This window comes from Staphylococcus argensis, assembly GCF_002902305.1.
Lineage (GTDB): Bacteria > Bacillota > Bacilli > Staphylococcales > Staphylococcaceae > Staphylococcus > Staphylococcus argensis.
In genome coordinates this window covers 567,655-798,340 of sequence record NZ_PPPX01000001.1, presented here as the reverse complement: position 1 = coordinate 798,340, position 230,686 = coordinate 567,655, and the positions used below count along the sequence as shown (strand labels likewise).

The window sequence follows — 230,686 nt, the reverse complement described above, 5'->3', positions numbered from 1 at the left end:
TATCACACCAAGTATTATTGATTCCAAAATTTCCATACCAGTGAGTCTAAAGTAAGGAACGACATACATTAATGCACCAGTTGCCATGAAGAAAGGTGGTAAGATTATTTTCTTTTCATTAACTGGAAATTTCTGAGCTTTCATTCGTATGATTATAACTGCAATACCCATTAAAAAGGCGAAAGCTATGGAGAATATTAGATAAAGCACGTTTACACCTTCTTTTATACACTTATGACTTATTCATAGTCGACATTATACCACTAACACTTTCTAATATCAGTAAATTTAATAAGTTAATTTTTAACATATGACGTCCTACTTAAAGTGTCTACATCGTATTCTGACATAATGAGAAAGAAGAAGGGCTAAAAGCGATATAAAACATACGCTTCTAGCCCTTATATGCAAATTATTTACCTTTTTTCATTTTGCTATCCATGTTTTTATTCATCATTGTCATCATTTGATTTATCTTTTTGTGTGAAGGTTTTTGACCCATTTGCATCATCATCATACGTAACATTTCTTCATTAATTGGTGGATTCTTTTTGAAATAGTCCATCATATATTTTCTAGCTAAGAAGAAACCGACAATTAAACCGATGATGAGTGCAAGGACAATAAATAAAATTGCTAACCATGTTGCCATAATCTCACCCACTTTCTTTATCCGTTTGCATTTTACTAAATTAATAGATTTAATTCAAGATTATCATCAAATCTACAGTTACTAACTTTTAAAGTATACCAACTATGGTGAGATATTGTAAACATGCTTTTTTAAAGGGAGTAGAACTTAACAATAATTATACTCTACTCCCTTAAAAATCCAAAGATTAATTAATCATTTCTTAAAATGTTTTAATTTGGTTTAAAATATTTTCTTTAGTAAAACCATATTTTTCAACTACTAAACCGCCTGGTGCACTCGCACCAAATTCATCAATAGCAATGACTTTACCTTCTGTACCGACATATTTGTGCCAACCTAAGGAAGAAGCCATTTCAATCGCTACACGTTTAGTAATATGCTTAGGTAAGATCTGCTCTTTGTATTCTTCATCTTGTTGATCGAATGCATGCCAGTTAGGCATAGATACTACTCGAACACCTTTATTTTGTGCTTCTAAGTCTTTAGCCGCTTCAACAGCAAGACTTACTTCTGAACCAGATGCTAATAATAAATACTCTACTTCTTGTTCTGATTCATACACAACATAAGCACCTTTACGTACACCTTCTTCAAGCGCTTCTTGGTCAACATCCAATGTTGGTAAGTTTTGACGTGTTAATACTAATGACGTAGGTGTAGATTCAGATTCTAATGCTACTTGCCAAGCTACACGTGTTTCGTTACCATCAGCTGGACGAATCACGTTCATATTAGGAATCGCTCTAAGTCCAGCTAATTGTTCAATTGGTTCATGTGTAGGTCCATCTTCACCAACTGCAATAGAATCGTGAGTGAAAATAAATGTAGAATTTAATCCCATAAGCGCTGAAAGTCTTAATGCAGGTTTCAAGTAGTCACTAAACACGAAGAACGTCGCTCCATAAGGATGAATACCACCGTGAGCAGCCATACCATTTACCGCTGCACCCATAGCAAATTCACGTACACCAAACCAGATATTTTTACCTTCAGGATGGTCTTTGTCAAAATCTACAGCTTCTTTGACATTAGATTTATTTGAACCAGCTAAATCGGCTGAACCACCAAAGAATGAAGGAACACTTTTACTAAGTGCTTGAATAACTTCCCCAGAATCAGCACGAGATGCTGCATTATGCTCACTATCAAAACGTGGTAATTCTTGTTCATATTGTGATGGTAATTTACCGCTAATAGCTAATTTGAATTCTTCACCTAACTCAGGATATTCGTCTGAGTATTCTTCAACTAATTTGTTCCATTCATCTTCATTACTATTCGCACGTTTTAACATTGTATCTTTAAAGATTTGATAAACTTCGTCTGGTACATTAAAACGTTTTTCAGGATCTAAACCATAATTTTCAAATGCTACTTTTCTTTCATCATCGCCTAAAGGTGCACCATGAACGCCATGTGTTCCTTGTTTATTTGTAGCACCAAATCCTATGATTGTCTTAACTTCAATAATTGTTGGACCATTTTGAGTTTTAGCTTGTTGAATTGCGCCATCAATCGCTTCAATGTCATTACCATCTTTAACTAAGATGTGGTTCCAACCATATGATTCAAAGCGTTGTTTAGTATCTTCAGAGAACGCTTTATTTAAGTCACCATCTAATGAAATATCATTTGAGTCATAAAGAACAATCAGTTTATCTAATTGATTATGACCAGCAAACGATGCTGCTTCGTGAGAAATTCCTTCCATTAGATCACCATCTGATGCTAAGACGTACGTATAGTGATCTACAACATCATAGTTATCTTTGTTAAATTTACCAGCAAGATGTTTCTCTGCTAAGGCCATACCAACTGACATAGCTAACCCTTGACCTAACGGACCAGTAGTAATTTCTACGCCTTCAGTGTGTTTAAATTCAGGGTGTCCAGGTGTCTTAGAGCCCCATTGTCTAAAGTTCTTCATTTCTTCCATTTCTAAGCTACCTGAAATATGAAGTAAACTATAAAGTAAAGCTGAACCGTGACCAGCTGATAGAACGAATCTATCTCTGTTGAAATAATTACTAGATTGGGGATTGAAATTTAAGTGACGTGTCCATAATGTATATGCCATTGGTGCTGCACCCATAGGTAGGCCTGGGTGTCCAGAACCAGCTTTTTCAATTACATCTATACTTAGTGCTCTGATTGTATCAATAGCTAATTGATCTTGTTCGTTAAACATCTATATGACTTCCTTTCTAAACATCTACTTATCAATTATTATAACTTAATTGAAAATAGCTTAACAAAAGATTGACCTTTTAATAATATAAGAACTTTCCCGATTAATCTAAATCAATCTTCCTTCTCAGAATCTTGTCTTTCTTCTCTCATTTGTTTGACTTTCTCTGGTGTTACATCGTTACCTTCTGGATCTATCACTTTCGTATTTTCAATTTGTTTCTTAAAACCTTCTCTAAATGAACGTAGATATTCTTTACGTAATTTTTCTTGTTCTTTCTTTTCCTTTTCAGTTAATCCTTGTTCTTTTTTCTTTTTAGCTAATTCGTTAATTCGTTCGATATTAAGACTATCTTTACCTGCCATAATTAACCTCCTTAGGTGACAAATTTATACGAAGAATATACCAAAAAAGTGAGCAAAACTAAAACAGTTTCGCTCACTCTTAACCTTCCATATATATTATATTAATTTGCTTTAGCAATTAAAGGTTTAGAGACATTTTCATCTTCTTTATATTGACTCGGTAAGTCATCTTGAGCTTTTAAATGTTCAGTTCGCTTTTCTTGTTCGTGTTGAGCCGTAGAGCTAGAAATACTATGATCCGTCATTTCGTACGTCTGTTCCGTTGTTCCATTTACATTTGCGCTAATAAAAAACATAGTACAAAGTACTACAGTAGCAATAAACACCGCAATATAAGGACTTAAATGAAATTTATTTATCAAAGTCAATTACTCTCACTCCTAGAACGTTTGTTTGTATTAATAACTTACCAGAACATAAGTTCTCTGTCAATACTTAAACGAACAAACGTTTGTAAAAGGCTATAAAGCATGCTATAATTAACTCAAACCTATTTAGGAGAGTGCCTATAATGAAAGAATTAACTAAACGTCAAAGTGAAATATTCGATTTTATAAAGTATGTTGTACAGAACAAAGGTTACCCACCAAGCGTTCGAGAAATTGGAGAAGCAGTTGGACTCGCTTCTAGTTCCACAGTACATGGACATTTATCAAGGTTAGAAGAAAAAGGTTATATTAGACGTGATCCAACAAAACCAAGAGCCATTGAAATCGTCAATGAAGAATTAGAAGATGCTATTGATATAGAAGAAACAATTCAAGTACCAGTCATTGGTAAAGTTACCGCTGGAGTTCCTATAACAGCAGTTGAAAATGTAGAGGAGTACTTCCCATTACCTGAACATTTTACTTCAACGCATAATAGCGATATTTTCATATTAAATGTCGTGGGCGATAGTATGATTGAAGCTGGAATTTTAAATGGGGATAAAGTCATTGTACGTAGCCAATCTATTGCAGAAAATGGAGATATTATTGTAGCGATGACAGAAGATGAAGAAGCGACTGTGAAACGTTTCTTTAAAGAAAAGACGCGTTATCGTTTACAACCAGAGAATAGTACAATGGATCCTATATATTTAGACCAAGTAAGCGTATTAGGAAAAGTAGTAGGATTATTTAGAGAAATGTAAATGACGTTACTTCCATGACACTCTCATCTAAATAATTTACGACGTTTCATTATATACGATTAAAAGGGAGCTAAGCTCAGCCTAACTCCCTTTTAATCGTCTTTTTTATCTAATACATCTTTAATTTTATCTAGAATATCTTCAGTCTGCTGTTTCTGTTTATTAGACATATTTTACTCATCCTCACAAAAGTTACTTACCCTTTTTCGTCACTTTCAAACATTCAATAAATCTCGGTTTAATACGTGTAATTTTCTGTCCAATATGGTTGATCTCCATCATTGAAGTCTACACCTACCCCGATATTTTTAAACTCTTTTCTCAATATGTTCTTTCTATGACCTAATGAATTCATTAAACCTTGATGCGCATAAATACTGCTTTGCTGACCAGAAGCGATATTTTCTCCAGCACCATTGAAATTGATGCCATCTTGTTTTAAACGGTCGAATGGTGATTGATTTGATTTATTAGTATGGTCAAAGTAATTGTTTTCAGCCATATCCTTACTGTGTTTGCGCGCCACACTAGCGATATCATCATCAAACGTTAACGTATTCAAACCGCGTTGTGCTCTTTCAGCATTGATTAAATCATAATTCTGAAGTTCAAATCCGCGAGCAAGATGCGACGAAGGTTGTCCGTATCTAGATTGCAAACGTTGTTCCATCTTATCGCTAACTTGAAGTAATGCCGTCACGTTATTATGGTTATGTTTATCATAAAATACTGTCGTATAGATATGATCTTTATGGAATGTATCATAACCATCATTATTCTCTTCATATCTAACATGATTCTTTTCTTTATATTGGATTGGATCACCTAACTTATTTCTAACTACTGACTTAGGCGTTCCATATTTAAGTTTTTGCTTAGAAGAAATTAAGTTTTGGTTAGTATATAAGGCGTTAACTTTATTATCTAGATAACTAACCATCACAAAGTTCTTATAATGAGAATCGTGATAAGTGTACCACTTTGTTCCGTACTCGTTACTCGTTGTACGTTGCGCTTTTCCTAATTTTTTCTCTACCTCTGCTTGAGTCATGTTAAGTTGAATATTATTAACTGCGAATTCTTGTTTGCTTGGCACTTTTAAAGCTTCGTTGCTTACTGATGTTGTTCGCGTCCATTTTTCTAACTTAGCTTGCGCATTATCATGCAGTTGTGTTAAAAAATAAGGTTCTTTAAAGGGGATAATCAATACAAGTAACAAGAGAAGAACAACATATGCAAATAACCTTTTAATTACAAGCACCTACCTTACACATATTTTTGTAATAGGATATTAAATTTAGTTATTTACATAATAATTCTTTTCTTGTCGATTGTAAATTATTACCAACTTGATTTTTTAACTCCGGGTATTTGACCTTTATGAGCATGTTCACGAAACGCAATACGGGACATTTCAAATTTACGTAATAGACCTCGTGGTCTACCTGTCACTTTACAACGACGTGTTAAGCGCGTAGGTGAAGCGTCTCTCGGTAATTTTCTTAAAGCTTCATAATCACCCTTAGCTTTCAATTCTTTACGCAGGTTGTAATATTTATTGACGAGTGCTTCACGTTTTTGTTCTTTTGCTATTTTTGACTTTTTAGCCATCATTCTCTACCTCTTTTCTTAAATCGTAATTATTACGTTTTAATACTAGCACAGATTTTTACTTTTGCAAATGATTTAATTTGATTAATTGTAACTATAAAGTGAGATGAGGTGTCGACGTAGGATTAAATTTACATAATCTCTCCTTTTTCTAAAAGAACTGTGCCATCCTACCCTAATTAATAAATATCGTTATAGATAGTGTATGTAAGTCATTTCATATTGCACTCATTATCAGACCGTGATATAATTCTAAATCGTAAACATTACTACTTTTTTAAAATAAGAAAGGATGATTAAAATGCGCGTCAATATCACACTTGCTTGTACTGAATGTGGCGACCGTAACTACATTACTACAAAGAACAAACGTAATAATCCAGAACGTATCGAGATGATGAAATACTGCCCAAGACTAAACAAGCATACTTTACATCGTGAAACTAAATAATCATTTATCTTCTATGTCTTGATAATACGACACTCAAGTTGAGCTCAATCAAACTATGGTAAAGATTATATACTGAGGTAGAACATTTAAGATTAGCTATCTCTCTTTGTTAATCTACGTTCTAACTTTCACACCATATTGAGTTCAACTTTTTTAATCTAACTACAAAATAAGCTTCTAGCTTTCCTCTCTGCTTTCTCTACTCGATTAATTTCATAAGTTATATATCAAAACTTATTGCTTGTCTTGCACAAAAAGCTTAAAATGTTAATTATCTAAATTTAAATGACATAGGAGACATGCTATGGGACAAAATAATATGAAAAGAGGACTAAGTTCGCGTCATATTTCTATGATTGCGATAGGTGGCGCTATAGGAACTGGACTTTTCGTAGCTACAGGTAGCGTTATTTCTCAAGCAGGGCCGGGTGGCGCGATATTAGCGTATTTAATCATCGGCGTCATGCTCTACTTCTTAATGACTGGTGTTGGAGAGTTAGCTACCTTCTATCCTGTATCTGGTTCGTTTAGTTCTTATTCCACACGTTTTATTGATAAGTCTTTAGGTTTCACCATGGGTTGGCTTTACTGGGCCATTTGGACACTCGTCACAAGCGTCGATATTATTATCGCTTCCAATGTGTTGTACTATTGGGACGCTTTCCACTTCTTCTCCCCTTTGACTTGGAGTATCATATTTTTAGTTTTATTATTTTTACTTAATATCTTCTCGGTCAAAGCTTTTGGAGAAACAGAATTCTGGTTATCCTTAATCAAAGTGATCACTATTTTCGTGTTTATCATTTTAGGACTATTAACGATATTAGGGGTTTTAGGTGGAAAAACATATGGGCTCGATTTCTATACAGTTAATGAAGCTCCATTCGTGGGTGGTATCTCTGGATTCTTAGCAGTACTACTTGTTGCTGGTTTCTCAGTCGGTGGAACAGAAGTGATTGCTGTGACAGCAGGCGAGTCAGAGCACCCTGACAAGTCCATGCCTAAAGCGATTAAACAAGTATTCTGGCGTATATTATTATTCTACGTACTGTCTATAGCAGTTATTTCTGCGATTATTCCTTATACTGATCCGTTATTATTGAATAAACATGAATCGGTAAGTCAGAGTCCTTTCACCATTGTATTTGATAGAGTCGGCATTGCATTTGCCGCTTCAGTCATCAACGCCGTTATACTTACATCGCTTTTATCTGCAGCGAATTCAGGTGTCTACACGACGAGTCGTATGCTGTTTTCACTCTCTGAAGATGGACAAGCGCCTAAATTATTAGGTAAGTTAAACAGAGTAACTAAATTACCGATCATTTCCATTGTCGTGACATCAATTATCGTTCTCTTAATTATTGTTATAGCTCAATTTAAATCTAGTATTGTCTTCGGTTTACTCAACATTATTGGCTCTTTAATTATCGTGGTGTGGGCTTCAAGTATTGCGAGTCAAATCAGATTACGTTTAGCTATTAAAAAGCAAGGCAAATCTCCTAAGGATGTCTTACCATACCGCTCTCCGCTTTATCCTTTAGGGCCTATTATAGTGATTTGTACACTGTTATTCCTATTTATAGGTAATTCATTTGGCGCATTAATGGCCGGCGATATTTTAGGAATTATACGTAATTTCTTGCCGATGATTATCATTGCAATTATTTATTTTGCTCATAAATTAGTTAAAAGGACGCGAATCGTCAAATTAAAAGATATCCAGCTCGATTCATCTTCGAAATCTTAAGTTACGTAGCGCATCCTCACGTTGTTATCTCATATTAACAAGTGGGGATGCCTTCTTTATTCTCAACGATTCATCACTTCACAACATGCTATATACTCTACATTTTATCTTGGTAAGACTTATAGTATAATTAGTATAGGTATTAATGAAGATAGAGGTGGAATATATGGTTGGTCAGACGAATCTATTTGATGATGTTATGAAGACAGAGGAACGTTTTGTCATTGTCGTACAGTCACTTGAAGAACAAAAAGGACGTTTAATTAAGAGAACATTAAGAGAATATAATAGCTTAACACATGAGCAAATGGACAATCTTTTCGAACATTTAAAAGATTTATTTCTTGAAGCCTCTTTTGAAGAGAATCAATCTGCGTTTTCAATCACAGTTTATACAAACCTTGATTATGCCGCCGATCAAGTATACGCGCATGTGAAACGTCACCGCGGTAAAAAAGAATGGACACATACAGCAAAATAGCCCGAGCGCTTAGTGAAATGAGTATACTAATTATTAAAAAACACACCCCGTTATTCAGTATTCACTAACTGAATATCACGAGGTGTGTTCTAATATATTTTTTAAACAAACTTTATCAAAACTACTTTTTTCTATCTTTACTCCTCAACTAAAATTGCCTTTAATGCATGGACAATTCCATCTTCATCGTTACTTAAAGTCGTTTGATTGGCAATATTTTTAACCTCATCACGAGCATTATCCATAGCGATGCCTTGACCTGCAGCTTCAATCATTGAAATATCGTTAATACTATCTCCAAAAGCAATAACCTCTGACATTGCAATACCCAAATCTTGAGCTAAACGTCGTATGGCATTTCCTTTAGAGACACCTGAAGGAACAAACTCAAGAAAGTATGGTTTGCTCGTCGTTAAATCAATCTCACTGTTAAACGTCTCACCTAACTGTTGTCTAGCAGTAGTTATACGAGCTACGTAATCTACACCCATCACTTTAGGAACAGATACTGTCACATCTTCTTTCAAGTCATGAACCTTTCTCATGGGCAAGCCTGTAAGTTCTGATTCAATGTTCATATACTCATGCTGTCCTTCATAAACAATTTCTCCATCAACATAAGTAAGGATAAATAACTCTTGCGCTCTACAAAAATCAATAATTTCATCAAAATTGTCTTTAGAAATAGAAGTTGCATCTACTACCTTACGATCATGATAGCGCATCGTGACGCTTCCATTGTAACTGATGATGTGGCTTTGATAATGATCTAACTGTAACTTATCAGCCACTTCAAACATGCCTTCTGTAGGTCTCCCTGAGGCAAGAACCACGTAATATCCTTGCTGTTGGAGTTCTAACAAATGTTCTTCTGTAGCCTTTGATAGTGTATGATGTGATGTTAATAGTGTGTCATCCATATCTGAAACAATCATTTTATAACGAGAGTGCATTGGTTTAACCCCTTTGGTAGATAATAATCAAGTTGAATAAATGATTTGCTGTTTCACGCCCGCTTCATTAATCGTCACTAATTCTGATTTACAATTCTTAAACTCTTCTTTTAAAGCTCTGACTAACTCCCCACTCTTCTCAGGTGGCACCATCGTTAACATTGTTGGGCCTGCGCCACTAATAACTGTCGCATATGCTCCATGCATTTTAGCCATCGCTTTAACAGTACGAAACTCAGGAATTAAATGCTGACGGTACGGTTCGTGAAAACCATCTTGTTCCATCATTTTACCAGCAAGTGCATAGTTGTGCTGAATTAATGCACTAATCATCGTGTTACTAATCGCGCTATTACGCACCGCTTGTTGATGTGTGAGCTGGTCAGGCAAGGCATTACGCGACTCCGTAGTTTGTAGCTCATAAGATGGGATCGTAATCACTATATCTACTTTCGGCGTATCGATGTATGAGACATCAGTCACGCGTGTTTCGGGATTATAATAGCCTAGAACGAGTCCACCATAAATTGTTGGTGCAACATTATCGGGATGGCCTTCGAATTCAGTAGCGAGTTGTAAAAGCTCATACTGAGATAGCTCTATATCTCCAAAGTAATTAGCGATAAATAGCGCAGCAACAAGTGCGGCAGCTGAAGAACCTAATCCGCGTGCTAAAGGAATTTCGCTATGCATCTTAATTTCAAGCGCAGGTAAGGAAACGTTATACCTCTTGGCGACCTGTTGCGCTACTTGATAAATATAATGCGTATCATCTGTGGGTAAACTTTCGATGTGAGGACCGAAATGTTGAAATTGCCACTCTGAACCTTCAATTTCTGCGACATCTAAAGTCAAAAATTTATTAAGTGCCATGCCAATCGAGTCAAAACCTACACCTAAATTGGCTGTTGACGCCGGTATTTCTAAATGAAGCTTTCCTGACATATCACAAGACCCCTTTAATATAATTTATGATGCTTTCGCGATTATTAGGTAAAGGTTGAATTGGATTATCCAAGAGTGAGATAGCAGTATCAGGATCTTTCAGCCCATTACCAGTCAATACTGCGACAATGGTTTGCCCTTCAGCTAACTTCCCTGCGCGGTGTAATTTGATGAGACCTGCGATAGATGCGTTACTTGCAGGTTCACTAAATATTCCTTCTTTACTTGTCATCATTTGGTAGGCTTCCAGTATTTCCTCATCTGTAACGCTATCGATAAGTCCTTGTGATTCTTCTAGTGCTTGAGTTGCTTTGCTCCAACTAGCAGGGTTACCTATACGAATCGCAGTAGCTACCGTTTCTGGTTGTTTAACCACCTCATTACGCACAATTGGCGCTGCTCCTTCAGCTTGGAAACCATAGAGTGTTGGTAGTTTAGTTTGATTACGATCATGATACTCTTTAAAGCCTTTCCAGTACGCAGAAATATTGCCTGCATTACCTACAGGGATCGCTAAGATATCAGGAGCTTGTCCTTCTAGTTGTTCGATTACTTCAAACGCACCTGTTTTTTGACCTTCTAGACGGTATGGATTTACTGAATTGACGAGTTCAATCTCTCCATCTTTAGCTATTTCTTGCACAATTTCTAGTGCTTCATCAAAGTTACCTTCAATAGAGACGATTTCTGCACCATACATTACTGCTTGAGAAAGTTTACCTAATGCAATCTTCCCTTCTGGGATAACGACGATTGCTTTCAATCCTGCGCGAGCTGCATAGGCCGCCGCTGATGCAGAAGTATTGCCTGTAGAGGCACAGATAACTACCTTTTTACCTGCTTCTTTCGCTTTCGTCATTGCCATGCACATGCCGCGGTCTTTGAAAGAACCTGTAGGATTCGCACCTTCGTATTTAATGTAAAGATTGATGTTGAGTTCTTTCGACAGTTGTTCACAATAGATTAAAGGTGTATGCCCCTCGTTTAAAGTCACGATAGGCGTATTATCACTTACTGGTAAAAAGTCTTTAAATTCATTTACTAATCCTTGCCATTTGTCCATAATTATTAAACTCCTTCTACTGGATAGATTTTTTCAATCTCATATCCTTTAGTTGATAAAATGTTCCCAGGTGCCTCATCTATACCTACAACAAGCGCTGCTACAGTTTGCTCATCTCTATTAACTAACTTTAAAGACTTGTGAAATGGTAAATCTTGTTTAAGAGACTTTTCTAACTGTTCGACATCTTGATTCGCATTCTGTAGGACGATGTAGAAACTTTCTTTCTCCTTGAGTGTTACAGGAGCATCGCTTTCAATCATCTCTTTCGTTTCTTCTGTCTTCAGTTCAAAGTGAGGTGGTAGTGTGTGTAACTTAGATTCAAATAGTAGTGCTACGTTAAGTAGATCACTCACTACCGCACTACCTGTCGCTAAACTACCTGCGCCTTTACCATAGAACATTGTTTCACCTACTGCATCCCCAATGACGTAAATTGCATTGTACTCATCTTCAACTGCAGCAAGCTGATGTGTATTGTGTATTAAAGTAGGTTCAACAGAGCTTGTTACTTTCCCGTTAGCGTAAGTGCCCTTACCTATAAGTTTGATCTTAAAATCAAATGCTTCAGCTGCTTGAATATCACCAATTGAGACATCGCTAATGCCTCTGCAAGTCACATCTTTAAGGTTTATGACCTGATTAAATGATAGATAAGATGTAATAACAACTTTGCGTGCTGCGTCAATACCTTCAACATCGTCAGTTGGATCACTTTCGGCAAATCCTAATTCTTGAGCTTCTGTTAAAGCTTCGTCAAATGGAGCTCTATCTCTCGTCATCTTGCTCAGAATAAAGTTAGATGTTCCGTTAAAGATTCCCATAAACTTACTAATATTATTCGCATTTAAACCATTATTAATTGCATTCACGATCGGTATGCCACCTGCTACACTCGCTTCAAATTTTAATGCGACACCTTGTTGTTCTGCTAAATCCTCTAGCTCTTTTAAATGAATAGCGAGTAAATCTTTATTAGCAGTGATCACGTGCTTACCATTTTGAATGAGTTGCTTTAACCAATCGACTGTCGGACTCACATTTCCCATTACCTCGATAACAATATCAATCGTGTCATCTTCAATGATATCTTCAATATTGTCTGTTAATTCATACCGTGCAGTACTGATTGGTCTAGATTTATTAACGTCTCTGACTAGAATTTTTTTAATATTTAAGTCCTTATTCATCGTATCTTTAATTTGCTGATGGTTCTCCTCTATAATTTTTACAACACCTGAACCCACAGTGCCTAGTCCTAGAATCGCTAAATTCAATTCTTTCATACTATGTAACCTCCCATGTTTTTTTATAAAATACAATTGTCCTATTGAGAAATACTATAATATGGTATAGTATAAATTCATCTTGAATTTTTGTAAAGTTCTAAATTTTTAACTCATTTTGCCGTTTCATTAAAAGAATGAACAGTAGAGTTAAATTTCAGAATATTAGAAAGGTTGTCATACTATGAAGGTAGTTAAATTTGGCGGTAGTTCTGTTGCAAACGCGCAACAAATTAACAAAGTGCTTGATATTTTCAACTCAGATAAAGAGCGACGCATTATGATCGTCTCTGCTCCAGGCAAGCGACATCCTGAGGATACGAAAACTACTGATCTCATTTTACAATTGTATGAAAAAGTGATTGAACCATCCGACTATCAGCAACAATTTGAGCGAGTCATAGAACGGTACGCAGATATTATTAATCATTTAAAAATGAAAACAAGCTTACTTGAGGACTTCACTCGCACTTTACATCAATATATACAAGAGTTTAAACAACACCATCCTCGCTTGTTAGATGCTCTGTTATCGTGCGGTGAAGATTTCAATGCTCAACTCATCGCAGCTTATAATACAAGTTGTGGCGTACCGACACGTTATATTTCACCTATGGAAGCGGGTATTCGAGTTACTGATCAACCGCATAATGCTCAAATATTAGAAACAGCTTATGCTCAGTTATTTAAATTAAGAGATTATGAAGAAAAATTAATTATTCCAGGATTCTTTGGTATTTCTGAACAAAATCACATCGTCACATTCCCTAGAGGAGTTTCAGATATTACAGGTGCTATAGTGGCACGCGGTGTTGAAGCCGACCTCTATGAAAATTTCACTGACGTATCTGGTATATATCGTGCGAATCCTGCGGTGGTTCACGCGCCTGAAATTATAGACGAAATTACTTATGGAGAAATGCGTGAGCTTTCATATGCAGGTTTCAGTGTATTTCACGATGAAGCGCTTCAACCCTTATATAAACATCGTATTCCTGTCGTTATTAAAAATACGAACTGCCCCGAAGATCCGGGTACACGCATCGTCCATGACCGCGATATTGATACTCGCACAGTAGTGAGCGGTATCAGTTGTGACAAACATTTTACTGTGTTACACATCAAGAAATATTTAATGAATAGGCAAGTGGGTTTTGCTAGAAAGATACTAGGTATACTTGAAGATTATGATATTTCATTCGATCACATGCCCTCTGGTATTGATAGTGTCAGCATCATTATGAGAAGTGATCAAATCAAACATTGTGAGAATGAAGTGCTCACTACTATTAGAAATCAGTGTGATGTAGATGAATTAAGCATCGATCATGATTTAGCTATATTGATGGTGGTCGGTGAAGGTATGCATCGCATTGTAGGCACAGCAAATCAAATTACGACAGCTTTAGCACAAGCCAATATTAATTTAAAAATGATCAACCAAGGTGCTTCGGAACTTTCTATGATGTTTGGGCTCGATCTAGAGGATTCTGATAAAGCAGTACAGGTGATCTATGACCAAGTATATGTGCATGAAATCTGAAGTAATATAGTTGTTGCGATGTTCACTCTTAAAATAAAACGTCAGAAAAATTCACCTTCGCTAACGGTTTACAACTGTTAACGAAGGTGTCTACATCGCATTTTTTTCAGATATTAACGCCTGGTGAATCCTTTCATCTCCAACAACAACTCTTAAGAGCACAAATTGATAATAACTTAAGGCATCGATCACTTTCTTATAATTGGGTAACTGATGGTAATCGATTGGATCAAGAAGCTCATACATAAGGACAATTTCAGGCTTGATATAATCGACATCCCAAGTTATGGAATGGAAGTAGATATATTTTTCAGGAAAGCGTATATTATGATCGAGGCGGAATAACCATTCCTCATTAATTGTGTCATAGACGAGCACAGTAAGAATCATCTCATCGTTTAAGAATACATTAGCATGTGTGATGGTGTTAAACGTCGTATCGCGAAGACTCGTACTCACCTTTGTATCATCATGAAATTCAATGACATATTGATTCGGTATGTATTTAATCACTTCAGTAAAATACTTACGGTTCACACTAATATCTACTTTATCTGCTATGTTAAAACTGTCATTTAGAAATAGTTGCTTGGCAACTTCACCATTAAATTTAAACAGCTCTTTGCATTGCTTAAGCAAGGTACTGACGAGTGGTTTAGCGTTACTTGATTCTTTATTCGACAAATCTTCACCTCCAAAGAAAGCGTTTCCATAAACTCTATTATAAACCACATCGCAACTGAATAGCAATCACTCTGATATTACAAAACTATAACTTTCTTTGGATAATTATTAACATGCTTATTTATTTAATTTAGTAATATAACTATAGTTGTCTATTAAGGAAATTAAGTTAGGAAAATTAACGAGTACGGTTTCACGAGACTGTTTAATTAATTGTTGCTGAAGAGAAGCTATATCGCTATCTGATTGGTATAAAGCATCTTTATATAGATAAGGGACATTGCAAAAATAATAATCGATTAAATAATGTTGAAATGTATCGCTAACTTCAAAACCTACTAAACTATGTTTAGCTCGTTCTACTCTTGCATTGGAAAAAATAATGTTGTGATTAGTGTATTTAACAGTATGACTGATAATGTCAGTTGAGAATGTAATTACAGAAATCTTTTTATTTTGTTGCTCTAAATGATCAATAATAGCTATACTGAGTGGATGATCATCGAATGCAATTACCGAACTATTTGATATCATCTTTGTAAGTTGGTCTATGTTTCTTTCACCTATAATCACAGTTGAGCACCTCGTTATTTTTAATATAAGTAGTGAATGGTTACAATACTAACAAATTGATGTCAGTCTTACATGTTAAATTGATCAGGCTTAAGTTTATTTTTAAGTTCAATTGATACTGATTGAATGAAAATATTTTCTTTTAGATATTTATGATATGATATAATTTAACCAATTCAATATGAAATTATTTAGAAGATGGGGTAATGTATTCTACCTATCAATTCGTTTAAACATACTCCGCAAACGAATACATAAACTATATTAGAAAAGTAGGATGGTAATTATGTTTGTAATTTATATTCTTATCATTGTAATTATATTTCTTATCGTGGCACATATTATTAACCACCGTGCTATGCAAAGTAAACTTGATTCTGAGCGTTATGCGAAAGATCAAGTTATTCGTAAGATGAGTACAATCAAACAAGAGAATACGCAGTTAAAAAATCAAACCCTCAATATTGATGCGAATAAAGATACGTATCATCACGGTATACGCAAAGCACGACAAGATTTGCACGAAATTCTAGCTAAATATCAAGATCAAGGACAAATTGAGTATTACGAAATTTTACCAACTAGTAATTTAGCCGTTAAGCATCCATTATTTGAATATGCGCGTACCTTTGATTATATCGTTATTACGGATAAAGGTATTTTTAATATCGATGTGAAGAACTGGAAACAAAAAACGTTTTACCACTTCACTGTTGATCCTAACAAAGAGCATATAGACGCGCCTACGTCTACTGACGATGTCGTCGGCCATTATATTGCAAGTGAATTTCACAGCCAGTTTCAGTCTACAAGACCTACAACTTATACGTTTATTGAGCGTATTAAAAACAATTCAATCGTCTATGACTTCTACCAACATGATCCGTTTGAACGCGCAGCTATGAATGTCAAAGTGATTGGAGAGAGAATTGAACAGAAACTCAATCAATTTATACCGTGTATTGGCTTAGTTTACTTTACAGATGGTAGCGTCAATATCATCGATGGACCGGCTACGCGAGAACAATATGCGGATACCGTATCTTCTAAAAGTTCTTTACGAGAAATGATTGGTGAAACCATCTCTAAAAATGAAAATTCACTATCTCAAGAACAGTTCACTCGTCTCGTTGAAAAATTAAATTAATGCAAATATTGAACACCTACATTAAGCCCTTATATCCTGCATATCACGGTATAAGGGCTTATAATTATAGCATCATTTACCTGCTCTATTAATTTAACTCCAAATATTACGATGTTCTTTCTTAGCTTGTTGCTCAGCACGCTTAAAGACATCACGATACTTTCCATTAGGTGCAAAGTACTTCTCTCTTGCTAAGCCTTTCTCAACTAACTCTTTATTGAACATCGTATGTTGATCTAACCACACATATGCAAGCGTGCGGCCATAGCGATCTTCTCGCTCTTTATCATATTCAAGATATACATCCTGCTGATTTAAATGCTTTTTACTATAGTTTGAAGCTTCCTTCCCATAAGGTTGTACTGGCGTGTTAGGTTTCACTGTTTCAGGCGTATCCATCCCTATCAAGCGCACTTTCAGCTTTTTATGATGGGCATCGCGAGCCACAAAGGTATCTCCATCGACAACGCGCTCTACATATACTTTCTCCGTATTCTCAGGAGCTTCACTATCGGAACCACTTTGTTTAAAAGGCCCTGTGTGGTTAATGTATTGAAACGCCAAAACACCTATGACTACTATAGCTACAATAATGATAGTAAGACTTTTCTTCGATCTCATTAAGTCACCTTCTTAAAATGATATACCGCTTTATCTTAATGAATCTCATAGGCTACGTCAATATTGAGAAAGTTAAAAAGTCAGGGTGTTGAACATTTAGTTATTCATTATCTGCATGCTATAATAATTGATGATTGGAGTGAACATTGTGAGCATAGGTAAAGAAAATTTAATTACGTTAGTCGCAGTGATTGTGGCTATTATTATTGGAGTCATTCTACAAGTATCTTTCGATTTACCAATGATTGTTTCTGCTGTAATCGCAATTTTCCTTGGTATTTTCGTTGGCTTTATCGTTCAAATCATTTCTCTTATTGTATCTAAACGAAATAAAAAGAAACATAATAATTAAATAGTTAAAAGAGTAAGAGAAGCTCAAATGCATCTCTTACTCTTTTTTTAATTTAGCAATTTCTTAAGTTATATGTAATAAAAGCTTTATTGGTCACATAGTCTTCATTCTTTCGTCAATTTTGTGAACATTATTCTGTTATCTTACCCCATTCAAATAGTTTATGCTTTACTCTTTAATATCGCCTTTGTATAATAAATTTAATCTATAAATTAAATATAGTTATCCTCGTAACAATAACCATCTGAATACATCAAAGATTTTCATCGAAAGGAGTATCCCCTATTGAATGACAAGAAACATCCTCAACTCAATACCGAGTACTATCCTGCACTTTATAGTGCACCTACTCATCAACTACAAGCCTCAATCGATAGAATGGTAACTAAAGACGAATTTAAGCAATATGAAAAAACAAACAACGCGCAATTTGCTGCTATCGACCAACGTTTTGAAGAAATAGATAGAAGATTTGAAGAAGCGGATAAAAGATTTGAACGCCTCGAAAATAAAATTGAAGCATTGCCTCAACAAATTGGCGTATTGATAGACGCTAAAATTCATGAGCATGAGGCCAAAGAACTTAAATGGATTATAGGTTTATCAGTCGGCGTTGTATGTACTTTCTTTAAATCAATAGGCTTATTTTAATATTATTTTTTGCGTAAAATCATTTAGAATATCAACTTCTTTATAGCAATCTACACATTTTTTCTAATTCAATTTTTAAGTAATACTCAACTCTATTTATCCTGTGAATATTTATGTTACAAAAATAACAAAGTAGGATAGCATTCAACTTACAATGCCATCCTACTTCTTAAAGAATTCAAACTATAATTTCATTTCAATTCGTTTGTCTAAATTGAATGCATTAATTTCAATGTTAGCAACATCGCTTGTTTGAATTATTTTCTCATTATGTGTTTGAACTTCACTTTGATTACCAAATAACTTTTGAAGTTCCTCTTTTAATTCAATTTCTTGTTCAGGTACTTTATATTCACTTTCATATTTAAATGAACCAATGTGGTTATCGTCTTTATTAAATAAGTGGATATCGTATTCCATAAGAGTTCCTCCTTTATTTGAATTCACTCAATGCATACCCAAGTTGAATTGTTTTTAAAAGTAAGAACAATAATTTTTATATTTAATCAAAAAAGGAACCTTGTAATACTGGCTTACAAGGCTCTCAAACAAACTATTAATTATTATTTTTCATCTAAAGCTTCCATTACTAAATCAACCGCTTCATTTGCTTTAGATTCAGCTTCACGAACGCTATCAGCGCCTACACTTTTATTAACACCATCACGATAAGCGACTGCGTAATAATCGTAATCTAAGTCCTTGGAGTCATCGGCATTAATCAAATCAATTTTATACTCTTTACCGTGATTTAAGATATAGAATGATTTTTCAATACTTGCTCTTGCGTACATAATAGATAACCTCCTTTGTTTACTAGGTACAGTATAACGAATATTGCCATTTAATTCATTTCTGAAATAAATACATTTCAGTAATTTGTAATATTTTTCTTAGTAGTCAATCTATCTGTTGGCTTGCAGTTTAAAAATAATACTTTAATTAACACAAACTGAATTCGGTTTTCTATTCAATTTATGACTCATAACATAAATATCCCCTCAAGACGATAAGTCTCAAGGGGACGTCCCATTTGTCTAGCACCTAGTATTGCTTCATGTATTGTTCTCTTTCCCATTCAGAAACTTGTGTACGGTAATAATCCCATTCAATTGATTTACTGTTCATAAATTGACTGTAGATATGATCACCCATAGCTTCTTTGATAGAATCGTTTTCTTTCATCGCTTTTAATGCAGTGTAAAGAGTTGATGGAAGATCTTGAACACCAATCTCTTCACGTTCTTCACGATTCATTTCATAGATGTTTTGGTTAACTGGTTCTGGTACTTGAAGTTTATTTTTAATACCGTCTAGACCTGCTTGTAAGATCGCAGCTAATGCCATGTAAGGGTTAGCAGCAGGGTCTACTGAACGTACCTCAACACGTGTTGACATACCGCGAGATGTCGGGATACGGATAAGTGGTGAACGGTTCTTACCTGACCAAGCAATGTAGCATGGTGCTTCGTAACCAGGCACTAAACGTTTGTAAGAGTTAACGAGCGGGTTACATACAGCTGTAAATCCACGGGCGTTCTTCAAGATACCTGCTGTGAAGTGGAACGCATCGTCAGTAAGCTGCATGTCGCCTTGTTCATCATAGAATGCATTCTCTTTACCTTTAAATAAAGAGATATTAAAGTGCATACCACTACCGTTGACACCGAATAATGGTTTAGGCATAAATGTCGCATGAAGATTATGTTTACGTGCAATTGTCTTAACAACTAATTTGAACGTTTGAATATTGTCACATGCCGTTACAGCGTCAGCATATTTAAAGTCAATTTCGTGTTGACCCGGTGCAACTTCATGGTGACTTGCTTCGATATCGAAGCCCATGTCCTCTAATTCAAGCACGATGTCACGACGGCAGTTCTCACCTAAGTCTGTAGGTGCAAGGTCGAAGTAACCACCATCATCATTTAATTCTAGCGTTGGTTCGCCTTTCTCATCTAACTTGAATAAGAAGAACTCTGGTTCAGGTCCCAAGTTTAAGTCTGTGAAACCTAAATCTTCCATTTCTTTAAGTACACCCTTCAAGTTTGCACGTGGATCTCCTTCGAATGGTTGACCATCTGTTTTGTAAACATCACAGATGAGACGTGCGACTTTACCTTGACCAGCTGTCCATGGGAAGATTACCCATGTATCTAAGTCTGGATATAGGTACATATCTGATTCTTCGATACGTACAAATCCTTCGATAGAAGAACCATCGAACATCATTTCATTGTCTAATACTTTTTCTAATTGACTGACTGGTACTTCTACGTTTTTAATTGTTCCTAGAATATCAGTAAATTGTAAACGTAGATAGCGAACATTTTCTTCCTTAGCAAATTTACGAATATCGTCTTTACTAAATGAACGTTTTGGCATGAATCTTATCCTCCAGTATAGTTAATTGATAAAGCGTGATAAATCACCACGGTTTATCGGTATTGATTCCCTCTGCGGTTTCTGAGTAGCTTCAACTATCATGTGTTTGCGTTTCTGTTGTTCATCACTTGAAAGATGATCTTGTTTGTCATTCATGATTTGTTTAATCCCTTTCATATTAAAACCTTTTTCAATCAATGTCTTAATTTTAAGTAAAATTTCCAAATCATTCAGTGAGAACAATCGTTTATTGCATTGAGTTCGTTCAGGCTTAACAAGTTCATGTGTTTCGTAATAACGAATTTGTCTGGGTGACAATTCGCTGAGTTTACTCACAACACTCATAGAGAACACGGCCATGTTACGCCTTAACGCGTCGTTTGACTTCAAGTACCTCACCTCTATTTTGAACTTGTCTTAAATTTACCACATAACTTTTAAAAACACAAAAATATGTAAGGTTTCCTTACATAAATCGTAGAAATCGCATCATGACAGCTTATTATCCAACTTCCCTCCTCTACTTTTTTCAAACACTCAACTGTTAAAAGTTATAAAATTGACAATTAAACAAAAATTAATTTCGGAAAGAGGCACATTAAGTTGTAGTATAGCTGTTCAAATCTCATCAAATATTCGTATCGTATCGTAAAAAAGCCAAGATTCAACTTAGCATAAGCGTTCATCAACGTTATCACCGTTCACGACGATTTTTAATCGCTCATCGTGTAATAACATCTTCACTTAATACTATGGTTAAATCTTGGCTTATCTTCAATTAAATTAAATGATTTTCTAGGAGTTGATTCGCTGCATGAATCACTGCGAATTTGACGTGCTCATAAGTCAATCCACCTTGAACATAAGCTTCATAAGGTGGTCGAATAGGCCCATCAGCTGACAATTCAATAGAAGAGCCTTGCACAAATGTACCTGCAGCCATAATCACATCATCCTCATAACCTGGCATATAAGCAGGCTCAGGGCTGAAATGTGCATTAATGGGCGATGCATGTTGGATACTTTGACAAAATTGAATCATTTGTTCTGCTGTTTGAAATTGTACTGTTTGAATTAAATCCGTTCTAGGTACATCAAATTTAGGTGACGTCTTCATATCCAATTTTTCTAACAATAGACTCGTGAACAGTGCGCCTTTCAAACTTTGACTTACCACATGGGGTGCTAAGAAGAAGCCTTGGTACATTTCGTGTAATGATGAAAGTGATGCACCCGCTTCTTTGCCGATGCCAGGTGCCGTTAATCTATAACCACAACGTTGAATAAGATCTTCATTTCCAACAATATAACCACCAATTTTGGCTAAACCGCCACCTGGATTTTTAATTAATGAACCGGCCATCAAATCTGCACCTACATGTGTAGGTTCGAGTTCTTCAACAAATTCACCGTAACAGTTGTCAACGAACACAATTATATTAGAATCAATAGCTTTAATGTGTTGAATTGCTGTTTGAATTTGAGTGACATTCAATGAAGGACGTTGATCGTATCCTTTCGATCTTTGAATTGCCACTACTTTCGTACGTGATGAAATGGCTTGTCCAACACTCTCGAGGTCGATCTCACCTTGCTTTAAATCGACTTTCTGATAGTGTACGCCTTGCTCAAGTAAACTGCCGATACCATTACCATTGATACCGATGACTTCAAGCAATGTATCATAAGGATCACCCGTTATATAGAGTAATTCGTCGCCATGTTGTAAATTAGCTTGAAGTGCTAGCGTTATCGCATGCGTTCCTGAAATGATTTGAGGACGTACTAATGCGTCTTCCGTTCCGAAAGTTTCACTATAAATCGCTTCTAAGTGGTCTCGTCCAAAGTCGTCATAGCCGTATCCTGTCGTGCCGACTAAATCACTCTCAGTAACTTTCACTTTATGAAACGCGTCAAGCACTCTGGCCTGATTACGGTATGCGATTTCTTCAATTTGACGAAAGTAAGGTTGCAACGTTTCTTCCGTCTCATGTACTTGTTGCATTAAATCAGTCATTGTCATCTGCTTCCTTTATTTAATCTTTGGCATAACCTTTAATATCGTATTGATTTGTATCTTCATTAAAGATTAACTCTGTCACTAACGTATGCTGTTTCAAATAGTATAAGCGTTTCGCATCGCTACTATCGACGTGTTCTTCGTAGTAATCTAACGTCTCTTGAATTTGTTCATATAACAATTCTTTTACTTTTTCAACATCCCCTTCATCTCTAGCTGAAACGAAGACGGATGGTTCAGCCGCACTTGGGATTGCTTGGTTGCATAAATCTTTTTTATTAAAAATAATTGCTTGCGGAATCCCTTCCATATCAAGATCGTTCAAAATGCGATTAACTGTATCGAATTGAGTTCGATATTCTTTATGACTGCTGTCGACAACATGTAGTAGCAAGTCCGCACCCTTGGCTTCTTCAAGCGTGGATTTAAATGCAGCAATGAGTGTTGTCGGCAACTTCTGAATAAAACCGACCGTATCTGAAATAATCATATTGAAACCATCGTTAATTTGTAATTGTCTTGTCTTAGGATCTAACGTAGCGAAAAGTTTATCCTTCTCATAAGTTTCTGCATCCGTTAACGCATTAAACCAAGAGGATTTCCCTGCGTTCGTATAACCTACAAGAGCTACTTGATAAACTTTATTCTGTTCACGTTGGTTACGATAGCGTTCTCTATGATCCACGACCGTTTGAAGTTGGTGTTTGATTTCGTTCATTCTCGTACGAATGTGACGTCGGTCCATCTCTAATTTAGTTTCACCTGGACCACGTGTACCGATACCGCCACCAAGTCGAGATAAACTACGTCCATGCCCTTGTAGACGCGGTAAGAGATAATCAAGTTGTGCGAGTTCAACTTGTAACTTACCTTCCTTACTACGCGCACGCAACGCAAAGATTTCAAGTATGAGCTGAGTACGATCAATAATTTTAATATTGAGATTCCCATTTAACGTCTTAGACTGTGCAGTCGTAAGCTCGTCGTTCGTCACTGCGACATCTACATCGTTATGTTCTACATAGGCTTTAATCTCATCTAATTTACCTTTACCTACGTAATATTTATGATCAATATTTTCCCTATTTTGTGTAAAAGACATTTCTACGTCCAATTGACACGTCTTTGAAAGGGCATTGAGTTCATGCATTGTAGAGTCAAAATCAAATTGTTTCTCTGAATTCTCGTTCACGCCGATAAGAATCGCTCTTTCTTTCGGCTTAGCAGTAGTTTTAGTGTGACTGCGACTCAATTCATACACCTCTTTCAACAGTTTTCCTAGTCATTTTATCATAGGACTAACTTGAAAACTATTAGAGGAATTATAAAAAAGACCCTTCACCATATTTATAAATAAGCCTTAAGAATCAACTCATCCCGAATTATGATGTATGATAAGAACTATAGCGACAGATGAATATACACAATATTAATTAGAGGTGCATTTAATAAATGAGTATTTATGATATTGAAGTTGAAAAAGTAAATGGAGAAACATATCAATTGGAAGAATATCGTGGACAAGTCATATTAATTGTGAACACGGCGAGTGAATGTGGCTTCACTCCACAATTTGAAGGTTTACAGAAACTGTATGAACAATATCAATCTCAAGGTTTCGTCGTGCTCGGTTTCCCGTGTAACCAATTCGGTGGTCAAGAACCTGGCAATGGTGAAGAGGCACGTCAGAACTGTCAGATTAATTACGGGGTCACGTTCCCAATGCACGAGAAGATCGATGTTAAAGGGTCTGAACAGCATCCTCTCTTTCACTTTTTAACAGAGGCGCAAGACGGATTCTTTAACGAAAAGATTAAGTGGAATTTCACTAAATTTCTAGTAGATCGAGAAGGACACGTCGTTAAGCGCTTCGGGCCTCAAAGAAACCCATCACAAATTGAAAGTTATATTGAATCACTCTTATAAAGGCTGATTCACACCAATTAGCCAACCCTTTTCTCAGGGCATTAACCGATCAATTTTTCACGTTAGAAAGTAGATTGTAGATGAGATACATTACCTTATCTAGTCTGTTTTCTGATGCGCTTAATACCATTCAATACGCTCTACTATCTCAATAGGTTCTGAAGTAGAGATGTTGTTACTCAAATACAATAAACTCACTTCCATAACTGTATACAAGTCAAAAGGAGTAGTACAGCGTAACCACTCGGTCTCTGTACTACTCCTTATTTCATAATTTCATGATTAGTCTCTTATATTCTCATTGTTCTACGCTTACTCTTCAGTGCCTTCGTCAACAGTGAATGTACTAATGGCATGTTTGTAAATTAAATGATGCTTATTTTGTGAATACAAACTTACCGTTTCTTCATCATAGTCTTCGATAATCCCTTTCATTTGGAAGCCATTTACGAAGAAGACTACAATTTCAGTTTTGTCGGCTTTAAATTGCCCTAGGAATTGGTCTTGGATGCGATTAGTTGCTGTCATGATTCTTACTCCTTTGATTTATTAGGGCTGAAACCTCATTAACCATCGAGTTGAGTGATGTTTTCTCTCTATCATACCAAATTACATTGAGTTTATTCTTAAACCAAGTCATTTGACGCTTGGCATAACGCCTAGAATTCTGTTTCAGTGTTTCAACTGCTTCCTCTAGCTTAACATCTTCTTTCACTACCGGCACTATCTCTTTATAACCTATAGCTTGCATACTTTGACATGTTTCATATCCTTGTTGGACGAGTTCATTCACTTCATTCAATAATCCATGAGTCAACATTATATCGACGCGCTTATTTATTCTGTCGTATAAGATGTCGCGCGACATTTCCATCCCTACTAATAATGTATCATAATTTTCACTCATGTGTTGCATTTTCTTGCGTGAACTTAAAAGTTTTTTCGTCTTTAAAAAATATTCTATGGCTCGGTTCACACGTTTTCGATTATTGGGGTGAATTGCCTCAGCAGATTGCGGATCGAACGACTTTAAATAATCATGTAACGTGTCATTCGATTTCTTATTCAACTCTTCCATTCGCGCTTTAACTTGAGCTTCACGCTCTGGCGAAATATCTTCTTGATCAAATTGATAATTATAGATGAGCGATTGAATGTATAAACCTGTACCGCCTACGATGATAGGTATTTTACCTCGACTGGTAATATCTGCAATGTAGTGTTCTGCTCTTTTCTTAAAATCAAAGGCTGAGAAGTTATCATCTGGGTTAAGTATATCAATCATATAGTGAGGAATACCTGCTTGCTCTTCGGGGATCGCTTTCGCTGTACCAATATCCATCCCTTTATAAACTTGCATGGAATCGCCACTGATAATTTCACCATTTACGGCTTGAGCAAGTTGAATACTCAAATCTGTCTTACCTACCGCAGTAGGCCCCACGATAACCACTAATAGAGGTTTTTTGTCCTTCAATCCTATCCCTCACTTTACTTTCTTAAGATTTGCTTTTCTAACCAATTGTATAGATGCTGCCAAACACTTTCATGTCCTTCTTCAAAAAGAATTTCATGACGTTTATGCTTGTACATATGAACCGTCACATGTTCGATTCCAGCTTTTTTGAACCGTTTACCTAGAAAGCGCACACCACGGCCATACTTGTTGACTGGATCTTCTTTACCACCAATCAGTAAAATAGGAAGTGTAACTTTCATTTTCTTTAAGTTTTTAAGTTTAGAAGTTGTGTCAATCGCTTTCATCATTTCATAAATCAGTTGATTGGATACTTCAAAGCCACTATAAGGATCTTGGTTGTATTTTTCAACTTCTTCATGATTTGAAGACAACCAACTATTGTGCGCTTTATCTTCTTTCACACGCTTATTAAAAGATTTATACATCAGTTGATTGAGCCAATGCATCTTACGTCTTTTACCACAGACAATAGTAATTAACTTAAGGAACACACGTTGAAGTTGTACGCTCAAACGGTTGTACTGCGGTGTCCCTGTCAACACGAGACCATCTATATATTTAGGGTGCGATTGAACTAAAATACGTGCAACGAGTGAACCCATTGAATGACCTAATACGATATAAGGTATCTGATCTTGATAACGCGTTTGAAGTGTTTCGATGATTTCAAAGGCATCTTCGGCAGCCCGATTTAAACTCGGAATGTGTCCTCGTTCCTGCTCATCAATATTATAACCGTGACCACGATGGTGATGGCGAATCACATCGTATCCTTGCTGATTTAATGAGGATACGAAATGATCATATCGATGAAAGTGTTCAGCCATGCCGTGCATGATATGTATGACACCAACTGTTTCAATCTTAGCTTTATCTATTTGTACTTCGATGGATTCCCCATCTGATACTCTTAACTGCAAAGATTCTTGTCCCATAATCATCCCCCCATAACATTCAATCTATGATTTGTGGGATTACTGTTAATATACCCTTTGCTTCTAGGGTTATCAACTTTAGCATACATCAATTTCCTAGATATTAAGCAAGTATACTGTTTCGTTAAAAGAATGTTTATTTCTGTGTCTGGAGCGTTTATCCTCCAAACTTTCACTCCAAACTTCAATTTCCCATATCTGCAACTTCGCACTCAAATTCAATACCCTTTTGCTAAATAAAAACCAAAAAATATCCCTAGCACGCTTGGCCAGGGATATACTCAGTTGTTATTCAACTTTGCATAAGACCTATCTTACTCTTTAACAGGCGGTTGATTATTTCCTGTTTGTGCTTCGTCGATCGCTTCGTCTAACTCAGCTTTGAAAGCGTCTTTTTCCGCTGTTGTGTAATCGAGTAAACCGTCCATCACTTCAACGATTTTATCTTTGTAATTTAAGACGTCATCAATCTTGAAGTAGAGTTTACCTGTACGACGAATTAAGAAGTCTGTTGGTTTATAAACCATTTCATTTTGAATAGAGTAGACAAGTTCTGTATAGATATCAAGTGGCAATCCTGTTTCTTGATATTGAGCTGTTTGTGCAATTTCAAATAAGTCTTCAGCATTTGAACCATATTTTGTAGCAAAGTGACGCGCAACTTTTTCATCGATTTGGTAAGCTTTTGCATCTTCTACTTTACGTTCGATAAAGTTTTCGAAGTTATCGCTACCGCCTATGTCACCGCCAGAGATTGGAATGTGTTTTGTCTCACATTTTTTGAATTTCATCTTGTATTCTTGTTTCAAGCGTTTAGAAAGTAAGTCTACAATCTCTTTCGCCATGTGACGGTAACCTGTTAATTTACCTCCAGCGATCGTGAGTAATCCTGATTTACCTTCCCAAACTTCGTCTTTACGTGAAATTTCAGAAGGGTCTTTTCCTTCTTCTAAAATAAGTGGACGTACACCAGCCCAAGAAGATTCGATATCGCTATCAGATACATCGACATCTGGGAACATATAGTTAATAGCATTGATAAGATATTGACGATCCTCTGGTGTTGCGAGAGGTGAAGATTTATCGTTGTCATAGAACGTATCTGTTGTACCCACATATGCTTTACCTTCGCGTGGAATAGCAAAGATCATACGTCCATCATTCTCAGTATCAAAGTATACAGCTTGGCGTAATGGGAAACGTGATTGATCAATAACGATGTGCACACCTTTAGTTAAGCGTAATTGCTTATTGTTACGTGCATAGTCACCACTGCGCACTTCGTCTACCCATGGACCACTTGCATTGATTACTTTTTTAGCGCGAATGTCGTAAGTCTCACCAGTTAACATATCTTGTGCTTGGATACCATTTACTTTTTCATTTGAATCATAAGTGAAGTGAATTGATTTCGTATGGTTGATTACTGTAGCACCTTTTTCTTCAGCGCGTTTCATGACTTCGATTGTGAGACGTGCGTCATCAGTACGGTATTCTACGTATGCACCGCCGCCTTTTAATTTATCTCGTTTGATGAGTGGTTCTCTTTCCACTGTTTCTTTCTTACTTAACATGTTTTTACGTTCTTCTTTTTTAACACCTGCTAAGAAATCGTAAAGTGTTAAACCGATAGATGTACTGAATTTACCTAAAGAACTGCCTTTATGCATAGGTAAAAGCATGCGTTCAGGTGTAGTAACGTGTGGACCGTTCTCATAAACGATTGCACGTTCACGACCTGTTTCAGCTACGACACCGATTTGGAATTGTTTCAAGTAACGTAAACCACCGTGAACGAGTTTCGTTGAACGTGAACTTGTACCTTGTGCAAAGTCTTGCATTTCTACAAGTGCCACTTTCATCCCACGTTGACTCGCATCAAGTGCGATACCTGCACCTGTGATACCGCCACCGATAATCACGACATCATATTCTTCATCTCTTAAACGCGTTTTGACTTGTTCTCTCTTCAATGTTGATAAACTCATAACCTATGCGCCTCCTCATATTTATTAAAAAAAGAGACACGCATCCCAACACAACATATTGCATTGAACGACTCGTGTCTCTCGAAATCTCGACCTCAATATTAACTTACCCTTATTGTAGCACAGTTAATGTTGAGAAGTCTAACTATCAATCTTCGAGTTTGAAGACTTGTGTAGCTTCGACTGCTTTCTTCCAACCTTTATAAAGTTTTGTTCTCTCTTTGTCATCCATTTCAGGTTTGAACTCTTTCTCAAGTTTCCAGCCGTCTGCAATGCTATCTTTGTTATCCCAGAATTTAACAGCTAAACCTGCTAAATAAGCAGCACCTAATGCTGTTGTTTCGCTTACTTCTGGGCGTTCCACTTCAACGTTCAACAAGTCTGCTTGGAATTGCATGATGAAGTTATTTTTAACTGCACCGCCATCGACACGTAAATTGTTAACTTTAATATCAGAGTCTTTCTCCATCGCTTCAAGTACGTCGCGTGTTTGATAACAAAGTGATTCAAGCGTAGCGCGGATAAAGTGTTCTTTCTCCGTACCACGTGTTAAACCGAAGATCGCGCCTCGTGCTTCAGCATCCCAGTATGGTGTACCGAGTCCAACGAAAGCCGGTACCATATAAACGCCTTCAGAAGATTCGACACGTTCTGCATAATTCTCAGATTGTGGCGCTGAATTAATCATACGTAAGCCATCGCGCAACCATTGAATAGCTGAACCGGAAACGAAGATCGAACCTTCAAGCGCGTAGTGTATTTTACCATCTAAACCGTAAGCAATCGTTGTTAATAAACCACTTTCAGATGTCACCGCTTCTTCACCTGTATTCATTAACATGAAGCCGCCTGTACCGTACGTATTCTTCACGTCACCACGTTCAAAGCAAGCTTGGCCGAAGAGAGCCGCTTGTTGGTCACCTGCGATACCCGCGATAGGTACTTCTTGACCGAAGAAGTGATAGTCAATCGTCTTCGCATAAATTTCACTTGACTCTTTCACTTCTGGAAGCATTTGTTTCGGAATATCTAAGATCTCTAATAGCTCATCATCCCACTCGAGATCATGAATGTTATAGATTAACGTACGACTTGCATTGGAGTAATCAGTGATGTGCGCTTGGCCACCAGACAGTTTCCATACAAGCCATGAATCCACTGTACCAAAGAGTAAATCGCCATTCTCAGCTTTCTCGCGAGCACCATCCACTTCATCAAGAATCCATTTAATCTTCGTTCCAGCGAAGTATGGATCGAGTACAAGTCCTGTCTTCTTGTGGAAAGTGTCTTCGTAACCTTGGTCACGAAGCTCTTGGCAAATACCTTGTGTTTGGCGAGATTGCCATACGACAGCATGGTAAATCGGACGTCCTGTATGTTTATCCCAAATCACTGTCGTTTCACGTTGGTTCGTAATACCAATTCCTTTGATTTGATCAGCACCTACATTGCTTTCAGTAAGCACTTCAGCGAGCACAGCGAGTACTGACGTCCAAATTTCGTTGGCGCCGTGTTCAACCCAACCTGATTTCGGGAAGTACTGTTTAAACTCACGTTGTGCTACACCTTTGATCTCTCCATCTTTATCGAAGAGAATCGCTCTTGAACTAGTCGTCCCTTGATCTATAGATAAAATGTATTTGTCCATAATCTTAACTCCTTCAGTTTAGTTTCGCCCTTTTGATGCAATCATTGTTAGAAGTTCTTACTACTTATTGTTCCCGTATTTGTACTGATTAATCAATTTGTCAGCGTACCGGAATTTTACTACAAGTAACCTTAATAACTTCAGCATTAAATTATGCTTTACTTTTAAACTTACAAATTCTTTTGTGCGACATATGCATCAGTCATCTATGATAAAAGTTCTCCACATTATCTCAGATTTCGTTCATTTTACTAAAACAAAATTTGAAAATCATAGCTTAATTAATACTTTCTGCGTCTTGACCTACTTTAGATTTATTCATCATGACACCGATAAGTAAAGTCACAATGACTACTACAATACTGATGATTGAAAAGGCGTCGAAAGCACCTTTAAAGAATAAACGGTAAATCATCGCACCAATCATACCACCAGCAATTGGACCAAGCACAGGCACGATAGCATAACTCCAATTAGAGTCACCTTTACCTGCAATAGGTAGTATCGCATGCGCAATACGAGGACCTAAGTCACGGGCCGGGTTAATCGCATAACCTGTTGGACCGCCTAGACTCACACCAATCGCTAGGATTAAAGCCCCGACGATTAATGGGTTAAGTCCGTCAGCAATCTTGTTCATACCAATGTATAGTAAGCCAAGTGTTAAAGCTGCTGTTCCGATAATTTCACTCATAAAGTTAGCGAAATAGTTCTTAATTGCAGGCGCAGTTGAGAATACACCTAATTTCGCGCCTTTATCTTCAGTCGCTTTCCAATGTGGTAAATACATGAGCCACACTAACATTGCTCCGACAATACCACCGAGCATCTGACAGATAATATAGCCAGGTACTTGTGCCCAGCTAATTGAACCATCCATCGCGAAAGCAATCGACACAGCTGGGTTTAAGTGTGCACCAGAAATATTACCTACTGCATAAGCCCCAAATGATACAGCAAGTCCCCAGCCAACTGCGATGACTATCCAATCTGCACCAAAGCCTGCTGTTCTCTTTAAGTTGACGTTAGCACAAACGCCACCACCGAATAGTGCGAGTATCACTGTCCCTAGAAATTCGGCAAAATAAACACTCATCAAATCCCTCCTGTTGATAAAAAAAGAGAGATTTCTCCATCATAAAGCACTCCCTTAGCCATGCTTTGTCATGCAGAAATCTTCCTATCTCTTCCTAAAATATTAACTTAATTTATATATTACACTTGTCATGTAAGCGTTGTCAACAAAAAGTTGAATTGATTCAGTTGTTATAAATTGAAACGCGAGCAATCACCAGAGTTGACGATTGCTCGTTGTAATGTAATGTGCGCCATTATTCACAGCTTCTGTAACTTCTTCAGGGGTATTGATTAAACCGCCAGCGATCACAGGTGTTTGGGTCTCTTCTTTAATAATCTTAATCGCTTTACCTGCAACTCCTGGCAGCACTTCAACATAGTCGGGCTCAGCTTTCTTAATGAGCTCGATACTTCTCTTTAGTGCTTGTGAATCAAGTATAAAGACGCGTAAGATCGTCGTTGTATTAAGTGATTTCGCTTTCTTTAACACGCGCATTTTAGTAGAGACAATGCCTTTCGGATGATAATGTTGGATGATATATTCGCAGGCATATTCATCGTGACTCATACCTTTAATTAAATCAATATGCATATACGTTTCAACGTGTGCTTTCTTCAATAAATCCATCGTGCTTTTCAAATGGCCGACATGCGTATCTAGTATGACGCACTCTTTATAGTCGGTTTGAATGAGCTTCTCAAGATCTTTCATCGTTCTGACTGCAGGTAAGATGTTTGGTTTCATAAGACATCCCTCTCATCATGTTAAGTATAAATTAAGTTTATTCAACTCTCAGTCAAATTACAAACTATAACTGATATCAGAAATATTGAATATTATTAATGATTTTAAATCAAATAATTGATTATGATTCAAACTTTATTAAAGTTCTTGGTTGATTTAGATATTTTACTAAAACGACCACGCTTGACGTTGAATGCGAGGCGAAAGTTGACTTAGCTTCAAATATAATCCTAATGAACAAACCATTTAACGACTGCTTTCTCAATCGCTAAATGGTTTCGTTAGCTAACGCAGAACTTACTAACCATAAATCGTGTTTAGTGTTCATTTCAAAAACACAACTTAGACGATACGTTTAAACAAGCGCTCCAATTCATAGTTGGAGAAGTTAACGATGATTGGGCGACCATGCGGACAAGTGAAAGGATCTTCCGCTTCACGCAACTGATCGATTAAATCTGCCATCTCGCTATTTTTTAAATAATGATTCGCTTTGATAGACTTTTTACAACTCATCATAATCGCTGCTTCTTCACGAATCTTATTCACGTCCACTTTCTGATGTTCTAGAACATATTCAATCATATCTTTGATAATTTCTTCTGCTTCTTGTTGTGGGAACCAAACTGGATAGCTATTCACAATATAATCGTGGCCGCCGAACGGCTCGAGATGTACGCCGACTTTCTCTAACTCATCTTTGTATTGCTCGATAATCATGACATCGTCTTTAGAGAAATGGAAAGTTAATGGGATGAGCAAATCTTGGACTTCATTCGTAACTTCACCGATTTTATCTCGGAAATACTCGTATTTAATTCTTTCTTGTGCTGCGTGTTGGTCAATCATAAACATTCCATTTTCGTTTTGAGCGATGATATACGTGCCATGTACTTGGCCCACTACTTCGACGTACGGCACCCGTCGACTCGGCGTCTTGCTCACTGTACCTTTGATATTATTTGTATCTTCTTCAGAGTTCTCAAGTGTTGTGTGATCTTCGGAATTTTCAAGATCAGCGAGCACCTCACGTTGTGCCTGAGCATAATCATCGGTTGAGGATGGCTCGCTCACCTGGCTTTCAGTCTCATCGGATGGTGTTTGATATGCAGAGACATCACGGTGTTCAGCTGCTACATTGTTTGAATCAGTATCAGTTGGCGCATCTTCAACTTCAGCACGATCATGAGATGTTGAATCTGAATCTTTATCTTCATGTGACGTCTGTTGTTGACGTTCGAAATCCATCTTTTGTTGTTCAAATTGATGGAGCACTTTATTTTTCTTCTCAAATTTAGACATATCATTTTGCGGAATGAGAATACGATCTTTAAACGCCTCTCTAATCTTTTCCACAATAAGTGAATACAGTTGTTCTTCTTTAGATAACCGTACTTCTAGCTTAGTTGGATGGACATTCACATCTACGAGTATCGGATCCATCTGAATGTTGAGGTAACAGATAGGATAACGACCAATCATCATTAAAGTATGGTAACCTTCAAGAATCGCTTTATTAAGCACGAAATTTTTAATATATCTACCATTGATAAAAATTGAAATGTAGTGCTTATTACTTCTTGAATGTTCAGGTTTTGCGACAAATCCTTCGAGATGGTAATCACTTGTGTCGCCTTCAATCGGTACTAAATCTTTGGCAACTTTCATACCATAAATTTCTGCCATCACTTCATTTGTACGACCTGATCCATTCGTGCTTAGAATTTCTTTTCCATCTGAATAAAGTGAGATACGCACATCAGGATGGCTCATCGCCATTCGATTGACAATATCTGTAATTTTACCTAACTCAGTGTATAAACTTTTAACATACTTTAGACGTGCAGGTGTGTTATAGAACAACGATTTAACCGTGATATCCGTTCCTCGTTTCGCTTTGGCTGGCTTACGTTCCAGAATTCGTCCATTCTCTGCATAAACTTCTAGACCTTCAAGACCATCCGTACACGTGATCAGCTGGACTTTCGCCACAGAAGATATACTGGCGAGTGCCTCTCCTCGAAAGCCTAACGTACGAATATGAAACAAATCGTCATCTGTGTCTAACTTACTCGTTGCATGGCGATGAAAGACTAAATCCACATCATCTGCTTCTATGCCTGTCCCGTTATCAACGACACGAATTGATGAGATACCGGATTGTTCTACCTCAATAGTAATTTCGGTCGCTTGCGCATCAAGTGCATTCTCTAGTAATTCTTTCACGACGGATCCTGGGCGTTCGACGACCTCACCTGCTGCAATCTTATTAGCTAATGAGGTTTGCAATTCTTTAATTTGTCCCATGCTTTCACCTCTATTTCAATCGATTTTGTAATTCACTCAATTTCACTAAGGCTTCGACTGGTGTCATCATTGAAATATTTAAACGCTTCAATTCTTCTTCGATTTCGCTAGGTTCTGCTGGTTCGTCGAAGAGATTAAAGGCTGTCTGTTCGAATTGGGTTGAAGTAGACTGAGTCGCTGAATTGTTCACATCGCTGTTCTCAGAATGTGAAGTTCGTTCATTATCGTCTTTATCTTTTTCAGATTGCGACGTCGCTTCGTGTACGGCACTTGCTTCAACTTCTTTCGGACTTCCTTCACTCTTCACTTCCACTGGCGCATTATTCTTTTCAAAGGCATCGAGAATCACTTGTGCGCGGTTAATGACTTCTTCAGGCAAGTCTGCGAGCTTAGCCACTTGAATACCGTAACTGTCGTCGACTGCGCCATCTTTGACTTTGTGTAAAAAGATAAGTTCTCCTTGGTATTCATTAGCTGCGACGTGAACGTTTTTCAAGCACTCAAGTGTTTGATCAAGCGTAGTTAATTCATGATAATGCGTGGAGAATAGCGTTTTAGCGTGTGATGTCTGAGCAACATATTCAATCATTGACTGAGCTAACGCTAAGCCATCATAAGTTGAAGTTCCTCGACCAATTTCATCAAAGATAATGAGACTGTCAGCCGTCGCGTTCGCTAACGCTTTCTGTGCTTCTAACATTTCTACCATGAACGTACTTTTACCTGAAACTAAATCATCAGCAGCACCGATACGCGTGAAGATTTGATCAAAGATCGGAAGAACTGCCTCATCGCAAGGCACGTAAGCACCCATTTGAGCCATGATACTAATGATAGCGACTTGTCTCATATAAGTCGATTTACCTGACATATTCGGCCCAGTAATTAAATAAATGTATTGCGATTCGTCCAAACGACAATCATTCGGTACATAATCATTGCGATCCATGACACGTTCAACGACGGGATGGCGTGAACCTGTTAAAGCTAACGTCTTATCATCACTAAATGACGGTCTTACATAATTATATTTCTGCGCTGTCTCGGCAAAACTTTGTAAACAATCGAGTTCAGAAATAATCTTCGCTTGTTGTTGCAGACGCTCAGTATAATCTTTAATTCGCTCTCGCAACTGAGTAAATAATTGATATTCTAACTCAACTGCTTTGTCTTCTGAACCTAGAATTAAATCTTCTTTCTCTTTCAGCTCATCTGTGATGAAACGTTCTGCATTTGATAAAGTCTGTTTACGTTGATAACCGTATGCTTGAGGATCAAACCCACGTAAGTTTGCTCTCGTAATTTCGATAAAGTAGCCAAAGACTTTATTAAAACGAATTTTCAATGATTTGATACCTGTCCGTTCACGTTCTTTAGCTTGAAGTTCGGCTAACCAAGCTTTACCGTTGCGTGAAGCTTCAAGATATTCGTCGAGTTGTTCGTGGAAGCCAGATTTAAATAATCCACCTTCTTTAACTGAAATCGGCGGTTCTTCGACAATACTTTGTTCGAGTAGTTCTAACAAATCATCAAGCGGTTCAAGTGCTTCAAAGTGAGCCGTAGCTTGTGTATCTAATTGCGTTAACAACGTTTTGATATGCGGAATTTCTGAAATGGAATGTTTCAGTTGAATTAAATCACGTGCATTCACGTTTCCATAACTGACACGCCCGACTAAGCGTTCAATATCGTATACTTGATTGAGATATTCGCGTAACGTATCACGTTCGATAAAGTGATCAATAAATTGTTCCACTACATCTAATCGTTGTTGAATTTGTTGGCGTTGGATGAGCGGGCGATCAATCCACTGCTTTAATCGACGTGCCCCCATCGGCGTTTTGGTTTGATCCATGAGCCACAGTAATGTACCCTTTTTCGACTTCAAGCGAATACTTTCAGTGAGCTCGAGATTACGTTTCGCATAATAGTCCATTTTCATAAAGTTAACTGCTTCGTATTGATGCACTTCTTCAATATGTGAGAGGTCACGTTTTTGCGTATGATGAATGTAATCAAGTAATAGTTGTGTCACTTCATGCATATTATGGTCGTTAAGTGTGTTGACCGCATATGGGTTGTCGGAGATGGTGTCCACAACTGTGATCGTCTCAGTCGTCATATTAATTTGACGTTGTAAATGTTCAGAGATAGCGCGATCTACCACAATTTCATTGGGATTTATCGTCGTAATTTCGTTGATTAATGTCGCTTCATCTTCAAAGTGTGTGACTTGCAGCTCACCAGTTGAAACGTCACAATACGCGAGCGCATATGTTTGTCCATCGTGTCGATAACTTAAGATGTAGTTGTTCTGTTTCTCATCGACGCCACCGTGTTCCATGACCGTACCAGGTGTCACGATACGCACGACTTCGCGTTTAACCATACCTTTCGTTTGTCGCGGATCTTCCATTTGTTCACAAATCGCAATCTTGTACCCATGATTGATGAGGGTTTCAATATAACTGTCTGCTGAATGGTACGGGACGCCACACATCGGGATCGGGTCGTCCTTTTTAGCGTCTCTCTTCGTTAACGTGATTTCAAGCACACGTGACGCTTCTTTCGCATCTTCGAAGAACATTTCATAGAAATCTCCGAGTCGGAAGAATAATAAACAATCCTGATATTCAGATTTAATTTTTAAGTATTGTTGCATCATTGGCGTTACTTTAGCCATGCATTTCACGTTCCTTTTTCTATGTCATTATGATGATTTGAGTTATTTTTAACCTTATTTTATTAAAATGATTAGCTCTTAAATTTTAACATATCCTACCTCGCTGCGCCGACAAATCACACGAAATATATAATTATTTTATCTAAAGTGTTTAGAGAAAGAAACAAAAAGAACAAGAACATAATTAAAATCTAAAAATACATATTTAACAGAAAAGTTTTGCACTCTACATTCCCACTCTTACAAAATTTAAAAGCCCGAAAAACGCACATTACGCTTTCCGGACTTCGACTTTCAATCATTTATTTTAAAAAGCGATCAAGAATACCTCTACGTTTCAACACCATCAAGATAATGTAACTAATGACTGATCCGATGATACTTGAAACGAGAAAGGCGAGCATTAAAGGTTTCGCTGCAAAATCGTGTAAACCGATGATCCAAGCGACCGGAATACACATCAAGCTACCAATAATTCCCGTCCCGATAACTTCACCTACCGCAGCCATAAAGATATGACGACGATAAATATAGAATGCACTTGCGAGTAATACACCTACCATACTACCAGGAAAAGCAAAGGCACTTCCGGTGTTAAATAGTACGCGCAAGAGTGAAGAAATTAATGCTTGAGCGAGACCAAACCACGGCCCTACAAACACCGCACACAAGACGTTAATCATGTGTTGGATGGGTGCGGCTTTAATCGGTCCAACGGGTATGACTATAAAGCTACTCAATATGACATTGAGCGCTATAAATATTGCAGTAAATGTAAACTTTCTCGTCTTCATTCGACGACCCAACCCCTTTCGTAAATCAATCTTCTGGATGATGGTTGTTTAAGCGTTTTGACATCGTCTCAATCATCAATTGCAGTAAATCGTTGGCTTCACGTTGCGCAGTACGAAATTCACCGACTATCGGAAGTTGGTTGATATCGTTCTCTAACGATTGAATCGTATGTTCTGACGCTTTGAGCGCTTCTATCTTGCCGTAATTCTGAAAGTTAACCGCTTGTTTCTGATTGCGTTTCAATTCTTTCATACGTGTATCGATACTGTGATTAGCATGGATTTGTTCTTCTACACGTCGATAATCTTTCACAAGATCTAAATCTTGAATCTTAGCACTTAAACGATCCGCCTGTTCCAGTATTTCTTCAGTGCGATACATTACATCGTCACCATCGCTTCTTCATGTTCACTAAGATACGTACCGTTTAGCGAGAATTGATGCGCTTCATCAATACGAACGTCAACAATTTTACCAATCGCTGACTTAGGCGCTCTAAAGTTAACTAACTTGTTCTTCTCAGTGTAACCTGCAAGCACCTCGTCGTCTTTCTTACTCTTTCCTTCACATAACACGCTCACGACTTCACCTTCATATGGTTTCATCGCTTCACCAGAATAAGCAGCAACTTTACGATTTAAACGTTGCAGACGATCTTTCTTCACTTCTTTCGGCACATCATCTTTCATGCGTGCAGCTGGCGTACCATCACGCTCTGAATAGAGGTACGTGTACGCATGTTCGAAACCGACCTCGTCATAAAGAGATAACGTCTCTTCAAATTGTTCTTCTGTTTCGTTAGGATAGCCAACGATGATATCTGTCGTAAGCGCTACATCAGGAATTTGTGCCTTAATGCGATCCACTAAGTCGAGATAACTTTCACGTGTATACTTACGACCCATAATCTTCAGTACTGCGTTATTTCCGGATTGAACTGGCAAGTGGATGTGTGGAACAATATTGCCACCTTCCGCAATCACTTCAATCATAAGATCTGTGAAGTCCCATGGATGACTTGTAGTAAAACGCACACGTGGAATATCAATCTTAGAAATATCTGCGAGTAAATCACCTAAACCATAGTCTAAGCCATCGATATCTTTACCGTAGGAGTTCACATTTTGACCAAGTAGCGTCACTTCTTGATAACCTTCGCGTGCGAGTTCGCGAACTTCTTGAATAATATCTTCAGGCTTACGACTACGCTCTTTTCCTCGGGTAAAAGGAACAATGCAATATGTACAGAATTTGTCGCAACCATACATAATATTTACCCATGCTTTAATGTTACCTTCACGTACTTTCGGTAAATTCTCGATGACATCGCCTTCTTTAGACCATACTTCAACGACCATCGCTTTGGAAAGATACGCTTCTTCAAGAATTTCTGGTAAACGATGAATATTATGCGTACCAAATATCATATCTACATTTTGGAAAGACTTCAGAATCTTATTCACGACGGATTCTTCTTGTGACATACAACCACACACGCCGAGCAATACGTCAGGTCGTTCACGTTTAAGATGTTTCAAGTTACCAATTTCACTAAACACTTTATTCTCGGCATTCTCACGAATTGCACATGTATTGATGAGAATGACATCTGCCGTATTAATATCTTCCGTCGGTTGATAACCTAACGCACTGAGAATTCCCGCCATGACCTCTGTATCATGCGCATTCATTTGACAACCATACGTTTTAATCATAAATGTGCGACCGTGACCCATATTGCGGTACTTCTCATCGATTTGGAAATCATTCGTATATTGCACTTCTTCTTTACCGCGTTTACGTGCTTGTTTCAAGCTTGGCGGTTGATAAACATGTTCAAAGTTCTTACTCTCCGCTTGTGCTTTCTTATCTCGTTCAGCTAAGATATTAATCGTAGTACGTTTTCTTTGCTCTTCATTCACACTACATAACCCTTTCTTTCCAACATCGAGCATGCTTGAGCACTTCATTCCACACATGCTTCGACTTGTGCATAATCATCTTTATATTATATTAAATTCTACTTATTTGTGCAAAAAGACACCTCTCATTTTTCAGGTAAAATGCGCTACAGAATGCCAACAATCTCACGTATCAAGACGTTGAAATATTGAATTCAGTACTCTACACTATTCCACTCGATCGCTATCGTATTTACCAGTTAACGTTTCAATCGTGATTCCCTCTGGTGCATGATAGAACTTAACTTGACTGATAATGCTTGGAACTTCTAACTCGACCATGCGATCATTAATCTTCTGAATTAAGATCAGACACGTATTCATATCTGCTTGAACTGTCGTTTCTAGCGCGCCCACTCGATACGGAACTTCCGCTTCTTGAATCACCTTAATTGCTTCATCAACGTACGGAATCACATCTTCTCCATTCGGCGTCTTCGGTATCACTTGTATGCTCATAAGTATATCGTCCATGATTACTCCTCCTCTTCTTTCATTGCATCTATAGCTTCAATCATTGCATCGGCAAACGCAGTCATTACCGGACTCCAATTAGATTCATCTTCTCGATTATGTAAATTAAATTTCTTATTGTTGAAAAATTGTTTACGCAAAGGCTCGGTAAGTTCAATTTGTACACCCTTTTTACGCTCGCCACAATTCACGAAATTATCCGTATGCATACCTGAGATAGGTGGTGGTGCCGCTTCAACGAGAAAGCTTCTCTGTTCCAATGCAAGTGTCAGATGCGCTCTCAACGTATGATCTAATCCTCCTAAATACACTTTAGGTTTCACGCCTCTACAGCCATGAATCGAAATGACGTGCCTTTTACCTTGAACTAATGTTTCTAAACGCGGTTCATTAAAGTGCCGTGATGTGACATGCAATTCATTGTTCTTATTGCGACGCGTAGCTTTAAAGGTGTAGAAATCATAACCACCCCTACGAGCAATCAGTTCCGCCACTTCCGACGTGCCTCTTTCAATTGCACCGCCATGAATCGCTGTAATTAAATGACGTGCGCCCCGTTCATGAGTGTGTATAGACCAATCTTCCCCCTCAGTCATCTGCTGAGCAAGATCAGTAAACGATTTGTAGCGATCAACCATAATGTACCTCCAGAAGATGAATTTACTTCACTGTACCATATTTACAGCGGCCTTGTAGATTATGAAGGCTATGACATGTTAAAGGAGTGGAAGAGTTCACGAGATGTTCAACATCATCCTAGCGATTTCTCATTCCACTCCTTAAATATCATATTATTTAACCCTAGTTTTCTTGTTTCTATTAAAATGCACCAGCGCTGGTATCGTTGAGGAGAAAGCAGATCTTTGCGATAAACGCTTGATACACTTTCCACATCTCAGATACTCATTTTAACTCAACAAACTAAAGCTGATATTTACACAAATTGTTGTGTTAACGCATTGAACTGATCTTCTTGAATGTGAAGATCTTTCTTCGCAAGCGGCGTCTCATCTAACTGCTCAATTTGTGATTCGTATGAAGGTGTTTCAGTATCTTGATAAACGATACCTTTGAGTAAAGAATCATATTTCAAGACGTTCGCCATCGCTTTCTCTTTATCCGAAGCGTCATAGTCTTCAATGTCATCGATGTTCGTTAAATGTTCTTTGAACCAATCATACGTATTCACTTTATTATATGTGACACATGGGGAGAAGACGTTCACAAATGAGAAGCCATCATGGTTAATTGCGTCCTCTAAAAGTTTCGTTAAATTCTTAATATCACTAGAGAAACCTTGAGCCACAAATGTAGCTCCTGATGATAGCGCGAGTTCTAAAGGTGCCACGTTCTTCTCAATATTACCTTTAGGCGTGGATTTCGTCACGAATCCTGGCGCAGAAGATGGTGACGTTTGACCTTTCGTTAACCCGTAAATTTGGTTGTCCATAATTACGTAGGTCATGTTCATATTACGTCTTAACGCATGAATCGTGTGGCCCATACCGATAGCGTAACCGTCGCCGTCACCCCCTGAAGCGATAACTGTAAGATCACGGTTCGCCATCTTAACACCTTGTGCTAACGGTAAAGCGCGTCCATGGATTCCGTGCACACCATAGGCATTAATATAGCCAGAGAGACGACCTGAACATCCGATACCCGTTATAATCGCTACTTCCTCTGGTTCTAATCCTATGTTCGCTGCTGCTTTCTGAATCGCAGCCTGAACAGAGAAATCACCGCAACCTGGACACCAATTGGGCTTAACATTGTTACGGAAATCTTTAAATGTAGCCATTTAGACCCTCTCCTTTAATTCATTGGCAATTTGTTGACCACGTTCTTCAATTTCATGTGGTAAGAACGGCGTACCGTCATATTTCGTCTGATTAATAAGTTTATCTCCAATAGCAACATTCATCTTAAGAATATTAGATAGTTGACCTTGATAGTTATGTTCAACGACAACTACTTTCTTCGCTTTATTCACCGCTTCTTGCACCACATCTTTAGGAAATGGATGAAGTTGACGAATTTGCAGATGATTCACTTTGATACCTTGTTCTTCTAAACGTTCTGCACCTTCTTGAATTGCGCCTTTCGTTGAGATAAAGCCTAGATAAAGAATGTCTGCTTCATCATGCGTTTCTTGTCCACTCACTGGTTCATTTATGAGTAAGTGTTCTGTCTTACGCATACGTTTTTCCATTTGTTCTTGTCGGTTCTGAGCAGCTTCGCTTGTCTTACCTTCTTGATTGTGTTCCACACCTGTTACGTGATGAATACCGCCTTTCAAGCCTGGTAAAGGTCTTGGTGATACGCCACTGTCAGTTAAAGCGTAACGACGGAAGTAGCTTTTATCCCCTTCCTCACGCTCAATATCAGATTGAATCAATTCGCCTCTTTGAATATCAATAGCGTTGTAGTCTAGTTGTTCTACGGTCTGTTTACCGAGAGACAACTGCAAGTCACTGAGGATGATGACTGGACATTGATAGATTTCAGCTAAGTTGAACGCTTCCATCGTTAGATAGAATGCATCTTCTGCATCTGTTGGCGCTACGACAATCTTAGGAATATCTCCATGTGTACCATAAATCATCTGCATTAAATCGGACTGTTCTTGTTTGGTTGGAAGACCTGTAGAAGGACCCCCACGCTGCGTATTGACGATGACAAATGGTGTTTCTGTCATACCTGAAAGACCAATCGCTTCCATCATGAGTGATAGCCCTGGACCAGCACTTGCTGTAAAGCCACGAACGCCACCATAGTTAGATCCTATCGCCATGTTAGCTGCTGCGATTTCGTCCTCAGTCTGTACGACAGTACCTCCCACTTTAGGTAGATTCTCAATCATATATTCCATGATTTCAGACGCTGGTGTGATAGGGTAAGCAGCCATGAAGCGTGAACCTGCTGAAATAGCTCCTAATCCAATTGCATCGTTACCAATCATGTAAAGGTGCGGATCTTGTTGAGATGCTGTGAGTTGGAAATCGCCTTCTACCGTTTCAAGTTGTTCTTGCATCAAGCGATAGCCTTCATGAAGTGCTTGAATATTCATTTCAACAACTTTGTCACCTTTTTTCTCAAACATCGCTGTGATTAGCGATTCAAAGGTTTCAGTTTCTAAATCCATCAATGCACACGTTGCACCTACTGCAACCATATTTTTCATTAGTGTTGTGCCGAGCTCTTTCGCTGTTTTAGTAAAAGGTAAATCAATCATTTGAGCACGACAATCTTCAGGTTTGTCTGGTTTCGCTTTACTATCCGCAATAATTACGCTGTCGGCTCTCATTTCATGATGATTCACTTCAATCGTTTCTTGGTCGAATGCCACAAGAATATCTAAATCATCACTTACTGCATGAACAGGTGATGTGGAAACTCGAATCTTGTTATTCGTATGACCACCTTTAATACGACTTGAGAAGTGTCGATAACCGTAAAGATAGTATCCCTTTCTATTCATAGCTGTAGCGAAGATTTCACCTGTTGATTCGATACCTTCACCTTGTTGTCCGCCCACTTTCCATGATATTTGATTTCGCATATCATTGTTCCTCCTAGTGGATATATTCATTCATTATTTATAATATCAAAATACCTCGCTAAATGACTATGTTTAGCGAGGTTCTCGTTGAAATTCATACGAACGGACGATAGTTAATCGAGCGGATGATCATCATTGATGAGCACGCGTTCAATATGTTTCGTCCGTCCCTGACTATCATAATCGACGACTACTCCTGAAAGTACAGCGCGACCTGTGTCTGGTACTACATGACGTTGTGGCAAACTTGTAATAAATCGCTTAATAACCTCATCGCGTTGAATACCGAGAATGCCATCGTAGAACCCTGTCATGCCTACATCTGTGATATAACCAGTACCTTGAGGCAATACGCGATCATCTGAAGTTTGAATATGCGTATGCGTCCCCACGACTGTACTCACGCGCCCGTCTAGATACCAGCCCATCGCGTTCTTTTCCGAAGTCGTCTCAGCGTGGAAATCGACAAAGATATAGTTTGTCTCTTTCTGAGCTTGTGCGACGAGTTCATCTGCCTTTTTAAAAGGATCGTCAATATCTTGCATAAATGAGCGTCCTTGTAAGTTAATAATCGCTAATTTATCTGCATTAATTTGGATAAAACGCATCCCAACACCGGGGGCTTCCTCAGGGAAGTTAGCTGGGCGTACCATCCGGTTAGCGTCATCAATAAAATCATAAATTTGACGCTGACCATATGTATGGTTACCCATCGTCATAAAGTCAACCCCCTCACGTAAGAGTTGCTTATAAATTTTTTCAGTTAATCCTTTTCCGTGAGCTGCATTTTCTGCGTTAACAATCGTCACGGTAGGATGAAATTTTTGTTTTAACTTTGGTAGGTAATCACTGATAGCTTGTCTACCCACCTTACCTACGATATCTCCGATAAATAATATTCGCATTCGTTCGTACATCCTCTCTGCTCATTAGTTTATAGCATATTGTTAACTCTGAAAAGTTTGATGTTTCTTGCGCTTGTAATTGTTAGCTATTCTGCTTAAATGCAAACTGATTTCACTACTGTAAGAAATTAATCTGAAATTTAATTGACGATAAAGTGTTTTAAATCATTTTTGAGTGGTATGAAATAAACAGAAAGTTAAATAAATAATATAGGAGTTGTAATTCACACATGTCAATTCATATTGATGCAGAACATTTCGCAGATTTAGTAGTAAAAGCGAATCCCTCAAAAAGCGAAGATGCAGAAGATATTGCTAAAGATGCATTAGAACTATATATTACTTCATATCGCTTAGCTGAGAGATATGGACAAATTTCTTCAAGTTGTTTAGATACAACTGAAATCTTAAAAAAAATCAAAGACACTGAATTAGAATTCAACAACTAATATTGCTATTAACTTAAACCAAGACTATAATTCAATTAAAAATGATGTGAAAAGGGTAGAGACTACATAATTGTGGTTTTTACCCTTTTTTCTTATGTAATTTTAAAGATCGTATACGTCTTTTACGCGTTCTACTCGTCGTTAAAACAGTATTCCTATTCAAAATTGCACCAGAGTTGAACTACTGGGCCTTCTGAACATCGCTTGTTGATTCACCTATATTTATAACTCGCTGTATGCACAAACATAAATAAACGGCTACCCGAAGGCAACCGTATTATTTTGCATATTCAATTGCTCTAGTCTCACGAACAACTGTCACTTTTATATGACCAGGATATTGTAATTCATCCTCTATTTGATTCTTAATATCTCTTGCTAAGCGATGTGATTTCAAGTCGTCGATTGCATCAGGTGCAACGATGACACGAATTTCTCTACCAGCTTGGATAGCAAAGGCTTTTTCTACACCATCATAACTTTCTGAAAGCGTTTCTAATCGTTCTAAACGTCTGATATAATTCTCTAAAGTTTCTTTACGCGCACCAGGTCGTGCTGCTGATAAAGCATCTGCTGCTGCAACGAGGATTGAAATAATTGAAGTTGGTTCAACATCACCATGGTGTGAGTGAATAGCATTAATAACTGTTTCACCCTCGCCGTATTTCTTAGCGAGTTCCACACCAATTTCTACGTGACTACCTTCTACCTCGTGATCAATAGCTTTACCGACATCGTGAAGAAGTCCTGCGCGTTTAGCGATTGTAATATCTTCTCCAAGTTCCGCGGCTAACATTCCAGCGAGATGTGCCACTTCGATAGAGTGTTTAACCACGTTCTGACCGTAGCTTGTACGATATTGTAAACGGCCGAGAATCTTAACGAGATCCGGATGCATATTGTGGACATTGATTTCGAATGTCGCTTGTTCACCAGCATCGCGTATGATGTCGTCTACTTCATTACGTGACTTCTCAACCATTTCTTCGATGCGTCCAGGATGGATACGTCCATCTGAAACTAAGTTCACAAGTGCGATACGTGCAATTTCTCGTCGAATTGGATCGAAACCTGAAAGTATAACTGCTTCAGGTGTATCATCAATGATTAAATCGATACCTGTTAGTGTTTCTAACGTACGAATATTACGACCTTCTCTACCGATAATACGTCCTTTCATCTCATCGTTTGGAAGATTAACTACTGAAACTGTGGATTCAGATGTGTGTTCTGCGGCAATTCTTTGAGCTGTTGTCGCTAACAACTCTTTCGCTTGCTTATCTACTGTTTCTTTCGCTTCTCGTTCTTTTTCCTTAACAAGTATTGCAATATCATGTGACAATTCATCTTCTACTCGTTGGAGTTGTTCGTTCGCTGCTTCTTCTTGAGTGAGACCAGAGATGCGTTCTAATTCTTGTTCATGCTTATTTATTAATGTTTGAACACTACTCTCTTTTGCATCTACTTGTTGTTGTTTTTCTTCAAGTTCAGATTCTTTTTGCTCTAAAATCTCATCCTTTTTCTCTAAGAGATCAGATTTTCGCTCCAAGTTTTCCTCTTTTTGAAGAAGTCGGGTTTCTTGTTTTTGTAAATCACCACGCCGTTCGCGAAGTTCGCTTTCAACTTGGTCTTTAAATATTTGATTTTCTTCTTTTGCTTCAAGGAGCTTTTCTTTCTTAATGTTCTCAGCTTCTTTGTTAGCTTGGTTTATGATATCTTCAGCAGTTTGTTTCGCTTGAATCTGCTTCTGATGTAACAAATTACGGGCGATGATATACCCCACAACAACTCCCAGAATAATGCCTATTAAAATGAGTAGGAGGGTTAATAAATACACACAAACACCTCCTTTTTTTAGGACTTTGTCGTATATCAAATTCAATATGATTATATGAAATTATATAAGAATCATACAATGTAATTGTACGTTTTTGCATCAATAAGTGTCAAGGTTTCGACATAGTGTTCTGTGAAAGTATCACTTTTTAGATTTTGGTTGCGAGCTTGTATAAATTTTTTCAATACCTTATTTTTCAATGTGATCACTTTCGCTTGCTTGGAAGAATTACAGAAATCTATGATTTCGTAGTACTTCCCCTGAAAAGATGGATAGAGGAGACTGGGAAAAAATTAAAACTTATTATTTTTCAATGTTATAACTCTCGCTTGCTTATGGGACCACACTCAAAGAATGGATTGTTGTTGTGGCCTTGTTCCATCAAGCGTCTCAAATACATATGAAAAAATGGTTTCTACTTCTTTTAATGTATTTATTACATTATATCTAATTAATAGCTACGCTTTCTTAAAACTCATATGTATAGCATCAAATGTTTCATGACATTCATCGAAATAACAAAACTGCCGGCAGTTATCTTAGTGCCGACAGTTTATACTCAATAAGTGTGCAATTGACTATCTCGTCTTAATCAAACTTATTCCTCATCGAAAAGTGATGACGGAGCTTCTTCTTCCTCTTCTTTAACATCACCATCAAAGATACCTAGTTTTTCACGTAATTTATCATCAATATCTTGTCTAATTTCAGGATTTTCTTTCAAGAAGTTCTTAACGTTCTCTTTACCTTGACCCATACGTTCGCCGTTGTAAGAATACCAAGCACCAGATTTATCTACTACGTCATTAGCAACACCGAGATCGAGGAGTTCACCTTCTTTAGAAATACCTTGGCCGTACATAATATCTACTTCAGCCACTTTGAATGGAGGTGCTACTTTGTTCTTCACGACTTTAATCTTCGTACGGTTACCTACGATATCTTGACCTTGTTTCAATTGTTCTGCGCGACGTACTTCTAAACGGATGGAACTGTAGAACTTCAATGCACGTCCACCTGGTGTTGTTTCAGGGTTACCGAACATCACACCGACCTTTTCACGGATTTGGTTGATAAAGATTGCAGTAGTATTTGATTTAGAAATCGCTGCTGAAAGCTTACGTAATGCTTGTGACATTAAACGAGCTTGTAAACCAACGTGTGCATCGCCCATTTCACCTTCAATTTCTGCTTTCGGTGTGAGCGCTGCCACAGAGTCGACAACAACCATTTCTACAGCACCGCTTCGCACGAATGCTTCTGCGATTTCAAGACCTTGTTCCCCATGGTCTGGTTGTGACAAGTAAAGGTTATCGATATCGACACCCAACGCTTCAGCATAAACAGGGTCTAGCGCGTGTTCTGCGTCGATGAACGCTGCTACCCCACCTTTTTTCTGGACTTCAGCGATGGCGTGTAATGCGACAGTTGTCTTACCTGAACTTTCAGGACCATAAATTTCAATGATACGGCCTTTAGGATAGCCACCTACACCAAGCGCATTATCCAAAGTCACTGAACCACTTGATACACTTGATACTTTACGCCCTTTATTATCTCCGAGCTTCATAACTGCGCCTTTACCGAAAGACTTTTCCATATTTTTAATAACTGTATCTAGAGCTTTTTGACGTTCATTATCCAATGCTGGACCTCCTATATCGAGTAGTTTCTCGTAAATTTATCTTAACTTAACTATACATGTTCTCAATCAATTTCGCAAGCAATTTGCGAATATTTGTTCGCTAATTTCTGCTGTTTTTTATTGTGAAATCGAACACGCGTACTTATATTTTCTTAAAAACTGCTCTCTCACTCTACATTTAACCAATTCAAGAGTCGAATCATTACATAGTTAGGTGTACGCGTTTTAAGCAAATTACGTTTCTGAGTCATCTTGAAGTCATATACATTCAAATCATCATTAGCAAGAATGCCAAGATAAACTGTGCCTTCACGATACAGTACAGAAATACCTATTTCAGACTCAAATAACTCTCGAACGATACGTGCGCTCACAGCCAATTGTTGATCAATAGCGTCTGTGGATTGAACCCAACTTTCAGAGTGAGGCAACATACCTTTCACTTGTTGTGTTGCATCGTAATCTTTCAAACGAGAGTAAAGCATACCATCTGTGACACCGTCATAGAGTGCAACTGTTCCATTAAGTTGTTGCATCACAGCCTCTTCAAGTTCTACCTCATCTGAACCATAGTAATATTGTCCTATACGTGAAAGAATTTCATCTTTCACTGGTTGAATTGCTTGTGTACACTGCGCTTTGTTCTCACCATTTGCAGTAAGACGTATCTTTACTTCGTGCGAACCTGCTAAAGGTGCAATGGTAGGATTAGTTTGGTTGTCGATTAAATCAATGAGTTCTGTTTCAACTCGAGATTCTCCAATTCCAGCAAACTTTAACTGTTCTGAGAAGATGCTTTGCTCTCCATCCATTAATAGTGGTAAGAGTTCATGTCTCGCCATAGGTTTATTCTCTTTTGGCGGACCTGGAAGCATCACTACACGTTTCGCTCCATCTTCAATGAGCATTCCTGGCGCCATACCTTCTTTATTCTCGAGCACTGTGCTACCTTCAATGACGAGTGCTTGCTGACGATTATTCGGTGTCATCGTCTGATGTTGTTCTTCAAAGTATGATTCAATATATTGTAATGCTTGGGAATCAATAACTAATTCTTTATTCAATACTTTCGCAACTGTATGTTTCGTTAAATCATCTTTAGTTGGTCCTAGCCCACCAGTTAAGACTACAGTATCATAACGGTCGAGCATGTCTCGCACCACACGTTCTAAGCGTTCTGGATTATCACCAATCACAGCATGTTCGATGACGCTATGGCCAATTTCATTAAATAATTGAGATAAATATTGACCATTTGTATTATTAATTTGACCTAATAATAACTCTGATCCTACTGCAATAATACCTATTTTCACAGTTTAAGCTCCTTTTTCATCATGATTATTCAACTTCAACAATGTATATTATTCCACTTTCTTTCAACTACAAACCTTTCTCTCATCATAACTTTTATTTGATAGGCGTAAAAGTAAAAAGAGCGGAACTGAAATCTGATTGATTTCAATGTTCCGCTCCATTATTTAAAATAGTTGAACAGTTTTTCCTTATGAGCACAATTTCATCGATCTCAAACTTAACATTTCAAAGCGTTCATTGTTATTGCAGTAAGCTTCGAATCCTTTTAACTTAACAAGCCTCAGCCTACTATTTCGCTTTGAACACGTCTCGACCTTTGTAAAAATATTCAAGGCCTGAAAGTATAGTGAAGAACACACCGATGTAGAGTAAGACTTGACCTAGTGGGAAGTGCCACCATTGAATCAATGGTTCACCCAATAAGATCCACACGAGACCTACCATCGTTACAGCCGTCTTAATCTTACCTAGCTGCCCTGCTGCGCTGACGAAGCCTTGTTCAATTTGTAACAAGCGTAAGCCTGTAACTGCAAATTCACGAGCGATAATAATAATCGCAACGACAGAGTTTGTTAAATCAATTTGAACTAAAGCGATGAGCGCACTTGCAACGAGTAATTTATCCGCTAACGGATCGAGGAATTTACCCATGTTCGTAACTAAGTTCCACTTACGCGCAAGGTAACCATCAGCAAAGTCACTTAGCGACGCCAAGATAAAGACCAATCCACTGATCAGCATCTCAATACGAATATCGTATCCACCTAGGAATGATACCGTACCAAAGCCGAAATCATTAAGTAAAAATACTAGAAATACAGGAATAAGGATAACCCTAAACACTGTAATCCAATTCGGTAAGTTCATTACGCATCCTCTTTTCTTTATATGTTCACGTCTAGTTTACATGGAAATTTAGAAGATTAAAACAGCTAATATCCATATAATTGCAGTAATTATTACTACACCACATATCACGACTAAAAGCTGTAATGCTTCTTTACTCTTAGAACGATATGTAGGTTTTTCGTCTTGTTTGAATGCTTGAATTGACGCATTGATTGAGTTCTGATAGCTCGGTATTTCTTCACGATGCGCCTCAATGAGTTGATCTGCATCAAAGTTGACCGCATTAGCATATTTAGTAATTAAACCCTCGGCATAATTGGCATTATTTAATGCCTCAAAGTCATTATCTTCAATCACTCTTAAAGTTTGGCGTTTAATATGTGTTTGATGTTCTAATTCAGCTAACGTCATACCTAGACGTTCGCGACGACCTTTTAATACTTGCCCAACTAAATTCACGTCGCAAGGCCTCCTTATCTCACAGTTAAGCTATTCAAAGAATCCGAAACCGCCACCGAAGCCGTCTCCAAATTCATCGTTACCAAAGCTTAAATTATTCTTACTTTTTACTGTGTGTTTCTTCATTTCGTCATATTGAATTTCTTGATCTTTGTTCTCCCTCAATTCAATGATGTAATCAAAATCGCGCATTTCATATTCGCTCGTCTCTACAAATAAATCTGGATGTTCTACCACTTTGATAGATGGAAGTTTCATCACTTCTTTTACTAAATCTTGGTGTTTCTGATTCGATTCACGCGCAGTTACAGCACCATCAATAATGTAGACATGGTCTGCATCGTACTCACCTTTAATCAGTGAACTACGCACCGTTTGTTTAATTAGTGTAGAACTGATGAACAACCATCGTTTATGTGCACAGACACTCGCTGCAACGATAGATTCCGTTTTACCTACGCGAGGCATACCTCGTATACCGATTAATTTGTGCTCATTCTCTTTAAATAATTCAGCCATAAAATCGACGAGTAAGCCGAGATCTTCACGTTCAAAGCGGAACGTCTTCTTGTCCGTTGCATCCTGTTCGATGTATCGACCGTGACGCACTGCCAGACGATCGCGTAATTCAGGCTCGCGCAACTTTGTGATTGTAATATCATCAATCTCATGCACGATGCTTTCGAAGCGTTTTACCTTTTCCAGATTATCCGTCTTAATGAGCAATCCTCGACGGCCTTCTTCAATTCCGTTAATCGTCACAATATTGATACCCATCATACCAAGTAAACTTGAAACGTCACCTAATAGTCCAGGTCGGTTAATTGTAATATCGTATTCCAAATACCATTCTTTTTTGGTAGTTACTGTCAAACTGAAGCACCCCTTTATCTAGGCTAGATTAACGCGCAGATTGCTTAATAATCTAGCTTTCTCATCATGTTGTATTTGTCATATTATTAGTAGTATAACATTTTGCAATGACATATGGGGATCAAATTCAATGAGATTTCACTCATTTAAAGATACCAAGCACCATTTACTTTCTGCACCGTACCTGTAATACTCTTCGCCATAGGATGACATAAGTAACTACAAACGTGTGCAACCTCTTCAGGCTCCACTAAACGCTGTTGAGGAAGATCTGAGATGATACGCTCAAGCTCTTCCGCTTCGAACTCATCTGACATCGTGCCTTTAACGAAGCCAGGTGCAATCGCATTGACGGTCACTGAAGTTAATGCAAGCTCTTGACTTAATGCTTTGACAAATCCATGTTGTGCACTCTTCATCGTTGAATAAATGGTTTCTAAGCTCGCCCCTGTTTCTCCCCATATAGACGATATTACAATCATACGTCCTTGCTCACTCTGGCGTAGTTGCGGAAGAAAATGGCGGGAAAGTCGAATCAATTGTTTCACGTTAAGTTGATAACTCACATCAATATCGTCATCAGAAGTATCTTCCAACATTTGATACATACTGGCGCCAGCACAATAAATAAAGCAATCTAAGTTTTGGATAAAACCAAAGTACTGTTCAATATCGATAGTTTGCGTTAAATCACATTGTACAAACTGCACAGGTTGGTTGCGAAATCGCTCTTTAAGGCTGGCAATATCTGACTGATTGTAGTGTACGATGACTTCGTAACCTTCGCTTAATAGTCGAGTAACGATGGCACTACCAATCGATCCAGATCCACCAATAACTAGCGCTTTCATCTATTTCAACTCCATACGGCTATCTACAGCTTGCTCTAAATCCAAGTATGCTTCTGATGTGTCGTTAATACTTTCAAGCGTAATATCTTCAATAATATCAAGTAACTCGAATAAAGATACGCCTTCGAAATAAAGTTTGGTATATTGATTCGCTATGTATTCAGGAGAGTTCAGTCCTGAAATGAATTCACCAATAAATTGTTTCTTTAAGAGTTCAAAGGCTTCATGATCTTCTAGTTGACCTTGACTTCGTTTCAATTCGCCAATTAACAGTGCTTTCAAACGATCAGGCTGTTCAGTCGCACTCGTTACGAGAGAGAAACAATAAGAATCCTCTAGCATAAACTGATATCCAAACGTTTCATCTATCAGCTCATCATTTAATAACGATTGATAGAATTCTGTTTCTTCACCGAAGACCATTTCAAAGAATAACGTCATTTCCAAATCACGTTTAGCATAAGCACGTGGTGACTCATCAAGCGGTTGTTGTTTGAATCCGAGCATTAAACGTGGAGATTGGAGATGCATCGCTTCACGCACCTCACTCTGATTTACTTCAACAGGTTCTGTTAAAGACGCCCTTACAATTTCAGGTTGCGCTTCTTTCTCACGTTTCGACTCATGCTCACTTACGAGTTGTTCAATATGCGCAACATCTACGTCTCCCACGACAAAGAGCACCATATTGGATGGATGATAGAACGTTTCATAACATAAATACAAATCATCCTTTGTGATGTCGTAAATACTGTCGACACTGCCTGCGATATCGACACGGATTGGATGCTGTTGATACATTCCACGTAATGTATTAAACATGAGTTTATAGCCGGGTTGTTCTTGATACATTTTAATCTCTTCAGCTATAATTCCTTTCTCTTTCTCAACCCTTTCTTGAGTAAAATATGGAGATTCAACCATTTTTAATAAACGTAAAATATTACGGTCGATATGGTCCGTAGCACTGAACAAGTAGCTTGTGCGATCAAAGCTCGTGAAAGCATTCACTTGCGCATTATCCTCAGCAAATTGAGTAAAAAGGTCTTCGTCTTCTTTCTCAAATAACTTATGTTCTAAAAAGTGTGCTACACCATCTGGTACAGTGACGTACTCATCACTGTCATGGGGTTTGAAGAGAGAGTCTAAAGATCCGAAACGTGTCGTGTAGGTCACATACGTTTTTTGGAAGCCGCGTTTTGGAATAATGAATAATTGTAATCCATTGTCCAACGTCGATTCATATACTTGTTCATCGATTTGATCATAATAGCGTTGATTCATTAGGCGTCGTCCTCCTCTCTTTTAGTTAAAGTGTAAATCGTCTCTACGTACGTGTTCTGAGCCAGTTGAATGACATCTTCTCGCGTCACCGCTTGAACATGTTGTGCAAAGATCTCGTGCGTTAAATCTTCATCAAGTAATACGTTATTGTTGAGAATTTCGATAATTGATTTCGGACGATCTTGCGCTTCAAGTCTTTGAGAAATCAAGACTTTCTTCGCAAGAGCAAGTTGCGCGTCAGAGAATTCTCCTTGCTGGAATCGCGCAAATTCATGTAAAATCGTATCTTTCGCTTGCTGATATTTAGCCGCAGTCACACCGCTGAGCACAAACATATATCCGTTCTTCGCATCCACTTGCGAATGGATCGAATAAGCAAGACTTTGTTTCTCACGTACTTCATTAAACAACACAGAAGATGGATCGCCACCAAACATCATATTGAAGACAATGAGTGCGAAGTAATCCGGTTCTCCAAAGCGAGTAGGAAGTTTAAATCCTAAGTTTAATTTCGCTTGATCCACTTCATCTGTTTCGACGATTTCTTTAGGTAGTTTATCTGCAGTTTCCACACGACTTTCTATTGTTGTTGTGTCGAGCGTATGCTTGCTGAGGTCGAAGTACTCAGTCACTTGTTTCTCAATATCAGCCTCATCGACATTTCCTACCACGTAAACCGCGGAGAAATCATTATGCAGCATAGACTGATATGTCTCATACAACGACGCTGGTGTCACTTGATCCACGTCAGCTAAACGACCTGATGCAAATTCGCTATAAGCTTGCTCTCCAAACATATTTTTGAGTAATTGTAAAAATGCGTACTGAGATTTATTATCCACTACAGATTCTAATTTTTTCTTCAACAATGACTTCTCTTGTGTTAAAAATTGAGCGTCAAATTGTTCTGAAGAAACGAGCGGATTCCAAATCATTTCTTTAAGTAATTGGAAACCTTTTTCTATCAATGGTGTGTCATCTTTTAAGTATCTTTCATTCACAATCTCTAAAGATAAAGTGATTACATGTTGATCTTTAAATTTAGAGACGAAACTATGTATATGTGCGCCATAGAGTTGAGACAAATGGCGGTTGAAATCTTTGTCTGTGGGCCAACGTTTCGTCGCGCGCACGAGCATTTTACTAAGTAATGTACGTGACGTGATGGTTTGACTATCTAGAGGAGCCATAAATTTCAAAGTGATAGTTGTAGTTTTAAACTTTTGAGTAGGTAAGACCTTTAAACGAAATGGTACTTTATTTTGTTGATTTCTCATTCAGAAACCTCACTTTCCTTTAATATTTAAATACTTATACAATTATGATTATTTAACTGCTTTAATTATGTATATTTGTAAATTCGCTCTAAGTGCTCATTATTATGAGCAAAGTCACACTATCAAGCTATACCCGTCTTGAAGTGATTTAAGACCTGTAAGTTATAAAGAGCTTTATGCGCGTAAATTAAACATGCCAATAAGTCTTAATATAAATGATTATAGGACAACCCTACTCGAAAGTACCACAAAGCAATCTACAATGCCTTGTTGATGCCTTCAAGTAAGGAAGTCCTGCATCCATTTGTGTAGCTTCTTATCGTTTGATAGAACGATGATCTACGAGTCTTAATTTTAGACCTTTATAGCAAAAGTGATTTTTATGGGATCTCACCCAACATCTTAACCTAAAAGCCATCTTATTCCTCTGCATCAAAGTCGACCAGAATTTGACGTGGTTTACTACCTTTTTGAGGTCCGATGACTTGGTTGCGTTCTAAATCATCCATGAGCCGCGACGCACGGTTATAGCCGATACGGAATTGGCGTTGTAATAAAGATGTACTTGCTTTTTGCTTTTCAATCACAAACTGATAAGCATCATCATACAAGCTATCTTCACTCTTCATCTCAGATTTATCTACCGGCGCATCCGGTTCCATTTCTTTCACATAATTCGCTTTCTGTTGTTCGACGACGTAATTCACAACCTCTTGTACTTCGCTATCACTTAAGAAAGCACCTTGAACACGTGTATTCGTCGAGCCACCACTCGCTTCATACAACATGTCCCCTTTACCGAGCAATTTCTCAGCACCTGCACTACCGAGTATTGTTCTTGAATCGGTTTGTGAACTTACTGCGAAAGCGATACGTGATGGGATGTTATTTTTAATTAAACCTGTGATAACATCAACAGATGGACGTTGAGTGGCCACAATCAAATGAATTCCTGCTGCACGTGCCATTTGCGTAATACGTTGAATGGCGTTCTCAACCTCTTTCCCTGCAACCATCATCAAGTCAGCTAACTCGTCAACAATGACGACGATGTAAGGTAGTTCTGCTTGTTTCTCGTCCAGCTCTTCATTCTGACGGCGTATATATTGGTTATAGCCTTCGATATTACGCGTAGAGCTGTGTTGGAAGAGGTCGTAGCGACGTTCCATTTCAGCCACAATCTTGTCTAGTGCTTGAGATGCTTTATGCGGGTTCGTCACTACAGGTATGAGCAAGTGTGGAATTCCGTTATAAACATTGAGTTCGACCATCTTAGGATCGATTAACATCAATTTCACTTCATGTGGTTTCGCATTGAGTAAAATGCTGGTAATAATACCATTGATACACACAGACTTACCGCTACCAGTTGAGCCTGCAACGAGCAAGTGCGGCATTTCGTTGAGTTGCACTGTGATAGGATCGCCTGAAATATCTCGACCTAATCCGACTTCTAATTTGTTCTTCGCTGGGAATTTCTCTTCTAATACTTCTTTCAAGGTAACGAGAGAAATCTTGTCATTAGGCACTTCAATACCTACAGCTGAACGTCCCGGAATGGGTGCTTCAATACGCACATCTTTCGCTGCTAATGCGAGCGCAATATCGTTGTGCAAGTTCACAATCTTACTGACTTTAACACCTTGTGCTGGTTGGATTTCATATTGCGTCACTGCAGGACCTATCTTGATTTGCGTCACTTTCGCATTCACGCCAAAGTTCTTCATCGTATTTTCAAGCAAGCGTCCTTTTTGTTGAACCTCCGATTTCGACGTTGTTTGTTGTTTCGGTGGTTGATTAAGTAAGGACAACGGCGGAATCTTGTAGGCTTCGTTCTCAACCTCGCCCGCTTCTGAAATTGAACTACTATCTTGATTATCTGCAGAATCAGACGTTGTTGACGACTGAGTTGTCTCAGCAGATGTTGACGCATTGTTTGGCGTTGGACGTGATGCTTCATCTTCAGCAGCGCTCGCTACTTGTTCTGTCGATTCGTTACGACGCTTGCGACGTGAACGTTTACCTTTAGTATCTTGTTCTTGCGCTTGTTCTCTATCACTGTGACCAAAGATAGGTATTGCACTGTCGTTTGCATCATTATCTTGTGGTATTTCAGGTAAGTCAGATACATCTGTAACTTCTTCTTGTACTTGCTGCTCTTGTTCTAAACGCGCTTGTTCTTGTTTCTCCGCTTTCAAACGTGCTTTTGCATCTTTTTTAACTTTACGTGCTTGTCGGCGGTCTTTCATATTCTCAGAAGCGGATTGACTCTTCGTCTTCATCCCTTCAAGCAAGGCTTTCGATACATCACGATGACGTCTTTTACTCAACAAGATGATACTTGAAGCGAGCAACAGTAATGTAATAATGATAACCCCAAAGATTGAAATGAGGGGGACGAATAATTTGAGGAGATAGAAACCAATCAAGCCCCCACCAAAGTTAGGTAGGAACGTATGTTGATGCGCTTTGTAAATATAGGATAGAACCGGTTCTCTCTCTGACGCTACTGAGTGGGTAAAATGATAAATCACCTGCGCAATAAATAACAGCGCAAACTGTAAGACCACGACGCCTATAGCTGGTCGTGTCTTAGGTATGGCTTTATAGAAAGTCATAGCCGTCGTATAAAGGAGAATAAGTATGTATGTTAAATATCTACTCCATCCAAAAAAGTAATCAAAGAAGCTATCTATCATCTTGCCGATAATGCCGAGTTGGAAGACGCCTAGTACGACTAAGATGAAGATGATGATAGCAATGACGTAGCGTAAAGGACTTTCAGCTTGTTTCTTCTTATTTGAACGTTTCTTACGTGTTGCGGTTGATTTCTTTTTCGTTGACTTCTTCTTACTCTGAGCCAAAATCTCACACCTTCTTTAATTCTCACTACTATCAATTATAGTAAAGAGTAAGATGAAAGAGGTAAAGACGACGATTACACTTTAATCTGTGAGTGTTGCTCACTACTAATAGGCATAGCGCTTTGTAATCATCATGTCTCAACCTCTTTGTTTATCTCTATTATTAATTATATTTCAGAAATAACTGGGATGATCATTGGTCGGCGTTTCGTACTTTCAAATAATAATTTACTAATTTGGTCACGCATATTCTGTTTGATATCTGACCATTCGATGCGTTTCTCTTGTAGACCTTGTTCCACAATTTCACTCACTTTCTCTTCAGCTTCTTGAAGCAATTCTTCGCTCTCTCTGACATAGACGAATCCACGTGATTGAATTTCCGGTCCAGCAGCAATACGTCTGTTGCGTGAATCGAGTGTCACTACAGCGATAAAGATACCATCTTCAGCTAATAAATGTCTGTCGCGTAGAACGATATTGCCGACATCACCCACGCCTAAACCATCGATGAGCACATTACCTGAGTTCACTTTTTCGTTGAGTATCATATCTTTACCGTCGTAATTGACGACGTCCCCTTTCTCAACTAAGAAGATCTTCTCAGGATCAACGCCTGACTCATTCGCGAGTTTCGCGTGCGCAATTTGCATTTTAAACTCACCGTTAACCGGAATAAAGTATTCAGGCTTCATCATGTTAATCATCATCTTGAGTTCTTCCATGCAACCATGGCTTGAGGCGTGAATCTTCTTGTTATTAGGAATGATTTCTGCCCCTGCACGTGCAAGTTCATTCAATGTGTTGCCGACGATGACTTCCATGCTTGCTGAAGCTGTAATAGCTAAAAAGACAGAATCGCCTTTCTCGATATTCATAATCTTATGTTGTTGTAGTGCCATTTGATTTAAAGCTTCAACAGGTTCACCTTGCATACCTGTCGCAATAATAATGACTTCGTTCTTAGGATAGTTCTCAACTTCCTTAATCGGGATGAGTAAATCGCGTGGAATATCGAAATACCCCATTTTACGCGCAATGTTGAATGATGTTTCAAGTGAGCGGCCTAAGAATGACACTTTACGGTTCAAACGACTTGCGATGTTTAACACTTGTTGGATACGCACAAAGTTAGAAGCATAGCAAGAGACGATGAGACGTCCTTTCACTTTGGTAAAAGCATCATACATGTGGCTTTCAATCACGTTCTCTGGTGTATTGTAGCCCGGTTTCTCAGCCTCAACTGAGTCACTGATAAGTGCGAAAACGCCTTCTTCACCGATTTCTGTCATACGCTTAAGATCTGGTTCATAATGACCGTGTAAACTTTGGTCGAATTTAAATTCGCCAGTATAAACGATAGCACCGTATGACGTATGAATGCATACGCCTAAGCTATCTGGAATGCTATGTGTCGTGTTGAAGAACGTGACATTCACGCTCTTGAAACGCATCACTGACTCATCGTTAACTACATAATAGCGAATCTTCTTATTAATATTACGTGCTTTCACGCTTTCTTTCACTAACGCTAGAGTGAGACGTGAACCGTATACAGGCGCGTCGACTTGTTCTAAGACGTAAGATGCAGCGCCAATTGCGTGTTCATGTCCATGTGTTAAAAAGATTCCCTTTAAGCGGTGTTTATTCTCAATCACATATTGGATGTCAGGTATGACTACATCGACCCCAAGCATTTCATCTTCTGGGAACATGAGGCCGGCATCCAACATAAACATTTCATCGTCTACTTCAACGATATACATATTCTTCGCAATTTCACCCACACCGCCGAGGGGAATGATGCGAATATTTTTATTCTTTTTCTTTATTAAACTCAAAATTGTACCTCCTATTTAGAATCCCCGACCATATAAACTCATATTATATTATAGGTTAAATTAATAATTATGTACACTATAAAAGCAACGGTGATAATGCTTACTCATGAACTTCACTTTAACTTTGAATGAATCGTATGTTGGAGAGATTATTTTAGAAATATTTCACGTCCGGATAATTTGCGTGCTCCAATTGTTGCATTCATTTCATCATGAGAGAAGTGCACCCCACCAAGCTAGAATCAGTTCTAACTTATGAGGTGCACATCTCATGTACAACATTATTTAAAGTTTATTGTAACCTATCAGATGGTTTGGTACTGATAAAGTATTTAGATTACTTAGCTAAGCCACTCATTCAGACTTATTTAACCGTCACAATCTCAACTATTTATTGTTTAATAGTACACGGTGTGAAGCATTCACACGTCCTTGTTTATCAATTTCAGTTACTTTGACTCTGAACGTGTCGCCAATACTAAGTACATCTTCGACTTTATTGATGCGTTCATTTGCAATTTGTGAAATATGAACTAACGCATCTTTACCTGGGAAGAGTTCGACGAAAGCACCGTATTTTTCAATGCGTTTCACTTTCGCGTCATAAATTTGACCTACTTCAGCTTCTCTAGTTAATTCTTCAATGATTTCGCGCGCACGTGTAATCGCGTTTTGATCGATAGCACCGATGAAGATTGTACCGTCTTGTTCGATATCCAATTTAACGCCTGTTTCATCGATGATTTCATTGATTTTCTTACCACCTGGTCCAATGACGTCTCTGATTTTTTCAGGTTTAATAGTCATCGTTTCAACTTTAGGTGCATATGCACTAAGTTCTGGACGTGGTGCGTCAATCGTTTCAAGCATATGATCAAGAATTGCTAAACGACCTTCGCGTGCTTGTTCTAACGCTTCTTGAATAATTTCTTTCGTTAAACCATCAATTTTAATATCCATTTGAATAGCAGTAATACCTTTAGATGTACCGGCTACTTTAAAGTCCATGTCGCCTAACGCATCTTCCATACCTTGGATATCCGTTAAAATCGTATAGTCTTCGTCATTCGTTACGAGACCCATCGCAATACCTGCAACAGGTGCTTTAATAGGTACCCCAGCGTCCATCAACGCAAGTGTAGAACCACAAATTGAAGCTTGAGAAGATGAACCGTTGGATTCAAGCACTTCACTCACGATACGTACTGTGTAAGGGAAATCTTTCGTATCTGGAATGATATATCTTAACGCACGTTCACCTAAAGCACCATGACCGATTTCACGGCGGCCTGGAGAGCGAACTGGACCTGTTTCACCTACTGAGAAGTTAGGGAAGTTGTAATGATGCATGAAACGTTTCTCTACTTCTTCACCTAAACCATCAATAAGTTGGAACTCGCTTAAAGCACCAAGTGTAAGTACAGAAAGTGCTTGTGTTTGGCCTCTTGTAAATAATCCTGAACCGTGCGCACGTGGTAGAATACCCGCTTCTGATTCAAGTGGACGAATTTCGTCTGTTTGACGACCATCTGGACGAATCTTCTCTTCAGTAATTAAGCGACGAACTTCAGCTTTCACTAAATCGCCAAAGATACTTGAAACTTCGTCGAGCAACGCTTCGTTCTCAGGATCTTCTTCGTCTTCGAATTCAGCTAATACTTCTGCTTTTAACGCTTCGATATTTTCGTCACGCTGTTTCTTATCAAATGTAAGTACCGCTTCTTTCACCCCTTTAGAGTGTGTGAGTTCTGTTACTTTAGCAATTAAGTCTTCATCTTCTTCTGGTGGTACAAATTCTTGTTTTTCAGGTTGAAGATGATCAATAATTTCCTCTTGGAACTGAACGAGACGTTTGATTTCTTCGTGACCAAAGAAAATCGCTTCTAACATTTCTTCTTCAGTAATTTCGCTTGCCCCCGCTTCAACCATGTTAACAGCGTCTTTATGTCCAGCTACCTCTAAATCTAAGCGAGATTTCTCTTTCTGTTCCACAGTTGGGTTAATCACATATTCTCCATCCACATAGCCTACGTTCACTCCAGCGATAGGTCCTTGGAATGGAATGTCTGACACGCTAAGCGCCATTGAAGAACCAATCATTGCAGCCATTTCAGGTGAGCAATCTGGATCCGCACTTAATACCGTATTCATAATTTGTACGTCATGACGGTAACCTTTCGGAAATAGTGGACGAATAGGTCTGTCGATCAAACGCGCAGTTAAAGTAGCTTCGTCGCTTGGACGCCCTTCACGTTTCTTGAAACCACCTGGAATCTTACCTGCTGCATACATTTTCTCTTCAAAGTTAACCATAAGTGGGAAAAAGTCTGTGTCACGTGGTTCTTTAGATGCGACAGCTGTTGAAAGTACGACTGTCTCACCATAGCGCACGAGCACTGCCCCATTAGCTTGCTTAGCAAGTTGACCCGTCTCTATCGTTAACGAACGGTTAGCCCATTCGGTCTTAAAAACTTTCTTCTCTTGAGACATGATGAATCTCCTCTCCAAAATCTATTAATACTATCATATCATTTCTATAACTATTTTTATATCGCAATTTGATTTTAGTTCGTTTACGAGTGTAGTTCTTGATTATGGCTAAAACGATGAATGAGTCAAATACTTCTCATCGCATTTCCTCTATCGTAATTTCATTTACATAATAAGAAAGGGGGTGACCACTGTGTCTCACCCCCTAGCAGGCATCGATTAACGACGGATACCTAATGATTTAATTAAGTTACGGTAACGTTGGATGTCTTTTCTACGTAGGTAGTTTAATAAATGTCTACGACGACCTACCATTTTTAATAAACCACGACGTGAATGGTGGTCTTTATGATGTTCGCGTAAATGTTCGTTAAGTGCAGTGATTTCTGCAGTTAATACCGCTACTTGAACTTCTGGAGAACCAGTGTCTTTATCGTGTGTACGGTATTCTTGAATGATTTCGTTCTTACGTTCTTGTGAAATTGCCATAATCAATTTCCTCCTATCAATGTAATGTTATGCGCCTTAATCTGAGCAAGATGTCGGAGTATCAATCTGCCAAGAATAAGGTGCTTGTTTCGCCTCTTAATTTACGATTTAAAGTCGACTTAAATATTATATGATACATCATCGTTAAAATCAACCGACAGTAAATATTTCGCTTGTTCTGTATCCTTATTCATTTGCTCGACAAGCGGATCAATGCCATCAAATTTGATTTCAGGGCGTAAGAAGTGATGCCAGTACACTTCTACACGTTCGCCATAAATATTTTCATTGAAATCAAACAGATTCACTTCAATGACCACTTGTGCTTGTGATGGGTCGTGGAATGTAGGTTTCACACCGACGTTGGCTACACCGCGATATAACTTGTTGCTTGAACCTAAAAGCATGCTCACTGCATAGACACCTTTCTTAGGAAAGACATAGTCATCACTTGGTTGCACATTTGCAGTCGGGAATCCAATCGTACGACCACGTTTTTCACCTTGAACGACTGTCCCTTTGATGCGATAGCGGTAGCCGAGTTGTTCATTCGCTTTTTGCAGGTCGCCATCTTTCAAGGCTTGACGAATCGCAGTTGTAGAAATTTTTTCCGAGTCCATTTCTTGTTTGCCGACAATCGTTGTATTGAAATCTTCCATTTCTTGTAGAATCATCATGTTACCTTTGCCGTATTTACCAAAAGTGAAATCAAAGCCAGCCACCACTTCTTTTACGTGATTTTTAATAATATAATCTTGAATGAACGTTTCAGCGCTCACACTTGCAAACTTGGATGAAAAATTAATCACGATACAGTAATCAATATCATAGTGTTGAAGTATATCAATTTTATCACTAATCGGAGTTAAATAGTCTGTGCGCTTACGCTCAGGGTTAAGTACAACAGACGGGTGAGGGTCGAAGGTCATGACTGCTTTCTTCAACTGTCCAGCACGCGCTCTCTCCTCTAGTGCTTGAAAGACTTGGTCATGGCCACGATGCATTCCATCGAAGAAACCGAATGCCATCGCTACGTCTTCTTGAATAAACTGATCTTCTCTAATCGGGTGTGTAACTTCGATAACCTTCATAATGATACTCCTTTAATTAAATACTTTCTTCGGTTTGATTTCAGCCGGTAAATCAGGATGGGGCATGTAAATTGCCAGCGCAGAGTTTGTTGATGCATCTACCATCACTGCGAGGCGGTCATCTGGAAAATTCAACTGCTGTTTATTTAACTTCTGCCCATTTAAGATACGTTGTTTCAGTTGTTCATCTTGAATTTGAATTTGCGGCAAACCTTTCAATCCATATTCTATCGGATATAAGGAAGATTGTAATGAGTCTTGCTCAACTTGAGTTCGGATTTCCTCCAGAGATAACGCCTCTTCCAATTTGAAGCCACCACTCATTTGGCGTGTCAAACGTGACATATGAGCAGGGAGATGCATTGCTCTTCCAATATCTGTAGCTAGTGTGCGTATGTATGTCCCCTTGCCACAAGTTACCTTGATATCAAATTCACACACACCATTAGTAAAACGCAGTTCTGAAGTACGTTCTATCTGATCAATCCGTACTTTATGCGAAGGACGTTCAACAGTCAAACCTTCTCGCGCATATTCATAAAGCTTGCGTCCTTTAACTTTGACTGATGAATACATCGGAGGAATTTGAGTGATTGTACCCTTAAATTCTTGTAGCGTTTGGTCTACTTCTGTCGCAGTTACGCGACCGTCTTCAATATGTTCACGTTCAAGGATGTCACCGGTTTGATCTTCAGTTGTCGTTGAATATCCCAATGTCACAGTAGCTACATAGGTCTTACCCATTTCCATAATATAATCACTTACTTTCGTGGCACTACCTAAACAAATTGAAAGTACACCATCCACTTCTGGATCCAACGTACCAGTATGCCCAATCTTCTTCATCTTTAATATCTTTCTTAATTTAAAAACAACATCATGACTTGTCAGCCCACGCGGTTTGTTCACTGGTAGAATTCCCTGATACACGCTCTCATCTCCTTTTACCACTTCGATAGTTACATAAAAAACTGGAACAAGACTACGTCGTGCTCCTGTTCCAGCTTATATTTGCTTTACTCTTTATTGTGTAAATCTTGTATTAAACGTTCAATCTTATTACCGTACTCGATAGATTCATCATACTCAAATTCAAGTTCAGGAATAGTACGTAAGCGCATTCTTGAACCTAATTCAGATTTGATAAAGCCTGTTGCTTTCTCTAATCCTTTGAAAGTATTCTCGACTTCTTTCTTGCTACCTAAGACCGTCAAGTATACTTTGGCTTGTGACAAATCATTTGTCAGATGAACATCGGTAATAGTTAGAAAACCAATACGAGGATCTTTCACTTTATTATTGACGATATCCATAATTTCTTGTTTCATTTGTTCGCCTACACGTTCTGCGCGTAAATTCATTCTTTATCACCTCGTTTGCATAACCAAATGATTGATTTAATCAAATTATAAGCGAATTGAATTTCTCTCGTCAAATACGAAACGGGAGAGGGACGAGCCTTTATATCTACTCGCCAACCTGCTCCCTACTATGTCTATTGAACTTAACGTTCAACTTCTACCATTTCGTATGCTTCGATAATGTCGCCTTCTTTAATATCATTATAGTTTTTAATTGTGATACCACATTCGTAACCTTGAGCGACTTCTTTAGCATCGTCTTTATAACGTTTCAATGTATCTAATTCGCCTTCGAATTGAACCACATTGTCGCGAATTACACGTACGCCTGCATGACGTTTAATCACGCCGTCAGTCACATAACTACCTGCGATCGTTCCTACTTTAGAAACTTTGAATGTTTGACGTACTTCAGCTTGACCGATAACTTTTTCTTCATATTCAGGATCAAGTAGACCTTTCATCGCTGATTCAATTTCTTCAATAACGTTATAAATGACACGGTGTAAACGCATATCTACATTCTCAGCTTCAGCAGCACGTTTCGCACCAGCATCTGGACGCACGTTAAAGCCGATAATGATACCATTTGAAGCGTTAGCGAGTGTCACGTCGGATTCGTTGATCGCACCAACAGCTGTGTGGATAATGCGGACGTTAACACCTTCAACGTCAATCTTCATAAGTGAAGCAGCAAGGGCTTCAACTGAACCTTGAACGTCACCTTTGATAATCACGTTAAGATCTTTCATTTCACCTTGTTTCATTTGTTCAAATAAGTTATCTAATGAAACATTCTTACTTTCTTGACGATGTTGGATAACACTTTCTTCGCGGCGTGCTTCACCGATACGACGTGCTTGTTTCTCATCTTTAAAGACAACGAAACGGTCGCCGGCTTGAGGTACATCGTTAATACCTGTGATTTCAACTGGTGTTGAAGGACCCGCTTCTTTAATGCGTTGACCTAAATCGTTGACCATCGCACGAATACGACCGTACGTATTACCGACTACGAGTGAATCTCCGACATGGAGTGTACCATTTTGTACTAAAAGTGAAGCAGAAGGACCACGAGATTTATCTAGCTCAGCTTCAATTACTGTACCTACAGCTTGTTTATCAGCATTCGCTTTCAACTCAGAAACTTCTGCGACAAGGCCAATCATTTCAAGCAAGTCTTCGATACCGTCACCACTTAAAGCTGAAAGTGGTACGAAGATTGTATCCCCGCCCCAGTCCTCTGGGATTAGACCATACTCAGTTAACTCTTGCATAACACGATCAGGGTTAGCTGTTGGTTTATCAATCTTGTTCACTGCAACGATAGTCGGAACATCGGCTTCTTTCGCATGGTTAATCGCTTCGATCGTTTGTGGCATCACACCGTCGTCTGCTGCTACGACGAGAATTGTAATATCAGTAACTTGCGCACCACGTGCACGCATTGTTGTAAATGCTGCGTGTCCAGGAGTATCTAGGAAAGTGATATCTTTACCGTTATTTTGAATTTGATATGCACCGATATGTTGCGTGATACCGCCTGCTTCACCAGCAGTCACTTTCGTATGACGTATTGAATCAAGTAATGTCGTCTTACCATGGTCTACGTGACCCATGATTGTTACAACTGCTGGACGTTCTGAAGCATCTGGATCTTCTGATTCATCATCGAAGTAGATAGATAAATCTTGTTCATCGATCACTTCTTCTTTTTCTACTTCAACTTCGTAATCTTCCGCAATTAACTCAACCGTTTCATCATCTAGCGCTTGGTTGATGTTCGCCATGATACCAAGTAAGAATAATTTTTTAACGATTTCTGATGATTCCACATTGAGTTTAGACGCTAATTCGCCAACTGTAATGCCTTCTTCGTATGTGATATGTGAAGGTTTTTCTTTCTTCGGTTGTTCTGATTGCTTTTGTGATTTCTGTTGTTTGTTTTTATTGTTTTTGTTGGTCTTTTGGTTCTTGTTGTTTTTATTATTTTTGAAGTTCTTATTGTTGTTTTTATTGTTTTTGTTATTGCGGTCTTGTTGTTTGCCTTTGTTATTGTTTTGTTTACCCTGTTGTTGATCTTGCTTGCCTTTATTATTGTTACGACGTTGCTGGCCGTTATTGTTTTTAGATTTATCTTGATTAGACTGTTTATTTTGGCGTTGTTGACCTTTATTATTTTGATTTTTTGATTGTTTGTTGCCTTGATTATTCTTTTGGGCGTGATTATTGTGAGCAGATTGTTTATTACCGAATGGTTGATTATACACCTTGTTCAACGCTTGGATTTGATCATCTTCAAGCGCTTGCATGTGGTTAGAAACCTCTACATTCATTTTCTTTAATTCGTCGATCACGTCTTTACTTTTGATATTTTGTTCTTTCGCATACTCGTAAATTCTTTTTTTACTCATATAATCACTCCTTACGTTATTCATCGATCATTGACAATAACTTTGACGCAAAGCCTTTATCAGTTATTCCCACATTAACTCTTTCTGCTTTTCCTAAAGCTTGACCTAGTTCAGCTCTAGTTCCAAATATACGTAATGGTATATGGTAACTGTCGCATTTATTACGCATAAGCTTCGTTGTGTTCTTTGAAGCATCTGTTGCGACGATGACGAGCTTGATCTTGTTCTTCTTTAAATCGTTTAATATGACAGACTCTCCAGTCTTGACTTGTCCTGCTCGCATAGCTAAACCGAGAAACTGTTGTATAGGTTCATTCATCATGTTGGTATATCTTCACGGTAAATGAGACGGATGATTTCTTTATAGACAGGGTCGAGTGTTTTACTATCTGTCTTGAAAAAGCCTTCAAGTACACCTTGCTTCTGCGCTTTCTCTACTAATTGCACATCTTTCGAAACATAAGCGCCACGCCCTTGCTTCTTACCTGTCGCATCCGCGAAGATTTCTCCTTCTTTATTTCTGACTACGCGAATCATGTCTTTCTTAGGTTTCATTTCGTTAGTTATCACACATTTACGCATTGGAATCTTTTTCTTCTTCGTCATTCACGCTCACTCCAATTTATTGTTCTGTGCTTGATGATTCTTCGTCATCTGATTGAGTTGAGTCAGTTTCTACTTCATCTTCCTCAGCCATTAACGCTTCACCAGTTGAATCTTCGTCTAGAACTTCGTCTTCTTCAACCGGACCTTCTTCAATCACCTCTTCAATAGGTGCATCTTCTTCAGTTAACGGTTCAGGGTCTTCAATTAAGACATCATCTGACGCTTCTACTTCCTCTTCTGGTACAGGATAAATGCCTTCTTCACGTGCATCAGATTCAGATTTGATATCGATCTTCCAACCTGTCAATTTAGCTGCTAAACGTGCGTTCTGACCTCGTTTCCCAATCGCTAATGACAATTGATAATCTGGTACTACAACAATCGTTGCTTGTTCTTCTTCGTCAACGATGACTTCAAGCACTTGAGACGGACTCAAAGCGTTCTTCACAAATACTTTAGGATCTTCGTCCCATTGAACGATATCAATCTTCTCGCCACCAAGTTCATCAACGACCGCTTCTACACGAGAGCCTTTAGAACCTACGCAAGAACCAACTGCATCGATATCTGGATTGTCTGAATAAACGCTGATCTTAGAACGGTCACCTGCTTCACGCGCGACTGATTTTACGATAACTGTCCCATCAAAGATTTCTGGCACTTCTTGTTCAAACAAGCGTTTAAGTAGACCAGGATGACTACGAGATACGTAGATTTGTGGTCCTTTCGTCGTTTGTTCAACTTTATTGACATAAACTTTAATGCGTTCGTTAGGAATATATTTCTCATTTGGACTGCGTTCTGCTTCAGATAATACTGCTTCAGTGCGCCCAAGGTTAACGTAAACATAACGGTGGTCGACACGGTCGATTAAACCTGTCATGATGTCGTCTTCTTTGTCGATAAATTCATCGTAAAGAATTTCTCTTTCTGCATCGCGTAAACGTTGCATGACAGCTTGTTTCGCTGCTTGTGCCCCAACACGACCGAAGTCTTGCGGTGTAACATCTTCTTCGTACACATCTCCAACTTCGTACGCAGGGTTCTTCACAAGTGCTGTGCTTAATTCTACTTCGTCACGATGATCGTTAACTTCTTCTACGACGTTTTTACGTGCGATGACTTTAAAAGTCCCTTCGTCCATATTTAATTCAACGCGTACGTTACGCGCACTATCGTAATTTTTCTTGTAAGCCGTAATTAATGCGGCTTCAATCGCATCGATTAAGACTTCTCTAGGAATCTTCTTTTCCTTCTCTAAATATTCTGTTGCTAATAGTAATTCGTTACTTGACACGACTGTCCCTCCTGTTCTCGTTATAGCATTACTGCATGACGTGCTTTAGCGATCTTATCTCTTGGAATTTCAATAGATCTCTTCTTAGATTTTTCCTTCACTTGCATCGTAATTGTATCTGTTTCCACTGTTTCTAGAATGCCCAACCATTCTTTCTCTCCTTCAATTGGAGCGTAGAGTGATACATAAATTGGTTGATTTACAGCATTCTGGAAATCTTGTTCTTTCTTAATCGGTCTTTCTGCACCAGGTGAAGAAACATCTAGATAATATGCTTGTGCGATAGGATCTTCTTCGTCCATCACTTCACTGATCTTCTCAGATGCTACAGTACAGTCATTTAAGTCGACGCCACCTGGTTTATCAATAGATACTCTTAGGAAATGATCCTTTCCTTCTTTAGTAAATTCAATATCTACTAATTCGAAATTGAGTTCTTCAAGGACTGGCTGAATTAGCGGTTCTACTTTCTCTGCTATCTTACTCATGCGAGCCTCCTTTTTGACAAATAGAAAAGAGCGGGGAGTGCCCACTCTTTGTTCCTGAGTCTAATCTTTTAAGCATCTTTATTATATCACAACCCTATGAGCCTTACAAATTTAGAAGTATTCATAGGGTTCTGACTGAAACTTTTACATATCGAAAATAGAAAGTTGCGCTTTGTCTGGAAGTCCAGATAAAGAACCGAGTTCATCTAAGTAATCGATCACTTTTTGTGAAACACCGGCTTTTTTATTCAACTCTTCTTTCGATAAAAATGGTCCTTCGTCACGTGCTTCAACGATACGACGCGCAACGTTCTCACCTAAGCCCGGCACAGAGATAAATGGCGGAATAAGTGTATCACCTTCAATGATAAATTCGAAAGCTTGGCTCTTCTCTAAACTAATCGGTTGAATGCGATAACCACGTTGCGCCATTTCATTGACGAGTTCAAGAACGGTTAGCGTATCTTTTTCCTTTTTACCTAAATCCATATAACGAGAATACATATCTTTCACTGTTGTACGAATACCATCTTTGTCTTTAACCATCGTGAAGAGATCAAAGTCTGAGGCACGTACAGTGAAATAGCTCGCGTAATAGTATAAAGGATAATGAACTTTAAAATAAGCGATACGCACAGCCATCAGAACGTACGCTGCTGCATGGGCTTTAGGGAACATGTATTTAATCTTACGACAAGAGTCCATGTACCAATCTGGGATATCGTTCTCAACCATGGCGTCTACCATATCGTCTGTTAAACCTCGACCTTTACGAACGAACTCCATCGTCTTAAAGGCGAGTGGTGGTTCCATACCGTTATACATCAGGTAAACCATGATATCGTCACGACAACAAATAACGCTAGATAAATCACATGTACCTGAACGGATTAAATCTTGCGCGTTACCTAGCCACACATCGGTACCGTGGGAAAGACCTGAAATACGTACTAGCTCTGAGAATGAGTCTGGATTCGTATCCTCTAACATTTGACGAACGAAACCTGTACCGAATTCAGGCACACCAAAGGTTCCTGTCTTACAGAGAATATCTTCTTCTGTCACGCCAAGAGGCTCTGGCGAACTGAAGATACCCATCGTCTCTTTGTCATCGACTGGCACTTTCTTCGGATCAATACCGGACAAGTCTTGAAGCATACGAATCATCGTAGGATCATCGTGTCCTAAGATATCGAGTTTCAAGACGTTATCGTGTATAGAGTGGAAGTCAAAGTGCGTCGTCATCCAAGCAGCACTTTGATCATCTGCAGGGAACTGAACCGGTGTAAAATCATAAATGTCCATATCGTCAGGAACAACGATAATACCACCAGGGTGTTGACCTGTCGTTCTCTTAACGCCTGTACAACCTTTCACGAGTCGATCGATTTCAGCGCCACGTTTATGAATACCTTGGTCATTTAAATAACCTTTAACGAAACCGAATGCTGTCTTCTCAGCCACGGTACCAATTGTACCCGCACGGAAGACTTTATCTTCACCGAATAAGACTTTGGTATAATTGTGCGCTTCTGGTTGATATTCCCCACTAAAGTTCAAGTCGATATCGGGAACTTTGTCCCCTTTGAAACCTAAGAATGTTTCGAAAGGAATATCTTGGCCTTCTTTAATGAGCTCGCAACCGCATTTATCACATTTTTTATCTGGTAAATCGAAACCGGAACCGACAGAACCGTCATTAAAGAATTCACTTTCACGGCATTCTGGACAAATATAGTGTGGCGGTAAAGGATTGACCTCAGTGATTTCGGTCATCGTCGCCACGAAACTTGAACCTACGGAACCACGAGAACCTACGAGATAACCGTCGTCTAACGATTTCTTCACGAGACGTTGAGAAATGAGATAAATAACGGAGAAACCGTTACCGATGATACTTTCAAGTTCTTTCTCTAAACGATCTATTACGATTTGTGGTAAATCTTTACCATATAATTTACGCGCGTTGGAATAGCTCAATTCTCGAATTTCTTCGTTAGCGCCATCCATATTCGGTGTATAGAGCTTATCTTTAATAGGTACGACACGTTCAATACGATCAGCCAACGCATTTGTGTTCGTTACGACAATCTCGTGGGCTTTCTCTTCACCTAAGAAGTGGAACTCATCGAGCATTTCGTCTGTGGTTCTAAAGTGTGCTTCTGGTAATGTAGTACGGTTTAAAGGATTACCAGGTTGTGATGCGATCAGTATTTTACGCGCAACTGCATCGTGTTCAAATAAATAGTGTGCGTTACCAGTAGCAAGCACTGGAATTTGGTTCGCATCCGCTGCTTGAATCAAGCGATCATAAATCTCGTGTAATGTTTCTGTATCACGTACAAGTTCACGATCAATCAAGTCTTGATACAACGCAGGTGGTTGCACTTCAACGAAATCATAATACTTTGCAATGCGTTCTACTTGAGATTGATCTTTCTGCATGACTGCCGTGAAGACTTCCCCTTCATCACACGCGCTTCCGACAAGAATACCTTCACGATATTCGTCGAGAACAGAACGTGGAATACGAGGTGTACGGTAATAATATTTAACTAAAGATTGACTCACAATCTTAAACAGGTTCTTCAAACCTTCCTGATTCTGAACGATGAGTGTCACGTGACTCGGACGCGCACGTTTATAGGCCTCTTCGTTAGAGAGTGATTGGTTGATGTCTTGATGGTTCTTAACATCTAATTCGTCGAGCTGTTTCAGCATTTTAATAAAAATGTAAGCTGTAGCTTCGGTATCGTAAATCGCTCTATGGTGTTGTGTAAGTTCAACGCCATATTTCTTAGCTAGGAAATTCAAACCGTGCTTACCATATTCTGTATTCACTGTACGTGAAAGCTCGAGTGTATCAATGACACCGTTTGTAGATTCGCCTAAACCTGCACGCTCATAACCTGTATCGATGAAGCCCATATCGAACGAAGCGTTATGCGCAACAAATATCGCGTCGCCTACCCATTCCTTAAATTCAGTTAAGACATCATCGATTTCTGGTGCATCAACGAGCATATCATCTGTGATGTGCGTTAAATTCTTGATCGTATCTGACAGTTTCTCATGAGGGTTACTAAAACGTTCGAATTTATCTATAATCTCGCCATCATGAACCTTCACCGCAGCAAGTTCGATAATCTTGTCGTATTGGTTGGAAAGACCCGTCGTTTCCACGTCAAATACCACATATGTTGCTGATTTCAAGTCACGATCTGTAGGTTTGTAGGCGATAGGAACGCCATCATCAACAAGCATGCCTTCCATACCGTAAATCATCTTAATATCATTCTTCTCTGCTGCATTGTGCGCATCTGGGAAAGCTTGAACCACATTATGATCAGTGACTGCAATGGCTTTGTGACCCCATTTCGCCGCCTGTTCGACGTAAGCGCCGATATGCGGGATACCGTCCATTTGACTCATTGAACTATGAAGATGGAATTCAACACGTTTTTCTTCAGCTTTATCTTGTTTCGGTGCTTTTTTAATTTCTTCGATATTGTTCATCATCATAACTAGATCGCGAACGAAACTATCTTCTTCAATACGACCTTGTGCACGCACCCATTTTCCTTCGCTCAACGCTTTAAAATGAGCGAGGTCATCTTTGTTCTTTCTAGTGAACATTTTAAGGACGAGTGAATCGGTGTAGTCAGTGACTTTTAATTCGACGATGTGTCGTCCACTCTTCAGTTCTTTCAAGTTAATGTCGAAAATGACACCTTCAATTGCGACTTTGAATTCTTCTTCCACGATGGATTCAATTGGTCGCACGCTTTCAACCGGAATTGGCTTACCGATTTGACATTTTTCAACCGTGCTTTCGTTGTTATCTTGTTGTTTTGCTTTTTCAGCTTTCATCTTTTCTAATTTTTCGGTAGCTTCACGAGCACTTTTTTCGTCTTCTTCTTGAATGTAAGCTTCGAGCGACGCTAAATTATTATCATTATCTGTTTCATCTGTTTCAAAGACAACACGTGACATATTAAATCCGCATTTTTGGAATGCGCGTACGAGGCTACCATTGCAAGATTTATCGAAGTGATTTCGTTCTATATCATTATTACAAACGACTTTGATTGTATCTCCGGACATGATGAGTTTTTTCTGTTTTAATTGACGTTTTACTTGTGGAGAAAGCCCTGTTTCGTCAATACAAGTTGGGAAGTATTTTAATACATGTTCATCCTGCCCTGTAGTGTCTTGGATTGTGAATTTCCAATTCACGTCTGCAATTGTTTTAAACTCTTCTTTCAGAGCATTCGTAAATAAGAGATAGTCCTCATTGGAGAGGAAACGTGGTAAAGCGATTTGGAATTCCCACGTACGAGCCTTAGTTGATACATCGACACGTGTGAGTTCGCTTTGTTCAATAATATCTTGGTCAAGTTGATTTGCGATTTTAAGTTGGTCCGCCAAAATTTTAAATTTTTCTTGATTAGTCACAGGCATGACAAAACCACCTTCTGTAAAAATAAAAAGGGCCATCTTTAAGGATGAGGCAGCAAAATGATATTTGCTTATTACGTTCTTAGTAGTTACTTCCACCTATTTTAAACCTTTTAAGAAAAAATCTCGAGGGTCCCGCCGAGATTTTTCAAGGTTACATTTTTACCACAATATAAGCGCTATCGAGATAGAAGAGAGTGAGTGAACTCAATTGTATTATTCGTCACCCACTCTAATGCCTCATTAATTTAATTGTTCATATAAGTCGTTAATGTATTGTAGTAAATCGTCACTATGAACTTCTTCGCTTTCGCCATTATCACGACGTTTCACTTCGACGATACTTTCGCTCGCACGCTTACCAACGACAATACGAATTGGAAGACCAATAAGATCTGCATCGTTAAATTTAACGCCAGCACGTTCTTTACGATCGTCATATAATACATCGTATGTTTGTTGAAGTTGTTCATAGAGTTGTTCTGAAAGTTCGCGTTGATCTTCTTTCTTAGGGTTGATCGCAATTAAGTGTAAATCATATGGCGTAACAGATTTCGGCCAAATGATACCTTGTTCATCATTGTGGTGTTCAATAATTGCACTCAACGTACGAGATACACCGATACCGTAGCAGCCCATGAGTAAGGATTGCGCTTTACCTTGATCGTTGAGCACAGTAGCATTCATCGCTTCTGAATATTTGCGTCCTAATTTGAAGACTTGTCCTACTTCAATTCCTTCTGCAAAATGCGCTTCGCCAGACCCATCTGCAAGTGGTTCGCCCTCAAGAATGAAGCGGAAGTCATCGAAAGCTTCAACTTTAAAGTCACGATCTATATTCGCATTTAAGTAGTGATAGCCATCTTCATTAGCACCTACTACGATATTTGTAAGGTCTTGAATAGATTGATCCGCGTAAACTTTGATGTCTTTATCTGTAATAGGTCCTAGTGACCCCGGATGTGCACCTAATAAATTGAAGATATCATCTTGTGAAGCGAGTTCAATATTATCTGTTTCGAAATAAGCTTTTAACTTCACATCGTTCACTTCGTGGTGACCGCGAACTAATAATAAGATAAACTCCCCATCAACATTAAAGACCATTGATTTCGTGATTTCATCTAATGGTTTATTGAGGAAATCTGCAAGCTCTTGTGCTGTTTGAACATCTGGTGTTTCTACTTTTTCTAATTCTAGTGGTGCTTCATCTTTTTTATTTGGCGTATAGACGACTTCTGCTTTTTCAATATTCGCTGCATAATCACTTTCTTTACTATAAACAATTGTATCTTCACCGATTTCACTTAATGCCATGAACTCGTGTGTATGGTTACCACCGATTGCGCCGGAATCTGCGAGTACAGGACGCGCATTTAATCCCACACGTTTGAAGATACGATCATACGCATCGTACATTTGTTGATATGTTTCATCTAAAGATGCTTCATCAATATGGAAAGAATACGCATCTTTCATGATGAATTCTCTACCGCGGAGCAAGCCAAAACGTGGGCGCTTTTCATCGCGGAATTTAGACTGAATTTGGAATAACGTTAAAGGAAGTTGTTTGTATGATTTCAATTCGTCACGAACGAGTGAAGTGACAACTTCTTCGTGAGTCGGACCAAGCGCGAATTCACGACCGTTACGATCTTTCAAGCGCATGAGTTCTGGGCCGTATGCAGACCAACGACCAGATTCTTCCCAGAGTTCTGATTGTTGTAATGCTGGCATAAGAATTTCAACTGCATCTACACGTTCCATTTCTTCACGAATAATCGCTTCTATATTATTTAATACTCTCGTTGCAAGAGGTAAATAACTATAAATACCACTCGTACTCTGTTTGATTAAACCTGCTTTAAGCAAGAGTCGATGGCTCAAAGCTTCAGCACTTGCTGGTACCTCTTTCATTGTTGGAATAAAGACCTTTGACTGTTTCATATTACAATAGTTCCTCCTCTAACTATAAGAAATAGCGTTGTATATCGTTCCAAGTGACTAAGATCATTATAATTAAGACGAATACTGCCCCAATCGCTAACATCACTGTTTCTGCTTTTTTATTTAATGGTTTTCTGAAAATCGCTTCGTAAATTACGAATAGGATACGTCCACCATCTAAAGCTGGAATAGGTAATAAGTTCATTAAACCTAAGTTCACACTTAAGAGTGCAGTGAAATTGATAAGATTGAAAATACCCGTTTTCACCACAGAATCTACTTGATGGTAAATGCCAACTGGTCCGTTGAGCATATCGAAAGAGAAATGACCTGTGAATATACTTGCAATTAAGCTAACAATCGCTGTGAAGATAAGTTTTCCTGCAATAATTGTGCGTTCAAATCCTTCTAATATTGGTTTAAACGCTGTATGTTCAGTTTCAGCTTGTATACCTAAACGATAATGTGTTTCTTTTTTAGTTTTTGTTAATTGTTCTGTTTCTTTTTTCGGAGTTATCTTGAATGTTTTCTCTTTCCCATCACGTTTAACAGTAACATGGGTTGCATTTTCTTTAATCTTATCTGTTGCTGATCGTAAAGACTTTTGGTCGGTAACCTTATAATCTCCTACTTTAACAATCTTGTCTCCAGAATGTAATCCTGCTTTCTCAGCTGGACTATCTTTTGCAACATCTGCAATACCATTTGTAGGTGTACCTTGATAGTATGCTAAACCGATAAATAGGACGAGTGTAAGTAAGAAGTTGAATAATGGACCGGCAATCAACGCTAAGAATTTCTGATAAGGTTTCTTGTATGTAAATTGACGGTGCTTAGGTGCAATTTGAACTAAACTTCCATTTTCAACGAAGAATGCTTTGTCAGCAATATTGAAATGATGACGTTCTTCATCGTAGGCTGTAATACCTTCAATAAACAATCCTTCTTTAAAGTCGCATTTCTTCACTTCAATCGCTTCGATTTGTTGGAATTTATGATGATCATCTAAAATGATATGCGTAATTTCATCATTTTTATTTAATTTAATCTTCACATGCATACCTGGTTGAACAGGTGGTTCTTCTAAACCATCCCCTGCCATTCTGACATATCCGCCTACAGGTAACAGACGAATCGTATATAGCGTTTCATTTTTACGGAAACTTAGAATCTTCGGCCCCATACCAATCGCAAATTCTGGACACATAATGCCTGCGCGCTTAGCGAAGAACATGTGGCCATATTCGTGTACGGTAACGAGGACACCAAAGACGATAATAAATGCAATGATTGTTACGAGATAACTCAAATCCATACACCTCATAATTTATTTTATGCTATGCGAGAATGTGTGCTTACGTCATCCTCTCACATAGTCTACCATTGTGAAATTACTCGAGACTCTTTAAATTATAAAAGTATTCACAGTAACTGTCTACTCGCAAATCGTGAGACCTTTTAAAAATAAAAATCGAATGGGAGTAAGACGGAAATCTTTAAATTATTTCAACGTCTCACCCCCACTAAGCTGGTCTCATACCATGATTGGTTAACTGCTCTCAATTAAACTTGTATCAATAAAATATTTAATAGTGGCAAGACAAACATGAAACTGTCAAAGCGATCAAGAATGCCACCATGACCTGGCAAGATACGGCCTGAATCTTTCACACCAAAGTGTCGTTTGAAACCTGATTCGACTAAGTCGCCGAGTTGTCCAAACATACTCAAGATAACTGTATAAATTAACAGTAACCAAATTGGTATGTTGAAGTTAACGAAGATAATCATGACAAGCGGTACAATCAAGCTACAGATTAAACCGCCAATAAAGCCTTCGATCGTCTTATTCGGACTAATGACTGGCCACAATTTATGCTTACCTATCATTCTACCAAAGAGATAAGCGCCTGTATCAGTCAACCACACTACAAGGAAAGCAAACAATATGTAACGTAATCCTTCAGCTCGTGTTGTGTAAAGATACATAAAGCCAATACCTACATAAGCGATAGACATCAGACAGAATGCTGCGTCCATAAAGCTGAAGCGGTTCTTAGATAGCACTGTGTAGCTCAACAATACAAAGCTGAGTGCGATTAAAGCTTTCAATTGAACTTGATCTACCCAATGACCCGCATTCTGTGGAAGCATAATCACTACTAAACCTACTGCACTGATGAGGCCCGGTATAGAGAGAAAGCGAATCATATTCATGTTTAAGATTTCCTTTAGTGCAACAAAAGCAAGTAAATATGAAAAAAGCATTAAGATCATTCCGCCCTTAAGCAATATCGGGAGGAAGATGATCAACGCGATGATTGCAGTTAATGTTCTTACTTTCATATTGGACTCCTAACTATCACAAACCACCAAACCGACGTTGGCGATTTTGATAAATTTTTAGACATTTAAGTAATTCTTCACTATCGAAGTCAGGCCATAGCTTTTCATTAAAGATAAATTCGCTATAAGAAAGTTGCCAAATCAAGAAGTTGCTAATACGTTGTTCCCCTGATGTTCGAATGAGTAACTCTGGATCTGGATAAGGTTGTGTCATAAAGTGAGAAGATAATACATCTTCATCAACGTCATCTATTGATAATTCATTCGCTTCTAAACGACGATACAGAGATTTCACACCATCAACAATTTCGGCTCGGCCCCCATAATTCATTGCAAAGATGAGTTTCAGCCCAGTATTATGCTTCGTCTCCTCTTTCGCTTTATTGATAGCTTTAACTGTCGATTGTGGTAAATCGTCAATAAAGCCTATTGTTTCAACTTTAACATTTTTCTCAATCAACTCTGGTAAAAATGTCTTGAGAAAGTTGACGGGCAGACTCATAATATATTTCACTTCATTCTCTGGACGCGTCCAATTCTCTGTTGAGAAAGCATAAAGTGTTAAGTATTCAATTCCTAAATTGCTAGCTTCCTTTGTAATCTTCTTCACAGTTTGCATGCCTTGGTAATGTCCTTTAATACGAGGGAGCTTACGTTGTTTCGCCCAACGCCCATTACCGTCCATAATAATAGCGACATGCTTCGGTATGTTATGTAAATCTAATTCTTGTTGATCTAAATTAGATTGCGATTGTTTTTTATTTCTAGACTTTTTAAACATCGTATTTCCTCCGAGCACTCTCATCTCTGTTTAGCATAATGATTTGTGTCTACATTTAACTCTCATTTTATCATACTAACTGTTGTGATTGAATATACAAAGAAAAAAACTGTACCAAAGTATGATTTGATACAGTTCGTTACTCTGTCACATATTATCACTCTACATCATTAGTTAGCGAAAGCGTTCCAAATGGGCGAGCGACTTAAAGGACAGAAGTGTATTATACAGACATAATGTCTTCTTCTTTATCGTCTACGAGTTGATCAATTTCTTTAATTGAGTCATCTGTAGCTTTTTGAACATTATCTGTTTGAGTTTTTAAGTCGTCTTCAGTTAATTCGCCATCTTTTTCTTGTTTTTTCAACGTGTCATTCACATCACGACGAATGTTACGTACTGAAACTTTTGCATTTTCACCGATTTTCTTAACTTCTTTGAAAAGTTCTTTACGGCGTTCTTCTGTTAAAGCAGGAACTGTGATACGAATCACTTCGCCGTCACTTGTAGGGTTAACACCTAAGTTAGCAGCGTTGATTGCCTTTTCGATATCTTCTACAGAACCTTTGTCATAAGGTGAGATGACTAATAATCTTGCTTCAGGAACGTTGATACTTGCAAGTTGTTGAATAGGTGTTGGCGCACCGTAATAATCTACAGTTACACCGTTGAGCAAGTTAGAGTTTGCTCGACCTGCACTAATGTTTGCTAATTCTCTTGAAAGGCTATCGATAGATTTCTTCATTCTCGCCTTCGTATCTTTAATTATGTCACTCATGAATATACACCTCGAATTATTTAGTAATTAATGTTCCAATTTCTTCGCCTAATACAGCACGTTTAATGTTGCCTTCTTCCATTATAGAGAATACATTTAATGGAATATTGTTGTCCATACAGAAGGACGATGCTGTAGAGTCCATAACTTGTAAACCTTCTTGCAACATTTGAATATGAGTTAAATGATCATATTTTTTCGCATTTGGATCTTGTTTAGGATCTGCTGAGTAAACACCGTCAACGTTATTTTTACCCATAAGGATAACGTCAGCTTCTACTTCAGCCGCTCTTAATGCAGCTGTCGTATCTGTAGAGAAGTAAGGGTTACCAATACCTGCCGCGAAGATAACGACGCGTTTCTTCTCTAAGTGTCTAATCGCTCTACGACGAATATAAGGTTCAGCGACTTGTTTCATTTCAATAGAAGTTAAGACTCTCGTATCGCAGTCTAATTGTTCAAGACTATCTTGTAAAGCTAAGGCATTCATTACTGTAGCTAACATACCCATGTAGTCAGCTGTACCGCGATCCATACCTAAGTCGCTTCCTGTCTTACCACGCCAAATATTTCCGCCGCCAACGATTACGGCAATTTCGCAATCCATCTTCGCAACTTCAGCTACTTGTTGAGCTACGCTTTTGATGATGATTGGATTGATTCCGAATCCGTCATCTCCAGCTAATGCTTCACCACTTAATTTAAGAACAACACGTTTATATTTAGATGTTTGAGCCATTATATTATCCTCTCATCTCAATTTTATGTACTTTTTAGGTTGGAGGCAAGCGCTCGCACTCTACGTCGCATCATGTTGCTGCTTGCTCATTTACACGGAGTAAAATCTCTGCGCTGCAATACGCATTAAAGTTAAGCGCTTCACTCACTCCAACCTATTTTCCTTTATTAACTTCTGACGTTCTATTATAGAAATAAGAACAAAAAATATCGTCAATGATACAAGTAAAGAAGACACAGGTAGTCTTCCTATATAAAAGATGTCTTTCATACGGGAATACAAAGGTGTCTTCTTCCTTGTACAAATCTATGAAATATTATTTCATTTGTCCTTTAACTTCATCAGCAAAGTTTTCTTCACGTTTTTCCATACCTTCGCCTACTTCATAGCGTACGAAGTCAACAAGTTTTCCACCTTTAGATTTGAGGTAAGATTCAACTGTTTGATCTGGATCTTTAACGAAGTCTTGGTCTACAGCACAAATTTCTTGTAAGTATTTGCGCATACGACCTTCAACCATTTTTTCAACGATTTTTTCTGGTTTACCTTCGTTTAACGCTTGTTGTTTTAATACTTCTTTTTCATGAGATAATTCTTCTTCACTTACTTGGTCAGAAGAAACGTATTTAGGGTTGATAGCTGCAATGTGCATAGCTACGTCTTTAGCAGCTTCTTCGTCAGTTGTACCTTCAACTACTGAAAGCACACCAATACGGCCACCCATGTGTAGGTAAGCACCGAATGCATCGTTGTCAGATTTAGATCTGATAGCGAAACGACGAATGCTTAATTTTTCACCGATAGTAGCGATTGCTTCTTTCATACGTCCATCTACAGTGTCGCCACTAGGTAATTTAGATTCGTTTAATTCTTCTACAGATGAAGCTTTAGTTTCTAACGCTTGGTTAGCAATTTCTTTAACTAACTCTTGGAAACCTTCGTTACGTGCTACGAAGTCAGTTTCTGAGTTAATTTCAAGGATAACAGCGTCGTTACCTTTAGTTTCAACGTGTACTAAACCTTCTGCAGCGATACGATCTGCTTTTTTAGCTGCTTTAGCGATACCATTTTCACGAAGGTAGTCAACAGCTTTATCGATGTCGCCGTCAGTTTCAGTTAACGCTTTTTTACAGTCCATCATACCAGCGCCAGTTTTTTCGCGTAATTCTTTAACAAGTTTAGCTGAAATTGCCATTTATTATTCCTCCAATATTGTTACTTTAATATATTATATTTTAAAAAAAGGTGATAAGCCTGATTATCTTATCACCCATTTTACATTATGCTTACTTAGATTCAACAGAAGTGCTTTCTTCAGTTGAGTCAGCATTTTGAGTATCTTCATTTGATTTAGATTCTTCTAAGTCAATGTTTTGCTCAGCTGCTACTTCATCATTAGATACACCTTGTTGACCTTCAAGTACTGCATCTGCCATCTTACCAGTTAATAATTTAACGGCACGGATAGCGTCATCGTTCGCTGGGATAACGTAATCGATTTCGTCAGGATCACAGTTAGTATCCACAATTGCAACGATAGGGATATTTAGTTTACGGGCTTCCGCGATAGCGTTGCGCTCTTTACGAGGGTCAACAACGAATAATGCATCAGGCATAGATTTCATATCGCGAATACCGCCTAAGAATTTGATTAAGCGGTTGTATTCTTTTTTAAGTTCAACAACTTCTTTTTTAGGAAGAACTTCGAATAAGCCGTCTTCTTCCATTTTTTCGATTTCAGAAATACGTTTGATACGTTTAGAAATTGTTTTATAGTTAGTTAAGATTCCACCTAACCATCTTTGGTTAACGTAGAATTGACCAGCACGTTCTGCTTCGTTCTTAACTGATTCTTGCGCTTGTTTCTTAGTACCTACGAATAGGACTTTACCGCCATCTTCAGATAATTTTTTAACGAAGTTGTATGCTTCTTCAACTTTCTTAACTGTTTTTTGTAAATCGATAATGTAGATACCATTACGTTCAGTAAAAATGTATCGTTTCATCTTAGGGTTCCAACGGCGAGTTTGGTGACCGAAGTGAACACCTGCTTCAAGTAATTGTTTCATAGAAATTACTGCCATGATATAAATCCTCCTAATGGTTATTTACCTCCACAAATCGCTCATATAAACACGTCGATTAAATCGACGCACCCTTTATACTTCCGCAATTTGTGTGTGTATTGGCTTCTTAGCCGTCATTTAATATACCATAAAAGTTCTGGTAAAGCAATAGGTTGAAATCAAGTACGTAAATCACTCGTAAAAAAGAGCGGAACAGCATTCCAAATGATGCATTGTTCCACTCCAACGGGGATGATACGGCTTTGAATAATTGATAGCCTTTCAACTCCAAACATCTACTATATAGGATGGTAAGAATACGGTAGTCGTTAATATCTAATATCATCACGCACTTTCATTTAAACGTGAGATCTACCGTTCACGCTCTAACCAACTATACGATTATAGACAAGCTCATTATTTAACTATTTTAAGCGTTCAAGTTCATCTAAGAATTTAGCTTTTTTAACCTTGATAAATGTACCTTTCATACCGAGTGAACGAGACTCAATTACGCCAGCACTTTCAAGTTTACGTAAAGCGTTAACGATAACTGAACGTGTGATACCTACGCGGTCAGCAACTTTAGAAGCGATGAGTAAACCTTCTTGGCCACCAAGTTCTTCAAAGATGTGTTCAATGGCTTCACTTTCTGAGTAAGATAGTGAGTTAATAGCCATGTTGATTGCTGCTTTATCACGTGCTTCTTGTTCAACTTCGTTATGTTTCTCACGAAGGATTTCCATACCGATAACTGTTGCAGCATATTCACCTAGCACGAGGTCGTTCTCAGAAAAATCATCGTGTACACGACCAAGTACGAGTGTACCTAAACGTTCACCACCGCCTAAGATTGGGAAGATCGTTGTTCTGCTATCTTCGAATAAATCTTTATTTTCAGGTGGGAATACTGATAATACATCGTCAATATCAATATTTGATCTCGTTTCTTTCACGTCCATTAATTTTTCAGTGTACTCAGAAGGAATATGACGTGTTTCTAACATTTGAATGATACGATCATTTTTTAATAATTCATTAAGGTTTGATCCTAAAATCTTACCTTTACGGGATACAATAAATACGTTTGTAATTGTTACGTTACTAATCGTTTGGGCTACATCTTTGAAGTTTACGGCGATACCTTTATGTTTTTGTAATAAAGTGTTTAACTCTCTAGTTTTTGATAATAAGCTCATATTTCTTCTCCTTTTTCCTTTATATTATAAGATAAATGCACTTAAATCTTTGTTTGTTGAAATAGATTTCAACTTATCATCAACGTATTGCGGGGTAATATCAACTTCTGCATGAGGCATGCTTGGTGCCTCGAATGATAGATCTTCTAACATTTTTTCTAATATCGTGTGTAAACGACGTGCACCGATATTATCTGTATCTTGGTTAACTTGATGAGCAATTTCAGCTAAGCGATGTATTGCTTCATCTGAGAAGTTGACCGTTACTTCTTCAGTGTCGAGCAACGCCTCATATTGTTTGATGAGTGAAAGTCTTGGTTCTTTGAGGATACGTTCGAAATCTTCCACAGATAGACTTTCGAGTTCGACACGGATTGGGAAACGACCTTGTAACTCAGGAATGAGATCGCTTGGTTTAGAAACGTGGAAAGCACCAGCACCGATAAATAGCATATGTTCAGTACTTACACTACCATACTTCGTTTGAATGACGCTACCTTCAAGGATAGGTAGAATATCACGTTGGACACCCTGGCGTGAAACGTCTTGACCAGAGTTCTGATTACCTGTCGCAACTTTATCAATTTCGTCGATAAAGATAATACCCATTTGTTCAGCAAGTTCAATCGCTTCTTGGTTAGCTGTTTCTTGGTCAATGAGTTGATCTGCATAGTCATCCACGAGAATCTTACGCGCAGTCTTCACAGGTAATTCACGTTCAACTTTCTTCTTAGGCATGAGCTGATTCATCATGTCTTGCATTTGCTGATTCTGGTTAGTACCTAACATGCCCATAGCCGCTGGATCTTGTTCAACTTTGATACGGACCTTTTCGTCTTCAAGTTGTCCTGCTAAAAGTTGTTTCTTAATCTCAGAACGCTTCGTCTTCACTTCTTCATTTGGTGCTTCCTCATCTTCGTCATCATTGTTTTGACCGAAGTTAGGAATCGCCCCACCAAAAAGTGACTCTAACGGATTATTGCCATTAGATTGATTTGCTTTCTTCTTCATACTAGGAACGAGTAACTTAACGAGTTTATCATTCGCTTTGGCTGTTGCTTCATCTTTCACGAGTGCTTTCTTCTGATCTTTCACGAGACGTACTGCAACGTCCACTAAGTCTCTAACCATGCTTTCAACATCTCGGCCTACATAGCCCACTTCAGTAAATTTCGTCGCTTCTACTTTAATAAATGGCGCACCCACTATCTTGGCCATACGACGTGCAATTTCAGTCTTCCCTACACCAGTCGGACCAATCATTAAGATATTCTTAGGTGCGATTTCCTGTTTCTCTTCTTCGCTGAGCAGACTACGGCGATAACGATTGCGAAGCGCTATGGCTACTTTTCTCTTGGCATCATCTTGGCCTACGATATATTCATTCAGCTTTGAAACAATATCTTTAGGCGTTAGTTTAATGCTATTCGCTTCCATCTAAGCTTCCTCCATCTTCATATTCAATCATTGAGTTACAGTAGCTATTATAGATAATTTTGTTATCAAAACTGCCTAGCATAATTACTATAACTTATTTTTATTATCAATGTATATACTTTTTAAAAAAATTCTTCCTTTTTAACTAAAGTTCTTCAACAACTATTTGATCATTCGTAAATACGCAAATATCTGAAGCCACGCGTAAACTTTCATAAGCCATATCTTTAGCTGACATATCTTTAGCGTGACGTTTCAATGCACGACCTGCACTTAAAGCATAGTTCCCACCAGAACCTATAGCAATGAGATCATCATCTGGTGCGATCACTTCGCCAGTACCGCTCACGACAAGAATATTTTCTTTATCCATCACGATGAGCATCGCTTCGAGTTGACGTAACTGTTTGTCGCCCCGCCATTCTTGTGCAAGTTCAACTGCGGCACGTTCCAAGTTACCACTAAATTGTTGAAGTTTCGTTTCAAACTTTTCAAATAGAGTAAATGCGTCAGCCACACTCCCAGCAAAGCCTGCTAAGACTTTACCATCGTATAAAGTGCGGACTTTACGAGCAGTCTGTTTCATAATGACTTGATTGCCTAATGTGACTTGGCCATCACCAGCCATCGCAGAGTGACCATTGTGTTGGATAGCAAATATCGTCGTCGCATGAATTGATGTACTCATATCATCTCTTCTCCTTCTTTGCACGTGGATGTGCATTTAAATAAACTTTTCTTAATTGATCATTTGATACGTGGGTATATCTACCAGTCGTCGATAAGTTAACATGACCGAGCAACGCTTGTACAGTACGCAAGTCTGCGCCCTCATTGAGCATATGTGTAGCGAAAGTATGTCTTAATTTGTGGGGATGAATATCCGTTACTCCAGAGGTACGTTTCACGACATCATTAAGCACATACCGTACGCCACGTTCGGTAATCGGAGCCCCTTGCATATTCACGATGAGAAATTCGTGACTCGCACGTTGTAGCGGCTGGAACTCCTCAAGGTATTGCTGAATACGTTGCTTACAGAACTCACCAAACGGGATGAAACGTTCTTTATTACCTTTACCTAATACTTTCACACCTGGTAGATTAAGATCTAAATCTGTACGCTTAATATGCACAAGTTCAGATACCCTCATACCCGTCGCATACAGCAACTCTAATATGACACTATCTCTGAGACCTTTCTTCTTATCTTGACTCACAGTTTGGAACATCGCTTCCATCTCTTCGTTATAGAAGAACTGTGGTAAATACTGTTCTTTCTTAGGATGGACAAGTTGTATAAAAGGATTGACTACACTCTCGTCTTGCGTCATCCAATATTCATAAAAGCTTCGTAAAGTGGAAATCTTGCGTGATATTGTTGTTCTTTTTAAACCTTGTTCATAGAGATAACTTAAGTAATTGCGAGCGTCTCTGTATTGAAAAGTATCGAGATGCAACAACTCTTGTTCTAAAAAGACGTTAAACTGTTCTAAATCTTCTTTATAAGATAACAGTGTATATTCAGAGTATTGTCGTTCGACCTTTAACATATACAAATAATCTCGTTGGATTTTCTCCAAATAAAATCCCTCCATCAATATGAATTGTAGCATATTGATAGAAGGAACTGCGATCAATAACCATCAAAAATGGTCATATTTTCGAAATTTTCTAAAGAGTATAGCTTACTTGCTTAAACTAACGTTTTTTTAAAGTTCTCCAAGTAATCTAAAGCTCTTTCAGCATAAGTCATATTACGTTCTTTTTTATTTTTAATCTTTTTATCTAAGGAAGGTAAGACACCGAAGTTGGCATTCATAGGTTGGAAGTTCTTGTCATTCTTCGCATGTGAGATGTAGTAAGCCATGCTACCAATCATCGTTTCGCGTGGGAAGATGACTTCACCTTTGCCATTGATCTTATGTGCAAGATTGATGCCTGAAACGAGTCCGCTTGCAGCACTTTCGACATAGCCTTCAACACCTGTCATTTGACCAGCAAAGTAAACATTAGGGTGTGTAATTAATTCGTATTTCTGATTAAGCACATCAGGTGAATTGATAAAAGTATTACGGTGCATTACACCATAACGAACGATGTCTACATTCTCTAACCCTGGAATCAAACGCACAATTTCTTTCTGAGCGCCCCACTTAAGATGCGTTTGAAAACCAACGATATTATAAAGTGTGCCTGCTGCATCATCTTGTCTCAATTGAACCACTGCATAGGGTGTTTCGCCTGTCTTAGGATCTTCTAACCCTACAGGTTTCATCGGTCCAAAGAGTAACGTCTTGCGCCCTCTACCAGCCATAACTTCAAATGGCATGCAGCCCTCGAAATACTTTTCCTTTTCGAACTCATTAACCGGTGCAACTTCCGCTTCGAGCAACGCATCGTAGAAACGATTAAACTCTTCTTCGGTCATCGGGCAGTTTAAATACGCTGCTTCACCTTTGTCGTAACGAGACTTAAGATAAACTTTATCCATGTCAATGCTGTCCTTTTCAAGAATAGGCGCAGCTGCATCATAGAAATAAAGTTGATCTCGACCTGTAATATCTACGATTTCTTGAGCAAGATGATCTGTAGTTAGCGGCCCTGTTGCGATAATCGTATAACCTTCTGGAATTGAATTCACTTCTTCATTAAGCACGGTGATATTAGGATGATTCTTCAAAGTGTCCGTAATATAACCTGAAAAATCATGGCGATCAACAGCAAGTGCGCCTCCAGCTGGCACACGAGCGTGGTCTGCAGCTTGAATAATAAGCGAATTCAAACGACGCATTTCCTCTTTCAACACACCCACCGCATTAGTGAGATCGTTCCCACGCAATGAGTTGGAACATACGAGTTCAGCAAACTTGTCTGTATGATGCGCAGGTGTTTGTTTCACTGGTCGCATCTCAATCAGATTAACTTTAACACCACGTTCAGCTAACTGGTAAGCTGCTTCAGATCCAGCTAAGCCAGCTCCCACGACATTAACCGTTTCAGTCATCTAATTACCTCCCTTAGTCATTCAGTATGTATTAAAAATTATTGCTTTAATGCTACATTTTAAAGTTTGATTTTCCACTTAGACATGAGCTTGATAAAGATAAAAAGAGCAACTGAAGACTATTAAGAGCGTATCGTTACAACTAATAATAGTAATCAGTCGCTGATAGTGACTCACGCCACAAAGTATAACAAGAAATAAGTAAGAAAATATAGACTTGTAACAAATTCGTCATTATTTATTGCGATAAAGTAGAACGCTCGTTATTTCTGAACTTCTTCCTTGTAATCACAATTTGAACAAATAACTTGGCTAGATTGACCTTTCTTATGATTGACGAGATAGTGGTCACACTTAGGACAATTACGACCAACAGGTTTATCCCACGTTACGAAATCACAGTCTGGATAATTTGAACAACCGTAGAAGATACGATTCTTCTTAGACTTACGTTCAATGACTTCGCCATCTTTACATTTCGGACAATCTACACCGATCTTCTTAACAATAGCTTTCGTATTACGACAATCTGGGAAATTAGAGCAAGCCATAAACTTACCATAGCGGCCCATCTTGATAACCATTGGTGCGCCACAGACTTCACAATCTTCCCCAGCTGGTTCATCTTTGATTTCAATCTTTTCCATTTCTTCTTCAGCGCGTTGAACGTCTTGTTCGAAACTGGAATAGAAATCATCAATGACTTTGTGCCAATCGATTTCACCTTCCGCGATTTTATCGAGTAATGTTTCCATATTAGCTGTGAAATCAACATCGATAATTTCAGGGAAGTAATCTTTTACCTGTTCGTAAACAATTTCACCTAATTCCGTTGGTACGAAGCGCTTACTTTCATTCTTCACATAATTACGTTTTTGAATGGTATCGATTGTTGGCGCGTAGGTTGATGGACGTCCAATCTTCAACTCTTCCAACGTCTTAACTAAACGCGCTTCAGTATAACGTGGAGGTGGTTGTGTGAAGTGTTGAGATGGGTCAATCTTAGTTGCTGTCACCATCTCACCTTCTTTAATAACAGGTAATTTATTATTTTTATTCTCATCTTTATCGTCTTTCGCTTCGACGTACACAGACATAAAGCCTTTAAATTTAACCGTTTGACCGTTAGCACGGAACTTCACATCGTTCTGAGTCAAGTCCATAGCTACTGTATCTAGGACAGCCGCAGCCATTTGACTCGCTACGAAACGTTCCCACACTAATTTATATAGTCTGTATTGATCTCTAGAAATATAAGGTTTCATTTCTGATGGCGTACGATAAACACTCGTCGGTCTTACTGCTTCGTGCGCATCTTGATCCCCTTGACCTTTAGATTGGCGATAAGCGGTATAATCCTTACCATATTCAGATTCAATATAATATTTCGCTTCAGCTTGTGCTTGATTTGAAATACGTGTAGAGTCTGTACGCATGTAAGTGATCAAACCAACAGTACCTTGTTTCTTCAAGTCGATACCTTCGTATAGTTGTTGCGCTACCATCATCGTCTTACGCGCTTTAAAGTTAAGTTTACGCGCAGCTTCTTGTTGTAGCGTAGATGTAGTAAAAGGTTTCGCAGGATGACGTTTCTTTTCCTTCTTCGTTACTTTAGTTACTTCAAATTGATCACTGTCTAATTGTTTCGTGATATATTCGACGTTATCTTTGTTCTCCAATTTATATGGTTTATCTTTAAGATGTAAGAAACGTGCAGTAAACTTAGAACGTTTGTAACGAAATTCGCCTTCAATCTTCCAGTACTCTTCTGGTTTGAAGTTTCTAATTTCATTCTCTCTATCAATTACTAAACGTAAAGCTACTGTTTGAACACGTCCAGCTGATAAACCTTTCTTAACTTTCTTCCAAAGTACTGGAGAGATATTATAACCAACTAAACGGTCAAGAATACGACGCGCTTGTTGTGCATCCACGAGATTCATCTCGATACCACGTGGATGTTTGAAGCTGTCCTTTACTGCATCTTTCGTAATTTCATTGAATACGACTCTCGTCTTCCCATCATCTTCAATTTCTAATATATGAGCTAAATGCCACGCAATAGCCTCTCCTTCACGGTCAGGGTCACTTGCTAAGTAAACGTGTTTCGCTTTTTTAGCATGACGTTTCAAGTCTTTGACTACCGGGCCTTTACCGCGAATCGTAATATATTTCGGTTCATAATTATTTTCATAATCGACACCCATTTGACTACGAGGTAAGTCACGTACGTGACCCATTGATGCGATTACTTTATACTTTTTACCTAAATATTTTTCTATTGTTTTAGCTTTTGCGGGCGATTCAACTATGACTAGATTTTCTGCCAAAGTGATACCCCCTTGAATTAACTAATTCAAAGGTAAATGATAAACGGTTTATTTTGTTTTTGTCAATGTTTTTAAATTATTTGTTCCGACTTTCTACCATTATAAGTGTGGTTTTTAACTAAACGATACTTAGTATTCACATATGAGACAAACTAATATATCTCGAAATCAGAAATAATATCGCTCGGCTCTAGAACGATCTTCGCCCCATCTTGTGCACTGAGCATATTCCCTCGTGTCATAGGATTAAAGATAGAACCCGGCAATATATAGACTTCACGATTCTGATCGAGTGCAGCAGTAGTAGTGATATGCGTCCCACTATTCTGCTCAGCTTCCGTAACGAATACACCTTGTGCTAAGCCGCTAATCAAACGATTACGTTGTGGAAAGTAGTAACGTTGTGGACGTGTGTCTGGAGGATATTCACTTAATGACAGTCCTTCACGTTCAAGCAAATCACGTGTATTCTGAGTTTCATACGGATAGTGATAAAGATGACCAAATCCAAGCACAGCAATCGACGGCATATTATAACTTAGCGACAAACGATGGGCTATGTGGTCGGCACCTTTAGCTAAACCTGAAACAATCGTCAGATCTGCTCTATCAAAGTGAGGAAAGAATGTCTGCAATGTTTGTGAAGTATAGTGTGTAGCTGATCGCGAACCGATAATCGCTAATTTACGCGGATGATTTAACATATGTAAATTACCTCGGTAAAAAAGGATGTAGGGAGGGTCATAAATTTCCTTTAGTGATTGAGGATATTCAGCATCATTAATTGATAATACATTAACTTGCCATTCAGCTAATTTAGTTAACATATAATCTTCTGTAAGCCTTATATACCTCGCCTTATACTCTTCTTTATGGGAACGTTTCGAAAGAACTTGCTCTTCATTTAATAAAGTGAGTTGCTCTTGAAAGGAAAGTTTGGGGAAATCAGGATATACAGATAATAGTTGTTTAATCATGGATGTAGTGAAACCCGCAAAGCGGAGTTGTAAAAAAGTATTGTCTATGGTCGTTACCTCCTCTTTCTTAACATTATAACTCATTCTCCCAGAGAATAGTGTGTCAATTTGGTTTCAAATTTAAGCTGAAATTTAACCTAATTGTTAAAAGTAAAGTACAACTCTGTATAGTTCAGGCACCAAACGTTAAATTTATTTAAAAATTGCAGAGTTTTTAACAGCCAACGAAAACGACGCTTCCCTTTTAAATATTGATCTAAAGCAAAAATTAATATAAATCTACGAGATGACTTTAGTTCACATAATATTTCTATTGTCGTGAATTAAAAATAGTCATAACCACTTTTAAACAGTAAAAAGCCCGACTTCTCCCGAAAGAGTAAGCCGAGCTTGTTAATCAGACTATCAAATTATTTGTTGATAGTTAATAACTCTTCATAAATACCTGCTTCTTTAGCAGCATCGATAAGTGTAGTACCGATTTCTGAAGGAGTATCTGCAGTTTTAACACCACAAGAGTTAAGTGTTTTGATTTTTTCAGATGCAGTACCTTTACCGCCTGAAATAATCGCACCTGCGTGACCCATACGTTTTCCTGGAGGTGCAGTTTGACCACCAACGAAGCCTACAACTGGTTTGTTCATGTTCTCTTTAATCCATTGTGCAGCTTCTTCTTCAGCAGTACCACCGATTTCACCGATCATAACGACTGCTTTAGTTTCATCGTCTTCGTTAAATGCTTTTAACACATCGATGAAGTTTGTACCGTTGACTGGGTCGCCACCGATACCTACTGCAGTTGTTTGACCGATACCTTCTTCAGTTAATTGATGTACAGCTTCGTAAGTTAAAGTACCAGAACGAGATACAACACCTACGTGACCTTTTTTGTGGATGTAACCAGGCATGATACCGATCTTACATTCGTCAGCAGTGATAACACCTGGACAGTTTGGTCCTACGATACGTGTCTTCTTACCTTGTGCATAGCGTTTAACTTTAACCATGTCGATAACTGGAATGTGCTCTGTGATACAGATAGCTAAGTCTAATTCAGCATCGATTGCTTCAAGAATAGAGTCAGCTGCGAAAGGTGCTGGTACGTAGATAACTGATACTGTAGCACCAGTTTCTTCTTTCGCTTCTTCTACTGTATTGTAAACAGGTACACCTTCAACAACTTGACCGCCTTTACCTGGCGTTACACCAGCGACGATTTGTGTACCATAGTCAAGCATTTGTTTAGTATGGAAAAGGGCAGTTGACCCTGTAATACCTTGAACCATTACTTTTGTGTTCTTATCAATAAATACGCTCATCTTAGCGCTCCCATCCTTTCCTTACGCTTCTTTTACATTATTAACGATTTTTTGTGCGCCTTCTGCCATAGTTGTTGCTGGTTCGATAGCTAAGCCAGAATTATCTAAGATTTCTTTACCACGTTCAACGTTAGTACCTTCTAAACGAACAACTAATGGTAATGTTAATTCGACTTCTTTAACAGCTGCAACGATACCTTCAGCAATAACGTCACATTTCATGATTCCACCAAAGATGTTAACGAAGATACCTTTAACATTCTCGTCACCTAAGATGATTTTGAATGCTTCAGTAACTTTTTCTTTAGTAGCACCGCCACCAACGTCTAAGAAGTTAGCTGGACGTCCACCGAAGTGGTTGATTGTATCCATAGTTGCCATCGCTAAGCCGGCACCGTTAACCATACAACCAATGTCGCCATCTAAAGCGATGTAAGATAAATCGTATTTAGATGCTTCGATTTCTTTAGGATCTTCTTCTTCTAAGTCGCGTAATTCCATGATGTCTTTATGTCTAAATAATGCGTTATCGTCGAAGTTAAGTTTAGCATCAAGTGCTAATACGTCACCGTCACCTGTAGTTACAAGTGGGTTGATTTCAACGATAGAGCAATCTTTTTCGATAAATACATTGTAAAGTGCCATTAAGAATTTAGCAGCTTTACCGATTGATTCTTTAGGAATATTGATGTTGAAAGCAATTCTTCTTGCTTGGTAAGGCGCTAAGCCTACAACTGGATCAATTGTTTCTTTAAAGATCTTCTCTGGAGTTTCTGCTGCTACTTCTTCGATTTCAGTTCCGCCTTCTTCAGAAGCCATTAAAGTTACACGGTCAGTTGCACGGTCGATTACGAAACCAACATAATATTCTTTCTGAATATCGCAACCTTCTTCAATGTAAAGACGTTTAACTTCTTTACCTTCAGGACCAGTTTGGTGTGTTACTAATTGCTTACCTAATAATTCTTTAGCGTAAGTTTCAACTTCGTCTAAAGATTTAGCAATCTTAACACCGCCTGCTTTACCTCTTCCCCCAGCGTGGATTTGAGCTTTAACTACATACACGTCTGAGTTAAGTTCTTTTGCTTTATCAACTGCTTCTTCAGCAGTAAATGCTACGCGTCCTTCTGGGACAGCAACGCCCATAGAACGAAAAATTTCTTTACCTTGATACTCGTGGATATTCATTCTCCATCCTCCTGTTTCTTAGGTTAAGTTCATAGTCAATTATAAAAAATGTAAGCGCTATTGTAAACTGATTGAACACAGTATTTTAGAATTATTTTAATTTTATAAACTTGTCATCATGGATTTTATCGGTTCAAATGACTTTCTGTGCACCGGTGTGACGCCTAATTGATTCAGGCCTTCAATATGCGCTTTCGTACCATATCCGACGTTCTTGCTAAACTCATATCCTGGATATTGTTCGTCCAACTCACGCATATAACGATCACGATATTCTTTAGCAAGAATGCTTGCTGCAGCAATTGATACACTCTTCGAATCACCTTTGACTAGGGATTGTTGAGGTATATCTAAAGGCAGTTTCATCGCGTCAACAAGCATGTGGGTCGGTCGAGTCTTCAACTGCTCTACAGCGCGCACCATCGCGATTTGTGTCGCTTGGTAGATGTTATACTTATCAATCTCTTCTACCGTTGCTATTCCGAAAGCGTAATCGGCAACGCCCTCCTTCAGAGCCGCTTCAAATTCTGCCCGTTTCTTAGCATTTAACTGCTTCGAATCGTTAATACCTACATAGTGATGTTGATCATTAAGTACCACTGCACACGTGACGACCGGACCTGCTAAAGGACCACGACCTACTTCATCCACACCGCATATCACAGCCTGTGGCTCCTTTTCAAGAATATTATTCTCATAGAACGTCATATACTGATAACGTTCAACTTCTTCTATTGCTTTAGCAATCTGTTTATGCTGACGTTTTAACGCTTGTTGCACCCCTTTACGCTCATCTGCATGCCACTCCGAGCGCTCTAGCTCCTCCAGTGACGTTATTTGTGTAATCTCTTCTCTCACTTCTTTAATTGTACGTGTCATTCGTCGTGCCCTTCTATCTCTTTAACGATATCGAAAGTATACGTACCGATCTTAGCATTTCTGACGTCGTTAATGATCAGTTCAATCACCGCTTCATAGTCGACCTCATTCCCTTTTTGTAAAAGGCCTCGACGGCGACCAATCGCATCAAACCATTCAAGCAACTCAGCATCTGGATCAACTTCTACATTGTAATGATTACAAAGTCCTTCATAATCGTGGTCAATTAAGAAATTCAATCCAAAGATGGCCACTTCATCTAAATGAACGATACTATCTTTAATCGCTCCTGTAATACTGAGTTTCTTACCGACTGTCTCGTCCTCAAACTTGGGCCACAGAATCCCCGGTGTATCGAGTAATTGCAATGCTTTACCGACTTTAATCCATTGCTGTTGTTTCGTTACTCCTGGAGTGTTCCCTGTCTTCGCTATCGATTTCTTCGCTAACTTGTTAATTAACGTGGACTTTCCAACATTAGGTATGCCGACAATCATCGCTCGGATTGCACGGGGTTTCAAACCTTTCTCTTTCTCACGTTCGAACTTCTCTTTCGTAGCTTCAGTGGCTGCTTGTTCTACTTTCTTCAAGCTTCGGCCGTGCTTAGCGTCCACTGCAACTGGGTAATAGCCTTGCGCTTTGAAATGGTCTTGCCATTTGTCTAACTCATTCAAGTTAGCCATATCTTTTTTATTTAAAATGACTACACGCGGCTTATGTTGAACCACCTCATCAATCATAGGATTACGAGAGCTATAAGGAATACGCGCGTCTACAAGTTCGAAGACTACATCCACTTTTTTTAACTGCTCAGAAACTTCGCGTTTCGCCTTCGCCATATGACCAGGATACCATTGTATGACCATGCTTCTTTCACCTCTTTTAAAAATTTAATTACTAATAAAGACTTTATTATCATAACATGTTGAACGCAAAAAGAGGGAGTAAGACTTTACTCATCGCAATGATTCAAGCATGTCTTACTCCCTAGTAAAGGTTAGAATTCAAACGGTTATTACAACGCTCATCTTCAGTAGCGTTGTAATAGATTTAATCATTAAGTGATTTGCGAGCATCTCAAGTTATTACTCGTTAAGCTCACTAATTTCTTTAGCGATATCTTCTGAAGCGACTAAACCACGGAATTTAGCCCATGTCTCACGGTTAACAAAGTGAGCACGTGCTTTCTCAACTGCGTCTACATGAGACCATGCTTCACTGTTTTGAAGTGCTTTCACTTCATCGCTATTTTCATCTTCAACCATGATGAATAAGCGTTCAGGATTGACTTCAGATAATTGTTTATAGTCTAATTCTAAATAATCTGCACCCATATATTCTGAAGAATTTTCTACAACTTCTTTAGTTAGCGCAGGTTTGAAACCTAAGTTTTCTAAGAAACTACCTACATACGTTTTAACAGAATGTGCGACAACGCCGTCATTTGTCACGACGATAGGTAATGTAGTTTGATCAGTATCTAAACTAATTTGGTCTTTATAGTCATTAATCTTATCTTCATGTTGTTTCATTACTTCTTGCGCTTTGTCTTCTTTAGACACCGCTTTTCCGATAATACGGAATGCATCTAAGTTTTCGTTGTAATTGGCGTCGAAGCTTTTAACTAAAATCGTAGGTGCAATTTGAGTTAAATCATCATACATATCTTTGTGTCTATCTTGGTCAGCAATGATGAGTTGAGGTTCTGCTTTCTTAATGGCGTCGAAATCAGGGTTGAGTCTTTCACCTGCTGATACGTAATCGCCAACTTGGTTGCGAATTGGATCGATGAGATTTGCGCTATCACCATCATCAGCAACGCCTGTAACGTTAACGTCTAAAGCTACGAGTGCATCAACAAATGAATATTCAAGGGCTACTGCAGACTCAATTACCTCTGGAATTTGTGTTGTACCAGCTGCATGTTTAATTTCTGTAGTCATCATACATACCTCCTAAATATCTGCTTTCACTACTTATTTTGACGTTTTCTAAGTATTTAAACTTTATTTTTCATAAAGAGTTGAAGATAAAATGTTTGTCACTTTAACTGAGCAATTTACTTTTAAGCAAAAATAAAATTCGACGCAAACATCTCTAATCCATGACTAATACAATCTGTTTCTAACATCTGCCCTCTCCCTCTTCGGCCACCTTGTCAAAATTTGAATTTGCACTTACTTTTACAGATATGAGTCGTGTGATAAGTCATAAGATGCTAAAATGACAGTGCTATAAAAAATAAAATTGACGTTGATTTTAAATTGAGAAGCTAACGTCAATATTAAGAGGAATATTATGAAAGATAAATTAACGCAAAATCCTTTAATCAAATTGATATTCGTCATTGTGCTCAGCGTTATTGCAAGTTTAATCACCTTTATCGGCTATATTTACCGCTACATCACTCAAGGTCTCGTGTTTAGCGGCAATGGAGATGGCTTCCGTCAAATGATGCCTTTCCAGATGTATTTGTATGAACATTTCTCGAAGGGGCACATGCTATATGATCACTCCTTTGGTCTAGGCGGTAATTATATTCAAGATTTAGCCTATTACTATTCTTTGTCACCATTTACTTATGGGCACTTTATCGGAGTGTTGGTGGCTGAACATGTCTTTCACGCCAACCCGAGTGACATTGCATTCTGGCTCACAGATCAACTCGTCGTGGCAGTTGTAAAGACTGCGCTCATCTTCGTAGTGAGTTATTATACGTTGAGTTATTTCAATATGAAACGCGTGCCAACGATGATTGCGACACTGTTATATGCCGCTTCAACAGTCACAATTGATTTCAATTTTACGTGGTCGTTCTATAGTGATTTATTCATTTTTCTACCGTTATCTATACTCGGAATTGAGCGGTTATTTCGTGAGCGCAAAGCTGGATTATTTATTTTCGCGATCGCACTCACCTTATTTTCTAATTTTTACTTTAGCTACTATGAAACAATCGTCGTGTTGAGTTATTTTATCTATCGCACCATTTGGCCCTATCGCTCTGATATTCTCTCAAGAATCCATAAACTATGGATTATCATCGGTAGCGTGTTGTTAGCCGCTTTAAGTAGTGTATGGGGTTGGTATACAGGAGTGACGTCATTCCTCAATAATGACCGGCAATCGAACCCGCATTTTCACTTTGATGCGATAATCGAGCCAATACGCCATTATCATATGTTCTCAAATGGTTTCTATATCACTCTGACGCTCATCGTGATTATGGCGCTATGTTCATTTAAACTTTATCGGCATTATTTCTACCGTTTAACAGCGATAGCGACATGGCTAATGTTGCTCGGTTCACTCACACCTTATTTCGACAGTGCTTTCAATGGCTTTTCTACACCTGAACGTCGCTGGGTCTACATCTTGGCCTTTATGTCTGCACTGCTCGTAGCTCAATATCTCCATCATTTTAGTGAGATTTCAATGAGAAGCTTTATCTTGAGCAGTATACTTGTGCTCATTCTCATGTTGGTAAAATGGACAGGTTATTTCGAGCTCGAAACGAGTTGGATGTATGTCAGCTTGTGTATCATCCTCTTATTGGGCTTAACGATACGCTTTACATCGTGGCGTCATACTAGGATTTTTAAAATCGCTTTAGTGGCACTCATTGTTCTACAACAATGGATGATGATTCAAAACGCCTATATTAATAATATTAAAAAATATACGACAGACCGTTCTGAACTGAAATCTGATCATTATCGCAGTCTGAAAATGCAAAATAAAATTAACGATATTAATCATAACCGGCAAAATGACATCTTTAACCGTATTGATTACATGTCACAATACAACCTCAACTCTGCGATGGTTTACCATTATAATGGCATCGCGCTATATTCGAGTATCTTTGATGGCAGTATTCTTAACTATTATGATCGTCAGCTACAAATTAATATGCCAACCGATAAAAATAGTACGTATCGCTTACTCAACAATCGTACGAATTTAATGGCGTTGTGGGATGTGCGTGACCGTATACGAACGTCTGAAGATCAGCTCATGCCATACGGTTTCAAACATCAACAGAACTTCAAAACAGAATCGCGTGAATTTGAACATTCAACGGCTGACTTTAACTATCCATCTGCACATTTAACGCACAAGGTGTTTGATTCGAGCCAGCTGAAATCACCTTTAGATCGTGAACAAGCGTATTTAACTGGTGTTGTGTTTTCAGATCACGCTCAGAAACCGACGAGTCATTTTACACCTAATAAGAATCTACTGAACTATGCCAAACCTGAGCTGAATCACGCTCAACAAGGTAAGGGTCATCAACTTAAAGTTAATAAAAATGGGGGTGGCATCACGTATCACCTACCGAAACATATCGCTGACCGTTATCAAGATTTGTACGTCGAAATGGATGTTGAACTCCTGTCACCGGATCGATCGCATCGCGTAGGTATTAACGAGTACAGTCAACAACGTAACCCTCTTACGTATAAATACCGTCGATTTGTGACACCTGTGACGATGAAAGTGAAATCAGCTCAAGATTTAAATTTACATCTCGATAAAGGTACTTATCGTTATCGTCTCAAGGGAATTTATGGTGAGGATTATCGCACGTTAGCTCAAGCTCACAAAGACGTGAAGCCTGTGGAAGTTAAGCAACAGCGCAATGGCTATACCATTACCAAGTCTCGTAATGACAAGGGTTACATCGTCTTACCTATGGCTTATCGAGAAGGTTTACAAGCGTATGCCAATTGTGAAAAGGTAAACGTCAAACGAGGTAATGGCATTATGACTGTGATTCCTACGTCTAAAGGACAACGTGAAATTACCGTAACTTATCACTACCCTCATCATTGGCTGCTCATAGGTTTGAGTGGCATTGGCGTAGTACTTAGTATCTTGTGGTGTGGGTGGTTACGTAGACTAAAAGTGACACGTGAGAAACGAACGAAATAAAGTTGAAAATAACGGAATTTGCGCAGGTTCAACTTCACCTTAACTAATGAAGTGAACTCGAAAATTGAAATATCGATAAAATGAGCGAAAGTCTGGGATTCAAGAAAAGAGCGCCCTTTTCAAGTCCCAGACTTTATTTTTGATATATGACCAAACTCAATTAACTCAAAATAAAAAATGTACTAAATAAAAAAACTGGAACTCACTGTTATGCGAGTTCCAGCTTTCTTCATTATATACTGATTAGCGAATTTCTTGGATACGAGCAGCTTTACCACGTAAGTGACGTAAGTAGTATAATTTAGCACGACGTACTTTACCACGACGTTTCACTTCGATCTTCTCGATCTTAGGAGTGTGAAGTGGGAATGTACGTTCAACACCTACACCTGAAGAAATCTTACGTACTGTGAATGTTTCAGAAATGCCTCCGCCACGGCGTTTGATTACAACACCTTCGAAGACTTGGACACGTTCACGTGAACCTTCGATGATACGAACGTGTACACGTAAAGTATCTCCAGCACGGAATGTAGGAATGTCGTCACGTAATTGTGATTTCGTAACTGCTTCAATAAGTTTGTGGTTACTCATAGTAAATTCTCTCCTTCAACCTATGTTCATGCCTAGACAATAATATAGCAGCGGATCATAGTGATTTTTCGTGCATTGCACACTTACATTATGCTAGCACAAACACTTTTACTTTTCAATTCCTTTTCGATATCTTTTTAGAATATCTCGATCTTGCTCTGATAACTCCGCTTTTTCTAATAAATCAGGTCTATTGCGATACGTACGAAGCAACTTCTGCTCACGTCGCCACGCTTCAATTCGTGCATGATTTCCTGAGAGCAACACTTCTGGCACGTTCATACCTCGATATTCTCGCGGACGCGTATATTGAGGAAATTCTAACAAGCCATCTTGGAACGAATCATCTTCGTGAGATTGTTGATTCCCTAGTACACCTGGGATGAGACGCACAATCGCATCGGTCATCGTCATCGCAGGAAGTTCGCCACCCGTTAACACGTAGTCGCCAATAGAAATTTCATCCGTCACAAGATGTTCACGGATCCGCTCATCGTATCCTTCATAGTGACCGCAAATAAAGACGATATGTTCCGCTTCACTCAACTCTTGCGCTTTCTCTTGGGTAAAAGGTTCACCCTGCGGACACATCAACACAACACGTGTCTCAGCTGTTTGTTGGAGACTTTCTAAAGCATTAAATATCGGTTCGGGCTTCAATACCATACCTTGTCCGCCACCAAATGGGTAATCGTCAACTTGATTATGCTTATTTTCAGCATAATCTCGGAAGTTCACGGTATTCGCGTTAAGCATGCCTTTATCCTGAGCTCTTTTCAAAATAGAGTGGTTAAGCACACCCTCAAACATTTCAGGAAATAACGTTAAATAGTCAATTCTCATTAATCTAACAATCCTTCCATCGGCGTGATATGTATTTGACGTCCTTCTACATCGACCTCTTGAACGACATCGGCAATGTAAGGAATTAAATACTCTTTGTCACCTTGAACGACCCACACATCATTCGCACCTGTTTCAAAGATTTCAGTCACGCGCCCGAGTGGTTCGCCCTCGTTGAAGACTGTGCAACCGATAATATCAGAATAGTAGTATTCATTCTCTGCAAGCTCGATATCTTCGTGATCACGCTCTTGATACAACGTCTCACCCTTCAAATGTTCCACCTCGTTAATATTATCTCTACCTTCAAACTTCAACATATGTAGCCCCTTGTGGACACGATGAGATGTGACAACAAGCTCTACCGTTTCTCCATCTTGTGAATGAATTTCTAGCACTTCACCCTGTTGAAAACGCACGTCTGTAAAGTCTGAGTTTGATTTCACTTTCACTTCACCTTTAATACCGTGCGTATTCACGATTTCGCCTACTTCAACCTGCATAACTCAACCTCCAATACTTTAACTTAATGATTTATTATAACATGTAAATGATGCTCGCTTCTTTATTCACTCATTAGCCCATGCTGACTCAAGTCATAAAAAAAGAGCAACACTAAGGTTACTCTTTTCTAGCTCATTTATTTTTCATCATCAAATTTTTTCAAGATACCTTCTCTTGATAAGATGTTGTGTACTGTGTCAGTTGGTTTAGCACCATTCTTCAACCATTTAAGTGCTAATTCTTCATCAATGATAACTTCTGGTGCATTCACGTGTTTAGGGTTGTAAGTACCGATTTGTTCGATGCTACGGCCGTCACGTGGCGCACGAGAATCAGCTGCTACGATACGGTAGAATGGGTTTCTTTTAGAACCTAAACGTTTTAAACGTAATTTAACTGCCATTAGTATACTCTCCTTTATATTAATAATTTCTTTTCTACAAGAATTAATAATAACAGTTGTCCAGATGTTTGTAAAGAGCTTTTTCTTTACCAAATTATTTTTCTTTAATGCGTCTGATGAAAGGCATCATACACATTGTTCAATTGTAAGTGACTCACATCGACGAAATCATCTTTTAGAATTTCATCAACACGCATCTCTTTATAATGCTGTTTTATTTTTTGAAGAAATAGGGGTTTTTTTATTTTTCTTTCACTAAATAGAATACGATACATAATCGGCGCGATATAATCTTCAGGTATACTGAATTGTTCGTTATCATGGTGAATCGTTCTACTTGGTAAATCTTCGAGTGAAATAAATTGTGTTGAAAGATCCGTGATAGGTTGCTCATAGTAAAAGAGCGCCTCTCCTTCTTCTCGCTTATATTGAAGATAAGCGATGCTGAGAAGTAGATTTAATTTCTCAAGTGTCATAGGTGTAATAAGTAGGAAGTAGCGTGCGATATCTAGAGGAACGAGTGGATAGGGTTCAGTGGCAACTTGAAGAAATGCTTCGAAATCATGGTAATATATGATATCTCGGTAGTACTTATCCTCTTGAACTATACTTTCCGTGGTTACATCTGTAGTGGATAATACATGAACATAAATCATGACATCGAGTGCCTTCAATTGATCAAGTTCATACTGATAATGTTCATTTCCTTTTGTTAATACTTTATGGTAAGCAACACGTGTTCCGGTTTGATCAGCAAGTTTATCATTCTGTAGAAATATCAGAAGATGTTGATAGTACATAAGCGCTCCTTTCATCCATATAGGTCGATTAATTCTGTTTCTCTTACATGCCATTTCATATAGTTTTGCTTGTATTCAAAATGACTATCTTTATTTCTCTTTTTATCACAAACTCTCCATATTTGAAGCTCAACAGGGTAGCTACGATTGTTGAGTTTAAAATATAAATGAATCGCTTGATAATCATTTTTAGACGAATCTAATATGGTGATTTTATTCTTTATATTATTGGGAAGTAGTTCTGTAATAGCTATAATCTTTAACATTAAATCTTTAATTGATAATGAGGTATCGATAACGAGTCGATAGCCAAGAATATCATTTAATACTTTATTTAATGGAAATGCTCCTAACTTGTTATTACGGTTAAAACGTGTGATCTTATCGATAACACATTTGTAGTTTTTGATCCTATGTTTAACATTACAAACACCATTAATCATTAATTTTATTTCGTTTTTCGTCAGAATATTGATGTATTTTTCTAAAGTGATAATGACAGCGTTATCAATAATTTCTCCTTTGTAATTCATTACTTTATACACACACGTTTTCTTCAAATTGACGTTCATGTCGAGATGAGCAGTTAATTTCTCTACATACTTAATGCGGTTATAGACATTTAATATCGTTTCTTTAATTACTGTTTCTTCTTGCTGTTCGATAGTGTCACCTAGTCTCTAGTAGTATTTCCTTTCTTTATTTATCGGATAAATAAATTATACTTATGAATGCAACTCATTACAAATGTTAAGCGGCTCATTTATAAACTGACGTCTACAATAAGTTCATCCTAACGCTTCAATAACACATTCTTCCATTAGTTTCGCAAAATAAAAAACAGGACAACGATTATCAGTGAATCGCTGTCCTGCACTCGTTATTAGGTTAGAATGGTAAATTCATGCCTTTTAACATGTTTTGCATTTGTGCTTTTTTACCTTTCTTACCTTTACCGCCACCGGTAAATTGTTTCATCATTTTCTTCATCTCATTGAATTGTTTCATAAGACGATTAACTTCTTGAAGCGTGCGACCTGAACCTTTTGCGATACGTTTTTTACGTGACACATTTAATACTGCTGGATTCTCACGCTCAGTTGGCGTCATAGATTGGATAATCGCTTTAATATGATCGATTTGTTTTTCGCTCATATTCAACTTGTCCAAGCCTTTCATCTTGTTCATACCTGGAATCATCTTCATAATATCATCCAGTGGGCCTAAGTTCTTCACTTGGTCAAGTTGTTCCAAGAAATCGTCCAATGTGAATGAAGAAGTTCGCATTTTCTTCTCAAGGTCTTTCGCTTTTTCTTCATCCACATCTTGTTGTGCTTTCTCGATTAAACTTAGAACATCGCCCATACCTAATATACGGGACGCCATACGCTCAGGATGGAATGGCTCTAGACCGTCGAGTTTCTCACTCATACCGACGAATTTAATCGGTTTTTGCGTTACTGAACGGATAGATAACGCTGCACCACCACGTGTATCGCCATCGAGTTTCGTTAATGTAACTGAAGATACGTCGAGTTGGTTATCGAATGATTCGGCTACGTTTACCGCATCTTGACCTGTCATCGCATCGACGACGAGCATAATTTCGTTCGGTTTCGATACTTCCTTAACCTCTTGTAACTCGTTCATCAATGCTTCGTCGACATGTAAACGACCGGCTGTATCGATGATGACGAAATCGAGATGTTCTTCCTTCGCATGTTGAATCGCGTGATCAACAATGTCTTGAGGCTGTACTTGATCGCCTTCACTATAAACAGGGATATCGAGTTGTTTTCCTACTGTTTGAAGTTGATCGATCGCAGCTGGACGATAAATATCGGCAGCCACTAAGAGTGGTTTTTTATTATATTTCTTGCGCATCAAGAGTGCGAGCTTACCTGCAGTAGTAGTCTTACCTGCACCTTGAAGCCCAACCATCATGACTACAGTTGGTGGCTTGTTCGCCATTTGAATCGTTGCATTCTCGCCACCCATGAGCTGAGTCAATTCATCTTGTACAATCTTGATTACTTGTTGCCCTGGGGTTAAAGATTTCATTACATCTGAACCTAGGGCACGATCTGATACGGTCTTAACGAAGTTCTTTACTACTTTAAAGTTAACGTCGGCTTCGAGCAATGCGAGACGGACTTCACGCATCATCGTCTTGATATCCGCTTCAGTGACTTTCCCTTTACCACGGATCTTCTGCATCGTCTGTTGTAAACGATCCGACAAGCCTTCAAATGCCATATCAAATCCCCTCCTTTGTAAAAGTGTTATTCGAGTTCTTCTAATTGTTGAATGAGTTCAGCAATTTTATCTTTATCATCTATATGCGCCTTCATCTCGTTATAGAGTTCTTGACGCTTTTCAAAATTACGATATAAATTTAATTTATCCTCATAATCTTCAACTAAATCGCCAGTTCTTCTAATATTATCATATACTGCTTGGCGACTCACATCAAAAGTTTCTGCAATCTCACTCAATGAATAATCTTGAAGATAGAACAATTCAAGATAGTTGCGCTGTTTTTCAGTGAGTAGTGATTGGTAGAAATCAAAGAGATAATTCATTCTCAACGTTTTAACTAAATCACCATTACTCATGAGAACGACCTTCTGTTTCTGAAGTAGCGTCTTCACCCTCTTGATCAGATTCCTCTGATTCTGCATCTACATTTTGCTCAATCATATCAGCGAAGAGACCATAAACGTAACTTTCTGGGTTAAATGGTTGAAGATCATCTAAACGTTCACCTAAACCAACGTATTTCACTGGGATGTGAAGTTCGTTACGGATGGCAAGAACGATACCACCTTTAGCTGTACCATCAAGTTTCGTTAAGACGATACCTGACACGTCTGTCACTTCTTTAAAAGCACGGGCTTGAGACAATGCATTCTGACCTGTCGTCGCATCTAAGCAAAGTAAGCTTTCATGAGGCGCATCTGGAATCGCGCGACCGATGACACGTTTCATCTTCTCAAGTTCGTTCATTAAGTTTGCTTTGTTCTGTAAACGACCTGCTGTATCGACGATTAAGATATCGACACCTTTGTGTTTGGCAGCATTCATTGCATCATATACTACAGCTGCTGGGTCTGAACCTTCGCTTTGACTAATCACATCAACACCGACACGTTCACCCCACACTTGAAGTTGACGAATCGCACCTGCTCTGAATGTATCACCGGCAGCAAGCATGACTTTCTTACCTTCTGCTTGATAGCGATGCGCAAGTTTACCAATTGTTGTCGTCTTACCTACACCGTTGACACCAACCATGAGAACGACGTTTAAGCGACCGTCTTCAAGGTTCATAACCTCAGAATGTTCATCATCTTGATGGTAAATTTCAACGATCTTCTCAACGATGACTTCTCGTAGATCCTCAGTCTCTTGGATATTGCGACGTTTCGCTTCATCGCGAAGTTCGTCTACTAATTCCATCACTGTATTAAAGCCCACGTCAGCAGTGATTAACATCTCTTCTAATGCTTCGAAGAAATCTTCATCTACTTTACGATAACGCGCGATGAGATTATTGAGTTGTTCTTGGAAGTTCTGACGTGATTTCTCTAAACCAGCTTTAAATTTGGCGCCTAATTTTTGTGCTTCAATTTCTTCAAAGTCTTCGATAGAAATAAGTCCATCTTCATCGAAATCCGCTTCACTTAATTTCTTTGGTTTCTTCTTAGGTGGTTCAGGTTGCTCTGCAGGCTGATCGAATTGCTGCTGATGATCATCAGACTCTGCTGAATCCAAATCTTCAAGTTGCGTTGATTCCTGGGGTTCTTCGTGTTTCTTCTCTTCTTTCGCTTGGCCCGTAAACTTGTCCTTTAAGCGTTTAAAAAAGCTCATGTTTGTTCCTCCTCCATTACCTCATCAATCGTATTTAAGTTCACACTGACTAATTTCGATACACCAGATTCTTGCATCGTCACACCATAGAGTCGATCCGAATACTCCATCGTACCTTTCCGGTGTGTAATGACGATAAATTGTGTTTGTTCAGATAGCTGGCGTAAATATTGTGCATAACGAATGACATTCGCCTCGTCCAATGCCGCTTCGACCTCATCAAGAATAACAAATGGCGCAGATCTGACTTTTAATATCGCAAAGAGTAAGGCAATAGCACTCAGTGCACGCTCACCACCGCTCAGTAAGGATAAATGTTGCAGCTTCTTACCAGGGGGTTGCACGACAATTTCTACGCCTGCTGAAAGATAGTCATCGTCCGTTAAACGTAGTTCGGCTTCACCGCCATCAAATAAAGATTTGAAGACTTCTGTAAAGTAGCCTTGAACCGCGTGGAAAGTCGCTTTGAAACGGTCTTTCACTTCTTGATCTATCTCTTGAATAATTTGTTCTAAAGTAGCCTTCGCTTCTCTTAAATCTGTACGTTGCTCGTCTAAGAAAGTATAACGCGTGTTCAACTCCTCAAACTGTTCAATCGCATTCAAATTAACAGGTCCAAGTTCTTCAATCGACATCTTCGTCAATTTCACCTTTTTACGCAAGCTTTCAATGTCCGTATCAAGCTCATACAACGTCTTCGCGTGCTCAAATGTCACGTGATAATCTTCGCTGAGATGGTCAATCGCATGACTGATTAAGACGTCTAAACGAGACTGTTCTGCTTTAATATCTTGATAGCGATTCTCGATGGATAGAATGTCGCGATGTGTCTCTTGCAATAGCGCATATGTTTCCTCTATCGTCTCGTTGAGCTCTGAACGTTGTGCTTTCACTTCTTCAAGCTGTTGGTTAAAACGAGATTTGTCCTCTTGCTTCTCATCAATCTGTGACTGTATTTGGTCAAAGGCTTGTTGACCTGTGATTTCGTCTGAATTAAAGAATTCCATCTTCTCTAACAGTTGTTCAAGTGCTTGATCTGTCTGTCCAAGTTGTTCGTTCAACCGTTCTTTCATTTGTCGCTGTGTCTTGAGACGTTCTTTCGTTACAGCTAAATCTGATTTCTTCTGATTCAGTTGTTGTTGAAGTTGAGTCGTACTTGCTTTGCCTTCTTTGTTCAATTCAGTGAGTCGCTCAATGTCTTTCTCAAGTTGTGCTAAGCGCTCTTTAATCTCAGAAAGCTGTTGTTGTTTCTCATTCAACGTCGCTTTGCTTTTGGCACTTTCGTAACCATCATTTTTCTCAAATTGGAATTCTTCATGATCATCCTTAATTTGTGCTTCGTTGGTACGCAGGCGATCGAGTTCGAGAGATAGCTCATGCTTGTGCTGTTTGACTTCATTATAACGTTGACTGCTACTTAAATAATCTTCGCTGAGTTGATTGGCTTTATCATTCATCTCTTGGAATTGTCGTTCAAAGTCAACCGTTTGACGATGATAGGATTCCAATTGCGCTTTCATCTTCGCAAGTTCATCTTTCTGAGCTAAGACACTCTTCGTCTTACGTTCACCACCACCGGACATCGAGCCACCAGGGTTCACGATATCTCCTTCAAGCGTCACTATGCGTGTACGGTAGCGTATTGCTCTCGCTAACTCATTCGCTTGTTTCAAATCGTTAACGATAATCGTGTTTCCTAACAAGTTTCGCACGATATGTTGATATTGTGGTTCTACCGAAATCGCTTCAGAGGCAACGTTGATGTAGCCTTCATGTCGTTCTGCGATGGATTGAATTTCTGCAGCTAACTGGCGCGGTTTAATGACATTTAACGGTAAAAATGTAGCGCGTCCTAGACTATGTTGTTTGAGATATTGAATGGCTTGTCGTCCGGCTTGTTCCGTTTCAACAATAACGTGTTGCATTGATGCACCTAAGGCGATTTCAATTGCTTTCGTGAGTTCTGACGGTACATCGATAATTTCTGCGACCGCCCCATGTATACCGGATAACTGTGTATCTTTCGCTTTCAATACGTGTTTAACACCATTGAAGAAGTAGTTATAGCCTTCTTGTTGAGCTGACATACTATCGATACGTGATTTTAGCTTTTCATTATAACGATACGCTTGATGAAGTTGATGTTCATATTCTGACTGTTTCTTCTTCACACGTGTCAATTCTTGTTCGCGTTGGTTTAATTCTTGTTCGATTGCTTTCAAATCTTTGTCAGCTTGAGCATGTGACTGTTCCGTTGTCACGATTTCTTGTTGTACTTTCTGCAGCGCTTCATAAGCCTCGCCAAGACGCGAGTCTAATCGAGATTGCTTAGATTCATTCTCTTGAATTGTATGTTCAAGGAAGCGGATATCGTTATTCACATCAGATTGTTCAGACATGAGGGAATAATACTGGTCTTTCAATTCTTCTAATTGTGATTCGGTATCATCATCAGAGTGGCCCAATTGATTCTCATACGACTGTATTTGTTGATTTAATTCTTTTTGTTGTTGCTGCAACGTCGTAATTTCCTCTTTAGCCTGTGTTAACTCTTGTTGCAAGCGTTCTTTTTGTTCTTCGAGATTCTCTTGTTCTTCCTCGAAACGCGCATTTGTTTCAGATTGATTCTTCTGACGTTCTTTTAGCACATTTAACTGTCCGTTATATTTTTCGAGGTCTTCTGTCGCTTTCACGAGTTGATAGTTCAACTTTTCAATTTCATTATCGTATTGTTGGCGTTCAGATTTATATTTATTTAACGCATGGGTATGTTGAACTTTATTGGCTTCTTTCGTTTCTTGTTGGCTTTTTAACGAATTTAATTGCTCATCTAACTCATGGACATTGTCATTATACGCTTCAATATCATGAACTGTCACAAGGATATCGCTCTTCTCCATTTCAGCTGCAAGATGTTGATATTCTTTCGCAATAGAAGCTTCTTCTCGTAGGGGTTCTACACGACCTTCAAGATCATACAAGATATCTTCAACACGCGTTAAGTTGTCCTCAGTCTGATCGAGTTTCTGAACAGAGGAGGCCTTTCTCTTCTTGTATTTCAGCACGCCTGCTGACTCTTCGATAATCTGACGGCGATCTATAGGCTTGGCATTCAGAATTTCGTCAACTCTACCTTGTGAAATAATACTAAAGGCTTCTTTACCTAACCCTGAGTCTAGGAACAGGTCTACAATATCTTTCAAACGTGCACGTTCGTTGTTCAAGTAGTATTCACTTTCACCACTGCGATATAAACGTCGTGTGACCGTGACAAGTTCGGCGTCATATTGTAACTTGCCGGAGCTGTTATCTAGTTTCAGTTGCACCTCTGCGTAGTTCTGCGCTTTACGATGTTCGGCACCTGAGAAGATGATATCTTCCATCTTTGAACCACGTAAAGACTTTGCGGATTGTTCGCCTAGCACCCATTTAATCGCATCGGTAATATTACTTTTACCACTGCCATTGGGACCTACGATAGCAGTGACGCCGTTATCAAATTGAACGTCTGTATGATCAGCAAACGATTTAAAGCCGTATGCATCTATAGATTTTAAATATACCATGCTTTACTCCTTATCTTTACTCGCTCAAAGGTCATATGACTTTGGATTCATTACTTTAAAAGCACTTTCGGCTGCTTTCTGTTCAGACTCTTTCTTCGTCTTACCTTTACCTGTCGCAATCGCTTCACCTTTCAACATCACTTGGGAAGTAAATAATCGGTGATGCGCTGGACCTTCTTCTTTCACAAGGCGATAAGTCACTTCACCACGATTGTGCTGATGTACAAATTCCTGGAATTGTGTCTTAAAGTCTACTACACCTTGAAGTTCATCATCTTCAACGTAAGGAAAGATAACTTGTTGCGCAAATTGATTCACAACGGTTAATCCTTGGTCTAAATAAAGTGCACCTACAAAGGCTTCGAAGGCGTCTGAAACGAGTGAAGGACGTGTTCTGCCTCCTGTCTTCTCTTCACCTTTACCTAAGAGGATAAGCTCATTTAAATTAATCTTATTCGCAAATATTACAAGTGATGGCTCACACACGATTGTCGCTCTCATCTTAGTCAAATTCCCTTCTGGTAGATCAGGATATTTGTCAAAAAGATAGCGTGATACCGTCAATTCTAATACTGCGTCACCTAGAAATTCTAAACGCTCATTGTGTTCTAAACGATCCATGTTGAAATCGTTGATAAAGCTGGAATGGGAGAAAGCCTGTTGATACAGCGCGATGTTCTCATAAGGCAGCTTAAGTTCTTTCATCTTTGTAGCAAATTGAATCCGAAATGATTGCTCGATTTTTTCTTTATGATTTGTCGACAATAGTTTGACGCCTCCTTCTCTTTCTTTACATACACTGTTAATTCTACGTGAATTACTAGTAAAACTAAAGTGGGGAGATAAAGATTTACTAAATATTTACCTAGCATACTCGCTTTTATTGCGCATAAAAAATCTGAGTCGATGCATTCAACGACTCAGATTTACATATATTATTTTTCAAGGCTGTTAATGTATTTAACAGCATCACCAACAGTGTTGATTTTTTCTGCTTCTTCGTCTGGAATTTCAGTACCAAATTCGTCTTCTAATTCCATTACTAATTCAGCAATGTCAAGTGAGTCAGCGCCTAAATCATCTTTGAAAGATGCATCTTCAGTTACTTTATCAGCATCAACACCTAAACGGTCAACGATGATGTCTTTTACTTTATCGAAGTTTTCCACGTCGAGTCACCTCCTTTTAAAGTCAACATATAGACCTTATTATTTTCCCATTTTATGAAGTGAAATACAAGTGAAATTTCATGGCGTCAATGAAACGCTCATCTCATAAGATTAAATAAGCATTTCAAGCTTTCTTGGATTTCAAACTGTTTCATCTCACTTCAAATTACCCCTGGACAGGGAAATTACATGTACATACCGCCGTTAACATGAATCGTTTGGCCAGTAATATATTTCGCTTTATCAGAAGCTAAGAATGTGACAGTGTCTGCAATATCTTGGTCTTTACCAAAGCGTTTAAGCGGAATTTGGTCTAACATTTTGTCTTTCAAATCATCACTTAATGCATCAGTCATATCTGACACGATGAAACCTGGCGCTACAGCGTTCACTGTGATATTACGTGAAGCTAGCTCACGCGCAGTTGATTTCGTTAAACCAACTACACCTGCTTTCGTAGCAACGTAATTGGCTTGTCCTGGGTTACCAACAGAACCTACCACGCTTGATAAGTTGATGATTGAACCACTTTTTTGTCTCAACATTTGTGGTGTTACTTTTTGGATACAATTGAAGACACCTTTGAGGTTCGTATCAATGACATCGTCCCACTCTTGTTCTTTCATACGCATGAGTAAGTTGTCACGTGTGATACCTGCATTGTTCACAAGGACATCAATTGAACCGAAAGTGCTCACTACTTCCTTAATCATCGCTTTGACTTCATCGCCATTTGCGACGTTAGCTTGAATCGCGAAGCTCTCTACACCTTTGCCTTTAATCTCTTCGACAACTGCTTCAGCTTTATCTTTGTTACCTGCATAGTTGACTGCAACGTTATAGCCTTCTTCTGCAAATTGTAAAGCAATGCTGCGTCCGATGCCGCGTGAAGCACCTGTAACTAATACGTTCTTACTCATCTTCATTCCATCCTTTCACATCTTCTAAAGTTTGAATAGAAGTTAATTTCACATCGCGATTAATCTTTTTAATCAAACCTGAAAGTACTCTACCTGGACCAATTTCGATAAAATGATCTACACCGTCTTCAATCAACTGTTCTGTCGATTTAATAAATTGAACCGGTGAATACAATTGTTTAATCATATTCTGTTTAATCGTTTCAGCATCTGTTTCACCTTGTGCGTTCACATTCTGAACGACAGGGAACGCTGCATCATGCCATTCAAATTGATCGATGTAATCGGCGAAATCTTGCTCGATGACTTGCATCATTGATGAGTGGAACGGCCCAGAAACAGGTAGAGGCATGACACGTTTTGCACCGAGTGATTTACCTTCCTGTGCAAGTTTATCGATCAATGTCTTGTGCCCAGATACGACGATTTGTCCTGGAGAATTGATGTTGGCTGGTTCAATAATTTCATCATCTGTAGATAATGAACGGCAAATTTCGTCGACTTTATCATAGTCCAAACCGAGCACAGCAGCCATACCACCTACTCCATTTGGAAAGGCGTCTGCCATAAGCTGACCACGCTTGCGTACAATCTTCACTGCATCTTCGAATGAGAGTACGCCGCTTGCGACAAGGCTGGCATATTCACCTAAGCTATGCCCCATCGTGTAATCCGCATCGATGTTGTTAAGCGCACGATATAGCGCCATACTGTGTGTCACTAATGCAGGTTGCGTGTTCTCAGTTTGATTTAACTTACCCTCTTTATCAGTGAACATCGTTTCTAATAAATCAAAGTCTAACGCATCTTGCGCAGTATTGAGCACATCTGTGGCTTGAGCATCGTGCTCATAAAGATCTTGAGCCATTCCGACTTTCTGTGACCCTTGACCAGGGAAGATAATTGCTGTCTTACCCATGATTATTCACCCACCGTTTCTCTCATAGTTTCTACAATCTTCTCTTCTGCTGCAATCTTAGCTTGTCGTATTGCTGAATAGAATGCTTTCGCACTTGAACTTCCGTGTGCTTTGACTACGATGCCGTCTAGGCCTAGTAGTACTGAACCACCGTATTCAGCGTAGTCCATTTTCGTTTGAACTGCCTTCAAATCTTTCTTAATGAGCAGCCCTGCGATTTTATTTTTAAAATTACTAAGCAGTGTCTCTTTAAACATTTTACCAATGGACTTAGCAGTGCCTTCTAAGTTCTTCAAAATCATGTTACCTGTGTAACCATCTGTGACAACAACATCCGCTACATCTTCCATCAAGCCTTTAGCCTCGACGTTACCTTTGAAGTTAATGTCGTCTTGCTCTTTCATTAAATTGTAAGCATTCTTCGTTAATGAATTTCCTTTAGCCGCTTCAGTACCGATGTTTAATAAACCGATCGAAGGATTGTGAACCCCTCTAAATTTCTGAGCGTAAATGTGACCAAGTTGTGCATATTGTAATAGGTGTTCTGCTTTCGCATCCGCATTTGCACCTACATCCATAAACACGAAACCTTTACCTGAGATTGTCGGTAGCGTGACTACCAACGCAGGTCTTGCTACACCTTTGATACGGCCTACAATAAATAATCCTGATGACATGAGCGCGCCGGTATTACCTGCAGAGACGCAACCTGCCGCTTCGCCATGTTTCACTGCTTCAGCCATGCGAACCATTGAACTATCTTTCTTACGTTTAATCGCACGAACTGGCTCGTCATCCATAGCGATTTCTTCAGTACAATGACGAAACTCAATTCGTTCATGATTGAGTGTGTATTGTTTCTCGTCACCAAACAGAATAATTTCAAGATCTTGGAAATCTTTGATTGCTTGTTGTACTGCATCTAGCACAATTTGGGGTGCATCGTCGCCACCCATCATATCAATTGCTATCTTAACCATTTCGTTCATCCTCACTTGTGTAATACATTTTGAAAGTACCTGTAAATACGAGGTCTTCGCGGACGTATGATTTTACCTTTATTATATAATAATTATCTTTAATCTCTATCATTTGAGCTTCTGCTTTAACTGTGTCATGTAGTTTGACCGGCTTGATAAATTGAACTTCACTTGATTGGGTCAACACTACAGGTTTATGTATCAATGCTACGCAAAGTGAATTGGCTTGTGCAAAGACCACGTGTCCACGCGCAATTTGATTGCGTGAGAAGACAGATTCTTCGTTAATGTGTATAACAGATGTTGCACGTTCGTCAGGTGTCACATCGATGACATTCCCGATAATCTCATTTCCTTCAATCGAACGGATACGGGCGTGGTTCTTCTCTGCCACTTGTTGAATTCGTTTACGTAATTCTGGGATATTCAAATGCGTGCGGTCTAAACGCACTGTTTGAATACTTACGTTAAACTGGGTACTAAGTTCGTGGTCGGTAATAAAAGGGTTCTTATCAATTGCTTCACGAATCGCTTGACGTCGTATTTCTTTTTTCAACTTAGCCATTCTACGTCACCCTTCAAAGATTTTTAGTACCTAGTCATAACATTCCTCACATATCATAACACTTTCTAAATAGTTTACTCAACAAATAAAGTAATAAAATAAAGGAATGAGTAATGAACCTCATCACCGGCACACATCGCTCATTCCTTCCTTAATCTGAATATCAATCGAAGCTCGTATAAAGTAGATTATCTTCAATAAAAGAACGTAAAGTGGCATATTCATCAGTAAAGAACTGACCAGATTGAATCAATTCACCCGCTTCATCACGTGCCACTTCTAACATTTTATAATCCTCCACCACGTTAGCTACTAAGAAGTCAGGCAAACCACTTTGTTTCACTCCAAAGAAGTCACCAGGACCACGCATCTCAAGGTCTCTTTCACTCAATTCAAAGCCGTCATTGGTCTCAGTCATAATATTCATACGTTCAATTCCAGTCTCAGTCTTAGGTGAAGCAATGAGTACACAGTAACTTTGATGCTCACTGCGGCCTACACGGCCACGTAACTGGTGGAGCGTGGATAAGCCAAAGCGATCAGCATCATAAATCATCATAAATGTTGCATTCGGTACGTTAACCCCTACTTCGACAACAGTTGTGGACACGAGAATATCAATGTCATGATCACTAAAACGTTGCATAACATCATCTTTCTCTTCTGACGTCATCTTCCCGTGTAATAGACCGACACGCGATTCGCCATAATATGCCTGCATGGCTCCATAGAGTTCAACAACATTCTGCACATCTTCTAAATGCTCAGAGCTTTCAATTAACGGGCAAATAACGTAGGTTTGCCGTCCTTTACGCAACTCACTCGTCATTTGAGTTAAGACCTCTTCGTACGCTTCATGTTTCGCCCATGAAGTGATGATCGGCTTGCGACCTTTCGGCAATTGTTTAATTGAAGAAACATCCATTTCTCCGAATACAGAAATGGCTAATGTTCGCGGAATTGGCGTTGCTGTCATAAATAAAACGTTGGTCATTGCACCTTTTTCACGTAAGAGCTGCCGTTGATTTACACCGAAACGATGTTGCTCATCTGTTATCACTAAACCGACATTGTTAAAAATGACATCATCTTGAATTAAAGCGTGAGTACCGATGACACAATCAATTTCGCCTGCTTCCAATTGTTCGAGCAAGAGTGCACGTTTCTTTCCTTTGACAGAACCTGTAAGTAAAGCGATATTCATCGTATCTCCAAATAGCTCACTTAAACTTTCAGCATGTTGCTCGGCGAGTATTTCAGTCGGTACCATTAACGCAGATTGATACCCCGCTGTTTTAAGCGCGTACATACATATTGCAGCCACAACCGTTTTACCAGAACCGACATCTCCTTGAAGTAAACGATGCATGCGAATAGGCGATTTCAAATCTCTAAATATTTCGTTTACACTTTGCTTCTGTGCATCGGTGAGTTCGAACGGCAAACTTGCGATAAATGCTTTCACTCGCTCAATATCATAATCGATTTCAATGGCCTCGTCTGAGGTCTTCTCTAAACGATTCAGCCACTGCATACGGAGTTCAAACATAAAGAGTTCAGTGAAAGCGTAAGTCCGACGCGCGCGTAGTAACTCAGTCTTATCAGGCGCGTAGTGCAGCGTGCGTATCGTATCGGCAAGCGGCTCAAGTTTGTATTTGTTGCGCAAATCTTCCGAAAGCCACTCTTCAATCGTCACCTCATCAAGCACTTGACGTATCATATCTCTTAACGGTTTCTGTTTAATCCCTTCTTTAATACGATAAACTGGCTCGAGGTGCGTTTCACCTTGTTCCTCAGCACTGAAATACATGCGATTACCATTGATTTCTTGTTTACGACGATTCCATTTACCTTTAATCGTCACAAGATCATTGAGTTGAATTTTCTTTTTCAAGTAAGGTTGGTTAAAAAAGATTGCTTTCACAGCGATATTATTGACGAGTAAATGGACGGTCAGCTTAGATTTATTACGTCCAAAAAAAGCGACAGTAGGCGTCGAATACACTTCTCCCACCACTGTCACGACGGATTGATCTTCAGCTTGATTTAAATCTACTACGGTATTATCTTCATATCTTACTGGAAAATATAAGACTAAATCTTCAATCGTTTGAATGTTTAACTCATTGAGCACTGCTAAACGCTTAGGCCCTAAACCTTTGACTGATGATAGCGGAAAAGGACTCTCAATTAAATGGACTTTCGACATATTAATCACCAAATATTTGTTGTTTTAAGCGCTGACCTGTTGGCGTACCTGCTAAGCCACCTCGTCCTGTTTCACGCAAGGCTGACGGCATCGTTTGTCCAATACGAAACATTGCTTCAATGACCTCGTCTGTTGGAATGCGAGATTGAATTCCGGCTAACGCCATATCTGCTGAAACGACTGCATTGGAAGACCCTGCTGCATTACGTTTCACACATGGTACCTCTACTAAGCCAGCGACTGGATCACACACTAAACCTAGCATATTTTTCAAACAAATTGCAAAGGCTTCAGCTGATTGTTGCGGCGAACCACCGGCAAGTTCTACAGTGGCCGCAGCTGCCATCGCTGCTGCAGAACCCACTTCAGCTTGACAACCACCTGCTGCTCCTGAAATAGACGCATTATTAGCAACTACAAATCCAAAGGCACCGGCTGTCAACAGAAAGTTAAGCATATCTCTCCGTGAAGGATTGAGTTTGGAGCGTAAACCAAAAAGGACGCCAGGCACTACGCCGGCTGAGCCTGCAGTAGGTGTGGCACAAATTTTACCCATAGCGGCATTCACTTCGTTTGTCGCCATCGCTCGACTTACCACATCAAGCATTGTCTCTCCTGCTAGAGAGGCGCCCGAGTTGATGTAACGTTGTAGTAGCAGTGCATCTCCGCCAGTAAGTCCTGTCGTCGAAACCACTCCGCCACCAGTCAAGCCTTGCTCTAAAGCATGCTCCATCGTCTGTAAATTCTTATCCATACGAGCATAAACATCTTCCTCAGTAAGTCCTGTCACTGACATCTCTTGACGCATCATCACTTCATGAATTGCAAGTGATTCAGCTTCACAAATTGCTAGTAATTCTTTGATACTCTTAAACATCATTCTCCCCCTGTTAATCATTCCCCATCAGTGACACAGTGACGACACCTTCAACTTCTCGTATTTGCGTAAGAATCTCATCATCGATTGCGTCATCTAGCTCACATGTCATCAATGCTTGATCCCCTTTCTCCTTACGAGACACCTGCATGCTTCCGACATTAATACTGTGCTCACCCAATATATTGGCAACTTTACCAATCGTTCCAAAGGTATCTTGGTGGAAGACGAGCAGGGCTGGGTAATTCCCACTCAAAGTAATCTTAAAGCCATTAATCGCTACAATTTCAATATTACCGCCACCGATTGAAATTCCTTCTACAGAAATATCTTTCTGTCCTTTACGCATGTGCAGAATCGTCGTATTGGGGTGAGAACGTTCTTCTTTCATTTCGATAAAATTAATACGCATTCCCATTGCTTCAGCTGTTTGAATACTTGTTGGCAAACGGTCATCGTCTGTATCGTAACCTAACAACCCACCAACTAAAGCTACGTCGGTTCCATGACCTTTGTAGGTTTCCATAAATGAGCCATAGAGGTAAATATCAACTTGGTCAGGCGTCTCAGCGAATAAACCTCTAGCTACTAGACCGATGCGGACGGCTCCAGCTGTATGCGAAGAGGAAGGCCCTACCATAGTGGGTCCGATAATATCAAATACACTTTTAAACTTCATGGTTGTCTCCTATCGTTGTCTTTATTCATCGATTACTGTTTCTGATACAGAAAAGTGAGTAAGTCGCAAAATATTATAACTTCATCTTAATATTCATATTCGATTTCATATCATTGACTAAATTATTTTTCATCATTCATAAAAACGCTTTCATTCATTGTTATGCCCGTTTATTATAGCAGGTGTTCTAGCAATAAGAAAGTTTTTAAGACGCTATAAATACTGGTATAGAGGTATTTTAAAACATTAAAATTCGTTGTGTGATAGCAATAAATAATAGTATAGTTAATTCTTCTTTAAACTAAAAACGAGGATAATGACAGTGGACGTTAATCCAAGTCATATCCTCGTTACTGATGTCTTTGATTTTTAATTTTTAATGGATAATGGAATTAATATCTTACGCAATTGAAATCAAAGACTGCTGAATCAATTTAAAGCAATCTCATTTTCAATGTTATTCTACCGCAAATAAATACGGATAAACTGGCTGCTGCCCTTCATGTTCATCAATTTCAACTTCAGGATATTGCGCTTCAAGCCATTCAATCAATGCTTCTGTATCTTCCACATTCGCATCTTCACCGGATATTAATGTAATAATTTCGCTATCCTCAGTGACCATCTGTTGCATCAAGCCACGTAATGTTTCAGTAAGTTGTGCATCGCTCGTCACAATTTTATCATTCATCAAACCAATATAATCGTGTTCCTTAATCGTCACACCATCGACTTGGGTATCTCGAACTGCCGTCGTCACTGCACCAGACATGACTGCTTCCAACGCTTCCATCATTGTTTCTTTATTCTCAGATAGTTCGGCGTCATGATCTAAATTAAATAACGCTGTGATACCTTGAGGAACTGAACGTGTAGGAATAACTACTGTCTCAGCTTGAACCATATCAGCAGCTTGTTCACTTGCTAAGATGATGTTCTTATTATTTGGAAGAATCATCGCGCGTTGACAACCTGATTGTTCAATTACTTTCACGATGTCTTCAGTAGATGGATTCATCGTTTGACCACCGCTAATAATGTGTGTCGCACCCATTGATTTGAAGAGTTCAGAGATACCCTCACCCATTGAAATCGCGATGATTGCAGTTTCTACTTGCGCAATATCGTCTTGATTACCTTGTTGACTTTGTTCTTTTCGCACGACTTCGCGATGTTGTTCGCGCATATTTTCAACTTTCAACTTAATGAGTTCACCATATTGTTGTACATAATTAAAGACATCGCCAGGCTTTTCAGTATGCACGTGAACTTTGACAATCTCATCATCGTTAATCACGAGCAATGAGTTACCGAACGTGCTCATATCTTCTCTAAATTGCTGTTCATCGAATGCTTTACCAGCGTCGTTAAAGCGTGCCATAACTTCTGTACAATAGCCGTATTGAATATCCTCAGTATTCATAACGCCATGAAAGTCATGTGCTTCTGTTTCAAGATCAACCTCTGCAACATTCTCAGCTGTATTCGAAGTACTTGCTTCAATCGTTTCACCTTTGAGGCCAGCTAAGAAACCTTCTAACACAGTAACTAAGCCTTTACCTCCACTATCAACAACGCCGACTTCTTTCAAGACCGGCAGTAGATTAGGCGTATTCTCTAATGATTGATTCGCGGCTTCAATGATAGTTTGGAAGAAAGATTCCATCTCCTCATGATTATCCGCTACTGACATCGCTTTCTCCGCAGTGTCTTTAGCAACTGTCAGAATCGTACCTTCCACTGGCTTCACGATAGCTTGATATGCTGTTTCCACACTTGCTTGTAACGCCTTAGCAAGTTGTGGCACATCAATTTCAGCATCTTGCTCAATATGTTGACAGAACCCACGAAAGATTTGGGAGAGGATCACTCCTGAATTTCCACGAGCGCCCATGAGTAAACCTTTCGCGAAGACTTGTCCTACTTGCCCAATGTGAGAAGACGCTTGGTTAGAGACAGCCTCATTCCCAGATGTCATAGTTAAGTTCATATTAGTTCCAGTATCACCATCAGGAACTGGATAGACGTTTAATGAGTCGATTAAGTTAACATTGTTTGATAAATTTTGCGCTCCCTGTTCAATCATCTTCGCAAATAATTTACCATCGATATTCCTTACCATTTACTTGTATCCTCCTACTCGTCTTCTCAACGTGAATTCTATGTATATTAAGATGTCACATTCACGTTCTACAATACTTCTATTATATGTTGATAACGATTGCTCTTCATTTATCGTTTTAATTTTAATTTCTAATCATTTGAATAAAATGTCTTGGAGGCCCTGTGTTGCCTGTTTGAATTGAACACAGAGCTAGAGTAATCTATATATAATTATTTTCTTATACTTCTCCACAATATGGAATTATAACATAAAAGTTATATCCGCCGAAATAAAATTTGTTACTTAAATGTGTAATTTGATTGCCTCATCTAGAAAATTATGGTAAATTCAAATGGTATATAGTAGTTTAGTGTATTTATATTTATTAAAGGAGGTACACGCATGGCTAAACAATGTTACGTAACAGGCCGTAAAGCTTCAACTGGTAACAAACGTTCACACGCTTTAAACTCTACTAAACGTAGATGGAACGCTAACTTACAAAAAGTTAGAATTTTAGTTGACGGTAAACCTAAAAAAGTTTGGGTTTCAGCTCGTGCTTTAAAATCTGGTAAAGTTACTAGAGTTTAATAAATATAATGCACAAGAAAACTTGACTTCTATGTGGGAAGTCAAGTTTTTTCTTTATATCATCAATTACTTCTCACGCATAATCTACGCTTCATTCGGCAGCCTCACGAGTTGCTACTTCATGCCACAATCACACATCTGTACCTCTTCACTTCGCATCTCGACTACGAATCATCAAGACGCCACCATAATGTAAAGTCACTTGTCCTTCAGGTTCTAATAGTTCATTCGACACCGTTAGGGTACTCCCGACATTCAATTGCTCATGATTCAAAGGATATTTAAAGTGTTCTAGTGAAATAACAGTTGGATACATCACAGGTAAGAAAGAAATGTACTGATATTCTGAATCTCTATCAACTTTATGCTCACCACGACCTAAATAAGTGATTATATTTGTCGCATCTTTCACTCGAATGGTTATATTTTTAACTTCATACTCAGGCTTCTCCAGAATTTGCAATACACCCATAAAGTGATCCAATCTGCCGCCTGTCGCACCATAAATATCGATTTCTGTATAACCTTCTTCAACCGCCTGCATGACACCTAATGCTAAATCAGTATCATCTTTCTCAGATTTATGTGGGTTGAGTACGAGATGCGATTCCAAATAATCTCGTTCTTGTTCACTAACCGAATCAAAGTCACCAATGGCCATGCACGGTTTGATATCCTCTTCAAGTAAGATCAAGGCACCTCTATCGATGCCCGCCCATCGTTCTGATTCTCGCTCTTGAAAAAGGTTCTCTGGTAAATTTCTACGACTACATAATAAATTTATACGCATTCAATCAACCTTTCAGCTGCTGTGTTGCTTGACGATAATCAGGTTGATGGAAGAAATAAGAGCCTGTTACGAGCATTGTTGCACCAGCATCTAAAGCTTGGGTTACTGTGTCTGCATTTATACCTCCATCTACCTCGATATCAAAGTCTAATTGCTGCGTTGCTTTAAACTGTGCGAGCGTACGTACTTTATCTAAACAACGTTCAATAAAGACTTGTCCTCCAAAGCCAGGATTGACTGTCATCACGAGTACATAATCCACAAACGCTAATATCGGTTCAATCATACTCACAGGTGTACCTGGATTAATGACGACGCCCGCTTTCGCGCCCCCATCTTTAATCTTCTGAATCACACTATGGATATGGGGCGTTGCTTCGACATGAACTGATATCATGTCTGCACCATAATCAATAAAGTGCTGAACATAAACACCTGGATCTTCAATCATTAAGTGAACATCAATCGGTAAATTCGTACCGCGACGTACGGCATTCAAGACAGGTAGTCCTACAGAAATATTCGGAACAAATTGTCCGTCCATCACATCAAAGTGTACACCGTCTACACCAGCGTCTTCTAATGCGCACAACTCCTGATCTAAGTGGAGAAAGTCCGCAGCTAATAATGAGGGGAATAGTTGAGCCATTCAGTATCTTTCCTTTCTATTCGCAAGTTCTTCGTAAAGTTGTACGTAATGTTGATACCTAAACTCACGTATAGCACCCACTTCTACTTGGGCTTTAACGTGACATTTCGGCTCTTTCATGTGCATACAATCACGAAACTTGCAAGCTGTACCATAATCTTCAATCTCTACGAAATAATCTTTAAGTTCTGTCTTATCAATGTGGTCAAAGTCTAAGGCGCTAAAGCCGGGGGTATCGGCTACATAGCCCTTTTCAAATTTAAATAATTCAATGTGACGTGTCGTATGACGACCGCGATTTAATGCTTTAGAGATATCTTGAGTTTCTAGAGACAACTCAGGATGGAATTTATTTAACAGCGTAGATTTACCGACGCCAGATTGGCCGCTTAAGACCACTAAACCTTCAGACCAATTTGTAAATAACTGCTCGACTGCATCGTCACGACCTACGACTTCTACGTCATAACCTAATTCACGATAGACTTCTAAGCGTTCGTTTAAATCCTGAGACGCTTTATCAGTAAGTAAATCTTTCTTTGTCACTACTATACTTGGCGATAGCGCATATGAATGGGCAATAACGAGAAAGCGATCTAGCAGTTGTGAAGAGAAATCTGGTGCTTTGGCACTCATCACGATGACCAAGTGGTCGATATTACTCACTGGTGGGCGTTTCAGCTGGTTTGACCGTTCATGGACATGATAGATGTAACCTTCAGACTCATTCTCTACTTCGAAATCAACCACATCCCCAACGATAGGAGAGAACTTCTTTTTCCTGAATAACCCTCTTGGCTTGGTATTGTAGAGCGCACCATCAACATCAACTTGGTACACGCCACTTACTAATTTCACTATGCGTCCCGTCTTCACTATGACACCCCGCTTCTCATACTTTATCTCATTATATCAAAGGTTAGATCAACTTTATAACTATTCGTTCATGACTTGACTAGCTGTTCATTCACTCCACCGCTTCACTTCAGCTATTAAAATAAGAGTGGAACTGACATCGAATTCATTTACCCAGTTCCACTCTTATTTAGAAATGTATAAGCCAAAAGCGCTTCAAATATGCTTGAACTTGGACTGATGCACTGCCTTCGTTATGCAATCCCATGATAAATGCATCATCCATGCTTTAATTTTAACTATTCACTTTAATCTATATCATCATAGTCAATATCTTTATCTGCAACGATGCGACCATCAACTCGAATCGTATAGCCTGCATCTCGTCCTTGTTGAATTTCGAGCGGAATGACGACCTCTTGATCACTCGTTATTAAATACGTTTGATAAGGTGTGTTGCCACCACTATTCTGGTCTCGTCGAAAGATTTGAACCTTTTGGCTTTTGCCCTTTTTTCCAGAGTAAGGTACCTCTTCTTTCGCTTCATATTCTTTGGTTGTGCTGTGATGAGCATCTGAATCTGAAGATTGCGCTTTGTCACGTTTATCGCGTGCGTCATCTCCGTCACCTTTATCTTTGTCTTTATCCTTCTTCTCATCGTCTTGGTCGTCTTGATCATCTTGATCCTCGTCATCTTCATCTTTAGACTTCGGTTGTTCACCTAACGATGCCACGAGCGTAACCGTTGAGCCTTCATTCACTTTTTTATTTTTAGGTGTTTGACTAATGACATGGTCTTTCTCAACTTTTTTACTGTAGCGTTTACTCACAGCCACGTTAAATCCTTTTTCTTCAAGTGCTTCGGTCGCTTCTGCAACACTTTTACCTTCGTAATCGCCGACTTTAACTTGCTTGTAGCCCAGAGATTCCGTCAATTTAATTTCTGTGTTATGAATTTTTATCTTTTTACCAGGTTCCACACTTTGTGACTCAATATGTCCTTTAGGTACGTTAGATTTCGTATATGCCGTGTCAAAGTCGATATGCGTAATACCTAATTTATTCAACGTCTCTACAGCCGACGCTTTGCTCATATTGTATAAGTTGGGCATCTCTGCCATCTCAGGCCCTTTCGACACAGTTAAATTCACTTTCGAACCTTGTTTCACACGGCTGCCAATCTTCGGCGACGAGCTGATAACTTTATCTTCATCATACTTGTCACTGTAGGCGTGATCGACCTTTCCGACTTTCAGTTTATGTTTTTTTAAAAGCTGTTTCGCCTCTGTCATCGTATGGCCACTCACATCAGGTGCTTCGGAGTATTTCTTACCAAACATGCCCCAGCCTGCGAATGACACTAATGCCACTACGAGTAGTAAAAAGATAAAGCCAAGGAAAAATTTCTTCTTCTTCGAACGTTTCTTAGTTGGTACTGCGTGAAACTGTCCTTCATCACTTTGAAATTGTTGATGGTTAACTGCATCACTACCTTGGCTCGCTTGAGAAGTATTAGGAATTTGTGTCGTTTGCTGACTCAGCGTTTCATTCACGTATCCCGTATTTAACGGTACCGTCTTAGTTTGCGTGTTATCTGTATGATAAACTGCATCGTCTTGATGATCGGAATCCAGTGCCGTCTGTAAATCTGAACGCATCTCAGAAACATCTTGATAACGGTCATGACGATCTTTCTCTGTCGCTTTCAAGACTACATTACTCAATGCTTGCGGCACATCTTGACGCGTCTCAGTTATATTCGGAATGGCAGATTGAATATGTTGAATCGCGACACTAATTGCCGTCTCACCTTTGAATGGTGGTTCACCCATTAAGAGTTCGTAGAGCACAATACCTATTGAATAGACATCAGTCGTCTTATCTGTATTCTCACCACGTGCTTGTTCGGGTGAAAGATACTGTACCGTTCCAAGTACACTATTCGTATGCGTCATCGTCGTTTCACTTAGCGCTTTCGCAATGCCAAAGTCCAACACTTTCAACGTATAGTCTTCACAGACGAGCACGTTCTGCGGCTTCACATCACGATGAACGATACGGTGCTCATGGGCATGTTCAATTCCATTGATAATCTGTTCTGTAAAGTTAATCGCAGTTTCAACGTCTAGAGGTTGATGCTGTTCAATATACTCATTCAGCGTTGGCCCGTTGATGTATTCCATGACGATAAAAAAATGGTCATAATCGTCTTCAGTCACATCATAGACATTGACGATATTCTCATGCGAAAGTTGCGTTAAGTTGTGTACTTCTCTGTTAAAACGTTGAAGTGTCGCATCTTTTTCTCCTGAAGGTACCGTTACCGCTTTAACTGCAACTTGGCGCTGAAGAATCGTATCTTCAGCTAAATAGACCGTACTCATCCCGCCGCCACCAAGTTTACGTACTACACGATAACGGTCACTAATCACTTGACCGATCATACCTTATCACCCTCGATTTCTGCGAGGACGACACTCACATTGTCTTTCGACGCTTTATCTTCTGCTAGTTGAAGTAGTGCATGACCTTGTGTCTGTAAATCGCCCTGTTCTGCTAACTGAGCTTGAATTTCATGATCACGCACGTAATCTGTTAAACCGTCTGTGCATAATAAGAGATAGTCGTAGAAGTTTGTCTTTCTAACAAACAAATCAGGTGCTACACGACGATCTGTACCCATCACTTTAGTAATGATATTGCGTTGCGGATGGTTAAATGCCTCTTCCTCTGTAATTTGACCAATCATCACGAGATGGTTCACGAAAGAGTGATCACTCGTGAGCTGATTGACCTCACGTGAGTTAACCAAATAGGCACGTGAGTCTCCGATATTCGCCACGACGACGTGATTATCAAAGACCATTGCACAAACACATGTCGTGCCCATACCATGATATGACGCATGACTTTCAGCATAGTCATATAAATCGCGATTCACACTCTTCAAGGTCGTATTTAACCAACGTTCCGCACGTTCAGGCTCGATAAAGTTCTCCTCCTCGAAACGTGATTGTAAGGCTTCTGTGACATATTGACTTGCGATCTCACCTGCTTGATGGCCACCCATACCATCACAAATCACTAACAACTGTTGTTCTGTCTTATTGTAGAAGACTCCGCCAGCGTCTTCGTTCTTCTCACGATATGATCCTGCATCAGTGAATAGTTCAGCATTAAGCATGTTACCTACCTCGTTTCTACTTGACGTTCTTTCGCTCTTAACTGGCCACAGGCTGCATCAATATCTGATCCTTGTTCACGACGAATCGTCGCATTGATGCCTAAACGTTTCAATTCTTTTTCAAATTTAAAAATGTCTTCTTTCGGTGTTCGCACATAGTTACGTTCCGGAACGTGGTTGACTGGAATCAAGTTAACGTGACAGTTGAGGTGTTTAATTAAAGCAGCGAGTTCACGCGCATGTTCAAGTTGATCATTCACACCACCAAACAAGCCGTATTCAAAAGTAACACGTCGATTCGTTTGTTCTTGATAGTAATCGATCGCATCCATAAGTTTATCCACATCATACGCTCGGTTAATCGGCATTAAACGAGAGCGAATTTCATTATTCGCACCATGCAGACTGACCGCAAAGTTGATTTGAATATCTTCCTCGGCAAAGTCATAAATACGAGGAATGATTCCTGATGTCGAAACAGTGATGTGACGTGCACCAATATTTAAACTGCGATCATGATTCACGATGCGTAAGAAATCCATCATTTCATCATAGTTCTCAAATGGTTCACCAATACCCATGATAACGATTTGAGAAACCCGTTCATCAGTCGCATCTAAGGCTTTCTGTACGGTTAAGACTTGAGCCACAATTTCACCTGCTTCTAGGTTACGGTTGAGCCCACCAATAGATGATGCACAGAAAGTACAGCCGATACGACAGCCTACTTGTGTCGTCACACAAACCGAATTACCGTAATCGTGACGCATTAGTACTGTTTCAATAGTATAACCATCTTGAAGTTGGAAGAGGAATTTGATCGTTCCATCTCTACTTTCCTGCTTTACAACCGTAGATAACGTCGTAATCGCAAAGTGTTCTTCAAGTAGCTCACGTAATGACTTAGATAAGTTAGACATCTCATCAAAGCTATCGACACGCTTTTCATAGAGCCATTGATAGATTTGTTGCGCACGGAACTTTTGTTGACCATGCTCTACTAACCAATCTTGCAATTCATCAAATCTTAATGAATAAATCGATTGCTTGTCGAAATCAGGAAGAAACTTATTCTTTTTCTTCTTTTTTTCAGTAATCATAGTATTATTTATCCTTTCTTTTAATTCGAGTTATAAAGAAGCCATCTGAATTAAAGTCTTGAGGCAATATTTGAAGTGTCTTGACACGTTCATGTGTAATCGGATGTTCAATAGGTTCAAATTCGAAATCACTATTTTGTTTTAAAAATGTATAAATCACGTTCTCATTTTCAAGCTGTTCAATCGTACATGTGGAGTAAACGAGGGTACCACCTGGTTTCAATTGATGTTTCACATTTTCTAATATCTCTAGCTGTAGATCAACGAGTTGATGAATGTCCTCCCAGGATTGCGTGTATTTGATCTCAGGTTTATGACGCAAGACCCCGAGTCCACTGCACGGCGCATCTACTAAAATTCTATCATACATCTCATGATAAGGTGTGGTCGCATCGTGTTGCATTGCCTTAACGTGTGTTAAACCTAATTTATCGATATTCTCTTGAATCAGCGCAATCTTATGTTGATGAATGTCTGTTGCAGTAACCTGCCCCGTGCCGCGTAGTAACTCGCCTATATGACATGCTTTACCTCCTGGCGCACTACACGCATCAAGGATATGGTCACCAATTTGTGGGTCGAGATAGGTTGCGACGAACATCGAACTTTTATCTTGGATAGAAATCAAGCCCTCGCGGAAACTATCAGAGTTCGCAATCACTCCGTCGCTCACATGTAGACACACATCGAGATGCGCATCCTCTTCAACTGTGAACCCTTCCTCTTCTAATCGTTGTACCGCTTCTGAGGTTGAAATCTTCGACGTATTTACTCGTACCGTTTGCGCGACATTCTCTAACATGGACTGCGCAATACGCTCGGTCTCTTCGAAGCCATGATGCGTGATCCAATGTTTAATGAGCCACATCGGCAAACTGTAGCTTATGCTAAGACGTCGTTTGGGATCCTGAATCTCCATTGGATCAGGTAGTTCTGAACGCGTGATTTGACGCAAGATTCCATTGACAATCTTACCTTGATGCGATCCTCCACGTTTCTTCGCAATCGTTACTGCTTCGTTTATCACAGCGTGTGTTGGGATGCGATCAAGATAGCGATACTGGTACAAACTCATCCACAATAATATGCGTACCCAACGTTTCAGTTTGGTTTGAATAAAAGGCTTGAGCATATAATCTAAAGTATATTGACGTTTCAAAGTACCATAGACGATTTCTGTAATCAATCCTTTGTCAGCTTGAGACAAGTCATTGTGCTGGAGTGTTTGATTGAGCGCAAGATTGCTATAGGCGTGATCTTTAATCACCATCTCTAACGTTTCAAAGGCGAGCGTTCGTGCATGCGTCTCTGTCGTCATACCAGCACCTTACCTACGAGAGATTCTTGCACACCACTAAGATAGTTGGCGACAGGCATACGTTTCTTACCAGCGAGTTGAATCTCAGTCAACGCAATCGCATCACTAGACCCTGTACCAACGATCATCGCTTTCTTCGTTGTCTCAATAATTTCGCCAGGATCTCCATCTTTATCTGCTTCAATGCGAGCTGCGAACAATTTCATATTCGTATCGTCCATCGTTGTATAAGCGACGGGCCATGGTGAAAGACCGCGGATGTGATTGAATATATCGCGTGCAGACGCTTCCCAATTCACTCGTTCATCTTCACGTGAGATGTTAGAAGCGAAAGACGCTTTTGAGTCATCTTGCGGGATGCTCTCGTTCGTTTCATTAATAATGTCTGGTAACGTGTCATGCAATAACTCTGCGCCTAAGAAACTCAACTTATCATGGAGCGAGCCCACGTTATCTTGATCTTCAATCTCAATTGCTTTCTGAGAAATGATATTACCAGCATCTAACTTTTTCACCATATACATAATGGTTACGCCTGTTTCACTTTCACCATCAATAATCGCTTGATGAATCGGCGCGCCTCCACGGTATTTTGGTAAGAGTGAAGCATGTACGTTAATTGCACCTAAACGAGGCGCTTCTAATAGCGATTCTGGCAACAATTGACCAAACGCAGCTGTAACGATAAGATCTGCTTCGAGTTGAAGTAAGTCCTCAAGCTCTTCTGAATCAGCGAGTTTTTCTGGTTGATAGACTTGAATGCCAGCCTCTTGTGCTACACGTTTTACCGGTGGCGGTGTCATCTTGCGCTTTCTACCTACTGGACGATCTGGTTGTGTCACCACTGCAATCACATCATGTTCAGCAATTAACATTTCTAATACTTTAGTTGAAAAGTCTGGGGTTCCCATAAAGATTATCTTACTCATCGTCTAAATACGCCTCCAATTCATCTTCAGAAATACGTTGTTCCATTTTATGTGTAAACCAAACGCCTTGAAAATGGTCATACATATGCAAAATCATGCGTGCAATATCATCATATGCCGTCAACTCTACCTCTCGCCCATGACGGTCTTGTGCTTGAACCACAATCATGCGACTTCTCGTAACTGTCCCATAGACCCCCTCTAAACTAATAGAACCTTCTAGCTCCGTCGCTGTTTCATCTGAATGCGAAATAATATAAGGATTAATTAATTGTAGTAACCCGTCAGGCCCCATATCAATAATTGCCACCTGTTGATCGATACCCATTTGTGGTGCACAAATCGCTGTTGCTTCTTCTGCGTAAAGTGTATCTTCTAAATCAGTTAATAGCGTTTCTAATTGGTGATCGAATTGCGTAACTGGTGAAGTGGGATGATTTAGTATGGGATGGGTAGATGGTACGAGTTGCTTTATCGACATATAGACGTCTCCTTATAAAAATTCATTAAGTTATTATAACTTAAAAAGTAACAAATTGCGATAGTATGAAAACGCTTTGCGAGTTTTAGTAAAGGAGCCTGGGACAAAATTAAAATTTATTAATTTTCAATGTTATAACTCTCGCTTGCTTATGGGACCACACTCAACTAATTCTTTTCGCTCTAAGAGCTCGAAGAATGGATTTTCTTTGTGGTCTAGTTCCATCAAGCGTCTCGAGTTCATATTGAAAATTTACTCAAAAATTTAGTTTAAGCTTGCTTTTGATTTATCTAAAAAGTTAATTCGCATTAATGTCCCAGTCTCATATAATAAATTTATTTAATATTAGAAACCTAAAAAACGAGCGGTTTTGCGAAATCTCAATGCTAAATATTTCTACTTATAATTAAAAGACTATCCATTTAGTGAAATGACAATTAAGCACGCGCTTTTTTATAGTTTTGTTGTATAATATTAAATGTCGGACAAGTAGAATTGAATAAATTATCTCTTGTTTCAAAATCCATATTTTCTATTACAAACTTATGAAGCAAACATGGAGCAATCTCCCCTCACTTGAACCTTGCTTCTATAATATTGAAAAGGAGTTACTCAATTGAAAACAGTTGGAATGTTACGTTCAATCAAACAACCTGGAATATTAGCACGTACTATAGCCTATATGTGCCACTTTAACGACATTGTCTTTTTCTATTTCACCCCAGAGGATGTCGATACTACTCATCAACAAATTAATGGTCTTTTTCTCGAAAATGGTCAATGGAGACGCGGTATCATCGGGTACCCAGATGTCGTGGATAATGAACCTATGAAAGCCGTAAATAAAAATATTTATGATTCACTTCAAACTGTATCGGTAATGACGACGCATACGCTAGGTGGTAAGAATAAAGTCTTTAAACTATTATCGCAAAGCAATAACTTTAACGATGTACTCATTCCTTATCGTTTAATTAAAAAGCCAGAGGATATTTTAGACTTTTTAACACGCTATCAGAAAGTCTTGCTTAAACCTGTGTTTAGCAATCAAGGAAGAAATATTTATGTGATTGAACGAGATGACGATAAGATCACTTTAGCTGATGATACGACTTCCACAACGCTTAGCGAAGAGGACTTATTACCACTTATTAACGACAAATTTTTAAAACCTAACTATATTTGTCAGCCATTTTTCGAATCTATGACGAAAGAAGGTCATCCATTCGATATTCGCCTCCATGTGCGTAAAAACGAGAAAGGCCAATGGCAAAAGGTTAAGATTTATCCACGCATCGGACTGGGTCGCCATATCACTTCTAATATCAGCCAAGGCGGTGGTATCTCACCTATCGTGTCGTTTCTGAAAGCAAACTTCGGCGATAACTGGAAAGATATTAAACGTCGACTTGAACAACTCTGTGTAAGCTTTCCGGAACGCTTTGAACGTTTCTATGATTATGAACTTGATGCACTAGGGATTGATTTGGGTGTAAACCCACAAGGAGAAATCGGCTTATTTGAAGTGAATACTTACCCAGGTCAACAATTCTTCTACGCTGAAGATTCCGAAGTTAGAGTCAACTACTATCAATATCTACTGAATCGCATTCATAGCGAAAGAACGTAATCAACAAAGAAAGACACTTACAAAATGAGCAGAAATTCTACCCTTTGTAAGTGTCTTATTTAATTTCAAATAATCTCGTCTCTACCGCTACATCATCATTTGTGGCGCAATATCAATCTTCAATGCAAGTTTCTCTTTCATATATTGTTCATGATAATAGTCATCGAGATACTGCAACGCTTGATATAAATCCGGCTCACTTTTATATTTAATCAGAATTTGGAAGCGATATTCGTTATTAATTCGCGTTAGTGCAGCCGGAGATGGTCCGAGGACCAACGCTTTATCAGATAAGTGTTGCAACAAGATTTGGTGAATATGCTTAGACGCCTCTAACACCTTTTTCATTTCTTGATGAGAAATCGTAAAGTTAATTAAGAAGAAATACGGTGGATACTTACCCATCTTACGATATTCCATCTCTTGACGGTAAAATGCCAAATAATCATTCTTCTGCACATCTTTAATCGCATAGTGCTCTGGATTATACGTTTGAATAATCACTTGCCCCTCTTTTTCATGACGCCCGGCACGACCTGCTACTTGCGTTAACAGTTGATATGTCCGTTCGCTTGAGCGGAAATCAGGTAAATTCAACATCGTATCGGCATTGAGCACGCCTACGAGGGTAATATTAGGGAAGTCTAGCCCTTTCGCAATCATTTGCGTCCCAAGTAGAATGTCGCCTTTTCCTTCACCAAAGTCATTCAACAACTTCTCATGTGCACCTTTACGTGACGTCGTATCAACGTCCATACGAATAATATTAGCGTCTTCAAACTCTCGCTGAAGCAGTTCTTCTACACGTTGTGTTCCTGTACCGACTTGCCGTATGTGCTCACTTTCACAGTTTGGACACAGTGCGGGCGGTGTTTCTTGATAGCCACAATAGTGACATTTCAACTGATCTGTCGATTTGTGGTACGTTAATGAAATATCACAGTTTGGACATTGTGGCACATGCCCACAATCACGACACAACATAAACGAAGCGTAACCGCGTCGATTTAAGAACAAGACGATTTGTTCTTTGTTAGCTAAACGTGTCTCAATCGCTTCTCTGAGCTGATTCGAGAACATCGAACGGTTGCCTGAACTCAACTCTTCACGCATGTCGACGATATCAATATGCGGCATTGATTGATCATTAACACGGTTCGGTAAGCTCAACAACTGATACACACCTTTATCCGCGCGGGCATAGGACTCTAGACATGGCGTCGCACTGCCGAGAACGAGCGGACACTGATGATATTGACTGCGCCACTCTGCGATATCACGCGCATGATATCTCGGATAATCTTCTTGTTTATAGGACGACTCATGCTCCTCATCGATAATTATCATACCGAGCTCTTTAAATGGCGCAAAGACACTAGAGCGTGCACCCACACTGACGCGAGCGCGACCATCTCGAATCTTTTGCCATTCATCATAGCGTTCACCTTTCGACAAGCCTGAGTGAAGCACCGCTACTTCATCTCCGAAACGCTTTTTAAAACGCAAGACCATTTGCGGTGTTAATGCAATCTCCGGCACAAGCATCATCGCTTGTCGATCATGGTTCAATACACGTTCAATCGTCTGTAGATAAACCTCTGTCTTACCGGAGCCTGTAACGCCGTGCAGCAAGAACGTGCGTTGTTGCCGTTCTTCAATACTTTCACAAATCGCATCGTAAGCGCGCTGTTGATCTTCCGTGAGCGTTTGATTTTTCTCCTGTTCAAAGACACGTGTCGCAAACGGATCACGTTCAATCACCGCATCATATTTCTCAATCAATCCTTTACGTGTCAAAGTATTGATGGATGAAATTGAGAAGTCCATTTCTTGTAATTCTTTCAAAGAGACGTCACGATGACGTTCATCGCTCAAATATGCATATAAATCGTACTGCTTCTCTTTCGACTCTAACTCTGCCAATACACTATCAATTGCTGTTTCGTCAGCGATGCGTACGGCACGTTGCGTCTTCTTACCTACACTTTGAGATAGGAGCGTTTGTTCTTCTACTACCCCTTCTCGTAAAAGGTCTGAAAGTGCCTTTAAATCACCATTCTTCTGCGCAACCTTATATTCATAATTACCTGCGCTATCAAACTTGCTCACTAGTGATTCAGGTATCGCGTTAAGATCTTTCAGATGGAAGACTTTCGTATACTTCGCCTTCAACGCTGCTGGCAGCATCACCTCAAGCATTGAAATCCGTTTCGTTACAAAGTATTTACCATACCACTCACTTAATAGAATCAGTTCAGGTGTTAACTCGGGTCGGATATCTTGTATTTCCTTGAGTTCCTTTAACTTAGAGAGGTCTAAGTTCTCATCCGGATGGTCGGTTAATTCCATTACATAACCTTGGATTGTTCTCGGACCGAATGGCACGATGACACGCATGCCTACTTGAATGACAGACTCTAACCGTTCCGGAACGAGATAATCAAAGTTATAATCGACGCTTTTAGATTGAACATCTACTATGACTTTGGCAATCATTTATTTCCACCTAGTTTCTAATTCATCTACAATGAGCTGAGCCAACTCGACCTTTGGCTTCTTACCTAAAGCGACTGAAGATTGATCTTTGAAGTACATCGTATAGTCATTGTTGTCTGAACTGAACCCAATTGAACGATCCCCTACGTTGTTCGCGATGATGACGTCCGCATTCTTGCGCTCTAACTTGTCTTGCGCATAACGCTCAATATCACGTGTTTCTGCCGCGAATCCGACTAAATATTGGTGCGATTTATGTTCACCCAAGTATTTTAAAATGTCTGGCGTACGCTTAAACGTCACACTCAGTTCGCCTTCTTGTTTCTTCAATTTATGTGGCAACATTTCTGTCGGCGTGTAATCTGAGACTGCCGCTGCTTTGAAGACGATATCCACGTTCTCGTAACGTTGCTTTACCGCTTCAAACATCTCTTGCGCACTTTCAATACGGATGACCTCTACACCTTCTGGATCTGGTAAAGAAGTAGGACCCGAAACTAATGTGACTTGTGCGCCTCTATCTCTTAACGTTTCGGCAAGTGCGTAGCCAATCTTACCTGAAGAACGGTTGGACAAATAACGTACGGGATCTAACTCTTCCATCGTAGGTCCCGCAGTCACCAATGCATGTTGACCTTTAAAGGTGCTTGAAGTCGGAGTCGTTGATTCAGAAGTCGCACCTTGAGATGATGAATTGAAATATTCATTCAAACGTGCCACGATTTGTAGTGGCTCTTCCATGCGGCCTTTAGCGACATAACCACAAGCCAGATAGCCATCACCTGGCTCGATAAACTCGTAACCGTCCCCTTTAAGAATGGAAATATTATGTTGTGTTCTCGCATTCTCGTACATATGCACATTCATCGCAGGTGCAATAAACTTAGGCGTTTCAGTAGCGAGCAAGGTAGAAGTGACCATATCGTCTGCCATACCCACGCTCAATTTCGCAATGATATTTGCCGTTGCTGGTGCAATGACGATGGCATCGGCCCAATCACCTAAAGCCACGTGCTGTATTTGTTCAGGATTCTCTTCTTTAAATGTATTCGTGTAAACGACATTACGACTGATTGCTTGAAATGCGAGAGGTTGTACAAATTCTTGCGCATTATCTGTAAGCATCACTCGAACGTTATAATTTGCTTGAGTCAACTTACTCGTTAAATCGATTGCTTTATATGCTGCAATACCTCCTGTCACAGCCAACAATATATTCTTCATCACTATTGTCCTCCATCGAATTATTCCATCGTAACGCTTCTTCGTACGACATTGTCACGTCCTCTTCTGGCGAGTGATTCAGCTTGTGATCGGCTGACTTTGATGCGCTAGCCATCGACGTGTATCTGCGTCATTTTAACTCTCATTATACACCATTTTGTAGGTAAAATAAAAAGCACGGAAGTATAGCTTTGTCCTTCTCGCTTGGACAACCACTACACTACCGTACTGCTCATTACACGACAGCATGCACCTATTATATCGCCCACAGTAACACTTTTTCCAAAGATTAATATGCCCTTCATGCGATAACCTGTTCATCTTTTAACACACAAATAAACCTGCAACACTGACTCTAGCAGATACGAAACGTTACCTTTCTTCTCTACCAAATGTTGCAGATTTTTTAACGCGCAATGAGATGACACTATAATTCTGTCATTGTGTACCTCTCATATATATTTGTACTCAATGAGTATGAGCCTACACTTTATTCGTCAAGATCGATAGTACCGTTAGGATAAACGTTACCGTCTGCGATTTCTTCAAGTGCTTTACCTACTGTTTTCACAGATTTGTAGTTATCTAACAAAGTACTTTCAGGTTTATCTTCTAACTCTCTCGCACGTTTCGCAGCTGTTGTCGCGATTAAGTATTTAGAACGAACTTGGTTAGTTAAATCATTTAATGCAGGGTATAACATTATTTTTTAGCCTCCAATATCATCTTTCTATATTTTGCTTCGATACGCTCTCTCTTTAAATGCTCTGCGTCGACGATAGATTGAATGCGTTGTTTCGCAAGTTCAACCTCATCATTCACTACGACATAATCGTAAAGATTCATCATTTCCACTTCGTTACGCGCTTCATTGACACGACTTTGAATCTTCTCATCACTTTCCGTGCCACGTCCGACCAAACGCTCACGTAAATGATCTAAGCTTGGTGGTGCTAAGAAGATAAATAATGCGTCTGGAAACTTCTTACGGACCTGTTTCGCACCTTCCACTTCTATTTCTAGAAAGACATCATAACCTTGTTCCATAGTATCTTTAACGTATTGCACAGGTGTCCCGTAATAATTTCCTACGTATTCTGCATACTCAATAAACTGGTCTTGCTTGATGAGATCTTCAAACTCTTTCTTCGTTTTGAAAAAGTAATCCACCCCATCTTCTTCGCCCTCACGCATATCGCGTGTTGTCATTGAAATCGAATATTTATAAGATGTCGATGGGTCATCAAATATTTTCTTTCGCACCGTCCCTTTTCCTACACCCGAGGGACCAGAAAGCACAATTAGCAAACCTTTCTCATTATCCATGATTTACGACCTTTCTAGCTATTCTTCTATTATTACCATATGATACCATACTCCCTATTTAATTGTATAGCGTCCGTAGACAAATCTTCTCCTATGCCCACCTGACGTCTCATGTTACAATGAGTAGACTGAAATTATAGAAAGTGGATGATACACATGGCATATGATGGTTTATTTACCAAGAAAATGGTAGCAGACTTACAATTTCTAATCGGTGGTCGTATTCATAAGATTAATCAACCTGAGAATGACACGATCATCATGGTGATTCGCCAACAACGTAAGAATCATCAACTCTTATTGTCGATCCACCCTAGCTTCTCTCGCATGCATATCACTGAGAAGAAGTACGACAATCCCTTTGACCCACCTATGTTTGCGCGCGTCTTCCGTAAACATTTAGAAGGTGGATTTGTCCAAGCCATTCGCCAAATCGGTAATGACCGCCGTGTTGAAATAGACATTGAAAGTAAAGATGAAATTGGCGATACGATTTACCGTACAGTGATACTAGAAATTATGGGGAAACACAGTAACCTTATTCTCGTGGATGATGACCGCAAGATTATTGAAGGATTTAAACATCTCACGCCTAATACCAATCAATACCGTACTGTCATGCCTGGTTTTAAATACGAAACACCACCGACGCAAGATAAGTTGAATCCTTATGAGATTTCAGCGGACCAAGTAAATCAATATATTGATTTTAACAGTGGTAAAATTGCTCGTCAGTTACTTCATACCTTCGAAGGCTTTAGTCCGCTTATCACGAATGAAATCGTGAATCGTAAGCAGTTTATGACTACTGAAACCTTACCTGAAGCCTTTGCTGAAGTCCTCGCTGAAACAGAAGGCCCAGAAACACCCATTTCCCATAAAAATCATGAAACAGGAAAAGAAGATTTCTACTTTATGAAACTGCAACAGTTTGACGATGATGCAGTGATCTACGACTCCTTGCATCAACTGTTGGATCGCTATTACGAAGCGCGTGGGGAACGAGAACGTGTGAAGCAACGTGCCAATGACCTCGTACGTTTCGTTCAACAACAAGTGCAGAAGAATCAACATAAACTCGGTAAACTCATGCAAGAATCTGAAAGTGCGAAGGATAAAGATCGCGAGCAACTCTATGGTGAATTGATTACAGCGAATATTTACCGTATCCAACAAGGTGACGATCATGTGACTGCGTTGAACTACTATACTAATGAAGAAGTGGATATTCCGCTCAATCCGACGAAATCACCGTCTGAGAACGCGCAGTACTACTACAAACAATACAATCGTTTGAAACGGCGAGAATATGAAGTGGAACGTCAAATCAAGTTAACACAAGAGAACATTCAATACTTTGAGAATATCGAGCAACAACTCGCACACATTACGGTGGATGACATCGATGAAATTCGCGACGAACTCGCTGAACAAGGATACATGAAAGCGCGCAAACAAAGTAAGAAGAAGAAAAAGCCTCAAATTCAGTTACAACATTATCGCTCTACCGATGGGGATACGATACTTGTAGGTAAAAATAATAAGCAGAATGATTATTTAACGAACAAGAAAGCTTCAAAACAACACTGGTGGTTCCATACTAAGGATATTCCAGGTTCACACGTCGTGATATTAAATGACGATCCGAGTGACGAAACGTTGAAAGAAGCGGCGATGTTGGCAGGCTATTTCTCTAAAGCAGGAAATTCTGCTCAAATTCCTGTGGACTACACACAAATTAAGAATGTGCATAAACCTTCAGGAGCGAAACCAGGGTTTGTAACCTATGATCATCAAAAAACATTGTTCGCAACACCAGATTATGATCACATTAAAGCAATGAATATAGATGAGAAATAATCGTAAATCTGAGCTTTAATCACATTTGATCTTACAACTTCTAAACGCATCTTTCATATTCAAAGGATTAAATGTTAACAAGTTATGAAATAGCACTATCCTTTTATAAACGTAAATAACCCAGCCCGGAAAGTAAGGACATCCCCCCTACTTTCTTGGCTGGGTCTTTTAATATTATGTCGAATATTTTAAAAATCTATTGTTTCTCAGGTAAAGCTAATTGCCAGTTCACACCGAAACGATCTTGCACCCATGCAAATTCTCTAAATGGTGGCATTTCTGTCTTCGGCATTAAGATGGCACCTTGATTCTTCAACTTACTAAATAAACGTTCCATCTCCATCGCCGTATCAACAGTGACATAAAGTGACATCGCTGGATTCATTTCAATATCCATTCCATTCACATTGTCAATCGCCATCAATACTTGGTCTTTCAAACGAAAGATAGCATGTTGTAAATAATCTGTCGGCGCATCATCCTCTTCACTATAACGACGCATAGCGAGAATTTCAGCATCATCGAAAGCTTCTACGTAGGTACGTATCGCTTCTTCAGCTTGACCGTTAAACATCATAAACGTGGTCACTTTAGGTATACTCATCAGTTATCCTCCTCTTTTCAACCGTCTCAATTCTCTCGGTTATATCATCTTCACTCATTGTAACATATCACGAGCTTGGCACATGAACCATGCGTAGACGAGAACAACACTTGAGCCATCCTACCTTACTACTGCAGTCTCGACATTTCCTAAGTTACATTATTTTGTTAAAATAGATTAAAAATACGTGGAGGTAAATTATGACATTCGTGCTTATTCCATTACTCGTCTTCTTTGTCGTCTTACTGATAGGTTGGCTATTGATAAAAATGTTTATTCGTTAAAAATACAAATAATCCTGTGTTGCATCGCATCAAGCATGACAACACAGGATTGTTTTTTACGATCTACTTATAGATTATCGCGCCACTCAACAAGTGCATCGATATCTTCTTTCGTAATGACGCCTCTTTCTTCTGCAACTTCAATCAATTCATTATAATCGCTTAAAGTATAGAAAGGAACGTTAGCTGCTTCAAATGTTTCTGTCGCTTTCTTCAAGCCATAAGTAAAGATAGCTACAACGCCAAGAACATCTGCACCACTTTCTTTCAATGCATCTACCGCTGTGATTGAAGAACCACCTGTAGAAATTAAGTCTTCAACGACAACGACTTTCTTACCTTGGCTATTTGCGCCTTCAATTTGGTTCTGTTTACCATGACTTTTACTCTTAGAGCGTACATAGTTCATCGGTAAATCTAACGTTTCTGAAAGGTATGCAGCGTGTGGGATACCTGCAGTCGCCGTACCAGACACGATTTCAACATCGCCGAAATGTTCACGAATTAATTCTGCTAAACCATCACGGATTTGACGACGTACTTTAGGATAGCCGAGCGTTACGCGGTTATCACAATAGATTGGAGATTTGATACCTGAACTCCAAGTGAAGCGATCGTTTGGTGAGAGTGATACCGCTTCGATATCTAATAAAGATTCTGCAATCGATCTTGCCATGTTAGTTGCACCAACTTTCTTTGATTTTATGATAGCTTTCAACCGGATTGTCACTTTGTGTAATTGGACGTCCAACGACGATATGTGTAGAGCCATTCGTCTTTGCTTCTTCAGGCGTAGTGATGCGTTTTTGATCATTCGTTTGTGCATCTTTTGGACGAATACCTGGCGTGACTTTTAAGAAATCTGAACCTAAATGACTCGTTAACAATTCTGCCTCTAACGGTGAGCACACGACACCATCCAACTGTGCTTGTTGAGCGAGTTGTGCATAGTTTAAGACTGCATCCTCAATCGACGTTTGGATGTTCTGCTCGTCATGCAACATCTCTTCCGTCGTTGAAGTTAACTGTGTTACAGCGATGAGCTTCGTATTAGGATTATGCTTTCTCAAACCTTCCAACGCACGCTGCATCATCACTGTACCGCCAGCTGCATGCACGTTGACCATGTCGACCTCTAATTTCGCTAGTCCCTCCATCGCTTTACCTACTGTGTTAGGTATGTCGTGAAGCTTTAGATCTAGGAAAATACGGTGACCACGTGCTTTAATGTCTGATATGAGTTCTGGACCTGTTTGATAGAACAATTCCATGCCGACTTTAACGTAAAGTGGCTCATCGAATAAATCTAAAAATTGATCTACCTTCTCTTTAGATTCGAAATCTAAAGCGATAATTGGCAACGTTTCCATTCGATATATCACCTCTGTTTCTGTCAATGAAGTGTTGTTTTGTGATTAATCATATAAGAACGTAGAAGTGAGAAGCGTCTCAACGCTTCCACTTCTAATTCTCATACTATCGTTCATGATAGTTCTTACTATTTAAATTACAGTTACTACATCGTTCTCATTGTAAATGTCATGCTTTCGATCACATTTGTTAAAGCATTTGCAGTATCTAGAGAAGTGAGACATGGTACGCCGTTTTCTACAGAAGTTCTGCGGATTTGGAAACCATCTCTTTCAACTTCTTTACCTTTCGTCATCGTATTGATCACAATTTGAACTTTATTATTTTGAATTTGTGTTAAAATATCGTCTTCGCGACCAATCTTACCTACGACTTGTGCTGGCACATCATTGTCGTTCAATTTATGCGCTGTGCCTTCTGTCGCAAGAATTCTGTAACCGACTTCGTTTAAGCGACGCGCGATATCAACAATTTCTTCTTTATCTTTATCGCTTACAGTCATGAGCACTGTGCCGTGATCTTTCACTTCAACACCGCTAGCTGTCAACGCTTTGAACAATGCTTTTTCCATCGTTAAGTCTTTACCCATAACCTCACCTGTAGATTTCATTTCAGGTCCAAGCGTGATGTCGACATTTTTCAGTTTATTAAAACTGAAGACAGGTGCTTTAACGAAGACACCTTCACTATGTGGTTGAATTCCTGGTTGGTAACCTAACTCTTGTAGGTTCTCACCCATTACACCACGCATCGCAAGTTGTGCCATTTGAATTCCAGTAATTTTACTCAAGAACGGAACTGTACGGCTTGAACGTGGGTTAACCTCTAACACGTAGACGCCATCGTGTGCGATAACGAATTGAATGTTGATGAGACCAACAATGTTGAGACCTTTCGCTAAACGCATCGTGTAATCTTCAAGTGTATCCACTTCTTCTTGCGTTAATGTTTGAGGCGGATAAACTGCCATAGAGTCACCTGAGTGAACCCCTGCGCGTTCGATGTGTTCCATGATACCAGGGATAATTACTGTTTCACCGTCAGAAATTGCATCGACTTCAATTTCTTTACCAGTAAGGTAACGGTCGATGAGTACTGGATGATCTGGACTTGCTTTAACTGCTTGGTTCATGTAGTTCTTCAACTCGTCATCGCTGTTAACGATTTCCATCGCACGTCCACCGAGTACATAGGATGGTCGAACGACAACTGGATAGCCGATTTCACGCGCATTCTCTAAAGCACCTTCTGGAGATGTCGCTGTCTTACCTTTAGGTTGTGGTACATCGATGGTATGAAGCAATGCTTCGAATTCTTTTCTATCTTCTGCACGGTTAAGGTCCTCTAGAGTTGTACCTAGGATATTCACACCGTGCTTAGCAAGTTTATCAGCTAAGTTGATCGCTGTTTGACCACCGAATTGAACGACAACACCTTTAGGTTGCTCTAAATCGATGATGTTCATTACATCTTCTTCAGTTAGTGGCTCGAAGTAGAGCTTATCTGAGATTGAAAAGTCAGTAGAAACCGTTTCAGGGTTGTTGTTCACGATAATTGCTTCGTATCCAGCATTTTGAATCGCCCAAACAGCGTGTACTGTCGCATAGTCGAATTCTACACCTTGACCGATACGGATTGGACCAGAGCCAAGCACTAAGATTTTCTCTTTATCAGTGACGATAGATTCGTTCTCTTGTTCATACGTACCATAGTAGTATGGAGTAGTAGACTCGAATTCAGCCGCACACGTATCAACCATCTTATAAACAGGTGTAATACCGTTATCTTTACGTAATTGGTAAACCTCATCTTCTGTCATGTCGAAACGGTGTGCGATTACGCGATCACTGAAACCATAGTTCTTCGCGTATTGTACATAGTCCACGTCACCTTTGTGTTCTTTCAAGTCATGTTCAATGTCGATGATTTGTTGGAATTTATTTAAGAAGAAGTAATCAATCATCGTCATTTCATGGATTTCTTCTAATGTTGTACCACGGCGAATCGCTTCTCCAATGAAGAAGAGACGCTCATCATCTTGATCTTTAATACGTTGTTTAATGTAATCTAAGCTATAGCTTTCACCATTTGGTAAACCGAGGTGGTGTACGCCGTATTCTAACGAGCGAATCGCTTTTAATAATGATTCTTCGTAAGTACGGCCTATTGCCATAACTTCCCCTGTCGCTTTCATTTGCGTACCGAGAACACGTTCACCTTTTTCAAATTTATCGAATGGGAAACGTGGAATCTTAGAAATCACATAGTCTAGTGCAGGTTCAAACGCTGCATAAGACGTACCTGTGATTGGATTTAACATTTCATCTAAAGTCAATCCAACAGCAATCTTAGCCGCAAGTTTCGCGATTGGGTAACCTGTCGCTTTAGACGCAAGTGCTGAAGAACGAGATACACGAGGGTTAACCTCGATGATGTAGTATTGCATTGAATCTGGATCTAAAGCGAGTTGTACGTTACAGCCCCCTTCAATACCTAACGCACGAATTACTTTCAATGATACGTCACGTAACATTTGATATTCGACGTCAGAAAGCGTTTGACTTGGCGCTACTACCACTGAGTCACCAGTATGGATACCGACTGGGTCAATGTTCTCCATGTTACATACTACGATTGCGTTGTCATTCTTATCACGCAATACTTCGTATTCAATTTCTTTGTAACCCGCGATGGATTTCTCAATTAAACATTGTGTCGCTGGACTGTAGTGAAGCCCGTTTGAAACAACTTCACGTAATTCTTCGTCGTTGTGGCAAATACCGCCACCAGTTCCTCCCATTGTGAAGGCTGGGCGTACGATGAGTGGGTAGCCCACTTGTTCTTTAAAAGTAAACGCTTGTTCTACAGTGTTAACGATATCACTTTCAGGTACTGGTACATCTAATTCATTCATCAAGCTTCTAAATTGCTCTCTGTCTTCAGCTTGTTGGATTGATTCTAAACGTGTACCAAGTAACGTCACACCATTCGCTTCAAGTACACCACTATCGTGTAATTGAATTGCCATGTTAAGACCTGTTTGTCCACCTAAAGTTGGTAATAAAGCGTCTGGTTGTTCTTTGCGGATGATACGTGCGATAAAGTCGTGTGTTAATGGTTCGATATATACTTCGTCCGCAATTTCTTTATCTGTCATGATTGTGGCAGGGTTTGAGTTGACTAAGATCACGCGGTAACCTTCTTCTTTCAAAGCAAGACAAGCTTGTGTCCCTGCGTAGTCAAATTCTGCTGCTTGACCGATAATGATAGGTCCTGATCCAACGACAAGAATTGTTTCTATATCTTTACGTTTAGGCATGAGTATGACGCTCCTTCTCTTTAAATTGATTCATCATTTCAATAAATTCATCAAATAAGTAGTTTGAATCTGTAGGTCCTGGTGATGCTTCAGGGTGATATTGAACTGAGAATGCAGGTAATGTCTTATGGCGTAATCCTTCAACAGTGTTGTCGTTAATCGCAATATGTGTCACTTCGAGATCAGTATTCTCTAGTGAATCTTTATCGATTGAGTAACCGTGGTTCTGACTTGTTAACGCTACTTTACCTGTCTTCAAGTCCTTAACCGGATGGTTCGCACCACGGTGACCGAATTTCATCTTGAATGATGTTGCACCTTGAGATAAGGCGAAGAGTTGATGTCCGAGACAAATTCCGAAGAATGGAATTTCGCCTAAAATGCCTTTAATCATGTCGATTGCAACTTGTACTTCTTCTGGATCCCCAGGGCCATTAGATAACATGACGCCGTCTGGAGACATACGTTTAATCTCTTCAGCAGTTGTGTCATATGGAACAACAGTGACGTTACAACCACGCGCGTTGAGTTCACGCACGATGTTTTGCTTTTTACCAAAGTCTACAAGAACGACACTTAAGTCAAAGCCTGTAGAAACGTAAGGCGATTTCGTAGATACTGTTTGCACTTCTGTACGTGGTAATTCAGTCTCTTTCAACTTCTCAACGAGTTGATCAATGTCTTCTTTGTTATCTGTAAATCCAGCTTTCAAGACCCCATATTGTCTAATCTTGCGAGTAATGCTACGTGTATCTACACCAGAAATGCCTGGAATATCGTATTCAACGAGCACTTCGTGGAACGTTCTTTGAGAACGGAAGTTACTTGAATGCTTGCTCGCTTCTTTCACTACAACCCCGTTCAAGCTAGGAACGAGCGTTTCGAAATCATCACGGTTAATACCATAGTTACCGATAAGTGGGTAAGTAAAAGTAATGATTTGTCCAGTATAAGATGGGTCAGAAATTGTTTCTTGATAACCTGTCATCGCAGTGTTAAATACAATTTCACCCATTGTTAAGTTATCTGAACCGAGTGGGTACCCTTCATAATATGATCCGTCTTCTAATACGAGATAACGTTTCTCAATCATTAGATTTCCTCCTTAAATTTCACTGTTCCTTCAACCATTGTAAGCACTGGGTTGCCGTAAACTTTGTAACCTAAGAATGGTGTGTTGCTTGCTTTAGAATGGAAGTCTTCAGCTTTGATTTCACGCTCTTGATCTAAGTTGATAATCGTTAAATCAGCTAAGCTACCTTCTTCAAGTTTGCCATAAGGTAAGTCGAATGTTTGTGCAGGTTTAATTGTTAAGTAGTCGACAAGTTGTTGTAATGTCCAGTCCCCATTCTTAACGAAGTGTGTGTAAAGTAATGGGAATGCTGTTTCACTACCTACGATACCGAATGGCGCACGTGTCATTGGTTGATCTTTCTCTTCTGCTGCGTGAGGTGCATGGTCTGTCGCGATACAATCGATTGTGCCATCGAGTAAGGCTTCAATTAGTGCGTCACGGTCTTCTTTGCTACGTAATGGTGGATTCATTTTATAAATCGCATTGTCACCTGGCACATCATCTTCAGTAAGTAATAGGTGGTGTGGTGTGACCTCAGCTGTCACGTGGATGCCTGCTTTCTTCGCATCTCTAATCGCACGAACACTTTCTTTCGTTGAAACGTGACATACGTGATAATGTGCACCTGCTGCTTCTGCGAGTAGAACATCACGTGCAATTTGAACCGCTTCACAGATATTTGGAATACCAGGGATGCCTAATTCTTTACTGCGTTTACCATCATGCATTGCACCGCCGTAAATCAAGCTGTTATCTTCACAGTGTGCTACAACAGCTTTACCTTGTTTCGCTGCCGCTTTCATAGATTCGTACATCATGCTTGCTTCTTGCACACCTACGCCGTCGTCTGTGAACGCGAATGCACCATGTTGAGCGAGTGCTTCAAAGTCGACATGCTCTTTACCCGCTTGACGTACAGTGATCGCCGCGTAAGGTAGGACACGAACTTGTGCGCTGTCTTCAATAATCTTATTCACATGTTCTAAATTCTCAACAGAGTCAGGTACAGGTTTCGTATTCGGCATAGGACATACTGTAGTGAAACCACCACGTGCTGCTGCTTTCGTACCTGTTTCAATTGTTTCTTTATGTTCGCCGCCTGGTTCACGTAAATGAACGTGTACATCGACAAGTCCTGGGGCTACAAATTGACCTTGAGCATCGATTTCTTCTGCATCAAGCGTATTATCAATTTGCTCGTCAATCATCTTGATGCGTTCACCTTCGATAAGGATGTCTACTTGTTGTAATTCCCCATTTTGTAAAATTTGTGCATTTTTAATTAATTTCATAGTAAGTTACCCCTTTCGATTTTCTAAAATTGTATCAATCACAGCCATGCGTAGGAACATGCCATTTTCCATTTGTTTAAAGATGCGTGACTTAGGTGCTTCGACGAGTTCGTCCGCAATCTCAATACCTCGATTGACTGGTGCTGGATGCATGATAATCGCTGATTCTTGTAAACGTTGATAACGTTCTGGAGTGAGGCCGAAGTCTTGATGGTAATGCCCCGCTTCAAAGTGATCCACTTCTTCGGAACCATGTCGCTCATGTTGTACGCGAAGTAACATGACGATATCCACTTGATCGATCACTTCATCCATATCAACGTATGGTGCGCCAATAGAGTCGTCTTGCCATTCTTGAGGACTCGAGAACATGACTTCTGCCCCCAGTGCTGTCAAACTGTGATAGTTGCTTCGGGCTACACGAGAATTTTTAATATCTCCACAGATGAGCACTTTCAAACCTTCAAATCGCTTGAATTCTTCATGTATCGTCATGATATCTAATAAACTTTGGGTAGGATGTTGGCCACTGCCATCTCCTCCGTTAATGATAGATATTTGAATATTGTCCAGTTTATCGTAGTAAGCATTCTCAGAGTGACGGATAACGAGTAAATTCACTCCAATGCTCTCTAGCGTTTTACAAGTATCGTATAAGGACTCACCTTTCTGAACGGATGAAGTAGAAGTTTCAAAGTCAAATAAGTTTAATCCCAACTTCTGTTCAGCGACGAGAAAGCTACTCTTCGTACGTGTCGAATTCTCGAAAAAGAGATTCGCTACAAACTGATCGTTGTACTGTGGAAAAGGCCTAGCGCCAGATTTAAATTCACTTGCTTTGCGTATCAATTGGGCAATTTCTGTCGTCGTTAAATGTTCCATTGATAGTAAGTTTCTCATATTCTAACCTCCATCTTCTTTCCGTTATGCGTCCTTATTGTCAGCTGTTGATTTAGATTGCGGTAAGATCAAGTTCAGTATAATACCAGCTAATGCAGCTAAAGCCATACCTTCAATTTGTAGGTTGATACCTAAACCTTTTAAATTAAAAACTAAGTTTCCGATACCAATCACGAGAATGACTGAGACGATAACTAAGTTACGGTTCTGCGCAAAGTCGACGTTGCTCTCAACTAACATTCTCAAACCACTCGCCGCAATGATTCCAAAGAGTAAGATGGAGACGCCGCCCATCACGGGTGTAGGTATGGATGAAATCAGAGCGGTGAATTTACCGATAAATCCGAGCAAGATGGCGATACATGCTGCGCCGCCAATAACGTAAATGCTGTAAATCTTCGTAATCGCAAGTACACCGATATTCTCACCGTACGTTGTGCTTGGTGGACCACCGATGATGCTCGCAAACATCGTTGATACACCGTCACCGATAATGGATTTGTCTAATCCAGGGTCTTTAAAGAAATTACGTCCTACAATCTTATTAATCACCATTTGATGACCGATATGTTCACTGACAGTAACGAAGACGATCGGTACCATTACTAGTACGAGTCCGAGATGGAACGATGGAACGTAATCTTTAAATGGTAAGTAGATATCAGGCAACTGCAACCATTTCGCTTGAGCAATCGGTGCGAAGTTGACTAGACCAATACAAACCGACACGATGTAACCGACGATAATCCCTACAAGCACAGGTATCAGCGATAGAAAGCCTTTAAAGAAACCTTGTACACAAATCGTTACGAGTAACGTAATCATGGCTACGAGTAAGTAACTTAAATTGTACCCTTTCATGTCGCCAGAGTTCTCAAACATTGCCATATTGACTGCTGTCGGTGCTAAGCTTAAGCCGATAACCATAATGACTGGGCCTACGACCACAGGTGGCAACAGATGCATGAGCCAATTGATACCACTAAGCTTAATAATCAGCCCTATGATGACGTACATCACACCACTCATGAAGAGTGCGACTAACATATCACCGAGACTATGGTTGGCAATTCCTGAGATGATGGGTGTGATAAAGGCGAAGCTTGAACCTAGATAGGCAGGGATCTTCGCTCGTGTGATGAGTATGTATAATAATGTTCCGATTCCTGAGGCGAGTAACGCTGCTGATATCGGCATATGTGTTAAGAATGGTACGAGTACCGTTGAGCCAAACATCGCAAATAGATGTTGGGTACTCAAGAATGCCCATTGGGAAGGTTTTGGTTTGTCTCTGACGTCGAGCACCGGTTTGGCCGTGCGCTCAAACAATTGTTCATTTTCCATCTCTTTTTCTCCTTTTAAAAAAAGTCTCTTTACTCGGCGTAAAGAGACTGAAACAAGACACCTTTTTATGCACGAAGGTACACTCTACGCTTCATATGCATACAAAGGGAGTACAACTGAAACAAAGAACTCACTTACTTTGAATCAGTGCACGTGCTTTTTCAGTCTCTCGTACTGATTTAAAAGCTTTACTATTCAATTGCGACGGCATTGCTGTGATCAACTTCTTCTAAGTATACGGATACTGCTTCGTCACATGCTGTTGGAATATTTTTACCCACGAAGTCAGCACGAATCGGCAATTCGCGATGGCCACGGTCAACGAGTGCTGCAAGTCCAATCTTGTGCGGTCTCGCGTGCCCTAATATCGCATCTAATGCTGCTCTCACTGTACGTCCAGTATAGAGCACATCATCAATAATAATCACAGCTTGATCTGTAATTTCTGTGTCAATATCGAATGGTGGCTGAGACGCATCTACAGTCGACGCCTCCTTGTCATCTCTGAACTGTGTGATATCAATAGTGCCAGTAGGTACAGACTGATGTTCAATCGACTCGATCTTCTCTTGAATGCGTTTCGCTAAGAATGCGCCGCGTGTCTTGATGCCAAGCAATACAAGGCGATCTGTTCCTTTGTTATATTCAAGTATTTCGTGAGCTATTCGTGTTACTGTACGTTGGATGGCTGCTTCATCCATAATAATTCGTTCAGACATAATCTCCACCTACACTTTGAAATGAGTTTGACGTGACACTTAAAGATCAATTGCGTTGTGCATATAAAAAACGACCCCATGCCTTTATGAAGACATGCGGTCTTGATTGGATACACCTTCGTGACACTTATGACTTGGCGTTAGCGTCATCCATTCACAATTTGGAATGGATTTGAAGGTTGCGTATTCATAGTTTAGTACCCACATTCTACTAACCTGTCGTGTGTGGCCTCTTTCTCTATGAATCTCATGTATGCTACTCAATATGCGATGTCTTCGGAGCCTCTCTGGACTCATCGTTAAAGACTTGCGTTTTTTAAATATGCGATTTAACTTTATCTAAATTTTACATCTAATACGGTCGAGCGTCAAGTTACGTTTGTAATCGTTTCACAATTTAATTCTCCAATGAAAGCTTGGTGGTTCCCGTAGATTAGCCGTGTTAGCAATGAAACGCTGCAATCATCTCAATTCTTAACTCAAGCTATTACAAACGCTTCAATTTCTTATCTTCCAACTTGACTTAGCTATCACTATGACGTAGTTCATCTAATAAATTCGCAAAGTCGTCAGGAACGGGTGCCGTACGTTCGATATATTCACCCGTTCTAGGATGTTGGAAACCAATCACGCCAGCATGAAGTGCTTGTCCACCGATATCCAACGTCTTCTTCGGACCATACTTTGGATCGCCTACGAGTGGATAGCCGATATATTTCATGTGCACACGGATTTGGTGTGTACGTCCTGTCTCAAGTTCACATTCTACCAAGGTATATTTTTTAAAATGCTCTTTCACATCAAAATGTGTAACGGCTTCTTTACCATCATCGACGACAGCCATCGCTTGTCGATCATTCTTATTACGACCAATTGGCGCATCAATTGTTCCGTAGTTGTGTGGAATATTACCATGCACGAGTGCTGAATATTTACGCGTTACGCTCTTCGCCATCAATTGTTCAACGAGACTACGGTGTGCAACGTCATTCTTGGCAACCATCAAGAGTCCTGATGTATCTTTATCGATACGGTGTACAATACCTGGTCGTACTTCACCGTTGATTCCGGATAAATTCTTCATTTGATACATCAAACCATTGACGAGCGTGCCTGAATAATGACCTGGTGACGGATGTACGACCATGCCTTTAGGTTTGTAGACAATCGCTACATCGTCATCCTCATAGTAAATATCCAAATTCAAATTCTCAGGTAGAATATCCGCTTCTTCAACCTCTTTCTCTGTCACTTCAATGACGTCGTTCTCTTTGACCTTATAGTTCGCTTTAACCACTTTGTCATTTACTTTCACTAAGCCTTCTTTAATCCAGTCTTGCATCTGAGAACGAGACCATTCACTGTTAAATTCAGGAAGGACTTTGTCGATGCGTGAGCCAGCGAGATGCGTTTCAGCAATATTGAATTGATGTTGTTCCATGCGCTTACCTCCTATTCCTCTTTATTATTCATATCTTTTAACAAGGCGATGATGATCAAGATGACCCCTACCGTTAAACTTGAGTCAGCTACGTTAAAAATTGGAAAGTCATAACCGAATATATTGGTGTCGATAAAGTCCACGACTTCTCCATGAAATAATCGGTCAATAAAGTTACCAATCGCTCCGGCAAACAGTAAACTTAACGCGATTTGCATAAATAAATTGCCCTTCGCCTCTTTAATATAAAAGATAACGAGAATCGCTAATATAATGAGCGTAATAATGACGAAGAAGCCCATTTTACCACTTAATATTCCCCACGCAGCACCGTTATTACGATGTGAAGTAATATTTAAGAAGTGTGGAATCACTGAATAAGAATCGCCGATCGTCATCTTTGCCGCAATTAAATATTTCGTTAGTTGGTCTATCGCTAATATCAATAATGTGACTACCACTGTAGTTCCAATATAGTACTGGCGCTTCATTGAGGTACCTCCTCGGTTTTAGTTCGTCCATACAGACAACAACTTTCATTATAGCTTAATCGCTATATAAACAAAAGTTTAGACTTGATGATAGAGGTTACAATTTCAGAAAAAAGACACCCTCTTGAATACGCGTGAACGTCATTCAAAAGGGTGTCTATTTATCGTATTATCTCACCGACATAACGTCAGATTAAGCTATGCTCGAGATTAAACTAATGTCTTCACAACAGCTTGACAGCGAGGGCAAAGATCAGTCAATTCGCCTACTGAACCTAGTTCCTCACTATAGTTCCAGCAACGTTGACATTTCTCACCATCAGCATGTTCGACTTTAATGTCGCCATGTGCGTAAGAAGCGCCACCTTCAACATTGTCCACTACTTCAGCTTGAGAAGTGATGAATAATTGTTGTAAATCATCGAAGTCTTGTAGGAATTCTGTCGCATTGAAGTCACTGTTACTACCAATTGTCACTTTCGCTTCTAATGATTTACCGATGACTTTCTCGTTACGTGCAATTTCTAATGCACGGTTCACGTCGTCACGAAGTTTCATGAATGTGTTCCATTTCTCAACTAACTCAGTATCAATATCTTGAACTTCAGGCATATCAGTGAGGTGAACACTTTCTTCTTGAACATGTGGAATGTAACTCCAAACTTCGTCAGCAGTGTGTGCAAGAATTGGCGCAAGTAATTTCGTCATATCTACGACGATTTGGTAAAGCACCGTTTGCATGCTACGACGTTTATGCGCACTGCGTTCTTCGATGTAAAGAATATCTTTACCATAATCTAAGTAGAAGTTACTGAGTTCTACGTTGATGAAGTTTTGTACTTCTTGATAGATATTTAAGTAATCGAAGTTATCATAGTTTTTAATTGTGCTTGCTGTGAATTCACGGAAGCGATTTAGGATGTAACGATCTACTTCTAATAAATCAGCTTCTGCAATCGCGTCAGTTTCAGGATTGAAGTCGTTAACATTACCTAACATGAAGCGTAATGTGTTACGGATTTTACGATAAACGTCCGCAGTTTGTTTAATGATTTCATCTGAAATACGCGCATCAGCAAGGTAATCTACACTACTTACCCATAAACGTGCGATATCTGCACCTTTCTGTTTCACGATTTGTTCAGGAACGATGACGTTACCTAATGATTTACTCATCTTCTTACCTTCGCCGTCCATAACGAAACCATGAGAGAGTAACATCTTGTATGGTGAACGATTACGTGTCGCTACTGCAGTTGTGATAGATGAGTTGAACCAACCACGGTATTGGTCGCTTCCTTCTAGGTAAAGATCAGCTGGGAATGATAGCTCTGGACGTTGTTCAAGCACACCACGGTGAGATGAACCAGAATCGAACCACACGTCCATGATATCTGTTTCTTTCGTAAATTCACCGTTAGGGCTACCAGGGTGTGTAAAGCCTTCAGGTAATAAGTCTTTCGCTTCACGGTCGAACCACACGTTTGAACCGTATTCTTCTACGAGATCTGCTACATGGTTCACTGTTTCTTCAGTCATCACGATGTCACCGTTTTCAGCGTAGAATACTGGAAGCGGTACGCCCCAAACACGTTGACGTGAGATTACCCATTCGCCACGGTCACGAATCATGTTGTAGATACGTGTTTTACCCCAATCCACTTTAAAATGCGTTTCTTCAATCGCATCTAAGATATCTTGGCGAACTTTATCGATAGAAGCAAACCATTGTGGTGTCGCTCTAAAGATAACTGGTTTCTTCGTACGCCAGTCATGTGGGTAACTGTGTGTAATGAAGTCTAATTTCAATAGTGAACCATTCTCTTTGAGTAAATCCGTAATTGGTTTATTCGCTTTGTCGTAGAATTCGCCAGCAAATGGACCTGCTTCGTCAGTTAATACACCTTTGTAGTCAACTGGACTAATCACTGGTAAATTATATTTCGTACCTACGATATAGTCGTCGTCCCCGTGTCCAGGAGCAGTGTGAACACAGCCAGTACCAGCATCTGTTGTAACGTGATCACCGTTAATGAGTAAGACTGTACGATCTTCTAAGAATGGATGTTGTGCTTCAACATATTCTAGATCTTTACCGGAGAATTCTTTCACTAATTCGATCTCGTCAGTATTCCAACCTAAATTCTCAGCCACATCATCAACTAAATCTTTACCTACGATGTATTTATGGCCATCTACGAGATATTCACCGTATGTTAATTCAGGATGAACTGTGATTGCGACGTTCGCTGGAAGTGTCCAAGGTGTAGTTGTCCAGATGATAAATTGCGCATCTTCATCAACTACATTTTTACCGTCTTTCACATCAAACGCAACGTAGATAGATGGAGAACGTTTGTCATGATATTCGATTTCCGCTTCGGCAAGTGAAGATTCACTTGATGGAGACCAGTATACAGGTTTCAATCCTTTGTAAATTAAACCTTTAGCAGCCATTTCTCCAAATAAACGTAATTGCGCTGCTTCATATTCTGGTTTTAAAGTGATGTAAGGATTGTCGAAGTCACCGCTTACACCTAGGCGTTTGAAATCCTTTTTCTGTAATTCAATTTGATTTAACGCAAATTCTTTACATTTCTCTCTGAATTCAGAGACTGACATTTCTTTACGTTTAACGCCTTTTTTAGTTAATGCTTGTTCGATTGGCAGACCGTGAGTATCCCAACCTGGTACGTATGGAGTATAGTACCCTTGCATTGTCTTATAACGTGTGATGATATCTTTAAGAATCTTATTCAACGCATGTCCCATATGTAAGCCACCATTCGCATATGGAGGACCATCGTGAAGAATGTAGGATTCATTTCCTTTATTTTTTTCTAAAGATTTTTGATAAATCTCTTTTTCATCCCATTCTTCTTGGATCTTAGGTTCTTTGTTCGGTAAACCTCCACGCATTGGGAAAGCTGTCTTTGGCATTAATAGGGTTTCTTTATAGTCCATTTCATTCACTCCTTCTTACTATTAAAAAAAGAACTCTAAGTTCAATTAACAGGGACGACTCGAACCATCGCGGTACCACCCTGATTAACTCAACTTAGAGTTCTCTCATCAACATTATAATCATTGTCGAACAGTGATATAAGAAACACACATATACTAGGCTTTCACCATCCCTAGCTCGCTAATCATATGCAAACTGTTTCTTACGCGTCTGTTCTGTAAACCAATATTATTTAGACTTTGACGCATTCTCTTTAGATGTATCGTCATTCTTGTCATTACCTTGCTCGTTGTCGCCTGATTCTTGCTTCTCTTTAAGTGTTTGTTCTTCAGGCGTTAAATCTTCATTATTTAAATGCTGAACATTCTCTTCTGTCACTTGCTGTGCATCTAAATCGTAATTAAGCAGATAATCCCAATCGTCATTCTTTAAGAGATCAAGTTGTGCTTCCACTAACATGCGGAAACGTGATCTGAAGATCTTAGATTGACGTTTCATATCTTCTGTTTGGAAAGATAAGCGACGTGCTTTCTCCACTGCATCGTTAACGATACGGTCTGCTTCTGCTTGCGCTTTCTCTTTCGTCGCTTCAGCCTCTTTCGTAGCGGCAGCTTTCGTTTCTTCGCCTGCTTTCTGTGCTTGGACTAAAGCGTCACTTACTGATTGATGCACATCTTTGTATGATTTAAGATTGGTTTCTTTATCTTCAATCACTTTCTCAAGTTGTTTCTTGTCTTCTTTCAATCGTTCGATTTCTTTACTTAATTGTTCTAAATAGTTTGCTACTTCAGTTGCTTCGTAACCATTTTTCACACGTGAAAATGATTTATGTTTAATTTCACTAGGTGTAAAAGGCATTGAATGACCTCCTCTATCTCTACCTACGCTTCATTTCTATTTAAACAAAGTTTCAAACTGAATGTGAACCTTATCTTTCTTGGTCCTGCCTCCGATATCTGTGATACGTGCACGACCAAATCCTTGAATCGACAACAAATCACCGACATCTAATTGGAAGTTGACTGAGTCGACGATAACGTGGTTCACCTTCACACGTTTCTTCTCTATTAATTGTTTCGCGATAGAACGCGACTTACGTATCATTTCTTTCAGCACTACATCTAAACGCAATGCACTGACCGTCGCATGAAATGATTTCCATTCCTCTTTAGATTGTATCATATCTTTAAACGGAATAGAATTAAGTTTCACTGTCGCACCTTTGATACGTGTTAATTCCAACATCATATAAGATTCTAACTGTTTTGTCAAAACGAACTGAATCGTCTCATTCACTAGTATATCACCTAGTTGCTCACGTTCAATCCCCATGGACATGATCGTACCTAATACATGTTGATGTTGAATCGTAACAAACTTTTTCGGATAAGTGATTTCAATCAGTACGACTTCGAAATCTTCTATATCCGGTTCATAGTACGAGGGTGAAATAATCGCACGTTGACGCTCGGCATGATAACCCCCAAAGAAATGGATGTGTAAATCTTCGAAACTATTCGTCACAACTTCAGCAATATACTGTGCTCGAGGGTCTAAAAAGTGAGTGAGTTGTGGCGCATAGTGATCATTAGCCTGTTTACACTTATCAATTAATTGGTCGATCATCTCACGCTCTTCAGTTCGAAAGTGTTGATAAATATCTATCGTGCTCACGCTCCTTTCTGTAAAAGTGATTTCATTACCACTACAAAGAAAGTCCCAACCCTCACAACGTCAGAGTGGGACTTTCAATTATCTTATCGTGTACATGCGTAGCTCGAATCTCATTTTACCTACCTTTGTAACTCACATTACAATGAATTAAGTATTATGTTAAAGATGCTTCCTAAACCTTCTCTAAACAAGAACAGCACAAATAGTGCAACGATAGATGAGATATCTATAATTCCAATCGGTGGAATGATGCGTCGAAATGGTTCTAAAAATGGCTCGTAAATCTTAGCTAAGAATCGGCCTAGTCCATTCTCACGCGCACCTGGTAACCACGACATTAAGAAGTAAAAGAGCATTCCAAATGTATAAATTCTAACGATAATCAATATAATATTGAAAATCGTGCTTAATATTTCTAAACTCATAATTTAGCCTCTATTCGCCATGAAAATCAGCGTTCTCAATTTGATCTGTAATCGTTCCGGCTACTTCTACGTTGTCAGGTGTACATAAGAAGATATCTGAACCTACACGTTGAATGTCGCCACCAATCGCATAAACTGTACCGCTTAAGAAGTCAATGATACGCTTAGCTGAAACCTTGTCGATACGTTGAAGGTTCACTAATGTAGCGCGACGGTTCTTCAACTCATCGGCGATATCTTGAGTGTCTGAGAAGACGCGTGGCTCAAATAAACACATCTTAGAACTTTCTTGAACGTAGTCATATTGTTCTTGGTTGTTCATATTCACTACATTGCGTGTGTTTGATTTCTGTGATTGATTCATATGATACTTCCTTTCACCTTGTGATGATTGGTATCTAGAAGATTGCTTTTTCGGCACAGATTGTAAAGAACGTTGACGTTCATTTGGCTCAATATGTGATGTTTCAGTCGCTTGGTTCTGAGATTGTTCTCTACGTGGTTCTCTTTCCGGAGGTGCCTCTAACTCATCATCTTCCTCTTCTACAGTGAAAAATCCATTAAATAAATCCTTTAAAGCCAATAGCTTCACTCCTCTTTTCCTACAAGTTTCGTCCCAATTCGCACGTATGACGCACCTGCTTCAGCAGCAATTTGATAGTCATTGCTCATGCCCATAGACAGTTCAGTACAAGGTGCATGCGATAGATTGAGAGATTGTATTTCATCGCGTTGCTTTCTTAATTGTTCAAATAATTGTTTGATATAAGCTTCGTCATCAGTATACGGCGCCATCGTCATTAAGCCGATAACTTCAATATGTTCATAGTCAGCGAGCGCTTCGATGAACTCTTTAACTTCTTCAATTTCAAGACCATGCTTTGAAGACTCACCTGACACATTCACTTGTACGAAGCATTTCACAGTATGATCGACACGTTTGTCAATTTCCTTAGCTATTTTTAAGCGATCAAGTGCGTGATAGTATGTAACTTCATTGATGACTTCCTTCACTTTACGCGATTGCAAAGGACCGATAAAGTGCATCGTCACGTCATCTGGTAACGCTTCTTTCTTCTCTAAGAAGCCTTCGACACGGTTCTCACCGAAATGTCGTACGCCAGCTTGATATGCTTCTTTAGCTCGGTCTATTGTAACATATTTCGTCACAGCAATCACGTCAGGTTGTGTCGTCCAACCTCCTTTTTCGCTCGCAGCTTTCAGTTCTTCTTGAATTTCTTGATATTGCTCTTGTACACTCATCTCACACTTCCCCTTCCTTTGTTTCGCGTTGACCAATGTACGCCAACATCCGTCCGGTTTGTCCTTGTTCTACTCGATAAGAGAAGAATAAGTTTAAGTCTTCAGATGTTTCATATTGTGTAATGGTAATTTGATTTCTGGATAATCCTGCTTTTTCTAAAAGTAACGCGTTCGCTTCTTTCAAATCAATCCCATGTTGATCAGGGCCTCTAGTTTCGATAAAACGAGACGTATCAATTCCTAAATCTTCAAATTGGGATTTAATGTCATCATTAATTTCATACGATGTTGAAGTTGTAGGACCAATAACAACTTGTAAATCATTGATATCAAAATCAATTTGGTCAATCATATTGATGACAATTTGTCCTACAGTACCTCTCCAACCTGCATGTGCTAAACCAATGTAATGGTGTTGCTCACTATAAAAATAAATGGGTACGCAATCCGCATAACACATCGTCAACATAATATTTTGATCATAAGTATATAGCCCATCAATCCCGTGTAAATCGTCAGTTAACACATCGATATTCGTCCCTCTATCTCGCTCTGTCACCTCAGTCACACGATTGCCATGTGTCTGAATCGGAAAGACCCAATGTGACGTTGGCATATCAATGAGAGATGCGAGCGTCGCTTGATGTTGAGTGATATTAGCAGCTTTATCATCTGTATAACGCGCCATATTAAAAGCATGCTCTGGATATGGACTTAAACCGTCTTCTCTCGTCGTCATACCTAGAAAGATATTTGATAATGACGCATCTTGATAATCTAATCTATGCGGTAATTTAATAAATTTCTCTGACATACGTACTCACTTTCCTCATTCTGCTCATATTATTAATGCTTTGTGCCGAAATTCTAAAAAAGAGTGAGACAGCATCCGAAATTTCGTTGAAAATTTGAATCACAGTCCCACTCTTACAGGTCGGCCGAATCGCTATCGCTGTACAGCTTGTATGCTTTGCTTGGAGCAATCTAACCGCCCATATGATTATTCATTTAATTTATGACTGAGTGTTAACCAGACTCAGCTATATCGCTTTATCACTTGGTGATTAACGTCTAGATCTTCTTGAACGTCTTTCTTCACGGTTTCTGATAAAGCTTGGAATGTCATCTTCTTTAGTAGAATGACTTCTGCTTTCAGTCGTATTCTCTACGCCACCTGAACTTTCAGTTGAGCGTGTAGAGAATGATGTTTGTTGAGAACTAGAGCTACCAGTTGCGCTTGAACCGAAACCAGTGTTAGACGCTTTACGTCCTTGAGAAGCTGGTTTGTCTTCGAAGCCAGTAGCGATAACTGTCACTACAATTTCATCTTGAAGCTCAGGGTTGATGACTGTACCGAAGATCATGTTGACATCTTCATCAGCTGCATCTTGTACGATGTCTGCTGCTTCTTGTGCTTCGAATAATGAAAGTGATTCTCCACCTGTAATGTTCATTAACACACCTTGAGCACCTACGATAGATGTTTCAAGTAATGGAGAAGAAATCGCTTTTTTAGCTGCTTCAACAGCACGGTTCTCACCAGATGATACACCGATACCCATCAATGCAGAACCTTGGTTAGACATGATTGTCTTAACGTCGGCAAAGTCGAGGTTAACTTCACCTGAAACAGCGATTAAGTCAGAGATACCTTGAACACCTTGACGTAGAACGTTGTCTGCTTCTTTAAACGCTTCCATCATTGGCGTAGATTTATCAACGATATCTAATAAGCGATCGTTAGGAATAACGATTAATGTATCTACTGCAGCTTTCATTGATTCAACACCAGCTGCTGCTTGAGTTTGACGTTTACGACCTTCGAAGCTGAATGGACGAGTAACGACACCTACTGTTAAAGCGCCCATTTCTTTAGCAATCTTCGCTACTACTGGCGCAGCACCTGTACCAGTACCGCCACCCATACCAGCAGTTACGAATACCATGTCCGCACCTTGGATCGCGTCTTCGATTTGTTCACGTGATTCTTCAGCTGCTTTCTTACCGATTTCTGGGTTAGCACCTGCACCTAAACCACGTGTTAATTTCTCACCGATTTGAATCTTAGACTCAGCTTTAGATAAGTTTAAAGCTTGTCCGTCAGTGTTGATAGAAATAAATTCTACGTTATTCATTCCGTGATCAATCATACGGTTTACGGCGTTGTTACCGCCGCCCCCTACACCGATGACTTTCAACGTCGCTAAATGATTAAATCCTTGTTCAAATTCTAACATTGCATTTCCTCCTAGTATTAATGGCCAATCATTCAAATAGAGATTTCATCAATTTTTTAAATTTACTTTCTTCTTTAGGTTGAGCTTCTTGCTGTTCATGTTCACCATGTTCAACACTATATGGCTCTCTTGCACCTTCAGTATCTTTCACATCGTCGTGATGTGTTGTTTCTGATTTGTTGGTCTTCTTCTTGAACCAATCAAATCCACCAGATTTAGAAGAAGTATCTTTCTCGACTGGTTCGATTTCTTCTTCTTCAAATTCTTCACTATCATGATTACTTATTGTAACATAATCTAATAACTCATCGAAAGTAATGCTACTAGATATTGTTGAGATAGCAGAAGAAAATTCCGGCTTTCTGATACCCATTTGTGAAGGTGTATGAATTCTAACCTTTTCATTAACCATATCTTGCAATAACTCTTTGACACCGAGTAAATTAGCCGAACCACCTGTTACGATAAAGCCGCCATTTACTTTCGTCAAACCAAGCTCTTGCAGAACGTCAAATACATTGAAGAAAATTTCTTCGACACGCGCTTCGATAATATCTGCGAGATCTTTCTGCGTATATTGCGCTGTCTCTTCACTGTCTAATTGATTAACACTAAAGACATCTTGATCTGAAGCAGAATCATAAAAGGCATGACCGTATTGATGCTTAATCTTCTCAGCTGTATCGTGTGTCGTATTGAGACCTTGAGCGATATCATCTGTGATATCTCGTCCACCCATTTCGATGGAGTCTGCATCTACGAGCTCACCACGTTCATAGAAAGCGAGCTGAGTTAAATCTTCACCAATATCAATGATACATGCGCCTAATTCACGTTCAGTAGCTGAGAGCACTGATCCATAGTTATACGCATCAGAATAAACGTCTAAGACATCGACGCCACATGATTCAACACACTTGATCATGTTGATTAAGATTGAGCGTTCGATTGCGATAACACCTGCGTCTACACGTAAAGAATGACGTGCGACGAGTTCTTTCGGATCTGATACTTCGTTGTCCCCATCCACGTAGAATTTGATTGGGAAAGTATCAATCACTTCAGTACCTTCAACATCGTTCTTATCGCGAATACCTTCTAATGCATCCTCGATATGTGTACCGTTGAGTTCTGTGTCTTCGTAAAATTCAATTTCATTTGTTTCATCATAAACTTCTGTACCGATAATAGGTAGTTTCAAGAAGACTTCTTTAATATCTACACCTGAAGCGATAGATGCCTTTTTAATCGTATCTTTAATCGCTTGTTGTGCGATATCAAAGTCGTCAATTAATCCATTTTTAATTCCGCTCGTATAGGTTTGTCCTGTACCTATCACATTAATTCCATTGTGAAATTTTTCGCCTACTATTGTTTTTATACTCGATGAACCAATATCTATACTTACATAATAATGTTCCTCCATAGATAGGCACCTCCTGACAATTACATTTCAAGTACATACTACATTCAGTTTACAATACGTAGCATTGCTTGTGAACTATAAACACATCTGTTTATCTAAATTTTTTAATTATTTTTATCATCACTTTTATCTTTGTTTTTATCAATTTTATTCAATGTTTCTTGGAGTTCATCTTTCGCTTTATCTTCATGCTCAGATCCTGCTTTGACATTCTTCTCAGAATCAGATTGGTCATCGTCGTTCTCACTATACGGAACAAATGCAGCACCCACTGTTAAGTCGATGTAGCCATTACGTTTAAGGTTACCACTTTCATCTCGATCGAGTGCCTCTGTCATTTGCGGATAGTACTTCATCTTCTTAGCAATCGTGCGAATATTACCCAACACTTGAATATCATCGGAAGTGTAAAGCTTAATTTGATTTTCACTTCCTTTAGTTGGTTCATAGCTGATTTCTGAAATAGCGGCTCGCACATTGCTCGGCATCTTATTCAACGCATCTATGATGTCTTGCTTTTTACCTTTACTAAAACCAGTCAGTACAGGACCATTGCTAGCAGAGCCAGAAAGATGTTTAAGCTCTTTACCATCCTCGAGGATAGGCACGTAGTCATCTTTCTTCTTCACTAAACCAACGATGTTGTACTCTGATACGTCAACAATCAACTTATTCGGTAATTGTTTGTGTACATTCGCATGTTTGATGAGTGTCTTATCTTCCAATTTCTTAGCGGCTTTCTTCGTGCTAAAAGTATACATGCGCGAACGATTCGTCACATTGACTGTCTTCTTAATCTCACTTGTACTCACGTTGTCGTTCCCTTTGACCTCCACCTCTTTAATCTTGCTCAGTGGTGTAAACATGTAAAGGAGCAGCAAGATGATGAAGAGGAGCAAGATGCCAAAGACAATAAATTGAATACGTCTTTGCTTCCGTCGCCTTGCGATACGTTTTGCTTTCAGATATTTGGAATCAAACTGCTTTACGTTCTCATTCTCTGACATGTTAAGTCACATCCTTTAAAACTGTGGTAAATGCGCACGGAAGCGATCAATAAATTTCTGACCACGTTCTTCAAATGTGTTGTACTGATCCCAACTTGCACAAGCTGGTGAGAGCAGCACGATGTCGTTAGGTTCTATAATTTCTTGCACTTTGTCTACTGCATCTTCAACGTTTGTAGCACGAATAACATATTTCCCTTGACTAGAACCTAATTTAACAAATTTGTCTTGCGTCTCTCCGAAAGCAATCATCACGCGAACATTCGTCATGTATGGTGCGAGTTCATCGAAACCATTACCTCGATCTAGTCCACCACACAACCAAATAATCGGTTGTTCAAATGAGTTCAATGCGAATTGAGTCGCTAAAGTATTCGTTGCTTTAGAGTCATTGTAGTATTTATTCGTCTTATTCGCACCAATATATTGCAAGCGATGTTCAATACCAGAGAAAGTGATTAAACTGTCAATAATCGCTCGTACTGGCACACCTGCAAGTAACGCAGCGAGCACTGCTGCTAAGACGTTCTCTAAGTTATGTTCACCAGGTAAGACGACATCATCAACATGAATGATTCTGAATCCTTGGAAGACGATGTAGTCATCTTCAATGTAAATGCCGTCGACTTCTTGTTGAGTAGAGAAGTAATATGTACGCGCTTTGAGTGATTCAGACTCAATGAGATGACGTTGATGATAGTTACAAATTAAGTAGTCATCCTCAGTTTGATTTTTATAAATGTTCTTCTTCGCATTTTGATAATTCTCGAGTGTTTCATGATAGTCGAGATGCGCAGAATAAATGTTGGTAATAATTGCGATATGAGGACGATACGTATCAATTCCTAAGAGTTGGAATGAAGATAATTCGGTAATCAAGTAATCTTCTGGTGCCGCTTCCTGTGCAACCTTAGAAGCGACATAACCGATATTCCCTGACAGTCGCCCTACTTCACGACTCTTCTGGAACATATCACCAATGAGCGAGGTCACTGTCGTCTTACCATTCGTACCCGTCACACCGATAATCGGTGCTTCAGATACGAGGTAACTGAGTTCCACTTCTGTTAAGATTTTCAAATTACGTTTCTGCGCTTCTTGTAAAATAGGTACAGAATAAGGGATGCCGGGGTTCTTAAAGATGATGGGATTCTTATCTAATAATGACAATGGATGTTGTCCGCCAACGACTTCAATACCCATTTGTTCTAAATCTTTGGCATGAGAATCTTGACTCAAATCTTTACCATCGTTAACTACGACTTTCGCACCGAGTTTGTTTAATAACTTCGCCGCTTCATAGCCGCTTTTCGCTAATCCAAGTACAAGTACGTCTTGATCTTCTAACCCTGTATAACTCAACATTTAAATTAGTGCACTCCAATCCATAAACCAATTAATCCGGTAATTAAACCAACTGTCCAGAATACTGTCGTTACTTTCTTCTCATTCCAACCACATAATTCAAAGTGGTGATGTAACGGTGACATTTTAAAAATACGCTTACCTGTCAACTTGTAAGATGCGACCTGCATCATCACTGATAACGTCTCAATCACGAAGACGAAACCAACGAAGAGCAGTGAGATTTCAGCATTTAAAAGGACAGAAACGGTAGCGAATATACCACCTAATGCTAAGCTACCTGTATCACCCATAAACACTTTAGCTGGATTGAGGTTGAACGGTAAGAAACCAGCTAACGCGCAAATCATAATGATACAGAAGAAACCGACTGCGGGTTGATCTAGAATAAATGCCATAATCGCATACATGATGAAACCGATGATAGATAAACCAGTCGCAAGGCCATCTAAGCCATCTGTAAGGTTGACTGCATTTGAAAAGCCAACTTGCCAGAAGACTAGGAAGATGACATAGAAGAATGACAGTGGTATTTCAGTTTCAGTGAATGGGATATGAATTCCCACTGACATATCACCAGAGTTGAATATATAGCTAAAGAAGAAGAAAATCACTGCGATAGCGATTTGCGCTAAAAACTTCTGTAGACTCGTTAAACCTTGGTTATTCTTCTTAACTACAATAATGTAATCGTCGATAAAGCCAATGAGACCGAAACCAATTGTGACAAAGAGCATCAAGGTTAATTCTGCGGTATAGTCTGTGAAGATAATGCCTAGAATCGTTGTCACGATAATACTGATGAGGAATGTCAAACCTCCCATCGTAGGTGTACCGGTCTTCTTCATGTGACTTTGAGGTCCTTCCTCACGAATACTTTGTCCAAATTTCATTCGTTTTAAAGTTGGAATGAGTAATGGCACCAATATAAATGTGATTAAAAATGCAATGACTGCCAATAAATAAATCATAGTTTCCTCCTCAATTCTCGGGTCAATGTTACACGTTACTTGGTGGATTATGTATCGAATAGCAAGAGCGAACGGACAAGGTAGCATACAAGGAGGGGAGATGCTCTATCCTAAAAGTTTCACCTTCACTGCTCCCACTCCCTATATTGTTGCACTACCGTTTCGTAACCGTCACTTGCTATTCTATCTTCTCAAGCCTTTAACCATCTGATTGTTTCTCAGATTGCTTGTTGTCATGCTGATCAGATTGATCTTTCTTATCTTTGTCTTTATCTTTCTTCTTTGAACCCTCATCCTTATTCTTACTATCTTTATCTTTCTTACCATCTTTCGACGTATCTAAATCTTGTTTTTTATGATCTTCGGTGCCATCAATATCTTCAGCAGATAATGATACAGTGACTTTATCTTTCTTGCCTACCTTAGTACCTTGGCTGACAGATTGATCAGAGACATAGCCACTACCTTTCATGTCTACTTTAATATTCGTTAATTGTTCAAACGCAACCACATCTTCTTTCGACCAACCTGACATATCAGGCATTGTTAAATCGCCATCAGTAAGCAATAGTACTCGACTGTGTGGCAGTAATGATTTGTCCGCTTTCACAGATTGTTTCGTTACTTTCTTACCACTGCCAATCACATCCGCTTTAAGCGATTTCGATTCAATACTTGTCTTCGCTTTGTCTAATTCTTGGCCTTCGACATCCGGTACTTTACTATACTTCACATCGGATTTGTCTTTGCCGTTACTATTCTCGACATTCAAGTATTTCAACGTATTCTCCATGATTGGTTTGAAAGCACGACTCACACCCATTTCATAGGCTTCTTGGTCGTTCTTCTGAGCTAACGACATTCCTGCATACACAATGATTTGTGGATCTTTCTTCGGCGCTGCACCGATAAAGCTTACGAAATAAGGGTTGTCCCCTTCTTCGTATCCACCATTCTTGCTCGCAACTTGTGCTGTACCGGTCTTACCTTCCATACTGTAGCCTTTCAAACGATAGTTCTGCGCGTGACTTTTCTCGCTGTTGACTACCTTATCTAACTCAGTACGGACTTTCTTAGCTGTATCCTTAGTAATCGGTTTACCATTGTATTCTTTTTTACCTTTATAAAAAGTATCATGTGTGGCTGGATTCTCTATACTGTTCACAAACCACGGACGCACCATATTTCCATCATGATAAAATGCAGATTGTGCTTGAATCATTTGTACCGGTGTCACTGTAGTGGATTGACCAAAGGCGGATGTCTTCTGTTGCGCCTCGTTATCCCAAGCAATGCCACCTTTAGCTTCGCCATCAAAGAGACCATTTGTCGTTTCGCCGAAGCCAAATTTCTTGTACCAATCCTTCATCTTATCTGGGCCAACTAAATCTTGGAGATGCATCATTAACGTGTTGGAAGAGTATGTAAATCCTAACGTCATAGGTATTTTACCCCAACCGACTTTGTTCCAGTCTGAGATGCGTGAACCCATGATATCTCTGTGACCCGATTTATACTTCTCATTTGGCTTAAACTTACCTTCTTGAATCGCTGCTGCAAGTCCATACGTCTTGAACGTAGACCCAGGCTCATACGTATTCTGATAAAGGTCATTCGCCCATTTCTTGCCGAAGTCTTTCCCTGTTTCTGGGTTAAAAGTAGGTCGTTGACTGTAACCGAGAATTTCACCTGTCTTCGCATCCATTACGACCGCAAAGAGATCTTTAGGTGCAAAGTGATCAACCATCTCATCGAGTGCGCGTTCAACGAAGACTTGAACGTTCGAATCGAGTGTGAGATGCACGTCATCACCGCGTTTCGGCATCTTCTCATTCTTACTATTCGGAGCGATGTAACCCCAAATATCACTGATGTAGGAGAGTGATCCTTTATGACCTGATAGATAGCTATCGAAAATCTTTTCGACACCCATCGCACCCTTTAAGTCGCCTGTATCAGGGTCTTTTTGAGCCATTCCAATCAAATGCGAAGCGAAGTTGCCATTCGGGTAAGAACGTTCCGTTTCAGGATAAAGTGCAATACCAGGTAAGTTCATTTTTTCAATTTTTTCTTTTTCTTTATATTTGATATTTGTTCCTTTTTGTCCAAATTCGACTTGGAATGCTTTCTTATTATTGAGTTTATCTTCAATTTCTTTCGGTTTCATATCTAAGACAGTAGCGAGTTTCTTAGCGGTCTTCTTTTTATCGACCACATGTTTCGGCTTATCGCTACCTTCGTCAGCTTTCTTATCGACGACGGCCACAATCTTGTACCGTTCAACGTCTTCAGCTAATATCTTACCATTGCGATCGTAAATCTTACCTCTTTCAGGTTGCTCAGTCTTCTGAGCGAGGTATTTCTGATTCGCTTTCATGATTAAATCTTGACCCGAGGAGTGACCGGTTAGCATGATGTAAGTGAATCTTAGCGCTAACGTAAAAAAGAGCAGTCCGAATCCGAGAGTGAGTAGGACTGCCCCTATTTTATTTTTTTTTAGTTTAAAAATGGGTTTTTTAAGTCTAATTTTTCGCTTCGCCATTATTACGCACTACCTTTACATTGTCGTTCTTAAGGCTCATTCCTTGTTCTTTTGCCTTGTCGTAAATGCGTTCATATGAAGAGTTTTTCTTAATTTCAGATTCTATAGAACTATTTTCACTTGCTTGTTGTTCGATTTTATGGTCTAAATCTGCAATCTTGCCGTGTGTATCATACGCATCCATTTTTAAAGATAGCATATATATACTGATAAAGGCAATTACGGTTATCAACCCTATGTATAACATTTTCTCGAACTTAGTAAGTTTAACTACTACTTTCTTCTTTACAGACTGCTTTGGCTGTTCCGAAGGTTGTGTTTCGGGTGCGTGTTGTGGTGCAGTGTTGTAAGGTTCATATATTTTTTCTACAGCCATAATTAAGATTCACTCCTTATTTAAGTATCTCAGCGACACGTAATTTCGCACTACGCGCACGATTATTATCTTCTAAATCTTCTTCAGTAGCGGTAATTGGCTTGCGATTCACACGTTTAAGCTTAGGTGTGTATTCCTCCGGTAAGACTGGGACGCCTCTCGGTACATCCGGACCTTTCTCGTATTCTTGGAACATTTGTTTACATAGCCTGTCTTCGAGGGAATGGAAGGAAATAACAGAGATTCTGCCATTTACCTCGGTATGAGCTATAGCTTGTTCCAACGAATCTTCGAAAGCTGCTAACTCGTCATTGACGGCAATCCGAATCGCTTGAAAGACGCGTTTCGCGGGATGGCCACCCTTGCGTCTCGCTTTAGCAAGAATACCTTCCTTAATGATATCGACGAGCTGTAACGTCGTCTCGATGGGCTCTTTCTCCCGATGTTGTTCAATGCGTCTTGCAATTTGTTTCGCAAATTTCTCTTCACCATAACGACTAAATATCCGCATCAAATCATGGAACGACCACGTATTAACTACATCATAAGCTGTTAACTCTTGAGTCTGATCCATGCGCATATCCAATTTCGCATCGTGATGATAACTAAATCCACGTTCTGGTACATCTAATTGAGGACTAGAAACGCCAAGATCGTAGTAGATACCATCTACCTTTTCAATATTTAAATCATTTAAAATTTCTGTTATATTCCGAAAATTACTATGTATAAAAGTAACTTTATCAAGGTAATCTTTTAAAACTTCTCGCGCGTTGTCCAAAGCATGTTGGTCTTGGTCAATCGCAATCAATCTGCCTTGATCACCTAATTGATTCAGCAAATAGAGGGCATGACCCGCGCCACCTAAAGTACAGTCAACATAAGTACCATCTGCTTTAACATTTAAATAATCAATGGTCTCTTTCAACATGACGCTGACGTGATGAAACACTTCAATTCCTCCATTTTAAAAATCAAAATCAATTAAATCTTCAGCAATATCCTCGAAACTTTCTTCTGATTCATCGTAGAAGTTATTCCAAGTTTCACGATCCCAAATCTCTATACGATTTGAAACCCCAATTACTGTACATTCTTTCGATAAATTAGCGTATTGTCTTAAATTCTGTGGAATATTAATACGCCCTTGCTTATCTAACTCTACTTCGACAGCACCGGAGAAGAACATACGCATAAATTTACGCGCATCTTTCTTGGTCATAGGTAAGGTTCTCATCTTCTCTTCAATCGTCTGCCATTCTTCCAAAGTATAGCCGAATAAGCATTTATCAAGGCCTCGTGTGATGATAAAACGTTCATTGAGATCATAGCGAAACTTCGAAGGCACGATCATACGGCCTTTCGTATCAAGCTGATGCTCGTATTCACCCATGAACATTCTACCTCACCTCACCTTCCATATATATAATTTACCACATCTCCCCACTATCCTCCACTATTTATATAAAATTTACCCGAATTCTTTCAAATAGACATAAAAATAGCCCGATCTGCAATGATAGCAAATCGGGCAAACCTCTACGTACTCTAAGGTTTAACGATAATATGATCAAATGTGTAAGGAAGTGGTGGATAGGTGGAGGGACTGAACACATCTGTCCCAAATTCATTCATAATTTGGAGTGGATTCCAAATTCTTTCTTGTAAACCACCCATCGCGTGGAGCGTTGATTCAATTTCTCTGAAATGCGTCATACTAATATGATTTTCTCTTTCAATATTTAGTAAATAACGTTGGATAAGATAATCATATTGGAATTGGTGAATCTCATTATTTTTATCAAGTAGAACTGTATTATCGTGATTATCATCTAATTCTCGTTGGAGAGATTGGTAAAGCGCCTCTTGTTGTACTTTCATCTCTTCAACTTTATTGATAAACGTATCTGAAGCTTGTGCTCTGACAAATTCATCTTTATGACGTGTTGCACCTTCTTCAATAACCTCTTCAAGCGGAATGTCGTAACGTTGTAATAATTTCTCCACTCTCGGATTGAGATAACTGATACGCATACGTGGTAAGACGATAGGCATTTCTACTTCTAGTGTCTTAAAGACTTGTGCAAGTTCGGCCCAGTATTTAATCTCGCTTGGCCCGCCAACGAAAGTGACCGTGTTGAATAACCACTCTTCCATCACAGGACGTGTCACTACGTTGTTAGATAAACGTTCTGGGTGCGTTTCTACTATATTAAGTAGTTCTTCTTTAGATAACGTCTCCTGACTTTTATTCAACTTAAACTTCCCATCTTCATAAATGAGTAACTCTCGCGCTTGGTCGTGTTCGAGAAATAGGTGTACATTCGTTTCTGTTTGAATCATCTGCTCAAGACCCGCTTCAATCGTCTTACTCTGCCCTTGTCTAAAAGCAGTATCAACAGACTGATGTTGTTCAATAATACGTTTAAACATTGGTCGTTCGAGATGTCGTAACTGGGAATCATGTGCATCGATAAGTAATATACCGTATTCTTTGAAGACCTCGTGCACAAGCGCTTTAAAGATATCTGACCAACTGTCGAAATCAGCAATAATCTTATGACACATATCTCTGAGTGGACGGGAAGCTTGAGTTTCATTCAACTGTTTAAAGAAATCGTCCACAGCTTGCTTAAGTTCGCCTTTATCAGGACGATAATGAGAAACACACGTTTCAGGTGGCTGTAATGTATGATATTTCACCTTATGTAATTGGGCATCGCTTTGATTAAAGACGTATGTGTGATTGACTTCATCAAAGTCGTGATCTTCCCCAGCGATCCAGAACACAGGTACAACTGAATGATCATACTTATCGCGTAAAGATTGCGTCAATGTGACGATGGACATTATTTTATGAAAAGTATAAAGAGCGCCGCCTAAAAAACCTGCTTGTTGGCCACCAATAACTACTTTAGCGCCATTAGCAAGTTGAGAAATATTCTCTTGTTGTGCATCAGTTAGCGACAAATCACTCATAAAGTACTCGATTATTTCAGCTAAAGCCTCTTCTCTACCATTGTTTGGACTTTGAAGTCGAGTAGCATAACTTTCCTCTGCCATAGCATTGTAATTGATAAATTGAGTCACGTGTTCATCATTATGTGCGATGCTAGTGATAAATTGATTGTCGTCTTTAAGTTTAAGCGTCTTACAGTCCATACCTATTCTCCTTAGTCATTCTGTTCTATTTCAGTATAAAGATTATAGTAATATTTGACAATTATACGGCTTGCTATATATGGGAGAGAATAAGAAAAATTTCACCATTGTAATCGGTAATATATATTAAGGCCACAACAATTATCCAAAGATGATAAATTATAAAATTTTGTCATCATAATTCACTTTACGGTATAATGGTATTAAATCAATTCAAGGGGGAAAGAATATGAGTGACGTAAAGCGTCTCGATATTAATTACAAGACCGACGAACTTTTCGAAGATTTCAGGAACTTCGGGAACAAAGATCTATTTATGGTTGATGAACTGCGTGGGGAAATGATCGATGCTAGTTCAGACTCTCCATTCTACGGCATATACGTAGGTGATCGTCTTGGCGCTCGTATGGCACTTTATCGTAAAGGTAAAGTGGAAGAAGTTTATTTCCCTAAATATGATGATTACTTAGTATTATGGAAACTTGAAGTTCTCAAAGCATTTCAAGGTCGTGGCTATGGTCAAGCACTACTCGACTATGCCAAGTCACATAACTTACCAATCAAAGTTATTGCACGTAATAAATCTAAAGATTTCTTCTTGAAACATGGCTTCGAAGATACAGGTGAACAGAACCAAGAAGGCAACGATGTACTATTGTGGACACCAACTAAATAATAACAATCAGAGTTGATGATTGAGGTCAATTGCTTAACACTTGCACTTACTCACCTTTCATCAACTCTTTTTTATTGGTTTTTAATCAAAACTTATTTTAAGTGAACAAGTTGGTCAAAGCTCTGAATTGTGTAATCAGGTTGAATGTCAGAATCATTGACCTTGTCTCGGCCGTTGTACCAACAAGTGCGAATTCCAGCATTGATGCCCCCTTGAATATCAGAAGTTAAAGAATCACCAACAATGATTGCATCTTCTCTTCTGTCGTTGCCAATATGATTGAATACGTAATCGAAAAACTCAGGCTTAGGTTTTTGAGATCCTGTATCTTCAGAGATGAAGATATCTTTGAAGATCGTTTCGAAAGGCGTTTGTTTCAAACGACGTAATTGCGTAATGCGCACACCATTCGTCACGATATAGAGGTCGTAGTGATTTTTAAGAATATCTAAAGTAGTTAGCACGTGCGGCATGTACTTCACTGTCGCTTTCGATAACGCAGTGCGATACTCATGATCAACTTTCGGACCATCAACTTCGATATCGTATCTCGCAAAGAAGTTTCGGAAACGGTGGTTCAACACTTCTTCCTTATTGAGCTCTCCTCGTTGGAAAGCTTCCCAATGCGCCTGATTCACTCGCATAAACGTTTGTAAATCAGATTCAGTAGCTTCATTTAGATAATCTTTAGCTATTGTGTAAAAAGCTTGAATTTCTGCATCTATAAAGTCTACTAACGTATCATCAAAATCAATAAGCATGGTCGGTTTCATAATACAATCCCTTTCTCTCTTTAAACTACTCATTATTGAACTATATTATATTCGTTGCGAGAAAGAAAGTGGAGGATAATGAAAACTTGAAAGTCAATATATGGAAGTTGCCTAACTTGAAAGATTAAGTGATGGTAGATATTAAAAAGAAGTAGTATTCATAATCCAACACATCGCTATTAGAGTATTACTAGTAAATCAATGCAAATCGCTTACATAAGTGAAAAATCTACATAATTTTCACTGATTGATGTATTGCTTTCTTGTAGCGATTTAGTTATAATAAATGTTGTGTTAAAAAACGTTATGTCCTGGTAGCTCAGCTGGATAGAGCAATGGCCTTCTAAGCCATCGGTCGGGGGTTCGAATCCCTCCCAGGACGTTTTTTGGTTATCGCTCGTTATATCTCGTGATTAGAAACGTTGATATAACGGGCTTTTATTATATATCGATGTATATGGTTTTCAACTGTATTTAGATTTTTACGCCAACGTAATATACATAAAAAGGCTACCTACTCGGATAGCCTTTTTTTATAACGGTTAGATTCAAACTTCTTGTTATTTAATAAGAAACTAAGTTGTTTTCTGTTTTTGTTCAATAGAAGAACAGCTTTTTTCTCTATACTTTTCACGCTCGTAACTATAATAAATTAACTAGTGATAATTTAATATATACCAAAAACTCTCCCTGCTAATCCAAGAATACCTACACTAATACCAACACCCCAACGTAACATAGAATATTTCAAGTTATTGACATGAATTTCCATCTTTTGATCTATTAAATTACCGATATTCGCTTCCAAGCTTTGACAGTGCTCTCGTATTTCTTCTCTAAATTGGGTATTACTGTCAATCAATTCTTTTCGAAGCCTGAGTTGTTCTTCTTTAAATTCTTTATTACTCTCTTGTATTTCTTTTTTGAACTGCTCGGTGTTTTCTCGCATTTCTTTTTTGAATTGCTCAGTATTTTCTCGTATTTCTTTCTTAAATTGACTATTGGTTTTTATTAATACCTCATAAGACTTTTCTTGATTGGCAATGATTTTTTTGTAATATTTTTCATTTCTATCTGCGCTTTTCTCTTGGCTCTGTTGAAATTGCTCATTACTTTTTTCTATTCTCTCGATTCTATCTTCCTGTATTGCTGTACATTTTTCATTGTCTTCTTTCATAGTTTTCTGTATCTCTTGCGTTTCAACTAATTCTAATTTTATATCACGTGTATCTTTTTCTAATCGCGTCAAGCGTTGGTGATGCTTCTTTAAGATGCTTTGATTGCTCATTCGCATCCCTCCCTAGTCTTTGATTGTCTGTTTCATGTTTGGTAAAAGGGCAAAGTGCAAGTGTATTGTTTAGTATTATTATATACCATCCCCACCGAAAGTAAAGTGTTTTATATTACATTATTTTTATAAATTCATTTTATTAAAAAATGCGCCGGACTCTTATCAGATTTCAAAAATCGCATAAAAAATCCCGCCTCATAAAGAGACGGGTTAGAAAGTGTGTAAACATGAATAATATCCTTCACACACAAAAACTGTTCATATACCTGTAGGATTCTCACCTACAATTTCATTATAACATATAATTTAGTTCAAACATACTTAATATTAGAATGATTTTAAAGTAGAAGAAAATCAATTATAGTTCCAAAAATAAAACCCTAGCTTCCATTCTAAGTACGAAGGCTAAGGTCTTATCGTCAATAAAATAACACTATTACTTAATATACCCTAACTAAGTCGTATTAAACAAGTTAAATTGATATTTCTTTTAGCGATTTAACTCAAATTGTACTTCATGAATGACTTCATGCTTACGATTCTTAAACTCTACATGTCCTTTACCTGTCTCATCGTCGATTGTCACAACGGCATAAGTTTCCTCTACTCGACTGCGAGATTGAGAAATACTTCCAGGGTTAATCACATGCACGCCATCAATTTCTTCATATCTCGCTACATGCGTATGACCATAGAATGCAAAGTCGCAGTGATGCATCTTAGCTTGATTCACTAATATGTCACGCGTACGGTTCACTTGATGCACATGACCATGTGCGCAGAATGCACGAATGCCATTAATAGAGACAATTTCTTCTGCCGGGAATTCAGGGTAGAAATCCGTGTTCCCTTTGACTCTGACGAAGCGACTGAGTTCCGTATCATCATAAGTAAATTGGGAATCGCCTAGATGAATTGCTTCATCACAATCTTCATTATGCGTGAGCACATCATGTAATATACCTGCTTCAGTATGATTATCGCTAATTAATAATAATTGAGTCATTGCGCTTCACCTTTTAAATAAGCTTCTAACTGATCAATCGCACGACGACGATGACTAATTTCATTTTTCTCTTCAGCACTAAGCTGAGCCATCGTTTGACCTTTATCCGGCACGTAAAAGATTGGATCGTAACCAAAGCCATGTTCACCAATTTTACCTAACGTAATTTCACCCTGAACTGTACCTCTAAATTGTACTGTTTCCTCACCTGGGGCACTCATACTAACTACACATACAAATTCAGCTGCTCGATCTTTCGTATCGCCGAGTTCAGACAATACTTTCTCAATATTTGCGTCATCATCTTTCGAAGCACTTGCATAACGTGCAGAATACACGCCTGGTGCGCCATTTAAAGCATGAATTTCTAACCCGCTATCATCAGCAATCACACGTTTATTAAGTGCTTGAGCTGCAGCCTCAGATTTAAGTCTAGAATTCTCTTCAAATGTTGTACCTGTTTCTTCGACATCAAAATCTTCGATAAGCTCTCCAATACCAATCACGCGATATTGAGGAAATATTACCTTAAAATCATTAATCTTTCCTTTGTTGCTAGAAGCAATCACTAAATCTTCCATTAATCCTCATCTCCTTGTACGACTTCAATTTGTTCTACTGTGACGTCTAAACCAAGCCACTGTTGGATAATATATTCAATGTGTTCTGTATCTCCAGTTGCAAAAAAGCGATGTTTCGGAGATGTCTTATAGCCAGCATGTTCACTACTAAATGTGAGCAATGCACTCACTTCACGTGCAGTTTCTAAACCTGATGAAATCACGGTCTTCTCACCGTCAAAATAATTGTTAATTTGTTGATAGATTAAAGGATAATGGGTACATCCCAGAATTACCGTATCTGCATCACTATGTCGCCATTGCTTTAACGTTTGATGTATCACAATACTTGTAATCGTTGGATCTTTATAGCGTAACTGCTCAACCATTGGCGCGAAACCAGGACAAACGACCCCTCTCACCTTAATATTAGGGTTGATACGAGTGATCTGATGTCGATACGCTTCTGAACGTATCGTTCCTTCAGTTCCAAGTACGAGCACACTGTTATTCTGTGTTGTCATAATCGCTGTACGCGCACCTGGTTCAATTACCCCTACTACCGGTATATTGAGCATCTCTTGCAACGTATCCAATGCCACAGCTGTTGCAGTATTGCATGCGATGACGAGCATTTTGATTTCATATTGCATCAGCGTATTCGCAAGTTCAATAGAGAACTGTCTTACTTCTTCAGCCTCTCTAGGGCCGTATGGACACCGTTTGACGTCCCCTAAATAGTATATCGTTTCATTCGGTAACTGACGCATTATTTCTTTCGCTACGGTCAGCCCACCTACTCCGGAATCAATCACACCGATAGGTCTATCCATTATTAAAAACTTCCTTATTATGTATTTAATATCATTTTAGCACAACATGATTTATAGCTTCATTTACTTCGCTTATTTAACGAAAATGAAATATAAATCAAAGTTATATCATTTTCAATATAATGACTCTCGCTTGCTAATGGGACCACACTCAACTAATTCTTTTCGCTCAAAGAGCTCAAAGAATGGATTTTCGTTGTGGTCTTAAATCCATCTAGCGTCTCGAGTCGACATTGAAAATATTAAAAAAGATTCATCTTAAGCGCCATTTTCATCTATTTCAAACACTAATTTCTGTTAATATTCCAGGCTCATTATAAAATTCGAAACCTATTTTTAAATTTAATTCAACTGCTATATAGAAAAGATATCTAGTGTAATATTCTAAGTAGTAGTATCATTCTCAAATTAAACAGTAGTAATATTCCTTTTATTATAACGAAAAAGACCCGGCAACTGCCGGGCCCTTGCGATGACGCAATGATATTAGTCTACTTTATGGTCTGAACCAAAGAATGACTTGAACATATGGAATGAAGTTTCTCTGTTCATAGCCGCGATAGATGTTGTAAGTCGGATACCTTTAGGACATGCGTTCACACAGTTTTGAGAGTTACCACATGCTTGAAGGCCTCCGCCACCCATTAAAGCATCTAAACGTTCATCTTTAGTCATTGAACCTGTTGGGTGTAAGTTGAATAAGCGAACTTGAGAAATCGCTTGTGCACCCACGAAGTTATTGTTGCTTGTTACGTTAGGACATACCTCTAAACATACACCACAAGTCATACATTTAGATAATTCGTATGCTGTTTGACGTTTCTTCTCAGGCATACGAGGTCCTGGTCCTAAGTCGTAAGTACCATCGATTGGTACCCAAGCTTTCATACGTTTCAAGTTGTCGAACATTCTAGAACGGTCAACTTGTAAGTCACGAATAACTGGGAATGTACTCATTGGTTCAAGTTTGATTGGTTGTTCTAATTGGTCAATGATCGCTGAACATGATTGACGCGCTTGACCATTGATAACCATAGAACATGCACCACAAACTTCTTCAAGACAGTTCATATCCCAAGTAACCGGTGTTGTTTTTTCACCTTTAGCGTTAACTGGATTTCTACGGATGTACATTAAACATGCAATCACGTTTAAGTTCTCTTTATATGGAATCTCAAACTCTTCATAATAAGGTTTAGACTCATTATTATCTTGACGTTTGATGATTAATTTAATTGGCTCTTTTTGCTTTTGTTGAGGTTGTTGGCTTTGAGTTTGTTCTGCCATTATTTTTTACCTCCTTTAGACTTTTTAGTGTAGTCACGTTTACGAGGTTCAATAAAGCTGATATCTACATCTTCATAAGTGAATTTAGGCGCTTCGTGCTTACCTTGATATTCAGCTAATGTTGTCTTCAACCATTCATCGTCGTTACGATCTGGGAATTCTGGTTTGTAGTGTGCACCACGAGATTCATTACGGTTGTATGCACCAATAGTGATAACACGTGCTAATTGTAACATGTTCCATAATTGGCGAGTGAAGAATACTGCTTGGTTACTCCAAGTTTGAGTATCTTCAATATCGATATCTTCGTAACGTTTCATTAACTCTTGGATTTTCTTATCTGTTTCAAGTAATTTCTTGTTATCACGTACAACTGTTACATTAGCTGTCATGATTTCACCAAGTTCTTTATGCAATTTGTATGCGTTCTCTGAACCTTTCATGTTGAGTAATTTATCGAAACGTTCTTGTTCTTCTTGAACACGACGTTCATAAATACTGTCATCCATATCTTTGTATGTGTCTTCGATATCTTCTACGTATTTCACTGCGTTTGGACCAGCAACTGTACCACCGTAGATTGCTGATAATAGCGAGTTGGCACCTAAACGGTTACCACCATGTTGTGAGTAATCACATTCACCTGCAGCGAAGAGACCTTTAATGTTAGTCATTTGATCGTAGTCTACGTATAGACCACCCATTGAGTAGTGTACTGCTGGGAAGATCTTCATAGGTACTTTACGTGGGTCATCACCAGTGAATTTTTCATAAATCTCGATGATACCACCCAATTTAACGTCTAACTCATGTGGGTCTTTGTGAGATAAGTCAAGGTAGACCATGTTTTCACCGTTGATACCTAATTTTTGGTTTACACAGACATCAAAGATTTCACGTGTCGCGATGTCACGTGGTACCAAGTTACCATAGTCTGGATATTTCTCTTCTAAGAAGTACCATGGTTTACCATCTTTATAAGTCCAAATACGTCCACCTTCACCACGTGCAGACTCACTCATGAGACGTAATTTGTCGTCACCAGGGATTGCAGTTGGGTGGATTTGGATAAATTCACCGTTCGCGTATTTCGCACCTTGTTGGTAAACAACAGATGCAGCTGAACCAGTGTTAATCATTGAGTTTGTAGTCTTACCGAAGATGATACCAGGGCCACCTGTAGCCATGATTACCGCATCTGAACCGAATGATTTGATTTCAGATGAAGTCATATCCTGCGCTACGATACCTCTCGCACTGTCATCTTCGCCTTTAACGATACCAAGGAATTCCCAACCTTCGTATTTCGTTACTAAGCCGTCTACTTCAAAGCTACGTACTTGTTCGTCTAATGCATAAAGAAGTTGTTGACCTGTAGTTGCACCTGCGTATGCAGTACGGTGATGGAGTGTTCCACCGAAACGACGGAAGTCTAATAAACCTTCGTTTGTACGGTTGAACATAACACCCATACGGTCTAATAAGTGGATGATCTTCGGCGCAGCTTCAGTCATTGCTTTAACTGGTGGTTGGTTTGCTAAGAAGTCCCCACCATAAACTGTATCGTCGAAGTGAATCCAAGGTGAGTCACCTTCACCTTTCGTATTAACTGCCCCGTTAATACCACCTTGCGCACATACTGAGTGCGAACGTTTAACTGGAACAAGTGAGAATAAATCTACGTGTGCACCTTGTTCCGCTGCTTTAATTGTTGACATCAGACCGGCAAGTCCTCCACCGACAACAATTATTTTTTTCTCTGCCATAAATTGTCACTCCCCTAGTTATACTCTAAAGACTAAATTAAACTTATATATTTATACGAACGCGATAATTGCACTTACACCAATGTAACCTAAGATGAGGAATACAATTAAAGATACCCAAGTGAAGACACGTTGAGAGAACTTAGATTGTAATACACCCCAAGTTACTAAGAATGACCATAAACCATTTGAGAAGTGGAATACTACAGATAAGATACCAATGATGTATGCGATTAACCAACCAGGATGTTGTGCAAAGTCATGTACCATATTGTAGTTCACTTCGTGGCCACCAAATGCTTTTTGAAGACGTGTTTGCCATAGGTGAATCGCAATAAAGATAAATGAAATGATACCAGTTATACGTTGTAAGAAGAACATTACGTTTCTGAATTGTGAATAATGTCCAACGTTAACTTGTGCCGTAAATGCGATATGTACCCCATACACACCGTGATAAACTAATGGAATATAAATGAATAAGAATTCCAATACGATTAAGAACGGTAGTGATTCCATAAATCCTGCTGCATGGTTGAAAGCTTCAGCCCCTTTAGTTGCTTGATGGTTAACAAGCAAGTGGATAAGTAAAAATCCACCGATAGGGATTACGCCTAGCAGCGAGTGCAGACGTCTAAGATAGAATTGATTTTTTGTATAAGCCAAAAGGAAGTCCCCCCTGAAAAACTATTAATTTCGATTTCTTTTTTAGATATCTTTTTTTACGCCCTAAAATGATGCAGTCGTGTTCACTAACTCGCTTCCATCACTTATTTCCAAAACCATCCTATATTGTATGCCCAAATGATTGATGATTACATTTAAATCACATCACGAATAGGTTTAAAAATAAGAGATAATATTTCTCAATTAGAAAACGCTTCCACATATCTTAAAAAAAAGAAATCTGCTTTATACACATTGTAACACTAATTAGAGGACTTTTGGGCATGAGAATGATTCTCATACCCTAAAATTTAAGATTTTTTCTCCTCTAAAGCTGCTTGTAGGTTTTCTGCAACCTTTTGCGGTAAACCTGCGCCTTTCAAATCTTCAATTGGTGCTTCTCGCATCTTTTTAATAGAACCGAAAGTACGCAAGAGGCGCGTCTTACGTTTCGCTCCTATACCATCGACAGTATCCAACACGGATTTCAAACCGGATTTCTGTCTTGTCTGACGATGGAAAGTAATGGCGAAACGATGCACTTCATCTTGAATGCGTTGAAGTAGATAAAAGGCCTGACTATTCTTCTTCAATGGTACAACTTCAGCTTGTTCACCATAAAGAATTTCAGACGTACGGTGTTTGTCATTTTTACGCAAACCTGCAACCGGGATATCCAAACCTAACTCATTCTCGAGCACATCGATTACGCCACTCATGTGTCCCTTACCACCGTCAACGATGATTAAATCGGGTAACGGCGTGCCCTCATTGAGCACACGTGTATAACGACGACGCACGACTTCGCGCATCGATTTGTAGTCATCAGGACCTTCCACAGTCTTAATCTTGTACTTCCGATAACCTTTCTTATTAGGCTTGCCATCGACGAAAGACACCATTGCGGATACAGGATCGACACCTTGAATATTCGAGTTATCAAACGCTTCAATTCGTATAGGTGTTTGAATACCCATACGGTCGCCTAACTCCTCGATCGCTTTTACTGTTCGTGATTCATCTCGCGCGATGAGTTCAAATTTGTTATCCAGTGACACTTCTGCATTGTGATTGGCCAGATCGACCATTTCTTTCTTTTTACCACGGACAGGTTGCACAACCTTAGTATCTACAACTGATTTAATGATATTTTTATCTAAATTCTTCGGTACATGAACTTCTTTTGGCAATAAATGCTGGTTGAGTTCGTAGAATTGACCGATAAACGTATAGAATTCCTCTTCTTCAGTTTGCTGCAAAGGAATCATCGTCGCATCGCGCTTGATCATATTTCCTTGACGAATAAAGAAGACTTGCACACACATCCAACCCTTCGACACACTGTAGCCAAAGACATCGCGTGTAGATTTGTCGGGTGACATAATCTTCTGCTTGCGCGTGAGATTATGGATATGCTGAATCAAGTCACGATATTCTTTCGCTTGTTCAAAATCTAAATCTTCACTCGCCTTTTGCATGCGATTTTCGAGATTTTTTAAAATGGTCTGATCCTCACCATTTAAGAAATCGCTAATTTCACGTGTCATTTCTGCATATTTTTCTAAATCTACATCATAGACACACGGTCCGAGACATTGCCCGATATGATAATAAAGGCAAAGTTTATCCGGCATTTTGTCACATTTGCGGAATGGATAAATGCGGTCCAGCAACTTTTTCGTTTCTTGCGCAGAGTAAGCATTTGGATAAGGTCCAAAGTACTTTCCTGTACCTTTTTTAACTCTACGGGTCACGACGAGTCGTGGATATTTCTCTTTCGTAATCTTAATGAAAGGATAGCTTTTATCATCTTTCAGCAGAATATTATAACGAGGCTGGTATTGTTTGATTAAATTCAGTTCCAGTAATAGTGACTCTGTTTCATCAGAAGTCACGATAAACTCGAAATTGCGAATTTCTGCCACTAAGCGCGTTGTCTTCGTATCATGCGCCCCCGTGAAGTAGGAACGTAGACGATTACGCAGCTTTTTCGCTTTTCCCACGTAAATCACTTGGTCATTACGATCTTTCATCAAGTAACAACCTGGCTCCATGGGAACGACCGACAACTTATTCTTAATTTCTTCCTTATACGTTTCCATCATGTACCTCCCTTCTCAAAGCGTAGTTTATTCCGCACAAATAAGCCTGGGATACCATTCCCAGAGCATCACGTTAGCTTCATACCCTTGTATCTCAACTTTAGACGGCCTTTGATTGAATTTCTGAAAATAATCTGCTTCATCTTACAGTTAAAAAAGGCTGAAACATCGTGATGTCTCAGCCTACTGGGTCGTCATTTAATTATAGATGTTTCTCAATTACTTCAGCTAAGTTCTCTTTAGGTTGGAACCCTACTACTTTATCTACAGGTTCGCCATCTTTGAATAAGATTAATGTTGGAATACTCATTACTTCAAATTTAGCTGCTGTTGATGGATTTTCATCTACGTCTAATTTTAAAATGTTTGCTTTTCCGTCGAAGTCTTCGGCAAGTTCTTCTAAAACTGGTGCAATCATTTTACATGGTCCGCACCAAGTTGCCCAGAAGTCAACTAAGTTTACGCCTGATTGAATGTTTTCATCAAAGTTTGAATCAGTTACTTTTACGATTGCCATAAATGCCAATCCTCCTTAATATCAAATGATGTGGAAATTATAACAGAATTTGACCATTACTGCATACCTATTGCTCAACATTATTTCAACTGCGCCACTGTCACTCCGAAGCCACCTTCGCTCGGCATTCCATTACGATATGAAGCAACACTTTTGTGTCGTTTCAAGTGTTCTTGAACGCCTTTTTGTAAAGCGCCGGTACCTTTACCATGAATAATATACACTTGTTCATAATTGCTGAGCACAGCTTGATCTAAATATTGATCGAGTTCTACGAGTGCTTCTTCATAACGATAACCTCGTAAATCGAGTTCCATTTTCACATTTTGGCGATTGTGACGTTTAACCATTTTAGTAGGTTGCTGTTTCTCTTTTTTCTTTTTCTCTAAATCTTTGAGCGGTAATTTCATCTTAATAATACCCATTTGTACGACCGCTTCATCATCGCCTACGAGTTCTAACACTTCACCTTTTTGACCATACGTTAAGACTTTTACTTCATCACCAGCATGGATTTCATCCCATTTTTGTTTTTTGACATCTTTTTTGAGTGATTTTTCTTCATATTGATCCTCAAGATGTTTTTTCTTGTCGATGAGTTCGTGTTCTTTAACGTCAGCACCTTTTTTGTCACGCATGTGACGTAAGTCTTTTAAGATTTGATCGGCTTCTTTCGTCGCAGCTTTCACACGTTGGTTTGCCTTGTCTCGTGCTTCGTTCATGAGATGTTGTTCATAATTTTTGAATTTCGTGTACTGCTGTTCTAGTTCATCATGTGTGTCTTGTGCTTCTCGTAAAAGTCGATCGAGTTCAATGCGTTGTTCATCGACACGTTTAGAGTTCTTCTCGAGTGATTCAATCATATTATTAATTTCTTGTTCATCATGCCCAATCATCGTCTTCGCTTTAGAAATAATCTTCATACCTAACCCGAGCTTTTTAGAAATATCGAAAGCGTTGGAACGACCAGGTACACCCATTAACAATTTGTATGTCGGACTTAACGTATTCACGTCAAATTCCACACTCGCATTCATCACACCTTCTCGATTGTAGCTATACGCTTTCAGCTCAGGATAGTGTGTCGTCGCCATCACGAGTGAACCGATATCATGTACGTAATCCAGAATACTCATCGCTAATGCCGCACCTTCGCTTGGATCCGTACCTGCACCGAGCTCATCAAAAAGAATCAAGCTATTCGGTGTCGCTTCTTCAAGAATAGAGACGATGTTCTTCATATGAGAAGAGAAAGTCGATAGTGACTGCTCGATAGATTGTTCATCACCGATATCACAGTACACATTTTCAAAAATACCTAACTTACTTCCATCTAAAGTAGGAATCAGTAAACCTGCTTGCGCCATAATAATGATGAGGCCTAACGTCTTGAGCGTAACCGTCTTACCACCTGTGTTTGGACCCGTAATAATCACGGTTTCAACGTCCTCTGCAAACTCAATCGTATTGGCTACCACCGTCTCTTGGTCTAACAGCGGGTGGAATGCTTTCGGCAAGTATACAGAACGGTCCTCAGTAAATTCAGGTTTCGTCGCTTTAATCTTACGAGCATAGCGTGCTTTCGCTGTCAGGAAATCGATTTGACCCATAATTTGCTCAGCAGTCAAACAACCATCTGCCTCAGCGGCAACTTCAGCTGTCAATTCGGTCAATATACGCTCGCGTTCTACCGCTTCATCGTTGCGTAAACGACTGATTTGGTTGTTCATCTCTACTACTGAGGAAGGCTCGATATAGAGCGTTTGACCCGAAGAAGATTGGTCATGCACGATACCGTTGAAATCTTGGCGATACTCCGCTTTAACTGGAATAACGTTACGATCGTTTCTCACTGTCACAATCGCGTCTGACAGTTTCTTCTGATTCGATTGACTCTTAACGATCTTATCTAAATTCTGACGTATGCGATGTGATGTACTCGAAATCTTACTGCGAATACTTTGAAGTGTCGTACTCGCATGATCATATAAATCGTGCGCATCACACTTATCATGAATCGTGCGATACAAGTCTGTTAACACCGGCAGCTGATTCATGCGGTCATGCAAGATAGGATAGTGAACGACCTCTTCATCGTCTTCCAATAGTTGTGCGTAAAATGTCTTGAATTGATTCTGAACTTGAATCAAACGTTTAATCGTATTCAGCTCTGATACATTTAAGACACCACCGATTTGAGATCGACGTATGAACGGTTTAATTTGAGATAACCCACTGAGGCTAGGTAAACGCAATTTATTATAGATTTGAGCGATTTCATCTGTTTCATCCATTTGAAATATGACAGTTGAACGGTCGACTTGAGGTGCCATCTCTCGAGCTTTAACTTGACCCAAGTCGCTGACTGCTTCTTCTTCAACCATCGTTTTAATCTTATCGAATTCTAAGACATCTAGTGATTTTTGTCTCATACAATCCCTCTATTTCTTATTTTTCTCACCTTTTACAAAATCCTTAAATGCTTCTCGAGAAAATGTATTGATTACACGAGATTTTTGGACAAATCCTTTCTGCGCCGTAGCGACACCATACTTCATAAACTCTAAGTGATCCGTATGATGCGCATCCGTATTAATCGTCAACATTAAGTTAGGATTTTGACGCACCACTTTAGCATTTAAGTCTAATCGTTTCGGATTCGCGTTAATTTCGAGCACAGTTCCAGTTTCTTCTGCAAGTTGACACAATTGCTCGATATCAGGTTCATAACCTGGTCTTTTACCGATAATACGACCTGTTGGATGCGCGATATGACGCACATAAGGGTTACGACATGCTTGTTCTAAACGGTGCATAATGTCTTCTTGAGACTGATTGAAACTTTGGTGGATAGACGCAATCACGTAATCCAACTGTGCTAACACTTCATCGTCATAATCCATACTGCCGTCTGGAAGAATATCCATCTCTGTACCTGAATAAATATCGATTTCTGGATATTCCTCATTGAGCTGTTGAATCTCTTCATGTTGACGTAATAACCGCTCTGCAGATAGACCGTTCGCAACTTTCAAGCTACGAGAGTGATCTGTAATCATCATAAACTCGTAACCCTTCGCAATATTCGCTTCGACCATTTCACGCAAACTCATCGCTCCATCACTCGCGGTCGTATGCATATGGATATCACCACGAATGTCATCTAACTGAATGATATCTGAGAGGTCTTTGTCGAATTCACTTCCATCTTCACGCATTGCAGGCGCAATCCACTCATGCCCATAGTGTGCGTAAATCTCCGCTTCACTTTGATACTGAATCAATTCGCCAGATGCTTTCTCAATACCATATTCGCTAATCTTCTCATCTCTTTCTTTGGCAAGCTGACGAATGCGGATGTTGTGATCTTTAGACCCTGTAAAGTGTTGCAATGTATGGTAAAAGGCTGACGGTTCAATCAAGCGGAAATCGACACCTATCGTTTCATCGTCATATGTCAGTTCTAGGGAAATCTTCGTTTGCCCTACTGCAACTTCTTTAACTTTGTTAGGAATTTCAAGTAATTGCTGTTGAACACTATCAGGTGCTGTCGTACTGATAATGTAATCTAAGTCTTTACTTTCTTCTTTAAAACGTCTGAAGCTACCTGCTACTTCATATTGTTCGATATCAGTGAGTTGTTCTAAATATTGGTTGATTTCACGACTTAAACCTCGCATTAGGTCAATTGGATACTTGTCCTTCTTCGCACCTAACGCTTTTACCGCTTCTAATATATTCTGTTCCGTCTTCTTAGCGAAACCACTGAGCTCACTCACTTTACCTGCTTCACACGCCTCTTGTAATGAAGCTTTATCAGTGATGTTGAGCTCTTTATAAAGTTTGGAAATCTTTTTACTACCTAAACCTTGAATCTTGAGTAAAGGAATTAAACCTTCAGGCACCTCGCCCTGTAAAGTCTTGAGCGTGCTCGACGCTCCCGTTTCGCGATATTCATTGATGACCTCGCCTACACCTTTACCAATGCCTTTCAACTCAGTCACGTCATCGATTTCGTCTAAAGTGCGCTCATCGATTTCTAGCGATTGTGCGGCTTTACGATAGGCAGAGACTTTGAACGTGTTCTCTCCCTTCAGTTCCATATAAGTCGCAATTCGTTCTAGTAATTGAATAACATCTTTCTTCGTCATTAGGATCACCTCATAGAAAAAGGTCAAGACGACGTAGCGTTATTTCACTCTATCGCAAAATAACACATGCCCTGACCGTTACGTTTCTTCATTATATTTATAAGTGCTGTATAAAGTTTGAGATATAAGGAATGTGATAAAGAATCAATTCTGCGAGTTTCGATGTAGCTAATTGATGCTGTAGATGCGCATCAGGATATAAAGCAATAATATAGACGCCTAGTGTTGCTATAAACAGTGCGATGATAATACTCGGAACAAGCCCCAACAGGCGGCTGAGAAGTGTACTACGTCCTGACTGCATCATATTACCAAATACGCCGATGACGATATGCAATATCAATCGCGCAATAAAGACCACGATGATAAAAGCAATCACATCATTAAAACGCTGCTGTAGATTGCTGAACTCAAAGGCATATGTCATATCGTATGCTTTCGTCTTAGGGAATGGAATAAATAAATCTAATTTATTCGCAACCTGTGTGTAGAATTTGTAGCCAAGAAAGACAGCTACCGCACTACAGACAAAGTTGATGAAACTTAACCACAGACCGTTACGGAAGCCACTCGTCCCAATAATCAGTAGAAACAGGATAAGTATAATATCTAGAATCATTCGTGGTCTTTAAGTTTCAACTGTTGGATTTTTTGTTCTAACCGACGATTCTCTTCTTCAAGCTGAACTTTCTCGTGCATGACATTCACTGCAGTAAGAATAGCTTTACGCGTCGTATCTAATCCTGCACTTCTACTACCTAATTCTTTCAATTTCTCGTCGACCAGATGTGCGACGTGTCGAATGTGTTCAGGGTTGTCCTCCCCTACGATTGTATAGTGCTGGTCATTGATAGTAACATTAATGCGATTCTTGAACTCTCCCATAATCTAACTCCTGACTCTTTATAATATCTTGATAACTCGTAATATATCTCAAATTTAAATTCATTATCGTAAAATATTTATCACGAACTATTATACACGACAGTCCCTTATTATGTAAGTAGTTGTCATTATCTCTTTTAGAAAATTAAGAGACTGAGACAAAATTAAATATACCAAATTTTCAATGTTAGAACTCTCGCTTGCTTGGGAGAAACACAGAAATCTATGATTTCGTAGTGTTTCCCCCGCAAAGATGACTAGAGTTCGAGAAAGCAAAATGTCTTCTCGAATTCAGTCAACTACTGCGTAGGACCACACTCAACTAATTCTTTTCGCTCAAAGAGCTCGAAGAATGGATTTTCGTTGTGGTCTTAGATCCATCAAGCGTCTCGAGTATACATTGAAAATTTAATCAAAATTAATTATAAGGGTGATATTAATTCACTTCAGATGTTCTTTTAATATCTCGGACTCTGTTCTATTCACTCTATCATTTTACTAAAACTACATATCCGAGAATGTCTATAAATCCACGCATTATGATACAATGAACAAGCTACAATTCTACACAAAGTGAGGCGCATGTAATGACAAATGTTGTGAAAAAAGTCACGGCTCAAGAAATCAACCATTTACTTAACCAACTAGAATTTGAAACGACTGGCTTACCTCAAGGTATGAAAGCGCGCAAGAAACATCAAGGCACAACTATCTCTGTATATAATTCAAATAAAGTGATGTTTCAGGGTAAAAATGCTGAACAATTAGCACAATCGTTGCTTCCTAACTCGTCAGCTCAACCTAAAAAACAAACAACAAAGAAATCTAAGAAATCGTCACCCCACCCTCAATTCAACCAGTATAGTTGCATCGGAAGTGATGAAGCTGGCAGCGGTGATTATTTCGGTCCACTCACCGTTTGTGCAGCCTACGTTTCTGAGAAGAATGCACGAGTTCTAAAGACGCTTGGAGTCGATGATTCTAAAAAGTTAACTGACGATAAAATTGTCGAGCTAGCTGAACAGCTTGTGACCTTTATTCCGCATTCACTACTCGTACTCGATAATCCGAAATACAATGAATGCCAAGCTCAAGGTTGGTCGCAAGTGAAGATGAAAGCTGTCCTACATAATGAAGCGATTAAAAATGTACTTTCTCGTATTGAACTTGATGAGCTCGACTACATCGTGGTCGACCAATTTGCACAGCCAGGTGTTTACAAACGCTACGCACTGACGGATATTCCTTTACCTGAGAAAACACATTTCGAAACGAAAGGCGAATCGAAATCGATTGCTATTGCTGCAGCAAGTATTATTTCACGTTATGCTTTCGTGAAGCATATGGACCACATTTCTAAACAGCTTAATATTTCTGTGATTAAAGGTGCGAGTAAAAAAGTAGACCTCTGTGCTGCTCAACTGATCAACCGCTACAGCTTAGCTCAGTTAGACCAAGTCACTAAAAAGCATTTCGCCAATCGTGACAAAGCGTTGAATTTAGTGGAACAAAAACGTCAGTGATGTTATTAAAGTGTATTTCATTTTCAATGTTGTGACTCTCGCTTGCTAATGGGGCCACACTCAACTAATTCTTTTCGCTCAAAGAGCTCAAAGAATGGATTTTCGTTGTGGCCTTAACTCCATCTAGCGTCTCAAGTCGACATTGAAATTGAGTTTTGTCCAATTTTAAATTATAGTATTCTTCAATAACATACTCTATGTTTTTAAAATTTCTACTCTACGACTAATAATATCGAACTGTCACCCTTTTTTTACATTATCATACCAAACAACAAGCCACCCGCTAATCAACAAATGATTAGAAGGTGGCTCTATTTATATATAGTATTAGAATTTTTGAAACTACACTATTAGTATGCGCTTATGCATTTAATTAAGACACATACCACAGGCCCAACTTTACTATATTAACGAATTGTCGCGCCCATTTCTTCAAGTGCTTTCAAGATCTCATCATGAACACCATTGACACGTTCGTCTGTTAATGTATTCTCAGTATCAAGATAAGAGAGACGAATAGCAATTGATTTCTCATCTTCTGCCACGTGTTCACCTTCGTAAACGTCGAAGACTTCGGCATTCTGAAGAATATCTTCGCCATGTTCACGAATCACTTGAATAATTTCAGATGACGGTTTATCACGATTGACCATTAATGCAATGTCCCGAGATACACCTGGGTAGCGTGGAATTTGTTTATAGTTGATGAAACCAACTGTTTCTTCCATTAAGCGATCGTAGTTGAGTTCGAAGACGTAAGTTCGCTTCAAGTCGTTATCTTTTTCAACTTGAGGATGTAATTCAGCAACGAAACCGATAACATCTTCCCCTAATTTCACGCGTGCTGTTCGACCAGGATGTAAACCATCCATTTCAGCCGCTTCATAGTCAAAGGTTAAATCTAATTTCTCTGCAACACGGTCAACAACACCTTTAGCAATAAAGAAGTCAATTTCTTCTTGTTTACCTTGCCATTTATTAACCACGTAATTACCTGTCATAATACCACTTAAGTACGTCACTTCGTCTGGCAATTCTCCTTCGCCATTACCGAAGAATACTCTACCAAGCTCGTATAAGCGCACATCGTGATTTTTACGCGCAATATTATAAGCAGTCGCATCAACGAGATGAGGGATGAGACTTTGTCTTAACGTCGCATGTGCCTCACTCATTGGCATCAAGAGATCAATCGTTGGACGGTCAGTTAACGCATAATCACGCGCATGTTCTTTTGATGTAAGTGAGTAATTAATCGCTTCGTTGAGACCTGCACCTTCAAGTGTAGCCTTGATTATACGTGTCTTCGCTTGCTTATCTGTCAATTCGCCATGTGTCACTTGTTTAAAGACCGGCAATGTAGATGGTAATGCATCATAACCGTAAATACGCGCAATTTCCTCGATCAAATCTTCTTGAATTGAAATATCTTTACGGCGTGATGGCGCATATACTGTGAACGTATCATCTTGACGCTCAGTTCGGAAGCCGAGCTGGTTAAAAATTGCTTCAATATCTTCTGCAGATAAATTAAACCCAATTGTACGATTAACCTTATCTACAGTGATTTCGATCGGTGTTTCAAACTCACCTAAATTACCTACTGCTACGCGACCTTGTTGAACTGTACCGTCAGCGTATTGTTCAAGTAAGTAGCTAGCACGATCAACTGCTTCATCAACAAACTCTGTCGCGATGCCCTTTTCAAAACGACTTGAAGATTCACTACGCAAGTTGAGACGACGAGACGTATGACGTATAGATACAGGATCAAAGATAGCACCTTCAATCACTACATTACGTGTATTGTCAGAGACCTCTGAGAAGTCGCCGCCCATGATACCTGCAATCGCAATTGGGTCTTTACCGTTCGTAATGACGATGTCGCCTGTTTCAAGTTCACGTTGTTGATCATCAAGTGTAGTCATTGTTTCGTCTTCCTTAGCTTGACGTACAACGATGTGATCTGAACCGATTTGGTCTTGGTCGAACATATGCAATGGTTGACCATATTCTAATAAGACATAATTAGAAATATCAACAACGTTATTAATTGGGCGAATACCTGCTTTAATCAAGCGCATTTGCATCCATAATGGAGAAGGCGCTATTGAAACATTTTTAACTACACGCGTACTGTAATAAGGTACTTTGTCTTCATCTTCAACTGTGACAGAAAGCTCTGAGTCTGCAGAACCTTCTTCTGTCGTCGGTTGATGCGTAGGCTTGTGCAATTCTTGATCGTATAAAGCTGCTACTTCATAAGCAGTACCAATCATACTTAACGCATCCGCACGGTTAGGTGTGAGGTCAAACTCCATCATTTGGTCTTCAAGGTAAAGTGCTTCTAAAGCTGATGTGCCAGGTTCTACTTCTGTTGAAAAGACATAAATACCATCTTCGAACGCTTTAGGTACCACATTACTAGGAATACCAATCTCTTGTAGTGAACAAATCATACCTTCAGAGCGTTCGCCTCTTAATTTGGCACGTTTGATCTTCACGCCACCTGGTAAGCGTCCACCTACTTTAGCTACAATCACTGTCTGGCCTTTGTTAACGTTAGGCGCGCCACAAACGATTTGTACTGTTTCTTCTTCGCCGATATTGACTTGGCAAATATTTAATTTGTCGGCATTAGGATGAGGTTGGATATCTTCAACATAACCCACGACAAGGTTTTTAAGCCCTTCAGTAAGGTCGACGATGTCATCCACTTCAATTCCTGTACGCGTAATCTTCTCTGCTAACGCTTCTACAGATTGTTCAACAGTTACGTATTCACTTAGCCATTCTTTAGAAATTAGCATTCTTCTTCACCTCTATCTTCTACTGCTTTAAATTGTTCTAAGAATCGTACATCACTTGTATAGAAGTGACGAATGTCTTCAATACCATATTTCAACATGGCAATACGGTCAGGTCCGAGACCAAAGGCAAAGCCTGAATAACGTTGAGAATCAAAGCCAGCCATTTCAAGCACATTCGGGTGAACCATACCTGAACCTAAGACTTCAATCCAACCTGTTTGTTTACATACGTTACAGCCCTTACCTTTACATTTGAAGCATGACACATCGACTTCAACAGACGGTTCCGTGAATGGGAAGTAGCTTGGACGTAAACGAATTTCACGATCTGCACCGAACAATTCACGTGCTAATAATTCTAGTGTCCCTTTTAAATCACTCATTTTAATATCTTCAGCCACTACAAGCCCTTCAATTTGAGTGAACTGATGACTGTGTGTCGCATCATCTGAATCACGACGATACACTTTACCTGGACAAATAATCTTCACTGGACCCTGTCCATTACGTTGTTCTAGCGTACGCGCTTGGACAGGTGAGGTATGTGTGCGCATCAATGTTTCTTCTGTAATATAAAAACTGTCCTGCATGTCACGTGCTGGATGAGATTTCGGTAAGTTGAGTGCTTCGAAGTTGTAATGATCTTGTTCTACTTCGTAACCTTCAACGATTTCGTAACCTAAACCGAGGAATAGATCTTCGATTTCTTCAATCGTACGTGTAAGTGGATGTTTCGCACCTAAAGCGATTTGACGACTTGGTAACGTCACATCAATCTTCTCATCACGTAATTGCGCTTCCAATTGTTCATTCGCTAACACTTCTTCGCGTGAAACAATTTCATCTTGAATCGCTTGGCGTAACGCATTGACTTGTTGACCATACGCTGGTTTCTCTTCGTTAGAAAGGTCTTTCATATGTTTCATTAATCCTGAAACTGAACCTTTCTTACCTAAATACTTCACTTTTACATTTTGTAATGCTTGAGCATCATGCGCTTCGTTAATATCTACGAGCGCTTGCTGTTTGAGTTGAGACATCTCTTCATTCTGAACCATGTCTGTTCCTCCTTCTCCTTTAATCCTTCACTATTTACAACTCTATGTATATGTGAGTTCACTTTCTTGTGCAAAATAAAAAAACTTCCATCCGCACATGGGACGAAAGTTTCCGTGGTACCACCCAACTTTAAGTATAAAGCTAGATGCTTCATTGCAAACTGTAAGTTATTTGCAGTTCATAACATCTATACACGAGTAAAAGCATCTCGACTGATACTAGCGTGCATTGCTTTACACTTTTCTCAACCTTGATAACGAATAGGTATCCGACTTAAATTTCTTTAAGTAGCTAAAAAGACGAAAGAACGAACGTCAGTTGGAATAACTTGCAGTCACGGTTATTCTCCCTGAACAACTGAGCTATGTCGCTCACTTCTTTTTATCAGCTAAAGTATTCACTTCTAATATCGTTACTATTATATCTAATACATTGAATGCGGGTCAACCTTTCAAATGATAGATCAAGATACTTCCAGCAATCGCCACATTGAGACTTTCTGCACGGCCATAAATTGGAATCGTCAAATTCTGTGTCGTCTGCTCAAGTAGCTCAGACTTAATGCCTTCACCCTCATTACCCAATATGAGCGCAAACTTATCTTGTTGCTCCACAGTTTGATACGCTACGGCATCTTGAAGTGCCGTACCATAAACAGGACCTTCAAAGTCGTTGATAAAGGTATGTAAATCTCGCTGAATAATCGGAAGATGGAAGACACTGCCTTGACTCGCGCGAAGCACTTTGTCTTGATAAGGATCCGCGCTCCCCTTCTCCAAGACTACCATATCTAATCCTGCTGCATCTGCAGTACGTATCAACGTTCCCAGGTTGCCTGGATCTTGAATGCGATCAATCAACAGCACTTGAGAGGGTTGACGATCTTGTACTGTCGGTTGTTGAATCACTGCGAAGATACCTTGAGGGGTCACTGTCCCAGAGAGTAATTCCGCCACCTTAAGATTAATTTCGTACACTGCATCAGCGTACTCTAACATTGCTGCATCTTCACGGTCTGCCTCTACGCAGAACAAAGACACAATTTGGATGTCGCTCGCCATCGCTTCTTCAATGAGATGATATCCTTCGATGAGTGCTTGTCCTGTCTTATCTCGTTCTCTCTTCTTCTTCAGTTTATTTGCAGCTTTCACTTTACTATTTTGTGTTGATGTTATTTGTTCCATCTACATTCTCACATCCTGAGTACAGTCATTTCACTTTATATTAAAAAAATCGTTCAAAAATTAGCAGCGCAATTTTTGAACGATTACAGTCAACTGAGTCTATATCTTATTATTTAGATACGACTTCTTCACCGTTGTAAGAACCACAGTTTTTACATACGCGATGAGATAATTTGTATTCACCACAGCTTGGGCATTCAGTCATGCCAGGAGCTGAAAGTTTGATATGCGTACGACGTTTATTTTTTCTAGTCTTAGACGTTCTTCTTTTAGGTACTGCCATGTTTAATCCTCCTTATATTTAACACACAAATTCAATTAATGTCAGATTCAATAATCCATTATACTATAAATTATTAAAAACTGCTATTGCTCTTCATCATATAAATGTTGTAATTTTTGAAGCCGTGGATCAACTTGTCGTGATTGTTCCTCTTCTTTCTGTTGTTCGAGCTCAATAGCTTGATCTTCGTCAATAACTTCCCAACCATTGCCTTCGGTTAACATTTGATCACTGTGTTCTGAGAAAGCACGCATTGGCTTTTCCACAACAACAATTTCTTGAACAACATCTTTGAGATTAATCATTCCGTCTGTTGCGTCATGATAATGCTCATCGTTGTCCTCATCTTCGTCAAACTCGAAAGGTTCTAACTCAAAGATTTCTTGCGTCTTCACATCTAAAGGAACTTCAACGGGGTCAAGTGTTCGCGCACAAGGCATAGTATACGTTCCAGTAATATGAATATCTGCAATAACTTCTTTCGATTTAACTGTAAGAGTTCCAACGACATCGATTGGCGTTAAATCAATTAAACCTAACGCGTCTTTGAGATGATCAAAAGTGACCGTTTGATCGAAGTCAAATGGCTTACCTTGATACTTACGTAATTGCGTTATTGACCATTTCATATGGCTTCACCTCTAACAAGCACAAAATTTATTTTAACTTTATAAGGAAAAGATGTCAAGATATTTTCTTAACAGTAATAAAGTATCCATCACTAACGAATTACACTATAAAATGAAGGTTTCATTACGAAGTCGCATCGTGTCATGGAGTTCTGATACAATACTTATGATGAGTCCTATAAAGGAGAAATGCAAATGAAAAGTGTTGCGCTGATTACTGAATATAACCCTTTCCATAACGGTCATCAATACCATGCTCAAAAAGCTAAGAAACGCACTGGGGCCGATGTATCTATAGCGATTATGAGTGGTCATTTCGTCATGCGCGGTGAACCTGCAATTTACTCAAAGTTCCAGCGTACACGTATGGCGTTAAACGATGTGGATATCGTGGTCGAACTGCCACTTTACGGCGCACTTTCTGCTGGCGAGTACTTCGCTCGAACTGGCGTCAAAGTAGCAGATTATATGGGGGCGTCTTCGCTCGTCTTTGGTGCAGAAACTGCCGAACCCGAACAATTTCATGAGCTCGCACGATTATTGAATTCTGCGCAATATCAGACACAAATACGCGAACAGCTAAAGAAAGGAAAGAGTTATCCACGCATTCTCAATGAGTTATTTCCACACTCAGCTATACTCGCTCACCCTAATAATACATTAGGTCTATCTTACATACGTACGATTCAAGATTTAGGTGTCGCAATAGAACCATTTGTTCTGCCGCGATTACAAAGCCATCACCGCGATCACACGATTCGTGACACTTATTTTGCCAGTGGAACGAGTATTCGAAACGCACTCATGAATGCCGATGATCAATGGCGTTCAGTTGTACCAGCAAATTTAATTCCATTGTACGAGCAACCTACGATAACTTGGAACGATTTTTATCCTTATCTTAACTATGCAATCATGTCTCAAACTTCTGATGAGCTAGAAGAAATTTACATGGTCAATGAAGGGCTAGAATCACGTTTACAGCGTATGAATCAACAAACGAGGGACTTTGAGGGGTTGCTTTCCGAGTTAAAAACCAAGCGTTATACACGGACGTACCTACAACGTATGTTGCTGCACGTATTGCTCAATACGAAAAAGTCAGACGTTAACCATGAGCAACCGCTTCAAGGTGTGAGAATCTTAGGTATGACGCAAACAGGGCAACGTTACTTAAAGCAAGTAAAAAAACGCTTCCCTGAACGTCAATACGTCACCAACGTTAACCAACGCTCCGCTGCATTATTTGCACCGGAAATTCGTGGAACTCAAATCTATAATTTAGTTTCGGGCTGTCAAGAAGATGATTTTAACATGCCTGTGATACGGAAAGACTGAACTGCAAAACAGCTCATACACAAATAAAGAGTAGAACCGAGTTTCTAAGCCAATCGCACATCTGTGATGGTTCGTCTAATCCAACTCGCGTTCTACTCTATTGTTATAGTCTATTTTAGTAAAATTACGTCTGTCACCGGCACATTCTAAACGCACGTTCGCTTACTCAAATTTACGAAACTTGTCGTTTAATGCACGTTCAACATGTTCAGGAACAAAATCAGATACATTCGCTTTGTATTGCGCCACTTCTTTAACAACGCTTGAACTGATGAACGAATAATTGGTGCTCGTCATCATATACATCGTTTCTACTTCGTCATTGAGTTTCTTATTCATTGAAGTAAGACGTAACTCATATTCAAAGTCACTGACCGCACGAAGTCCACGGATAATCGTTTGTGCGCCAATCTTCGTACAGAAATCAACGAGCAATCCATTAAAGTTATGAACTTGAACATTGTCCAAGTCTTTAACTGATTCCTCGATGAGTTCAATGCGTTCATCAAGCGAGAAAAGTCCTGATTTACTGCTATTCTTCAATACACATACATGAATTTCATCAAACCGAGTTGCACTTCTTTGAATGATATCGATATGCCCATAAGTAATTGGATCGAAACTTCCCGGAATGACAGCTTTAGTTAATGTCATATTGTTCTCCTTTTTCTAATAACATTGTATCTGTTAACCCATAGTGGTAACGCTTAATCACCTGGAAATCCCCTGTATCAATTTCTTCTTGATGATTAAATTCACAAACGATAATACCACTTTCCTTTAATAAATCAAATGATGCGATTGCTTCTAACACTTCGTCAATAAGGCCTTTCTCATAAGGTGGATCAAGAAAGATGACATCAAATTGCATTTCTCGTTTAGCAAGAATTTTCAATGCACGTGCGGCATTATTTTTATAAACTTCAGCCTGATCTTCGAGCTCTAAAGATTTCAAGTTATGTTTGATTACTTTAAACGCTTTGAAATTCTGATCGATGAAGATCATTTTATCCATACCACGTGAAAGTGCTTCAATACCTAAGGCACCACTTCCTGCAAAGAGATCGAGACCCACACCTGAAATATCTTGCAGACTGTTAAAAATGCCCTCTTTCACCTTATCCATCGTCGGCCGCGTCGTACGCCCTTCTAAACTTTCTAAAGCCTTACTCTTATGTATACCTGCGATGACTCTCATAGCTACCCCTCTTTCTTTCCCTGTATAATTTCTATATAATGCTAAATCATGAGGAGGATTTAACATGAAACAATCATTTATACCTATCGGACATGGACTCACAGATTTATTTGAATTTCTGACACTTATGGAATATAACGCTGAACGTGTGTCAAAGATGGTTTATTTCCATACACCGTTGTCTGATGAGAAGCGCTCATCCGTCGCTTTAGTGATGAATCCAACATCTGAACAACACTTCCAAGCGATGTATCTCATGCAAGATGCAGTACGCTATCCTTATCCTGAAACGAATAAAAAGTTTGAAATGCTGAATGAGCAAGCAGAAGCTTACAACATTCCGGTTAAAGAAGTCGATGTACATGCTCCAGAAGAATATCCAGAATTAGAACTGTATTATAACTATTTAACGAGCGTTCTTCGCTTGCAGAACTGGATTCCACCCTTACAATGATGTTGGAACAATCGTGAGATGCGCACGTGATTTAAGATAATTCGTGCTTTTCTTTTTCGTAGACTTTCTTTAAATTTTTATACGGCGAGCCTTGAATATGACTAATATATTTGAGTTTCATTAATTGTGTGACGATACGGTCCGCTTGGCTTTCATCGACATACATAATGACATAGTGACGTCGTGGATTAACATAGATGACATGACCATGCTTTTTGAGTTGTCGCACATATTTCATATTCTTCAAATAGATGATTAAACTCGCTCTTGAAACGATATTCATAAATACATCACTCCAATTAGTAGCCCTTATATAATATCACGTCTTGCAGAGATAATAAATCCGAAGAAAGATGCGAGAGTCATAACGTTGAAAATTTAACAAAACTTATATTTCTCTTTATCATCTCGATATCTCATTTTACTCTCATCACAAAGGGGTAATGATTGAGGAATCTCATCCAGAAAGCTAAACTAAAGATAAATCAAGGAGGAGGTCATCACATGGCTCATATTAATCGTTTACTTAAAGGCGCTTTGATCAGTACAGCAGGCGTCGTAGGTAGCTTGATGCTAACGAAACATTTTACTAAAAATAAATCACTCAAACGCATACCGCCGTTCTTTGACCAACCAAGTCCTTACCTCTTTGCTCATCGCGGTGGCATGTTCGAACGTCCTGAACAAACGAAACTTGCTTTCGATCGCGCGGTAGAAATGCAGCTCGATGGCTTTGAGACAGATGTGCGTATGACGAAAGATTTGCAACTCGTCGTCTTCCATGATGCTTCACTAGATCGTACTACTAACGGCTCTGGACTCGTGAGTGAACATACGCTCGACGAATTGAAACGCTTAGATGCAGGCTACCACTTCACTGATATTAACGGTAACCATCCTTATCGCGGCCATTCTGATGCACGCATTCTGTCATTTGACGAATTGCTAGAGCTTTATCCTAACCATCTCGTCAATGTCGACTTAAAGGATGATCCTAGCCAAACATTAGGTGCTCAAGCTCCTCAACGCATGTATGAAATCATTCAACAACATCATGCAGAAGATCGCGTACTCGTGACGAGCTTCGATGATCGACAAACACGCAAGTTCAAGGAAATTTCACATAATCAAGTCGCTGTAGGCGCAAGTCAGAAAGAAGTTACAGTTGGATTCTTGAAATGCTTTAGCGGACTTGGTGAAACGTTTAAACCGATGGCAGATACTTTCCAAATGCCTACGCAATTTAAAGGTATAAACTTAACATCATCTAAATTTATTCAGTGGCTTAATCATATTAACGTTGTGCCTGGTTTCTACGGGATTAACAACATCGATTTAATGAATGACTTATATGCTAAAGGTGTGCACACACTCGTGACTGATAAACCAGAACTGGCTTATCGTTTTAAAAAGATGCATAACTTGATTGAACAATAATTTACACTAAAAAACCGGAACGCTAAAGATCCATCTCATTCTCAAACACCGATGGATCTTTAGCGTTCCGGTCCTTTTTATATTAAAGTGAACATTTACATGATGCACCTGTAGCACAACCGCCTTTGTGCTGTTGGAAGAAAGGATTCCCTGCTTCAATCTTCACATGATCTGACACAGCATATGCAATCTTCGTAATGACTTGATCCACAAGTCCTTGTAATTCAGCCTCTTTCTTCTTATATTCCATCACACACGGCAACATCTCATATGCGCGTTTACGTCGGCGTGTTTCCAACATGATCTTCTGATAGTCAGGATGATACTTTCCAAAGCGTAAGATGTCGTTATATTGGTCCTTAGATTTTAAAAAGGCTTGGTATAATAAATGCGCTTCTTCATCCTGATTCAAAGCTTCTTCTGCTTGCTTAAACTCATGATAAATATAGGAATCGAGTATCATATCGCTTAACTCGTCAATATCGTCGAGTACGTTTAATGTTTGTTCTGTAATCATCTCTGCGCCTCCTTGAATTATTTTTCAACAAAGATCAAAGTATAGTAACCGTTATTCACATCGCCACCCATGTCCGTATACTTGGCGTTCAAGATACGCGAACGGTGGATATCTGAGTTCAGCCAACTATTAATCAGCGTTGGAACATCATTGAAATCTGAACCGACGTTCTGACTCGTAGAAGTAAAGGTGATATTCTGATCGTTGAGTTGTTCTGTCAAGGCGTCTTCAGTAAACTCCGCATGACCCCCACGTACCGCTTCATACAAGTTAAATGAGGCAATATGGCCAATCTGATTATCGATCTTCAGCGGCTCAAGTCCCTTCAACTTACGCATTTCATTCGTCGTCTCATACAACGTCATCAATTGGTTGGCATTCTGCTCATATGGCAACGCGTCGTGTTTGTTCTTCAACTCTTCTTCATTGGATGCTGCAACAGTTTGGTAAGGTTTAAAATTCACGAGCGCTTCGCTATCCAAGAAACGAACAGCCATAATTTTATTGGAGCGCTGGTCGATATAAATTTGCGCATAATTTTTACCAAATTTCACGAGCGCTTGCGTCTTCATATCGTCATCAGACAGTTCGATATCGTAGCGCTTATGATTCACTTTAATACTCGGCTCAGGATTGATACTCAAATTTTCGAAAATGTGCGAGCCGTTTTCCATAATCTTTACAGGTTGCACGTTAACGTCTTTCCCTGTCGCATAAACCGATTTGATAATATCATTTTTAACCGTCACGATATAGTATTGATGATGCTTTTTGAAGACGTAATTTTTAAAGCCATTTTTATACGCATAAACGCGGTCGGCTTGACCAAATTTATCTGTTAATTTGTCCAACTTTTCACCAATCCACGTACCGATTCCCGATTTCGGCGGTTTATTCTCTGCATCTTGATTGGAAGGTGTAACATTTTTACGTTCTACATTATGTTTCGCATGCTTATTCGGGTTCTCTAAGACATCGAACTTCAAACGAGGTGAATAGAACAAATAAGCAATAACGACGATAAAGACCATCACACCTACTATTTTTAATATCATCTTGCCCAACGTCTATCTCACCTCGCCTAATCATTCTTTAACCCTTTTCAAAAGTCATATCATTTCAAGCATAAGAAATATTCACTGAAAATGAAACCAATTTTACTCAGAATCAGATGATTTCTTTGTTATACTCACACCAAGGAGTGAATGATATGTCAGTAATTAAAGTTCATGGAGCAAGACAGAATAATTTGAAAGATATTTCCCTGGAAATACCGAAACATCAATTAACGGTGTTCACAGGGCGTTCTGGTTCAGGAAAGTCCTCGCTCGTATTTAATACATTGGCGGCAGAATCAGAGCGTTTGTTGAATGAATCCTATTCAACTTACATACAGAATCAACTCGTTCAATATGCGAAGCCTGATGTTGATGCGATTGAACATCTTCCTGTCGCGATGATTATTAATCAGAAGCGTCTAGGTGGTAATTCACGCTCAACGGTAGGAACTATTTCCGATATTTATGCGTCCGTTCGCCTACTGTGGTCGCGTATCGGTGAACCGTTCGTAGGCTACTCCGACATCTTCTCTTTCAACAATCCGAAAGGGATGTGTCCGACTTGTTCAGGATTAGGTTACGTTGAAGATATCGACTTAAACGAGCTGTTAGATTTCGATAAATCACTCAACGAAGATGCGATCAAGTTCCCTTCTTTCCGTCCTGATAGTTGGAGAGGTAAGCGTTACCTTTACACAGGTTTGTTTGACAATGATAAAAAACTCAAAGATTATACTGAAGATGAACTCAATACGTTCCTTTATACCGAACCTACGAAACTATCAAATCCACCTGAGAATTGGCCGCGAACAGCGAAATTCGAAGGACTCGTTCATCGTTTCAGACGTTCGTTCTTACTCAATGACAACTTTGAAAAGCAACGCTTCAAACAAGATATCGACCGTGTCGTAACGTCTCGTCACTGCCCTGATTGCGATGGTAAACGGCTCAACCAAGACGTGTTGTCATGTAAGATTAACGGATATGATATTGCCGATTTCACCAATCTATCTATCGATGATGCAATCGAATTTCTACAACAACTTAACTCAGACAAGGCCCAATTTATTATCAATCCGTTACTCGCTCAGTTGAAAGCCTTAAGCTATATCGGTTTAAACTATTTAACACTCGGTCGCGAAACGCCGACACTATCTGGCGGGGAGTCACAACGTATAAAGCTCATTCGTCATCTCAACAGTCCCCTATCCGATTTAGTTTATATCATCGATGAACCTAGCGTAGGGCTACATCCCGATGATATTCAGCGTATCAACGAGATTATTCAATCGCTTAAAGACAAAGGTAATACGGTTCTTGTCGTCGAACATGACCCTGATGTGATTAAACATGCTGATCACATCATCGATCTCGGGCCTTATGCAGGTACGCATGGAGGCGAAATTACTTTTACCGGCACCTATCAAGAACTACTAAAGTCTGAAACGAGTACGGGCCAAGCCTTACGTCGTACGCATCAGTTAAAAGCGCAACCGCGCCAAAGCGATGATTGGATCAACTTGAATCATATCTCACGCAACAATATTAACGACGTGTCCGTCAAACTACGCAAGGAAGTCTTGAACGTTATCACAGGTGTAGCGGGTTCAGGTAAGTCCTCTCTAATTTCTGCTGGCTTGAAAAATCAATCCGACGTGATTTATGTGGATCAAAAAGGCGTGCACGCTTCGAATCGTTCGAATCTCTTAACCTATTTAAATATCTTTGATGAAGTGCGGACATTCTTTAGTAAACAAACCGGATTGAAGAAAAGTTTATTCAGTTATAATTCAGCTGGTGCTTGTCCTGAATGTCACGGTAAAGGTGTCATCAAGACTGAACTTGCCTTCATGCCAGATTTCACTCAAGTTTGTGACGTTTGTCACGGTACACGTTACAAACCTGAAGTCTTAGAAGCTAAAGTCGACGACTACTCTATTGCGGACATTCTCGCTTTAACCGTTGAAGAAGCGATTGATTTCTTCGAAGAACAAGAGACCGTGGTTACAGCATTACGCGCACTTGCTGAAACAGGTTTAGGTTATATGGCACTCGGTCAATCTATGGATACGCTATCAGGCGGTGAAATGCAACGCGTGAAGTTGAGTAAATATCTTGCGCACCGTGTATCAGATCAAATCTTTGTCTTCGACGAGCCTACAACCGGTTTACACGAAGACGACATTCCATTACTAGTTGAGTGTTTTAACAAGTTGATTAATGATAACAACACTGTGGTCTTAATTGAGCACAACTTAACAATGATGACTGAAGCAGATTGGATTGTGGACATTGGTCCTTACGCAGGTGCAAGTGGCGGTCAACTGCTATACGAGGGAGAACCTCAAGGGTTATTAGATGTAGAAGAATCTGTGACTGCGAAACATTTACGTCGTTATGTTGAAGCGTAAGATGACTTAGTTATTGTTTCTTCCGCTTCTTCTGAATACATTTTTACTCTTCAATAAACTAAAAAAGTCGAATTTCCTGAGATATGACAATTTCGAGGAAATTCGACTTTTATTATGAAACATTTTAACTTATAAACCTAAAGTGGCTTTGAGTAATGAAGTTGTCTCGCCACCAGGATAAAGTACATATAATAAGATATATACTGCAACACCTGTAATCGCCGTAAAGAACCAGATGATAGAAGCTACAGGTCCAATCTTACGGTGGATGTTAAACTTATCTTTATAAGCGAGAATAATTTGTATTAGCCCCAGTACCCCACCTACAGTAGCTAGTACGATGTGGAAGACTAAGAAGATCGTGTAATAAACTTTGATCGAATCTGGTCCTCCAAATGCAGTATTTCCAATAATAGCAGTACGTGCTGCATAAATAATGAAGAATGCTAATGCAAATATTGCTGCCCATAACATGACTTTCTTATGACTTTCAATTTGTCGCTTCCATATCAGTCGCCAACCGATAGCTACGAGAATCGCGCTGATAACGATGAAGCTAGTACTTAATGTCGGTAAAATAGGTACACTCATAACTTCCATCCTTACTTACTTTATTTCAGACTACTAGAATCAGTCTTATTTACAGTATTGCGCCGCTAAAGCATCTTTAATTAAAACATTTTAATCAATGAGACGATAACGGTAAGAACGAAGAATACAACCAAGTAATTTAATGAATAAATGAACATCTTCGTTGCCCATTTCGTATAATCTGTATTCTTCTTGAAGCTTGTAAAGCCAACAAAGAACCAACCTAAGTTGAGTAACGTTGCGAGAACCATAAACGTCGTACCTAATTGACTAAACAAGAATGGTAATGGTAGTAGGCAAACTAACCAGAAGAACATGCTTACGCGAGTGCGATTGAAACCTTTCACTGAAGGTAACATAGGAATGTTCGCTAAGCTGTATTCATCTTGGCGTTTAATTGCTAACGCGTAGAAGTGAACAGGTTGCCAGCAGAACACGACTAAGAAGAGTGCAATCGCTGTAAGGCTGATATTCCCTTCTAACGCTGCCCAACCGATAAGTGGCGGTACAGCTCCTGGAAAGCTTCCTATAACAGTATTCCAAACTGTATGACGTTTAGACCAGATAGAGTAGAAAGACACATAACCTACTATACCCATTAAGCCGATAACGCCTGAAGCAACATTAAGTGTGAAGAGCAATGCTTCCCCTATAAGCATCATCCCAAAACTTAGTAATATTAAATTTCGATCTGAAATTCTATTATTTACAGTTGGTCGTTTCTGCTTACTAGGCATAATACTATCGATATCTTGGTCATAGTAGTTATTTAAAGCACAAGAACCACCCATGATAAGCGTTGAACCAACTATCATAATTAAGATTTGTGGTATAGATGAGAGGAAGGAATGATGTGCGAACACAACTGCTAACCACGCACCAGCAAATGCAGGAATCAGATTACCTTGAACCAATCCCATCTTGATAATCTCTTTCAGCTCTTTGAGACTGACACGCGTTGATGTGTGAGACATCGCTTGTTCTTGTTTCATAATCTCCCTCCTAATTATTCATATAGTACCATGATATTACAATTTCAGGTAAAAGACTACAGACTAAACCAATAATTTGTGACAGACAAACGACAAAGTATTGCAATATTATTATAGAAACGCAAATAATCCATACTTTATATATCGGTGGCGACAATTTCAGGGTGTGGGAGCGGGGAGATAATTTGATTAAAAAGGCTGATGACAAAGAAGAATTGTACGTCGTTGTCCTGTCTTACATCTGACTAAAGCGTACTCGTCTTTCTTTCAAAAAGCTGATCAGATCTCATCACGAGATCCGTTTTGTAAAGTGCAGACAGCTACTGCGTTACTTTCCCTGACTATCAGACTAATCTTGTCAGAAAAACTGTGACGCAGAATTAAAAGTCCTCACACTAAGTGAGTAAACAGAGACACTTTCAAACGCGAAAAAAATCATTCAGATGAAGCGATTTTACTACTCGTAAATGAGCAAAGAAGAATGATACTCGACTAAATTATATTTTCCACAAGTTAAAATAAACACTTCAAGACTAGGAAATGAAAATGGTAAAGCAAGGGAGAGAAAGACAGAAATCTATTTGATTTCGTCGTCTTTCCTTCGCAAGACAGACTAGAACTCAACACAACGCCAGTTATGTTGAGTGCAGACAGCTACTGCGCTACTACCCGTAAATGACTAATGAACCCATTTTCATTGACGCAGGATTAAAAGTCCTCATACTAAGTGAGTAAACAGAGACACTTTCAAACGCGAAAAAAATCATTCTGATGAAGCGATTTTACTCCCCGTAAATGAGCAAAGAAGAATGATTTTTGACAAAGTTTGAAAGTCTGTATGTTTTACTCGCATAACTTGTCATTATAAAGACACAAATTAAAGGCATATCCTTGTTATAATAATACTAAGATTTTATTATGTTCAGTGAGAACATAGAAACGGTATATAAAAGAGAAATATGGTGAAACTATGGAACAGAATATTCCTTAGTTTCTTTGATGGGGTGTTTAACATTGTTTAGAAAGCGTAACCTTAAATGGTTATCTATTATAGCGACACTCATTATGGCTTGGGTCCAACTTGGTGGTGCTTTAGTCACGAAGACGGGATCTGAAGATGGTTGTGGGACAGATTGGCCTTTATGTCACGGCGCGTTAATCCCTGATAGCATGCCAATTCAAACGGTTATTGAATTAAACCATCGAGCTGTGAGTGCCTTGTCTTTAATCTTTGTATTATGGTTGGTCATCGTTGCTTGGCGCCATATTGGATATATTAAAGAAGTTAAGCCATTATGTATTATCAGTGTTGGTTTCTTGTTGATTCAAGCCCTTATCGGAGCTGCCGCAGTCGTTTGGCAACAGAACGCTTACGTCTTAGCATTGCACTTTGGTATCTCACTTGTCAGCTTCTCATCTGTGTTTGTTCTGACATTGATTATCTTCGAAGTGGATAGAAAGTATGATGCGGATGAGTTGTATATTCACAAACCGCTACGCATCTTAACTTGGATGATGGCCGGCATCGTTTATTTAACGATTTACACAGGTGCGTTAGTCCGTCACAAGAAAGCAAGTTTAGCTTATGGTGATTGGCCGATTCCATTTAGCGATCCACTGCCACACAGTGTAATAGATTGGGTCAACTTCACCCACCGTTGTATGGCGATTATCGCATTTATTTGGATTCTGATTACATTTATCCATGCGATTAAAAATTATTCAGAGAACCGTACGATTCGTTACGGCTACACTGCAGCATTTATATTAATCATTCTACAAGTGATTACAGGTGCTTTATCGGTAATTACACATGTGAATCTGATTATTGCATTACTACATGCTTTAATTATCACAATACTCTTCGGTTTGATCGCCTACTTCATGGTTCTAATGATAAGAACTATTCGAAGTGGACATTAACCGTAGAATAATATATAGACCTTGAGGAACGTAACCTCAAGGTCTTTTTTCTACATCGTAAAAACAGCAAGAGCCCGAATAGAGCTCTTGCTTAATGGTTAATAGCGACGCGGAATATCTACGTTACGCTGACGTTTCTGTGCTTGTTTCTTGCGCGCTTCATCAATTTTAATCTGTTTAGCCGTGATAAGTAAAAGACCCATTGCGATACTCAAGCTGATCATAGATGAACCACCGAAACTGATGAACGGCAATGGCACACCTGTCAATGGAATTGTACCTGAGATACCACCTAAGTTAACGAACGTTTGACTACCGATGTAACTTGCGACACCTACACACACAAGTTTGTAGAAGTAAGATGTCGTCTTATTCGCTAAGACAAAGGCTTTGTATACGATGAAGAACAGTAAGCAAATGACGAATAAACCGCCGATTAAACCAAGCTCTTCACAGATAATCGCAAAGATAAAGTCTGTATGTGGCTCTGGCAGATAACCGAGCTTCAGCACACTGTTACCGAGTCCACGTCCCAACAGTCCACCATTACCGATTGCGAGCAGCGAGTTAGAGACGTGGTAGCCTGTACCCGATTCACTATTGAACGGGTTGGTAAAAGTACTGAAACGAGCGGCTAAATAATCAGGAAAGGCTCCTAATAGTAAGAAGAGACCACCTACTAATACGATACCAAAGAAGATAATAAACCCATACTTGAGAATCTTCTCTATTCCCACACCTGCGTAGAGAATAACTGCAAAGACAACCATAAGTATAAGTAATGTTTGACCTACGTCACGTTGTAGAAGTACAAGTGCCACACAAATGCCTGTGAGAATAAGTGGAGACATCAGCACTTTAGGTTCTCTGAACACCCGCGGTCGTTTCTTCTCTATCATAAACGACAAGTAAAGGACTAACGCGATCTTCAAGAATTCTGAGGCTTGTAAGTTCATAAAGCCTAAATGAATCCAACTTTTAGAACCATTGATGTTACTACCAATCAATAACGTAGCTACCAGTAAACCTACCATGACCAGCATCATGATCTTCTGGAATTTGAGTGTTTGTAACACTTTGACGTTCATAAAGAAGGCCATAAAGAACACAAGACCCATACTGACAATGACATATAGCAATTGTCGCGTATAGAAGTACGTGCCGCTTACAGGTGTACCATTGGTCAACGTTCCTTTCGTCGCAGCTACCATGCTTGCGCTATAAATCATGATGATGCTGATTAAGCACAAGATGACATAGGTCACGACTAAAGGATAATCTATGTATTTAGAATATTTTCCTATGTATCGTAAAAATTGTTTAAAATTATTCATTTGCTTTACTCATCCAATTCTCCAAAATAAATGCAGTGTTTAGCGCAGTATTGCATTGATATCTCACTAAACAAAACATAATCTTTCTCTTTCAAAAGGCTACTATGTAAATAAGATTGAGTAAGTTAAACACATTACTCATCTATTCACATATTATAGCAAATATTTATGGTCAGACTCGAATAAATCTATGTGATTGTTCAAGACTTTTACTGCAGAAAAGAAAAAAAGACTGAGTCGAATCAACTAGTGATAACTCAGTCTGCAACCTTTCATCTATGTATCATGTATAACTGCTATACGACATAGATACGGGTGTCTTATTAACATGTAATCCAGCTCGACTCTGTTTCACATGAGGAATAAGACATCTTTCTCTCTAACAATCTATATTCGAACTGCGATGTGTCATACCAAGCTATTCCCCTGGCTCAGTTTCACACAGTTGCAGTTTCATGACTCGAACTAACTATTAGACATTTGTGAAAGCTTCATGTAATTTAGAAAGTTCTTTTTCTAAACGAAGCATTAAATCCTTGCCTTCTTCTCGGTCGACTAAACCAAGTTCAACTGCAAAGTCTACTTCTTTCTGTAAGCCATACATTTGAGTGTCTAATACTTCTTCGTATAATGGGCACTGCGGTAAAGTAAGATTATCCATTTGAACTTTAATCATTTGGAAGATTCTTTCCGCATCTTTATTTAACTGGTCATATGCCGCACTATTCAACTTCTGGCTCTTTACCATGACATACTCCCCCTATCATTTATAGCTTATAAATCAAATTCTATCTTACTGTTGCGTAAAAAGCAAGCCAATTCCAAGAATATGCTTACACTTGTGAGATGTGATAAAATTAATAAGAAAGAGCCTGAGACTAATTTAATAACTTATTATTTCAATGTTATGACTCTCGCTTGCTTGGGAGAAGTACAGAAATCTATGATTTCGTTGTACTTCCCCCGTAAAGCTGACTAGAGTTCGAGAAAGCGACAGCAATCTCGAAGTCAGACAGCTACTACGTAGGACCACACTCAACTAATTCCTCTCGCTCTAAGAGCTCTAGAATGGATTTTCGTTGAGGTCTTAATCCATCAAGCGTCTCGAGTCCACATTGAAATAACTACTTACAAATTAGGTCGATTTTTAATTTCATCGACACCATACGCAATGCTCATTTAATATCTCAGTCTCATTACAAAATAGTAAATGTCGATGTAATTGTATGGTAACGTTTTCAAGATAGATTGCAACTATTTTATAACTCTGAGCAATTCGTACTCAATATAGCCATACATAACGATACTAATAATCAATCGAGGGAGTGGAATTATGATACAAATTACGGGCGCTGTTAAATTCCCAATTACTTTAGATAGCACAACTTGGATCTTCGATGATCGCAAAATACGTATTGAAGATTTAGAAAAAGGTGTCTTTGAAGGAACTAAACCTATCGCATTTGAAGACAACCGTGAATGGAACCGTGCCATTCTAGAGGGGCAAACAAATCCTCCAACATTAAACTCAGAAATTAAATATAAACGTCGTTCTTTCCTAGAAGGTACATTCGTGATTAATATGACACCATTTTTCAAAAATGCAGAGCCAGAGAAAGATGCGTCTATCATTCGTTTATCTAACGAAGAGACGTCGGTGGATGTGCCGCTAGAACTCTTGCCTTACCTCTTCTTCCAATTTGCGAAAGAAGGTAAACGTCTTTACGACGACAACATGGTAGATAGTTTCGTCTACATTCCAGATGAAGGTTACGACTATCAAATCAAACACGTCACACATATCGAGGTGCGATAAGCCAATGAAGAAAGTCACATGTATTATTTGTGATACTGAGGTTTATATCGATGAACGTACGCTAGAAGCTAAGCGTTTGCGTAACGATCCGATTCATACCTTTATGTGTGATGAGTGTAAAAGTCGGCTAGATACACCTAAGCAACGACGTCAGAAAACAACATTTAATCATCGCTAAAATGTAAACACGCTCTCTTGACTGTTCTATGGTCGTGAGAGCGTTTGTTTTATATAGAAAATGTACTCTCTCTAACGCCCACATCACCAAATCCTAAAAAAGCACCCACCCCACTTCCCGGGATGAGTGCTCTAACACTAGAACAATCTCTAGCTATTATTCTTCGTCTTGCATCATTTGTTTCACGCGTTTCGCTTCTTTTTCACGCGCACCTTTTTCTAGTATTTTCTTTCTGATACGAATAGATTCAGGTGTCACTTCAACTAACTCATCGTCGTTGATGAATTGAAGTGCTTCTTCAAGCGTTAAGATACGAGGACGTTTCATAGTTTCTGTTTGGTCTTTCGTAGCTGAACGTACGTTAGTTTGATGTTTTGTCTTCGTGATATTTACTGTTAAGTCATTTTCACGATTATGCTCACCAACAATCATACCTTCATAAACGTCTGTACCTGGTTCCATAAAGTTCGTACCACGATCTTCGAGGTTGATGATTGCGTAAGAGCTTGCTTGACCTTTATCCATTGATACGAGCGCACCATTACGACGACCACCTAAACGGCTCTTAATACGTGGTCTAAATTCTTCGAAAGTATGGTTAATGATACCGTAACCACGTGTTTGAGACATGAATTCAGTTGTGTAACCAATCATACCACGAGCTGGTACCATAAAGATTAAACGAGTAAGACCGTTATCAGTCGTAATCATGTCTTCCATTTCACCTTTACGTGCACCTAGAGATTCAATGACTGCACCTGTGTAGTCAGATGGCACCTCACATTGAACTCGTTCAAATGGTTCGCAAGTGACACCGTCAATGTCACGTAAGATAACTTGTGGTTTAGACACTTGTAATTCGTAGCCTTCACGTCTCATATTTTCGATTAAGATAGATAAGTGAAGCTCACCACGGCCAGCAACGATCCAAGTATCTGGTGAATCGGTTTCAGTAACTTTAAGTGAGACGTCTGTCTCGAGTTGCTCATCTAAGCGTTCTTGAATTTGACGCGCAGTTACGTAGTCACCTTCACGACCAGCGAATGGTGAATTGTTAACTTTAAATGTCATTTCCAATGTAGGTTCGTCAATTCTGAGTACAGGTAAAGCTTCTTGATGATCTTGAGGTGTTACCGTTTCACCTACGTTAATATCTTCCATTCCTGATACAGCGATGAGGTCGCCGGCTTTCGCTTCTTCGATTTCTTCACGGTTCAAGCCGAAGTAACCGAAGAGTTTCGTAACGCGGAAGTTCTTCACTGACCCATCGAGTTTTAAAAGTGATACGCTGTCGCCAACTTTGATTGTTCCTCTAAACACACGACCGACACCGATACGACCAACGTAATCGTTGTAATCGAGAAGTGCAACTTGGAATTGAAGTGGTTCGTCGCTATTGTCGACTGGCGCTGGTACGTAGTCGATAATTGTTTCATATAATGCTTTCATATTATCGTCTTGTTGTTCTGGGTCAAGGCTTGCTGTACCGTTGACTGCTGAACTGTAAACAACAGGGAAGTCACATTGCTCTTCAGAAGCGTCAAGTTCGATGAAGAGATCAAGTACTTCATCAACAACTGCTTCAGGACGTGCAGTTGGTTTGTCGATCTTGTTGATTACGACAACAGGTTTAAGGTTTTGTTCTAACGCTTTTTTCAACACAAAGCGTGTTTGTGGCATTGTACCTTCGTACGCATCGACAACAAGTACAACACCGTCTACCATTTTCATGATACGTTCTACTTCGCCACCAAAATCAGCGTGGCCTGGTGTATCTAATATATTAATACGATTACCGTTATAATCTACTGCTGTGTTCTTAGAAAGGATTGTAATACCGCGTTCTCTTTCTAAGTCATTGGAGTCCATTGCACGTTCATCAACATGTTCATTTTCACGGAAAATACCAGATTGTTTAAGTAATTCATCAACAATCGTGGTCTTACCATGGTCGACGTGCGCGATGATAGCAATATTACGAACATCTTCTCTTAAATTAGTCATTTTATATTTTCCTTTCTTATTGTAGATTCCCACTTTTAATTGCAACTTTTTTATTATATCATATAATAGATGAAAGAATACAAAAAGGTGTGATTCAGATGCAACAAAAGTCACAGAAAAAATCGAAAGCGATTTTCTGGGTACTCGCTGTCCTAGCGATTGTCTTTCTTACCCTCTTTAGCTTCAGTATAGGTGCTGGAAATATTCCATACATGATTTTAACACTTATACTATTCATTGCAACATTTGGTGTAGGTTTCTCACTCAAGAAGAAATATAGAGAGAATGACTGGTTCTAACGAAAGTGCTAGAATTCAGCTCATATAAATCAAGATGGGCACATCTAGAAGCGCGTATCTCATAGCACAATTAGATGAGATACACCATCCATATGTTATATGACAATGCGAAAAGCCGGTTTAGCGTTCAATACAATGCTAGACCGGCTTTCTGTTTAAGACTTCTGTATTCTTTGATGGAACGCTTGAATCGCTTCTTGATGATGCGAGAAATAGTGCGTAATCAGTTCATCGTGTAATTGAGGATTAGCTGCCACGACTGAGCTTGGTTGTTGAATCGATAGCGGCTGTCCGAGTAAATCCGTCGCTTTGCCTCCTGTTTCAGCAAGTATAATCGCGGCACCTGCATAATCCCATGGACTGAGTCGAGGTGTCATATATCCTGCCAATTTACCTAGTGCAACATTAACGATTTCTAAGGCGGCAGAACCGTAAGCACGTGCACTTCTCGCATCGGCCACCACTTGCTTAAATATCGCTTCGGATTTCGGTTTCGCTAACCAATTCGGATTGATACCAATGATACTCGTCTTTAAAGTGGTATGATTGATTTGACTTAATGCTTTATCATCAACAAAGGCACCGTCGCCTGCTTTCGCATGATAGAGTTTGTCTCCCATCACATCGTACACAAAGCCAGCATACGGCTCTCCGCCATCATAAATACCTATAGAAATCGCAAAGTGATCGCCTTGATGTACATAGTTTAACGTCCCATCAATCGGATCAATTACCCACGTCATACCTTTAACTGAGTCTAAATCATGTCCGTGACCTTCTTCACCAATAACATGATGCTCTGGATATGTCTCTTGTATATTATTATAGATAAACGTTTCCGTCTCTTTATCTACATTTGTTACCAAATCATTAGGATTAGATTTCGTTTCAACTTGAATCGAAGCATGCATCTTCTCACGGATTTGTTGCCCCGCTTCAAGTATTAATCCCTTAGCAAATTCGTACACTGTCATAGTTTCATCTCCCATATCTCCATTATACTACACTTACGTGTCATCTTTTCGCATTTCTCACTTGTAAAATGAGAACTAAAATTCGTTAATATATTACATATCACTTGTCCATTTCCCTTTTACCTATAGTTAAAATCACTTACATGAGTAAAACAGTGAATTGTGCTACAATAACTACAAATAGACTCGTTGACGAGGAGGATTCGATGACTCAATACACATTTAAACCTAACGATTTCAAAGTCTTTGACGTCGATGGACTCGACGCTCGTATGGAAGCGTTAGACAAATATATACGCCCTCAATTACGCGAACTTGGCGAATACTTCACACAATTCCTTGAGACGGAAACAGGTGAAACATTCTATGCGCACGTAGCGAAACACGCACGTCGAAGTGTCAACCCACCTAGCGATACGTGGGTAGCATTTGCGACAAACAAGCGCGGCTATAAGATGGAACCCCACTTCCAAATCGGCTTGTTCCGCGATCAACTCTTTGTCATGTACGGTATCATGCACGAAGGTAAAGATAAAGAAGAGAAAGTGAAGACTTTCGAAGAACACTTTGACTATCTCAAGCAATTGCCAGACGACTATAGCTTGAGTTTGGATCACATGAAACCTGAGAAGAAATTCATTAAAGATTTAACAGATGAAGAGATTCAAGCTGCGATCGATCGTGTTAAAAATGTTAAAAAAGGTGAGTTGTTCGTAGCCAGAACACTCGATCCATCTGACTATCGTTTGAAGAAAGATCAAGCATTCCTTTATTTCTTAGAAGATACGTTTAAACATTTATTGAAGTTCTATCAATAAGCGAACGACTTAAATGAATAATATGAATAGAAAGCCTCCTTATGAGTGAGCGTGTTAGGCACGAATAACTACGCCTAGCTCTATCATAAGGAGGTCTTTTTTAATAAATGTAAGAGTCTTTCTCTTTTCTTTCTTGCATTTCGCGTTCTGGATCAAAGCTTTGCTCTGCACGGTTTGTCGCTTGAGATGAATCCTCGAATGATCCACTGTGCTGTTGACGTTTCGGATCTCTCTTAGATAGCAACATAATACCTGCGATTAACCAAAGTATTGCAGCGATGTAGTTGCTCGTAACGAATCCAACTACAGCAACGGCAATCATGAGTATGCCACTTAACACACGTTTCTTCTTAAGTAATAGCGTCGCAATGATTCCAAATACGGTACTGAATAGTACACCTACGACAACCGCACCAAGTTGAAATGTGATTTGGTCCATTGAAAGTTGTTGACCTTGTTGTTTCATGACATCACTTATTTGTTCTCTCGTTTCAGGAATACTAAATAAGACTAAAGATAAAGCCATTATAATGAGAAACAATGCACTTAAACCATTAGCGATCCATGCTAGAATCTTCTCTGTTTTTCTGCTCATATTCTTCCTCCTCTACACTTATGTCTATAGTATCAAAAATATTTTAACTTCGACAATTTCGGGAATAGATTTTCGTAAGATAATTTACTGTAAAATGCTTACATTTTACTTAAACCTGTCGTTATCCTTATTGTACAGGGATTCGAGTGCAACTGCCTTAAATAAATTTATACATAAGTTTAGGTTGACCTAACTTTAAATTTCGATTAAGGTAATAGATGTAAAAATAAACAGATTGAAGGTGTTAAATTGAAATCTGAACCTGAATCCTCTCGCAAAAGTCTTGAGGAAATAAATAATACAGTTTCTGTAAATCATGATGGAAAGTTTAGTCAAAAATTATTATCTTATCTAGGTCCAGGGTTACTAGTGGCAGTTGGATATATGGATCCTGGTAACTGGATTACTTCAATGCAAGGTGGCGCACAATTCGGTTATACATTGCTATTCGTAATCTTACTCTCCAGTGTCGCAGCCATGTTATTACAAAGTATGACTGTGAGATTAGGCATAGCAACGGGTGATGACCTAGCGCAAGCAACACGTCGCTATCTCAATAAACCGATGGCATTTGTCTTCTGGATTATTGCCGAACTCGCTATTATTGCGACAGACATTGCCGAGGTCATCGGAAGTGCCATAGCGCTAGACTTGCTCTTCCACATTCCATTAATTGTGGGTGCGATTATCACTGTGTTAGATGTGTTCTTACTCCTCTTTATCATGCGTTTTGGTTTCCGTAAGATCGAAGCCATTGTCGGCGTACTCATCTTTACAGTATTAGCTATCTTCGTCTTTGAAGTGTTTGTCGCATCACCACACGTAAATGAGATGCTAGAAGGTTTCTTGCCGAGTCAATCCATTATCACTAATCACAGCATACTCTTCATCGCATTGGGTATTGTAGGTGCGACGATTATGCCACACAACTTATATCTACATTCATCTATCGTGCAATCAAGAATGTATGATCGCAATAGTACAGAAAGCAAAGCACAAGCAATTAAATATGCGACGATGGATTCCAACATTCAACTCATCATCGCTTTCGTCATCAACTGCTTGTTGCTCGTGTTAGGTGCGGCATTGTTCTACGGCGTCGATAGTGATAAACTCGGTGGTTTCTATGACTTATACCACGCGTTGCAGAATCAACCACTACTCGGTGCGACTTTAGGTGGCGTCATGAGTACACTCTTTGCTGTAGCCTTGCTCGCGTCGGGTCAGAACTCAACGATTACAGGTACGATTGCTGGACAAATAGTGATGGAAGGCTTTATTCATTTACGTCTGCCTAACTGGGCACGTCGTTTGATCACCCGCGGCTTAGCTATCCTTCCAATTATTCTCTGTCTCATCATTTATAAAGGCAGTGAATCTAAGATGGAAGAGCTACTCGTGTTCTCACAAGTCTTTCTGAGTATCGCCTTGCCATTCTCGTTAATCCCACTTCAACTTGCTACCAATAATAGTAAAATGATGGGGCGCTTCAAGAATAAAATGTGGGTTAACATTATATCCTGGGCATTGATTATTATCTTAAGTATCTTAAATATTTATCTCATTATCGAGACGTTCCAAGAATTATAAGCGAAATTTAAAGCGCGCTGAGAGCATATACATAACGGTATGCTTTCAACGCGCTTCTTCTATACATAAAAGTGGAAAGACAACTGCTCTTCCACTTTCCATATACTTATTTCTGATGTTTTGTTGAATCGTTCTCAGAAACTTGAGCGTCACTTTCATGTTGTTGTTCAATCACTTTGCGTCGTTCTTCATAGTTCATACGACGTTGATTGACCGCACTCGGTTGCTCTTTGCGTTTTTCTTTCAAACGTTTCTTACGTTCTTTCTTCTCTTGGCGTGCTTGTGCTTTCTCTTCTTTCTTCTGTTGTTTCAAGCGCGCAGCTTCTTCCGCCTGTTCTTGCTTACGTGCTTGCGCTTCTTCACGCTCACGTTGACGCTCTTCTTCTTGTTGTCTAAATGCTTCCTCACGTGACAACCATTGACCATCGTCTACCCAATCATCCGTCGCAGATTGGTCACTCTTCGGCTGTTCAAAGTCATCCGCTTTGTACTTCTTCTTATAGTTGTACTTATCTTGACGCGACAATACTTCTGGCTCTTCCTCAGAGGCAGGCGTCTCATAGTCGCTCGGGATATAACCGCCACGTCTGAGTGATTCATCTTGACGCGGTTGCGTTTCCGCTTCAGGTTGTGAATAGTGCGGTTGTGCAGGCTCTTGAGGTTGCGGTCTAGGGCTTGGCCCCTCATCGTAAAATGGCTGACCATAATCAGGACGATAAGATGTCGCATACTCAAACTTATCCTTACGTGGAAACATCATAATTGAAACGATGAAGAACAGAATTGGAATAATTAACGTCACCATTAACAATACGAGCGGTAAAGTTATAATGGACGCGATAAAGAATAAGATACCTGATAATATGCGAATATTCATCGAAATCAATGCTAAGAATGAAATAAGCAAGCATACGATAAAGTAAACGATGATTGCCCAAATACCATTCTGTAGCCAAATAACAAACTGCGTCGTATTCCAATCCAAGTTTGAAAAGATTTGTTGGGCTAAATCATTATTATTTAACGACCCCTCTAACTTCTGAATCGATGTATCACTACTAAACGAAACGAGCGCGATAAACATCATGATAACAGTAAGCAATAAGAGGAATATCCAGTTCAACCAGCCTAAGACCTTTTCAGCTACACGATTGACCGGCTTTCTTATTTGAGTAAATTGCTCATCTGACATACTAACAGCTCCTTATATGTCTTGTTGAATTACACAGGATGGACATCATCATCATCGAGCGTTAATCTCAAATCATCATCGACGCCTTCAGAAAGTGCGCTGCATCTTCAATCATTTACAGCTTATCAACTTGAAAGCGTCGGTGCCATCTATATGTAATTAAGTTCTATTATATTTGTGTATTCATTTCTTTTCGTCTCATTATATCTAATTCACGATTAAATAACTACTCACACATATTTAATCAATCTTATTATACTTTACTGCAATCCCATCTTAAAGTTTAAGAATCGTTCATTATACTCACTCAAATGCTGCGAACCTAAATCACGATAAACTTCTAACTGACGTTGTTGCTTCTGAGTAGGATAAAAGCGTGTATCATTCTTTATTTCAGCTGGCAACTGAGCCCGCGCTGCTTTATTCGGCGTTGCGTACCCTACCCATTCCGTATTCTGTTTACTGTTACGTGCTTCTAGTAAAAAGTCTATAAAGCGATACGCCGCTTCTTTATTCTGCGCTGTTTTGGGTATAACAATGTTATCAATCCACACGTTAGAGCCCTCTTTAGGAATCACATATTCAAACTCAGGATGTTCTTGAACGATCGGTGTTGCCACACCACTCCAAACCACTGCTACATTCGCTTCGTGTTGCGTCATCATCATCGTTACTTCATCCCCTACGACACCTTTAACTTGAGGTTTCAACTCATCAAGGAAATTCTGCGCACGATTAAGATGCGTTTCGGATGTATCATTTAGACTATAACCATAACGATTCAAAGACAAACCTATCACTTCTCGCGCACCATCTACCAATAATACGTCGTTCTTCAATTCAGGGCGCGTTAAATCTTTCCAAGAATCAAACTTGATGTTAGGATAGTGATCTTTATTATATAATATGCCGACTGTGCCAAAGAAATACGGGATAGAATAACGGTTTTGAGGGTCAAAATCTTGATTTAAATAGGCAGAATCTAGATTTTTATAATGTGGTAATTTCTGATGATCGAGTGGTAACAGCATATGTTCTTTCTTTAGTTTTTCTACCGTATACTCACTCGGAAAGGCAACATCATAATGCGTACCCCCATTACGTATCTTTGCTTCCATCGCTTCATTGGAATCGAAAGTTTCATAAATTACTTTGATACCGGTTTGTTTCTCAAATTGTTTGATTAAACTTGGGTCAATATATTCTCCCCAGTTATAAATATAAACTTTCTCTTGGTGCTTTGATTTCTGCGCCGTCAATTGATGACTGATGACGAGGGCAAGTATGCCAATAATGATCGCTCCACCAACCCATTGTATTAATCTCATCATGATGGTAGCCCTCGCTTTCTCGACTTGTTAGAACGTCTTTTTAAAATATAATAACCTGCTATGCCAAGCATGATGAAGAGGAAGATCAGGGTTGAGATAGCATTAATTTCCATACTAATACCTTTACGAGCCATGGCATAAACCTCTACGGAAAGAACACTAAAGCCGTTTCCAGTAACAAAGAAACTCACAGTGAAATCATCGAGTGAGTAGGTCAAAGCCATAAAGAAACCGCCGATAATTGCAGGTGTAAGTTGTGGCAACAATACCTTACTCAACACTTGTCCTTCTGTCGCACCAAGGTCTCGAGCCGCATTCAAGATATTGTGATTCATGTCATAAAGCTGTGGCAATACGAGAATAAAGACAATCGGTATACAGAAAGCGATATGAGAAATGAGCACTGTAGTAAAGCCGAGTCCGAAACCCGTGACCTGACCTATAGCGATAAACATGATTAAAAATGACGCACCAATAACGACGTCTGATGATACCATCAGTACGTTATTCAAAGCGGTTATTGTCGTCTTAATCTTTCGTTGTCGCAAATGGTAGACACCTATCGCTCCGAATGTTCCGATCACCGTCGCAATAGCTGCCGCTAACAACGCGACACTAACAGTATTGAGCATCACACTCATCAGATGCACATTTGAGAACAAAGATGCATAGTGGTCGAGCGTAAAGCCTTTAAATTCAATCATATTGTTCGCGCTATTAAATGAATAAATCATCAAGAAGATGATTGGAAAGTACAGAAAGAGAATGAGACATGTCAAATATACTTTGCCTTGCCAACGCATTCTGTTCACCCTCTTCCCTCATGTTGTATCATTTGTGTCACGATAAGTACGAACACCATAAAGATGACGAGTACAAGCGCGATCGCAGACCCAAGTCCATAATTCTGTATGACTAAAAATTGTTCCTCAATCGCTGTACCAATGTTGATCACTTTGTTTCCTGCAATGAGTCGTGTAATCATAAATAGCGATAGTGCAGGTATAAAGGTAACTTGAACGCCTGTCATCACGCCTTTTAAACTCAAAGGAAAAATGACCTTACGAAATGTAATCCAAGATGTAGCGCCTAAATCATTCGCCGCCTGTATCAATTGGTGTGGTATGTCACGCAAGCTATTGAAGATAGGTAAGATCATAAAAGGGATGTAGATATAAACCGCTACAATCACAAACGCTGGACCAGTGAACAGGATATTCAACTCAGGAAGATGAACAGCATGTAAAATGCGATTAATAATACCATCATGACTGAAGATCCCGATAAATGCATAGGTCTTGAGTAGTAAATTGATCCATGTTGGCACGATTAAGATGAGGAGCAACATTTGTTGATGCTGTGATTGTGCCACATAGTAGGCAGCTGGATAACTCACGAGCAGCGTAAAGAGTGTGATAATGAAAGCGTAAATCATTGACTCGCTAAACATCTTTACGTATTGCCAACTCATGATTTGGTGATAGTTACTTAAACTCCAGTGGCCTGCGCTATCCGTGAGCGAAAAATAAATCAACAGTAATATAGGAATAATAATAAATATAGCAAGTCATAATACGTATGGGACTAATAATAGTTTATTCAGTCTTGTCATTTGCCGTGTCCTCATAACTTTCAATACGTTGATCAAACTCTGCTTCTGTTTCGCCTGGTACCATGATGTGAATGGCTTCAGGGTCAAAATATAATCCTACGACCTCGCCGACTTCAGTACTTTGAGTCGAGTGAATGATCCATTCGTAACCACGTTGATCTCGGCAAATCAGCTCATAGTGAACACCTCTAAATAATTTAGAGTCCACCGTTACTTCAAATAATCCGCTCTGTTGAGAAACGAGCGAAATATCCTCAGGTCGAATCACCACTTCAACTTCTTGCCCTGATGGAATACCTTGATCCACACACTCGAAGTCTTGACCATAAATATTCACCTTGAAATCTTCCACCATAGTACCTTCAATAATATTCGATTCACCGATGAAGTCAGCGACGAAGCGATTGACAGGTTCATCATAAATATCATTCGGCGTACCAAATTGCTGAATCTTACCATCTTTCAACACAAAGATGTAATCGCTCAATGCCAACGCTTCCTCTTGATCGTGAGTGACGAAGATAAACGTGATGCCTAATCGCGATTGCAGTTCACGTAATTCATACTGCATTTCTGTGCGTAATTTTAAATCGAGTGCTGAAAGTGATTCGTCGAGCAGCAAGATTTCAGGCTCGTTGACGATAGCTCGAGCAATGGCCACACGCTGACGTTGGCCTCCACTCATTTCCTCAATTCGACGTGTCTCATAGCCGCTCAATTTCACGAGTTGTAACGCTTCTGTAACCTTGGCTTTAATCTGGGCACGACTCAGCTTTTTCAATTTCAAACCAAAGGCAATATTGTCAAACACGTTCAAGTGTGGAAAGAGCGCGTAGTCTTGAAAGACCGTGTTAACTTGTCGTTGGTTGGCGGGCACGGCTTGCAAATCGTGGCCTTGATACATAACTTGACCGCTATCAGCATACTCAAACCCGGCAATCAGCTTTAGTATCGTCGTCTTACCACAGCCTGAGGGCCCAAGCAAAGTATAGAAATGTCCTGCTTCAATATCTAAATTAATCTCATCAAGCACTGTTGTATCTTGATATTGTTTACTCACATTATGAAAAGACAAGAGTGCCATCACTTTCCTCCTAACTCGTCGATGTCGTTACGACCATGATTTCAGTTTCTACTTCACTTGGATTCGATAAGCAATGGGATTGATTCGCTTTGAAGTAGAGCGCATCTCCTGTCTCTGCTATATATTCCGAACTCCCTAATTGAAGTTGTATCTGACCTTTCAAGCAATAAACGAATGTTTCAGAATTCGATGGTGCAAACGCTTTGTACTTGGCATGTGGACGTAGTGTTATCTTTAGCGGATCCATCTCAAAGTCATGTGACTGATTGACCAGCCAATTCAAGACGTAACCTTCATCGTACTCGTCATAGCAGTGCTGTTGGTCTGCCTTATAAAGTACGCGTGTTTCACTTTGTTTTTTGAAAAATGTACTCGGATCCGTATTCATCACTTCAAGAATCGATAGAAAGGTATCCATACTTGGAGAAGCATAACCACTCTCAATTTGACTAATGTAACCCTTTGATAAATCTGTACGTTCAGCTAATTCTTCTTGCGTTAGACCTTTGATTTGTCTTAAAGTTTTTAAACGTTGCCCGATGTCCATAGTGTCACCTTTTCAATCCATAAATTAAAAGCTATACTTTGTTTACTTTTACTAAACTTTTTGTTTATTGCTTAATAAAAGTACCAAAATATAGCTTCAATAGCAAGAACTATTTTATGATGAATGAGAAATTGTTGTACCCGGTTCACTCTTCGCCAATTGTACGACTTTATAACTGTTGTAGCCGCTTGCTTTTTCAAAGGTTTTAAAGATTTGTTTCTCTTCTGCTTTGCTTGGTACAACGTTTTTAAAACGTTTGTAGTGCTCGATGACTTGATCGCTTTTTACATGAGATTCATAATATGCTTCAATTTGGTTGAAAAAGGCGATCACATCCATCATTTCATCATTCGACCAATCTAAATCAATAGGATAATGATATTCCATCTTTATTCATACTCCTTTCTACATGAAAAGAGCAGGACAGAAATCGACATGATTTCATTGTCCTGCCCTTCGAGACAATCTAGACGCTTAAAGTTGATAAAACTTTAAGCGCTTAGACAGCTATTTTATAACTATTAGAGAAATCGTTCAACTCACAATGAAGTTAAATCAAATTTCTACTCAATTACATAGTGTGGATTGGTAAACCTAATGCTTTCTCAGCAGTTTCCATAGACATTTCACCTAAAGTTGGGTGAGCATGTACTGTTAATGCTAAGTCTTCAGCATTCATACCTGCTTCGATAGCTAAGCCAAGTTCAGAAATAACATCTGAAGCACCTGTACCTGCTACTTGAGCACCGATAACTGTGTTATCTTCTTTAAGTGTGATTAATTTAACGAAACCAGTAGTATCGTCTAATGATAATGCACGGCCGTTAGCAGCGTAAGGGAATTTAGATGCTTTGTAATCTAAGCCTTTTTCTTTAGCTTGCGCTTCAGTGTAGCCTACTTGAGCTAATTCAGGATCAGTGAATGCTACAGCTGGCATACCGATGTAGTCTACTTCTGCAGCTTGTCCATCGATAGCTTCAGCTGCTACTTTACCTTCGTAGCTTGCTTTGTGTGCAAGTGCAAGTCCTGGTACGATGTCACCGATAGCGTAGATGTTGTCGATAGAAGTACGACTTTGTTTGTCAACTTCTAATAAACCACGTTCACCGAATTTAAGTCCTAATTCTTCAAGACCTAATTCGTCAGTGTTTGGACGACGACCTACAGTAACTAATACGTAGTCTGCTTCGATTGTTTGTTCTTCACCTTTAGCTTCGTAAGTTACTTTCACGCCGTCTTCAGTTTCTTCAGCTGATTTCGCCATTGCTTCAGTGATGATTTCTATACCTTTTTCTTTCATACCTTTTTTAACAGGTTGAGTCATTTGTTTCTCGAATCCACCTAAGATGTCTTTCGCACCTTCAAGGATAGTTACGTCAGTACCGAAGTTAGCGTATGCTGTACTTAATTCTGAACCGATGTAACCGCCACCTACAACAACTAATTTCTTAGGTGCTTCTTTAAGGTTTAACGCACCAGTTGAGTCGATAACGCGTTCACCAAATTCGAAGTTTGGAATTTCGATTGGTCTAGAACCTGTTGCGATGATCGCATTTTTGAAGTTGTAAGTTTGAGCTGATTTTTCGTCCATAACACGTAAGCTATTGTTATCTACGAAGTAAGCTTCACCTTTAACAATTTCAACTTTATTACCTTTAAGTAAGCCTTCAACGCCGCCTGTTAATTTATTTACTACAGAGTTTTTGAACTCTTGTACTTGATCAAATTTAAGTTGAACGTTTTCAGCAACTACACCAAGATTTTCAGAGCTTTGAGCTTCTTCAAAACGGTGAGAAACGTGTAATAATGCTTTAGATGGAATACAACCAACGTTTAAGCACACACCACCTAAGTTGCCTTTCTCAACGATTGTTACCTTTTGGCCTAATTGAGCCGCGCGAATAGCAGCTACGTAACCCCCTGGGCCTGCTCCGATAACTATAGTGTCTGTTTCAATTGGAAAATCTCCAACTACCATGTTTTACCCCTCCATTAATAATAATTCTGGATTATTTAATAAGCGTTTGATGTGATTCATAGCGTTTTGACCTGTTGCACCATCAATTTGTCTGTGATCAAAGCTTAATGATAATGCTAGAACTGGTGCAGCTATGATTTCTCCATCTTTCACAATTGGTTTTTGAGCAATACGACCGATACCTAAGATCGCAACCTCAGGATGGTTGATTACTGGTGTAAACCATTGTCCACCTGCAGAACCAATGTTACTGATTGTGCAAGTAGCACCTTTCATTTCTTCTGATGTTAGTTTACCATCTCTGGCTTTAACTGCAAGTTCATTGATTTCATCAGAGATTTCGAAGATAGATTTACGATCAGCATGTTTCACAACTGGAACGAGTAATCCACGTTCAGTATCTGCTGCAATACCGATGTTCCAGTAGTGTTTATGAGTAATCGTACCTTCTTCTTCGTTGAATGAAGTGTTAAGTGCTGGATATTTTTTCAATGCTGAAACAAGTGCTTTAACAACGTAAGGTAAGAATGTTAACTTAGTACCTTGTTCTGCAGCGATTTCTTTGAATTTCTTACGGTGATCCCATAATTGTTGTACATCGATTTCGTCCATCAATGTTACGTGTGGTGCCGTATGTTTAGAATTAACCATCGCTTTCGCAATTGCTTTACGCATAGCTGGGATGTTCTCAGTAGTTTCTGGGAAGTCACCTTCAGTTGATACAGGTGCTGATTGTACAGATGCACTTGCTGCAGGTGCTTCTGTAGCAGCCACTTCTTCACCTGATGCTGCTGAAGCATCACCGTTAAGATATGCATCAACGTCTTCTTTGAGAATACGTCCATGTTTACCTGTACCATTAACTGCTTTAATATTTACGCCATTTTCACGTGCATATTTACGTACAGATGGCATTGCTTTAACGCGTTTGTTCTCATCCACTTCTTCAGATGAAGTAGATGCCGCTGATTCTGATTGTTCAGAAGTAGATTCTTCTTGGCTTTGCGTTTCTTTTTCTGAAGCTTCTTCTTTGCCAGAATCGTCGTGGTCTCCGCCTTTGAATTGCATCTCTTCAGCATCAGGTGCATCAATCTTAACGATTGTGTCGCCTACTACTGCTACTGTACCTTCGTCAACTAATACTTCTTCAATCGTACCAGCAACAGGAGATGGAATTTCAACAACGGATTTATCATTTTGTACTTCAGCTAGAACGTCATCTTCTTCGATAGTGTCTCCAGCTTTAACGAACCATTTTACAATTTCACCTTCATGGATACCTTCACCAATATCAGGTAGTTTAAATTCAAATGCCACGTTCTTGTCCTCCTAATGTTTCAATATAAATTCTGTGCTTATCATCTTAAAAACAGTAAAGATGAAGCCGAAATAATCATCACTAGAACCCTTATCATAGGCCAACATCTTTAATTATTTCTAACTCCTCTTTACCATGATACTTTAATTAGAATTCTAACGTTGCTTTCGCTTGTTCTACGATGTCATTCTTGTTTGGTAGCCAAACGTTCTCAGCTTGAGTAAATGGATATACTGTATCAGCTGCTGCTACACGAGCGATTGGTGCTTCAAGAGAAAGGATTGCTCTTTCTGATAATTCAGCTGCTACTGTAGCACCTACACCAGCTTGACGTTGCGCTTCTTGAACAACTACTGCACGTCCTGTTTTTTCAACAGAAGCTACAAGTGTATCGATATCGATCGGTTGAACACTGCGTAAGTCAATGACTTCGACAGAGTAACCGTCTTTTTCAAGCTCTTCAGCTGCTTTAAGAAACTCCTGAACCATCGCACCATATGCGATTAAAGTAATATCGTTACCTTCTTGTTTAACGCTCGCTTTATCAAGTTCAACTGTGTATTCTTCTTCAGGAACTTCTTCGCGGAATGAACGGTAAAGTTTCATGTGTTCTAAGTATACGACAGGGTCATTGCTACGGATAGCTGAGATGAGTAGCCCTTTAGCATCGTATGGGTTAGAAGGAATAACTACACGTAATCCTGGAGATTGCGCTAAGATACCTTCAAGGTTATCCGCGTGCAATTCAGGTGTATGTACTCCCCCACCAAATGGTGTACGAATTGTAATTGGAGCAGCTTTAGAACCGCCTGCACGGAAACGCGTACGAGCGATTTGACCTGCAACCTCATCAAACACTTCAAATACGAAACCTAAGAATTGGATTTCCATAACCGGACGGAAGCCTTGAGTCGATAAACCTAAAGCTAAACCGCCGATACCAGATTCCGCTAATGGTGTATCAAATACACGATCTTCACCGAATTCTTTCTGTAACCCTTCAGTTACACGGAATACACCACCGTTAACACCGACGTCTTCACCGAAAATTAAAACATCTTCGTCGTTTTGTAATTCAGTTTTAAGCGCGTTATTAATCGCTTGAACCATTGTCATTTGTGCCATGGGTTACTTCGACTCCTTCTCTTTATAGATTTCATATTGTTCTGCTAAGTGTTGAGGCATATCTTCATACATGATGTCCATAAGATCAGTAACTTTTTGTTTAGGTGTATTGTCTGCTTCTTTAATCGCAGCTTTAATTTCTGATTTAGCAGTTTCAATGACTTCGTTCTCTTTATCTTCAGACCATAAGCCTTTATTTTCAAGATACTTTCTGAAACGTACGAGTGGATCTTTTTTCTCCCATTCAGAGTCTTCATCAGAAGTTCTGTATTTAGTAGGATCGTCACCCGCCATAGTATGTGGACCATAACGATAAGTCATTGTTTCAATTAATGAAGGTCCTTCACCGTTAATTGCACGTTCACGCGCTTCTTTCGTTGCTTGATATACAGCTAATGCATCCATACCGTCAACTTGGATAGATGGAATACCTACCGCAATACCTTTTTGAGCAAGTGTTGCAGCCGCTGTTTGTTTACTACGTGGAGTTGAGATCGCGTAGTTGTTGTTTTGAATTACGAAGATTGCAGGTGCTTTGTAAGCAGATGCAAAGTTAATACCTTCGTAGAAGTCACCTTGAGATGAACCGCCGTCACCTGTGTAAGTGATTGCTACAGCTTTCTTACCACGTTTCTTAATACCTAAAGCGACACCCGCTGTTTGAACGTATTGAGCACCGATGATAATTTGCGGACTCAATGCGTTAACACCTTCAGGCATATGGTTACCTTTGAAGTGTCCTCGTGAGAATAAGAATGCTTCAGTTAATGGTAAACCGTGCCAGATTAATTGTGGTACATCACGATAACCTGGTAGGATAAAGTCTTCTTGTTCAAGTGCAAATTGTGAAGCAAGTTGTGATGCTTCTTGACCTGCAGTTGGTGCGTAGAAACCTAAACGTCCTTGTCTGTTTAAAGAGATAGAACGTTGGTCAAGGATACGCGTCCAAACCATTCTGCTCATCAACTCAACGAGTTCGTCATCTGATAAGTCAGGTACTAAGTCTTCATTAACAACGTTTCCATCCATGTCCAATACTTGGACCATTTCAAATTGAGATTGAGTATCTTGCAATACTTTCTCTGCGTCGAATTGGGCTTTTAACTTAGGAGCCATTCAATTCACCATACCTTTCCCGTATAATAGATATTCTTTTTAATCCACTACTATTGTACCATAATAAGAATATACTGTTAACTAAATATAAAATGTTCTGTATCAACGCACACAGGTACAGAATCACAGCTGTACTAATAGCATTTCTTCAACTGTACTAGTATGTTTATTGATGTATAAATATAGTTTAACCCATTTAGGAAAGCGCATACAACATAAACGTACTATATTATATTTATTTTATTACTCAATAAGTTATATTTTTCATCAATTGCACACTTTTATTGTAATGTTTCTGCGTTTTGTTTTTGTTCGTCTGCTTTCTTCATTGCATCTTGATATTTTTTAGACCCGTCAGATACTTTTTTGTAGGCATCGTTGACTTCCTTATTCTTTTTATCGATGACTTTTTGATCTGGGTCATCTTTGAGCACATAGTTAAACTTTTCTTTCTCTTTCTTCAAAGCGTCATTATATTTATCAGCGTAGTCGTCGAACGCTTTGTATTTTTTGTCGAGGGCTTTATCCCATTTCTTAATCGCATCGCGACGCTTGTCGTTCTCGATGTTTTTGATGTGTTTGTGGGCTTTATGATATTCATCTTTAGAATCTTTCATCGCTTTTGTTTCTTGTTTAAAAGTGTCTTGTTGTTTA

209 protein-coding genes and 1 tRNA gene (1 of these 210 cut by a window edge) are annotated in these 230,686 nt (G+C 39.2%); 27 read left to right on the top strand and 183 right to left on the bottom strand.

Annotation, left to right across the window (positions count from 1 at the left end):
* The 5 genes from CD039_RS03905 to sosA form a co-directional block, all read right to left on the bottom strand.
* On the bottom strand, positions 1–210 hold the 5' portion of the coding sequence (locus CD039_RS03905; protein ID WP_002472069.1) for a CcdC family protein. 258 nt of this gene lie to the left of the window's left edge; 210 of the gene's 468 nt are visible here — the first part of the coding sequence; it begins with the start codon at positions 208–210; its stop codon lies off the left edge, out of view.
* A gap of 202 nt (positions 211–412) precedes the next feature.
* Positions 413–652 (bottom strand): YneF family protein, encoded by a 240-nt coding sequence (locus CD039_RS03900; RefSeq protein WP_280524557.1) that lies wholly within the window; start codon positions 650–652, stop codon positions 413–415.
* A gap of 202 nt (positions 653–854) precedes the next feature.
* Positions 855–2,843 (bottom strand): transketolase, encoded by a 1,989-nt coding sequence (gene tkt / locus CD039_RS03895; protein WP_103371202.1) that lies wholly within the window; start codon positions 2,841–2,843, stop codon positions 855–857.
* Between the two features lie 113 nt (positions 2,844–2,956).
* On the bottom strand, positions 2,957–3,208 hold the full coding sequence (locus tag CD039_RS03890) for a DUF896 domain-containing protein (RefSeq protein ID WP_103371201.1): 252 nt from the start codon (positions 3,206–3,208) through the stop codon (positions 2,957–2,959).
* Between the two features lie 101 nt (positions 3,209–3,309).
* A complete protein-coding gene (gene sosA, locus CD039_RS03885; RefSeq protein ID WP_390612080.1) occupies positions 3,310–3,570 on the bottom strand; it encodes a DNA damage-induced cell division inhibitor SosA in 261 nt (86 codons plus the stop codon).
* Between the two features lie 149 nt (positions 3,571–3,719).
* Here sosA and lexA point away from each other — a divergent pair, with 149 nt between their 5' ends.
* Complete coding sequence (lexA, locus tag CD039_RS03880) at positions 3,720–4,343, top strand: transcriptional repressor LexA (protein ID WP_049405139.1); 624 nt, start codon at positions 3,720–3,722, stop codon at positions 4,341–4,343.
* A 238-nt stretch (positions 4,344–4,581) separates the two neighbouring features.
* On the opposite strand, the gene CD039_RS03875 is transcribed toward lexA, so the two are convergent.
* The gene (locus CD039_RS03875; RefSeq protein WP_390612078.1) at positions 4,582–5,595 is read right to left on the bottom strand and encodes a CAP domain-containing protein; all 1,014 of its coding nucleotides are present in this window, start codon (positions 5,593–5,595) and stop codon (positions 4,582–4,584) included.
* A gap of 89 nt (positions 5,596–5,684) precedes the next feature.
* On the bottom strand, positions 5,685–5,954 hold the full coding sequence (gene rpsN / locus CD039_RS03870) for a 30S ribosomal protein S14 (protein WP_103371198.1): 270 nt from the start codon (positions 5,952–5,954) through the stop codon (positions 5,685–5,687).
* A gap of 301 nt (positions 5,955–6,255) precedes the next feature.
* Here rpsN and rpmG point away from each other — a divergent pair, with 301 nt between their 5' ends.
* From rpmG to CD039_RS03855, 3 genes are all read left to right on the top strand, one after another.
* On the top strand, positions 6,256–6,405 hold the full coding sequence (gene rpmG / locus CD039_RS03865) for a 50S ribosomal protein L33 (protein WP_002472026.1): 150 nt from the start codon (positions 6,256–6,258) through the stop codon (positions 6,403–6,405).
* 304 nt (positions 6,406–6,709) lie between these two features.
* Entirely contained in the window at positions 6,710–8,155 is a 1,446-nt protein-coding gene (locus tag CD039_RS03860) for an amino acid permease (protein ID WP_103371197.1), read from the top strand.
* A 166-nt stretch (positions 8,156–8,321) separates the two neighbouring features.
* Positions 8,322–8,636: a hypothetical protein gene (locus CD039_RS03855; RefSeq protein WP_103371196.1), complete on the top strand. Its 315-nt coding sequence runs from the start codon at positions 8,322–8,324 to the stop codon at positions 8,634–8,636.
* A gap of 137 nt (positions 8,637–8,773) precedes the next feature.
* On the opposite strand, the gene CD039_RS03850 is transcribed toward CD039_RS03855, so the two are convergent.
* Genes CD039_RS03850 through CD039_RS03835 form a run of 4 tightly spaced genes read right to left on the bottom strand, consistent with a single transcriptional unit; the run spans position 8,774 to position 12,883 of the window.
* Positions 8,774–9,589 (bottom strand): Cof-type HAD-IIB family hydrolase, encoded by an 816-nt coding sequence (locus CD039_RS03850; protein ID WP_103371195.1) that lies wholly within the window; start codon positions 9,587–9,589, stop codon positions 8,774–8,776.
* Positions 9,590–9,616: 27 nt separating this feature from the next.
* Positions 9,617–10,534, bottom strand: a complete 918-nt coding sequence (gene thrB / locus CD039_RS03845; RefSeq protein WP_103371194.1) for a homoserine kinase — start codon at positions 10,532–10,534, stop codon at positions 9,617–9,619.
* A 1-nt stretch (position 10,535) separates the two neighbouring features.
* Positions 10,536–11,597, bottom strand: a complete 1,062-nt coding sequence (gene thrC, locus CD039_RS03840) for a threonine synthase (RefSeq protein WP_103371193.1) — start codon at positions 11,595–11,597, stop codon at positions 10,536–10,538.
* A gap of 5 nt (positions 11,598–11,602) precedes the next feature.
* Entirely contained in the window at positions 11,603–12,883 is a 1,281-nt protein-coding gene (locus tag CD039_RS03835; protein ID WP_103371192.1) for a homoserine dehydrogenase, read from the bottom strand.
* A 184-nt stretch (positions 12,884–13,067) separates the two neighbouring features.
* Between CD039_RS03835 and CD039_RS03830 the strand changes: the two genes are divergently transcribed.
* Positions 13,068–14,426 (top strand): aspartate kinase, encoded by a 1,359-nt coding sequence (locus tag CD039_RS03830; protein WP_103371191.1) that lies wholly within the window; start codon positions 13,068–13,070, stop codon positions 14,424–14,426.
* 90 nt (positions 14,427–14,516) lie between these two features.
* Here CD039_RS03830 and CD039_RS03825 read toward each other — a convergent pair whose 3' ends face one another.
* Both CD039_RS03825 and CD039_RS03820 read right to left on the bottom strand, forming a co-directional pair.
* A complete protein-coding gene (locus CD039_RS03825; protein WP_103371190.1) occupies positions 14,517–15,110 on the bottom strand; it encodes a hypothetical protein in 594 nt (197 codons plus the stop codon).
* A 117-nt stretch (positions 15,111–15,227) separates the two neighbouring features.
* Positions 15,228–15,683, bottom strand: a complete 456-nt coding sequence (locus tag CD039_RS03820; RefSeq protein ID WP_103371189.1) for a sugar phosphate isomerase family — start codon at positions 15,681–15,683, stop codon at positions 15,228–15,230.
* A gap of 286 nt (positions 15,684–15,969) precedes the next feature.
* Between CD039_RS03820 and CD039_RS03815 the strand changes: the two genes are divergently transcribed.
* Positions 15,970–16,830, top strand: a complete 861-nt coding sequence (locus tag CD039_RS03815) for an NERD domain-containing protein (RefSeq protein WP_103371188.1) — start codon at positions 15,970–15,972, stop codon at positions 16,828–16,830.
* A 93-nt stretch (positions 16,831–16,923) separates the two neighbouring features.
* On the opposite strand, the gene nucI is transcribed toward CD039_RS03815, so the two are convergent.
* The gene (gene nucI, locus CD039_RS03810; RefSeq protein WP_103371187.1) at positions 16,924–17,451 is read right to left on the bottom strand and encodes a thermonuclease NucI; all 528 of its coding nucleotides are present in this window, start codon (positions 17,449–17,451) and stop codon (positions 16,924–16,926) included.
* A 148-nt stretch (positions 17,452–17,599) separates the two neighbouring features.
* On the opposite strand from nucI, the gene CD039_RS03805 reads away from it, so the two are divergent.
* Positions 17,600–17,803 carry a hypothetical protein gene (locus tag CD039_RS03805; RefSeq protein ID WP_103371186.1) on the top strand — a complete coding sequence of 68 codons (204 nt, stop codon included), beginning with the start codon at positions 17,600–17,602 and terminating at the stop codon, positions 17,801–17,803.
* A gap of 285 nt (positions 17,804–18,088) precedes the next feature.
* On the top strand, positions 18,089–18,454 hold the full coding sequence (locus CD039_RS03800) for a hypothetical protein (RefSeq protein WP_103371185.1): 366 nt from the start codon (positions 18,089–18,091) through the stop codon (positions 18,452–18,454).
* Positions 18,455–18,637: 183 nt separating this feature from the next.
* Here CD039_RS03800 and CD039_RS03795 read toward each other — a convergent pair whose 3' ends face one another.
* The 6 genes from CD039_RS03795 to hflX all read right to left on the bottom strand — a co-directional run bounded on the left by CD039_RS03795 (position 18,638) and on the right by hflX (position 24,111).
* Positions 18,638–18,874, bottom strand: coding sequence for a hypothetical protein (locus tag CD039_RS03795; protein WP_103371184.1), 237 nt, complete (start codon positions 18,872–18,874; stop codon positions 18,638–18,640).
* Between the two features lie 143 nt (positions 18,875–19,017).
* Entirely contained in the window at positions 19,018–19,248 is a 231-nt protein-coding gene (locus CD039_RS03790; protein ID WP_103371183.1) for a hypothetical protein, read from the bottom strand.
* Between the two features lie 250 nt (positions 19,249–19,498).
* Positions 19,499–20,839, bottom strand: a complete 1,341-nt coding sequence (gene glnA, locus CD039_RS03785) for a type I glutamate--ammonia ligase (protein ID WP_103371182.1) — start codon at positions 20,837–20,839, stop codon at positions 19,499–19,501.
* 21 nt (positions 20,840–20,860) lie between these two features.
* Positions 20,861–21,229, bottom strand: a complete 369-nt coding sequence (locus CD039_RS03780) for a MerR family transcriptional regulator (RefSeq protein WP_167386224.1) — start codon at positions 21,227–21,229, stop codon at positions 20,861–20,863.
* Between the two features lie 388 nt (positions 21,230–21,617).
* Positions 21,618–22,856: a methionine gamma-lyase family protein gene (locus CD039_RS03775; RefSeq protein ID WP_103371181.1), complete on the bottom strand. Its 1,239-nt coding sequence runs from the start codon at positions 22,854–22,856 to the stop codon at positions 21,618–21,620.
* Positions 22,857–22,875: 19 nt separating this feature from the next.
* Positions 22,876–24,111, bottom strand: coding sequence for a GTPase HflX (gene hflX, locus CD039_RS03770; protein WP_103371180.1), 1,236 nt, complete (start codon positions 24,109–24,111; stop codon positions 22,876–22,878).
* Between the two features lie 200 nt (positions 24,112–24,311).
* Here hflX and CD039_RS03765 point away from each other — a divergent pair, with 200 nt between their 5' ends.
* Positions 24,312–24,785 (top strand): glutathione peroxidase, encoded by a 474-nt coding sequence (locus CD039_RS03765; protein ID WP_103371179.1) that lies wholly within the window; start codon positions 24,312–24,314, stop codon positions 24,783–24,785.
* 312 nt (positions 24,786–25,097) lie between these two features.
* Here the strand turns inward: CD039_RS03765 and hfq are convergent, their stop codons facing one another.
* The 17 genes from hfq to CD039_RS03680 all read right to left on the bottom strand — a co-directional run bounded on the left by hfq (position 25,098) and on the right by CD039_RS03680 (position 45,345).
* On the bottom strand, positions 25,098–25,313 hold the full coding sequence (hfq, locus tag CD039_RS03760; protein ID WP_002472457.1) for an RNA chaperone Hfq: 216 nt from the start codon (positions 25,311–25,313) through the stop codon (positions 25,098–25,100).
* Entirely contained in the window at positions 25,300–26,262 is a 963-nt protein-coding gene (miaA, locus tag CD039_RS03755) for a tRNA (adenosine(37)-N6)-dimethylallyltransferase MiaA (protein ID WP_103371178.1), read from the bottom strand. The genes hfq and miaA overlap by 14 nt, the downstream gene beginning before the upstream one ends.
* A 14-nt stretch (positions 26,263–26,276) precedes the next feature.
* Entirely contained in the window at positions 26,277–27,200 is a 924-nt protein-coding gene (locus tag CD039_RS03750) for an alpha/beta hydrolase (RefSeq protein WP_103371177.1), read from the bottom strand.
* Between the two features lie 314 nt (positions 27,201–27,514).
* A complete protein-coding gene (locus tag CD039_RS03745) occupies positions 27,515–29,188 on the bottom strand; it encodes a glycerol-3-phosphate dehydrogenase/oxidase (RefSeq protein WP_103371176.1) in 1,674 nt (557 codons plus the stop codon).
* A 148-nt stretch (positions 29,189–29,336) separates the two neighbouring features.
* The gene (gene glpK / locus CD039_RS03740; protein WP_103371175.1) at positions 29,337–30,836 is read right to left on the bottom strand and encodes a glycerol kinase GlpK; all 1,500 of its coding nucleotides are present in this window, start codon (positions 30,834–30,836) and stop codon (positions 29,337–29,339) included.
* Between the two features lie 277 nt (positions 30,837–31,113).
* Positions 31,114–31,932 carry an MIP/aquaporin family protein gene (locus CD039_RS03735; protein ID WP_103371174.1) on the bottom strand — a complete coding sequence of 273 codons (819 nt, stop codon included), beginning with the start codon at positions 31,930–31,932 and terminating at the stop codon, positions 31,114–31,116.
* A gap of 192 nt (positions 31,933–32,124) precedes the next feature.
* Positions 32,125–32,658, bottom strand: coding sequence for a glycerol-3-phosphate responsive antiterminator (locus tag CD039_RS03730; RefSeq protein ID WP_103371173.1), 534 nt, complete (start codon positions 32,656–32,658; stop codon positions 32,125–32,127).
* 342 nt (positions 32,659–33,000) lie between these two features.
* Positions 33,001–34,965 (bottom strand): DNA mismatch repair endonuclease MutL, encoded by a 1,965-nt coding sequence (gene mutL / locus CD039_RS03725; protein ID WP_103371172.1) that lies wholly within the window; start codon positions 34,963–34,965, stop codon positions 33,001–33,003.
* A gap of 10 nt (positions 34,966–34,975) precedes the next feature.
* Positions 34,976–37,648, bottom strand: coding sequence for a DNA mismatch repair protein MutS (mutS, locus tag CD039_RS03720; protein ID WP_103371171.1), 2,673 nt, complete (start codon positions 37,646–37,648; stop codon positions 34,976–34,978).
* A gap of 302 nt (positions 37,649–37,950) precedes the next feature.
* Entirely contained in the window at positions 37,951–38,442 is a 492-nt protein-coding gene (gene thiW / locus CD039_RS03715; protein ID WP_002472426.1) for an energy coupling factor transporter S component ThiW, read from the bottom strand.
* 25 nt (positions 38,443–38,467) lie between these two features.
* Entirely contained in the window at positions 38,468–38,824 is a 357-nt protein-coding gene (locus tag CD039_RS03710; protein WP_049405437.1) for a YlbF/YmcA family competence regulator, read from the bottom strand.
* The gene (gene miaB / locus CD039_RS03705; RefSeq protein WP_103371593.1) at positions 38,824–40,365 is read right to left on the bottom strand and encodes a tRNA (N6-isopentenyl adenosine(37)-C2)-methylthiotransferase MiaB; all 1,542 of its coding nucleotides are present in this window, start codon (positions 40,363–40,365) and stop codon (positions 38,824–38,826) included. The genes CD039_RS03710 and miaB overlap by 1 nt, the downstream gene beginning before the upstream one ends.
* A 207-nt stretch (positions 40,366–40,572) precedes the next feature.
* Entirely contained in the window at positions 40,573–40,878 is a 306-nt protein-coding gene (locus CD039_RS03700) for a thiamine-binding protein (protein ID WP_103371170.1), read from the bottom strand.
* Between the two features lie 2 nt (positions 40,879–40,880).
* The gene (locus CD039_RS03695) at positions 40,881–41,516 is read right to left on the bottom strand and encodes a poly-gamma-glutamate hydrolase family protein (protein WP_103371169.1); all 636 of its coding nucleotides are present in this window, start codon (positions 41,514–41,516) and stop codon (positions 40,881–40,883) included.
* A gap of 296 nt (positions 41,517–41,812) precedes the next feature.
* Entirely contained in the window at positions 41,813–42,679 is an 867-nt protein-coding gene (locus CD039_RS03690; RefSeq protein ID WP_103371168.1) for a 2-oxoacid:ferredoxin oxidoreductase subunit beta, read from the bottom strand.
* Complete coding sequence (locus CD039_RS03685) at positions 42,680–44,440, bottom strand: 2-oxoacid:acceptor oxidoreductase subunit alpha (RefSeq protein ID WP_103371167.1); 1,761 nt, start codon at positions 44,438–44,440, stop codon at positions 42,680–42,682.
* 113 nt (positions 44,441–44,553) lie between these two features.
* A complete protein-coding gene (locus CD039_RS03680; RefSeq protein WP_103371166.1) occupies positions 44,554–45,345 on the bottom strand; it encodes a TIGR00282 family metallophosphoesterase in 792 nt (263 codons plus the stop codon).
* A gap of 230 nt (positions 45,346–45,575) precedes the next feature.
* Here CD039_RS03680 and CD039_RS03675 point away from each other — a divergent pair, with 230 nt between their 5' ends.
* Positions 45,576–45,794, top strand: a complete 219-nt coding sequence (locus CD039_RS03675; protein ID WP_103371165.1) for a hypothetical protein — start codon at positions 45,576–45,578, stop codon at positions 45,792–45,794.
* A gap of 277 nt (positions 45,795–46,071) precedes the next feature.
* On the opposite strand, the gene rny is transcribed toward CD039_RS03675, so the two are convergent.
* The 42 genes from rny to CD039_RS03465 all read right to left on the bottom strand — a co-directional run bounded on the left by rny (position 46,072) and on the right by CD039_RS03465 (position 98,521).
* Positions 46,072–47,631, bottom strand: a complete 1,560-nt coding sequence (gene rny / locus CD039_RS03670; RefSeq protein ID WP_103371164.1) for a ribonuclease Y — start codon at positions 47,629–47,631, stop codon at positions 46,072–46,074.
* Positions 47,632–48,229: 598 nt separating this feature from the next.
* Entirely contained in the window at positions 48,230–49,276 is a 1,047-nt protein-coding gene (gene recA, locus CD039_RS03665) for a recombinase RecA (RefSeq protein ID WP_002472399.1), read from the bottom strand.
* Between the two features lie 167 nt (positions 49,277–49,443).
* Positions 49,444–50,592, bottom strand: a complete 1,149-nt coding sequence (locus tag CD039_RS03660; RefSeq protein WP_103371163.1) for a CinA family nicotinamide mononucleotide deamidase-related protein — start codon at positions 50,590–50,592, stop codon at positions 49,444–49,446.
* A gap of 289 nt (positions 50,593–50,881) precedes the next feature.
* Positions 50,882–51,460: a CDP-diacylglycerol--glycerol-3-phosphate 3-phosphatidyltransferase gene (gene pgsA, locus CD039_RS03655; protein WP_103371162.1), complete on the bottom strand. Its 579-nt coding sequence runs from the start codon at positions 51,458–51,460 to the stop codon at positions 50,882–50,884.
* A gap of 48 nt (positions 51,461–51,508) precedes the next feature.
* On the bottom strand, positions 51,509–51,901 hold the full coding sequence (locus tag CD039_RS03650) for a helix-turn-helix domain-containing protein (protein WP_103371161.1): 393 nt from the start codon (positions 51,899–51,901) through the stop codon (positions 51,509–51,511).
* Between the two features lie 30 nt (positions 51,902–51,931).
* A complete protein-coding gene (locus tag CD039_RS03645; protein ID WP_103371160.1) occupies positions 51,932–52,774 on the bottom strand; it encodes a YmfK family protein in 843 nt (280 codons plus the stop codon).
* A gap of 146 nt (positions 52,775–52,920) precedes the next feature.
* Positions 52,921–53,625, bottom strand: coding sequence for an elongation factor P 5-aminopentanone reductase (gene ymfI / locus CD039_RS03640; RefSeq protein WP_103371159.1), 705 nt, complete (start codon positions 53,623–53,625; stop codon positions 52,921–52,923).
* Positions 53,626–54,909: an EF-P 5-aminopentanol modification-associated protein YfmH gene (gene yfmH, locus CD039_RS03635; RefSeq protein WP_103371158.1), complete on the bottom strand. Its 1,284-nt coding sequence runs from the start codon at positions 54,907–54,909 to the stop codon at positions 53,626–53,628. It lies immediately after the preceding gene.
* Positions 54,909–56,186: an EF-P 5-aminopentanol modification-associated protein YfmF gene (gene yfmF, locus CD039_RS03630; RefSeq protein ID WP_103371157.1), complete on the bottom strand. Its 1,278-nt coding sequence runs from the start codon at positions 56,184–56,186 to the stop codon at positions 54,909–54,911. Before yfmF ends, yfmH begins: the two co-directional genes overlap by 1 nt.
* A 419-nt stretch (positions 56,187–56,605) precedes the next feature.
* On the bottom strand, positions 56,606–59,050 hold the full coding sequence (locus CD039_RS03625) for a DNA translocase FtsK (protein WP_103371156.1): 2,445 nt from the start codon (positions 59,048–59,050) through the stop codon (positions 56,606–56,608).
* A 167-nt stretch (positions 59,051–59,217) separates the two neighbouring features.
* Entirely contained in the window at positions 59,218–60,891 is a 1,674-nt protein-coding gene (gene rnjB / locus CD039_RS03620) for a ribonuclease J2 (RefSeq protein ID WP_103371155.1), read from the bottom strand.
* A gap of 387 nt (positions 60,892–61,278) precedes the next feature.
* Positions 61,279–63,381, bottom strand: a complete 2,103-nt coding sequence (pnp, locus tag CD039_RS03615) for a polyribonucleotide nucleotidyltransferase (RefSeq protein WP_103371154.1) — start codon at positions 63,379–63,381, stop codon at positions 61,279–61,281.
* A 219-nt stretch (positions 63,382–63,600) separates the two neighbouring features.
* A complete protein-coding gene (rpsO, locus tag CD039_RS03610) occupies positions 63,601–63,870 on the bottom strand; it encodes a 30S ribosomal protein S15 (protein ID WP_002472445.1) in 270 nt (89 codons plus the stop codon).
* 119 nt (positions 63,871–63,989) lie between these two features.
* Positions 63,990–64,961 carry a bifunctional riboflavin kinase/FAD synthetase gene (locus tag CD039_RS03605; RefSeq protein ID WP_103371153.1) on the bottom strand — a complete coding sequence of 324 codons (972 nt, stop codon included), beginning with the start codon at positions 64,959–64,961 and terminating at the stop codon, positions 63,990–63,992.
* Between the two features lie 12 nt (positions 64,962–64,973).
* Positions 64,974–65,891 (bottom strand): tRNA pseudouridine(55) synthase TruB, encoded by a 918-nt coding sequence (gene truB, locus CD039_RS03600; RefSeq protein WP_103371152.1) that lies wholly within the window; start codon positions 65,889–65,891, stop codon positions 64,974–64,976.
* 86 nt (positions 65,892–65,977) lie between these two features.
* Positions 65,978–66,322 carry a 30S ribosome-binding factor RbfA gene (gene rbfA / locus CD039_RS03595; protein WP_002472432.1) on the bottom strand — a complete coding sequence of 115 codons (345 nt, stop codon included), beginning with the start codon at positions 66,320–66,322 and terminating at the stop codon, positions 65,978–65,980.
* A 143-nt stretch (positions 66,323–66,465) separates the two neighbouring features.
* Entirely contained in the window at positions 66,466–68,736 is a 2,271-nt protein-coding gene (gene infB, locus CD039_RS03590; protein WP_103371151.1) for a translation initiation factor IF-2, read from the bottom strand.
* 16 nt (positions 68,737–68,752) lie between these two features.
* On the bottom strand, positions 68,753–69,058 hold the full coding sequence (locus CD039_RS03585; RefSeq protein ID WP_103371150.1) for a L7Ae/L30e/S12e/Gadd45 family ribosomal protein: 306 nt from the start codon (positions 69,056–69,058) through the stop codon (positions 68,753–68,755).
* The gene (rnpM, locus tag CD039_RS03580; RefSeq protein WP_103371149.1) at positions 69,055–69,342 is read right to left on the bottom strand and encodes an RNase P modulator RnpM; all 288 of its coding nucleotides are present in this window, start codon (positions 69,340–69,342) and stop codon (positions 69,055–69,057) included. Before rnpM ends, CD039_RS03585 begins: the two co-directional genes overlap by 4 nt.
* A 16-nt stretch (positions 69,343–69,358) precedes the next feature.
* On the bottom strand, positions 69,359–70,639 hold the full coding sequence (nusA, locus tag CD039_RS03575; RefSeq protein ID WP_103371148.1) for a transcription termination factor NusA: 1,281 nt from the start codon (positions 70,637–70,639) through the stop codon (positions 69,359–69,361).
* Between the two features lie 20 nt (positions 70,640–70,659).
* Complete coding sequence (gene rimP, locus CD039_RS03570; protein ID WP_103371147.1) at positions 70,660–71,127, bottom strand: ribosome maturation factor RimP; 468 nt, start codon at positions 71,125–71,127, stop codon at positions 70,660–70,662.
* Positions 71,128–71,271: 144 nt separating this feature from the next.
* Complete coding sequence (locus CD039_RS03565; RefSeq protein WP_103371146.1) at positions 71,272–75,588, bottom strand: PolC-type DNA polymerase III; 4,317 nt, start codon at positions 75,586–75,588, stop codon at positions 71,272–71,274.
* A 240-nt stretch (positions 75,589–75,828) separates the two neighbouring features.
* Entirely contained in the window at positions 75,829–77,532 is a 1,704-nt protein-coding gene (locus CD039_RS03560; RefSeq protein ID WP_103371145.1) for a proline--tRNA ligase, read from the bottom strand.
* 22 nt (positions 77,533–77,554) lie between these two features.
* Positions 77,555–78,841 carry an RIP metalloprotease RseP gene (gene rseP / locus CD039_RS03555; protein WP_103371592.1) on the bottom strand — a complete coding sequence of 429 codons (1,287 nt, stop codon included), beginning with the start codon at positions 78,839–78,841 and terminating at the stop codon, positions 77,555–77,557.
* A 254-nt stretch (positions 78,842–79,095) separates the two neighbouring features.
* Entirely contained in the window at positions 79,096–79,878 is a 783-nt protein-coding gene (locus CD039_RS03550; RefSeq protein WP_103371144.1) for a phosphatidate cytidylyltransferase, read from the bottom strand.
* Positions 79,879–79,894: 16 nt separating this feature from the next.
* Complete coding sequence (locus CD039_RS03545; RefSeq protein WP_049410648.1) at positions 79,895–80,659, bottom strand: isoprenyl transferase; 765 nt, start codon at positions 80,657–80,659, stop codon at positions 79,895–79,897.
* A 223-nt stretch (positions 80,660–80,882) separates the two neighbouring features.
* Entirely contained in the window at positions 80,883–81,437 is a 555-nt protein-coding gene (gene frr, locus CD039_RS03540) for a ribosome recycling factor (protein WP_002472430.1), read from the bottom strand.
* 16 nt (positions 81,438–81,453) lie between these two features.
* Positions 81,454–82,176 (bottom strand): UMP kinase, encoded by a 723-nt coding sequence (gene pyrH, locus CD039_RS03535; RefSeq protein ID WP_002472442.1) that lies wholly within the window; start codon positions 82,174–82,176, stop codon positions 81,454–81,456.
* Positions 82,177–82,492: 316 nt separating this feature from the next.
* Positions 82,493–83,371: a translation elongation factor Ts gene (gene tsf, locus CD039_RS03530; protein ID WP_002472415.1), complete on the bottom strand. Its 879-nt coding sequence runs from the start codon at positions 83,369–83,371 to the stop codon at positions 82,493–82,495.
* Between the two features lie 91 nt (positions 83,372–83,462).
* Complete coding sequence (rpsB, locus tag CD039_RS03525) at positions 83,463–84,260, bottom strand: 30S ribosomal protein S2 (protein WP_002472447.1); 798 nt, start codon at positions 84,258–84,260, stop codon at positions 83,463–83,465.
* Positions 84,261–84,667: 407 nt separating this feature from the next.
* Positions 84,668–85,441: a GTP-sensing pleiotropic transcriptional regulator CodY gene (gene codY, locus CD039_RS03520; protein ID WP_103371143.1), complete on the bottom strand. Its 774-nt coding sequence runs from the start codon at positions 85,439–85,441 to the stop codon at positions 84,668–84,670.
* 24 nt (positions 85,442–85,465) lie between these two features.
* Complete coding sequence (hslU, locus tag CD039_RS03515; protein WP_103371142.1) at positions 85,466–86,878, bottom strand: ATP-dependent protease ATPase subunit HslU; 1,413 nt, start codon at positions 86,876–86,878, stop codon at positions 85,466–85,468.
* A gap of 145 nt (positions 86,879–87,023) precedes the next feature.
* Positions 87,024–87,566: an ATP-dependent protease subunit HslV gene (hslV, locus tag CD039_RS03510; RefSeq protein WP_103371141.1), complete on the bottom strand. Its 543-nt coding sequence runs from the start codon at positions 87,564–87,566 to the stop codon at positions 87,024–87,026.
* 1 nt (position 87,567) lies between these two features.
* Entirely contained in the window at positions 87,568–88,461 is an 894-nt protein-coding gene (gene xerC, locus CD039_RS03505) for a tyrosine recombinase XerC (protein WP_103371140.1), read from the bottom strand.
* Positions 88,462–88,574: 113 nt separating this feature from the next.
* Positions 88,575–89,885, bottom strand: a complete 1,311-nt coding sequence (gene trmFO / locus CD039_RS03500) for an FADH(2)-oxidizing methylenetetrahydrofolate--tRNA-(uracil(54)-C(5))-methyltransferase TrmFO (RefSeq protein ID WP_103371139.1) — start codon at positions 89,883–89,885, stop codon at positions 88,575–88,577.
* 263 nt (positions 89,886–90,148) lie between these two features.
* Positions 90,149–92,221, bottom strand: coding sequence for a type I DNA topoisomerase (gene topA / locus CD039_RS03495; protein WP_206169769.1), 2,073 nt, complete (start codon positions 92,219–92,221; stop codon positions 90,149–90,151).
* A 146-nt stretch (positions 92,222–92,367) separates the two neighbouring features.
* Complete coding sequence (dprA, locus tag CD039_RS03490) at positions 92,368–93,042, bottom strand: DNA-processing protein DprA (RefSeq protein ID WP_240595043.1); 675 nt, start codon at positions 93,040–93,042, stop codon at positions 92,368–92,370.
* Positions 93,043–93,602: 560 nt separating this feature from the next.
* Positions 93,603–94,511, bottom strand: coding sequence for a succinate--CoA ligase subunit alpha (sucD, locus tag CD039_RS03485; protein ID WP_002472433.1), 909 nt, complete (start codon positions 94,509–94,511; stop codon positions 93,603–93,605).
* Between the two features lie 21 nt (positions 94,512–94,532).
* A complete protein-coding gene (sucC, locus tag CD039_RS03480; RefSeq protein ID WP_002472450.1) occupies positions 94,533–95,699 on the bottom strand; it encodes an ADP-forming succinate--CoA ligase subunit beta in 1,167 nt (388 codons plus the stop codon).
* Positions 95,700–95,801: 102 nt separating this feature from the next.
* A complete protein-coding gene (locus CD039_RS03475; RefSeq protein WP_103371137.1) occupies positions 95,802–96,578 on the bottom strand; it encodes a ribonuclease HII in 777 nt (258 codons plus the stop codon).
* A complete protein-coding gene (gene ylqF / locus CD039_RS03470) occupies positions 96,575–97,444 on the bottom strand; it encodes a ribosome biogenesis GTPase YlqF (protein ID WP_103371136.1) in 870 nt (289 codons plus the stop codon). The genes CD039_RS03475 and ylqF overlap by 4 nt, the downstream gene beginning before the upstream one ends.
* A 219-nt stretch (positions 97,445–97,663) precedes the next feature.
* A complete protein-coding gene (locus CD039_RS03465; RefSeq protein WP_240595033.1) occupies positions 97,664–98,521 on the bottom strand; it encodes an ABC transporter substrate-binding protein in 858 nt (285 codons plus the stop codon).
* A 355-nt stretch (positions 98,522–98,876) separates the two neighbouring features.
* Between CD039_RS03465 and CD039_RS03460 the strand changes: the two genes are divergently transcribed.
* Positions 98,877–101,513 carry a YfhO family protein gene (locus CD039_RS03460; RefSeq protein WP_103371134.1) on the top strand — a complete coding sequence of 879 codons (2,637 nt, stop codon included), beginning with the start codon at positions 98,877–98,879 and terminating at the stop codon, positions 101,511–101,513.
* Between the two features lie 243 nt (positions 101,514–101,756).
* Here CD039_RS03460 and rplS read toward each other — a convergent pair whose 3' ends face one another.
* From rplS to fakA, 20 genes are all read right to left on the bottom strand, one after another.
* Positions 101,757–102,107 (bottom strand): 50S ribosomal protein L19, encoded by a 351-nt coding sequence (gene rplS, locus CD039_RS03455; RefSeq protein WP_002472454.1) that lies wholly within the window; start codon positions 102,105–102,107, stop codon positions 101,757–101,759.
* Positions 102,108–102,215: 108 nt separating this feature from the next.
* A complete protein-coding gene (gene trmD / locus CD039_RS03450; RefSeq protein ID WP_103371133.1) occupies positions 102,216–102,950 on the bottom strand; it encodes a tRNA (guanosine(37)-N1)-methyltransferase TrmD in 735 nt (244 codons plus the stop codon).
* The gene (rimM, locus tag CD039_RS03445) at positions 102,950–103,453 is read right to left on the bottom strand and encodes a ribosome maturation factor RimM (RefSeq protein ID WP_103371132.1); all 504 of its coding nucleotides are present in this window, start codon (positions 103,451–103,453) and stop codon (positions 102,950–102,952) included. Before rimM ends, trmD begins: the two co-directional genes overlap by 1 nt.
* 137 nt (positions 103,454–103,590) lie before the next feature.
* Positions 103,591–103,857: a 30S ribosomal protein S16 gene (rpsP, locus tag CD039_RS03440; protein WP_002472408.1), complete on the bottom strand. Its 267-nt coding sequence runs from the start codon at positions 103,855–103,857 to the stop codon at positions 103,591–103,593.
* Positions 103,858–103,961: 104 nt separating this feature from the next.
* Positions 103,962–104,657, bottom strand: a complete 696-nt coding sequence (locus CD039_RS03435) for a hypothetical protein (RefSeq protein WP_142384369.1) — start codon at positions 104,655–104,657, stop codon at positions 103,962–103,964.
* A gap of 11 nt (positions 104,658–104,668) precedes the next feature.
* Positions 104,669–105,190, bottom strand: a complete 522-nt coding sequence (locus tag CD039_RS03430; protein ID WP_167386222.1) for a nucleotidyltransferase family protein — start codon at positions 105,188–105,190, stop codon at positions 104,669–104,671.
* A gap of 355 nt (positions 105,191–105,545) precedes the next feature.
* Positions 105,546–106,913, bottom strand: a complete 1,368-nt coding sequence (gene ffh / locus CD039_RS03425; protein ID WP_002472109.1) for a signal recognition particle protein — start codon at positions 106,911–106,913, stop codon at positions 105,546–105,548.
* A 26-nt stretch (positions 106,914–106,939) separates the two neighbouring features.
* Positions 106,940–107,272 carry a putative DNA-binding protein gene (locus CD039_RS03420; protein ID WP_002472124.1) on the bottom strand — a complete coding sequence of 111 codons (333 nt, stop codon included), beginning with the start codon at positions 107,270–107,272 and terminating at the stop codon, positions 106,940–106,942.
* Positions 107,265–108,527, bottom strand: coding sequence for a signal recognition particle-docking protein FtsY (gene ftsY / locus CD039_RS03415; RefSeq protein WP_103371129.1), 1,263 nt, complete (start codon positions 108,525–108,527; stop codon positions 107,265–107,267). Before ftsY ends, CD039_RS03420 begins: the two co-directional genes overlap by 8 nt.
* Positions 108,524–112,093 carry a chromosome segregation protein SMC gene (smc, locus tag CD039_RS03410; protein ID WP_103371128.1) on the bottom strand — a complete coding sequence of 1,190 codons (3,570 nt, stop codon included), beginning with the start codon at positions 112,091–112,093 and terminating at the stop codon, positions 108,524–108,526. Before smc ends, ftsY begins: the two co-directional genes overlap by 4 nt.
* A gap of 24 nt (positions 112,094–112,117) precedes the next feature.
* On the bottom strand, positions 112,118–112,798 hold the full coding sequence (gene rnc, locus CD039_RS03405) for a ribonuclease III (RefSeq protein ID WP_103371590.1): 681 nt from the start codon (positions 112,796–112,798) through the stop codon (positions 112,118–112,120).
* A 230-nt stretch (positions 112,799–113,028) separates the two neighbouring features.
* Positions 113,029–113,262 (bottom strand): acyl carrier protein, encoded by a 234-nt coding sequence (locus tag CD039_RS03400; RefSeq protein ID WP_001830184.1) that lies wholly within the window; start codon positions 113,260–113,262, stop codon positions 113,029–113,031.
* A 185-nt stretch (positions 113,263–113,447) separates the two neighbouring features.
* Positions 113,448–114,182: a 3-oxoacyl-[acyl-carrier-protein] reductase gene (gene fabG / locus CD039_RS03395; protein ID WP_103371127.1), complete on the bottom strand. Its 735-nt coding sequence runs from the start codon at positions 114,180–114,182 to the stop codon at positions 113,448–113,450.
* Positions 114,175–115,101, bottom strand: coding sequence for an ACP S-malonyltransferase (gene fabD, locus CD039_RS03390; protein WP_103371126.1), 927 nt, complete (start codon positions 115,099–115,101; stop codon positions 114,175–114,177). The genes fabG and fabD overlap by 8 nt, the downstream gene beginning before the upstream one ends.
* 2 nt (positions 115,102–115,103) lie before the next feature.
* Positions 115,104–116,081 (bottom strand): phosphate acyltransferase PlsX, encoded by a 978-nt coding sequence (gene plsX, locus CD039_RS03385; protein ID WP_002472116.1) that lies wholly within the window; start codon positions 116,079–116,081, stop codon positions 115,104–115,106.
* Positions 116,074–116,646, bottom strand: coding sequence for a transcription factor FapR (gene fapR, locus CD039_RS03380; RefSeq protein WP_002472118.1), 573 nt, complete (start codon positions 116,644–116,646; stop codon positions 116,074–116,076). Before fapR ends, plsX begins: the two co-directional genes overlap by 8 nt.
* Before the next feature lie 163 nt (positions 116,647–116,809).
* Positions 116,810–118,855 carry an ATP-dependent DNA helicase RecG gene (gene recG, locus CD039_RS03375; RefSeq protein WP_103371125.1) on the bottom strand — a complete coding sequence of 682 codons (2,046 nt, stop codon included), beginning with the start codon at positions 118,853–118,855 and terminating at the stop codon, positions 116,810–116,812.
* Between the two features lies 1 nt (position 118,856).
* Positions 118,857–119,732, bottom strand: a complete 876-nt coding sequence (sdaAA, locus tag CD039_RS03370) for an L-serine ammonia-lyase, iron-sulfur-dependent, subunit alpha (RefSeq protein WP_103371124.1) — start codon at positions 119,730–119,732, stop codon at positions 118,857–118,859.
* Between the two features lie 13 nt (positions 119,733–119,745).
* A complete protein-coding gene (gene sdaAB, locus CD039_RS03365) occupies positions 119,746–120,411 on the bottom strand; it encodes an L-serine ammonia-lyase, iron-sulfur-dependent subunit beta (protein WP_103371123.1) in 666 nt (221 codons plus the stop codon).
* Between the two features lie 457 nt (positions 120,412–120,868).
* A complete protein-coding gene (gene fakA, locus CD039_RS03360) occupies positions 120,869–122,533 on the bottom strand; it encodes a fatty acid kinase catalytic subunit FakA (RefSeq protein WP_103371122.1) in 1,665 nt (554 codons plus the stop codon).
* A 384-nt stretch (positions 122,534–122,917) separates the two neighbouring features.
* On the opposite strand from fakA, the gene rpmB reads away from it, so the two are divergent.
* Positions 122,918–123,106: a 50S ribosomal protein L28 gene (gene rpmB, locus CD039_RS03355; protein ID WP_002472115.1), complete on the top strand. Its 189-nt coding sequence runs from the start codon at positions 122,918–122,920 to the stop codon at positions 123,104–123,106.
* A 148-nt stretch (positions 123,107–123,254) separates the two neighbouring features.
* Here rpmB and CD039_RS03350 read toward each other — a convergent pair whose 3' ends face one another.
* The 9 genes from CD039_RS03350 to CD039_RS03310 all read right to left on the bottom strand — a co-directional run bounded on the left by CD039_RS03350 (position 123,255) and on the right by CD039_RS03310 (position 132,412).
* A complete protein-coding gene (locus tag CD039_RS03350; RefSeq protein ID WP_103371121.1) occupies positions 123,255–123,896 on the bottom strand; it encodes a thiamine diphosphokinase in 642 nt (213 codons plus the stop codon).
* 4 nt (positions 123,897–123,900) lie between these two features.
* On the bottom strand, positions 123,901–124,545 hold the full coding sequence (gene rpe, locus CD039_RS03345) for a ribulose-phosphate 3-epimerase (protein ID WP_103371120.1): 645 nt from the start codon (positions 124,543–124,545) through the stop codon (positions 123,901–123,903).
* Positions 124,546–125,421 (bottom strand): ribosome small subunit-dependent GTPase A, encoded by an 876-nt coding sequence (gene rsgA / locus CD039_RS03340; RefSeq protein WP_103371119.1) that lies wholly within the window; start codon positions 125,419–125,421, stop codon positions 124,546–124,548.
* A gap of 287 nt (positions 125,422–125,708) precedes the next feature.
* Positions 125,709–127,844 carry a Stk1 family PASTA domain-containing Ser/Thr kinase gene (gene pknB, locus CD039_RS03335; RefSeq protein WP_103371118.1) on the bottom strand — a complete coding sequence of 712 codons (2,136 nt, stop codon included), beginning with the start codon at positions 127,842–127,844 and terminating at the stop codon, positions 125,709–125,711.
* Complete coding sequence (locus CD039_RS03330) at positions 127,841–128,584, bottom strand: Stp1/IreP family PP2C-type Ser/Thr phosphatase (protein WP_103371117.1); 744 nt, start codon at positions 128,582–128,584, stop codon at positions 127,841–127,843. Before CD039_RS03330 ends, pknB begins: the two co-directional genes overlap by 4 nt.
* A gap of 5 nt (positions 128,585–128,589) precedes the next feature.
* On the bottom strand, positions 128,590–129,684 hold the full coding sequence (rlmN, locus tag CD039_RS03325; protein ID WP_103371116.1) for a dual-specificity RNA methyltransferase RlmN: 1,095 nt from the start codon (positions 129,682–129,684) through the stop codon (positions 128,590–128,592).
* 4 nt (positions 129,685–129,688) lie between these two features.
* Positions 129,689–131,002: a 16S rRNA (cytosine(967)-C(5))-methyltransferase RsmB gene (rsmB, locus tag CD039_RS03320; RefSeq protein WP_103371115.1), complete on the bottom strand. Its 1,314-nt coding sequence runs from the start codon at positions 131,000–131,002 to the stop codon at positions 129,689–129,691.
* Complete coding sequence (gene fmt / locus CD039_RS03315) at positions 130,999–131,931, bottom strand: methionyl-tRNA formyltransferase (protein ID WP_103371114.1); 933 nt, start codon at positions 131,929–131,931, stop codon at positions 130,999–131,001. Before fmt ends, rsmB begins: the two co-directional genes overlap by 4 nt.
* Complete coding sequence (locus tag CD039_RS03310; protein ID WP_103371113.1) at positions 131,924–132,412, bottom strand: peptide deformylase; 489 nt, start codon at positions 132,410–132,412, stop codon at positions 131,924–131,926. The genes fmt and CD039_RS03310 overlap by 8 nt, the downstream gene beginning before the upstream one ends.
* Positions 132,413–133,028: 616 nt before the next feature.
* Between CD039_RS03310 and CD039_RS03305 the strand changes: the two genes are divergently transcribed.
* Positions 133,029–134,042, top strand: a complete 1,014-nt coding sequence (locus CD039_RS03305) for a YheC/YheD family protein (RefSeq protein WP_103371112.1) — start codon at positions 133,029–133,031, stop codon at positions 134,040–134,042.
* Positions 134,043–134,129: 87 nt separating this feature from the next.
* Here CD039_RS03305 and priA read toward each other — a convergent pair whose 3' ends face one another.
* The 4 genes from priA to gmk all read right to left on the bottom strand — a co-directional run bounded on the left by priA (position 134,130) and on the right by gmk (position 139,088).
* A complete protein-coding gene (priA, locus tag CD039_RS03300; RefSeq protein ID WP_103371111.1) occupies positions 134,130–136,538 on the bottom strand; it encodes a primosomal protein N' in 2,409 nt (802 codons plus the stop codon).
* The gene (gene coaBC, locus CD039_RS03295) at positions 136,539–137,762 is read right to left on the bottom strand and encodes a bifunctional phosphopantothenoylcysteine decarboxylase/phosphopantothenate--cysteine ligase CoaBC (protein WP_103371110.1); all 1,224 of its coding nucleotides are present in this window, start codon (positions 137,760–137,762) and stop codon (positions 136,539–136,541) included.
* Positions 137,763–138,252: 490 nt separating this feature from the next.
* A complete protein-coding gene (gene rpoZ, locus CD039_RS03290; RefSeq protein ID WP_103371109.1) occupies positions 138,253–138,465 on the bottom strand; it encodes a DNA-directed RNA polymerase subunit omega in 213 nt (70 codons plus the stop codon).
* Positions 138,465–139,088, bottom strand: a complete 624-nt coding sequence (gmk, locus tag CD039_RS03285; protein WP_002472857.1) for a guanylate kinase — start codon at positions 139,086–139,088, stop codon at positions 138,465–138,467. The genes rpoZ and gmk overlap by 1 nt, the downstream gene beginning before the upstream one ends.
* Before the next feature lie 156 nt (positions 139,089–139,244).
* On the opposite strand from gmk, the gene CD039_RS03280 reads away from it, so the two are divergent.
* The gene (locus CD039_RS03280) at positions 139,245–140,948 is read left to right on the top strand and encodes an Rqc2 family fibronectin-binding protein (protein WP_103371108.1); all 1,704 of its coding nucleotides are present in this window, start codon (positions 139,245–139,247) and stop codon (positions 140,946–140,948) included.
* 196 nt (positions 140,949–141,144) lie between these two features.
* On the opposite strand, the gene CD039_RS03275 is transcribed toward CD039_RS03280, so the two are convergent.
* The 28 genes from CD039_RS03275 to bshC form a co-directional block, all read right to left on the bottom strand.
* Positions 141,145–141,552, bottom strand: a complete 408-nt coding sequence (locus CD039_RS03275; protein ID WP_002472826.1) for a VOC family protein — start codon at positions 141,550–141,552, stop codon at positions 141,145–141,147.
* A gap of 351 nt (positions 141,553–141,903) precedes the next feature.
* Complete coding sequence (gene pyrE / locus CD039_RS03270; RefSeq protein ID WP_103371107.1) at positions 141,904–142,512, bottom strand: orotate phosphoribosyltransferase; 609 nt, start codon at positions 142,510–142,512, stop codon at positions 141,904–141,906.
* A 1-nt stretch (position 142,513) separates the two neighbouring features.
* The gene (gene pyrF / locus CD039_RS03265) at positions 142,514–143,206 is read right to left on the bottom strand and encodes an orotidine-5'-phosphate decarboxylase (RefSeq protein ID WP_103371106.1); all 693 of its coding nucleotides are present in this window, start codon (positions 143,204–143,206) and stop codon (positions 142,514–142,516) included.
* Between the two features lie 146 nt (positions 143,207–143,352).
* Positions 143,353–146,526, bottom strand: coding sequence for a carbamoyl-phosphate synthase large subunit (carB, locus tag CD039_RS03260; protein ID WP_103371105.1), 3,174 nt, complete (start codon positions 146,524–146,526; stop codon positions 143,353–143,355).
* Positions 146,519–147,619 (bottom strand): carbamoyl phosphate synthase small subunit, encoded by a 1,101-nt coding sequence (locus CD039_RS03255; RefSeq protein ID WP_103371104.1) that lies wholly within the window; start codon positions 147,617–147,619, stop codon positions 146,519–146,521. The genes carB and CD039_RS03255 overlap by 8 nt, the downstream gene beginning before the upstream one ends.
* Positions 147,619–148,893, bottom strand: coding sequence for a dihydroorotase (locus CD039_RS03250; protein ID WP_103371103.1), 1,275 nt, complete (start codon positions 148,891–148,893; stop codon positions 147,619–147,621). The genes CD039_RS03255 and CD039_RS03250 overlap by 1 nt, the downstream gene beginning before the upstream one ends.
* 6 nt (positions 148,894–148,899) lie before the next feature.
* On the bottom strand, positions 148,900–149,793 hold the full coding sequence (locus CD039_RS03245) for an aspartate carbamoyltransferase catalytic subunit (protein ID WP_103371102.1): 894 nt from the start codon (positions 149,791–149,793) through the stop codon (positions 148,900–148,902).
* Positions 149,794–149,817: 24 nt separating this feature from the next.
* Positions 149,818–151,137 (bottom strand): uracil-xanthine permease family protein, encoded by a 1,320-nt coding sequence (locus CD039_RS03240; protein WP_103371101.1) that lies wholly within the window; start codon positions 151,135–151,137, stop codon positions 149,818–149,820.
* 191 nt (positions 151,138–151,328) lie between these two features.
* Positions 151,329–151,856: a bifunctional pyr operon transcriptional regulator/uracil phosphoribosyltransferase PyrR gene (pyrR, locus tag CD039_RS03235; RefSeq protein WP_103371100.1), complete on the bottom strand. Its 528-nt coding sequence runs from the start codon at positions 151,854–151,856 to the stop codon at positions 151,329–151,331.
* 523 nt (positions 151,857–152,379) lie between these two features.
* A complete protein-coding gene (locus CD039_RS03230; protein ID WP_103371099.1) occupies positions 152,380–153,297 on the bottom strand; it encodes an RluA family pseudouridine synthase in 918 nt (305 codons plus the stop codon).
* An 11-nt stretch (positions 153,298–153,308) separates the two neighbouring features.
* The gene (gene lspA / locus CD039_RS03225; protein ID WP_103371098.1) at positions 153,309–153,788 is read right to left on the bottom strand and encodes a signal peptidase II; all 480 of its coding nucleotides are present in this window, start codon (positions 153,786–153,788) and stop codon (positions 153,309–153,311) included.
* A gap of 210 nt (positions 153,789–153,998) precedes the next feature.
* Positions 153,999–156,752, bottom strand: coding sequence for an isoleucine--tRNA ligase (ileS, locus tag CD039_RS03220; RefSeq protein ID WP_103371097.1), 2,754 nt, complete (start codon positions 156,750–156,752; stop codon positions 153,999–154,001).
* 229 nt (positions 156,753–156,981) lie between these two features.
* Positions 156,982–157,611, bottom strand: coding sequence for a DivIVA domain-containing protein (locus CD039_RS03215; protein WP_103371096.1), 630 nt, complete (start codon positions 157,609–157,611; stop codon positions 156,982–156,984).
* Positions 157,612–157,647: 36 nt separating this feature from the next.
* Positions 157,648–158,427, bottom strand: a complete 780-nt coding sequence (locus CD039_RS03210) for a YlmH family RNA-binding protein (protein ID WP_103371095.1) — start codon at positions 158,425–158,427, stop codon at positions 157,648–157,650.
* 137 nt (positions 158,428–158,564) lie between these two features.
* Positions 158,565–158,852, bottom strand: coding sequence for a YggT family protein (locus tag CD039_RS03205; RefSeq protein WP_103371094.1), 288 nt, complete (start codon positions 158,850–158,852; stop codon positions 158,565–158,567).
* A 10-nt stretch (positions 158,853–158,862) separates the two neighbouring features.
* Entirely contained in the window at positions 158,863–159,435 is a 573-nt protein-coding gene (locus tag CD039_RS03200; protein WP_103371093.1) for a cell division protein SepF, read from the bottom strand.
* A 5-nt stretch (positions 159,436–159,440) separates the two neighbouring features.
* Complete coding sequence (locus CD039_RS03195) at positions 159,441–160,115, bottom strand: YggS family pyridoxal phosphate-dependent enzyme (RefSeq protein ID WP_103371092.1); 675 nt, start codon at positions 160,113–160,115, stop codon at positions 159,441–159,443.
* A 1-nt stretch (position 160,116) separates the two neighbouring features.
* Positions 160,117–160,929: a peptidoglycan editing factor PgeF gene (pgeF, locus tag CD039_RS03190; RefSeq protein ID WP_103371091.1), complete on the bottom strand. Its 813-nt coding sequence runs from the start codon at positions 160,927–160,929 to the stop codon at positions 160,117–160,119.
* A 250-nt stretch (positions 160,930–161,179) separates the two neighbouring features.
* Complete coding sequence (gene ftsZ / locus CD039_RS03185; protein ID WP_103371090.1) at positions 161,180–162,352, bottom strand: cell division protein FtsZ; 1,173 nt, start codon at positions 162,350–162,352, stop codon at positions 161,180–161,182.
* 28 nt (positions 162,353–162,380) lie between these two features.
* Positions 162,381–163,778 (bottom strand): cell division protein FtsA, encoded by a 1,398-nt coding sequence (ftsA, locus tag CD039_RS03180; RefSeq protein WP_103371089.1) that lies wholly within the window; start codon positions 163,776–163,778, stop codon positions 162,381–162,383.
* Positions 163,779–163,882: 104 nt separating this feature from the next.
* A complete protein-coding gene (locus tag CD039_RS03175) occupies positions 163,883–164,785 on the bottom strand; it encodes a cell division protein FtsQ/DivIB (protein ID WP_103371088.1) in 903 nt (300 codons plus the stop codon).
* 15 nt (positions 164,786–164,800) lie between these two features.
* Entirely contained in the window at positions 164,801–166,150 is a 1,350-nt protein-coding gene (gene murD / locus CD039_RS03170) for a UDP-N-acetylmuramoyl-L-alanine--D-glutamate ligase (RefSeq protein WP_103371087.1), read from the bottom strand.
* 5 nt (positions 166,151–166,155) lie between these two features.
* Positions 166,156–167,121: a phospho-N-acetylmuramoyl-pentapeptide-transferase gene (mraY, locus tag CD039_RS03165; protein WP_103371086.1), complete on the bottom strand. Its 966-nt coding sequence runs from the start codon at positions 167,119–167,121 to the stop codon at positions 166,156–166,158.
* A gap of 199 nt (positions 167,122–167,320) precedes the next feature.
* Positions 167,321–169,663, bottom strand: a complete 2,343-nt coding sequence (locus CD039_RS03160) for a penicillin-binding protein (protein ID WP_103371085.1) — start codon at positions 169,661–169,663, stop codon at positions 167,321–167,323.
* Positions 169,644–170,039, bottom strand: a complete 396-nt coding sequence (ftsL, locus tag CD039_RS03155; RefSeq protein ID WP_103371084.1) for a cell division protein FtsL — start codon at positions 170,037–170,039, stop codon at positions 169,644–169,646. Before ftsL ends, CD039_RS03160 begins: the two co-directional genes overlap by 20 nt.
* 16 nt (positions 170,040–170,055) lie before the next feature.
* The gene (gene rsmH, locus CD039_RS03150; RefSeq protein WP_103371083.1) at positions 170,056–170,991 is read right to left on the bottom strand and encodes a 16S rRNA (cytosine(1402)-N(4))-methyltransferase RsmH; all 936 of its coding nucleotides are present in this window, start codon (positions 170,989–170,991) and stop codon (positions 170,056–170,058) included.
* A 15-nt stretch (positions 170,992–171,006) separates the two neighbouring features.
* Entirely contained in the window at positions 171,007–171,438 is a 432-nt protein-coding gene (gene mraZ / locus CD039_RS03145) for a division/cell wall cluster transcriptional repressor MraZ (RefSeq protein ID WP_002472823.1), read from the bottom strand.
* Between the two features lie 149 nt (positions 171,439–171,587).
* Entirely contained in the window at positions 171,588–173,201 is a 1,614-nt protein-coding gene (bshC, locus tag CD039_RS03140; protein ID WP_103371082.1) for a bacillithiol biosynthesis cysteine-adding enzyme BshC, read from the bottom strand.
* A gap of 229 nt (positions 173,202–173,430) precedes the next feature.
* Between bshC and CD039_RS03135 the strand changes: the two genes are divergently transcribed.
* The gene (locus CD039_RS03135; RefSeq protein ID WP_103371081.1) at positions 173,431–173,877 is read left to right on the top strand and encodes an N-acetyltransferase; all 447 of its coding nucleotides are present in this window, start codon (positions 173,431–173,433) and stop codon (positions 173,875–173,877) included.
* A 92-nt stretch (positions 173,878–173,969) separates the two neighbouring features.
* Here the strand turns inward: CD039_RS03135 and CD039_RS03130 are convergent, their stop codons facing one another.
* Positions 173,970–174,650 (bottom strand): YjjG family noncanonical pyrimidine nucleotidase, encoded by a 681-nt coding sequence (locus tag CD039_RS03130; RefSeq protein ID WP_103371080.1) that lies wholly within the window; start codon positions 174,648–174,650, stop codon positions 173,970–173,972.
* A 308-nt stretch (positions 174,651–174,958) separates the two neighbouring features.
* Between CD039_RS03130 and CD039_RS03125 the strand changes: the two genes are divergently transcribed.
* Positions 174,959–175,032: transfer RNA gene (locus tag CD039_RS03125), tRNA-Arg, on the top strand.
* A 285-nt stretch (positions 175,033–175,317) separates the two neighbouring features.
* Here CD039_RS03125 and CD039_RS03120 read toward each other — a convergent pair.
* The 13 genes from CD039_RS03120 to zapA form a co-directional block, all read right to left on the bottom strand.
* Positions 175,318–175,938 (bottom strand): hypothetical protein, encoded by a 621-nt coding sequence (locus CD039_RS03120; RefSeq protein ID WP_103371079.1) that lies wholly within the window; start codon positions 175,936–175,938, stop codon positions 175,318–175,320.
* Positions 175,939–176,431: 493 nt separating this feature from the next.
* Entirely contained in the window at positions 176,432–176,947 is a 516-nt protein-coding gene (locus CD039_RS03115; RefSeq protein WP_103371078.1) for a metallophosphoesterase family protein, read from the bottom strand.
* Entirely contained in the window at positions 176,944–177,528 is a 585-nt protein-coding gene (locus tag CD039_RS03110) for an XTP/dITP diphosphatase (RefSeq protein ID WP_103371077.1), read from the bottom strand. Before CD039_RS03110 ends, CD039_RS03115 begins: the two co-directional genes overlap by 4 nt.
* Positions 177,528–178,340, bottom strand: a complete 813-nt coding sequence (gene racE / locus CD039_RS03105) for a glutamate racemase (RefSeq protein ID WP_103371076.1) — start codon at positions 178,338–178,340, stop codon at positions 177,528–177,530. Before racE ends, CD039_RS03110 begins: the two co-directional genes overlap by 1 nt.
* A 486-nt stretch (positions 178,341–178,826) precedes the next feature.
* Positions 178,827–179,627, bottom strand: coding sequence for a succinate dehydrogenase iron-sulfur subunit (sdhB, locus tag CD039_RS03100; protein ID WP_103371075.1), 801 nt, complete (start codon positions 179,625–179,627; stop codon positions 178,827–178,829).
* Positions 179,627–181,393 (bottom strand): succinate dehydrogenase flavoprotein subunit, encoded by a 1,767-nt coding sequence (sdhA, locus tag CD039_RS03095; RefSeq protein WP_070502930.1) that lies wholly within the window; start codon positions 181,391–181,393, stop codon positions 179,627–179,629. The genes sdhB and sdhA overlap by 1 nt, the downstream gene beginning before the upstream one ends.
* 51 nt (positions 181,394–181,444) lie before the next feature.
* Entirely contained in the window at positions 181,445–182,059 is a 615-nt protein-coding gene (locus CD039_RS03090; protein ID WP_103371074.1) for a succinate dehydrogenase cytochrome b558 subunit, read from the bottom strand.
* Positions 182,060–182,370: 311 nt separating this feature from the next.
* Positions 182,371–184,161, bottom strand: coding sequence for an excinuclease ABC subunit UvrC (gene uvrC / locus CD039_RS03085; protein WP_103371073.1), 1,791 nt, complete (start codon positions 184,159–184,161; stop codon positions 182,371–182,373).
* 202 nt (positions 184,162–184,363) lie between these two features.
* Positions 184,364–184,678 (bottom strand): thioredoxin, encoded by a 315-nt coding sequence (gene trxA / locus CD039_RS03080; RefSeq protein ID WP_002472830.1) that lies wholly within the window; start codon positions 184,676–184,678, stop codon positions 184,364–184,366.
* Between the two features lie 80 nt (positions 184,679–184,758).
* Positions 184,759–187,110 carry an endonuclease MutS2 gene (locus CD039_RS03075; RefSeq protein ID WP_103371072.1) on the bottom strand — a complete coding sequence of 784 codons (2,352 nt, stop codon included), beginning with the start codon at positions 187,108–187,110 and terminating at the stop codon, positions 184,759–184,761.
* Positions 187,111–187,119: 9 nt separating this feature from the next.
* On the bottom strand, positions 187,120–188,829 hold the full coding sequence (gene polX / locus CD039_RS03070) for a DNA polymerase/3'-5' exonuclease PolX (protein WP_103371071.1): 1,710 nt from the start codon (positions 188,827–188,829) through the stop codon (positions 187,120–187,122).
* 97 nt (positions 188,830–188,926) lie between these two features.
* The gene (locus CD039_RS03065) at positions 188,927–189,448 is read right to left on the bottom strand and encodes a CvpA family protein (RefSeq protein WP_103371070.1); all 522 of its coding nucleotides are present in this window, start codon (positions 189,446–189,448) and stop codon (positions 188,927–188,929) included.
* Positions 189,445–189,714 (bottom strand): cell division protein ZapA, encoded by a 270-nt coding sequence (gene zapA / locus CD039_RS03060; RefSeq protein WP_103371069.1) that lies wholly within the window; start codon positions 189,712–189,714, stop codon positions 189,445–189,447. Before zapA ends, CD039_RS03065 begins: the two co-directional genes overlap by 4 nt.
* A gap of 587 nt (positions 189,715–190,301) precedes the next feature.
* On the opposite strand from zapA, the gene rnhC reads away from it, so the two are divergent.
* Positions 190,302–191,237, top strand: coding sequence for a ribonuclease HIII (gene rnhC / locus CD039_RS03055; RefSeq protein WP_103371068.1), 936 nt, complete (start codon positions 190,302–190,304; stop codon positions 191,235–191,237).
* 407 nt (positions 191,238–191,644) lie between these two features.
* On the opposite strand, the gene pheT is transcribed toward rnhC, so the two are convergent.
* From pheT to CD039_RS03025, 5 genes are all read right to left on the bottom strand, one after another.
* Positions 191,645–194,047, bottom strand: coding sequence for a phenylalanine--tRNA ligase subunit beta (pheT, locus tag CD039_RS03050; RefSeq protein ID WP_103371067.1), 2,403 nt, complete (start codon positions 194,045–194,047; stop codon positions 191,645–191,647).
* Positions 194,041–195,105 (bottom strand): phenylalanine--tRNA ligase subunit alpha, encoded by a 1,065-nt coding sequence (gene pheS, locus CD039_RS03045; protein WP_103371066.1) that lies wholly within the window; start codon positions 195,103–195,105, stop codon positions 194,041–194,043. The genes pheT and pheS overlap by 7 nt, the downstream gene beginning before the upstream one ends.
* A gap of 444 nt (positions 195,106–195,549) precedes the next feature.
* A complete protein-coding gene (locus CD039_RS03040; protein WP_103371065.1) occupies positions 195,550–196,290 on the bottom strand; it encodes a TrmH family RNA methyltransferase in 741 nt (246 codons plus the stop codon).
* A gap of 109 nt (positions 196,291–196,399) precedes the next feature.
* Entirely contained in the window at positions 196,400–196,573 is a 174-nt protein-coding gene (rpmF, locus tag CD039_RS03035; protein WP_002472844.1) for a 50S ribosomal protein L32, read from the bottom strand.
* An 83-nt stretch (positions 196,574–196,656) separates the two neighbouring features.
* On the bottom strand, positions 196,657–197,202 hold the full coding sequence (locus CD039_RS03025) for a YceD family protein (RefSeq protein ID WP_103371064.1): 546 nt from the start codon (positions 197,200–197,202) through the stop codon (positions 196,657–196,659).
* Positions 197,203–197,397: 195 nt separating this feature from the next.
* On the opposite strand from CD039_RS03025, the gene CD039_RS03020 reads away from it, so the two are divergent.
* A complete protein-coding gene (locus CD039_RS03020) occupies positions 197,398–198,540 on the top strand; it encodes a nucleotidyltransferase (protein WP_103371063.1) in 1,143 nt (380 codons plus the stop codon).
* Between the two features lie 162 nt (positions 198,541–198,702).
* On the opposite strand, the gene coaD is transcribed toward CD039_RS03020, so the two are convergent.
* Together coaD and rsmD are read right to left on the bottom strand one after the other, a co-directional pair.
* Positions 198,703–199,194, bottom strand: a complete 492-nt coding sequence (coaD, locus tag CD039_RS03015; RefSeq protein WP_002472822.1) for a pantetheine-phosphate adenylyltransferase — start codon at positions 199,192–199,194, stop codon at positions 198,703–198,705.
* On the bottom strand, positions 199,181–199,738 hold the full coding sequence (gene rsmD / locus CD039_RS03010; RefSeq protein WP_103371062.1) for a 16S rRNA (guanine(966)-N(2))-methyltransferase RsmD: 558 nt from the start codon (positions 199,736–199,738) through the stop codon (positions 199,181–199,183). The genes coaD and rsmD overlap by 14 nt, the downstream gene beginning before the upstream one ends.
* A gap of 64 nt (positions 199,739–199,802) precedes the next feature.
* Between rsmD and CD039_RS03005 the strand changes: the two genes are divergently transcribed.
* Complete coding sequence (locus tag CD039_RS03005) at positions 199,803–200,192, top strand: DUF7147 family protein (protein WP_103371061.1); 390 nt, start codon at positions 199,803–199,805, stop codon at positions 200,190–200,192.
* 31 nt (positions 200,193–200,223) lie between these two features.
* Here CD039_RS03005 and CD039_RS03000 read toward each other — a convergent pair whose 3' ends face one another.
* Entirely contained in the window at positions 200,224–200,475 is a 252-nt protein-coding gene (locus CD039_RS03000; protein ID WP_103371060.1) for a DUF2129 domain-containing protein, read from the bottom strand.
* A 221-nt stretch (positions 200,476–200,696) separates the two neighbouring features.
* On the opposite strand from CD039_RS03000, the gene CD039_RS02995 reads away from it, so the two are divergent.
* Positions 200,697–201,629: a glycerophosphodiester phosphodiesterase family protein gene (locus CD039_RS02995; RefSeq protein ID WP_103371059.1), complete on the top strand. Its 933-nt coding sequence runs from the start codon at positions 200,697–200,699 to the stop codon at positions 201,627–201,629.
* A gap of 82 nt (positions 201,630–201,711) precedes the next feature.
* Here CD039_RS02995 and CD039_RS02990 read toward each other — a convergent pair whose 3' ends face one another.
* Both CD039_RS02990 and CD039_RS02985 read right to left on the bottom strand, forming a co-directional pair.
* Positions 201,712–202,146, bottom strand: coding sequence for a YlbF/YmcA family competence regulator (locus CD039_RS02990; protein ID WP_049410793.1), 435 nt, complete (start codon positions 202,144–202,146; stop codon positions 201,712–201,714).
* A 17-nt stretch (positions 202,147–202,163) separates the two neighbouring features.
* Positions 202,164–203,210, bottom strand: coding sequence for a CAP-associated domain-containing protein (locus CD039_RS02985; RefSeq protein ID WP_103371058.1), 1,047 nt, complete (start codon positions 203,208–203,210; stop codon positions 202,164–202,166).
* A 146-nt stretch (positions 203,211–203,356) separates the two neighbouring features.
* Here CD039_RS02985 and CD039_RS02980 point away from each other — a divergent pair, with 146 nt between their 5' ends.
* On the top strand, positions 203,357–205,615 hold the full coding sequence (locus CD039_RS02980) for an ATP-binding cassette domain-containing protein (RefSeq protein ID WP_103371057.1): 2,259 nt from the start codon (positions 203,357–203,359) through the stop codon (positions 205,613–205,615).
* A gap of 129 nt (positions 205,616–205,744) precedes the next feature.
* On the opposite strand, the gene CD039_RS02975 is transcribed toward CD039_RS02980, so the two are convergent.
* Positions 205,745–206,206, bottom strand: a complete 462-nt coding sequence (locus CD039_RS02975) for a DUF420 domain-containing protein (RefSeq protein ID WP_002472825.1) — start codon at positions 206,204–206,206, stop codon at positions 205,745–205,747.
* Positions 206,207–206,286: 80 nt separating this feature from the next.
* Positions 206,287–207,198 carry a heme o synthase gene (cyoE, locus tag CD039_RS02970; RefSeq protein WP_103371056.1) on the bottom strand — a complete coding sequence of 304 codons (912 nt, stop codon included), beginning with the start codon at positions 207,196–207,198 and terminating at the stop codon, positions 206,287–206,289.
* A 1,014-nt stretch (positions 207,199–208,212) separates the two neighbouring features.
* Here cyoE and CD039_RS02965 point away from each other — a divergent pair.
* Positions 208,213–209,121, top strand: coding sequence for a COX15/CtaA family protein (locus CD039_RS02965; protein WP_103371055.1), 909 nt, complete (start codon positions 208,213–208,215; stop codon positions 209,119–209,121).
* A 98-nt stretch (positions 209,122–209,219) separates the two neighbouring features.
* On the opposite strand, the gene ftsW is transcribed toward CD039_RS02965, so the two are convergent.
* Complete coding sequence (gene ftsW, locus CD039_RS02960) at positions 209,220–210,455, bottom strand: cell division peptidoglycan polymerase FtsW (RefSeq protein WP_103371054.1); 1,236 nt, start codon at positions 210,453–210,455, stop codon at positions 209,220–209,222.
* A 472-nt stretch (positions 210,456–210,927) separates the two neighbouring features.
* On the bottom strand, positions 210,928–211,203 hold the full coding sequence (locus CD039_RS02955; RefSeq protein WP_002472897.1) for an Fpa/YlaN family protein: 276 nt from the start codon (positions 211,201–211,203) through the stop codon (positions 210,928–210,930).
* A 585-nt stretch (positions 211,204–211,788) separates the two neighbouring features.
* Here CD039_RS02955 and CD039_RS02950 point away from each other — a divergent pair.
* Together CD039_RS02950 and CD039_RS02945 are read left to right on the top strand one after the other, a co-directional pair.
* A complete protein-coding gene (locus CD039_RS02950) occupies positions 211,789–212,271 on the top strand; it encodes a hypothetical protein (RefSeq protein ID WP_103371053.1) in 483 nt (160 codons plus the stop codon).
* Positions 212,272–212,275: 4 nt separating this feature from the next.
* Positions 212,276–212,449, top strand: coding sequence for a DUF2197 domain-containing protein (locus tag CD039_RS02945; protein WP_103371052.1), 174 nt, complete (start codon positions 212,276–212,278; stop codon positions 212,447–212,449).
* 156 nt (positions 212,450–212,605) lie between these two features.
* On the opposite strand, the gene typA is transcribed toward CD039_RS02945, so the two are convergent.
* Positions 212,606–214,453 (bottom strand): translational GTPase TypA, encoded by a 1,848-nt coding sequence (gene typA, locus CD039_RS02940; RefSeq protein ID WP_002471876.1) that lies wholly within the window; start codon positions 214,451–214,453, stop codon positions 212,606–212,608.
* 98 nt (positions 214,454–214,551) lie between these two features.
* Between typA and CD039_RS02935 the strand changes: the two genes are divergently transcribed.
* Positions 214,552–214,752: a DUF5325 family protein gene (locus CD039_RS02935; protein ID WP_002471888.1), complete on the top strand. Its 201-nt coding sequence runs from the start codon at positions 214,552–214,554 to the stop codon at positions 214,750–214,752.
* Between the two features lie 155 nt (positions 214,753–214,907).
* On the opposite strand, the gene CD039_RS02930 is transcribed toward CD039_RS02935, so the two are convergent.
* Complete coding sequence (locus CD039_RS02930) at positions 214,908–215,726, bottom strand: inositol monophosphatase family protein (protein WP_103371051.1); 819 nt, start codon at positions 215,724–215,726, stop codon at positions 214,908–214,910.
* Positions 215,727–215,932: 206 nt separating this feature from the next.
* Between CD039_RS02930 and CD039_RS02925 the strand changes: the two genes are divergently transcribed.
* Positions 215,933–216,544, top strand: a complete 612-nt coding sequence (locus CD039_RS02925) for a YktB family protein (RefSeq protein WP_103371050.1) — start codon at positions 215,933–215,935, stop codon at positions 216,542–216,544.
* 100 nt (positions 216,545–216,644) lie between these two features.
* Here the strand turns inward: CD039_RS02925 and CD039_RS02920 are convergent, their stop codons facing one another.
* Positions 216,645–217,139 (bottom strand): DUF4064 domain-containing protein, encoded by a 495-nt coding sequence (locus CD039_RS02920; protein ID WP_103371049.1) that lies wholly within the window; start codon positions 217,137–217,139, stop codon positions 216,645–216,647.
* Between the two features lie 249 nt (positions 217,140–217,388).
* On the opposite strand from CD039_RS02920, the gene CD039_RS02915 reads away from it, so the two are divergent.
* Positions 217,389–218,729 carry an Nramp family divalent metal transporter gene (locus CD039_RS02915; RefSeq protein WP_103371048.1) on the top strand — a complete coding sequence of 447 codons (1,341 nt, stop codon included), beginning with the start codon at positions 217,389–217,391 and terminating at the stop codon, positions 218,727–218,729.
* A 106-nt stretch (positions 218,730–218,835) separates the two neighbouring features.
* On the opposite strand, the gene auxB is transcribed toward CD039_RS02915, so the two are convergent.
* From auxB to CD039_RS02855, 12 genes are all read right to left on the bottom strand, one after another.
* On the bottom strand, positions 218,836–219,921 hold the full coding sequence (gene auxB, locus CD039_RS02910; protein ID WP_103371047.1) for a lipoteichoic acid stability factor AuxB: 1,086 nt from the start codon (positions 219,919–219,921) through the stop codon (positions 218,836–218,838).
* 260 nt (positions 219,922–220,181) lie between these two features.
* The gene (locus tag CD039_RS02905; RefSeq protein WP_103371046.1) at positions 220,182–221,252 is read right to left on the bottom strand and encodes an ABC transporter substrate-binding protein; all 1,071 of its coding nucleotides are present in this window, start codon (positions 221,250–221,252) and stop codon (positions 220,182–220,184) included.
* Positions 221,249–222,055: an ABC transporter permease gene (locus CD039_RS02900; protein WP_103371045.1), complete on the bottom strand. Its 807-nt coding sequence runs from the start codon at positions 222,053–222,055 to the stop codon at positions 221,249–221,251. The genes CD039_RS02905 and CD039_RS02900 overlap by 4 nt, the downstream gene beginning before the upstream one ends.
* 5 nt (positions 222,056–222,060) lie before the next feature.
* Positions 222,061–222,813 carry an ABC transporter permease gene (locus CD039_RS02895; RefSeq protein ID WP_240595068.1) on the bottom strand — a complete coding sequence of 251 codons (753 nt, stop codon included), beginning with the start codon at positions 222,811–222,813 and terminating at the stop codon, positions 222,061–222,063.
* Positions 222,814–222,847: 34 nt separating this feature from the next.
* Entirely contained in the window at positions 222,848–223,948 is a 1,101-nt protein-coding gene (locus CD039_RS02890) for an ABC transporter ATP-binding protein (RefSeq protein WP_390612068.1), read from the bottom strand.
* A gap of 10 nt (positions 223,949–223,958) precedes the next feature.
* Complete coding sequence (locus tag CD039_RS02885) at positions 223,959–224,495, bottom strand: helix-turn-helix domain-containing protein (RefSeq protein ID WP_103371043.1); 537 nt, start codon at positions 224,493–224,495, stop codon at positions 223,959–223,961.
* Positions 224,496–224,609: 114 nt separating this feature from the next.
* Positions 224,610–224,882 (bottom strand): UPF0223 family protein, encoded by a 273-nt coding sequence (locus tag CD039_RS02880; RefSeq protein ID WP_103371042.1) that lies wholly within the window; start codon positions 224,880–224,882, stop codon positions 224,610–224,612.
* Between the two features lie 184 nt (positions 224,883–225,066).
* Complete coding sequence (gene lpdA, locus CD039_RS02875) at positions 225,067–226,473, bottom strand: dihydrolipoyl dehydrogenase (protein ID WP_103371041.1); 1,407 nt, start codon at positions 226,471–226,473, stop codon at positions 225,067–225,069.
* 3 nt (positions 226,474–226,476) lie between these two features.
* Positions 226,477–227,790 carry a dihydrolipoamide acetyltransferase family protein gene (locus tag CD039_RS02870; RefSeq protein ID WP_103371040.1) on the bottom strand — a complete coding sequence of 438 codons (1,314 nt, stop codon included), beginning with the start codon at positions 227,788–227,790 and terminating at the stop codon, positions 226,477–226,479.
* A 148-nt stretch (positions 227,791–227,938) separates the two neighbouring features.
* Positions 227,939–228,916: an alpha-ketoacid dehydrogenase subunit beta gene (locus CD039_RS02865; protein ID WP_103371039.1), complete on the bottom strand. Its 978-nt coding sequence runs from the start codon at positions 228,914–228,916 to the stop codon at positions 227,939–227,941.
* 3 nt (positions 228,917–228,919) lie between these two features.
* Positions 228,920–230,032 carry a pyruvate dehydrogenase (acetyl-transferring) E1 component subunit alpha gene (gene pdhA, locus CD039_RS02860; RefSeq protein WP_002471907.1) on the bottom strand — a complete coding sequence of 371 codons (1,113 nt, stop codon included), beginning with the start codon at positions 230,030–230,032 and terminating at the stop codon, positions 228,920–228,922.
* Between the two features lie 281 nt (positions 230,033–230,313).
* Positions 230,314–230,686: YkyA family protein (locus CD039_RS02855; protein ID WP_206169767.1), on the bottom strand; the 373-nt coding region annotated here is incomplete at its 5' end.

What these genes read in the sequence shown, in the direction of transcription:
- CD039_RS03420 (WP_002472124.1), bottom strand. Translation starts at nt 107,272, where the DNA reads ATGAGTAATGGTGATTTAGTTAAAACGTTGAGAATGAATTATCTCTTT.
- CD039_RS03175 (WP_103371088.1), bottom strand. Translation starts at nt 164,785, where the DNA reads ATGTCAGAGAATGAGAACGTAAAGCAGTTTGATTCCAAATATCTGAAA.
- rnhC (WP_103371068.1), top strand. Translation starts at nt 190,302, where the DNA reads ATGACAAATGTTGTGAAAAAAGTCACGGCTCAAGAAATCAACCATTTA.
- glnA (WP_103371182.1), bottom strand. Translation starts at nt 20,839, where the DNA reads ATGCCAAAACGTTCATTTAGTAAAGACGATATTCGTAAATTTGCTAAG.
- CD039_RS03790 (WP_103371183.1), bottom strand. Translation starts at nt 19,248, where the DNA reads ATGTACGCAAGAGCAAGTATTGAAAAATCATTCTATATCTTAAATCAC.
- ffh (WP_002472109.1), bottom strand. Translation starts at nt 106,913, where the DNA reads ATGGCATTTGAAGGCTTGTCGGATCGTTTACAACAGACGATGCAGAAG.
- CD039_RS03240 (WP_103371101.1), bottom strand. Translation starts at nt 151,137, where the DNA reads ATGGAAAATGAACAATTGTTTGAGCGCACGGCCAAACCGGTGCTCGAC.
- rpe (WP_103371120.1), bottom strand. Translation starts at nt 124,545, where the DNA reads ATGGCTCAACTATTCCCCTCATTATTAGCTGCGGACTTTCTCCACTTA.
- CD039_RS03680 (WP_103371166.1), bottom strand. Translation starts at nt 45,345, where the DNA reads ATGCGAATATTATTTATCGGAGATATCGTAGGTAAGGTGGGTAGACAA.
- hslU (WP_103371142.1), bottom strand. Translation starts at nt 86,878, where the DNA reads ATGGAAGCGAATAGCATTAAACTAACGCCTAAAGATATTGTTTCAAAG.
- CD039_RS03005 (WP_103371061.1), top strand. Translation starts at nt 199,803, where the DNA reads ATGAAACAATCATTTATACCTATCGGACATGGACTCACAGATTTATTT.
- rlmN (WP_103371116.1), bottom strand. Translation starts at nt 129,684, where the DNA reads ATGATTACTGAAAAAAAGAAGAAAAAGAATAAGTTTCTTCCTGATTTC.
- CD039_RS03730 (WP_103371173.1), bottom strand. Translation starts at nt 32,658, where the DNA reads ATGAAACCAAACATCTTACCTGCAGTCAGAACGATGAAAGATCTTGAG.
- polX (WP_103371071.1), bottom strand. Translation starts at nt 188,829, where the DNA reads ATGACGAAGAAAGATGTTATTCAATTACTAGAACGAATTGCGACTTAT.
- pyrF (WP_103371106.1), bottom strand. Translation starts at nt 143,206, where the DNA reads ATGGAAACGTTGCCAATTATCGCTTTAGATTTCGAATCTAAAGAGAAG.
- infB (WP_103371151.1), bottom strand. Translation starts at nt 68,736, where the DNA reads ATGAGTAAAAAAAGAATTTACGAGTATGCGAAAGAACAAAATATCAAA.
- CD039_RS03120 (WP_103371079.1), bottom strand. Translation starts at nt 175,938, where the DNA reads ATGAGCAATCAAAGCATCTTAAAGAAGCATCACCAACGCTTGACGCGA.
- CD039_RS02925 (WP_103371050.1), top strand. Translation starts at nt 215,933, where the DNA reads ATGACTCAATACACATTTAAACCTAACGATTTCAAAGTCTTTGACGTC.
- CD039_RS03280 (WP_103371108.1), top strand. Translation starts at nt 139,245, where the DNA reads ATGGCATATGATGGTTTATTTACCAAGAAAATGGTAGCAGACTTACAA.
- thrB (WP_103371194.1), bottom strand. Translation starts at nt 10,534, where the DNA reads ATGTCAGGAAAGCTTCATTTAGAAATACCGGCGTCAACAGCCAATTTA.
- thiW (WP_002472426.1), bottom strand. Translation starts at nt 38,442, where the DNA reads ATGAAGACGAGAAAGTTTACATTTACTGCAATATTTATAGCGCTCAAT.
- mutS (WP_103371171.1), bottom strand. Translation starts at nt 37,648, where the DNA reads ATGGCTAAAGTAACGCCAATGATGCAACAATACTTAAAAATTAAATCT.
- CD039_RS03475 (WP_103371137.1), bottom strand. Translation starts at nt 96,578, where the DNA reads ATGACACGTACAATTAAAGAAGTGAGAGAAGAGATTACACAAATAACG.
- fabD (WP_103371126.1), bottom strand. Translation starts at nt 115,101, where the DNA reads ATGGGTAAGACAGCAATTATCTTCCCTGGTCAAGGGTCACAGAAAGTC.
- typA (WP_002471876.1), bottom strand. Translation starts at nt 214,453, where the DNA reads ATGACTAATTTAAGAGAAGATGTTCGTAATATTGCTATCATCGCGCAC.
- yfmH (WP_103371158.1), bottom strand. Translation starts at nt 54,909, where the DNA reads ATGAATCAACGCTATTATGATCAAATCGATGAACAAGTATATGAATCG.
- rsmB (WP_103371115.1), bottom strand. Translation starts at nt 131,002, where the DNA reads ATGACGACAGAGACGCATGCACGAACGCTCGCCTTTGAAACGTTAGAG.
- yfmF (WP_103371157.1), bottom strand. Translation starts at nt 56,186, where the DNA reads ATGAGAAATCAACAAAATAAAGTACCATTTCGTTTAAAGGTCTTACCT.
- mraZ (WP_002472823.1), bottom strand. Translation starts at nt 171,438, where the DNA reads ATGTTCATGGGTGAATACGAGCATCAGCTTGATACGAAAGGCCGTATG.
- CD039_RS03245 (WP_103371102.1), bottom strand. Translation starts at nt 149,793, where the DNA reads ATGAGAAACTTACTATCAATGGAACATTTAACGACGACAGAAATTGCC.
- CD039_RS03275 (WP_002472826.1), bottom strand. Translation starts at nt 141,552, where the DNA reads ATGAGTATACCTAAAGTGACCACGTTTATGATGTTTAACGGTCAAGCT.
- CD039_RS03310 (WP_103371113.1), bottom strand. Translation starts at nt 132,412, where the DNA reads ATGTCGATAAAGCAACTCGTACCATCTACCCATCCCATACTAAATCAT.
- rpmG (WP_002472026.1), top strand. Translation starts at nt 6,256, where the DNA reads ATGCGCGTCAATATCACACTTGCTTGTACTGAATGTGGCGACCGTAAC.
- CD039_RS03255 (WP_103371104.1), bottom strand. Translation starts at nt 147,619, where the DNA reads ATGATTGAGAAACGTTATCTCGTATTAGAAGACGGATCATATTATGAA.
- CD039_RS03795 (WP_103371184.1), bottom strand. Translation starts at nt 18,874, where the DNA reads ATGGAATACGATATCCACTTATTTAATAAAGACGATAACCACATTGGT.
- pnp (WP_103371154.1), bottom strand. Translation starts at nt 63,381, where the DNA reads ATGTCTCAAGAGAAGAAAGTTTTTAAGACCGAATGGGCTAACCGTTCG.
- mraY (WP_103371086.1), bottom strand. Translation starts at nt 167,121, where the DNA reads ATGATTTATTTATTGGCAGTCATTGCATTTTTAATCACATTTATATTG.
- thrC (WP_103371193.1), bottom strand. Translation starts at nt 11,597, where the DNA reads ATGGACAAATGGCAAGGATTAGTAAATGAATTTAAAGACTTTTTACCA.
- CD039_RS03350 (WP_103371121.1), bottom strand. Translation starts at nt 123,896, where the DNA reads ATGCGTATAAATTTATTATGTAGTCGTAGAAATTTACCAGAGAACCTT.
- CD039_RS03545 (WP_049410648.1), bottom strand. Translation starts at nt 80,659, where the DNA reads ATGTTTAAAAAGTCTAGAAATAAAAAACAATCGCAATCTAATTTAGAT.
- mutL (WP_103371172.1), bottom strand. Translation starts at nt 34,965, where the DNA reads ATGGGACAAATTAAAGAATTGCAAACCTCATTAGCTAATAAGATTGCA.
- CD039_RS03110 (WP_103371077.1), bottom strand. Translation starts at nt 177,528, where the DNA reads ATGGAAGATTTAGTGATTGCTTCTAGCAACAAAGGAAAGATTAATGAT.
- sdaAA (WP_103371124.1), bottom strand. Translation starts at nt 119,732, where the DNA reads ATGTTTAAGAGTATCAAAGAATTACTAGCAATTTGTGAAGCTGAATCA.
- CD039_RS03565 (WP_103371146.1), bottom strand. Translation starts at nt 75,588, where the DNA reads ATGCCTGTGACTAATCAAGAAAAATTTAAAATTTTGGCGGACCAACTT.
- CD039_RS03855 (WP_103371196.1), top strand. Translation starts at nt 8,322, where the DNA reads ATGGTTGGTCAGACGAATCTATTTGATGATGTTATGAAGACAGAGGAA.
- rimP (WP_103371147.1), bottom strand. Translation starts at nt 71,127, where the DNA reads ATGAGTAAGATAGCAGAGAAAGTAGAACCGCTAATTCAGCCAGTCCTT.
- fmt (WP_103371114.1), bottom strand. Translation starts at nt 131,931, where the DNA reads ATGAGTAAGATAATCTTTATGGGAACCCCAGACTTTTCAACTAAAGTA.
- coaBC (WP_103371110.1), bottom strand. Translation starts at nt 137,762, where the DNA reads ATGAAGAATATATTGTTGGCTGTGACAGGAGGTATTGCAGCATATAAA.
- plsX (WP_002472116.1), bottom strand. Translation starts at nt 116,081, where the DNA reads ATGGTTAAGATAGCAATTGATATGATGGGTGGCGACGATGCACCCCAA.
- CD039_RS03065 (WP_103371070.1), bottom strand. Translation starts at nt 189,448, where the DNA reads ATGATTCTAGATATTATACTTATCCTGTTTCTACTGATTATTGGGACG.
- CD039_RS03020 (WP_103371063.1), top strand. Translation starts at nt 197,398, where the DNA reads ATGAAAAGTGTTGCGCTGATTACTGAATATAACCCTTTCCATAACGGT.
- CD039_RS02900 (WP_103371045.1), bottom strand. Translation starts at nt 222,055, where the DNA reads ATGCGTTGGCAAGGCAAAGTATATTTGACATGTCTCATTCTCTTTCTG.
- ileS (WP_103371097.1), bottom strand. Translation starts at nt 156,752, where the DNA reads ATGGACTATAAAGAAACCCTATTAATGCCAAAGACAGCTTTCCCAATG.
- fakA (WP_103371122.1), bottom strand. Translation starts at nt 122,533, where the DNA reads ATGGTAAGGAATATCGATGGTAAATTATTTGCGAAGATGATTGAACAG.
- rpsO (WP_002472445.1), bottom strand. Translation starts at nt 63,870, where the DNA reads ATGGCAATTTCACAAGAACGTAAGAACGAAATCATTCAAGAATACCGT.
- ymfI (WP_103371159.1), bottom strand. Translation starts at nt 53,625, where the DNA reads ATGAAAGCGCTAGTTATTGGTGGATCTGGATCGATTGGTAGTGCCATC.
- pgsA (WP_103371162.1), bottom strand. Translation starts at nt 51,460, where the DNA reads ATGAACTTACCGAATTGGATTACAGTGTTTAGGGTTATCCTTATTCCT.
- CD039_RS03435 (WP_142384369.1), bottom strand. Translation starts at nt 104,657, where the DNA reads ATGTACTATCAACATCTTCTGATATTTCTACAGAATGATAAACTTGCT.
- pdhA (WP_002471907.1), bottom strand. Translation starts at nt 230,032, where the DNA reads ATGGCTCCTAAGTTAAAAGCCCAATTCGACGCAGAGAAAGTATTGCAA.
- hfq (WP_002472457.1), bottom strand. Translation starts at nt 25,313, where the DNA reads ATGACAGCAACTAATCGCATCCAAGACCAATTCCTAGGGCAATTTAAA.
- carB (WP_103371105.1), bottom strand. Translation starts at nt 146,526, where the DNA reads ATGCCTAAACGTAAAGATATAGAAACAATTCTTGTCGTTGGATCAGGA.
- lexA (WP_049405139.1), top strand. Translation starts at nt 3,720, where the DNA reads ATGAAAGAATTAACTAAACGTCAAAGTGAAATATTCGATTTTATAAAG.
- pgeF (WP_103371091.1), bottom strand. Translation starts at nt 160,929, where the DNA reads ATGTCAGAGAAATTTATTAAATTACCGCATAGATTAGATTATCAAGAT.
- CD039_RS03075 (WP_103371072.1), bottom strand. Translation starts at nt 187,110, where the DNA reads ATGAGACAAAAATCACTAGATGTCTTAGAATTCGATAAGATTAAAACG.
- rplS (WP_002472454.1), bottom strand. Translation starts at nt 102,107, where the DNA reads ATGAGTAACCACAAACTTATTGAAGCAGTTACGAAATCACAATTACGT.
- CD039_RS02975 (WP_002472825.1), bottom strand. Translation starts at nt 206,206, where the DNA reads ATGAGTGTACCTATTTTACCGACATTAAGTACTAGCTTCATCGTTATC.
- pyrH (WP_002472442.1), bottom strand. Translation starts at nt 82,176, where the DNA reads ATGGCTCAAACATCTAAATATAAACGTGTTGTTCTTAAATTAAGTGGT.
- CD039_RS03585 (WP_103371150.1), bottom strand. Translation starts at nt 69,058, where the DNA reads ATGATGAATGAACCTATACAACAGTTTCTCGGTTTAGCTATGCGAGCA.
- CD039_RS03830 (WP_103371191.1), top strand. Translation starts at nt 13,068, where the DNA reads ATGAAGGTAGTTAAATTTGGCGGTAGTTCTGTTGCAAACGCGCAACAA.
- CD039_RS03250 (WP_103371103.1), bottom strand. Translation starts at nt 148,893, where the DNA reads ATGAAATTAATTAAAAATGCACAAATTTTACAAAATGGGGAATTACAA.
- racE (WP_103371076.1), bottom strand. Translation starts at nt 178,340, where the DNA reads ATGGATAGACCTATCGGTGTGATTGATTCCGGAGTAGGTGGGCTGACC.
- CD039_RS02865 (WP_103371039.1), bottom strand. Translation starts at nt 228,916, where the DNA reads ATGGCACAAATGACAATGGTTCAAGCGATTAATAACGCGCTTAAAACT.
- rpmF (WP_002472844.1), bottom strand. Translation starts at nt 196,573, where the DNA reads ATGGCAGTACCTAAAAGAAGAACGTCTAAGACTAGAAAAAATAAACGT.
- CD039_RS03685 (WP_103371167.1), bottom strand. Translation starts at nt 44,440, where the DNA reads ATGCGAAATCAAATATCATGGAAAGTGGGCGGACAACAAGGTGAAGGT.
- CD039_RS03460 (WP_103371134.1), top strand. Translation starts at nt 98,877, where the DNA reads ATGAAAGATAAATTAACGCAAAATCCTTTAATCAAATTGATATTCGTC.
- trmFO (WP_103371139.1), bottom strand. Translation starts at nt 89,885, where the DNA reads ATGACTGAAACGGTTAATGTCGTGGGAGCTGGCTTAGCTGGATCTGAA.
- pknB (WP_103371118.1), bottom strand. Translation starts at nt 127,844, where the DNA reads ATGATCGGTCAAGTGATTAGTGACCGTTATCGTGTAGTACGTAAACTT.
- sucC (WP_002472450.1), bottom strand. Translation starts at nt 95,699, where the DNA reads ATGAATATCCACGAGTATCAAGGTAAAGAAATTTTTCGTTCTATGGGC.
- CD039_RS03430 (WP_167386222.1), bottom strand. Translation starts at nt 105,190, where the DNA reads ATGAATTACAAAGGAGAAATTATTGATAACGCTGTCATTATCACTTTA.
- CD039_RS03550 (WP_103371144.1), bottom strand. Translation starts at nt 79,878, where the DNA reads ATGAAAGTAAGAACATTAACTGCAATCATCGCGTTGATCATCTTCCTC.
- CD039_RS02905 (WP_103371046.1), bottom strand. Translation starts at nt 221,252, where the DNA reads ATGATGAGATTAATACAATGGGTTGGTGGAGCGATCATTATTGGCATA.
- smc (WP_103371128.1), bottom strand. Translation starts at nt 112,093, where the DNA reads ATGGTATATTTAAAATCTATAGATGCATACGGCTTTAAATCGTTTGCT.
- trmD (WP_103371133.1), bottom strand. Translation starts at nt 102,950, where the DNA reads ATGAGAATTGACTATTTAACGTTATTTCCTGAAATGTTTGAGGGTGTG.
- fapR (WP_002472118.1), bottom strand. Translation starts at nt 116,646, where the DNA reads ATGGCTAAGTTGAAAAAAGAAATACGACGTCAAGCGATTCGTGAAGCA.
- lspA (WP_103371098.1), bottom strand. Translation starts at nt 153,788, where the DNA reads ATGAAGCGCCAGTACTATATTGGAACTACAGTGGTAGTCACATTATTG.
- rbfA (WP_002472432.1), bottom strand. Translation starts at nt 66,322, where the DNA reads ATGAATTTACGCGCAGAACGTGTAGGCGAACAAATGAAACAAGAAATT.
- CD039_RS02885 (WP_103371043.1), bottom strand. Translation starts at nt 224,495, where the DNA reads ATGGACATCGGGCAACGTTTAAAAACTTTAAGACAAATCAAAGGTCTA.
- tkt (WP_103371202.1), bottom strand. Translation starts at nt 2,843, where the DNA reads ATGTTTAACGAACAAGATCAATTAGCTATTGATACAATCAGAGCACTA.
- cyoE (WP_103371056.1), bottom strand. Translation starts at nt 207,198, where the DNA reads ATGAAACAAGAACAAGCGATGTCTCACACATCAACGCGTGTCAGTCTC.
- hslV (WP_103371141.1), bottom strand. Translation starts at nt 87,566, where the DNA reads ATGAGTACATCAATTCATGCGACGACGATATTTGCTATCCAACACAAT.
- CD039_RS03710 (WP_049405437.1), bottom strand. Translation starts at nt 38,824, where the DNA reads ATGTATCGCACTGAAGAAATACTGGAACAGGCGGATCGTTTAAGTGCT.
- CD039_RS03160 (WP_103371085.1), bottom strand. Translation starts at nt 169,663, where the DNA reads ATGGCGAAGCGAAAAATTAGACTTAAAAAACCCATTTTTAAACTAAAA.
- rpmB (WP_002472115.1), top strand. Translation starts at nt 122,918, where the DNA reads ATGGCTAAACAATGTTACGTAACAGGCCGTAAAGCTTCAACTGGTAAC.
- CD039_RS03815 (WP_103371188.1), top strand. Translation starts at nt 15,970, where the DNA reads ATGTTTGTAATTTATATTCTTATCATTGTAATTATATTTCTTATCGTG.
- CD039_RS03745 (WP_103371176.1), bottom strand. Translation starts at nt 29,188, where the DNA reads ATGAGTTTATCAACATTGAAGAGAGAACAAGTCAAAACGCGTTTAAGA.
- sdhB (WP_103371075.1), bottom strand. Translation starts at nt 179,627, where the DNA reads ATGGCAGAACAAACTCAAAGCCAACAACCTCAACAAAAGCAAAAAGAG.
- CD039_RS03690 (WP_103371168.1), bottom strand. Translation starts at nt 42,679, where the DNA reads ATGGCTACATTTAAAGATTTCCGTAACAATGTTAAGCCCAATTGGTGT.
- CD039_RS02955 (WP_002472897.1), bottom strand. Translation starts at nt 211,203, where the DNA reads ATGGTAAAGAGCCAGAAGTTGAATAGTGCGGCATATGACCAGTTAAAT.
- CD039_RS03465 (WP_240595033.1), bottom strand. Translation starts at nt 98,521, where the DNA reads ATGACTACAGAAATTAAACATGCAGCTGGTACAACACAAATTCCAGAG.
- lpdA (WP_103371041.1), bottom strand. Translation starts at nt 226,473, where the DNA reads ATGGTAGTTGGAGATTTTCCAATTGAAACAGACACTATAGTTATCGGA.
- rimM (WP_103371132.1), bottom strand. Translation starts at nt 103,453, where the DNA reads ATGCAGGTTGAAGTAGGCGAAATCGTGAATACGCACGGTATTAAAGGT.
- priA (WP_103371111.1), bottom strand. Translation starts at nt 136,538, where the DNA reads ATGATTGCCAAAGTCATAGTAGATGTTCAATCTAAAAGCGTCGATTAT.
- ftsW (WP_103371054.1), bottom strand. Translation starts at nt 210,455, where the DNA reads ATGAATAATTTTAAACAATTTTTACGATACATAGGAAAATATTCTAAA.
- CD039_RS03900 (WP_280524557.1), bottom strand. Translation starts at nt 652, where the DNA reads ATGGCAACATGGTTAGCAATTTTATTTATTGTCCTTGCACTCATCATC.
- CD039_RS02950 (WP_103371053.1), top strand. Translation starts at nt 211,789, where the DNA reads ATGATACAAATTACGGGCGCTGTTAAATTCCCAATTACTTTAGATAGC.
- CD039_RS02935 (WP_002471888.1), top strand. Translation starts at nt 214,552, where the DNA reads ATGCAACAAAAGTCACAGAAAAAATCGAAAGCGATTTTCTGGGTACTC.
- CD039_RS03735 (WP_103371174.1), bottom strand. Translation starts at nt 31,932, where the DNA reads ATGAGTGTTTATTTTGCCGAATTTCTAGGGACAGTGATACTCGCACTA.
- CD039_RS02990 (WP_049410793.1), bottom strand. Translation starts at nt 202,146, where the DNA reads ATGATTACAGAACAAACATTAAACGTACTCGACGATATTGACGAGTTA.
- CD039_RS02945 (WP_103371052.1), top strand. Translation starts at nt 212,276, where the DNA reads ATGAAGAAAGTCACATGTATTATTTGTGATACTGAGGTTTATATCGAT.
- bshC (WP_103371082.1), bottom strand. Translation starts at nt 173,201, where the DNA reads ATGGACTGTAAGACGCTTAAACTTAAAGACGACAATCAATTTATCACT.
- nucI (WP_103371187.1), bottom strand. Translation starts at nt 17,451, where the DNA reads ATGAGATCGAAGAAAAGTCTTACTATCATTATTGTAGCTATAGTAGTC.
- CD039_RS03230 (WP_103371099.1), bottom strand. Translation starts at nt 153,297, where the DNA reads ATGGAACAACATCAATTCAATATTGCTGAAACGCATCTCGCTGGCTCA.
- pyrR (WP_103371100.1), bottom strand. Translation starts at nt 151,856, where the DNA reads ATGTCTGAACGAATTATTATGGATGAAGCAGCCATCCAACGTACAGTA.
- pheT (WP_103371067.1), bottom strand. Translation starts at nt 194,047, where the DNA reads ATGCTAATTTCTAAAGAATGGCTAAGTGAATACGTAACTGTTGAACAA.
- CD039_RS03040 (WP_103371065.1), bottom strand. Translation starts at nt 196,290, where the DNA reads ATGGAACAAATAACATCAACACAAAATAGTAAAGTGAAAGCTGCAAAT.
- glpK (WP_103371175.1), bottom strand. Translation starts at nt 30,836, where the DNA reads ATGGACAAATACATTTTATCTATAGATCAAGGGACGACTAGTTCAAGA.
- CD039_RS03195 (WP_103371092.1), bottom strand. Translation starts at nt 160,115, where the DNA reads ATGAGTGTACAAGAGCAATATCAAGAAATTCAAGAAGAACTGAAAGCT.
- ftsY (WP_103371129.1), bottom strand. Translation starts at nt 108,527, where the DNA reads ATGAGCTTTTTTAAACGCTTAAAGGACAAGTTTACGGGCCAAGCGAAA.
- uvrC (WP_103371073.1), bottom strand. Translation starts at nt 184,161, where the DNA reads ATGGAAACGTATAAGGAAGAAATTAAGAATAAGTTGTCGGTCGTTCCC.
- CD039_RS03330 (WP_103371117.1), bottom strand. Translation starts at nt 128,584, where the DNA reads ATGCTTAATGCTGAACTATTCACTGATGCAGGATCATATCGTGAGAAG.
- CD039_RS03750 (WP_103371177.1), bottom strand. Translation starts at nt 27,200, where the DNA reads ATGGGACAAGAATCTTTGCAGTTAAGAGTATCAGATGGGGAATCCATC.
- recG (WP_103371125.1), bottom strand. Translation starts at nt 118,855, where the DNA reads ATGTCGAAAGTCCATTTAATTGAGAGTCCTTTTCCGCTATCATCAGTC.
- CD039_RS03765 (WP_103371179.1), top strand. Translation starts at nt 24,312, where the DNA reads ATGAGTATTTATGATATTGAAGTTGAAAAAGTAAATGGAGAAACATAT.
- CD039_RS02995 (WP_103371059.1), top strand. Translation starts at nt 200,697, where the DNA reads ATGGCTCATATTAATCGTTTACTTAAAGGCGCTTTGATCAGTACAGCA.
- CD039_RS03700 (WP_103371170.1), bottom strand. Translation starts at nt 40,878, where the DNA reads ATGGACGATATACTTATGAGCATACAAGTGATACCGAAGACGCCGAAT.
- CD039_RS03025 (WP_103371064.1), bottom strand. Translation starts at nt 197,202, where the DNA reads ATGAAATGGTCAATAACGCAATTACGTAAGTATCAAGGTAAGCCATTT.
- ylqF (WP_103371136.1), bottom strand. Translation starts at nt 97,444, where the DNA reads ATGGTCATACAATGGTATCCTGGTCATATGGCGAAGGCGAAACGCGAA.
- ftsL (WP_103371084.1), bottom strand. Translation starts at nt 170,039, where the DNA reads ATGGCTGTAGAAAAAATATATGAACCTTACAACACTGCACCACAACAC.
- sucD (WP_002472433.1), bottom strand. Translation starts at nt 94,511, where the DNA reads ATGAGCGTATTTATTGATAAGAACACAAAAGTAATGGTTCAAGGTATT.
- rnc (WP_103371590.1), bottom strand. Translation starts at nt 112,798, where the DNA reads ATGAAAGAACTTAAGCTGCCTTATGAGAACATCGCGCTGTATCAACAG.
- CD039_RS03130 (WP_103371080.1), bottom strand. Translation starts at nt 174,650, where the DNA reads ATGAAACCGACCATGCTTATTGATTTTGATGATACGTTAGTAGACTTT.
- rpoZ (WP_103371109.1), bottom strand. Translation starts at nt 138,465, where the DNA reads ATGTTATACCCTGCATTAAATGATTTAACTAACCAAGTTCGTTCTAAA.
- CD039_RS03775 (WP_103371181.1), bottom strand. Translation starts at nt 22,856, where the DNA reads ATGACTGATTTAATGCAACAAGTACATGAGACGGAAGAAACGTTGCAA.
- CD039_RS03835 (WP_103371192.1), bottom strand. Translation starts at nt 12,883, where the DNA reads ATGAAAGAATTGAATTTAGCGATTCTAGGACTAGGCACTGTGGGTTCA.
- auxB (WP_103371047.1), bottom strand. Translation starts at nt 219,921, where the DNA reads ATGTCAGATGAGCAATTTACTCAAATAAGAAAGCCGGTCAATCGTGTA.
- zapA (WP_103371069.1), bottom strand. Translation starts at nt 189,714, where the DNA reads ATGGGAGAGTTCAAGAATCGCATTAATGTTACTATCAATGACCAGCAC.
- CD039_RS02890 (WP_390612068.1), bottom strand. Translation starts at nt 223,948, where the DNA reads ATGGCACTCTTGTCTTTTCATAATGTGAGTAAACAATATCAAGATACA.
- CD039_RS02920 (WP_103371049.1), bottom strand. Translation starts at nt 217,139, where the DNA reads ATGAGCAGAAAAACAGAGAAGATTCTAGCATGGATCGCTAATGGTTTA.
- ftsZ (WP_103371090.1), bottom strand. Translation starts at nt 162,352, where the DNA reads ATGTTAGAATTTGAACAAGGATTTAATCATTTAGCGACGTTGAAAGTC.
- ftsA (WP_103371089.1), bottom strand. Translation starts at nt 163,778, where the DNA reads ATGGAGGAACATTATTATGTAAGTATAGATATTGGTTCATCGAGTATA.
- CD039_RS03850 (WP_103371195.1), bottom strand. Translation starts at nt 9,589, where the DNA reads ATGCACTCTCGTTATAAAATGATTGTTTCAGATATGGATGACACACTA.
- sdhA (WP_070502930.1), bottom strand. Translation starts at nt 181,393, where the DNA reads ATGGCAGAGAAAAAAATAATTGTTGTCGGTGGAGGACTTGCCGGTCTG.
- rsmD (WP_103371062.1), bottom strand. Translation starts at nt 199,738, where the DNA reads ATGAGAGTCATCGCAGGTATACATAAGAGTAAGGCTTTAGAAAGTTTA.
- pyrE (WP_103371107.1), bottom strand. Translation starts at nt 142,512, where the DNA reads ATGGCAAGATCGATTGCAGAATCTTTATTAGATATCGAAGCGGTATCA.
- CD039_RS02930 (WP_103371051.1), bottom strand. Translation starts at nt 215,726, where the DNA reads ATGACAGTGTACGAATTTGCTAAGGGATTAATACTTGAAGCGGGGCAA.
- rpsP (WP_002472408.1), bottom strand. Translation starts at nt 103,857, where the DNA reads ATGGCAGTTAAATTACGTTTAAAACGTTTAGGTTCTAAAAGAAACCCA.
- CD039_RS03000 (WP_103371060.1), bottom strand. Translation starts at nt 200,475, where the DNA reads ATGAATATCGTTTCAAGAGCGAGTTTAATCATCTATTTGAAGAATATG.
- fabG (WP_103371127.1), bottom strand. Translation starts at nt 114,182, where the DNA reads ATGAGTAAGAACGTATTAGTTACAGGTGCTTCACGCGGCATCGGACGC.
- CD039_RS03560 (WP_103371145.1), bottom strand. Translation starts at nt 77,532, where the DNA reads ATGAAACAGTCAAAGGTCTTTATTCCAACAATGAAAGAGGTACCAGCA.
- CD039_RS03605 (WP_103371153.1), bottom strand. Translation starts at nt 64,961, where the DNA reads ATGAAGGTTATCGAAGTTACACACCCGATTAGAGAAGATCAGTTTATT.
- CD039_RS03675 (WP_103371165.1), top strand. Translation starts at nt 45,576, where the DNA reads ATGTCAATTCATATTGATGCAGAACATTTCGCAGATTTAGTAGTAAAA.
- trxA (WP_002472830.1), bottom strand. Translation starts at nt 184,678, where the DNA reads ATGGCAATCGTAAAAGTAACTGATTCAAACTTTGATGAAAACATTCAA.
- CD039_RS03135 (WP_103371081.1), top strand. Translation starts at nt 173,431, where the DNA reads ATGAGTGACGTAAAGCGTCTCGATATTAATTACAAGACCGACGAACTT.
- CD039_RS03215 (WP_103371096.1), bottom strand. Translation starts at nt 157,611, where the DNA reads ATGCCTTTTACACCTAGTGAAATTAAACATAAATCATTTTCACGTGTG.
- murD (WP_103371087.1), bottom strand. Translation starts at nt 166,150, where the DNA reads ATGTTGAGTTATACAGGGTTAGAAGATCAAGACGTACTTGTACTTGGA.
- frr (WP_002472430.1), bottom strand. Translation starts at nt 81,437, where the DNA reads ATGAGTGACATAATTAAAGATACGAAGGCGAGAATGAAGAAATCTATC.
- CD039_RS03860 (WP_103371197.1), top strand. Translation starts at nt 6,710, where the DNA reads ATGGGACAAAATAATATGAAAAGAGGACTAAGTTCGCGTCATATTTCT.
- gmk (WP_002472857.1), bottom strand. Translation starts at nt 139,088, where the DNA reads ATGGATAATGAGAAAGGTTTGCTAATTGTGCTTTCTGGTCCCTCGGGT.
- rnpM (WP_103371149.1), bottom strand. Translation starts at nt 69,342, where the DNA reads ATGACGAAGAAGAAAAAGATTCCAATGCGTAAATGTGTGATAACTAAC.
- CD039_RS03890 (WP_103371201.1), bottom strand. Translation starts at nt 3,208, where the DNA reads ATGGCAGGTAAAGATAGTCTTAATATCGAACGAATTAACGAATTAGCT.
- CD039_RS03115 (WP_103371078.1), bottom strand. Translation starts at nt 176,947, where the DNA reads ATGACTCAATTATTATTAATTAGCGATAATCATACTGAAGCAGGTATA.
- CD039_RS03205 (WP_103371094.1), bottom strand. Translation starts at nt 158,852, where the DNA reads ATGAGTTTAGAAATATTAAGCACGATTTTCAATATTATATTGATTATC.
- CD039_RS02880 (WP_103371042.1), bottom strand. Translation starts at nt 224,882, where the DNA reads ATGGAATATCATTATCCTATTGATTTAGATTGGTCGAATGATGAAATG.
- sdaAB (WP_103371123.1), bottom strand. Translation starts at nt 120,411, where the DNA reads ATGAAGTTTAAAAGTGTATTTGATATTATCGGACCCACTATGGTAGGG.
- CD039_RS02980 (WP_103371057.1), top strand. Translation starts at nt 203,357, where the DNA reads ATGTCAGTAATTAAAGTTCATGGAGCAAGACAGAATAATTTGAAAGAT.
- coaD (WP_002472822.1), bottom strand. Translation starts at nt 199,194, where the DNA reads ATGACATTAACTAAAGCTGTCATTCCGGGAAGTTTCGATCCAATTACT.
- CD039_RS03695 (WP_103371169.1), bottom strand. Translation starts at nt 41,516, where the DNA reads ATGGTTGATCGCTACAAATCGTTTACTGATCTTGCTCAGCAGATGACT.
- rpsN (WP_103371198.1), bottom strand. Translation starts at nt 5,954, where the DNA reads ATGGCTAAAAAGTCAAAAATAGCAAAAGAACAAAAACGTGAAGCACTC.
- codY (WP_103371143.1), bottom strand. Translation starts at nt 85,441, where the DNA reads ATGAGCTTATTATCAAAAACTAGAGAGTTAAACACTTTATTACAAAAA.
- dprA (WP_240595043.1), bottom strand. Translation starts at nt 93,042, where the DNA reads ATGTTAACTAAATTAGCTGAATGGCAAGTTAATGTATTATCAATTAAT.
- pheS (WP_103371066.1), bottom strand. Translation starts at nt 195,105, where the DNA reads ATGGTTCAGAATGAAGAGATGTCTCAACTCAAACAGCAAGCGCTCGTA.
- rpsB (WP_002472447.1), bottom strand. Translation starts at nt 84,260, where the DNA reads ATGGCAGTAATTTCTATGAAACAATTACTTGAAGCAGGTGTTCACTTC.
- tsf (WP_002472415.1), bottom strand. Translation starts at nt 83,371, where the DNA reads ATGGCAATTTCAGCTAAACTTGTTAAAGAATTACGCGAAAAAACTGGC.